Raw genomic sequence first — 223,775 nt, forward strand, 5'->3', positions numbered from 1 at the left:
GTCTTCGCGGATACCAGAGAGGTCGCCAACCGCGATGATTCCAACACCCTCGTCAACACACCGCTGGACGATGTGTTTTGAGAGTGTGTGGAAGTAGTGAGTACGGCGAGCTGATTTCTTCTGGTTCAACCGCGTGGCCTGTTCGGAGTTCGAATCGTCACACCGGGCAATCCGCTTGCTGAAGTAGTAGTCGTCCTGCTTCAGGCAGCTCAGCGGGTACAGTTCGCTGTGGCCGTCTTCGTAGGCGAGTGCGGCAAAGTTGTTGATGCCGAGGTCAATACCCACCGTCTTCTCACCAGGTGATTCGGCCACTTCGATCTCGACTTTGCACACGAAGTGTAGTTCCCACTCATCACCTGTCCAGACTGCCCGTACTTGTTGGACGCTCTCTACGGTGGAGAGGTCAACGTCGGGACGAGTCTGGTATTCGCAGAGGATGAAGTCCGACCAGTGCTCTTTGAGATTCGAGCCTTTTGAGAGCCGAACACGGTCGTACTGGGTATCGAGCTTGAAGCCAGCGGCTTTGAACGTGATTGTGCTTCGTGGATGTTCGTCACCGTATTTGCGGTAGCCGGGCGGATTCGCCCGCGTGTCTCCGTTGCGCCGTTTGCCGTACCAGCCGTTGAACGCCTCAGCGAGTTCTTGAAGGACTCGCTGACTTGACTGAGAATGTAGGTCATCGTAGCGTTCGTACGACTTGAGGTACGAGGTGAGTTCGTCGTGTTCTGGGATATAGTCGATTTCATCCCAGACACGACTAATTGTCCACCGTCCGACGTTCCAGAGTTTGCTGGCGGCGAACCCGAGCGAATCGAGGTCGTCGGACACCCGTGACTGGTTTCTGATGGAAGCAGTGTAGGTGCGGGTGACGACCTCTTTCGCCATACGTAACCTATGTAAACAAATCTACTTGAAAGTATGGATTACGCAGCGTGGCATATCCTGCCGTGCCATCGAGTAGTGGTTGGTGTAGGGTAGTGTCGGATTCATCCCCGCCCTAAAGGACCGGGCTTTCTCCTTGATTCTCCGTAACAGGTCCGGCGGAGACTCGCCGCACGTCGGCACTGAAACCACGACTGTGCCGGCCTGACAATTCGAACCTACTAAGACGGTGCCGCAATATTCGCCACTATGAACACGCTTCTCCTAGACAGCGACGACGTCGACGACTACGCGCGACTCGACGGTGTAATCGATGCAGTCGAGCAAGCATTCGCCGCTTTCGAGCGCGGAGACACGCAGATGCCCGCGAAATCCTACATCGATCTCCCGCAGTACAACGGCGATTTCCGGTCGATGCCGGCCTATCTGTCGACCGACGAGTGGGACGCCGCCGGACTGAAGTGGGTCAACGTCCACCCGGACAACCCCGAGGACCACGACCTGCCCACCGTCCTGGGAACGATGATTTACTCCGACCCCGAGACCGCCTTCCCGAAGGCGATCATGGATGGTACGACGCTCACGATGAAACGTACCGGCGCAGCGGCGGCCGTCGCGACCGACTACCTCGCCGTCGACGACGCCTCGAGCCTCGGTATCGTCGGCGCTGGCGTCCAGTCCTATACGCAGCTCGACGCGATCAGCGAGATTCGATCGATCGAGGAAGTCGTCGTCTCGGACCCCGACGACGCGCGCGTCGACGCGTTCGTCGACGCCTACGACGACCGGTTCGACGTTCGCAGCGGATCCATCTCCGAAGCTGGCCACTGCGACATCCTCTCGACGGTGACCCCCGTCGAGGACCCCATCGTCGGCCCGGACGATGTCGGCGACCACACGCACATCAACGCGATCGGTGCCGACGCCGAAGGGAAACACGAACTGGCCGACGACCTCCTGCAGGCGGCCACGATCGTCATCGACGATCACGAGCAGTGTACTCACTCCGGCGAAATCAACGTTCCATACCACGAGGGTGTGCTGACCGACGACGACATCCACGCCGAGATCGGCGAGGTCGTCGTCGGCTCGAAACCGGGCCGGACGGACGAGACCGGCGTCACCGTCTTCGATTCGACCGGACTGGCCATCCAGGACGTCGCTGCGGCCCACGTCGTCTACGAGAACGCGCGAGCCGCGGGCGAGGGCCAGCCGTTCGATCTCGTCGGCGTCGGCGACTCGGACTGAAATCGCGCCGCGTCGAACTACCGCTGATCGCGGAGTCGTCGGGGAACCGACCCCGTCATCCGAAGCTCGTCGCAGTAGTAGACGACGGGGTCGCCCGTCGGTACCGGCAGGTCGTTCGCTTCGAACATCGTATTCTCGTCGATCGTGACGGTTGCGGGCTGTAACGGCCACGGGTCGTGTGCGATTTCGCCCGTCAAGACGCCACGATTCTCCTCGGCAGCGTAGAACCGCCGCCGTTCGACGAGCCAGTGCGCCAGCGTCCCCGACTCCGGCATAAAGACATCACCGTCGGGCTGATACGTCGCGGAGAACCGCGCCGTAGACTGGTCGTCGTCGAACCGCGGTCGAGCACCGACGGCAGTCTGGCTTCGCGTGCTCGAGAACGCGACGGCCTCGTCGTTGGCACCGACTCGCATGTGGGCGTGGTAGACCGGCAGCCGGGTCGTTCGCCCGACGGCCGCGGCGACCAACGGGCTTCCGACGTCGATACTGAAGAAGAACAGGCCGGGATCGCCGCGGTGGCGAACGTACGTCCGGACGTTGAGTTCGGCGACCGCCGTCCGGGCGATGGGGGGCGATCCACGGATACCCGCGTTCGTCAGCACGAACGGGAGGATGCTGAGCCAGGCGTCGCCGTCGTACGTCTCGAGCGCCAACTGATCGGGGACGCGCGGACGAAGCGCGTCGGGATCGACGGGCCAGTTAAGGAACGCGCCGTCCCGCCACGTCATCGACGCGACGTGTGGCGCGGTCGGCGACGAGCCGTCCGCGAACGTCCATCGGAACGGGTCGGTTCGTTTCCGTCGTCGTGTCCGCGTCCGTTGCTGTCTGTGTTGTGTCATCCTCGAGAATCAGCGTGCGGGCTGTACGACACGGTACGTTGGGAAACGGTATAAAGTAGACAGCCGTCTGTCAGAAGTGGTGGTGGTTCGAGACCTGAAGACGCGTTTGTCCGTTATAGTAACAACTGGAACTGTTCACACACCGATCGTATAGCTGCCATGCGATCGGGTGTGCACTGAGTTCCAGTGGTCACTATAGTCGGCCGATCCGTCGCTCGAACCGAAGTTAGTCGTCGATCTCGATCGCCGGCCGTCCGGGTTCGGCGTTTTTGATCGCGCTGTCGTCGGCTTTCTCGGCGTGGACGACCGACACCGGCGCGTCGAACTCGCGTTCGATCAGCCAGGCTGCAGACTCGAGGGCCGCGTGCTCGTCGTCGGGACCGAGCGTCATCGAGAGCGCCTCGCGTTCGGCCTGCAGGTCCTGCCCGTAGCTGGCGGCGTCGTCACCCTGCTCGCGGATGTGTGATTCCTGCATGAGTTCGCCGATCAGGTTGTCGGCGTCGCTCTCGATGGCGATCTCGAGGGCGTCGTACATCCAGTCCGGAGCGACGACGACGTCGATCGCCTCGGGATCCTCGATACCGGCTACCTCGACGATGTCGCGGATGTCCTCGCGGGTGTTCTGGACCAGTCGTCGGCGTTTGGCAACGTAGTCGCGGTCGACCTGTGCGGTCGGCCACTCGGCGTCGACGACGAACCCGTCGTAACCCAGTTCGTCCCACAGCTCTTCAGCGAGGTGGGGAGCGACCGGCGCGAGCAGGCGAACGACGGCCGACAGTCCGCGTTCGTAGGTTTCGGCGTGGGGATCGGTGTAATCGGCGTACTGCCGGAGCGTCCGCGTCAGATCCTGCGTCTCGCGCAGCGCCCGGTTGAACCTTAGCTCGTCGTACTCGCCGCTGGCGATGGCGATCGTCGCGTCGATCTCCGCGTCGACGTAGCTGGCGATGGCATCGTCCTCGCCCTTGGGATCGTCCGAAACGTAGCCTTCCACCATCTCCTGCAGTCGACTCAGGAACGCGTACGTCGATCGAACGCCCTCCTCGCTCCAGTCGAAGTCCCGTTCGGGCTGGGCGGCCTGCATCATGAACAGCCGGGCCGTGTCAGCGCCGTACTCCTCGACGATCCGCTGGGGCGAGACCGTGTTCCCCTTCGACTTGGACATCTTCTCGCCCTCCAACTGGACCATCCCCTGGGCCAGCAGGTTCGTGAAGGGTTCGCGGTGCTCGAGCCCCTCGTGGTCCGCCAGCACCTTCGTAAAGAATCGGGAGTAAAGCAGGTGCATCACGGCGTGTTCGATGCCGCCGACGTACTGATCGACGGGCATCCAGTCGTTGGCTCGCTCGAGGTCGAACGGCGCGTCCTCGAGGCCCGGCGAGACGTAGCGCAGGAAGTACCACGAGGAGTCGACGAACGTGTCCATCGTGTCCGTCTCGCGGGTGGCCTCGCCGCCGCAGGCGGGACAGGTCGTCTGCTTCCACTCCTCGGCGGCGTCCAGCGGATTGCCGGTGGTGTTGATGAATTCGGGCAGTTCGACGGGGAGTTCGTCCTCGGGCACGGGCACGGCGCCGCAGTCGTCGTGACAGTGGACGATCGGGATCGGCGTCCCCCAGTAACGCTGGCGGGAGATCCCCCAGTCGCGAAGCTGGTACTGCGTGGACTCCTCGGCACTGTCGATATCGACGGTCAGCCGTTCGCGGGCTTCGGCGCTCTCGAGACCGGAGTACTCGCCCGAGTTCACGAGGACGCCGTCGTCGGTGAACGCTTCCTCGCTGACGTCCGGCGCGTCGGGGACCGTCTCGCCGTCCCAGTCGTCCGGCTTCGGCGCGATGACCGGCTTGATTTCCTCGTCCATCTTCGTCGCGAAGGCGTGGTCGCGCTCGTCGTGGCCCGGAACGGCCATCAGCGCGCCCGTCCCGACGTCAGAAAGGACGAAGTCGGCGACGTAGACCGGGATCTCCTCGCCCGTGACGGGGTTCGTCGCGGTCAGATCCGTTGCGACGCCGTTCGGTTCGTCGCCCTCGGGGTCCGCTTCGTGCTCGACGAACTGGTGAACGTCGTCGTCCACCTCGGCCAACTCCTCGCTGATCGGGTGGTCCGGCGCGAGCGCGAAGAACGTCGCGCCGTGGATGGTGTCGACGCGGGTAGTGAAGGCCTCGACGGAGCCGTGACCCGCCACCTGAAACTCCAGTTCCGTCCCGAACTGTCGGCCGATCCAGTTGCGCTGCATCTGGCGGACCGAGTTCGGCCAGCCCTCGAGGTCGTCGATGGCCTCGAGCAACTCGTCCGCGTACTCGGTGATCCGCAGGAACCACTGCTCGAGTTCCCGCTGTTCGACGGGCGTATCACAGCGCCAGCAGAGTTCGGCCTCGCCCTCGACCTGCTCGTCGGCCAGCACGGTCTCGCAGTGGGGACACCAGTTGACCTCGGCGTCGCGACGCTCGACGAGTCCTTCCTCGTGGAACCGCGAGAAGAGCCACTGGTTCCACTGGTAGTACTCCGGCGTGCAGGTGGCGATCTCGCGATCCCAGTCGTAGCCAAAGCCCATCGACTCCATCTGGTCGGTCATCGTGTCGATGCAGTCGAACGTCCAGTCTCGCGGATTGGTGTCGCGTTCCTTGGCCGCGTTTTCGGCGGGGAGACCGAAGGCGTCCCAACCCATGGGGTGGAGGACCTCGTCGCCGCACATTCGTCGGAATCGGGCATAGGCGTCCGTAATCGTGTAGTTCCGAACGTGGCCCATGTGGAGTTTGCCCGACGGGTAGGGGTACATGCCAAGGACGTACGTCGGATCCTCGACGTCGTCGGGCGTCCGATAGGCGTCTTCGTCGTCCCACGCCTCCTGCCAGCGCCGTTCGACCGCCGCATGGTCGTATCCCGCGTCGCTCATTCTTATATACGTGTCCGAGCGTCGCCGCCCTATAGCTTTCCATACCAGCCGTCGGTAACGCAGGAAAATCGCCGATCGCCGTCTCCGACCAGTGTTACTCGATGTCGATCTCCTTCGACGTCTCGCCACCGGTGATCTTCGGCAGGCGAACGGTCAACACGCCGTTCTCGTAGCCGGCCGAGACCTCCTCTTCCTCGACCGGCTCGGGAAGACGAATGCGGCGGTTGGCCGACGTTCGCGTCCGCTCGCGCCGGAGGTAGCGTCCGTCCGCCGAGGCCTCCTCATCCTCGCGACTGGCCTCGAGGCGCAGCGTCCCCTCCGAGAGCGTCAGTTCGATATCGTCAGTCTCGTAGCCGGGTAGATCGGCCGTGACGAGGTACTCTTCACCCGTGTCGACGACGTCGGCCGGGACCGATCCCGGCACCTGGAGACCGCCGCTGGTCATCCCCGATTCGACCTGCTTGCTGACGCGGTCGAGCATCTCCTCGATATCTTCGAAGGGGTTCTTTCGCATACTCGCTGCTACGGGTTCGAGCAGGATAAATTCTGCCCGCGGTGGAAGGTCACAACCGGCTACTCCGGCAGCGACTCCAACCCTACTCCGGCAGCGACACAAGCCCGTCGTCGAGCGCGTCTAACAGTACGTCGCGCGCGTGGCCGTCCGGATCGACACCGTCGTAGACCGCCTTCACCTCGCCGTCGGCGAGGAAGAAGGTCGTCCGCGTAGTGACGCCGCTGTCCCGCAGTTCGACGTCGAAGGCATCGGCAATCTCGGCGTCCGGATCGGCGAGCAGGTCGAACTCGAGTCCCTCCTGCTGACAGAAGGAGTCGTGCGAGTCGACGTCGTCCCGCGAGACGCCGTAGACCGTTACGCCGGCATCCTGGTAGGTCTCGTGCTCGCGCTGGAACTGATTGGCTTCAATCGTACAGCCGGGAGTGTCGTCTTTCGGGTAGAAGTAGACGACAGCGGGGTCGTCGAACTCGAGGCTGACCTCCTCGCCGTCCTGGTTCGGTGCAGTCACGGTGGGGGCGTCGGCCCCTTCGTCGAGTGTCATATGCGTACTCCCGCGGGGGATGCGGAAAACCGTTTTCGGTCCGACGAAGCAGACCGGTCGAATCGCAGCGACGCCGCTCAACGAACGAGATCAAAGCGAATCGTTCCGAGACCGCCCCACTCCGGTTTCGAACCGCCGGCCCTATCCGACCACGTGCTCGGTGTCGTACGATCCCAGCCGCCGGACCCACCCCTTCTCGGCTAACTCCTCGAGTTCCTCGATCGCCTCCTTCGTCCGGGCCTCGTAGAGGCCGGCCTCGATGTCGATGTGGAAGACGTAGTCGCCCAGTCGCTGGCCGCTGGGACGGGATTCGACCCGCGTGAGGTTGATATCGCGGTTCGCGAAGGGCTGGAGCAGTTCGAGCAACAGCCCCGGATAGTTCGCGTTCGGGTAGACCACGAGCGAACTCTTGCCGCCGCCCTTCGAGCGGTCCTCGGCGGGCGCGAGCGCGAAAAAGCGCGTCGCATTCGAGTCCTGGTCCTGAATGTCCTCGGCGAGCACCTCGATGCCGTCGCCGCCGTTGTCCGGGTGGGCGATGCCCGCGGTCAACGGGTCGTCGCGGGCGAACTCGACGCTCTGGGCCGTGCTCGCGACGGCCTCGAGCGTGGCGTCGGGGTACTCGCGCTCGAGGTAGGACCGACACTGGGCGAGCGCCTGCGAGTGGCTGGCGACGGTGTCGAACTCCGGCCCCTGTGCGAGGAGCGCGTGTTTGATGGGGGTAACGATCTCGCGGACGACGGCGACGTCGTACTCCGCGAGCGCGTCGAGGCTCTCCGTGACGGAGCCCTCGATGCTGTTTTCGATCGGAATGACGCCGCGGTCGTACTCGCCGCCGGCGACGGCGTCGACGATCGCCGTCACCGACTGGCGGAAGTCGATCTCGTCGCCGTTCGCGACCGCCGTTGCCGCCCGGTGTGAGTAGGTTCCTTCGGGACCCAGCGTAACTGCAGCCATTGCGTGGTGATACCCGCGACGGGATGAAAAGGTCTCGGGTCCGATAGCAGTCGACCGTCGGTTCGTGACTTAGGCCGTCGCCGTGACGATATCGTCTTCGTACTGACCGACGGCCTCGAGGACCGCCTGCCGGTCGTCCGCCGGGACCTCGAACTCCTCGAGGCTGGCCTCGAGATGGGCGACGATGGCATCGAAGTCGGGTTTCGTGATCCCGAGGTCGTCGTGTGCGGCCTCCATGTCTTCGCCGGAGTAGTCGACGGGCCCGCCAGCGACCGCGCTGATGAACTGGGCCTGGTGGGCGCGCTGTTTCTGCATGTCGACGTCGTCGAAGTAGTGGGCGACCTGTTCGTCCGCAATCACGCGTTCGTAGAACCGGTCGACGACTGCCGCGATGGCGTCCTCGCCGCCGAGTCGGTCGTACAGAGTTTCGCTCATCCGGCCGATTCTACGAATGGCGAGTGTATAAGTGTCCGTCCGAACGTGTTCCCGCCGGAATTTCGGGAAGAGATCGACCATCGATACCGATCAGGTTCCGCCACAAATCGCCCACAGCGAAGCCCCGCAGACACATATAATCGAGTCGACCGGTCAGCGACCGACAAGCGTGCGCTTTTCATACCCGAGGCGACGACTCATCTCTATGAGAACGCGCGGGACGCTTCGATTGGCGACACGGGGGTCCACACTCGCTCGGCGGCAGGCCTCGCTGGTACAGGAGGCCTTAGAGGATCGACGGTACGAGGTCGAACTCGTCACCGTCGACACGACGGGCGACCAGATCAGAGACGAACTCATCCATCGACTGGGGAAGACCGGCGCGTTCGTCCGCGAACTCGACGAGCGCGTCCTCGAGGGCGACCTCGACGGCGCGATCCACTCGATGAAGGACATGCCCACCGAACAGCCCGAGGAACTGGTGACCGCCGCGGTGCCGGAACGGGGGAAACCGGGAGATATCCTCGTCACGCCCGACGGCTCGAGGCTCGAGGAACTCCCCGACGGCGCGACCGTGGGGACCTCGAGTCTCCGCCGTCGCGCGCAACTGCTCTCGGAGCGGCCCGACCTCACGGTCGAACCGTTGCGCGGAAACGTGGATACGCGCCTCGAGAAACTGCTCGCGCCCGCACTGCAGGCGGAACACGAGGAACGGACGGAAGCTGATAAAGAACGCAAAGGGAACACCGGGAACGACGACTTCGAACCCGAGTTCGACCAGACCGTCGACGACTGGTTCGACGGCCTCTCCGAACTCGAACGACAGACCCTCGGCCGCGAGGTCGAGACCGAGTTCGACGCCATCGTGCTAGCCCAGGCGGGCCTCGAACGCAGCGGCTTCGCTCACTACGTCGACTACCGGAAACTGCCGACGAACGCGTTCGTCCCCGCGCCGGGCCAGGGCGCGCTCGCGGTGACCGCGGTCGACGGCGAGACCGCCCGCGAGATTCAGTCGGTGATCGACCACCCGCGCAGCCGCGTCGAAACGACTGTCGAACGGACGATCCTCGCGGAACTCGGCGGCGGCTGTATCGCGCCGATCGGGATCTACGCGGTCGTCCAGGGCGAGTACGTCCACGCGAACGTCAGCGTCTTCGACCGCGACGGCGAGGAGTCGGTCGTCGCCGGCCGGGACCTGCCGATCGAGAGCCACGTCGAGGCTGCTCGTGACTTCGCGCAGGATCTGGCCGACCGCGGCGCCGCAGAGTTGATCGAGCAAGCGCGTGAGAAAGCCGACGAAGATGAGGACGAGGACGGCGTCTCCGAGGCAGAGAAGCCGGAGGGAAAGTAGATGACGGACGCGGACACGTCGACTGAGTCCTCCGGGTTCGATCCCGTCGACGTCGACCCCGGCACCGTCTACCTCGTCGGCAGCGGACCCGGCGACCCCGAACTCCTGACCGTGAGAGCCCACCGGCTGCTCGAGTCGGCCGACGTCGTCCTCCACGACAAGCTTCCGGGCCCGAAGATCATCGAGATGCTGCCCGAAGACCGCCGCGAGGACGTCGGCAAACGCGCCGGCGGCGAACGCACGCCACAGTCCGAGATCAACGAGCGACTGGTCGAACTCGCCCGCGAGGGGAAGAGCGTCGTTCGGCTCAAGGGCGGCGACTCGTTCGTCTTCGGCCGCGGCGGCGAGGAGGCGGAGTACCTCGCGGCCCACGACGTCCCCTTCGAGGTCGTGCCCGGAGTTACGTCAGCTATCGCGGCGCCCGCGGTCGCTGGCGTCCCAGTCACCCACCGCGATCACGCCTCTTCCGTCTCGTTCGTCACGGGTCACGAAGACCCGACGAAAGAGGAGTCCGCCGTCGACTGGGGTGCTCTCGCAGCGACTGGCGGCACCATCGTCGTCCTGATGGGCGTCGGTCGGCTTCCCGACTACACGAACGCCTTACTCGAGTCCGGAATGGCCCCCGAGACGCCCGTTGCCCTCGTCGAACGCGGCACCTGGCCGGGACAGCAGGTCGCGACGGGAACGCTCGAGACGATCGTCGACGCCCGCGACGAGGCCGAGATCTCGCCACCCGCCGTGACGGTGATCGGCGATGTCGCCGGCAGTCGCGAGTCGGTGGTCGACTTTCTGCAAAACGACTACGGCGCGGCCAGCGAGGACGACTGAGAGGGACCCACGATGAGCGAAACACCAGAGACACCCACCGTTGCCGTCTTTCGCCCCGACGACGAGCGAATCGAAGATGCTGTCAGCCTGCTCGAGGAGTTCGGGACCGATCCCCTGCCGGACCCGATGCTCGCCGTCGAGCCAACCGACGCGACGCCCCGAACCGACGCCGACTACGTCGTCTTCACCAGCAAGACGGGTGCGGAACTCGTCTCCGAGGCGGGCTGGGAGGAGAGCGGCGAAACCGTCTGTGCGATCGGTCCCGCAACCGCCGACGCGCTCCGCGAGGAGGGGTACGCAGTCGATATCGTCCCCGAAGAGTTCACCTCGAGCGGACTTGTCGCTACGCTAGCAAACGAGATCGACGGTGCGCGCGTCGAAGTCGCCCGCAGCGACCACGGGAGCCCGGTGTTGCTCGAGGGCTTCGAAGACGCGGGTGCGTACGTCCACGAGACGGTCCTCTATCGACTGGTGCGACCTAAGGGGAGCGGCGAGTCCGCCACCCTCGCCGCCGCAGGCGACCTCGATGCCGTCTGCTTCACCTCGTCGCTGACCGTCGAACACTTCCTCGAGGCCGCGGCCGAGCGAGGGGTCCGTGCGGACGCACTCGAGGGACTCGCCGAGGCCACCGTCGGCGTCATCGGTGCGCCGACGGCCGAAACCGCCGCAGCGCACGGACTCGATGTCGACGTGGTCCCCGACGAGGCCACGTTCGAAGCACTCGCGCGGGAGACGCTCGAAGCCGTTCGACGCGCTCGCGAGTAGCCAGGGCGGTCGCGCGATCGAACCGAGCAGACGGGCGTAGAGCGGGTGTGATTGCCTCACAACCAGCGCTGGCAAGGTCAATATCTTCCCCCGTGAACCCCTTCTATCTACTGTCTATGGCAGTTGAAACGCTCCGAAAAGGTAGCCTGGATCCGCCGAACTCCGTCGGGCTCCGAGCCGCGTTTCTCGTCCTCTGGGCGATCGACGCCATCGCAGCGACGCTGTTCTTTCTGGTCCCGTACGCAACCGAACTCAACCCCATCACCGTTTTGTTCTATCAGCTGTTCGGACTGCCCGGTGTCCCGGTCGCGGCCCTCTGCTACGCCGCCGCCGTCGTGATGATCGGCCACGTCCTCTCGGACCCGATGGACGTCCGCTTCGTCGGGGTCGTCGTCGTGCTGTACACCCTGTTCGCGGTCAACAACATTCTCCTGCTCCTGTTCCGCGAACCCGTGGTCGAGATGCTCTTCCTCTGAGCCAGACCGCAAGTTTATGATCGAAGCCGAACCAACGACCCTCCATGGCAGGGCCAGTACCCGAACTCGAGGATCGTGCGACTCGGTGTGCAACGCGGCTGTCCGACGCCGACCGCGTGCTGCTGGCCTCCCACATCGACGCCGACGGGCTGACCAGCGCCGCGATCGCCGCTAGCGCGCTCGAGCGGGCAGAGATCCCGTTCGAGACAGTCTTCGAGAAACAGCTCGACGAGACCGCTATCGCCGATATCGCGGCGACGGACTACGAGACTGTACTCTTTACCGACTTCGGGAGCGGTCAGCTCGATATCATCGGCGAACACGAGGAAAACGGCGACTTCACACCCGTCATCGCGGACCACCACCAGCCCGCCGACCGGGAGACCGAGTACCACCTCAACCCGCTGCTGTTCGGGATCAACGGCGCCTCAGAACTCTCGGGTGCGGGCGCGAGCTACGTGCTCGCCCGCGCGCTCGCTGAGGTTTGGAATGGGGAACGGCGTTCGACTGAAGAAACGTCGGCCGAAAGTGAATGGATGGACCCACGGTCCGACGGCGGGATCGTCACCGCGAGCGGTACTAACGATGCCCGCGCCGACAACCGCGATCTGGCCGCACTGGCCGTCGTCGGCGCCGTCGGCGACATGCAGGCCTCGAGCGGCGAACTCCACGGCGCGAACGCGAAGATCGTCGAGGAGGGCGTCGAGGCCGGCGTCGTCGAGACCGGGACGGACCTCGCACTCTACGGGAAACAGACCCGACCCCTCCCCAAGCTGTTCGAGTACGCCACCGACGTCCACATTCCCGGCATCTCCAACAACGAAGGTGGTGCGCTCCGATTCCTCGACGGACTCGATCTCGACCTAAAACGGGATGGCGAGTGGCGCCGGTGGTCCGGCCTCTCGAACGACGAGAAACAGACCGTCGCCAGCGCGCTCGTCCAACGGGCCGTCTCGAAGGGCGTTCCCGCGAGTAAGATCGACCAACTCGTCAGCACCGCGTACGTCCTGCCCGCAGAACCCGTCGGCACCGAACTCCGAGACGCCAGCGAGTTCTCGACACTGCTCAACGCGACCGCACGCTACGAACGCGCCGACGTCGGTCTCGGCGTCTGTCTCGGGGACCGGGGCGACGCACTCGAACGCGCGCGAAAACTCCTCCGAGATCACCGACGGAACCTCTCGAACGGAATCGACCTCGTCACGCGCGAAGGCGTCACGCACGAGGACCACCTCCAGTGGTTCGACGCGGGCGACGAGATCCGCGAAACTATCGTCGGCATCGTCGCCGGGATGGCGATGGGGAACGAGGGGATCAGCCGATCGAAGCCGATCCTCGCGTTCGCGGAGAAAAACGAGGACGAACTGAAGGTCTCCTCCCGCGGGACCCACAATCTGGTCCGAGAGGGACTCGACCTTTCGGTCGTCATGGGCGAGGCCTCTCGAGCCGTCGGCGGCGACGGGGGCGGTCACGACGTCGCCGCCGGTGCGACGGTACCGAAAGGCGAAGAATCGGCGTTTATCGAACGGGCCGACGAGATCGTCGGCGAACAACTCTCCTGAACGTCGGTGTATCTAGCGACCCTATCCTGACCGCTCCATCGACGCCGGAACCGTCGGCACCAGCGGCGCACGTTTGGTCAACAGATACGTCGACTTGCGGACCGCCCCCTTGGCGTACTGAACCGTGCTCTTGTGGATCGGCGTGCGCTTGCCGCGGATTTGCGTTCGGCCCTCGAGAATGGCATCGACGAGTTCCTCGCCGTCGATGTCCGCCCTGGTCGGATTCTCGGAATCCGGTGTGACGAGTATTTCTGTGTAAGCCTTGCCGACGTTTGGGAGATAGTGAGCGTCGCTCGCGCCGATTTCCGGATAGTCGCGGCGGCGCGCGAACGTGCGAGCGCGACGGTTGCGGTAGCCGGTGAAGACCATCGAGTTGTAGGTCTCGATCGCATCGGCATCCTTGATCCGCCGTTTTCGGACGCCGTGGCGGCTTCGCTGGAAGGGGTGGGGGACGATCGCGATTCCGCCGAGTTCACGAACGGTTTGGACGGTCTCCATGAACGGTTGACCGGGGTCTGGACGTTCCTCGACACCGATCGCCAGCAGGTGGCCGTGCCTAGTCGAAACTTCGACGCCGGGGATGCCGATCAGGCCGTACTCCGGTGCGAGTTCGGCGGCCCGAATCGACTCGCTGATCTCGTCGTGATCAGTGATAACGACTCCGTCGAGACCGATATCGGCCGCCTGCTCGAGGATGAGTTCGATCGGTTCGTGGCCGTCGTACGAGTCGTCCGAATGAACGTGAAAGTCGATAGCAAAGGGAATCTGAGATATCATAGGACCATCGGGTGGCTTCCGTGTCTACGCATTCGTTGACGAGAGCATAAGCGCTCCGCCAGTGAGATCGTCGCCGGACGGGAGATTCAATATCGTACTATAGAGTTTATTGATTGATTACTCCGGAAGTTCGAGCAACCGCCGACAGAACCGCGAACTCGAGGTTCGCCGGATACACTCGGTCCAGACGACCCCATACGGTAGCCAGGCAATCAGCCTGAGACGGATGTCGACAGCACACTCGAGCCACCCGCTCGAGGAGAGCTCCACGAAAAACCGCGAATTCGAACGGGTCGCAACCGTTTGACCCCACCCTAATCGAGTGGGGTCCCCTCCCAAACCGATCGATCGCGTTGTGACACGCGAGTACCGAACGAAGAGTGACCGCGGTGTATCCTCGCGTGCGCGAAAAACGCGTTCGAACCACACAGCAGTACCCCACGCGAGGGAGAAGCAAATACGGCCGCCGAGCCAACAGCCAGGTCCGGTGTTCTGTGAAACGACGTCGTTTCGCAGCGTTCATGCTCGAGGGGCCAGCGACAGGACGAGAAGACATGGTCAAACGGAGGGTGTGGCGAAGCACGATATGTCTCGTCGTCGTTCGAGAGAGGAGCTCCGCATGACGAGGATTTCTCGTCTGGCACACAGGATGTACGTTTCGCAGAACGCCGAGCTACTGACCACGTCGAGCGACTGGACTCGAAACGATCGTGACGAGACTGACTATGTACCGCCGCATTCGACCTTCCACGAATACCGTCGACCCCCGAGGAAGGGATGCGTATTTTCGAATGTCACGATGTCCGCGTCGTAGCGAACAATAGCGATACTGTCGATCATGAATCCGTGGACACGACGTTGCAGGGTTCGGGGTTTCAACCCACTGTGACTGCCCAAACGCTAGGGTCGTTATCACGTACTGGTGACCGACAGGATGGCATCTGAGCCGCAACTTCGACGGTCCGCAATTCGTTACCGCCTCGTGGACAGCGAACCAGGGTAGTTACCGGATTCGCCTAGATCGGCGTCAGCGGTCGTCGAAGCACGCTACGGACTCGAGACAGCGTTGACTTGGGGATTATATATCACACTATGCTATATTGAATTGGTCGAATTCGCTAACGGCGGCCACGAACCAGTCACCTTGTCGGCGACTGACCATCCGGAACCACATCCGAGAACCGAACTCGATCGAGGACATCCTGTATCTCGACTGGGCCGCACAGTTCGTCGACGGATTCGTGGATGTGGTGCATACACTGAAGTACGCCCTCGACGGCCGCTCGGCGAGTCGAGACGTGCCCGATCGACTCGGCGATCGACTGATCGCCGAGCGAGTACTGGTATCGGAGTTCCCAGCATCGACTGAGTCCGAGTCCGGGGTGAGACCGAGTGGCCGCCGTTCGATCCGCGACGAGTTCGATCGGCGCCTGTCTGTGACGATACGCGAATTGGCCGTCGCAGAACGTCACGGCACCCCATCCCGGTGGTAGTTCTTCGCGTGGAATGGGGGGGCCATCCGGGGACATGTACCTCGTGAGGAGCGTCGCAGGAGTGTTGGTTCCGCTTGCGCACGCATCGTCCGTATGTAGGACACCCCTACCAGGGTAGTTGGTTGTCACGTTCCGGGAACGCGTCTCGCGTCGTCGAGATCAACTACTGGATCACGACACGGCTGTCGACCGATCGTCCGACTTTTGTCTCCGCTCACCCTCGGTTCGCGTATGGCTGACTTCGACCCCGAAAAATTCGAAGACAAGTACGCGAACTACTTTCCCGAACTCCAGCAGGCGTACAAGAACGCGTTCAACCGAATGAACGACAACTACGACTCCGAACTCGTCCACGCGATCGACCAGCAGGTGTTGAACGAGAGCGAACCGTTCTACGAGGGTGAGGGAGAGTTCCGTATCGAACTTCCCGACAACCCCCACGGGCGACTGTCGGGCGTTCTCGTCGATGAAGAGCGATTCGAGCAGGTCCTCGAGAAACACGTCGAAGAGATCGAAACCGAACTGCAGCGCGTTTTCGGATTCGCCTGATCGACCAGTCAGGATCGATAACGTGTTCCCAGACGAACATAGATGACGGAAGGTTTAGGGGCTCTCGTACCCAAGCGAATCGTATGAGTACCGAGACCCAGGACGGGGACGACCTCGAGGACCGCGTCGCGAACTTCCTGCGTCGGAACTTCCCGCAGATCCAGATGCACGGCGGTAGCGCGGCGATTCAGGACCTCGACCGCGAGACCGGCGAGGTCACCATCGCGCTCGGCGGCGCCTGCAGTGGCTGTGGCATCTCGCCGATGACGATTCAAGCGATCAAGAGCCGAATGGTCAAGGAAATTCCCGAAATCGAGCAAGTCAACGCCCACACCGGCATGGAGGGCGAAGCTGACATGGGCGGCGATGGCGGCATGAGTCCGTCGTTCCCCGGCGAAACCGTCGACGACGGCGACGCGGACGAAGGTCCCGAAGCCCCGTTCTAAGTTCTCGAGCGTTCGATCCGTTTGTTTTCGGTGGAATCACTACGACGTAGCCGCTGGTACAGTTTCGAACTGGCTTCGAACGACGACGAGCGTAACATCGTGGCCGAACAGCGCGACAGCCGGCCCTCGGTCGATCGCCGTCGGTTTCGTATCGCCGCATCTAGTATATCGACAGTCGATCAGCGAAGCCCGCGTCCTCGCTCCCACGTCCGAATCAGTGCCGTCAGAAGGCGGTTCGTCGGTGTCTCGAGCCCCAGTTCTGACCCTCGATCGACGACGAAGCCGTTGATCGCGTCGATCTCGGTGCGTCGCTCGGCGAGAACGTCCTGGTGCATAGAGGAGGTGTTAGCCGCGGTATCACCGGCAACGGACTCCATCACGTCGATAGCCACAGGGTTCGACAGCTCCACGTCGTCGGCGCGGGCGACTCGAGCCGTCTCGCGTGCGGCCGCGCGCGAAAGGTCGTTCGCCTCGTTCGCGAGGACGCTCCCGTTCTCGGTTCTGGTCAGCGCCGTCACGGCGTTGATTCCGGCGTTGACGGCGAGTTTCTCCCACAGGCGACGGGGCATGTCGTCGGCGACGGTGGTCTCGAGACCCGCCGCCGAAAACAGGTCGCCGATCCGGGTGGCTCGCGTCGATGAACCCCCGACTCGAGCACCGAGGACGACATCGCCGATACCGGTGCACTCGATCACGCCCGGTTCTCGCAGGAGCGCGCCGTAGGAGGCCGTTCCGGCGAGAACGGGTGACTCGAGGGCGGTGGCGAGCGTCTCCTCGTTTCCCATCCCGTTCTGGAGGGAGAGAACGGCGTCGTACGATCCCGTCGCGAGCGTCTCGGCGGCGGCCGCCGTATCGAACGATTTGACCGTGACGATCGCGAGGTCGGCCGTGAGGTTGCGACCGTCGGTCGTCGCACTGGGGGTGGTCGTGGCCTCGAGTTCACCGACGAGTTCGAGACCGCTCTCGCGCACGGCGCGCACGTGGGGGTCGCGCCCGACGAGCGTAACATCGTGTCGCGACTCGCGTGCGAGGGCCCCACCGACGAGACTGCCGAGGCTACCGGCTCCGAAGACCACGATCTCCATGTCGGAGGCTGGGGCCACCGCGATAAAAACGGTTGTCCTAATCCTCGGTCCAGTAGTAGAGATTCTCGCGTTCGGTCCCACAGGACGGACAGTTCTCCGGCAGGTCCTGGTCGAGTTCGTCCATCTCGCCGCACTCGAGACAACGCCACATCAGGTGTGCCTCGCCGAACTCGTGGCCCGATCGAACGTGGTCTACGCTCAGTCCCTCGAAGCCGTCACGGAGGGTGACGTAGAAGCCGTCCTCGTCGAAGCCGCGAATGTGGCCGACCTTCTCGCCGTCCTCGGTGTAGAGTTCGGTTCCGAAGCCGAGTCGCGGGGGGTCTGGTTCTGTGGCCATGTCAATAGCTCACGCTTCGAAGCGGTATAAAGCCGCCACGGTGTTCAAATCGACTGAATAGCGCTGTCTCGAGATTGTACCTGTATCGAGAACAAGAACATTGTGAACCGATAATCGATATACGAAATTGATCTCCACTACGTCTCGGTCGTGATGGTAGCATGCCAATATGGCTCACGGTAATAGAAAACAATATACATCCATAGTTCAGACTCACGGAGGATGATAGGCGACCGCACAACTGGGACGCGTGCCGATGCGCTTCCAGTCGAATCAGGGGGCGTTCAATTGGGACAACAGGAAATCGTACGGTCGAGGGATGGTGGACAGCCTACCGAACGGTCAACACTATTGAAAGCGGTGTATTCTACAGTTCGCACTACTGAGGAACCCGTCAGCTGCCCACCGGTTTTTGATATGTTAGCAGCCCCCAATACTCGTGTGATTCGAGTATGACGGGAACTGGCGTTACTACCGTTGGCGACTGCCGGATCGGCTACTGCCGAGCGGGGACGAGCGGCCCGCCCGTCGTCCTCTGTCACGGGGCGGGCATCGACGACGCGACGGTTTCCTGGCGACACGCCATTGACGCGCTCTCGGACGACTACCGCGTTTACGGCTTCGATTGGCCGGAGTACGGACGGAGTACGGGTGACGTAACGCACACCATCGAAACGTACGTCGACGTCCTCGAGGGGTTCATCGAGACGATTCCCGACGATCGAGTATCCCTCGCCGGCATCTCGATGGGCGGCGGGGCCGCACTCGGCTACGCGCTCGAGCACCCCGAGCGCGTCGAACAGTTGGCGCTCATCGACAGCTACGGGCTCGGTGGCCGACTCCCCAACGCGCTCCCCTGGAAGCTTCTCTCGCAGATCCCGGGAATGACCGAGTTCGGCAAGATCGCTGCCAGCGCCACTAGCGATAGCGTCCGCATGGTACTCGACAGTCTCGTCGCCGACTCGAGCGCGCTCCCCGACCCATTCGTCGAGGACGTCAGACAGAAACTGATGGAACCGGGCTCGATCCAGGCGTTCAAGCAGTTTCAGAACAACGAACTCTCGTTCAACGGCCGCGTCGCGACGAACTTCGTCGACGACCTCGACTCGCTTGCCGTGCCGACGCTGCTCGTCCACGGCAAGGAAGACCCCCTGGTCCCCGTCGAGTGGTCGGCCCGCGCGGCGCGTCGAATTCCGGATGCCGAGTTAGATCTGGTTAGAAACTGCGGCCACTGGACCCCTCGAGAGCGGCCGGAACGGTTCAACGAGAGCCTCCGAAACTGGCTGCCCGACTACCGACGCGTGCCGAAGCCGCGGTATCCGAAGGCGCAGATGCCCGGGGTTACTCGAGCGAGTTACTGATCGGTTTCGGCTACTGTTTTAGCGAAATGGCCGGGAGCATGGCTCGAGCAACGCGAGAGTCGTGCGACTCGGGGAAGGGCAGGTAGTCACCGATACCGACCGCGAGCGAGGCCAAAGGCTGAGCGAGCGGGCCGACGACTGATGTGAAGGGACGCTTTGTGTCCCGTAACGGAAAGAGGAGTGCTTTTGATGGAGCTTTTACCGAGGGACATCGCGGTCGCGGCGGTCGCGACCGCGATAGACCGCAGGGTAAAAGGTCCTACATGAAATCCTCGATCCCACTCTGCTTGTTCTTGTCGTTCTCGAAAATGCTCTCGAGGGCCTTCTCGAGCACCTCCAGGCGCTGTTTCGTGTAGTCTCGACAGTCGTACTCGTCGGCGACCTGAATCGCGGTCTGCATGTACTTGTTCACCGAGCCCTTGTGGACGGTGAGGTTGACGCGGCCGCCACACTCCCGGCAGTCCCCGGTCAGGGGCATCCGCCGGAACTTCTCGCCGCAGTCGAGACAGCGGGTCTCTTGCCGGGAAAACGCCCGGAGGTTCCCGATGAGGTCCGGCAGGAAGTGGTACTCGATGACCCGCTCGGCGACGTCGGTCTCGTCGACCGACTCGAGTTTGCGCGAGAGCTCGAGCTGGGCGTCCATCTTGTCCATCATCGAGCCGAGCGTCTTGTACGCCGAGAGATCCGGCCCCATCGCGATGTCGGTGGTGTCGTGGGTGTGCTCGAAGCCCGTGTACTCGTGGTCGGTTCCCAACGTGTCTTCGCCCATCTGGATCTCGACCGATTCGGGGTCGGCCTGCTCGAGGGTCGCGAGGTAGAACTCGCGGGGGTACTGCGAGACGATGTCCATGTTGTGGGCCTCGTCGTCGATTTCGGAGGGATCGATTCGGGAGGACATGACGAGAGGTGCGTCCATTTTTCCCCCTCTCTGGTCTGGCAGAAAACTGGTACTAAAGTTCAATAACCCGTCCATGAGCAGCATCACGCAATCTTCATCACCGTCACAATTACGGCGTTTAGCGGCGTGGAAGTACGGATGCGCGTATCCGACCGCCGCGCTCGTGAAACCAATCACCCTCCCGACAGTTGCCGCACTCGTGTGCGGTGCCATCCCGAAGACGAGTTCGCCGACGAGCTCCTGTCGGTCGTCGATCTCGTAGAACCGCTCGAGGCCGTAGTACTGCTCGAGTAAGTCGTCTATGAAGTCCGCGGTCTGCATCATGTGCTCGGCTGCGCCGTCCGAAAGGACGATATCCTGCACTTTGAGTTCGACTAGCTGGTCCTCGTGGGTCAGCGGGTCGCCGCGCATGTCCTCCTCGTAGCCGAGCGCCTGCAGTTGGCCGACATCGATGTCGAGTTCGGCGGCGCGAACCGACGTGACGGGCAGGTCGGTCATGTCGTAGCGGACGGTGCCGTCTTTGAACGTAGAGACATCGTGTTTGGCCCGCAGGATCCCCTTCTCGATGGGTTCGGGGACCTTCGTGTTCGAGGACAGCCCCTTGACACCTTTCAGGATCTCGAAGGCGTTTTCGCGCTCGCCGACCGACTCGAGGGCGTTGCGGTACTCCTCGTGGATGTCGACGTCGATGTTCTCGACGCAGGTGGCCTCGCGCTCGCAGTGGCCGCACTCGACGCGGCCGGCCTCATCGGGTTCGATCCGCTGATCGCAGTCGGGACAGCGGTAGTCGGGTTTCGTTCGGGCCTCACACTCCGGACAGCGGTTTTTGAACGTCTCCGTCTCGCAGTCCGGACAGCGGTTGCGGCCGATCTGGACCTCGACGACGCCGGGCGTATCGGACATCGTCTCGGCGTGTTTGGCCGCGTTGGCGACGTTGCGCTGTGCGCCGCCGGCCTCGCCGATCGGGAACAGCGTGTGGACCGGCGGACTCAGGTCCCGTCGCTCGGACTTTTCGGGCCGGCCCATCCGGTTGCCGATCCGCGTCGGTGCGCGTTCGCGGACTTCGAAGGGAGCGACCTCGTTGACCGCTTCGATCGCGTTGTCGCCCTCGGTCTCGTGGCCCCACGTCCGGGCGCGCTCGGAGAGGTCCCCGTCGCTCCAGGTGCGCTCGAGTTCGACGCTGGGCACCCCATCTTGCCCGTCGGCGTCGAGTGCGGCCCCGTCGGTGACGGCCTGTCTGGGTTCACACCCCAGCGTTCGGGCGAACGGCCGCCAGTCGTCGATCTCGATCCGATCCTCGTCCGGGCGCTGGCGGTGTTCGATGATGATCGTCTCGAGGGCCACCGCGGTCGACTCGCTGTACTCGATCACGAGCGTGCCGTCGCCGTCGGAGTCGTTCTCGACGCAGCCGTCGGCGACGGTCGTTGCGAGGTCACAAAACGTCTCGACCGAGATATCGTGCCAGAGGTAGGTGTATTGGGGATGCAGTGGCGCATCGTACTCTGTGGCCCACTCGAGGGCCTCGTCAGCGTCGGGGAATTCGAGGTCGATTCGGGGGTCGTCCTCGAGGGCTTGTGTGTCTGCACCGGCGTCCGCCATGTCCTGAATCCACCACTCGTAGACGTAGGAGGCCGGGGCGAGCGGATGGTTGTTCTCGACGAACTCGCCGTAGTTGACCAGATACTCGCCGGTGTCTAAGATCTTCTCGACGCCGTTTCTGATCTCGAGGGCCTCCTCGGGGTCGTCGATCCGCCGGACGTCACCGTTCGCCAGTTTAACCGTGGGACCGTCGATGCTGTCGACGGGGATAACGCCGTGGGCCTTCCCAGGTCGTTCGGTCTTGATCTGGGTGCCAGTCGCGAGGAAGTCGTCGACCAGATGCATCGTCGCGGGGTGAACCCCGCCGGTCGCAAAGCCGTGGTTTCGTGCACGGCCGTACCGAAGCCGAAAGCCGCCCTCCGCGCTGGGGTGGGAGAAGACCGGCCGGCCGGCGATCAGATCACGGAGGAACTTCGCCGACGGGTCGGCTCGCGGCGGGCCGGCCGATTCGTCGACCGCTTCGTCGTCGGCGTCGTCAGCGTTGCCGTCGCTCCCGTCTGTTTCCGCGTTCGATTCCGTCTCATCGCCGTCTCCGTCCGCACCGCCGTCGTCGGCCGTATCCCCCTCGTCGTCGGCGTAGTTGCCGTCGATCAGATCCTGCAGCCACGGCCAGTCGACCTCGTCCAAGTTCCGGGTGTAGCGCTGGATCTTCGGGGCCTTGAGCGCGATCCCCTCAGCCATGACGAGACACATCCCGCCGCGGGCGCTGTTGGTGTCGACGCGCTCGAGATCGCGAAAGCCCGAGACCTCCTCGTCGCCGGTAGCCTCCCCGTCGAGCATGATAGGGAGGTTCTTGGCGATGAACTTGGCCTCCTTCGCCTTCGGCGTGTACTGGAGGCCGGTCTCTTTGTCGTAGAGGGCGAGCTCCTCGGCGTAGCGTTCGATCTCGTCCTGGCGCGCACTGTACTGGTCGATGCCCACGAGCGCGCGCGTATAGTCTGCCACGAGCACGGAGAGCGCCTGTGCCGTTCCGCCCGCGGAGCGGATCGGGCCGGCGTAGTAGACGTTGACGAACTCGGTGCCGTCGTCGTTCGTGAGAATTTCGACCCGGTCGATCCCCTCGATGGGCGCGGCGACGACACCCTCGGTCAGCAGGGCGACCGCGGTCCGAACCGCTCCTTCGATCTTCCCCGCTTTCGTTTCGTAGTCGCCGACGCGGCCCTCCGCGAAATCCTTCGCGAGTTCGAGGGCGGCTTCCTCGCGGGACATCTCGCCCTCGAGTTCACGGACCCGTTCGGCGACGCCGTCGATCCCGAGGATGTTCTCGACGCGGTCGGCCATGTCCTTGGCGACCGGAATCTCGACCTCGGGTTCGGGATCCGCGCCGCGTTCTTTGGCACGCTCGGCGACGTCGAACGCCTCGTCTAGCTGGGACTCGAGTCGCTGGAAGTACCGGGTATCCTCCTCGCGCATGTCAGAGCCAGAGGTCGAGTTCGGTAGTCTCGTCGTACTCGCGTACCAGTTCGTCAGCGAAGACGCGCATGTAGAGTTCGCCCGCCCAGACCGTCGCCTCGTTCAAGTGACCCGCGAGGGCGTCGCCGTCGGGATCCGAGAGGACCGCGTGGGTGTGTGCGAACCGTTCGCCATCCAGCCAGGAGACGTTGCCGACGCAGCTAGCGACCTCGAGCGGCTCGTCGAACTCGACGGCCTCGTAGGTGCAGTCGTCCTGATCGTAAAACCAGACTTCGGCGTCCTGGACCGCACCGAGGGCCTGAAACCAGGCCGCATCGGCCTCGACCTCGTTCGCGAGCGACTCGATTTCGGCCCGCCAGTCGGCGCCGGTCTCGAGGCGGGCGACATACTCCGATTCCGTCTCGACCGCCCTGTAGTTCATACCGGATATCACTGGTGCTACGACAAAAATGTCACTGGTACACCGTCGGCGAACGTCAGTCGCTAGTGAGACGAACGGGTCCCGACGCGAACGCGTTCAAACGGTGTGTCGGTACTGTGTCGGATGGTGGCAGTGCCGAGTGGGGTGGCAGTACCGAGCAGCGTATCGGTATCACCACGAATGAACGGGTGAGTAAAGGAGTGATGAGGCGATTACATCAGCGTTCGGAAGCGTTCACTGGTGTAATAGTGATATCACGCGAGCAGAGATGTGTCGGGGACCGTATCCGTATGTATAGAGTAAAACCACCTTGTAAATCGTAGGTCCCTGCTACCAATGTACATAGACGTGAGAGAACAACGGGATGGTATCAGATCAGTTCACCGCCACGCGACGGCGGCTTCTCGCATCGGGTGCAGCGGTCAGTGCAGCGATGGTTGCAGGGTGCATCGGTGGGAACGGAGGACCGGGAGACGGTGGACTCCTGTACACGCAGGAGGTCAATCCGGAGGGTGACTTCGATCCGGTCGTGTCGAACGATGCCTACAGCGCACAGGTCATCCACCAGGTCTACGACGGGCTCTACGAATACGACTACGACCTCGAGCTCCAGCCGAAACTCGCCGTCGGCGAGCCCGAGGAAGAAGAAGACGGCGAACGATACATCATCGAGATCGTCGACGACGCGGAGTTCCACAACGGCGATCCCGTCACCGCCGAGGACGTCGCCCACTCGTTTACCGCACCCGTCGAAGAAGACACCGACAACCGGCCGGAGTACGACTTCATCGACGTCGACGGCACCGAAGCCATCGACGACCACACGGTACAGATCGATCTCGAGCACCCTTATGGACCGTTCGAAACGCTCACCGTGGCGACGTACGTCGTCAACGAGTCGGTCCGGACCGACGACCCTGACGAATACAACACGAACCCCGTCGGCTCCGGTCCCTTCACCTTCGAGGACTGGACCTCCGACGAGTACGTCGAACTCGAGGCCTGGGACGACTACTGGGGCGATCCCCAGCCCGAACTCGAGTCGGTCCGATTCGAGGCGGCCGAAGACGACGCGGGCCGGGTCTCACAGATTCTCGCGGGCGACACGGACGCGATCGCGACCGTCCCGCCGGAAGACTGGGACCAGATCGACGGCGAGGAGGGGATCGAGGTTCACCGGACCGAGAGCCCGTCGTACATGTACGTCGCGTTCAACTGTAACGAGGGGGAGACGACGGATGCCGACGTCCGTCGGGGGATCGCCCACGCGTTCTCGATGAGCGAGTTCGTCGACGCGAACCTGGGCGACAGCGGAACGCCGATCGCCTCCCCGATCCCGCCGATCGTCAACGAGATCTGGGACTTCCCGACGGACGAGTGGCAGGAAGCCTCGCCGGAGTACGATCCGGATCGGGCCGAGGAGTTACTCGAGGAGGGCCTGGACGATCCCGACGACTGGAATCCGACCATCATCGTCCCGCCGGACGACGTCCGCATCGCGCTTGGCGAACTGATCGCCTCGCGGCTGGACGAACTGGGCTACGACGCCGAGGTCCAGAGTCTGGACTTCGCGACGCTGACCGACACCTACATCTCCGGCGACGCGGACGACTACGAGATGTACATCCTCGGCTGGACGGGCGGTCCCGACCCGGACGTCTACCTCTACAACCTCTTCCACGAGGAGAACGCCGGCGTCACGCAAGGGCACTTCTACGAGGGGAGCGACGACTTCCACGATAACATCCTCGAGGCCCGACAGATACCCGATCAGGAGGAACGACGCGAGATTTACATGGACGTCATCGACGAGATCGTCGAGGAACTCCCGGCGATGGCCGCCTACTCCGAACACAACACGATCGCCACACAGGACTACGTCAACGACATGCAGCCACACCCGAACGTCTCGTACAACCCGGAGCTCGTCTCCGACGAGAACAACGTCAGCCTCGACGAGTGATCCTCGAGGCGACGTTTCGGGATCGGCACTGGCAGCGACCAGAGATAGATCACAGGACGATGTCGCGGACACCGTAATTGCAGAGACGAACACATGGGACTGCTCCGATACACGATTTACCGACTGATACAGGCGATTCCCGTCCTGATAGGGATTTCCGTGATCACGTTCGTGTTGGCGAACCTGGCACCGGGCGATCCCGTTCGGCTGATGTTACAGGGCCAGCAGGCCGACGAGGAACTCATCAGGACGATCGAACAGCGCTACGGGCTGGACCAGCCGCTACACGTTCGCTACTGGAACTACATGACCGGCCTCGTACAGGGCGATCTGGGCTACAGCATTCACCGCGACCGTCCGGTCACCGACCTGATGCTCGAGCGGACCGGTCCGACGCTCCTGCTCGTGCTGTCGGCGTACCTCTTCGCGATCCTCACGGCGATTCCGCTCGGCGTTATCGCGGCCAAGCGCCGAAACGAGCCGACCGACCACATCTCGCGGATCGTCGCGCTGATCGGCGTCAGCACGCCATCCTTCTGGATCGGCATCATGCTGATCATCGTCTTCGCGGTCAAACTCGGCGTCCTGCCGTCGGCGGGGCTGGTCTACCCGTGGCAACCGCCGGAAGCGGCCGGCCACGGCAGCTACCTCGAGCACTGGATCGAGACGATCAGACACCTGATACTGCCGATGATCGCGCTGGGAACGCTCCAGATGGCGACGCTCATGAGAGTCGAACGAACCCAGATGATCGAGTCGCTACAAGAGGAGTACGTCAAACTCGCTCGCGCGTACGGCGTGCCTGAGCGGACGATCCTCCGGAAACACGCCTTCCGGTCGGCCCAGCTTCCGATCATCACCATCATCGGTCTCAACCTGTCGACGGCCCTCGGCGGCGCCGTCCTGGTCGAGACCGTCTTCGCGATCAACGGGATCGGACGGCTGTTCATCGAGGCGATCCAGCAACTCGACTACCAGCTGATCATGGGGATCACGATGGTCCTCGGGTTCATGTTCGTCATCGGCGTCGTCATTACGGACATCTCCTACGCGTACATCGATCCGCGCGTGACCTACGGGGAGCGTGACTGACGATGGTAGGGACATAACACATGGCAACGACCGAATCACAACTCGATGACCAGCAACCGGGCGCCGCCGAAGGCGGATCGGCCGACGAGGAGGTCGAAGCGCGCGTCGGCTGGCGCTACACCCTGAAGAAAGTCAAGCGGGACGCGACCGCCCGAATCGGGCTCTACATCGTCGCGTTCGTCATCTTCATCGCGGCGTTCGCGGCGATCGATAGCAACCTCTCGCGGCTGACGTTTGGCGCGCTGTCGGACTACACCGCCGCGCAGGCGCTTCCGTTCTTCGACCACCCGACGCGGATCCCGCCGCCGGGCGAAGGGAACCCGAATCAGCCGCCGATGTTCCTCGACGGCGGGACGCTCTCCCAGCCGCTCGGGACCGATCCGCAGGGCCGTGACTACTTTACCCGCATCGTCTACGGCTCGCAGGTGTCGGTCAGCGTCGGGCTCGTGGCGACGGCGATCGGCCTGATCGGCGGGACGATCATCGGCTCGATCGCGGGCTACTACGGCGGCTGGGTGGACGACGTGCTGATGCGGTCGGTCGAAACGGTGTACGCGATTCCGCCGCTCGTGCTGATCATTGTCTTCACCGTCTTCGTCAGCGGCGGGAGTCCGGACATCCAGTACGCGGTGATCGGCGTCGGCATCGCCTTCATCCCGGTGTTCGCTCGGATTATCCGCAGTCGGGTGCTGTCCGTCCGGGAGATGGACTACATCGAGGCCGCCCGCGCTGCAGGGGTAAAGGATCGCAACATCATCCGCAGACACGTCATCCCGAACAGCTTCGCACCGGTGATGGTGTACGCAACGCTCCAGATCGGCGTCACGATCCTGATCGTCGCCGGCCTCTCCTTTCTCGGCTACGGCGCCCAGCCGCCGACACCCGACTGGGGAGAGATGCTTCGGATCGCCCACGGTCGGTACATGCACGCGAACATCTGGCTATCCATCTGGCCCGGCCTGGCGATCCTCGTGACCATTATGGGATTCAACCTGTTCGGCGACGGGCTACAGGACGCGCTCGATCCGCGGATCAAGAACTAACTATGAGCTCCGAACCACTCCTTCGCGTCGAGAACCTGAAGACACAGTTTTTCACCGAAACCGGGACCGTCCGAGCCGTCGACGGCATCTCCTTCGAAGTCAACGAGGGCGAGATCGTCGGGCTCGTCGGTGAGTCGGGCGCCGGGAAATCAGTCGCCTCGATGAGCCTCCTGCGGCTGATCGAAGAGCCCGGCGAGATCGTTGGGGGTGAGATCACCTACAAAGGTGAGACCATCTTCGGCCTCGAGGAAGGTCCCGACGGCGAACTCCGGGAGCGAGACGACATGCTTTCGCAGTCCGAGATGCGCGAGCGGATTCGCGGTCGAGAAATCGCGGTGATCTTCCAGGATCCGATGGAGTCGCTTAATCCCGTCTTTACCGTCGGGGGCCAGCTCCGGGAGTTCATCGAGATCAATCGCGACCTCTCGAAAGAAGAGGCGAAGACCGAAGCGATTCGGATGCTCCGCGAAGTCGGGATTCCGGACCCCGAAGACCGATACGAGGAGTATCCTCACCAGTTCTCGGGCGGGATGCGCCAGCGCGTGCTGATCGCGATGGCGCTGGCCTGCGAGCCGAATCTCATCATCGCCGACGAGCCGACGACCGCGCTGGACGTCACCGTCGAGGGCCAGATCCTCGATCTCGTCGACGACCTGCAGGACCGCTACGACACGAGCTTCATCTGGGTCACCCACGACATGGGCGTCGTCGCCGAGATCTGTGACCGAGTGAACGTGATGTATCTCGGCGAAATCATCGAACAGGCGCCGGTGGACGAACTGTTCTACGAGACCAAACATCCCTACACGGACGCCCTGCTCGACTCGATGCCCCGGCCCGACCGGACCGTCGGCGAACTCGACCCCATCGAGGGCGTGATGCCCGAGGCGATCAACCCGCCCTCCGGCTGTCGGTTCCACACCCGCTGTCGCGACGCGCGCGAGGTGTGTACCCGCGTTCATCCGGAGACGCTCGAGGTCGATCAGGCCGACGGCCACCCGCATCGGGCGGCCTGTGTGAAACACGACGTCTTCGATGTGGGCTACGAGGAGAGTGCGCCGCTCGAGACGGGTGAAGAGGCCGAGGGTCGAGTCGGCGAGACAGGGACAGAAGAGAACGCGGACGCCGGGTCAGCTGTCGAAGAAGAGCAAGCCTCGACGGATGGCGGAAGCAGACGTGATCGTGATTCGAGTGCCGGAGGTGACCAGCAGCGATGAGCACACCCGACGACCCCATCGGCTTCGGCGAGAGCGATATCGCCCACGGCGAGACGCTCCTCGAGGTCGACGGCCTGACGAAGCACTTCGCGGCCGACTCGGGGCTGCTCGCGGGGATCAACCTCGAGACCGATCGGTTCCCGCCGGTGAGCTTCGGCGTCGATCAGGTCGAGGCCGTCGACGACGTCACCTTCGAGATCAAGAAAGGGGAGACGCTGGGGCTGGTCGGCGAATCGGGCTGTGGGAAGAGTACGCTCGGGCGGACGATCCTGCGGCTGCTCGATCCGACCGACGGGACGATCAGCTTCAAGGGCGACGATCTGGCCGATCTGAGCGGCGAGGAACTGCGACAGAAGCGCTCGGAGATCCAGATGATCTTCCAGGATCCACAGTCCTCGCTGGATCCGCGGATGAAGGTGGGCCAGATCATCGAGGAGCCAATGGGTGCCCACGACATGTTCGACGACGAGGGTCGTGAGGCGCGCGCAAAGGAGTTGCTCGAGAAGGTCGGGCTCGATCCGCGCCACTACAACCGACACCCCCACGCCTTCTCGGGCGGCCAGCGCCAGCGGATCAACCTCGCGCGTGCGCTGTCGGTCGACCCCGATTTCGTCGTCTGTGACGAACCCGTCTCCGCACTCGACGTCTCCATTCAGGCCCAGGTAATGAACACGATGGAAGAACTCCAGGAGGAGTTCGGCCTCACCTACCTCTTCATCGCCCACGATCTCTCCGTGATTCGCCACATTTCGGATCGCGTCGCGGTGATGTATCTCGGTCACATCGTCGAACTCGCGGAGAAGGAAGAGCTGTTCGAAAACCCACAACACCCCTACACCAAGGCCTTGCTCGAGTCGATTCCGGTCCCCGATCCGCGACAGTCGGGGGTTCGGGGCGTCCTCGAGGGTGAGGTGCCGAGTCCGCAGAATCCGCCCTCCGGCTGTCGGTTCCGGACGCGCTGTCCGCGACTGATCGCCCCCGAGGAGTACGATATCGGCGACGAGGAGTGGTCGCACACTCGAGCGTTCATGCGCGCGGTCAAGCGACGGACGTTTGAGCCGATGCCGGCCGCCGAGATTCGCCGAGAGTTCTTCGACGGTGACGTGCCACGCGGCGGGGCCGGCGAGATCGTCAAAGACGCAATCGACCTGATCGCAACCGATCGAGAGGGTGGGGCCCGCGACCCTGACAGCGGTGACGATGACATCGAGGAGAACTGGGGGGAGGCCACCGACCTGCTGCTCGAGCGGTTCGCCGAACGGAGCATCTGTGCGCGCGAACGGCCGGCCTACGACCTCGAGTCCGAACACGGGTCGGGAACGCACTTCGCGGCGTGTCACCTGCACCGGTAATCGGGCCGGTTTCGAACGGCTCATTACCCGTTTTGTCTATTTTTTGGTACTTGTGGAATGACCACGTGACTCGAGCGTCCATGAGGAATATTCGGCACTTATCCGCATCGAGGGACTCTGAAGCACCCGTTAGTGATATAGTCGATCCTGTGGGCGCCGACAGTTGACTAACACAATCTTTCATCTCGGAAATACTTATATGCATGCCGCGTCTTTTTACTCTTGTATGAGTAAGATACTCGCCACCGTCACGGCAGGCACCCGACGAGTCGCAAAGGCGCGCCGAACGATCGAACACTCCCCGCAGTTCGGTGGAGATCAGGAGACGGACGGTTACAGCCCATCGGGACAGATTCCACCTGGTGGCTTCCTCACTGGGTGAGGACGAACCGATGTCCTCGACTCGCGGACGCATTCTTCCTTTTCCACTTCCCTCGACACCACGGAGCGACCGCTATGGATCGGCCGATAGTTCTCGTTGCCGGTTACCACTCGTTCGTGAATGCGATCTCACTCGAGCACCGACGCCGGATGCTTGAGATAGACGTCCTGCTCGACCACTCGCTGATAGACATCGTAGAGCGTCTCGACGGCCGTTTCGTCGGGCTCGAACCGAACGTGGGGCGCAGCATGATAGCCCCGACAGCTGACCAGGAAAAAGTACAGCGTTCGGTGGTGGTCCGGCGTCGCGTCGACCACGCCTAGCTGTCGCCCACCGAGGTCGTCCGAGAAGTCGTTGAGCAGCGCCGCGATGTCGTCCGCTAACTGTTCGTCCGGCCGGTACTGCGGGATGCCGAACGACTGCTGCATGAACGTCGTCGCCGCCTCGAGCATCGGATTCGAATCGATCCCGGTCGGATCGACAGCTCGAAACCGCTCGTACAGCGCGAGCAGCGTCGACAGCTCCTCGTGCGTGACCGCGATCGGTAAGACGGGGTCGCCGCGCGGGAGCGAGTAGTCCGGAAAGGCGTGCGAACTGGGGTTCGGCAGCCGGGCAAACACCTGCTCGAGGGACATGTGTGCGACTACGGCACACATACCCAAACGATTACTGGTGTCGGGAGCCGGACGACGAGCGCTCGAGTCGGATCGTCGTCGCGTCACTCGGCTGAAAGACGCCGTCTTCGGTCGCGACGAACGCCCGGAGTTCGTACTCGCCAGGGTCGGGAACGATCGATTCGTCCATCCCGCGGTCCGTCGTGCGCTCGAGGCGGCCATTCCAGGTGAACGTGACCTGTTTGCGCTCGCCGCCGCCGAACCGGAACTCGGAGGGGCGACTGCGGGTGTACCGGCGCTCGTCGCTGGCCTCGAGTTCGCCGTCGAACGTCCACCCCCAGCGGCGCTGTCGAGGCGTCGGGATCGAGACGGGCAGCGGAAAGCGATTCTCGAAGTCGACGGTGATCTCGACCGGCTCGTCGAGTTCGTAGACGTCGCGATCGGTGTCGATCGAGACCGCGATCGAACGCCGGGCGAGCGCCGTCGGTACGAGTGCAGTGAGGAACGTCGCTATGGTGTAGCGCGAGTCATCGGTCCGGAGGCCGAACTCGTCGTCCGCATCGGTCCCTCGCTCGTCTCGCGGTTGCGGACCGACCATCGGATGGCAGTCCAACGGTCATCCACTAAACAGTAGGGTCGGATGGCAGTTCGTGCGATAGGTCCGTCATAGTCGAACTTGTTCCGATCGCATGACCGCGCGCAAAATGGCGTTCAGTATATAGTAACAACTGAAACGATTTACACACTAATCGCACAGTCGTCGTGCGATCAGATGTGCATTGACTTTCAGTGGCTACTATAGGTCAAGCAGTCACCGAAACCGACATCTATCTATCCGAACTATGTCAAAAGCTGCCTGCTGAATATAGCGCGGCGTATCCGCGAGTACGGCCGGCAGAATCCCGACCTCCGAAAAGAGGAGTACGACGATGAAGACGGGACTGTCGACGGCCTGTGCTATCCGCTCGCGGAAGTCTACTGGCACGCGAAGGGCGGCACCGACTGCGACCTCGAGATTTACTGTCTGGTGTGGTCGGATGTCGACGACTCGCTCAAGGGCATCCACTGGTACCTGAAAGACACCGCCCGCGGTGCGTGGATCGACCTCGGGACCGATCCGACCAGGATGCCGTCCTCTACGCGATGGAATCCGAGTTTGTCGAAAAGTGCTTGGCCGAGGATCTCTATGGTGTGCTTAGCTAGCACCCAGTTGTCCCAAATAATATTTCTATACGATCATCACGTACCCATACTGTTATATTAGTACAATCGAGGTCAGTTTGTTCTGCAAGATCCGCTGTTGAGAGCCGTTCTGTTTCAAATGAAGGTACATTGGTCTCAATCACAAGCTCATCATTTGTGTCCATCCACGGTTCGGCGACTGCAACGCTATCAACCTCAGATCCGTTACGCGAATCGAGATTATACTCTCTATCATGCACGACCTCGTCATTCTTTTTTACCGTAAGTGAAACATCATGGCTATCATCGTCTCCGTTAATAATCTGTAATTCACCAATCGTAATTGGGTCCGGATTAGACTCTACACATCCAGTGAACGGTAATATAGCAGTTAGTATCCATCCTCGGCGTGTTATTGGTTGACTTTCTTTATTTATCATAGTGAAAGATATAACTTTAATATGCTAATTCCACTACACTCACATTAGTGTTATTCCTCTAACGGATCAAATTGTTCAATTTCCTCGGTAGTGGATTTCTTTTCAATATTGCCAATAGATAGTGGTGATTCAACGAAAATATAGTCAGAACATATCTATTCCCCACTAACTGTTCTTGTTATATTATATTTATCATATATTTTTATGTTAATATTATCTCTCTTTTCTTTAGTTGATGCATCAAGCGATCTTGCAGTAATTGATAGAAATTCTAGTGGTCAATAAGCACGTGTATACGCCGAATCTGAGGAGCTAACGCCGGTTCTATGTAGTACTGACTAGAGTTTACGATCGAAATCAGAGCAAAATCGGCGTCTCGAGTCGTCCGCTGTTTTTCCCCACCCCCAGTTATCGCCAGGCCGGAAGTGTCGGCGCGTCGTCTACCTGCATCGAAAGCCAGGCATCGTCGGCCGAGATATCGGCGATGACGTAGTCAGTACTCGAGCTGCTCGAGTCGATCGAACCGACGACGGTGTCGTCGGACGCCATGGCGTGGGGGTTCGTCGCCATGTATGAGAGTGTCTCCCACTCACATATAAACTCGTCGAATCGGACTATCTCGCCAGTCAACTGATCGGCACCCGCTATCGCGGGCGTACGAAACACTGGGTTTATACTCATTTTCGCCGTACTGTGGTGATATGAACGTAGCCGACGCCATGACACCCCGCGAGGACGTGGTCACCGTCGAACTCCCAGGCACCCGTTCGGACGTCCTGGAGTACCTACAGGAGCGGTCGTTCTCCTCCGTCCCGGTCGTCAAATCGACCGACGACGGCCTCGAGTACCGCGGACTCGTCTCGCGCGACGTGCTGATCGAACAGCCCGACGAGGACCAGCTCGTCATGCTGATGGACGAGGTGCCGACGACGACGGCCGACACCGCGCTCGAGGACGTCGCGCGACTGATGGTCGAGGAAGGCGCGCGTCGCGTCCCCGTGGTGGACGGCGAGTTCGAGGGGATCATTACGGTGACGGACGTGATCCACGCGATCGCGACGGGCGACCAGGAGACCGACGGCACGGTCGAGGGCTACGCGAGCGCGGACGTGAACACGAGCTACGAGGACGCGCCGCTGCCGGTCGCCGAGCGCGAACTGTACTACGCGAACGTTCCCTACACCGTCGCGCTGGACGAGGAGGGCAAGATGAGCGGCGTCCTCACGGAGGTCGACATCATCGACGTCGCTCGCATCGTTGAGGGCGAAGAGGAGACGGGCGACAACTTCCCGGACCAGGACTCGGAGTGGTCCTGGGAGGGGATCAAAGGCGTCGGAAGTCGCTACCTGCCCACGCGAGACATCGAGATCCCGAACGGCCCGGTCAATGAGTTCATGAGCGACGACGTGGTGACGGTGTCGGCACAGACCTCGGTTCAGGACGCCGCCCAACAGATGATCAGTAACGATATCGAACAGATTCCGATGCTCACGGGCGAGCAGTTGGTCGGCATCGTCTGTGACGTCGACCTTCTGGAGGCACTCTATGAGTGAACACGAACACGCAGAGACGACGGCGACGACGGACGAATCGACGAGCGAGCAACTGGTTGAACTGGCCAAGCGACGGGGCTACTTCTTCCAGTCTTCCGGCGCCTACGGCGGCGTCGGCGGCTTCTACACGTTCGGTCCCCAGGGCGCCTCGCTGAAGGGCAACGTCGAGGACGCCTGGCGCGACCGCTTCGCCGTCGCCGAGGGGAACATGGAAATCGACGCGCCGACGATCATGCCCGAACCCGTCTTCGAAGCCTCGGGCCACCTCGACGGCTTCGACGACATGCTCATCGAGTGTCCCGAGTGTGAGACGAGCAGCCGTGCAGACCACCTCGTCGAGGACAATACCGAGTACGAGGACGCTGAAAGTCTCCCGATTCCGGAGGTCGAGGAAATCATCGCGGAGTACGAACTCGCCTGTCCCGAGTGCGGCGCCGGGCTGGCCGACGTCGCCGTCGAGAACTTCAACCTCATGTTCGCGACCAACATTGGCCCCGGCGACTCCGACCCCGGCTACCTCCGCCCCGAGACCGCACAAGGCATCTTCGTCGAGTTCCCGCGACTCAAGGAGTACGCGCGGAATCAACTGCCGTTCGGCGTCACCCAGATCGGTCGGGCCTACCGCAACGAGATCAGCCCGCGGCGTTCGATCATCCGAACCCGCGAGTTCACACAGGCCGAACTCGAGTACTTCGTCGACCCCGAAGAGGACGAGCCGGATCTCGAGTCGGTCGCGGACGTCGAAGTCACGCTCTACCCGGCCAGCGAGCAGAATAAAGACGATGGCGACGAGATCGAGACGACCATCGGCGACGCCGTCGAAGAGGGCGTTATCTCGAGTCCGTGGGTCGCCTACTTCCTCGGCGTCGCGAAGCCGTGGTACGAGTCGGTCGGCGTCGACATGGACCGGTTCCGGTTCCGTCAGCACCTCTCGGGCGAGCGGGCCCACTACGCCAGCGACTGCTGGGACGCCGAAGGCGAGATCGACGGCAACTGGATCGAGCTGGCCGGCTTCGCTTACCGCGGCGACTACGACCTCTCGAAACACGCCGAGCACTCCGGCGACCGCTTTACCGTCTTCAAGCAGTACGACGAACCCAAGACCGTCGAACGAGCCACCGTCGATCCCGACATGAGCTATCTGGGGCCGGAGTTCGGCGGCGCGGCTCAGGACGTGGTCGAGGAACTCGAGTCCCTCGCCGGCCGCGACCGCACTGCGTTCGAGGGCGACACCGTCGCAATCGATCTCGACGGCGAAACACACGAACTCCCCGTCGAGAAGACCGGCTTCTCGGTCGACGAGGAGACGATCGCCGGCGAGCACATCGTCCCCCACGTCGTCGAACCTTCCTTCGGTGTGGATCGGCTGGTCTACACCGTGCTCCACCACGCCTACCGGGAGGACGAAGTCGACGGCGAGGAGCGAACGTATCTGGACCTCGAGCCGGAAGTCGCCCCGACGTTCGTGGGCGTCTTCCCGCTGCAGAACGACGCGGAACTCGAGGCCCAGGCGAACGAAGTCGTCGCCGACCTGCGCGCGGAAGGGCTGTCGGTCACCTACGACGACTCGGGCAACATCGGCCGGCGCTACCGCCGGCAGGACGAGGTCGGCACGCCGTTCTGCGTGACCGTAGACTACGAGACGGTCGAAGACGAAGAGACGACCGTGACGGTTCGCGAGCGAGACACGACCGACCAGAAGCGCCTGCCAGTCGAGGGTCTCGCGGAGACGCTAGCCGAGATTCGAGAGGGCGACCTCGAGTTCGACGAACTGTAGCGGTTCGGTTCAGTTTCTGCGCCCGATTCGGTTTCGAAACGGCTCTGTGCGGATTGCTGTCCCAACGCACCAATACAATCGCAGACGGGTCGCTGCCGAATCGAAAACGACGCACGAACGTCCGTCTCAGTCCGGGCTCCAGTCGCCGATACCACGAGCGACGAGCAAGTGGCCGAGAACGTAGAGCGGAACCGTGATCATGACACCGACCAGACCGTCGACGGCGATTTCGCCCGGGATCGGCGGCAGAAACAGGAGCACTAGCACGGCGACAATTCCGATTGCGATAACGAGAAGGCGTCCAGCCAGCCCGAGATCTCGGGTCGCCGATCCGATCCACCGACCGATCGGCGACTGGGCGAGCGGTCCCAGCATGATCGCACCGACGACGGCCCCGACGGCGACCCAGTGCCAGTCGTGGACAGTGGACGCATTGAGCGCCACGAGGAGGACACCACAAACGGCGCTCACGAGGTCGACCTTCGTCGGCGGCCGATCCGGAAAGAATCCGTACCAGCGTTGCATCCTCTCGAGACCCGATTATTACAGCCGGACCGAATAGCTATCGGTTCGTCAACAGCTTCGTCGGAACCGGCTTCGGCCGATCGCTCGAGGGCTCACCGATGACCGCAACCGACGACCCCGCGGCGCACACACAACCGACGGACTGAAGGTCCCGTTGTCCGAGGGGAAATGTGATGGCCGACGAACTGAAGCGACGACTCGTCCACTCGAGCGGGGCGGGGCTCGTCGCGCTCTACCTCCTCGCAGATTACTTCGAACTCGGGCTAACGTGGCCCCGGTTTCAGGTCCTGATGGTCGTCCTCGCCGTCGGTACGATCGGGCTCGAGTTCCTCCGCCTGCAGGTTGGACTCGACTGGCAGATCTACGACAAGCTAACGCGCGACTACGAGCAAGACCAGTTCGCGGGCTACGGCTACTACATGGTGAGTATGACCGTCGCCGTGCTCCTGTTCGATCCACAGATCGCCCTCCCCGCGATGTTGATGCTCGCAATCGGTGACCCGATCAGCGGGGCCGTCTCCGACGACAGCCTCAAGTTCGTCAAGGGGCCGAAAGTGCTCGTCACGATGTTCGTCGTGAGCGCGATCATCGCCGCGCCATTTCTCTTCGAGTACCCGCTCGCGGTCCTCGCGGCGGCGCTCGGCGCGACCATCGCCGACGGAATCAAGGTTCGGATCGGCGACTACATCGTCGACGACAACCTGACGATCCCGATCTACGCGAGTCTGTTGGCGTGGGTCGTCATCGAATTTGTTCCCGTCTGAATCGAGGTCGAAGCGATCCCGTTCCGGTCGAGACCGCTCTCGAGGCGACGCAAAACAACAAGAACAGACGCCATCAAGAGCGATCAGAGATCGGTCGCTCGGAACCGCCAGTAGCCGACGCCGATCGTGGCGACGATCCAGCCGACGAGCACCGCGAGCGCGACGGCGAGCATGAGTCACTGTGCCATCCCCTTCGAGTACTCCGAGACGGGATACGCATCCGGGCCGCGCATGCCGACGCGCTCTAGAAGGCGTACAGTGACGGAGTCTCGAGTTTGACGTACACAAAAACAATTGCCATCCAGAATATATCTATTTTGCGGTTAGTGTTAGAATTTACCATGCTAGGGATGAACGTTAGGAGAGCAAGCCCCGAATCCTGCGTCGAACCATGTTCGAGACGTTTCGACTTGGCCGACGGCGGTTCGTACAGGCGACGGGACTCACAATGATCGCGGGAGCGGCGACGGGCGGGCAGGTGTCGGCCGCGACCGACTCTGACTCCGGAGAGCCGCCGGTCGACGCCGGCGACGTGTTCGACCACCTCGATCGGGCGGCGATCAGCGTCTTCGCTCGGGACCTCGAGACCGGCGAGTCGATCGCAGACAGCGGTTCGTCCCGACCCGTGCCACCGGCGTCGACGACGAAGGTGTTGACGACCGCGACCGCGTTCGACGAACTCGGCCCCGACTACCGGTACGAGACGACCGTCGGCGTTGTCGGCGACCGGCGGAATGACCGGGTCGTCGAATCGCTCGGAATTGTCGCTCGAGGCGATCCGGACGTGACGGCGGCGGATCTAGAATCGCTCGCGGAAGCCGTCGCCGAGACCGGCGTCCGGCGAGTCACCGACCGACTCGTCGTCGACGTCTCCGCGTTCGACGACGGCGAGCACGCGCCGGCGTGGACGCTCGGCGATGCCGTGAACTCCTACGGCTCGAAGAGTTCGGCGTTTGTCGTCGATCACAACGAAGTCGAGGTCACGGTCAGTCGGCAGGGTAACGACTGCGAGTTCGACGTCGCGGTCGAACCCGATTCCGGGCTGATCGACGTCGACGTGGATGTCGAGTGCGTCGACGAGGACCGGTTCGTGACGATCACGACGACCGATCACTGGACGAACACCGTCGAAGTCGGTGGGCGGATGGTGCCCGACGACGAGGCGACGGCGGACGTTCCCGTCGGGACGCCCAACGAACACGCCGCCGGCGTCTTCGTCAGGGCGCTCGAGGAGGCAGGGGTCAACATCACACCGGACGGAGGTGGGCCCGAACCCGAGGTCGAGATCACCGACGAGCCGATCGAACTCACGGAAGAGCTCGCGACCCACGAGTCGAGACCGCTGTCCGCGATCACGGACGGACTCAACGACTGGTCGTACAACATGGTGGCCGAGAACATCGCCCGGACGGTCGCCGCCGAACGGGACGGCGTCGGCTCCTGGGCCGCCTGGGAGGGGATCCTCGGGTCGGCACTCGAGGACGCCGGCGCGGAGACGGCACAGATCCGCGACGGGTCCGGGCTCTCGAGGCACGACCTCGCGTCCGCTCGCGACGTCGTCGCGATGATCGAGTGGGGACTCGAGGCGGAGTGGAGCGACACCTTCCGCGAGACGATCCCAATCGCCGGCGAGGAGGGAACGGTCAGAAACCGTCTGACCGACGTCGAGCCAACGGTTCGGGCCAAAAGCGGCTCGCTTCGGGGCGTGACGTGTCTCGCTGGCGTCGTCGAGGACGACGAGGAGCCGATCGCGAGCTTTGCGGTCCTCGCGGCAAACCTCACCGGCGAGCGAGCCAGCGGCGCGTCGCCGCGGGTCGACGAACTCGTTGCGAAGATCGCCGACGAAGCGACGTAAGTGGTCGATCGGCGAGACGGGGTCGGACTCGAGTCAGGCGTTCAGCCGCCAGATTTCGAAGTTGAGCACCGTCGCGAACGTCACCCACGCGAGATACGGCACGAGCAGCGCCGCGGCGCGACGGTCGACCCGACGGAAGGCAGCGATCGTCGCGACGACCAGCCCCCAGAGGACGAGGATGATGCCGAGGGCGATCAGCGGCGCCTCGAGCGTGAAGAATGCCGGTGTCCAGGCGACGTTGAACGCCATCTGCACGCCGAACAGGCCGAACGCGAGCCAGCGACCAGAAGAGTCGCTGCGCCAGACGAGCCACAGCGCGACGCCGAGGAACGTGAAGATCGCCGTCCAGACGATCGGAAACGCGATTCCGGGCGGGTAAAACCACGGCTTCGTGAGGCTCCGAAACCAGGGCGTATCGGGCGACGAGAGAACCCCGGGGAGGCTCCCGATCAGGTTGATCGCGAGCACGAATCCGACGGCCTGAAGGAACGGATCACGGTCAGGTAGTCGACGCGTGACGCGGGCGAAGTCGGCGACCATAACGCGCGTACGACTCCAGTCCGGAAAGCGCTGGTGCTGTCGACGAACGGGAACGATACCGACGCGATCAGCGCGCACGACGCGTTCCATCGCGACCGATCCGAACGGTTCCGAACGGCGACTCTCCTAATGGAAATACCTATAGTGTTCGGTTAGAATCACGTTGACAGATGGGTCCCGCTCTCCGTCCCGCCCTCCTCGAGTCGGGACGCTGGCTCCGAACCGCCCTCCACCGGCGCGTCCAGATCGACACGCGAACGCTGGCCGTCTTCCGGATCTTCGTGGGGTTGCTCGTCGTCGCCGACCTGCTGCTCCGGTCGCGGAACTTCCGGTACTTCTACACCGACGAGGGCGTCGCCCCGCGGTCGCTGGTGCTTGAGGCCTCAGCGAGCGATCCGTTCTCGATCTACCACCTGACGACGGATCCGACCCTGATCGCGGCCCTGTTCGTCCTCCAGGGGCTGATCGCCGTCCAGTTGATCGTCGGCTACAAGACGCGACTCGCGACAGTGTTGACGTTCCTGTTCGTCATCTCGCTGGATCACCACAACCCGTTCGTGCTGAGCTACGCCGACACGCTCTTCCGCCTCCTGCTGTTCTGGGCCGTCTTCCTCCCGTTGGGCGAGCGCTGGTCGGTCGACGCCGTTCACGCCGGCCGCGAGCCCAGATCGGCCGTCGCGAACGCCGCGACCGCGCTGATCATGGGCCAGATGGTCTACATGTACCTCACGAACGGGGTCATCAAATCCCAGTCCGACGTCTGGACGAGCGGCGACGCCGCACCGCTGGTGCTCGGCATCGACGAGATTACCTTCCTACTGGGCGACACCATCCGCCAGGTTCCGGCCTTTCTCGAGCTCGGCGGCCTGATCTGGTTCATCATCCTCCTGCTCTCGCCGCTGCTGATCCTCCTCCCCGGCCGGTGGCGATACCCCCTGATCGCGCTGTTCGCCGCGGGCCACCTCTCTTTCGCCATTTCGGTCCGCATCGGTGCGTTCCCCTACGTCGCGCTCGCGGGCCTGCTTGTCTTCCTCCAAACACAATTTTGGGACGACCTGCAGCGGCTGGGACGGTACGCGGGTATCGATACCGAGCGGCTCTCCGCCCGCGCCGGGTCGCTCGAGCGGATCGCCACCGCGTTCCCGAGCTATCGACTGGACTCCGACCGGGCGGTGCGGATCCGTGGCCACGCCTACACGCTCGCACTCGGTGCTGTCGTCGTCACGCTCCTGTTCGTCGCGGCCGTCATGGTGTTCAACGTCGGGGCCGCGCTGGCCGACGACGGGAGCGACCGACCGATGGAAGATCGGGTCGAGGGGACGGTCGAAGAAACGCTCGCGGAGACGAGAGGCGTGAGTCAGGTCGAATCGACCGCCTCGAGATTCGGCGTCGATCAACCCATCGGCTGGGGCGTTTTCGCCGGGCCGGATCCGCGGACGACGGACCGCTACTACGTCTTCCCCGCCGAAACCGAACACGGCGAGGTAGTCGACGCCTACACCGAAGGGCCGCTAACCTACGAGCGCCCCCACGACGGCCAGTTACAGAAGCAGTACGACACCTATCGAGAACGGTTCTACATGAACAGCGTCCGCCGCGGCAGCGTCCAGAACGCGGTCCCCGAACACCTGGCCGAGCACGTCTGCGAGCAGTGGGCCGAAGACCACGACGAGGAACTCGCGTACGTCAACATGTACGCGGTCCACGAGGACGTGACGTACGAGACGATTACCGACCCGAAGAATCGGGACCGGGAGTACCTCGAGATCTATCGCCACGGCTGCAGCGACAACGAGCCGAAAGTGATCGAACCGCCGGAATGAGACGGCTCGACACGTACGGCAGCAAGAATCGTCCGTTGTGCAACCGGTAGCGAGCGTCCCACCGCCGTGAGACGATCATCGATCGCCGATCTGTCGTTTCATCGCGTTCCGTGCTGCTCTAGCTCGCTGCGCCGCGTCGGTCTCGTTCCAAAATCCAGCTCCGTTACGGACATCGTCCATGGATGCTACTATTCGGTACCGGTCTAAAATTCTTGTCTCCAGTGGCACAAGCGGAGGCCGTCTCTCGAATAACGGGTGGTTTTACTTCCGCTACGGTACGAGAACCCTTATTCACGCCGACGATGAACCATCGCCAATGGCAGCAACGGACGAGGGCACAGAGATCCCCTCCATCGAGCATCCACTCCTCGAGCCGAACTTCCTCGAGCGTCGACTCTACCAGCTCAAACTCGCCGGCACGGCCGCGAACGGACACACCCTCGTCTGTCTCCCGACCGGCCTGGGCAAGACGACGGTAAGTCTGCTCGTCACGGCGCGCCGACTCGATGAGGTCGGCGGCAAGGCCCTGATGCTCGCCCCCACCAAACCCCTCGTCCAGCAACACGCCGATTTCTACCGCGAGGCGCTGCAGGTTCCAGACGACGAGATCGTCGTCTTCACCGGCGACGTGAGCCCGGACGACCGCGCCGAGACGTGGGAGCAGGCGACGGTCGTGATGGCGACGCCGCAGGTGATCGAGAACGACCTCGTCGGGAGCCGGATCTCGCTTTCCGACGTCACCCACCTCACCTTCGACGAGTGCCACCGCGCGACCGGCGACTACGCCTACAACTACATCGCCGAGCGCTACCACGCCGACGCGAGCCAGCCGCTCGTGACCGGCATGTCGGCCTCGCCCGGCGGCGACGAGGAGGCCATCCTCGAGGTCTGTGCCAATCTCGGCATCCAGGACGTCGAGGTAATGACCGAGGAGGACGCCGACGTCAGCGAGTTCACCCACGACACCGATGTCGAGTGGGAGCGCATCGACCTCCCCGAGGAGGTCATCGAGATCCGGGACGCGCTGAACGAGGTGATCACAGATCGCTTAGAGAAGCTCAAAGAACTCGGCGTCGCGAAATCGACCCAGCCCGACCAGTCCCAGAAGGACCTGAACCGGATGCGAGCGGAACTCCAGCAGCTGATCAACAACGACCAGTCGGAGGGATTCAAGGGCATGTCCGTCCACGCGGAGGTGATGAAACTCCGGCAGGCCGTCACGCTCGTCGAGACCCAGAGCGTCGAGGCGGTCTGTCGATACTTCGACCGCCAGCGCAATCAGGCGCGGTCGTCTGGTGCGTCGAAGGCCAGCCAGCGGATGGTCTCCGATCCGCGGGTTCGGGAGGCCATGCGAAAGGCCGAGTCCTTCGACCAGTTGCACCCGAAGTACCGCAAGACCCGGATGCTGCTGGCGGAGACGCTGGGGCTCGAGGGCGGCGAACGAGTCATCGTCTTCACCGAGTCCCGCGACACAGCGGAGGCGCTGACGGAGTTCCTGAACGACAGCTTCGACGCCAAGCGCTTCGTCGGACAGGGCGACCGCGAGGGATCAGACGGGATGACCCAGAACCAACAACAGGAGGTGTTAGACCAGTTCCGCGCCGCCGAGTTCGAGGTGCTGGTCTCGACGTCGGTCGCCGAGGAGGGACTGGACGTCCCCGAAGTCGATCTTGTACTCTTTTATGAACCTGTCCCGACCGCGATTCGGTCCATCCAGCGCAAGGGCCGGACGGGCCGCCAATCCGAGGGCCGCGTCGTCGTCCTCATGGCCGAGGACACCCGCGACGAGGCCTACTTCTGGATCTCCCAGCGCCGGGAGAAGGAGATGGAGTCCGAACTGCGTGAACTGAAGGGGATGGCCGACACGCTCGCCGAGGAACTGGACGACTCTCAGCAGGCGCTGTCGGACTTCGACGGCAACGCGGCCGGAGGTAGTGAAGTGAAAGTGAATGTCAACGACGGAAATTCGACCGCAGTCGGCGATTCTTCCAGTGGAAGTGAGGGGGTTTCGTCACAGCCCGGACTGCAGGATTTCTCGAGCCACAACTCGGACGACGAGACCGACGAGATCGAAGCTGAGAGTGTCGAAACCCACGAACCCCACACCGAGGGCGACGAGATCGAAATCGTCGCCGACCAGCGCGAGATGGACGCCAACATCGCGCGGGATCTCTCGAGGCGCGCGGAGATCGAAATCCGCCTCGAGACACTCGATGTCGGCGACTACGTCTGTTCGGATCGGGTCGTCGTCGAGCGCAAGTCCGTCGCGGACTTCGTCGACTCGCTGGTCGGCGGCGACCGGTCGATCTTCGAGCAGGTCGGCGCGATGGCCCGTCACTACTCCCGGCCGATCGTGATCGTCGAGGGCGAGGGAATCTACGAACAGCGGGATATCCACCCGAACGCGATCCGCGGCGCGCTCTCGAGTCTGGCCGTCGACTTCGGCGCGAGCGTGTTGCGAACCGAAGGCGAGAACGAAACGACCGAACTGCTCGCCGTGATCGCCGGCCGCGAGCAGGAGACGTCCGACCGCGAGGTGTCGGTCCACGGCGAGAAAGGCGCGAAGACGGTCGCCGAACAGCAGGAGTACGTCGTCTCCTCGATCGCCGAAATCGGGCCGGTGACCGCGCGGTCGCTGCTCGAGGAGTTCGGCACCGTCGAAGCCGTGATGATCGCGAGCGAGGACGAACTGCAAGCGGCCAACGGCGTCGGCAAGGTAACGGCCGAACGAATGCGGGAGGTCATCGGGACCGAGTATACGGGATCGAACTGATCGACGCTCGAGTTATCGACTCCTTACGGCTCGAGCGGGCGGCTGTTTCCACGAACTACTGAAACGATAGCTCGACGAGGCGGTCAGCGAGGACACTCAGTGACGGACCCCGCGACAATCGGACGACAGTGACAGACCCCGCGACCGTCGGATAACAGTGATAGACCCCACGACGATCGACCGACAGTGACGCGATGAACGGAGCCAGCCCGGGGGAAACCTCGTCGATGCATTCCGCGACACCACCCACGGAGCCAGCGACACCGCTGGCGACCGGCCCCTCACTGACCCCGCCGTTCGATGATCCCGTGCTGATCTTCGGGCTCGCGATGGTGATCTTCCTCGTCGCGCCGCTCGTCCTCAAACGCTACCGGCTTCCGGGGATCGTTGGCGTCATCCTGATCGGGGCGGCGATCGGCCCGAACGGCGTTCACCTGCTCGAGCGCGACGCGACGATCCAGTTGCTCGGCGAGGTCGGACTGATCTATTTGATGTTCATCGCGGGCCTCGAGATCAACCTCAACCAGTTCATCGAGTACAAGGACCGAAGCATCGTCTTCGGGCTATTTTCGTTCGTTATTCCGCAGGCGATCGGAACGGTAGTCGGCGTCTACGTGCTGGATCTGACGGTCGCTGCGGCGTCGCTGTTCGCGGCCGTCTTCGCCTCACATACGCTGCTCGCCTATCCCGTCGTCAACCGCCTCGGCATCGCGACGGACGAAGCGATGACCGCGACGATCGGCGGCACGATCCTGACCGATACGCTCGCCCTCCTCGTGCTCGCGGTCGTGATCGCGTCCATCGACGGTGCCTTAGATGCCGCGTTCTGGCTGCAACTCGGCGTCGGCCTGACGCTCTTTTTCGTCGGCATCTGGCTGCTCGTCCCCCGACTCGGACGGTGGTTCTTCCGGATCCACGACGAGGAGAGCTACTTCGAGTTCCTGTTCGTGATGGCCGTCCTGTTCATCTGTGCCTTCCTCGCCGAACTCGTCGGCGTCGAACACATCATCGGGGCCTTCCTCGCCGGTCTCGCGCTCAACCGACTGATCCCCGAGTCGGGGCCGCTGATGAACCGTATCGAGTTCGTCGGGAACGCGCTGTTCATTCCCTTCTTCCTGCTTTCCGTGGGAATGCTCGTCAACGTGGGCGTCTTCCTCGAGGGAACCGGAACGCTCGTGATCGCGGCCTCGTTGATCGTGATGGTGCTGACGACGAAATACGTCGCCGCGTGGGCAACGGGGCGAGTCTACGGCTACGACCGTGACCAGGTGCTCGGCATGTTCGGTCTCTCGGTCGGCCAGGCCGCCGCCGCGCTCGCGATCGTCCAGATCGGCTTCGAGGCGGGCGTTCCCGGCTTCGACCAGAACATGATCAACGCCGTCGTGCTGATGATCCTCGTCGTGAGTCTGGTCAGCCCCGCGCTCGTCGAACGCGCCGGCAGCGCGCTCGTTCGCGCACGCGAACACGAGGAGTACGATCCGAGCGACACCCGACAGCGAATCCTCGTCCCCGTCTCGGAGCGTTCGAAGTACAAGGAGTCGCTGCTGGATCTGGCGTTTACGATCCGCAACGAGCGCGACGACGAGGCGATCCACACCGTCGCGGTCGTCCGTCCCGACGCCAACGCGCGAACGGACGCGAAAGTCGCCAGAGCGGAGGCGTTGCTCGAGGAGATGGAGGCCTACGCCTCGAGCGCCGAGGTTCCGATCGAGGAACACACTCGGGTCAACCACAACATCGCCTCCGGCATCGTCGACTCGACCGTCGAGAACCGGATCACCACACTCGTCATCGGCTGGGACGGCGCGCGCTCGCGAACCCAGCAGGTGTTCGGCCACACCATCGACCGGGTGCTCAGCCGAACCACCCAGTTAGCGCTGGTCGGCCGTGTTCGAGAACGGCTCAACGCGACTCGGCGGATCGTCCTCGTCCTTCCGCCGGGAATCGATCATAACGACGGTTTTTCCGAGGCGTTGCACACGGTAAAGCTCATCTCCGAACAGACGGGCGCGCCAATTCGGGGACTCGTGATCGACGGGGATCGAGCGCAGTGTCAGCGGCTGTTCGGCCTCGTCGAGCCGGACGCACCCGGCGAGTTCGTCGACCTGAACGACTGGGACGAACTGCTCGCGACGCTTCGCGACGACGTTCGCTCGGACGACCTCGTCGTCTGCATGAGCGCGCGCCGGAACGACGTCGGCTGGGACCCTCGACTGCAGTCGCTCCCGAAAAGCATCTCCACCCTCACGAACGGCAACTTCGTCGTGATGTATCCGGCGACCGAAGAGCGAGCCGATGATCGCCAGTTCCTCCGGTTCTCCTGAGGAATCTCAGCACCGCTGTTCGACGAGCGTGACCTGACGCGGCTCCTCGTACTCACCGTCGACCGGACTCTGTTGGATAAATCGATGCACTGTTATCGTCTCGAGATCGTCGCCGAGATAGGGCGTTAACTGGACACAGACCCAGTTGGCGTACTCGCCGGAAATCATTTCAGTCGGTTCGTTGCCCGCCGAGTCGCGGACTGACTCCATATGTTTGCGGTGACGGAACGTCTCGTACTCCTGGGAAGCGTCCGGTGGACGATCGCTCACCACGGCTTCACCATCGAAAGCGTTGAACGTCGATCCGTCTTTCGTCTCCGCTTCGGCGGCGTACCAACTGTACGACTGCGACGGGTCGGGCGTGTACAACCCCCATCGCTGTTCGTCGGGAAGGTTCGATTCCATCTCGTCTGGGACGGCCATCCCGGTCGCGTGACTCGCGCTAAACACCAGGATCCAGACGAGAAAAATAACGCCGACGACGGTCTTCAACGATCGACCGTACGTAACGACGAACGACGTGGCCGATTCGTAACCCCTTCGACGGAGGGCGTCGCGTACGCGCCGTTCCACGGGTGGTTGGCCGATCGGGCCGAGGTGAGACGTGGTTGGGAGTCGATCGACCAACCGACGAGATGGGATCAGCGAAACGGCCGTATCCCAGAACGGAGCCGTGAGGAACGGAAGCACCGCTGCGATTAGGACGAGCGGAAACAGGCCGACGGACATCACGGGCAGCATTCCGAGGAACGCACCGATATACACGAGGGCAAAGAACGCTCGCAACCGCCCGGTAGTCGACAGGAGGAACACGATCGAGCCGGCCAGTAACGTAACCCAGATCCAGTTGAGAATCTCGAGCAGTGGCGAGAACTCACCGAGATGATTTCCGAGAGAGATCGTCATCACGTCGTTAGCGAGGGCAATTCCAATCGCTTCGCCGGCGAACCAGGTGTCGCCTTCGTGTTTGAGAACCGCGTTCTGGGTCAGGACGGCAACCGGCTGGACGAGGAGCGCGGCGGTCGCGAATCCAACGACGGTCGTTCGGGCTGTGCCGCGACGGAGTGCGTCGATCGACCATCGTTCCCCGAGCGGGACCACGATTGCGACCAAGAGAAGGACTCGAAGTAATCGGTCTGCACCGTTGAGGACCAGTGGGTTTCGAACCTGTAACGAGACGAGCAACAAAAGCGAAACGAACGCGACCAGTCTCGTTCGATATCCCAGTATCAGCGCGACCGCAAACGCCGCGGCGACCACGAACAGCAGTTGCTGAAACCACAGTTCGCCGGAGAGGCCGTGGAACGAGTAGCCATCGTACAGACTGGACGTCGACTCGTAAAGTGCGACCGGATAGACACCATCGTCGGTGTAAAAGTACCGCATATCTCGGGCGCGGTGGAACAGATCGACCAGGAGTATCACTCCGAGTGCGATACGAAGTGCCGCGAGGGCGCGTGTATCGATCTCGAATCGAGACTGGATCCGGCCGCGAACCGACTCGAGTCGGTCCCTCGGAGAGCGAACGCCATCGGTCGCGGGCTCTTTCTGGTCCGGCGTTAGCTCCCAATCCATGGTTCCCGAGTCACCCCTTGGAGAACTGTGTACCGTTCCCGGCGATCCGTCCTTCCAGCGAAGGAATTCTGTGTCTTGGAGGAAGACATGATACTTCATCTGAATAAGCTCGGCATAAGTTTTGTGTGATCACCAACCATCACTCTCGGTTCGCCACGAGCGTGCTCTTCTCCGCCATATTTCCACCCCTTTTGGACGGATAGCAAACACACGTTCGGAACGTTTTCGAGGTGGTTCGAGAGCGCCAACCGACGGAACGTGTTCGGCCCGGAAGATGTCACCCGGAGAACGATCGAAACGATTATCTCGTCGGTCTTGACATCTGTGAAAGGATGGAACGTTCCGTGCGGTCACGACTCGAGACGCTCGCACGGCGAGTGCAGCGAAACGTCGCCCAGTGTGTGCGGATAGACACGCGGACGCTGGCCGTCTTTCGGGTGTTTGTCGGCCTGCTCATTATTGCGGACGTGCTGTTGCGGGCGCGGAATTTTACGCACTTCTACACCGAGGAGGGCGTCGTCCCGCGGTCGCTTGCGATGGATTTGAGCGCGGACAACGCGTTCTCGTTCTACCACCTGACGACCGATCCGACGCTGATCGCCCTCCTGATGGGGATCCAGATCCTGATCGCCGTCCAGTTGATCGTCGGCTACAAGACCCGGATCGCGACGATCCTCTCGTTCCTGTTCGTCGTCTCGCTGGATCACCACAACCCGCTAGTGTTGAGCTACGCCGACACCCTCTTTCGGCTCCTGCTGTTCTGGGCCATCTTCCTGCCGCTGGGCGAGCGCTGGTCGGTCGACGCCGTCCACGCCGGCCGCGACCCCAGGCCGTCGGTCGCCGGCGTCGCGTCCGCGCTGATCCTCTGCCAGATGGTCTATATGTACTTCCTCAACTGGTACCACAAGTCCGAGAACGAGCTGTGGACCAGCGGGGAGGCGACGCCGCTGATCATGGGGCTCGACGACATGACGTTCCTCCTCGTCGGCTACGCCCGAGAGGTCCCGGTGTTGCTCGAGTTGGGCAGCTACATGTGGTACTATATGCTCATGTTCTCGTGGCTGTTGCTCGTCCTCGTCGGCCGAAAGCGCATGTTCCTCGTCGCGCTGTTCGCGGGCGGTCACGCCTCGTTCATCCTCACGGTTCGCATCGGGGCGTTCCCCTACGTCGCGATGGCCGGCCTGCTCTTGTTCCTGCAGGCGCAGTTCTGGGACGACCTGCAGGCCGTCGCCGCGCTCGTCGATTTCGACGTGTCCCGACTCAGCGAAACGCAGACCAGACTCGAGTCGGTCGCCGCCGCCGTCCCGTACCCGCGCGTGAGTGCACCGTCGGTCGATCAGATCCGAACCGGTGCCTACAGCGTCACCCTCGGCGTCGTCCTCGGCTCGCTCGTTTTGCTGTCGATCCTGTCGTACATCCCGGCCGTCGCGCTCATCGACGGGAACTCGACGCCCGAGGAACGGGTCGACGACGTGGCCTCGAGTTTCGGCGTCGATCAGCCCAACTGGAGTGTGTTCGCGCCGAACCCGCGGACGACGGACCGCTACTACGTTTTCCCGGCCGAAACTGCGGACGGTGATCGGATCGACGTCTACAACGACCGGCCGCTGACATACGAGCGGCCGTCCGACGAACTGCACACGCAGTACGACACCTATCGCTACCGGTTCTACATGAACAGCGTCCGCAGCGGCGGGTTCAGCGACAACGACGTGCCGCCGATCCTCGCCGACCACCTCTGTGAGACGTGGGAGGAGGAGTACGGCGTCGAACTGACGCACATCAACATGTACGTCGTCTACGAGGACATCACCTATGACACCATCGACGACTACGAGAACCGGGAGACTCGCACCTCGCTGCTGTACGAACACGGCTGCGGCGACAACGAGCCGAAGGAGATCCAGCCGCCGGAGTTCTAACGGCTAACTACCGGTCATCCGCCGTTCACCGCAACGTCTCGAGCGTCTCGCTCGCCTCGCGGGCGGCCTCGAGACACTCCTTCGCGTACCGCGGATCGTCGGTTTCGGCGGCCTTACGGGCGAACTTCTCGAGGGACTGTACGAGCGAGGCGTGGGCGGCCTCGAGGTCGCCATTGGCGGGCGAGGACTGGGTGGTCGACCGACGGCCGTCGAACGACCGAGGTGAGGGAGTCGACGGCGGGGTCCCGGGCCGTGGCTCGTCCTCGGTTCTCGAATCGACCGCGCGCTCGGGAGCAGAACCGGTCTCAGCGGTCGACTCGTCCCGGCCGTCGGCGTCGGCAGGGTCGTGCCCGCGGGCGGCCGCTTCGTCGACCGCTGGACTCGCGTCGGCAACCGTCTCGTCGCCCTCGGAACCGGTCGACGTCGACGGCGCACGGTTCGGCGTTGTGTCCGACTGCGGAGCTTCGGTATCGGCAGTCACCTCGTCGGCCGTCTCTTCGGCCGGCTGGGCCTCGAGTTCCGTCCCCTGAACGGCGTCGGGGTTGCCGTGACAGCTCGGGCAGAACGTGGTGCCGTCCTCCTGAAAAAGTGGGTCGCCGCAAGTGCCACAGTGGGCGTTCGTCATCGTGGCTCCCTTGAGCAGTAGGTCGCTCATGCGCTGGGTCGCCTCGCGCTCCCGTTCGTCGCGCTCGTACTTCTCCCGGAGTTTCTCGCGTTCGGCTTCCTTGTCGAAGTCGCTCATACTCGTCTAGAGGGAGCGGAACGTCGAAAAAGCTGCGAACGGTCGCGCACCCGGAAATCCACGGCAGGGCGCTACTCGATTCTGCGGTACATCCCCTTCGAGGCGGGCCGGACTTCTTCGAAGCCGAACCGTTCGTAGAAGCCGTCGACATCGGCGATCAGATTCACGTACGCCTGCGACGGGGCCGTTTCGTCGATGTAGTCCTCGAGAGCCGCCATGATCCGCGTCCCGAGCCCGCGTCGCTGGTGGTCCGGGTGGACCGCCATATCCGAGATCTGGTAGACGGTTCCGCCGTCGCCGACGATTCGCCCCATTCCGACGATCTCGCCGGTGGGCTCGTGGGCCACCACGACGCCGTACAGCGAGTTCGGCAGACCGCGTTCGACCCCCTCGAGCGAGCGCGGCGGCATCCCAGCGGCCTCCCGTAACGCGGCGAACGTCTCGGGGTCGGGGAGTTCCTCCCGGATGCAGTACGGATCAGACGCGTCGGCATCGACCATACCGGCACTCGCTCACGCGCCGACCAAGATGATTTCGGGTTCTGCCGTTTCGATTGCGGCCGGGTTCAGTCGGTGCGGTCGCGGTTCCGGGTTCAGTCGTTTCAGTTGCGGTTCACGCCTCTCCCTCGAGCGCAGCCTCGACGGCGTCGACGGCCGCTTCGGGGGTGTCGACGGTCTCGAGATCGATATCGGTGGCGGAGATGTCGTGGGTCTCGAGGCCGACGACGGGGCGGTCGTAGATGCCCGCGAAGCCGATCTCGGTGAGCGTACCGACGCCGCCGGTGAGCGCGATAACCGCATCGCCGTTCAGTGGAACGAGCGCGTTCCGAGCGTGGCCCAAACCGGTCGCGATAGCGACGTCGACGTACTCGTTCGCGTCGTCGGGCTGGTCGCCCGGCAGAATCCCGATCGTCGTTCCGCGCTCGGCTTTCGCGCCGCGGCAGACGGCTTCCATCGTTCCGCCGCGACCGCCGCAGACGACCGTGTGTCCGCGGGCCGCGAGTTCGCGGCCGACAACTTCGGCCCGAGATCGCTGCTCGTCGGTGATCACGCCGCCGCCGATAACGCTGACTCGCATACGGGAGTGACTGCGGCCGGTGACAATGACCCGTTCGGTCTCGAAACGAATCGACGGATCGGTCTCGAGACGATCGCCGAGCGCGTCGGTATCCATCTCGAGCGTGCGTCCCCGCCGGGGCCGAGGGACGTCGAGAGCGACGAGTCACCCCGATCCCGTAACGTGGCGGTTCGCCAACGAAAGTCACGAGCCGAACTATGTTCGACAGCTGTCGATATGATTCTCGTCGAATCGTGCGAAGGAGCAATTTCCGACGGATTTAACGCTCGGGATGGTGGAGCATTACGTGGTATGACGAAAGTTAGCGTGGTCGGCGCGGCCGGGACGGTCGGGGCCGCCGCAGGCTACAACATCGCACTTCGGGACATCGCGGACGAACTCGTCTTCGTCGACATCCCGGATCAGGAGGATACGACGATCGGACAGGCTGCAGACACCAATCACGGGGTGGCCTACGATTCGAACACGACGATCCGACAGGGGGGGTACGAGGACACCGCAGGATCTGATGTCGTCGTTATCACGGCCGGCATCCCGCGCCAGCCGGGCCAGACGCGTATCGACCTCGCGGGCGACAACGCACCGATCATGGAGGACATCGGCGCCTCGCTCGCGGAGCACAACGACGACTTCGTCACCGTCACGACGTCGAACCCCGTCGACCTGCTCAACCGCCACCTCTACGAGGCCGGCGACCGCGCTCGTGAGCAGGTGGTCGGCTTCGGCGGACGACTTGACTCCGCTCGCTTCCGGTACGTCATCGCCCAGCGCTACGACGTCCCTGTCCAGAACGTCGACGCGACCATCCTCGGCGAGCACGGCGACGCACAGGTTCCCGTCTTCTCGAAGGTCCGCGTCGACGGCCGAGATCTCGAGTTCACCGACGACGAGAAAGAAGAACTGCTCGAGGAACTCCAGACCTCGGCGATGAACGTCATCGAGAAGAAAGGCGCCACGGAGTGGGGGCCGGCCACCGGCGTCGGCCACATCGTCGAAGCGGTCCTGCGAGACACCGGCGAGGTGCTCCCCTGCAGCGTCCCGCTCGAGGGCGAGTACGGCCACGAGGACACCGCCTTTGGCGTCCCGTGTAAGCTCGGTTCGAACGGCATCGAGGAGGTCGTCGAGTGGGACCTCTCGGAGTTCGAACGCGACCAGCTCGGCGAGGCAGCCGAGAAGCTCTCCGAGCAGTACGACGAAATCGCGTAATCGCTGCGGTCGACACCGCGTTTTTTCGCCGCCGATCGAGGCCTCGACCGGGAGCGGCGGCGCTATGACCGTCGAACCCGCATCTTCACCGGACCGGGATCGAGCGACACCTTCGGCGTCGGATCGATCGACTCCGTCACTCGCTCGAGGTCGACGCGACGAACCAGCGTCGCCAGCGAGAGTTTGAGTTCGGTCATCGCGAACCGCATCCCGATACAGTGTCGCGAGCCACCGCCGAAGGGGAAATAGGCGTACTCGGGCCGGTCGTCGGGGTCGGCGACGACGGATCGGCCGTTCTCGTCGTCCGCCAGCCATCGATTCGGCCGAAACGCGTCGGCCTGGGCCCACCAGCGTTCGTCGCGGTGGATGCCGTACATATTCAACTGAACCGTCGTTCCCGGTTCGATCCGGTAGCCGACGAGGGCGGTCTCCTCGTGGGGCTCGCGCTGTAAGAACGGCAGCGGCGGGTAGAGACGCATCGCTTCTCGGCCGACGGCCTCGGTGACCGCCAGGTCGCGAAGGTCCGCAAACGTCGGATCCCGGTCGCCACAGACCGAATCGACTTCCCGCTCGAGTCGGTCCCGAACGTCGTCGGCATCGTCGGCGGCGAGCAGCCAACAGGCGTAGGTCAGCGCGGTCGCCGTCGTCTCGTGGCCGGCAAGCAAGAACAGCTGTAACTGGTCGGCGATCTCCTCGGCCGTCGGCCTCGAGCCGTCGGGGTACTCCCCGGTTGCGAGCAAGGAAAGCAAGTCGTTGCCCTCCCCGTCGGATCGGCGACGTTCGGCTACCAGGTCATCGACGAGGGACGCTATGTCGGCCGTCGCGCGCCGGTATTCACGTTCGGCCCGGCTCGGAAGCCACGTCGGAAGCACGGCGCGGGTGCCGAAGAACTCGTTGTCGCTGTACGCACCCATGGCGTGGACCCAGCGTCGCACGCGGTCGGCGCGTGCGTCGCCCAACTCGAGGTCGAAGAGGGACCTGGTAAGCGCTCGCAGCGTCAGCGTCGACATCGCCTCCCGGATATCGACCACCTCGCCGTCAGACCAGTTCTCGACCAGACGCACGGTTTCCTCGACCATGTCGTCGGCGTAGGACTCGATTTGTGCCGGCGTGAAGGCGTTCTGGAGCAACATTCGTTGCTGTCGCCAGCGTTCACCCTCCGCGAAAAACAGGCCCTCGACGTCGAGGAGGTCGCTGAACTCGTGTTCGAACTCGCCCCGCCAGAACTCGTCGTCCCGGGCGACGGTTACCTCCTCGACGAGTCCGGGGTCCGAGACGACCACGAACTCGCGGCCGAACGCCTCGTACCGGGCGACGTCGCCGTACTCACGAATCGAGACGAGGAACTCGAGCGGATCGAGAGCGAACGCGAGGGTGCTATCGATCAGTGGAAGCCCGCGCGGGCCGGGTGGCGGCGTTCCGACCGCCGCTCGCGTCCGTCCAGTGTCGCTGTTCGCGTCGGTCGTCGATTCTCGGTCGTCTGCCGTCGCGTGCGTCTCGGTCATACTGGTTCGTTCGGAACGAACGACTGTCAGTGCTTTCCCGAAGCACTGAACCTCTTTATCAACCGCTGCCGAACAACCGGTATGCAATCGGCAGACCTCAGCCTGCGACTCCCCCCGTCGATGCAACTGCCAGCGCCCGAGGATCCGCTCGAGGCGTTCGAGCGCGAGGAAGTGCTCTCCTGGGAGGTCGATCCCGACGCCGAAACCGTCCGCTTTCTCTCCCTGGTCGTCGGCGACCCCGGTGCACTCGGGAACCTGGCCGAGGACCTCGAGTCAGTGCGGCGGTACGACGTCACGCCCGTCGACGAGGACACGTTCTACGGCTACGTCGAGATGGACCTGCGGGCCGCCGACGCCACGCTGCTGGGTACGTTCGACGTTCCCGGGCTGATGATCGTTCCGCCGATGGTCTACACCGGACGGGAGAACGTCCACGTCACCGTCCTCGGCGAGCCAGAGGCCATGGCGGGACTGCTCGAGACGGCTCCCGACGAAGTCGATGTCGAGGTCACGCGCGTGAGCGAACACCAGCGACGCACGGAGACGCTGGCCGGGCGTCTCACGGCCAGACAGTTCGAGGCCCTCGAGGTCGCCCGCGAGGCGGGCTACTACGAGGTGCCACGGAGCGGCGAACTGGCGACTGTAGCCGAGGCACTCGAGTGTTCCGAGAGCGCGGCGTCGACGCTGCTACGATCGGCGGAGAAGGAACTGGTCGATGCGGCGTTACGACGGTAAGACACTCAGGGGATAATTTGCTCGCCGTCGTCGTCGTAGATCCTGATCGCGTCGACGGGACAGGTCCGCGCGGCGAACTTCGCGTCGAGTTCCGCATCCTCGGGCACCTCGCGGGCGAAGACGCCGTCTTCGACCTCCTCGCTGTCCTCGAGGATCGCTTTCCCGCTCGCTTTGTCCTCCTCGAAGGCGTCCCATTCAGCCACACACTGATACATGCCGATGCAGGTGTCTTCGTCGAACTCGACTCTCATACGTGACGGTTCGAGCGTCTGGGACATACCGCTTCCGGACCACACTCGGTGGCTGGCGAACGAGTCGGCCCACGAGTCGACCGAGGGAACGCTTTTCCGGTCCGTCGTAGAACAGTGAGAGACGGAATGGTCGCACTGTCGTTCGCCGTACTCGTCGGGACCGCCATCCTCACCTGTCTGTTCATGGCGTGGGTGCTTGGGGCGAACAGCAACTCGCCGCCCTTCGCGCCTGCGATTGGCGCGAACGCGATCTCGACGATGCGAGCCGCGTTCGTTATCGGCCTGCTCGCGGCCGCCGGCGCGCTCATGCAGGGTGGGAGCATCTCGGAGACGGTCGGCGCAGACCTCATCGACGGCGTGGCGATCACGCCGCTCGCGGCTACTGCAGGCCTGCTGACGGCGGCGACGTTCATGGCGGTCGGCATCTACACGCGGTATCCAATCCCCGCAGCGTTCGCGACGACGGGCGCGATGGTCGGCGTCGGCCTCTCGCTGGGCGGCGACCCCGCGATGGCAACGTACCAGCGACTCGGGACGTTCTGGCTGATGGTTCCGATCATGTCCGGTGGCCTGGCGTACGTGACGGCGATTTTGTTGCGGCGCGACGACGTCCCCGAAACCGTCGGCGTCCCGTTGCTCGCTGGGGTCGTCGGGGCCATCGTCGCCAACATCCGACTCGGGGTTATCCCGGATCCGGCAGCCGACCAGGGCACGCTCGCCAGAGTCGTCTCCCGACAGTTCGGCGGCGGGACGACGCTCGCCGCGGGCGTCGATCTCGGAACAGTCCTGGTCACAATCGTCGTCGGTGCCCTCGCGTTCTACTGGGTCCGACAGCGTGTCCTCGTCTCCGTCGAGAGCGGCATTCGATCGTTTCTACTCGTTCTCGGTGGTATCGTCGCCTTCTCCTCGGGCGGTTCGCAGGTCGGGCTCGCGACCGGCCCGCTCGAGAACCTCTTCCGGATCGAACTCGGCCTCCCGGGGACCGTCCTGCTCGCAATCGGCGCGACCGGCATCCTCGCTGGGGCCTGGATGGCCGCACCGCGACTGCTGCAGGCAACCTCGAGGGAGTACGCCCAGCTCGGCGTTCGGCGGTCGATCGCGGCGCTCGTGCCGGGCTTTATTATCGCACAGCTCGCGATCGCGCTCGGGATTCCGATCTCGCTCAACAACATCATCCTTTCGGGGGTTATCGGCGGCGGGCTCGCGGCGGGTTCGGCCGGCGTCTCGAAGCGAAAGATCGGCTTTACGATCACCTTCTGGCTGCTGACGCTCGGGAGTTCGATCGTCGTGGGGTACGGACTCTATCAGCTGCTAGCCGCGATCATCGGCGGGTGAGGGCGGCTCCGACGAGGGAAATCGCTCACTCCGCCGGTGACAGCAGGTAGCTTCCACCGAGCGCGGTGATCCCGATGAAGACGCCGAGCAGTCCGACGGGTGGAGAGACGAGCGTCAACGCTCCGCCGAAGATGAGCGCACCCGCGCCGAACCGCCAGACGATCGACTGGGGATGATAGCCACAGTGGGGGCACTCCTCGGCGGTTCGCGAAATCTCTTCGTCACAGCGGCTACAGAAGTAAATCGGTTTCATACTGGTGAGTTTCTCGGCGGCCGATCGACCCATGCGATGCCCGGGACGAGTCGCTCGGCATCACGATCGAACGGAGGGACTCGAGCGACAAAATCACCCACCATCTCGAGGCGAGACAGTGCGGCGACTACTCGAGTACCGTCACCGGACTCGAGGTCCGTTCGACGACCGTCGACGCGATGCCGCGACCGAGGAACCGCCGGACGAACCCCTTCGTGTCGCTTCGGTGGCCGTACAGCACGACGTGGTCGACGTCCTCCTCGCTCGCGTACCGGGGGACGACAGTGCCGGGCCGCCCCTCGGCGACCTCGAGTCGAACTCGCTCGGACGCGGTCGGTTCGCCGACCGCCTCGAGTAGCGTCGTCGCTCGCTGGCGTGCCTGTGTCGTTCGTTCGTCGTCGCGCTCGAGGATCCCGCCCTCGCTCATCGTCGCGTCCAGCGGCGTTGCGACGGCGAGCAGCGTGACATCGGCGTCGGGGAACGTCTCGAGGGCGTACGCGAGCGCCTGGTCTTCCCGCGGACGGCCGAACGTCGGGACGAGGACGTGATCGGGAGCGAGCATACGGCCGTGTTCAGCCGCCAGCCCCATCGGTGTATCGACGGGCAGGTGCAGGTCGGACCGCCGGACTGCGTCAGCAACCACTCTCGAGTCGCTCGTCCGGCATCGATCCGGCAGTCACCGTCCCAGCGTGTCCGTCTCCTCGTACGAGTCGAATCCGACGGCGGCGACGTGTGCACGCTGTCGAGACGACAGTTTAAACCACGGGACGCGCCAAGAACGAGTAATGAATATCGAGGAGCTGTCGGGGCTCCCGGCCGGTGCCGTCGATCACTTCCGAAACGAGGGCATCGAGGAGCTCTACCCGCCACAGGCCGAAGCGGTCGAGGCCGGCGCGACCGACGGTGAGAGCCTCGTCGCCGCCGTCCCGACCGCAAGCGGAAAGACGATGATCGCCGCGCTCTCGATGCTGTCGGCGGTCGAACGGGGCGGAAAGGCGCTGTACATCGTCCCCCTGCGAGCGCTCGCCAGCGAGAAAAAGGCCGAGTTCGAGGCCTACGAACGGTTCGGCGTCACGACAGGCGTGACGACGGGGAACTACGAAAGCACCAGCGAGTGGCTCGCTACGAAAGACATCATCGTCGCGACCAGCGAGAAGGTCGACTCGCTCGTCCGCAACGGCGCCGACTGGCTCTCCGATCTCACCTGCGTCGTCAGCGACGAGGTTCACCTGATCGACGACCGGAACCGGGGACCGACGCTCGAGGTCACTCTCGCGAAACTCCGACGGCTCAACCCCGCAATGCAGACGGTCGCGCTCTCGGCGACGGTCGGCAACGCCGACGAGATCGCAGACTGGCTCGACGCCGCACTCGTCGACACCGACTGGCGGCCGATCGACCTCCGGATGGGCGTCCACTACGGCAACGCCCTGAACTTCGACGACGGCTCGACGCGAGAAGTGCCCGTCGAAGGATCGGAAAAACAAGAGTCCGCCCTCGTCCGCGACATTTTGCAGGAAGGCGGCTCCTCACTGGTCTTTGTCAACTCCCGGCGAAATGCGGAGGCCGCCGCGAGCCGGTTAGGGCAGGTCTCGAGTCGCGAACTCGACGGCGACGAGCGGGAAGCGTTAGTCGATCTGGCCGAGGAGATCAGGGAGGACAGCGACACCGAGACGAGCAAGGATCTGGCCGACTGCGTCGAGCGCGGCGCGGCGTTTCACCACGCCGGACTCTCGAGCACCCAGCGAACGCTCGTCGAGGACGCCTTCCGCGACCGGCTGTTGAAGGTGATCTCGGCGACGCCGACGCTCGCTGCCGGGGTGAACACCCCCGCACGCCGGGTCATCGTCCGTGACTGGCGGCGCTTCGACCCCAGCGCGGGCGGGATGTCTCCGCTGGACGTCCTCGAAGTCCATCAGATGATGGGCCGAGCGGGGCGGCCGGGGCTCGACCCCTACGGCGAGGCCGTCCTGCTCGCGAAGAGCCACGAGGAGAGCGAGGAGCTGTTCGACCGCTACATCTGGGCCGACCCGGAGGCCGTCCGATCGAAACTCGCCGCCGAACCCGCCCTGCGGACGCACGTCCTCGCAACCATCGCGTCCGGTTTCGCCCGCACGCGTGAGGGACTGCTCGAGTTCCTCGAGGCCACCCTCTATGCTAGCCAGTCGACCGAAGCCGGCCGGCTCGAGCGCGTGACCGACGACGTCCTCGATTACCTCGAGCGAAACGACTTCATCGAGCGTGAGAGAGCGGGTGGCGATTCAGGCGACGACGCCGAAATCGACGCCGGCGCGTTCACCTCCGCAGCCGACCTCGCGGACCAGCAGGAATCGACTCGCGAGGAGGCCCTCGAGGCCACCAGCCTCGGCCACACGGTCTCGCGGCTCTACCTCGACCCGATGAGCGCCGCGGAGATCGTCCACGGCTTAGAGCGGGCCGACGACCGCCCGACCGCACTCGGCCTCTACCAGCTCGTCTCACGGACGCCCGATATGTACGAACTCTACCTGCGCTCGGGCGAGGACGAGAAATTCGGCGAACTCTACTACGAACGCGAGGCCGAACTGCTCGGTGACAGGCCGAGCGAGTACGAGGAGGACCGCTTCGAAGACTGGCTGGCCGCCCTCAAGACGGGCAAACTGCTCGAGGACTGGGCCAGCGAGGAAGACGAAGAGCGACTGACCGACCGGTACAAGATCGGTCCCGGTGACCTCCGCGGGAAGGTCGACACTGCCGAGTGGCTGTTGGGTGCCGCCGAGTCGCTGGCCGCGGAGATCGACAGCGAGTGGACAGTCGCCGTCCGCGAGGCCCGCGCTCGCGTGGAACACGGCGTCGGGGAGGAACTGCTCGAGTTGGTCTCCGTCGGTGGCGTGGGTCGCAAACGCGCCCGACGGCTCTACGAGGTCGGCATCGAGGAGCCGGCAGATCTCCGAAGCGCCGACAAAGGCGTCGTTCTCAGCGCGCTCAAGGGGACGAAGACGGCCGAGAACATCCTCGAGAACGCCGGCCGCGAGGATCCCTCGATGGAGGCCGTCGAACCGGCCGACGGACCGGCGAACGCAGGGGCCGCCAGCTCGATCGCGCTCGAGGACGGCGACGACGAGGAAGCGACGAACGAAGCGGCGGACGACAGCCAGTCCAGCCTGGGTGACTTCTGATGGAGTTGCTCGAGTGCACCCTCGCGATCGATGACCTCGACGGCTTCGTCGCAGATATCGGCGAGATCGGTGACCGACATGACGTGACGGTACAGGCCTTCGACGCGCGTTACGTCGCCGACCCATCCCACCTCGAGCGGGCCGTCAAACTGGCCGACCGCGCCATCGCCCGCGGAACGAACGTTGCCCGGGATCGGGCCGTCGAGATCCTGCTCTACGCCGCCGGCCGCCGACAGATCGATCGCGCCCTCGAGATGGGCGTCGGCGAGGGCGAGAATCGGTCCGTGATCCTTGTTGACACAGGTTCCACCGGAAACGAAGGGGGTCGAGAGGCCGAGGACGACGGAGAAATCGACGCAGTGGACGGTGAGGAACCCGACGCCGACGAGACGGCGGCACTCGAGGAACTCGCGGAACTGGACGCCGTCGTCGAAAGGGAGCCGACGCTCGAGTCCCGGAACGAAGAGACGCTGTGTGCTTTTTTCGACGTCACCGACGCCGAACGCGGGGCGACCGACGCCCCGCTTGGAACGCTGGTTCGCGAGCGCGTCGCCTTACTCGAAGTGGAGAAGTAGGAGTGCAAGGCGGAGGGTTTTGCTCGCAGCCGAGATATTGTGCCGTGGTATCATGCAAGCAGCCAGACTCCACGAGTACACCGACGAGATGAGCGAGGCGCTGGAGGTAGAAGACATCGACCGGCCCGAGATCGACCAGTCCGACGGCGTCCTGGTCGAGGTCGAAGGAGCGGGGTGGTGCCAAACGGATAACCACATCGTCGAGGGAATGTGGACCGAGTACGCACCCCAAGAGCTCCCGATGACGCTCGGCCACGAGAACGCCGGCATCGTCGCCGAAACCGGCGAGGAGGTGACGCTGGTCGAGGCGGGTGATCCCGTGATCTGTCACCCCGTCCAGACCTGTGGCATCTGTCGGCCCTGCCGGCTCGGCGAGGACATGTACTGCGAAAACAGCGCGTTTAACGGCCTCACCACCGACGGCGGCTTCGCCGAGTACCTCCGGACGAACGAGCGGGCCGTGATCCCGCTTCCCGACGGCGTCGATCCGACGGAGATCGCCCCCCACGCCGACGCAGGGATCACGGCCTATCACGCGGTCAAGAAGGCCGTCCGCGAACTGAATCCGGGCGACACCTGCGTGGTCATCGGCGTGGGCGGGCTCGGCCACATCGGCCTCCAATGTCTCGACGCCATGAGCGCCGCGACCACCGTCGCCGCCGACATCAAGGACGAGGCGCTCGAGTTGGCGACGGAACTGGGAGCCCACCACACTGTCAACTCGGCCGACGAAGACGTCTCGAGCGTGATCACGGATCTGACCGACGACGAGGGCGCCCAGCAGGTGATCGACTTCGTCGGGAGAGACGAGACGACCGCCCTGGCTCCGGAGATCGTCGCCGCCGGCGGCGACCACCACATCGTCGGCTACGGTGGTCACGTCCACGAACCCAGTCAGGCGCTGGTCAACGGCGAGTTCGCGTTTCGCGGCACGCTGGTCGGGAAGTACGCCGAACTGCAGGAACTCGTTTCGCTCGTCGACCGCGGCGACGTCGAGTTGCGGACCGAAACCTACGACCTCGCGGACATCAACACGGTCGCGGAACGCCTCGAGCACAACGAAATCGAGGGGCGCGCGGTCGTCCTGCCGCCCTGATTCGAGCGGCGCTACGCTCTTGTACGGCGGCGTGATACGCCCTGCATGGCGACGCTCGAGGACCCCATCGAGATCGGCAGCTGCGAGGTTCCCAACCGGCTCTATCGCGCGCCAGTGCTCGAGTGTGCGGGCAACGGACCCGACGCCGTTGACACGCTTATCGACGACCTCGAGCCGGCCGCCGAGTCCGGCGTCGGCCTCCTTTGTCAGGGCGCGACGATCGTCCGCGGCGACGGTGGCTGTGCCGCACCGGGGATGACTCGCGTACACGACCCCGAGTTCGTCTCCGAACTATCGCGGCTGACCGACCGAATTCACGAGCACGGCAGCCGGATCTTCGTGCAACTCGAGCACGGCGGGCTGCGGAGCATGGAGACCTGGCACGCCGAGTACCGCGAGGAGCACCCGGACCTGGAGCAACTGGCAGTATCGGAGCCGCCCTGGCAGTTGCGACTGCTGGATCGGTTGGGCTTTCTCGCCTACGATCCCCACGTCCTCGAGACCGAGGAGGTGTACGAACTCGCGGCCGATTTCGGCCGGTCTGCGGCCCACGCTGCGGCGGCGGGCTACGACGGCATCCACCTCTCGGGGGCGAACATGGGCATCGTCCAGCAGTTTCTCTCGCCGTTTTACAACCGGCGGGACGACGAGTTCGGCGGCTCTCCGGAGGCGAGACTCGAGTTCCTCGCGCTCGTCCACGACGAGATCCGCGAACGAGCGGGCGACGTTCCGCTGATGACCAAGGTGCCTGCCGAGACACCCGCACCGCCCGCGCCAGTCGTGCGCCGAAAGCTCTCGCTCGAGGACGGAATCGAGATCGCCCGGCGACTCGAGCGAATCGGCTACGACGCCGTCGTTCCCGTCCAGACGTCGGTCGTCTGGGACATGAGCATCGTCCGCGGGGAGTATCCCGAGCGCGCGTGGGGGAACGAGCAGTTGCACGAGGCGTACGACGCGGCGTTCGGCGGCGCGACGCGAAGACGGCTGGTCGCCGCCGCGAACCGGGTCCAGTCGCTGCAGTACGATTTCGACCCCGCGTGGAACGAGGAGTTCTGCCGGCGGGTTCGCGAGCAGGTGTCGATCCCCGTGCTCGCGGAGGGCGGGATTCGCGAGCGAGGGGAGATGGATCGATTGCTCGGCTCGAGTGGCGTATCCAGCGACGGCACTCGAGAGAAAGCGGCTTGCGACATGGTCGGCATGGCTCGCCCCTTCTACGCCGAGCCGCGACTGGGGGCGCGGCTGCTCGAGAACGGTACCGACGCCGAGACGCCGACGGACGGCGGTCTGCGCGTGCTCTGTGAGAACTGTAACAACTGTACGGTGCCGCAAGCGACCGGCGCGCCGGGCATCTGCCGGACGCCGAGCGTGTTGCGAAAACGGGGCGAACTCGAGCGCGAGGGCGCGTACGAACGCTCCGAGACGTAGAATCAGGCCGTAACGACGTCGCTCGTCAGTTCCTCGAGCGTCAGTTCGCGGGTGTAGTCGGGGGTCTCGACCTCGATCAGGGTGTCGTCCTCGAGGTCGGTGAAGTGAAGCGTTAGCTCGTAGGAGCCGTCGGCGGCGATCTCGCCGGGTTCGCGCTGCCCGGTCTCCGGTTCGTGGACCCAGGCGTACTCCCCGGCGTGGTCGGGATCACTCTGTCCCTGAACGTCGTAGGCGGGGAGTTGCTGGTCGACCTCCGAGCCCTCGAGCGGATAGCCCTCGTCGATCCACGCCTGGAGTCCTTCGTCGAGCGCGTAGACGTTCTCGTAGCCGTCGTCGATCAACGAAGCCGCGCGGTGTCCGGCCAGCGCGTGGGGGCAGACGCAGTAGGTCACGATTCGCGTCTCGCTCGACCACTCCTCGACGGGGTCGTCCTGTGGAAGCCCGTGTTCGGCGGGACTGAGGACCGCCCCCGCGATGTGATGGGCGTCGTACTCCGTCTCTGTTCGCGTATCGACGAACTCCGTCTCGTCGTCCACGTCGTACCACTCGTAGACGTCCTCGAGTGGGGCGAGCGGAACGGACACGTCGGCGAATGACTCAGTCGGATACTCGTCGTCGCTGCCGAGACAGCCCGCGAGACCCGTGATGGTGACTGCCGCCCCCGTCGAGAGAAGTTGCCGTCGGTTCATTGACGAATCATTGGGGTTCGAATTCAATATGGGTTCTGGTACGGACGACGGTATCGAACGGACCCCTTCGTTTCCACTGGAGAGTCGGAGAGGATGGGCTGGAAGAACTCGAGTCGAAGAACGGAGAGAAGTAGTCCATGCTGGATTCGAACCAGCGTCGAAGCCCCCAGAAGGCTTCAGGATTGGCCGCTACCCTAATGGACTTGATATATTTCGCCGGGTTCGTTTTCCGACGACGTATCCTTCAGTAGTGGGTGTCCGTATTAGAGTGTTACGAACTGGACCGGGTATCGAGGTAGATCGCAGTTGTCGGCATCCGAGTTTGCGACTGTAATCGCGTGAGGACTACCGTGTCGGCGGGTCGTAGTGTTCCATTCGATGGCAGTTTGCACAGAGAACGATACAGCGATCGATCTCTTCTCGAATGCTCTCCTTCGAGTACCCGTCGACGACCATCGTTGAGATACCCTGTTCCTTCTCGTCCGGATGATGAAAGTCCAAACACGGTGGTCGCTCTTCGCCACATCGGGAGCACTCACAACGTCGTTCTTTGTACGTGTAGAGCCACCGTCGGATTTCGTTTCGTCGACGATCCTTTCGCTCGATTCGAGCCTCCCGGTTCTTGTAGTACCAGCGTTGTTGACCCGTGAGTTCCGTCCATTCGGCGTCGTCGGGTATCTCGACCCAGTCCGGTTTCGGCTGAACCGGTTGCCCGCCGGTCACAGCTCTGTCGAACGTTTCCAGTCCTGCACGCTCTTTTGCCGCGTTCCAGCCGCCGAGTGTCTTCATGATCGTCGCCGAAGCCGGCCTCAGCCCTAGCTCCTCGTACTGCGCTTTCGTCGGCGACTCGCCGAGTTTCTTCGCGGCCCGTCGCAACGCCTCGAGACACTCCTCTTCCGACGTCACACCCCCGTTCGCCGCGGCATGGTATATAAATCGGCGGCTCCGAAGCCAGCACGGTGCCCACGAAGACGGCCGCTCGAGTCGAACCGACACCCCTTTTCCCCTCTCTCGCACACTCCCGCGTATGTACGTTGGACGATTCGTCGTCGTCGGTCCTGACGTCGGCGCCTACCGCGTGTCGTCGCGCTCGTTCCCCAACCGGGAGATCACCGCTCGAGAGGACGCCCTCACCGTCGGGCCTACGGCGGACGCCCCCGAGACGGACAACCCCTACGTGTCCTACAACTGCCTGCGGGTGGTCGAGACGCCGACCGGCGAGACGGCCGCCTTCGGCAACGGCTCGCACGTCGATCCGATCGCGGAGAAACTCGAGTTGGGCTACCCCGCTCGAGACGCCCTCGCGGAGAGCCTGCTGGCGCTGGACTACGAGAAGGACGATTACAACACGCCCCGGATCGCGGCCATGATCGGCGATGCGGGCGAGGCTCTGATCGGCACCGTGCGCAAGGACGCCCTGCTCGTCGAGACGGTCGAGGAGCCGACGCTCGTGGCGACCTACGAGAAGGATTCGCCCGAGTCGTTCGGTCTCGAGGCCGACGGTGCCGAGGCGGCGGCGAGCGAGGTCTACGACCTCGAGTTCGAACACGCCGTCTGTGCGGCCGGCGTCGCCCGAACCGAGGACGGCTTCGAGACCGCGATCGAGAACGGCGACTGATCGCTGGGCGGCACTCGGACGAGAGTCGGTAGCGGCAACAACTAACCCGGCGCGACGCCGATCGTATCGTGTATGTCGACAAATTCCGACAGCGGTATTCGTCTCGTCCGGAACGCCACCGTTCTCGCGACCGTCGGTGGGACGACCTTCCTCGTCGATCCGATGTTCGCGTCCCCGGGTGATATTCCGCCGATACCGGACACGCCGAACGACCGCGAGAACCCGCTCGTTCCGCTTCCCGACGTTGACCTGTCCCACGACGCCGTGGTCGTCACCCACCGTCACCGCGATCACTTCAACGACGCGGCGAAAGCGGAACTCGACGCGGACGTCCCGTTGTTCTGTCAGCCCGAGGAGTCGGATGCGTTCGTCGAGGACGGCTTTACCGACGTGCGACCCGTCGAAACCCAGGCGTCGTTCGACGGCGTCACCCTTCACCGGACGCCCGGTCGCCACGGGCACGGGCAGTTAGCCGAGGAGATGGGGCCGGTCTCGGGGTTCGTCTTCGACGCCGACGACACGCTGTACGTCGCCGGTGACACGGTCTGGTACGACGCGGTCCGCCGGACGCTCGACCGATTCGAACCCGATATGGTCGTCCTCAACGGCGGCGAAGCGCGGTTCAATCAGGGCGAACCGATCACCATGGGGGTCCCGGACATCACAGCCGTCCGTGACGCGACCGACGCCACGGTCGTCGTCGTTCACATGGAAGCCATCAACCACTGTCTGCTCACGCGGGACGAACTGCGGTCGGAGACGGAGAACGTTCGCGTTCCCGAAGATGGGGAACGGGTTCCGCTGTAATCACTTCCGACGGCGAACACCCATCCCCGAGAAATCCGTGGATCGACCGCTGGCCAACCTACAAACCGCTCGCGGCCCATATCCTCGCACATGAAAGTCGGACTCATCTCCGACGTCCACGGGAATCGCGTCGCCCTCGAGGCCGTCCTCGAGGAGATGCCACCGGTCGATCGACTACTTTGTGCCGGCGACATCGTCGGCTACAACCCCTGGCCAGCGGCCTGCGTCGACGAACTCCGGGAGCGGGACGTGCCGACGGTGATGGGCAACCACGACGCGGCGGTCGTCGGCGACGCCCCGTTCCGATTCAATGGGATGGCGCGAGCGGGCGTCGAGCACGCCAGCGAACAGCTCTCGGAGGAACAGCGCGAGTGGCTCGAGTCCCTGCCAATGGAGCGACTCGAGTGCGACGACCGAATCAAACTCGTCCACGGCCACCCGGACGATCCGGATCGGTACACTAGATACACCTACCCTCGGGAGTTCTCTCCCGGACTGCTCGACGAGGAGGACGTCCTCGTGCTCGGTCACACCCATATCCAGGGCCTCGAGCAGTTCGCTGAGGGGATCGTGATCAACCCGGGCAGCGTGGGCCAGCCTCGAGACGGCGATCCGCGAGCGGGCTACGCGGTCGTCGACCTCGAGGCGTTGACCGCCGAGACCCACCGCGTCGAGTACGATATCGACGCCGTCCAGGCAGCGGTTCGAGAGACCGACCTGCCCGAGCGGATCGGAACGCGACTCGCACGCGGGGAGTAAGTCGGTGACGGCGGTTCCGCGGGGCGATCGACGGGAAGCGAACCCTTTTAGGCCAACTCGCCGGTAAGTCTGGATATGGTATCTACCGGCCAGACGGCGCGCATCGGCAGGAACTCTCCTCGTCGCGTTACCGGCCGGTGTTGTCGCTCGAGTGGTTGCTCGATCTCGCGCCGAGCGCATCGCGCTCTAACTGTCGCGTCCGAACCGGTGACCGATGCTCCGACGACTGCGTGAGGACACGCGAGCGATGTGTGAGCGCGATCCCGCCGCAAAGCGGTGTCTCGAGGTCGCGCTCGCCTATCCTGGGGTCCACGCTGTCTGGGGCCACCGGCTCACACACCGGCTCTGGAACGCCGATCTTCAGTTGCTCGCCCGACTGCTTTCGCATGTCGTCCGCATGCTCACGGGCGTCGAGATCCATCCCGGCGCGACGATCGGTCGCCGGGTGACGATCGATCACGGGATGGGAGTCGTCGTCGGCGAGACGGCCGAGATCGGCGACGACGTCCACATGTATCACGGTGTCACGCTGGGCGGCGACACGAACGAACCGGTAAAGCGCCATCCGACGATCGAAGACGGCGTCCAGATCGGAGCGAACGCAACGCTGCTTGGTGACATCACGGTCGGCGAGGATGCGGCCGTCGGTGCCGGATCGGTCGTCACACGGGACATCGAAGCCGGGGCGACCGTCGTCGGCGTCCCGGCGGAACGAGTGGATTGACCGTCGGCGCCGTCGCCGTCTCGAGTCGCGGGTCGCCGGTCGAAAGAAGCGCGACTAACTACTGCTGTTCGTTGCTCACCGTCCCGTCCGAGCCCGCCGGGGATCCCTCGCCGGGGACGCCGTCGCCCGTCTCGACGCTGTCTTCGGACTGTTCGGCGTCCGAGTCGGTCGCCTCGGGGTCGGGGTCGGACGTGTAGCCGAGCTCGAGGCGGAGCGTCGCCGTGCAGTCGAGTTCGGCCTCGTCGAGTTCGGTGCCGTCCTCCTGCTGGTCCATGTACCCGTTACAGCGGCCGTGTTTGACGATGGTCATCAACGACGCCGCGGAGCCACACTCCGGGCAGTCGAGGTAGTAGTCGCCCTCGTCGTTCTGATGCCACGAGTCCGGCGTGAGTTCCGTGAACGCGATGTCCTCGCGGTTCGCTTGGCTCATACTCCTAGGGAGCGGACCGACGCCGGTAAAGAAGGGCCCGGAGCACGCAACCCGGAGCGGAGAGGGACGCGACATCACGGACGTAGCACGGCCGGGACGCCACCGGCTCAGCATCGAGGGGACGCCGCCGACTCAAACCAGCGGCTCGACCAGTTTCTCGCCCGCCTCGAGCAACTCGCTCACTCGCTTCTCGTCCGCGGCTTCGGCGTAGACCCGAAGCACGGGCTCGGTTCCGCTGGGCCGAACGAGGAGCCAGGAGCCGTCGGCGAGTTGGAGTTTGAAGCCGTCCGCGGTGTTGATGCCCTCCACGTCGGTACCGGCGACGCGCTCGGGTATTTCGTCCTCGAGATCCGAAAGAACCCGCGCCTTCTCGTGGTCCGGACAGGCCACGCTGCGCTTGTTCTGGACGACGGTCCCGTGTTCCTCGAGGAGACGGTCTACGCGGTCGTCCAGCGGTTCATCGGCGTGCATCACGGCCGCGAGGAGCGCCATGAGGACGCCGTCTTTCTCGCGGACGTGGCCGCGAACGGTGAAGCCGCCGGACTCCTCGCCGCCGACGAGGGCGTCGTGGTCGGCCATCGCCTCAGCGACCCATTTGAACCCGACTGGGACCTCATGGACAGTCTCGCCGTGAGCGTCGGCAACGCGGTCGATCAGGAACGTCGTCGAGACGGTACGAACGACAGCGCCCGAGTCGTCCTCGAGCAGGTAGTCGTAGAGCGCGGCGAAAAAGAGATTCTCGTCGAGGTAACCGCGCTCGGGCGTGACGATCGCGAGTCGGTCCGCGTCACCGTCGTTCGCGATTCCGAGGCTCGGGTCGGTCGCGTCGCCGGTGACGAGATCGATCAGCGCCTCGAGGTTCTCGGGGGCCGGTTCGGGTGCGCCGCCGCCGAACTCCGGGTCTCGGCTACAGCGTAGACACTCGAGGGAGGCCCCGGCGCGCTCGAGCAGGGCGTCAGTCGTGCCGCGGCCGCTGCCGTGCATCGCATCGTAGGCAACCGTTGAGTCCGCGGCCGAGAGGTCGGCGCTGCCGGTAATCTCGTTGACCAGTTCGAGGGCGGCGTCAGCGTGGGGCGTGACGAGATCGACCTCCTCGACGGTGCCGTGTTCGTCCTCCGGGAGCGGATCGGGTTCGGCAAGTCGGTCCGCGATGGCGTCGGTGACGCCGGGTAGGGCCGGTGCGCCGTCCTCCGGGATGAACTTCACGCCGTTGTACTCCGGCGGGTTGTGAGAGGCCGTGATGGCGAGTCCGCCCGCCAGGTCGCGCTCGACGATCGCGTGGGCGACCAGCGGCGTCGGTCGGTCGCGGTCAGGCATGATGACGTCGAAGCCGTTGGCACACAACACGCGAGCTAGTTCCTCAGCGAACCCGCGCGAGGTCTCGCGGGCGTCGTAGCCGACTACGACGGGGGCCTCGAACCCCTCGTCTCGCAGGTACGTCGCGACAGCCTGTCCGACCATCCGCACGCGCGGCGTGGTAAACTCCTCTAACGTCGCCCGCCAGCCGTCGGTGCCGAAGCTGATCGTCTCCATACGCGTGTCTCATCGCCGGGCGCGAAAAAAGCGACGCCGTCACACGGATCCCGAAGCGTACCGGGACGGGGGAGTCGGTTGCCGCGTTACGAACCCACGAGGTGCCCGCAAATCCTCCCGTGCGGCCGAGCAACGATGTTTTCTCGACGGCGGCCATAGGGCCGGTATGTCCGATACACCCTCCGTCGTCGCCGTCAACGGCAGCCTCCGCGAGACGAGTTACACGCGCACGGCGCTTCGATACGCCCTCGAGGCAGCCGCCGACGCCGGTGCGGAGACGGCGCTGCTCGATCTGGGTGAGTACGACCTTCCCGTCTACGATCCCGACCGCGAGGACCCGGAGGCGGCCGAGGAGGCGATGCGGATCGTCCGCGAGGCCGACGCCGTCGCGCTCGGGACGCCAGTCTACCACGGCTCGTACTCGGGGGCGCTAAAGAACTTTCACGACTTCTGTGGCTGGGACGAGTACGAGGATACCACCGTAGGGCTGCTGGCGACCGCCGGCGGCGGGAGCTACGGCTCGACGCTCGATCACCTGCGGATTACGGTTCGCGGCGTCCACGGCTGGGTCCTGCCCCACCAGGTCGGACTTCGGAACGCCTCGAGCAAGTTCGAGGCCGACCCCGACGCCATTGACGGCCGCCGGTTCCGGGATCCGGACCTGCAAGAGCGAGTGGAGAAACTGGGCCGAAACCTCGCCGAGTACGCGTTCATCGAGCCGAGCGTGACGTCTTCGCGGTCCGCTGCGGCCGACGACTGAGTCGGCCTGCGATCGAGTTCCCGTTTCGCCTCCGCCGGGTTACCGCCGCATCCGACTCGAGGAGGTGTTAACGCGCTGTTCGAACAGCCGTTCCCCCGTCTCGTCGCAGGTCACGGCGATCACGTCGTGGGAGCTACAGCAGGATTCGACGACCTCCTCGTCCATGCTGATTTCGCCGCCGGCACCCGGACAGGTCTCGAGGAACATCCGCAGCCCGTTGAGCACCTGCCCTTTCGTCTCGGGCGTCTGTGCGTCCCACTCGGGTGCCCAGTCCGTAAGGACGCGACTGGCACCAACGTCGGCGACCACCGCGGCGCGAGAGGGCCAGCGGCCGGCGATACCGCGGTCGCCGACGAGCACTCGGGCGTCGTCGCGGGACTCGAGTTCGAACGTCTCCGGTTGTGCGTCGAAGTCGAAGGCGTCGATCACGGCCGCCGCGTCGACGCCGGTCTCGTCGACGTTTTCGATGGCTGCGAGCCAGTCGGCCTCGAACTCCTCGGTGAGACAGAGGTCGTCGCGGTCGGAACAGGGCTCGAGAACGTCGTGGTCGAGGAAAAAGGCCTCGAGGTCGAGCGGTTCCGGGTCAGGGTCGGACTCGGTAGTGTCAGTGGTCTCGGTCGCGGTGGCGTCGCCGTCTTCAGCCGTGGTGTCGGCGGCTCCGTCCGTCGGGTCGATCTCGGCATCCTCGGTCGCGGCGTCGGTCCCGTCGATCGAAATATCGGTCGCCTCCCGGGTTTCGACGCCGCCGAAGCCGCTCGCCAGTTCGGGCTCGGTCTCCTTGCCGAACCAGCGCAGGACTTCGGGCGGCAGATACCGCTTCGTCAGCGTCGGCGTGCCGGGAACGAGATAGCCCCGCACGTAGATGAGGCCGATCGAGATGCCGACTGCGGCCAGCCCGCCGAGTTTCGTCTTGCGGGCCACCAGCGATCCAACGACGACGGCGATTGCGAGATTCAGTATCGTACACGGTTCACACCGATTTTCGCCGGTGTACTCCGGCTGTTTGAGGTCGGCGATGTCGATCTCCATGTCGTCTCGACGCAGGGACCGCTGCTGTATTTATTTTTTGGAGAAATCGGGAGGGAATTCTACGCCGGTCGGATCACTCGAGCCCGACGAGTCGCGCCTTCCGCCGGCGGGAGAGCTGTTTGATCTCGTACTCGCGGGACATGGCGGCCGACTTCGAGTCGTAGCGCTCGTGATATCGGAGTTCGACGGGCGTGCGGCCGCGAGTGTACTTCGCGCCCTCGCCGGCGTCGTGTTCGGCGACCCGTCGCTCGAGGTCGGTCGTATACCCGGTGTAGAGCGAGCCGTCGGCGCACTCGAGGACGTAGACGACGTGGTCAGCCATGGCTCAGGGTAGCAGCGTCTCGATAAAAAGCGCGACGAAGTGGGGGCGTGTGGTCGTCAGTCGCGATACTCGAGCGGGGATCAGGTACCGCGAGCGCGGTGTCGCGCGGCTTCCGCGATCCCGGCGTTCGCCGAGCAGCTAATGCACGCGTGGATCTCGCCGTTCTCGTCGGCGAAGACGCGTGCGAAGCGTTCGGACACGTGCGCGTCGCAGTGATCACAGGTGGGCATTGGGCAATGGTCACACCGGTCTCAACCGGTACCCGACAGTATTCGGTGTGCAATAAAAAGCCTTCCCCATACACTGTTTGGCGTTTCGGATACAGGAGAATTTTTTGTCGGTATCAGGGGCTCGAGTTGCGAGCGTCGTCAATGGCCCGGGCGATGAGCGTCGCCTGCGCGCCAGCAACGAAGCCGGCGTCGATGTTGACCACCGAAAGGACGGTACAGGACTGGAGCAACCCCGCGAGCGCGGCCTCGCCCCCGCCGCCGAAGCCGTAGCCGCTCGAGACGGGCACCGCGATCACGGGCGTGTCGACCAACCCGGCGATCACGGTCGGCAGCGCTCCCTCGCGGCCGGCGGCGACGATCAACACGTCGGCGGCCCGAAATCGGTCGACCTGATCGAGGGTGCGATCCAGCGCGGCGACGCCGACGTCCTCGACGCGATCGATCGCCGCCCCCGCGTCGCGCGGCACGAGTTCGGCCTCGTCAGCCACCGGTCCGTCGACAGTGCCAGCCGTGACGATGCCGACCGTCGCGTCGAGCGAGGGCTGGTCGAACTCGGGGGTGAGGACGCGAACAGACGTGCCCCAACGCTCGAGGGTCGCGTTCGGAAAGGAGTCCTCGAGTGCGCTCTCGAGCGCGTCGATCTGTTCGTCGCTGGTGCGGGTCACCAGCGCCCTGTCGGTGGTCTCGAGGGCGGTTTCCGCGAGGGCGACGACCTGGGCGGGCGTCTTCCCCTCGGCGAGGATGGCCTCCGGGATTCCACGGCGCTGTGTGCGGGCCGCGTCGAACCGGCCCGCGTCGTTGGTCGCATAGCCCCTGAGTTCGGCTTCGGCTTCGGACGGGGAGCGGTGGCCGTCGGCGACGGCCTCGAGGAGTTCGCGCATGTGGGGAGGTGGGAGGTGGGTGTACTCGAAGGTGTTGGGTTCTGGTTAACCCAACGTGATGTCCGACCGATCCACATACCTCCCACGCGTGACCCGTCCTGCTGTTCGGCTCTCATACTGATGGCAGCCGGGTCTGCTACTCAGGAAAGAGTAGAAGGCTTCGGTAGGATCTCGAAACACATCCACTGTGAGTGTGAACAATCATTCCAACGGAAGGCTCAACCAAACCCGGTTCGCCGATACTAAGCTATCTCAGTCGAAATTCCAGTCGATACTGAGGATCTGAATCTCGGTATCGCCGTCGATTGCGACGATAGCCCCGGTTCCGTTGTCAGTCAGTTCGTCACCGTCAACGGTCATCAAATCACCAGTGGCCTCCAGTTCGTCCAGTTCGAACTCCTCGTTGGGAACATCTCCCCTAAGGACGAACTCCTCTGCATCACCCATGCTGGTGACGGTAAACGTTATTCTCTCGTCGTTGTTATTCACGTCAACACTCATCGCCGGGTTGACCGGCTCGCTGTCCTGCTCGAGGTCGAACTCCCACTCGACACTCCCTACAAACTGCTCGTCGTTGCCGTCGATTGCGACGATTTTCGCTCTCACTTCACTTCCCGATTCAGGCTCGAGCGTCATCGTATCACCCGTCTCCTGCAATTCGTCTAGCCGGAGTTCCTCGGTACTATCGACTTCGCTTCGGAGAACGAACTCCTCTGCATCACCCATCTCTGTAACCGAGAGTTCGACGACGTTCGACTCGTTGTCGACGGCCGTGTCTACAGTCGGGTCCCCAGAATCGTCTCCATTGTCACCTGTCTCGAGGACGAAAATCCCAACAACGGCTGCAAGGAGAACGACAGCCACGACTGCCACCAAAACCCCGAGAGCAGAAGATACCGCACGGTTCTCGTTGTTGCCGACGGAACGGGAGTTGATTTGCGTTGAGTCCATGTGGTGTCACAGTACTTGAGCAAATGTCGATAGCCAGTGTATTGTAATGATAACGGTTTGGAAAGTAAAGCCATCACACGTCCACGTGGTGGGCGTGCGTGGTGGAACTGCGTCGAACCGTACCTGCGCGGGGAACCATACACCGCGTCGGAGCGATTTTCTCGCTCGAGACCCGCATCGGACGGCCACCGACCCGAGTATTGCTCCCTCGACCGATCGGACTCGAGTCAACTCGATCGACCCGGCAGGTGCCGGGCCGGACCGGCCGCGCGCCCAACCGACGGTAGGGACGCCACAGCGTCCACAGAGCGCGCGCGAGCGATTTCAACCCCGATATCGGCGGCCGAATTCCTGTCGTTTACTCATCAGTCATATACTTTCCGGTGGATTCGACCATCGAAACGGGCGGGTTAACCCCTGCAACCCCCGTATCCCGGGACACAACCAAAACCATTATATGGGGTAACGCGGAATCCGTAAATCGTATGGCAGACCTTATCGTCAAAGCCGCCGTGAAGGAAGCGCTCGATGACAAAAACGTTGCCTCGGACTTCTACGAAGCACTCGACGAGGAAGTCGACGAGCTTCTCGAGGACGCAGCCCGACGTGCCGAAGCAAACGACCGGAAGACGGTCCAGCCCCGCGACCTGTAAGGAACGCCAACCGAGAATCATTTTATCGACGCTACGTCCGTAGCCACTGGTTTCCGCGCAGTTGGCGCGGCCGGTGTATCGAGTGGCTGTTACGACTCGATGTCTGGACGGTGGGTCGTCCGGGCTCGAGTTCGAATCCGAATCGATCGAGTCGCTCACTCGTTTCGGGGATAGAAAACCGGATTGCTAGAGTACAGCCGGTGACGCCGAGCGTGTTGCTCACGCTGCCGGCAGTGATTTCCACGCCCTCCCCAACCGATTTCTCCTCACGGATGCTCTGCACCCGTGAGGATGGTTCGCGGAACCGTTAGTTCCGCGCTAACGCACACTCCCTTCGGTCGTTCGCTCATCCACTGGAAGGCGCTTTCCGTCTTCCAAGCAGTCGCTCGTTTCATCTGCTTACGGACGCTCCGCGCCCGTTCGCACGGTCCGCGGGATCGGTGGTCCCGCGTACTCGCGACTACCTCGCGTACCTTCGAGCCGCGGCTCAACACGCGCCACCGCACGTGGTCTGGCCCGTCCGAAGTGAGAACACCGTCGCTCGAATTTACTGCGAAGGTCGGAGTCAATCGCCCTGCAAACGCGAAAAAGTCGGCTACTGCCGTCGCTCCTCGAGATACTCCTTCGTCCGGCCGAGCATCACGTACTCGGCGGACTGGAGATCGTCGACCGACGCCGAACCCGTGACGAACATCGCCGTACGCAACTCGAGTTCGAGCGTCTCGATCAGGTCGACGACGGCCTCGGTACCCTGTCCCGCGGGGCCGAGAAACGGCTTCGCGAGGCCGCCCGCGCGGGCCCCCAGGGCAATAGCTTTCGCGATGTCGAGTCCGGACCGGACGCCCCCGCTGGCGATCACGCAGTCGTGAACCGACGCGGCCTCGCTGGTACTGACGACGGTCGGCTCGCCCCACGCGCGAAACAGCTTCCCGACGTGTTCCTGTCTGGACGCGCCGACGGCGGCGGCTCGATAGGATTCGATCCCCGACCAGGTCGTCCCGCCCTGTCCGGCGACATCGATCGCCTCGACCCCCGCGTCGGAGAGTCGCTGGGCCGTCTCCCGGGAGATACCGTTACCCGTCTCCTTGACGACGACCGGCACCGAGAGGTCTGCCGCAACCCGTTCGATCGCCTCGAGACAACCCTTGGCGTCGACGTCACCCTCGGGCTGGACGGCCTCCTGGAGGAAGTTCAGGTGGACCGCCATCGCGTCGGCCTCGATCATCTCGACGGCTCGCTCGACGTCTCCCACGTCGTACTCGAGCAACTGCGCCGCGCCGACGTTGCCGTAGAGGAGGGCGTCGGGGGCGACGTCCCGGACGACGGTGTAGGACTCGAGCAGCGCCTCGTCGTCGAGTTCGAGGCCGGCGCGCTGGCTCCCCACGCCCATGGCGATGTTCATCTCCTGGGCCGCCTCGGCGAGTGCGCGGTTGATCTTGGTCGTGTTCGGGTGGCCGCCGGTCATGCTCTCGATGACGATCGGCACGTCGAGTTCGTGGCCGAATAGCGTCGTCGTCGTATCGATCTCGTCGCGGTGGAGCTCCGGCAGCGCCTCGTGGACGAGTTCAACGTCGGCAAAGCCCGCGCCGGACGTCTCCACGTCTTCGTCTTCGATGATTCGAATATGATCGTCTTTCCTGTCGGATGTTTCGGGCATCGGATCGTCTCTACCGGACGCTAGCGTGAGACCATTGAAAAGGTGTCCATCGACGCCAAACGTCCGATGTCTCGGGGGGCTCCTCACCACGTGTCAGTTGCATCCACGGTCGCGTTTTTTCATGCTGGCCGGCGTATGTCGGTGCCACATGCTCCGAACACTCCTGGTCGCCTTCGGCTGCTTCGAGATCCTGAAGCCCCAGCCGGTGATCGACGCCTGCGAACGCATCGGTCTCGAGAACCCCGAGGAGGCCCAGCTCCGTCCGCACGCGCTCTGGGGGGCGCGACTCGAGGGCCTTCTGGTCGTCTGGCTGCTCGTCCGCGGCCGGGAGGGTTCGACGGTGGTCAGCACGCTGCTGGGAATGGCCGGCCTGGTCCTGATCGCCCTCCCACAGCCGGCCGTCGAACTCAGCCAGCGACTGGTCTACGAGAACACGGACGAACTCGAGTTGAAACCCTGGATCGAGCCCGCGGCACGCGCACTCGGCGGGTTCTACCTGCTCGTCGTCGTCCTCTCGAAGCGCAGTAACGAGCCGAACCCGGGGAAGACGGCAGAGACGGCGTGACTCGAGACCGAACACCGACGGTCACGCCAACCGTTTTGCGAGTGGCACACGTACGGAGGATATGCGACGACCGCTCGCTCTGGCGCTGGGACTGTTGCTGAGTATCGCACCGAACCGAATCGTCGACGCCGTCGAACGACTCGCCTTCGAGAACCCCGACGACGGCAGGCTGCGACCGTGGACGCTACAGGCGGGCCGATTCAAGGGAGTCGTCTTCGTCTGGCTGCTCGCCCGCCACCCCGAACACACGTCCATCCTCAAGCGGCCGCTCAGCGTGCTCGGATTGGTGATGATACTGGTACCGCGACAGGCGCTCGCCGTCGGTCTCGACCTCGCCTACGAGAATCCCGGCGAACTCGAGGTGAAGTCCTGGATCCGCCCCGTAACGCGTCTCCTCGGCGGCTGTTTCCTCGTCGTCGGCCTGCGTGCGGTCCGTGCCGCCGGACGGAAAGCCACGGACGCGTCGCCGGCGGACGCCTGATCCTCAGTAGGTCCGTTCCTCGACCCCGTTCTCGCGACCGACGTACGTCACGTCCGCTAACCCAACGAACAGCCCGTGCTCGAGCACCCCCGGAATCTGGGAGAGCGAGCCGGCCAATCCGTCGGGGTCCTGGATCGAGCCAAAGGCGCAGTCGAGCACCAGGTTTCCGTTGTCGGTGACGACCGGTCCGTCCTTCTGGCCGGCCTCGCGAAGCGTCGGCTCACCCCCGAACGCGCGAATTTGGTCGGCGACGACCGTGTGAGCGTCCGGCACCACCTCGACCGGAACGGGTCGCTCGAGTCGTCCCGTGAGCTTCGAGGGGTCGGCGACGACGACGAACCGGTCGGCCGCCGCGTCGACCAATTTTTCGCGCGCGTGTGCGGCGCCACCGCCTTTGATCAGCGCGCCGTCCGCCTCCGCGTCCGAGTCGTCGACCACCTGGTCCGCGCCGTCGATCGCGAGGTCTACGCCGTCAACCGCATCGAGGGTCGTCAACGGAATCCCGACCTCGAGCGCCAGTTGTCGGGACTGAAACGAGGTTGGAATCCCCTGTACAGTGAGGCCGTCGTCGGCGGCCCGACCGATCGCCCTGATCGCGTGGGCGGTCGTCGACCCGGTGCCGAGACCGACGACGAACCCATCTTCGACCTCCTCGGCCGCGCGTTCACCCGCATGGCGTTTCGCCGTCTCGGAACCGCCTGCCGTCTTCATGCCTACTCTCGCGAGGGCCGACGGGAAAAACGTTGCAATCTCGCGGACCGACTCGAGTGCGCTTCGGGTCGGCTGTTCGAAGGAGCCTTAGAGGTCGGCGCGACCGAACTGCCAAAGGCCGATCCCCAACGGAACGAGCGCCCAGACCGCGAGCACGACGAAGCCGAACCAGGGCTCAGCGAGCAGCGGCGGGTTCTCGACGCCGTAGGCGGTGGCCATCGTAAACTGCCCTTCGCCGAAGACGGCGGCGATCGCGGAACCGTAGGCGGCGTCCGGCGACAGCGAGAGGAGGCTCACGTACCAGTCGGGATGTTCCTCCATCCACAGCGAACCCTCGACGAGATAGAGGATCCCCATGGAGATGAAACTCCAGAGGAACCAGAAGAACACGATCAGCCCGAACGCGCCGGCCGCCGCCCGGGTCGTCGACCCGGTCATCGAGGAGAGGCCGACGGCGATACAGACGTAGACGAACCCGAACAGGATCGTCACGACGGTAAACAGGAGGTAGTCGACGATCGAGACCGAGCCGACGAAGACGAACAGCCCGATCAGGCCGACGAGAAAGCCGACGAGGATCGAAACGGCGACGACCGCCGAGCGGCCGAGAATCTTGCCGATCACGACGTCGCGACGGGTATGGGGCAATCCGAGCAGGAACTTCAGGCTCCCGCTCTCTCGCTCGCCGGCGATGGCGGCGTAGCCGATCACCAGCGCGATGATTGGCACGAGGTAGCCCGCGGGCGTCTGTAACGCAAAGACGAGATCCATCGTCGTCTCCGCGCCCTCACCCTCCATCTCCGCGAAGAGATCGCCGGCCCACGAGGCCAGAAACGCGCCGCCGAGCGTAAAGAGCGCGAAGACGGCCGTCAGCACCATCAGCTTGCGCGAGCGAGCCGCGTCGGCGAAGTCCTTCTTCGCGACGGCGAGCGCACTCATTGAGTTACCTCCGTCCGGTTATCGGATGTGTACGCCATAAACAGGTCCTCGAGCGAGGATTCGTCCGTTGCGAAGTCCTCGATCGAGACGCCCTGTTGCTCGATCGTACGGAGAACGCTCGTCTTCGCCCGGTCCTCGCAGGTGACGACGAGCGTCGTGCCGTCTGCCGACACCTCCGAGACGCCGTCGACCGACTCGATGGTCTCGAGCGCCGCCGAGGAGTCCTCGGGTATTCGATCGACCTGCACCCGAAGCCGGGTCTGTTCCGGCATGGAATCGCGAAGGCCGTCGACGGTGTCTTCGGCGACCAGTTCTCTCTCTCGGAGGATGCCGACGCGGTCACAGATCGCCTCGACCTGGCCGAGAATGTGGCTCGAGAAGAAGACGGTCGCGCCGCGGGCGTTCTCCTCACGAATGATTTCGCGCATCTCTCGGGCCCCGTTCGGATCGAGTCCCGTCGAGGGTTCGTCCAGAATCAGCAGGTCGGGTTCGCCGACGAGCGCCGTCGCAAACATGAGTCGCTGGCTCATCCCCTTCGAGTAGCCGCCGGCTTTCTTGTCCGCCGCGTCGGCGATCCCGACCCGCTCGAGCAGGGCGTCCGGGTCGTCGTCCGCCCCCTTCGAGTCGATGGCGAACTCGACGTGTTTGCGGCCGGTCAGCCGGTCGTAGGTCTCGACGCCTTCCGGAAGGATGCCGGTTCGGGTTCGGATCTCGAGCGTGTCCTCGCGAGCGTCGAGACCGAAGACGCTCACCTCGCCCTCGGTCGGACGGATGAAATCGAGGAGCAGATTGATCGTCGTCGATTTGCCCGCGCCGTTCGGGCCGAGGAAGCCGTAAATCTCGCCGCGCTGGACGGTGAGATCGAGACCGTCGAGGGCCGTTTCGGCCCCGTATCGTTTCGTCGCGTTGGAGATATCGATAGCAGTCACGGTATTAATTATACCGATTTTAGCTCAATATACATATAAGTTTTCTCATCTAACAGTTTTGGCCAGTGAGCGGCCGGGCGAGCCACGCTCATCCTCGTCTCGACCGCGATCTTCCTGATCCTCTCGGTCGTCATCGGCTACTGGGTGTACAAGGATGCCTCGAAACGCGACAACAACGAGATCCTGTGGGCGATCGGAACCGCCGGACTGACGTTTTTCACGTTCATCTTCGGGCTCGTGGCGCTCGTCGCCTACTTCATCATCCGCGGCGACGAGACGCCGGACGAGCCGACGGAAGCGGCGGCCGGCGGCGACTGGTAACGACTCGTCGACCGATCCAACACCCACTTCGATTCACATGCCACCAGCCAGCGACGAACTGAGCCGGACGGAGAGACGCGACCTGCTCGAGCGCGCCAACCGACAGAGTGCAACCATCGGCCAACAGCTCCCCGAGACGATCACCGTCGGCGACGACGAACTCCCCCTCGAGGAGTTCGTCATCGAGACGCGAAAGGTCGAGGGCATCCCGGACGACGTCCAGCCGCTGGTCAGGGAGACCGAACGCGAACTGACCGCCGAACGAAAACGGCTCGTCGAGCGACTCGAGTCGGCACCGATCAACCGTGAGGAAGCCGAGAAACTCGTCGAGATGATCGTCGGTATCGACCGCGCGAAGAGCGTCCTCCGGAGCCTGCGTCGAAAGCGGTTCGGTGCCGAAGCAAGCTCGGCCGCACTCGACGATCACGAGCGCTGGCTCGATTTTATGAGTTCGATTCGAGGGTAGTCTCCACCGATTCGTCGGCCCGCGTCTCATCCCGGAATCGCAACCGGCGACTGTCTGGTTCGGCTGTACCTTTTTCGCAGGTGCTGCCGTTTACCACCTATGGCGACATCGGGAACCGGAAACAAACCCGACACAGACGACACCGGCACGGCAGTCTCCCTGGAGAACGTCCGCAAGACCTACCAGCTCGGCGAGCCGGTTCACGCGTTAGACGGCGTTTCCCTCGATATCTCGCAGGGATCCTATACGGCGATTATGGGACCGAGCGGCTCCGGGAAGTCGACGCTGATGAACCTCGTCGGCTGCCTCGACACGCCGACGGAGGGGACAGTCGTCGTCGACGGGGCGGACGTGGCGACGCTCGACGACCGAGAACGGACGACCCTCCGCGGAACGACGGTCGGGTTCGTCTTCCAGACGTTCAACCTCATGCCACGGCTGACCGCCCTCGAGAACGTCGCCCTCCCGCAACTCTTCCAGAACGTCGGCCGCGGGGAGCGTCGCGAACGGGCCCGCGAGTTGCTCGAGCGCGTCGGACTCGCCGATCGGGCCGACCACCTGCCGAACGAACTCTCGGGCGGCCAGCGCCAGCGCGTCGCGCTCGCCCGGGCGCTCGTCAACGACCCCGCCCTCGTCCTCGCCGACGAGCCGACGGGGAACCTGGACACGGACACCGAAGACGACATTCTCGAACTCTTCGCGGAATTCCACGGCAGCGGAACGACAATGATCGTCGTCACCCACGAGCGCCACGTCGCCGAGCGCGCCGAACGCATCGTCCACCTGTTAGACGGGAAGCTCGAGCGGATCGAGGAACTCGGCAGCGCGAACGGTGCCGAACGCGACGACGTGGACGGTGGGGAACGTGAGGGCGGAAATAGTGCGGAACGCGACGGAACGGTCGGAGCGGACGACGGGTCCTCGAGTGCGAACGCTTCCGGCGGGGCGAGTCACTGATGCGACCGACCGAGAGTCTACGGCTGGCCTGGCGATCGATTCGGGGCCACAAACTGCGCTCGGCGCTGACGACGCTCGGCATCGTGATCGGTATCGCGGCCGTGATCGCGTTCGTTACGCTGGGGGCGAGCCTACAGGCGGGTATCATCGGGGATATCAGTCCCGACGACCAGCGCAACAGCTACGGCTGGGCCGCCGACCCCGACACCGAGGGCGGACCGCTCGCCGGCGCGCAACCGGTCTTTAGCCAGGACGACCTCGACGCGCTGGACGACGACGGAGATATCGACGCCGCCTACGGCTATATGCCGTTATCGACGCAAGCACTCGTCTACGAGGGAGAGATATCTCCCCAGAGCGACGCCCTCGTCGCTGCCGGGCCGCCCTACATCAGGGAGAGCACGCTCGAGGATGGCCGCCAGTTCGAGCAGGGCGAGCGCGAGGCCGTCGTCAACCCGGCCGTCGCCGGCCAGTTCGAGGAGGACCTCGAGGTCGGCGACGAGCTAACCATCGCGTTACAGGGCGGCCAGCAGACGACCGTCACCGTCGTCGGGATCACCGACAGCTCGGAAGGACTGAGCCCGTTCGAGGGGTTCGAACCGTCGCCGCGCGTCTACGTCCCGACGGACCCCTTCTACACCGAGGACGCTGCTGGAGCGGTTCCGGGTGGCGGTGGTGAGGGTGGTGACGGGGACGGTGCCGACGAAAACAGTGATGGCGGCGACGATGGGGACGAAAACGGGACCAATGATCCCGACGGGCCCGACGACGCGCTCTTCCTCGCCATCGTCGTCGAGGCCGAATCGGCAGATGAGGCGGACATCGACCGCGCCCAGGAGAGTGCGATCGCCTACCTCGAAAGCGACGAATCCGACGCGAGCGAACTTCTGGGCGACGATCTCGAGATAACGCTGCAGACGAGCGCGGAGTTGCTCCAGCAACTCGAGGACGTTCTCGACCTCTTACAGAACTTCATCGTCGGTATCGCAGCGATCTCGTTGCTGGTGGGATCGATCGGCATCGCGAACATCATGCTCGTCTCGGTGACCGAACGAACTCGCGAGATCGGGATTATGAAAGCCGTGGGGGCCCAGAACCGGGAGATTCTGGGACTGTTCCTCGCCGAGTCGGTGGTCCTCGGCATCGTCGGCGCGATCCTCGGGACGCTGCTCGGTCTCGTCACGGGCTATCTGGGCGCGTGGTATATCGACCTCCCGCTGATCTACCCCTACGAGTACGTCGCGCTCGCCATCGCCGTCGGTGTACTCGTCGGGATCGCCGCCGGGCTGTATCCGGCGTGGCGAGCGGCCCGAACGGACCCGATCGACGCGCTCAGATACGAGTGACAGTGACGCGGAACGCCGGCGAGGGAAGGAACTCAGCGTCGGTCCCGTTCGGTATCGCGGTCGCGCCTCGAGTCACGTGCGTCGCGGCGGTCCATCTCTGGATCGAGTCTCCGTCGCGAATCCGACTGTGATCCGGACGAACGGGTCCGGGCGACTGATTCCGAGCGATCCGACGACAGCCCGATCGCCGCTCGCGTTCGAGCGTGCTGTCTCGGATACTCCTGGGCGAGATACGCCCCAAGATAGCCACCGAGCAAGGAGAGGCCGACGGTGTACAGAAACAGGAACGCCACGGCGGCGAGGACGACGAATGCCACGAGCGCGAACCCCTCGAACGGGACCGCAGCGATCCCCATCCCGAACCCGAGCACCCCAAGTCCGAAGATCGCGAGACCGGCGAGCGGCAGGAACGTGATCGCTCCCGCCAGCGCGCCGACGATCGCTCCGTCGCGGGTGTCCGGTCCCTCGAGAAAGGCCGCGGCAGCACCACCGAGAACGGTCGAGAGCGGAATAAACGAGAGCACGACGCCGACGATGGCACCGATGAGCGCGTTGACGAGCGTCCGGCTGTTGACCATACCGAACGAACGACGGGGACGGAGAAAAATAACGGTGGTCGGACGAATGGGGGGAGTCCCCGTCCGCAACACCGGCCGGCGGGTGAATCAATCGTCGGCCGGTCGCGATCCGGATTCCTCCGGCGACGTCATCGTGGTCTCGGTACCGGATCTAGACGCCGCGTCCTCGCCCGGTGGCTCCTCGAGGTCGGCTTCGACGATCTCGGAGAAGGTCGCGTCCCCGTTGACTTCGTCGGCAAGCAGGTCGACGGCTTCGACGAAAACCGCGACGATCAGCGGTCCGACGACGATCCCGATCGGCCCGAGCGTAAAAAGCCCGCCGGTGAAGCCGACGAAGTAGAGGCTGCCGGGAAGCCCGGCGGAGCGGTGGGCGAGGCGCGGCCGGATGCCAATATCGGGGAACCAGGCAACGAGGGTGATGCCGAGAACGCCGACGAGTACAGCCGCGGTGAGTTCGCCCGCCGCGACGTGATAGAGCGCGATCGGTGCGATGAGCAGGCTCGGCCCGATAATCGGGACGAACTGGAGGATCGCGGCGATGATCGCGAGCGTAAAGGCCGCCTCGTAGCCCAGCAGCGAGAACAGCGGGTAGCCGATGAGCAGCGTGGCGAGGGATGTCGCGAGCTGCAGGACGTAGATCGCGTACAGCGTCTCGCGCGTGCGTTCGGCAAGCGCGTAGATAATATCTCGATACTCGTGTGGAACCGGAGCGATGGCCGCCCGGCCGGCCGCATCACCCTTGAGCACGAGCGCGAACAGCAGGATAACGAACAGCGCGAACTTGATCGCGAGCACCGGCAGTGCCGAGGCGAAGGAGACGGCGGCCCCGCTCAAGAAGTCGAGTGCGACGGACTGTACTTCGGCGACCTCGACCGTGTACGCCATGCCGAGCGCCTCGATCGGGACTTCCTGTGGAATCCCCTCGATCACACCGATCACCTGATCGATCCGGAAATAGAGCGTGACGGCGATCGGTGCGAACACTGCAACGGCGCTGACAAAGCCGATCAGCGTCGCCCCGACGGCCGCCAGCCACTCCGAGAGTCCGCGTCTGACCAGCCAGGCCTGTACCGGCATCAGCACGTACGCCACCGTCAGTGCGAAAAGAATCGTCCCGAGAACCTCGAGTAAGATCGCACCCGTGACGAGTCCGAGTAGCGCGACGATACCGGCGAGCACGTACCGGCGGTTTCTGGGTGCAGTGGCGTTCGATGTCACAGCTATGGCTTACACTGCGGGAGCAAAACCTTTCGGATCGGGAGAAATTCCGAAAACATGTACGATCAATTAGACGTTGGGAACGAGACTTACGTCTTCACGACGTACCCCCACCGAATGAAACGGCGGACGGTCGTGCGGACCATCGGCGTCGGAACGGGGACAGCCGTCGGTCTCGCCGGCTGTCTAACCCGCAACGGCGACGATGACCCGCCGAACGGCGACGAAGACGGCGATCCCGAACCCGACGAACCCGATTACGAGGGCACCCTCCGGATCGCCACCTACGGCTCGATGGTTACGGGCCAGAACCCGGCCGGGCCGTGGCTCGAGGAAACGTTCGTCGAGGAGTATCCCGACGCTGAACTCGAGTGGGTCGTCCCGAACACGGGTCTCCAGCACTACATCCGGCGGGGCGAGTACGACGCCGATATCGACGTCGACGTGCTCTTCGGGTTCACCGTTGGCGACCTAGCACGGATCGATGACCGGATCGGCGACGGAGGCCTTCTCCGTGAACTCAATCTCGAGCGAATCGACGGCCACGAACGAATCCGGGACGACCTCGCACTCGGAGATCCGCACAATCGTTCGCTGACCTACGATACGGGCTACGTCAGCCTCGTCTACGACGAAACCGAAGTCGGGCCAGTCGACGGGTTCGACGACCTGCTCGGGTCGGCCTACGAGAACGACCTGCTGGCCCAACATCCCGTCACCTCGAATCCAGGGCAGGCGTTCCTGCTGTGGACGATCCAGTCGGCCGACGCGGAGACCGCCTTCGAGTACTGGGAGGAACTCCTCGCGAACGGCGTTCAGGTTCACGACTCCTGGAGCGACGCCTACTACGGTGCGTACCTCGAGGCCGAGCGGCCAATGGTCGTCTCCTACTCGACCGATCCGCTATTCGCGGCCACGGAAAGCTACGAGCCCGAACGCCACCGTGTCGCGTTCCCGAACGACGAAGGGTACGCCGTTCCCGAGGGGGTGGGAATTTTCGAAACGAGCGAGGAGCCCGATCTGGCCTACGCGTTTCTCGAACATGTACTCTCGCCAGAGATACAGCTGGAACTCGCCCGGCGGAACGTCCAGTTTCCGGCCGTCGAAGATGTCACCCTCCCACCGGAGTTCGGCGAAGCCGCCCGTCAACCCACTGAGTCGGTGACGACGAGTTACACCGAACTTCGGGGCCACTTCGACCAGTGGCTCGATGACTGGACGGAACGGTTCGGGGACCGCTTCGAGGACCAGTAGCGACCCTGTCGCCCCTTCACAATCGTTCCCTCGGACTGGGAACTGGCACATTCACTAAAGTACGATAGCGACGGAGTGGACGACATCCGAGCGGTGTTCGACCACCGAACCAACGACCGATCGGTGGCTCGAACGAGGGACTCAGCGATCGACCATGGACGAATACACACTCCTCATCGCCGGCGCGAACACCGCGACGTTGCTCACCGGTGGCGCCGTTGCAGCGCTCGCGTACCGTGCGTTTCGACGAACGGGCTCCGCCGCACTACGTGCGGTCGCGCTCGGCTTCAGCTTCATCGTCGCCGGCTCGGTTGGCGGCGCCATCGCCCACCTCGTCGGCGGCAACGTGGCGCTCGGCGTGACGATCCAGAGTGCGTTCACTGCGGGTGGGTTCGCAATCCTGCTGTACTCGCTGTACGCCGAGACGTCCGTGACGAGGACGGTAACAATCCACCAATCCGACTGACGGCAACCCGCGAATAGCTACTCGAGTCGGTCCCGAAACCGCTCGAGTCCCATCCCGAGCATATCCGGGCTGACGGGCTGGAACTCGCCGTCGTCGGGCAGATACGGCCGAACGGAATCCCAGCTATCGCGAGCGTAGCGCTCGTCGAGGAGGACACGAACGCCGACGTCCTCGGGACTGCGAATGACGCGGCCGATCGCCTGTCGAGCCTTCCTGACGGCCGGGATCGTCAGCGCGTACGTAAAGCCGTCCCCGAACTCGTCGTCGTAGGCCCGGCGAACCGCCTTCGTGCGCGGACTCGAGGTGTTGACGATGGGAACGCCACAGACGACGGCCGCGGAGAGGCGGTCGCCGCTGTAGTCGACGCCCTCGGTCAAGGTGCCTCGGAGACTCGTAACGAGGACCTTCCCTCCACCGTCGAAGAACTCGTTTTTGAGCGACTGAGTGGTTTCGTCGTCGCTCGCCGCGTCTAACAGGACAGGTTTTCCGAGACGGTCCTCGAGTTCGCTCGCGATCCAGTCGGCCTCGGCGTAGCTTGGCATGCCGACGAGAACGTTGCCGGACAGGCGGGCGACCTTCGTGACTGCGTCGACGTACTGCCGGCGGGTGGGGTTGTCGTCCCCCGGCCGGCCGCGGTTGTCGTAGGTGTACTTCGATGCGGCGACCGCGAAGCTCTCCCGGTTTTCGGCGGGAAAGTGCAGTCCGTAGCGCCGTTCGACGACGGGGCGCTCCTCCTCCCGCTCGAGGTAGTCCAGTCCCGTCACTTCGGTGAACGCGTCCATCGGCTCCAGCGTCGCGCTCATGAGGATGCCGCCGCCGAAGGCAGCGAGTCGGTCGCCGATGGCGTCGCTGGGCACGCAGTTGTGCAGGGCGAGTCTGGCGTTGTAGGCTCGCCGCCAGGAGTCGGCGGGTTCGGTGTCGTCCCAGGTGCGCTCGAGTTCGATCTCCCGGAAGTAGTCGGTGTGATTACAGCGGTACCACTCGCCGAGGACACGGCCGACGGCAGGGGCCGCGCGGGTTCGATCCTCGTCTTCGGCCTCGTTCAGGATTCGCTCGACGACGGCCCCGACGGAGTCGGCTCGAACCCAGTCGGCGTCGCCGTAGCCGGCGTCTCTCGCCCACTCGGTCAGCTCGTCCTCGGCCGGTTCAGCGGGGTCGCGAAGCGGAATTTCCTCGTCGTGGAGGTCGTGGGGATCCGACTCCCACCCCCTGTGGTTCCGGTCGAGATAGGCCGTCACTCGACGGTCGAGTTCGCTCCGGAGGTCCCGGACGAACTCGAGGGTGCGATTCAGTTCCTCGAAGGTGACGTCGCTATCTTCGAGTTCGGCCCGCACGAGGTCGGCGTCGGCGGTTTTCGAGCCACCCTGTGCGTTTCGCCCCTCGCGTTCGAATTTGATCGGCTGGATCACACGCGAGAGTTCGGTTTCGGCGTCGCGCAGGAACGTATCGCTGATGCCGTCGCTGACGAGATCGCGCACGCGCGGCTCCAGCATGTGGGCCTCGTCACAGACGACAAACGTCGAGTCGTCGAGCAGCGCGCCGGTAAAGGAGCCAGTCGTACGGGGGTCGAACGCGTGGTAGTAGTTTCCGAGAACGACTTCGGCATGGCCCAGTACGGCTCCCATCACCGAGTGGGGACAGGTGCCGTGGGCGACCGACCGCGCGACGAGGTCCTCGGGCGTGATCATCCCCGCCTCGGTGAAATCGTAGGGGACGGCTTCGACCGCGTCGCCGTCGCTGCCTTCCTCGGGGAGGTCCTCGAGGTACTGCGCGTAGAACGGACAGTACTCGGTTTCGGCGCCGACAGGACCGCCCTCGCCATACTCGGGGAGGTCGGGTGCATACGGCGTCGGTTCGCCGGCCGTCTCGAGGAAACGGCTGCTGGTCCCACCCTGACTGCCGCTATCGGCTAACCCGATCTGCTGGCTGCGGGCGCGTGCCGCGAGGTTCTGGGCGGTCGTTTCGCCGGCCTCGCCGGTGAGGTCCCGGGTTCGGTCCCGCAAGGTCTCACAGCGATCGTAGACGTTGCCATCGTCGATCCCCGCCGCACCCTCGCGGTTGTACGGACAAACATCGGCCTTTCCGACCAGTGTGAGTCCCGAAATCGGGTTCCAGTCGGCGGGCAGGTTCTCGTTGATCGTCTCGAGATCGGCTTCGAACTGGCGCAGTTGCTGTTTGACGCTCGTGAGAACGAAGACGCGCTCGTAGTCGCTGTCGGGATCGCGAACCAGGTCGATCCCGGCGGTGAGCGCGATCATCGTCTTCCCCGTACCACAGGCTCCCTCGATGACGGTGTAGCCGTCGTCTCGAGCGGTGTCGATGGTGGTCTCGATACCGTCGACCTGCTCGTCGTAGGGCTGTCTGTGGCCGAAGATCGATCGCCAGTCCGTCATGCTTTCCGTACTCCGCAGCGGTCGTGCATATCCTTGACGGACTGTGGCCGCGCCATTACTGATAAACTCCAGGACAGTCCGGCGGCCGGACGTTGCCAGCGTGCTTCTTTAAGTGTCCGAGACCCTAGTATCACCTATGAAAGTCCCCCGCTCCCTCAAGAACGTCGACCGAGACGACATTGTCGTCCGTACCTTCGAGTACGACGACGGCAGCGTTATTGCGGTCGATTTCGGCAACGCGGCCGCGGATATCTCGATGGATATCTTCGGCTCGACGGCCATCATCGTCGCCGACGGCGAGCAGTACGAGTTCGAACTGCCGCCGGAAGCCAGCGACGTCTCGGCACAGAACGGCATCTTGACAATCAAAGAATAACGGTCCGGTTCCAACTGCCGACGGCGACCGACGCGCAACGCGATCCGTTCGACGCCGCTCAGTTTTTTCGCCTGTCCGAAACCCGAACCGGATTCGACGGCTCGCGACGGGCGGGCGGAAACGCAACGCCTTCCCCGTTCGGTCGACTACGCTCGCTATGAGCGACGCTATCGACATCGAGCGCTGGCGCGAGGAACTCGAGTCGAAACGGACCGAAAAAGACGACTTCTTCGCAGAGCACCCCCAGTCCCCGATTCCACCCGAGGAGCGCGACGGGTTCGACGGGCTGGAGTACTTCGACCCGGACCCGACCTACCGCGTGACCGCCACCGTCGAGCGCCACGACGATCCCGAAGTGGTCCTGATGGACACGACCGCTGGCCGGGAGATGCGGTATCTTCGCGTGGCGACCCTCGATTTCGAACTAAATCGGGACGACGAAGATCTCGCGGACGGCAGCTACGAACTCGCGGCCTACCAACTCGAGAGTCCGAACGAGGAGCCGCTTTTCGTCCCGTTCCGGGACAAAACGACCGGCCAGCAGAGCTACGACGGCGGCCGGTACATGGAACTGGCGCCGGATCGGGACCTCGATTCGGGCGACGAACTCGTCGTCGACTTCAACCTCGCGTACACGCCGTTCTGTGCCTACAGCGAGACGTTCGACTGTCCGCTCCCGCCGGAAGAAAACTGGCTCGAGATCACGATTCCCGCAGGCGAACGGTTCGAGTAGCCAAACGAGTTCGGATCGGTGACGGGGGTGAGGGGTGGGTGGCTTCGAGTCGAGCTACAGCCGCAAAATCGCCCGACAAGGGTGCGACTCGAGTCGAAGCGAGGTGGTTGTGAGACGGCAGGGTCGTCGAGTGGAAACCGGGCGTCTGCGAAAATCAGGGTGCGACACCGACCGTCAGCAGGGTTCCGAACTCGCGGTAGCGTTCGACCATCGCCTCGCGGCGCTCCCAGTTGTCGGTCGGGAACTCGTCGGCATCCGGAATCGTCGTCTCGCGGTCGGGAACGTTGTCCTGTTCGGCAACGTAGAGACCCGCCTCGCGGAAGGCCTCGCGGTACTCTCGGCGATTCCAGCGGGTCATTTCGATCGAGATCCGCTCCTGCCACTCGTGGGAGTGGACGTTTTCCTCGTAGTAGTTGACCGCACAGTAGAACGTGCCACCGGGACGGAGGATTCGGGCGATTTCCTCTAAGGTGTGGTGTGGATCGGCGGCGTAGTAGAACGCCTCCATGCTCCAGACGTGGTCGACCGAGTCGTCGGCCAACGGAAGCGAATCGAAGTCGCCAACTAAAAAGCCGACCTGCGGGTCGTCGGTGTAGCTCGCCGCGTTGTGCGCCATCTCGGGCGAGCCGTCGAGTCCGTAGACGCGGCCCGCGTCGTTGGTATCCCGCAATGCACGGCCCGCGTAGCCGCTGCCACAGCCGAGATCGAGCACGGTGTCGCCCGACTCGACCGGCATGCGTGCAAGCGCGTGCTTCGCGGTGTGCCAGTGGCGATCTTCCATCCCTCGGTCGCGGCCGCTCGCCGCCCAGTCGTCGAACTCTTCGCGTACGCTCATACGCACAACGTGGCGCTCGGGTGCCAAAATGCGTTCGACTCGAGCCACGCGACGGCTCAGCTCACGAACGGAGGAATCATCGACAGACTCTTTAGGTAGGCCTAAAAAAGTGTGAACGGAGAGGTTTAGGTTGGCCGAAACTCCGTGGGCATCGGACGAAGGCCGAAAAACAGCTCCCGCTAGCACATTTTTTCGTGCAGAATCTCCAGAATAATCGGAAGCTATATGTGTTTTAGGCCGACCTAAAACTAGATATGCAACAGCACAACGGCACGCCAACGCACCGAACCGCAATGGACCGACGACGATTCCTCGCGACGGCAAGCGTCTCTGCAGCCGGCATCGCGGGACTTGCGGGCTGTCTCGGCAACGATTTCGACGATACACCCCTCGTCGAGACCGATCCGATGGAAGAACCGCTCGGCTCGTCGGTTGCCAGCTGGGACGACCTCGGCGATCTCGAGGGGGAGATCACCATCTACTCCGGTCGAACTCCCGATCAGATCTCCGCAGTGTTCGAGGCGCTCGAGGAGGAGTACGACGATTTCACCGTCAGCGTTGATTGGGACGATAATGACACCCAGGTCAACCAGATTCTCGAAGAAGAAACGCATCCAGCAGACCTGATGTACTCGCAGGACCCGGGTGCACTGAACGAACTCTACAACAACGACGTGCTTCAGGAACTCCCGGAGGACATCCTCGAGGCAGTCCCCAGCAGCTACCAGCACAACGAGGGGTACTGGACCGGCATTACTGGCCGAACACGCTCGATTCAGTACAACGAGGACCGGTTAGACGAAACGGAGTTCGACGACTGGGAGGACCTGCCGACGGACATCATGGAGTACGCGACTGACGAGCGCTTCGAGGGAATCATCTCAACGCGACCCAACTCCGGGACGTTCCGCGGATTCATTCAGGCGATGGTAGAACTCGAGGGCGAGGAGGAAACACGCGAGTGGGTTCGAGCGATGGCCGAAGAGCAGGACGCACAGGTCTTCGAAGGCGGTTCCGATCAGGCCAACGCCGTCAATCAGGGCGGCGACGACGATCCGATCGTCGGACTCGGCAACAGCTACTACGCCGCACGAATCCTCGACGAGGACGACGACGCACCGATCAGAACGACATTCACGGAGAACGACGCCGGCTGTCTGTTCAGCGTCGCCGGTGTGGGCGTCCTGAACGAAGTCAACGACGCCGAACTCGTCGCCGAGTTCGTCCGTCACCTGCTGGCCGAGGAGGGACAGGAACTCATGATGGAGGACAACGGCGAGTATCCTGTCATCGAAGGCGTCGAGTACGTCGGCCAACTCCCCAACCTCGAGGACATCAATCCACCGGAGTTCGATCTCAGTGGGTTCGACATGGATCTCCAGGAAGCAGGGGATCTCATCGACGAAGAAGGATTGGGCGTTTAAAACGGCGGACAATCGCCGTACGACAATACCGAAACGGTCTCGCGTTCCCGACTACCCACCGCACCCGACGTATCCGTTCGGGTAGGAGCGTTTGCTCGCGGTGGTCCTCCAATCGCAGTAGATCCCGATACGTGAACTGTCTCGGTCTGCTCCGTCTGTAGGCTCCGCTGGACCGGTTCGGAGGATTTAGGTGAACCTAACTCCAAGCGACTGATCAGATTCGCGATTCCGCCGGTCGAGTCGAGCATCTATAATGAAATCACTCACGAACTATCTCGATCTCTCACGGCAGCTCGCGGTGATTCGCAAACGGGTCCTCGAGACGGATCGCTCGAGCGCCGCCCTGGCGATTTCGAGTGCCATCGTCGCCCTGCTGGTCATCTCACCGATGCTGTGGCTGCTCCTGCGAGCGACGGAAGTCGAACCGTCGCGTGCGTACAGCCTCATTGTCTCCGGTCGCACGGCGTGGGTTACGATCAACAGCATCGTCTTGATGGCCCTCGTCACGCTGTTTTCGATCGTTCTCGGCGTCCCGCTCGCCGTCCTGACGACGCGGACCGATCTCCCCTACCCGCGGTTCTGGACCGTCGTCGCCGCGCTCCCGCTCGTGATCCCGAGTTACATCGGCGCGATCGCGTTCGTCGGGATGTTCGGCTCGGGCGGCGAAGTCGACACGCTCTTCGGAACGACGCTTCCCGCCGTCGACGGCCTCTCCGGGGCGATCTTCATCATCACTCTCTACACGTATCCGTACGTGTTTCTCACGGCTCGAGCGGCGTTGCTCTCGATGGACAGTTCGATCGTCGACGCCGCGCGCACGTTGAACGCCGGTCCGCTGGAAGCGTTCCGACGAGTCACGTTTCCACAGATCAGGCCCGGAATCGCCGCCGGGGCATTGCTCGCCGGTCTCTACGCAATCTCGGACTTCGGAACACCGGCGTTCATGGGCGCGAACGTCTTCACGAGCCGGATCTACTGGGAAACCACCGGCTTCGGACGCGAGTACGCCGCGTTGCTCGCACTGCAGTTAGTCGCGATCGTCGCCATCGTCCTCGTCATCGAAGCGGGCATCGGACGCGACGAAGACACCACGGGTGGCGGCGGAGAAGGCAGTACGATTCGACTCGGCTACTGGAAGTGGCCCGCGATGGGGTTCGTCTCGCTACTCGGGGCACTCACGCTCGTCGTCCCCGTCGCGATCTTTACGCGGTGGCTGCTCTACAGCGAAGGGGACCGGATCCCGGCCTACGAGTTCCAGTGGGAGTTCGCGTACAACTCGGTCCATCTCGCACTCCTCGCGGCACTGGTCGCGTGCGCGTTCGCCCTGCCGGTCGCGTACTACTCCGGGCGGTCGAACTCCCTCGTGTCGCGGATCCTCGAGCGGGCGACCTACGTCGGCTTCGCCGTTCCGGGCGTCGTCATCGGACTCGCACTCGTGTTTATGGGCAACAGACTCGTCCCATCGCTGTACAGACAGGGCATCTGGCTGCTCGTCTTCGCTTACGTCGTTCGGTTCCTCCCGCAGGTTGTCGGCACCGTTCGGTCGTCCGTGCTGCAGGTCGACGACAAGACGATCGAGGCCGCCCGGACGCTCAACGCCGGCCCGCTCGAGGCGTTCCGGCGCGTGACGTTGCCGCTGATCATGCCCGGCGTAATCGCCGGCGGCGTCCTCGTGTTCCTGACGACGATGAAAGAGCTCCCGGTCACGCTGATGCTCAGACCGATCGGCATGGAGACGCTCGTCAGCATCATCTGGAACGCACAGGACGCCATCGCCTACCGGTACGCGGCGATCCCGTCGCTCCTGCTCATCTTCATCTCCGGACTCTCGATGCTGATATTGCTCCGACAGGAAGGGAACAACGTCGGCTAAGGACGGATCGGTCCGTTCGCGTGTTGGGTGTCTCATGACATCCGCACAATTAAGTCGGTGCCCGAAGTTATTCACGTCAATATGGACTATTCGCTTGCAATCGACGGGACGCCGGAGACGATATCAGGTGGGACGGGCGTACTCCTCCTCCACCCGAGCACGGGCGAAACGGACCGCATCGACACCGACTTCCTGAAAACCGACACCGACAATTTCCTCGTCATCTCCACTCGAACCACTGCCCGTGAGGTCAAACAGAAACTCGAGTACTACGATGTCAACGAGGAGCGAGCCGAGATTCTCGACACGCTGAGCATCGAACGCGGCTACTCCCGTCGCTCTTCCGACAACGTACACTACGTCGCCGCCCCCGACGACGTCGACGGCATCGTCGAACACATCGATGGCTTCCTCGAGGCCCACGACGGGAAGCTCCGCCTCAGTTTCGACTCCGTCACCGAACTCGCCTACTACGCCGGCGACGACGCCGCACTCGACGCCGTCGAGCGGATCCTGGAACTGCTCGAGAAACACGACGCCATCGGTCTCTTCCACGTCTCGGAGGAACCCCACGACGTCTCCCTCGTCGACGACTTCCGCGCCCTGTTCGACGGCACCATCGATCTGGACGAGGACGGCAGCATCGAGAGCGAGTTCTAACTACTGGCCCCGGTTTTCGCTGCGAGTCAGTTGTGGATAGTGACGTCTCGAGTTCCCAACTCGTTTTTCCACAGTGACGCGCGCTGGCGGCGAGACACGACCGGAGAGAGTGTCTCGAGATGCGAACGGCGAAGCCGTGAGCAGACGCACTCGAGCGTTGCGAGGGGGCGTCAGCGAAAGTGCGCGAGGTCTTCGTGAGTGGAACGAACGAAGTCGTTCGAGACGGCGAAGCCGTCTCGTGATGAGAAAAATCTCCGATTTTTCAGCAGCTCGTCAGAGCTTGCTCTGACGGGGGATGAGCGAACGACCGTAGGGAGTAAGCGTAGCGCGGAACCAACGGTTCCGCGGACCGTGCGAATAGTGCGAGACCGCAGGTCTCGCATACCGTGCGAACGGCGGCAGCGCCGCCGTGAGCAGACGGGCGCGAAGCGCCCGTGAGCAGAAATCGGCTGGGGAGGACGTGGAACTCATCGCTGCCTTTCGAGCAGTTACACATCGGTTCCCGTCAAATTCGAAACGAAAACCGTCAGATTCGAAGCGAAAAGTACGTTATTCGGCGAGCGAGTCGAACGTCTTCTCGGCCCATTTGACTGCGTACCCTGGACCGTGATCCCGGTACGCGCTGGTGTCAAGCGCAGCGAAGGGGGCCGGCAACTCGAGTCCGTGTTTGATCGCGGCACAGGCCAACTCCGTCGCGTCGGCGAAGTCGGTCTCCCCGCGAGCGACGGCGCGAGAGATACCGGAGACGCGGTCCTCGAGTCGATCGCCGGCATCCTGCCAGGCGTCGAAGAGCTCGGGGTGATCGTCGGTCCAGTCCGCGAATACCTCGCGGGTCTGCAGTCCGACCCAGCCGTCGAACAGTGCCGCAGCAACCTGATAGGTGTCGTTCGGATCGAGATCGGTCGCCGCGTCGAGTGCGAGATACTCATCCTCGAAGAACCCGAGGAAGTGCTCGGGGACCTCACAGTCCAGTTCGACGAGCGCTTCGGCGATCAGGAAATCGACGAACGCCTCCGGAGAGCCCTCGACGCGAGCCTTCACGAGTACGATCGGTGGCTCGGTCTGGCGGGTCCAGACGACGCTGCCGTCGCCGGGCATCCCGATGGTGAGGTCCGACCCCGCATAGCGCGCGAGCAGCGTCGGGGCGTCCGCAGGGAGCCAGTCGGCCGGATAGCTCGCGGGCTCGAGCCTGTCGACGACGAGGCCGAGGTCCTCTGCCCGCGCAGGGTCCAGCGTCTCGAAATCGCGTGCACAGTCGAGTACCTGTACGTCGGGCGCGTACTCGTTGCGAACAGCTTCGACCGGACTCGAGAGATCGCGAGCCTCGAACATTACGCGAGGACGGTCTGGAAGATGACCAGCAGCGACAGCAGTGCTGCGACGGCGATCGTGGTGAGAACGACCTTGGTGGGAGTGCTCATACACGAATACAGTCAGCCGTCTCGCTTAAATCCATCTTTCTCGCCCAATACAGCGAGCGACTCGCCGGCGAGTTCCACCGCTCGAGCTGCGAACGGATCGTCGCACGTCGCGACCTCGAGCCCACGACGGGAACGCGTCCAAACCGGAACAACGGCAGAAAACCAGTAGTTCGCCTGGAACGCGCATATCCCATTATTATCCATGAGAGTCTTGGATGACGGGGTTTGCAGTCGAAGCAATGGGGGTCGGATAACGGACCAGAACCGATCAATCGGCGAACCCCCCGCCAGACCTACGGAGTCGGGGCCGCCGGCAAACCGTCGTCCGAGCGCTACGAGTCGTCCTCCGAACGCTACGAGTCGTCCTCCGAACGCTACGAGTCGTCCTCCGAACGCCAGGAGTCCGGCACGTCGATGACGTACCGGCCGTCTTCTTGCAGCGAGATGATGTACTCCTCGCGGTTGTAAAGCTCCATCAGGTTGAGTTCGTACTGCCCCGGGCTAACGATTTTGATGCTTTCGAACTGCTCGTTGAGCTCCGCGCGAAGCTCCTCGATCGACGGCTGGGAACCCGACGGTTCGCTGACGACGCGGCCGTGATCCGGCGGCTGCTCACCGGTACCGTCTGCGGGATCGGGTGATCCAGACGGTCCAGCGGCCCCCGTTTCCGGTCCAGCGGCACGATCGGTGTCGCCGGGCAGGTCGTCCGTCGACACGACCTCGCTTCGGGCGTCAGCCTGTGCCGTGTTCTCGCTCTCCGCGAGCGTCGGTCCGTCCGTCAGCGTCCCGTCATCCTCGAGGGATCCCCCGTCGTCGATCGAATCTGCGGGGGGAGACCCAGAGCCGGCCGCAGCGTTGTCCCCCTGAATTCCACTGGAACCGTCGCTCGGGGGTGTCGAACGATCTTCGGGCCGTCGAGCGGTCTCCGGCCACTCGGCGAACTCGCCCGGTTCGGAACGCTCGTCAGGGTCGGCCGACTCGTCGCTGTCGGGCCACGATTGAGTTGTCTGTTGGGAGTCCGTCTGTTGGGCCCGGTTTGCATCGGCCGATCCGGACTGAGTTCCGGCCGCCGGTGTGGAGTGATCGTCGACGGTCGACGATCCGGAGCGATTCGCCGCTGTCGGTTGCGGCGACTCCGTCTCAGTACTCGAATCGTCCGATTCCGACGACATCCACCCACGAACGGTTTCTGCGGCGCGTCCGACGGTTCCAGACGTGTCGGGTTCCGCTGCCGTGTCGGGTGACGCTGCAGTTCCCGCGTCCGAATCGGCCGCGTTCCCCGCAGTTGACCCGGACGACCCGCTCGTTGCCCGACCGGACGGGGCGAACTGGAACTTGTTCCCGCCGCAGTCGGGACAGCCCGACAGCATCTCCTTGGAGCCGTCGGGAAACGTGCGACCGCAGTTCGTACATTCGTGTGGCATTATTCGTGTGACATCAGTCTCGAGAGACGAGCGCACTGATGAGCGTTTCGTCCTTGTGAAGCGTCTCGATCTGGTTCGCTGGTCCGATGACTGTCAGTTTGGCCGTCGATTCGTCGCCGCCCATGATCCGGCCGAGCAGCGAGGAGTCGCGCGTCGTGGATTTCGGATAGGTCTCGATCTCGATCCCGTTGAACTCGTCGGGGCTGATCTCGGACATCGTCACCTCGATGAGTTTGCTCTCCTCGTCGGGCGTCAGTCCCTCCTCTAAGATGACGATGTTGCCGTCATGGACGCCGTCCAAGATCATCCGGATCTTCTCCATCGTCGCCATGTTCTCCATGCGCTCGCCGCTGATCAGGTCGATCTGGACACCATTGGGAGCGTCCGGGTCGTCCGCGTTAGTTGCTTTTGGCATCCTCGTTCACCCGAAGTACTCCGCGATGTTTTCGTACACTTCGTCCATATTCTCGCCCTCCTTGGCCGACAGTGGGACGGTCTTGTGCTGTGGGAACGCATCCTCGATCCGCTTGACGCTCGAGTCGTCGAGGTCGATCTTGTTCGCGAAGATAAGAACCGGGAGATCTCGAGATTCGATGATACCGATCAGCATCGTGTTGACCTGCGTGATCGGATCTTCGGCGCTGTCGAGTACGTAGATGACGCCGTCGACATCCTCGCGCAGCCAGTGCATCGCTTCCGCGACGCCTTCGGTTGCCTCGCGGGAGCGACGGATCGCGTCGTCCTCTTCCATCTCGTCGGTGAACTCCTCGTAGTCAACCTTGGTCGTGACACCAGGTGTGTCGACGATGTCGATGGTCACCGACTTGCCGTTGCGTTCGATTTCGACGCCTTCCTTCCGGCGCGCGCGCCGCGTTTCGTGTGGAATGTGACTCTCCGCGCCGATGGCGTCACCGGTCCAGTCACGAGCGATACGATTGGCAAGCGTTGTCTTTCCTGCGTTCGGCGGACCGTAGATGCCGATTCGTTTGGGTTCCTGTTCCGAAAACAGGCGGTCCGTAACCCGAGAGATACTATCTTTGAGTTCTGTGAACAGTCCCATCAGTGGGGCCCTCCAGCACCGCGGGGTGCAGTTGCGCGTACTACAAACTGAATTCACTTAAGCCTACGTCAGACGTGTATACAATTCAACGCGACAAATAGTCTGCTCCAGCCGGTAAGAGAAATCCGGTTGGGCGACGTACCGTTCCGCGTCGGTTTTACTCGTGTACGTGCTCGTCGACGTCTTTGATGGCTTGAGTAGCCGACGTCTTTGATGACTTTTTCAGTACCGCGTGTGCATGCGCGAGCACGAATGTTCAGTCGTTACGAGTCCGGGTACAACGGTCAACGGTTGCCAGTCCGGGTACGCTCGACAGCAATTCGACTCAGGACGAGTGTTGTCGAGCGGTGTGCGCATCCGATCGGTGGTGAGAATCCTTTCCGTTGACGACGACTCGAGTCATCTGTGCGAGAGTCTCACAAAATAGAGTGGAAACGTCACAGTGGCAACGATACCATGTGGAGCAATGATATCATGTGAACGAGCGACAGGATCCGATGATAGAGTATGGTGAATGGCACCAATAGACGAAGTCATCAAGACACCCCCACCCCTTCGTTTCGACTGGAGAGTGTCGAGGGAGGGGATGGGAGATCGGACGAAATCGATCCCAATCTCGCCGATAGATGACGAGATTGCCTCGAGACCGGAGCGAGAAGGATTCAGCAGCGGGAATTCGACAAAAGGGAGTAGTCTAGTAACTCAAGGCGGTGAGAGAGACGATTCTAGTAGGGACTAGTAACTATAACCACTTTATCTAGTAAAAAATGCGCTTTGCTAGTGCTACGGACCGTGTTTCTCACCTACTAACTTAAAGATTCCCGTCCTAGAGACACCCCCTCCCCCCACCCCCTCTGTTCTCTCGTTCCACCTGAAACGAAGGGGTGGGGGGTTGGACCTCCTCAAAACATCGTTAACATAGGTCATACACATCCGCTGGCCCTTCCCCCCGTCGTATCGTTCGGTCACTCGCCGACTTACCTACCGACTCCCCTGTCGACCACTGATTCACCGATGCACTCGAGTTGCATTGCACTCGCTGTACCATCCCGTTCGCGTTCTTCGCGACTCGTTCGCTCGTCACCGACCAACTGACCGGTTCTTTCGGGCGGCAGTCACGGGTTACCGTTCTCGAGGGACCATCTGGTCGGTCACCGCGGTCACGTCACCGTTCGCACTTCTGATTTCCCTCGAGTCTCGTCGCTATCTCGAGTTGTCGACGGCTCCGACGGATCGAATTAGAGAGTTCGTCGCTCTGACTTTCTGCACCAACGCTGCTACATCGTCGCCGTTCGGCTTCCACATTGCAGTTGCTACACGACTGCCGTTCTAGCTTCCCATCCGATTCTCGGCCGATACCGACCGAACACCGTAGGACTCTCACCACATGACAATTTATGTATCACTCTCCACGGTTATCGCCGACCGGTGACATCTCGGTGGGTGTCTGAATTCTGACTACTGGACCGTCGACCTGAAACGTACGTTCTGTATGCCCCCAACGGCTCCCTGACGCTCTCGTCACATGAAATCAGGCTTCTTAGCGGCGTACGGGCCCGTTCTGACGAAAAATCGCAAACAGCCGTAGATGGAAGGGAAGAATTTAATAGCGTGGTTTTCCTCTGTTTCGTTTGCATCAACTGGACCCGGGTTGGGTGCTTGAAATTGGAGGTTGCCTCAGTCGGGCTATCTACCGTACAATATTCCTGATTTGGGGTCCAGTCTTCCACTCGAAGTAAGGGGGTATGTATCCGACGAATGTCAGACGACAATTCAGAACCGACAGGCACGGAGGAGGGCGATAGCGACGAGAGCCGCGGGTTCTCGAACCTCGAGCGATCCGATCTCGACGACGAAGCGTCGAGTCAGGGACTGTTCGACGACCTTCTCAGCGGCGAACCGATTTTCGAGAACAAGGAAGTGCTTCGTCCGTCCTATACGCCGCACGAACTCCCCCATCGAAGCGATCAGATCAACAAGATGGCGACGATCCTCGTCGCCGCGCTCCGCGGCGAGACGCCGTCGAACATCCTCATCTACGGCAAGACCGGGACCGGAAAAACGGCCAGCGCGAAGTTTGTCAGCAAGGAACTCGAGAGCACTTCCCAGAAGTACAGCGTTCCGTGTGACGTCGAGTACATCAACTGCGAGGTCACGGATACGCAGTACCGCGTGCTCGCACAGCTCGCGAACAAGTTCATCGAAAAGAACGAGGCTCGAATCGACGACCGGGTCGCCGAACTCGAGGAGCGACTCGCGGCCCTCGACGAGTACGCGGCCGACGCCGACTCCAAGACGGAGGTCGACACCGCGGCGGCCGTTTCCGACGACCCCGTGGAGTCCGACCGGTTTGCCGATTCGGAGTCTCCCGAACGGGCGACTGCGACTCCCGATGCCGACGGTGCGGATGCGGACGATCAGTTGCCGGCAGCCCATCCGCTCGAGTCGACTCCCTTTGACTCCCGACGCGAGGTCGAAACGGAAATAGAGGACCTCGAGGCGGACAAGGAGTCCTTCGAGGAAGTCCCCATGACGGGGTGGCCGACCGACCGGGTCTACAGCGTCTTCTTCGACGCCGTCGATTACGACGAGCGCGTCGTCGTCATCATGTTAGACGAGATCGACAAACTCGTCGAAAAGAGCGGCGACGACACGCTCTACAACCTCTCGCGGATGAACTCCGAACTCGAGAACTCCCGCGTCTCCATCATCGGCATCTCGAACGACCTGAAGTTCACCGACTTCCTCGATCCGCGCGTCAAGTCCTCGCTGGGCGAGGAGGAGATCGTCTTCCCGCCCTACGACGCGAACCAGTTGCGCGATATCCTCGAGCACCGCTCGAACGTCGCGTTCAAGCCCGGCGCGCTGTCGGACGACGTGATCCCGCTCTGTGCGGCCTTTGCGGCACAGGAACACGGTGACGCGCGGCGCGCGCTGGATCTCCTTCGGACCGCGGGCGAACTGGCCGAACGCTCCCAGACGGAGACGATCGTCGAGGAACACGTCCGTCAGGCCCAGGACAAGATCGAACTCGACCGCGTGGTCGAGGTCGTCCGCACCCTTCCGACCCAGAGCAAACTCGTCCTCTTCGCGATCATCCTCCTCGAGAAAAACGGCGTCCACAGCATCAACACGGGCGAGGTGTTCAATATCTACAAACGGCTCTGTGAGGAAATCGACGCCGACGTCCTGACTCAGCGTCGTGTAACGGATCTCATCAGCGAACTCGACATGCTCGGCATCGTCAACGCCGTCGTCGTCTCGAAGGGCCGGTACGGCCGGACCAAGGAGATCAGTCTCTCGGTACCGATCGACGAAACGGAGGCCGTGCTCCTCTCAGACTCCCGGCTTTCCGATATCGACGACGTCCAGCCGTTCGTTCAGGCGCGGTTCGAGAACTAGCGCATTCCGTAGCCGTGTACCTCCGAATTTCGTTCTGCTCGAGACCTTCATCCCTCAGAGTACCGTTCGACTGGAACCCTCCCCTCCTCCGTTTCCCGTTCCGCTGGAAACCCGTCTCCCCCGGACTCCCTCTCCACGGGAGTCACCGACGAACCAATATAGCCGCGGTCACTTCGATTCGACATGAAACGACGGGCCGTTCTTGGTGCGACGGCGAGTCTCGTCTCGCTCGCCGGTTGTGTATTCGTCGACGGCGAGGTCGAGTACGAGCGCGGCGAGATCGATGTCGTGGTCGACGGAGACCCGGTTGACCTCGAGGCTGACCGATATCAGTCCGAACACGCCGAAAACTACTCGATCGACTTCCACCTCCACGAGCGAGACGAGTACTGGTATATGGAGGGCGAGGAGCCGGTGACGTTCGCCGAGGGGATCGATCTCCTCCCCTATTTCGAGTGCACACACGAGAACGGTGTCTACGTCGTCACCATCGACGGGACCGTCTATGATGGCAGCGACGCGGATACGGAACTGACCTTTCTCGTCAACGAGGAGGTCGTCGACCCGACCGAACACGTGGTTCGGGACGGCGACGACCTCCGCCTCGAGATCGACACAGACGCCTGACCGTCGCGTTCGCCTCGAGTCTCGAAAAAACGGGCGATCCGGGGCCGCAATCGACCCGAAGTCACAGATTCAGTCTCGGTACCGGGTGATCGCGACGGCAATGCCGCCAGTTGCGCCGGCAGCGCCGGTGGTTCCGACGAGACCGACCTGTGCGGCGCTCGAGTCGAGCCCGGTCACTCCCGCGGGATCGGTTTCGATCACGGGTGAGGGGGCGAGCATTCCGCCGAAAATCGAATCGAACGTCAGTCTGATGTGTCCGAGCCACGGAATGCCGAATCTAGCTTTGCCGGTAACCCAGTCGGGATCGACGACTTCGCTCTGTGGCTCGTTGAAGCTGCCGTACTGCTGGTCGTAGCCGTTGTTGGCGTCACCTTTCGTGATGAACCCGTCGTGGTTCGCGGGACAGGTCTGTAAATCGTCGCAGGTCGTATCGCCGATGATCTCCTCGTCGGCTTTCGTGTCGACCCAGTTTTCGTCCTCTTCGACCCAAAAGTGGGCCCGATGGATTATCGGTGTCTGTCTCTCGTCGCCGTTAGGCTGGAAGATGATGACGTCGCCCGGTTGACCGAAGCGCTCGTGGCCGTTTTCGACGCCGTTCTCGAGGGGGACGATCCCGGTGTCACCGGCCGGATCGTCGCCGACGTATCGGTCATCATCGATGACGAAGATGAGATCGCCTCGCTCCATATCCGGCTCCATGCTTCCGCTCTCGACGGCGACCAGCGGCGGCCAGACCCCGCTGAGTGCAAACAGGAGGAGTCCGATCACGGCGACGATGGCGACGCTGCTCAGGATATCGCGAACGAAGACGACGTTCCCGTCGTTGGATTTCAGGAACCAGCGAACGATGCCGTCGTCCTCGATCGTCACCCGATCGCCGGGAGCGGCCGTTTCGGCGGTCTCGGAGGGTCTCCCGGCCGAATCTCGGATCCCGGTGGCCGGATCTCGCTTCGCGTCAGTAACTGGGTCTCGACCCGCAGTCGCGTCCGGATGGTCGCGGTTTGAGTCTCGGCCCGCGTTTGCGTCCGGGGTACGGTTTGCGTCGCCGTCCGGACCTCGACCCGCATTCGCGTCCGAATCCCGGTTTTCGTCACCGTCCGGACTCCCCCGCTCACCGGTGTCGTCACCACGCTCGTCGGGGTCGTCGGGTGGGTCACCGGGGTTAGAACCGCTCATCGTCACCCGTTTTGCTGGGACCCGCAATCAACCTTCTGCTCCGGCATTCTGGATCGAACGTAGTGCACACTCTCGAGGCCGTTTCACACGAGAACTGACCCGACGTGGCCGCAGACGAACACAGCTGAATCACTCGTCCGGTGCTATTTCGGTCACATGAATAACTCTACTGGTGGGATGACGAGACTGGTGGGACGACGGCCGACGATCTCGTCTATCGTTCGACAGCGCTGGACACTCCCATGACGATATCCTTTTCTCCCCGCTCGCGAATGCGAATCGTGTGCCACTCGAGGCCTCCGCTCGGATCGTCAGCGAACTCACCAGCCGCGGGTACAACGCCGAACGCGAGGCCGTCACGAAACTCGCGTCGGCCGACGACCCGCACGCGACCCTCGAGCGCGTCGTCGAGGAACTACCGGCGGACGCGCTGGTCGTTCAAACCGACCACGTCGAAGCCGTCCTCTCGGCGACCGAGGCGGACGCGAAACCGACAGCGGGCGGGCAGCAATCACCCGCCACAACCGAGAACGAAGACCCCTCCGTTTCGACTGGAGATCGAACAGCCGATCCGACGGCCGTGGGCGGGGCGGCTCCAGTCGAAACAGGGGGGTCTGCAGGCGCCAACCGATCGGTTGATCCCGAGTTACGATCGCTCGAGATCGCGGGAGATATGACCGGTGACAGCACCGGAACGGGCGAGTACGAGGATTTCGTCGCCGTTTTCCGGGATCGACTCGAGAAACTGGGATCGAAGCTTCGGGGTCGGGTCAACCACCGACCGGCAACAGCAATCCAGAAGATGCCAGGCGGCGGCGAGGTCGGGATGGTCGGGCTGGTCAACGACATTCGCTCGACAGCGAGCGGCCACTGGCTGATCGAACTCGAGGACGCGACCGGAACGTTCCCGTGGCTAGTGATGAAAGATCGGGAGTATGCCGACCTGGTGGAGGAACTGCTCTGTGACGAGGTGTTAGCGATGGAGGGGACTCTCGCCGACGACTCCGGGATCGCGTTCGTCGACTCGATGTACTTCCCGGACGTTCCCCGCACCCACAAGCCCTCGACAGCAGATCGCCACGTACAGGCGGCGCTGATCAGCGACGTCCACGTCGGAAGCCAGGAGTTCATGCACGACGCCTGGAACGCCTTCGCGGACTGGCTACACACCGCCGAGGCCCAGCACGTCGAGTACCTGCTCATCGCGGGTGACATGGTGGAAGGCGTCGGCGTCTACCCGAACCAGGACGAAGAACTCGACGTTGTCGACATCTACGAGCAGTACGAGGTGTTCAACGAGTACCTCAAACAGGTGCCCGGCGACATCGAGATCGTGATGATTCCGGGTAACCACGACGCGGTGCGCCTCGCCGAACCCCAGCCCGGATTCGACGAGAACCTCCGGGAGATCATGTCGGCACACGACTCGCGGATCGTCAGCAATCCGTCGACGGTGACCCTCGAGGGCGTCTCCGTCCTGATGTACCACGGCGTCTCGCTGGACGAAGTGATCGCGGAACTCCCCGAGGAGAAGGCGAGCTACGACGACCCACACAAGGCGATGTTCCACCTCCTCAAGAAGCGCCACGTCGCGCCTCAGTTCGGGGGCCACACGCGACTCGCACCCGAAGAGGAGGACTACCTCGTGATGGAGGAGGTGCCCGACATTTTCCACACCGGCCACGTCCACAAACTCGGCTTCGGGAAGTACCACAACGTGCTCGCGATCAACTCCGGCTGCTGGCAGTCTCAGACCGATTTCCAGAAGAGCGTCAATATCGACCCCGACGCCGGATTCGCGCCCATCGTCGACCTCGATACGCTGGACGTGACGGTTCAGAAGTTCAGTTGATCCCGCTCTCGAGACTCCCGCGAGACGCTCGAGCACGCTGGTCGTCTTTTATTGCCGCTCTCCGCTAACTGTCACCCGATGCTCTCGACGCTCGGCGTCTTGTTCGTCGCCGGCGGACTGGCGGCGGTACACGTCGGCGCCGGACGGCTCGAGTTCCTCCGCGGGATGCCTCGAAGCCGGTGGCTCTCGCTGTGTGGCGGGATCTCCGTCGCGTACGTCTTCGTCCACCTGCTTCCGGAGGTCACGGAACACCAGTCTCGAGTCGTCGAGGCGCTCGAGCCGACGAATGTCGTCCTTGCGGCGACGCACGAACGGTCGCTGTTCATCGCGGCGCTCGTTGGCTTCACGCTCTTTTACGGGCTCGAACAGATCGTTCGTCGGTCGCGCCGTGGATCAGATAGCGAAACGAGCGGCGGCGAGCGGACCATCCAGGGGGTATCCGGCGTGTTCTGGATTCATGTCGGCTCGTTTGCGCTGTACAACGGACTCATCGGCTACCTCTTGCTCCACCGAGAGGAAACCGGGGTCTCGAGTCTGGTACTTTACGCGATGGCGATGGGCGTCCACTTCGTCGTCAACGACTACGGACTGCGCGAACACCACCGGGCCACCTACGATCGGATCGGTCGCTGGCTGCTCGCCGGTTCGATCCTCGGTGGTGCGGCGGTCGGCGCGCTCGTTGGCGTGCCGGAACTCGTGCTCAGCCTCTTGCTCGCGTTTCTGGCCGGCGGCGTCATCCTCAATGTGATCAAAGAGGAACTGCCGGCGGACCGCGAAAGTCGGTTCTGGGCGTTCGCTGCCGGATTGGTGGGCTACACGATTATTTTGCTCCTCGGCTGATGGCTGGTGTTCAGGTCGATCCGTCGACGAACGGCGACGGAACGGGATCGAGGGGTCCGACGACGGCCAGTTGCTACGGTTCGAGTCGAAATCGCACCGTCGGCGCGCCTTCGAACCGCGGTCCCTGCCCGCGGCGTTCGAAGCCGAGTTCTTCGGCGGCGTCCTCGATACCCGTCGTTTCGGGAGAAACCAGCATTTCGACGTTCATCGATTCGCGCTCGGCGAACCGGACGGGTTCGGCGAGCAGCCGTTTGCACGCGTCGGCCGTTCCGTCGAGTTGGGTCACGTGGACGGTGTCCTCTTTCGCGTCGAAACTGATGAATCCCAGCAGGTCCTCCGGATCGGAGCCGTTGTACTGCGACTCCGACACGTCCGCGTTCGGGTCGTGCGTGCCGTCTTCGGCGACGCGCACCGTCCGATCGTGAACCAGGTTTCGCATTACGTCGGTCGGTGAGTCGGCGATCGACGCCAGCGCGTCCGCGTCGGCCTCGAGAGCGTCCCGTACGTTCATTAGGGTGTGGTAATGCCACGCACAAACATAAATCCCGCCCGCAACAGTGTCGTTTCGGTCTCGATTCACGACACCCATCCGAACTCTGATACGACGGTTTCGATTCGACGAACTGGTGCCGTCCAGCGCGCTCGACTTGTCGAAAACCCGTCCGATGTACGGCGATTCGAAGCTGGATCTTCGTCTTCGCTCGAGCCCGAAGCACTGGTAAAAATACGAACGATGGACACAGTTATCTGCGCGCTCTGGTAACGGTCTGGCATATGAGCCAAGTGATCGCCACGCCAGTCGCGGACGAGGTGTCAGTATGCGCGTCGTAGCCAAATTCGGGGGAACGAGCCTCGGAAGCGGGGATCGAATCAATCGCGCCGCGGACTCGATCGCGGCAGCCGTCGAGGACGGCCACGAGATCGCCGTCGTCGCCAGCGCGATGGGATCGACGACGGACGACCTGCTCGAGGAGATCTCTTTCGAGACTGACGAAGCCGACCGCGCCCAGATCGTCAGTATGGGCGAGCGAACGTCCGTCCGGATGCTCAAGGCCGCGCTGTCGGCTCGAGGCATCGACGCGGCGTTCTTCGAACCCGGCGCCGACGGCTGGCCCGTCGTCACCGACGAGTACGGCGAGGTCGACGTCGAGGAGACCCAGAAGCGAGCGCTCGAGGTCGCCGAGGATCTCGACACTACCGTGCCGGTCATCACGGGCTTCCTCGCGGAAGGGCCGGATGGCTCGATCACGACGCTCGGCCGCGGTGGCAGCGACACGACGGCCGTGATGATGGGCAAGTACATGGACGCCGACGAGGTCGTCATCGTCACCGACGTCGAGGGCGTCATGACGGGCGACCCCCACGTCGTCGAGGGTGCACGTAACGTCGGCGAGATTTCGGTCGACGAGCTTCGGAACCTCTCGTTCCGCGGGGCCGAGGTTGTCGCGCCGTCCGCGCTGTCGTACAAGGGTGGAAACCTCGATGTCCGCGTCGTTCACTACCAGCACGGCGACCTGCTCTCCGGCGGGACGAGCATCGAAGGCGAGTTCAAGAACCTCGTCGACCTGCGCGAGCGGCCGCTCGCTTGCCTGACCATCGCCGGTCGGGCGATCCGCAACCAGCCGGGTATCTTCAACCACCTCTCGGAGGCGCTCTCCGAGAGCGACATCAACATCGACGCCGTCGCCAGCGGGATGGACACCGTCACGTTCTACATCGACGAGGCGGAGGCTGAACGCGCCGAGAACATCCTCCACCGCGAGGTTATCGCCCGCGACGAACTCTCGAGCGTTACCGTCGACTCGCCGATTGCTGTCGTCCGCGTCACCGGCGGCGAACTCCCCAACCAGCCGGGAATCATCAGCGAGATCGTCAACCCGCTCGCCGAGGAGCGAATCCACCTCCAGGACATCATCACGAGCGCGACCAGCGTCGCCCTCTTCGTCGAGTGGGACGACCGAGAGAAGACCCTCGAGTTGACTCAGGACCTCTTCTAGACGCGTTTCCGCCGCGGTTCCTTCGAATTGTACTTGCTCGATCGAGACCCGACGGCCCCATTTCGCCTCGAGTCGCTCCGGTAACCGGTCCATGAACCGCCGGTAACGCCCTCGTAACGAAAGTCATGAGTGTAACAGCTCTTGTCATGACCACCGACTCGACTGGTACGGAAGTGTTCGCGGACGTAGAGCCCGATCCCGACGCGGTTCTCGCCGAGTTCGGCGTGGAATCGCCGGACGACCTCGAGGAGAGCGGCGGCGCCCACGATACGGTCCCAGACGACCAACTCGACGTCGACGATACGACGGCGGCCGAACTGTTCGCCGGACTCGCGGATGTCGAGACGGCGAACTCGGCGAGCGGGACCGATACCGAACCCGAGAGTGCCGACCTTAACGAACCCGCACCCGACACCCACGACCTCGGATTCGAGTTCGTCGGCGACTCCGACGTGACCGTCCGAGACGACGGCGACGTGATCGAGTCGGCGGCGGCCGAACTCGGCGAACTCGTCGCGGGCGACTCGTCGTTCGAGGACGGAACCGACACCGACGACGGTCTCGAGGCGGCGGACACCACCGACGCCGAGCGAACGGCCGAAACCGCCGATTCGACCACGAAACTCACCGTTCGATCCGAACCCGCGGACGAGTTGGAACTCGTCGGTCCCGAGCCGACGCCGACGCGGGTCACCGACGACGCGTTTGGCGGTCTCGAAGCCGACGCCCGCTGACCTCCTGTCTCCGAGCGGCGAACGCGAGTCCGTTCGTCACCGTTGCGAGCCCTGTCACCGTTCGGATCGTCGACTCTGCCGTCGTCTTCGCCGGTTCCATCGCCGCTCGAGTCGTCGACTCCGTCCATCGATGCACCGAGCCGTCCGAGAGCGGACGGTTCGAGTCGGCAACGAACACGAGATTCCAGCTAGACTGAACACGCGCGGCGGCGTTGAGTGGGTATGGTTGCCTACAAGTCGAAAGTGGTCGAGCGGATTCACCTTCCTTCGCGCGAGCGCCGCGAGCGCGCGCTCGAGGAGGCCGGCTACAACGTCTTCGAACTCGCCGCCGAGGAGGTCTTCGTCGATCTGCTGACCGACAGCGGCACCGGCGCGATGAGCGACGAGCAGTGGGCTGCGTTGCTCCGCGGCGACGAGTCCTACGCGGGATCGCGGAGTTTCGACGAACTCGAGTCCGCCGTCCAAGATGTCATGGGATTCTCACGGGTCGTTCCGACCCACCAGGGACGCGGCGCGGAGAACGTCCTCTACGGCGCGCTCCTCTCCGAGGGCGATGTCGCGCTCAACAACACGCACTTCGATACGACGCGCGCACACGTCGCGAATCAGGGGGCCGATCCGGTCGACTGTCCGGTCGACCGCGCCCACGACCTGACGGTCGACGGCTCGTTCAAGGGGAACTTCTCGCTGGACCGTGCCTGGTCGATCGTCGACGAAGTGGGTGCGGAACGCGTCCCCGTAGTGATCTCGACGATCACGAACAACTCGGCGGCGGGCCAGCCGGTCAGCGTCGAAAACACCCGCCGCGTCCGCGAGTTCGCGGACGAGATCGGCGCGACGTTCGTGATCGACGCCTGCCGGTTCGCCGAGAACGCCGCCTTCGTCAGGGACCGTGAGGCGGAGTTTTCCGACTCGACGGCCGCCGAAATCGCTCGCGAACAGCTCGGCTACGCCGATGCGCTCGTGATGAGCGGGAAGAAAGACGGACTGGTGAACGCCGGCGGCTTCGTCGCGACCGACAACGAGACGCTCTTCGAGCGCTGTAAACAGCGAGCGATCCTCTACGAGGGCTTTCCCACCTACGGCGGGATGTCCGGCCGGGACGTCGCCGCGATGGCCGTCGGGCTCCGGGAGGCCGTCGAGGAGGCCTACGTCACGGATCGCCTCGAGCAGGTCCGAACGTTTGCCGAACTGCTCGAGGATGCCGGCGTCCCGATCTACACGCCGCCCGGCGGTCACGCCGTCTATCTCGACGCGGCGAGCGCGCTTCCGCACGTTCCGCCCGCGGAGTTCCCGGGGCAGGCCCTGGTCTGTGCGCTGTATCGGGAGGGCGGCGTTCGCGGCGTCGAACTCGGCAGTTTCGCGTTCCCGGATACCGATCGCCCGGAACTGGTTCGACTCGCGATTCCGCGCCGCACCTACCACCGGGAACACCTGGAGCACGTGGTCGAGACGGCCACGACCGTTCTCGAGAACCAGGAGGCGGTGTCGGGACTCGAGGTCATTTCCGAGCCCGAAAACCGCGAGTTACGGCACTTTACGGCGTCGCTCGAGCCAATTTCGCACTGATTGGAGCTGCGGAAGAACGGACCGCCGTCGGTCGTCGGCGACCTAGTTCGAGATGACGCCTCGAGCCCGGTCGCGAAGGCTCGGTTCCGGTTCGGGCTCGCTCCCGAGCCGTCGTTTTGCGACGGTTCGGACGCCCTGTTTCGCGGCCGGGGAGGTCGCGGCGGAGATCGCCCAGTCGGGGACCTGCGATTCGATCTCCGCGCGCTTTTCATCCTTGAGCTGGCTGTACTTTCGTAACGCGATGCCGACGCCGATGAACAGGCCGGCGTCGACCAGTTCCCGGCGGAACCGGTTCCGATCGTTGCGTACCGCGATCGCTTTGACGAGCGAGAGGCCGCCAATCACGAGGTAGAGTTTGGAGCGTTTCGATGGGTCGCCGCTGAGTATCCGTCCGAGAGCCATGCGAAGGGTCGTACCACGCTCTGTCCGATAAAGCTCCGCCGGAACACGCCTGCAAGGGAGAATATAGGGATCGTGATCACGCGACGCGGGAACGCACAGAGGCGAGCGAAGCGCCGATAGTTCGAGACGGGAATCTGTTGGTAGAACGCTTCTCTCAGCGGTTAATCAGACCCTGTATCCGATTCCGAACGTCGTCCGCGGAGTCGTAGGATTCGTCGTTGACCGGCTCGAGTATGTCTTCGAGGGGTCTCGACCCGCCCTGCGTTTCGACTGCGTGGTCGCCGTAGGCTCCGCGGAGGTCGTCGGCAGTCGTCGGGTACTCGTGTGCCTCGAGCGCGTCGTCGAGGTCCTCGAACTGTTCGTCCTGCTCGGGATCCGTCGGCTCGAGTTCGTCGTCGCGATCGCGCGCCTCCTGCAGTTCTCGCTCTCGCTGGCGTCGCTCCTCGTCGTCGGCCTGCTTGTCTCGGGATTTCTTATCGTCTGCCATCCTCCGGTATAGGCGTGCGAGGGGGATAACCCTGCGGCCGTCCGTCGCACGCTTCGCTCGGACGAATCGGACGGCTACGTCTCCGACAGCACCGACAGGAACGGCCACGATCGATTCGACCGGCCGTTACGACCGGTCGAGTGCCGTGACGCCCCGGTATCGCTGGTCGTCGATCGACTCGATCGAGAACCCGAGCGACTCGTAAAACGGACGGACGCCGTCGTCGAAGCGGACCGTCAGCCGACCCTCGCGCTCGAGCGCCCGTTCCATCAGCGCGCGGCCGATGCCCTTTCCTCGGTGACGGCGGCGGACGCCGATCGCCGAGACGTGCGCGCCGTAGACCTCCTCGCGGGACTCGAGGACGACCGTGCCGAGAACTCGTTCGCTGGCGTCGTTCGCTTCGGTTCCGCCGCGATGATCGCCGGCGACGAGCACGTCCGCGTTCTCGATCCGGATTTCGACGTCGCCCGGCTCGAGCATGGCCGCGTCGAGGATGCGTCTCACGTCGAGTGCGTCGTCGGCGGTGGCGGTGCGGACGTGGCCGTCCATTCGTTACGTTTGTCGGTCGATGGTGGCCAACAACTCGTCGATGTCGGGCCGATCGAGATTCGTCCGCCCGCGGTAGGCAGTGGCGATATCGATCGCTCCGTCGTCGTCGATGTCGAAGATGATCGCGACCGGCATTCGGCCGACGACGTCGAACTGTTCGCCGAGTGCCCCGAGGCGAATCGGTTGGTCGAAGGTGTCGCCCGCGGTCGCCTCCGGATCGGCACAGAGCGGAAACGGGAGATCGTAGCGCGCTTGCCACTGCTCGACGCGCTCACGGGGTTCGGGGACCACTGAGACGACCTGACAACCACGGTCGCGGAACTCGTCGTAACGGTCGGCGACGGCTCGGATCTGTCGGCGACACTGCCCGGCGTGGTGGTCGCGGTGGAGCAACAGGAGGATGGACTCGTGAGCCGTATCGGCCTCTTCGGTCGTCGTGGGGTCGGCCGGTTCGACCGGCACCGCTAACTCCGCCAGCGTGAGCGGATCCGGTCCCGGGCCGACGTTCTCGAGTGTTAGTTCGGCGGCGTCACCAGTCATGACTCCGGCTACGAGACTCGCCCTCAAAACGCTCGGGCTTTCAGCGGTTCCTGTCGCCAGTTTCGCCCGACCCGCCCTTGATCAACCGCAACACCGTTACGTGGTCGCTCTCGACGGGCTGATCCTCGGGAACGGGCCGACCGTCGACGAGGACGCTCACCTCGTGGGGACTGAGACCGATCTCGCGCAGTAGCTCCTGGTACGTCGGTGTCGCTCCGTCGGCTTCCGTCCCGTCGTTCGGTTCGGCTTCTGACACCGCCTCGAGATCGATCTCGTGTGTCTCCTCGCCCTTGACATCGACGGTGACGCGCATGGACGACGTTGCGAGGGAACGGACTTGAGCGCGTCGCTCGACCCGTCGACTCCTCGAGGACGGTCACAGTAACGATCACTTGGAGCGAAGCGGGCGCAGTCGTCAGCCGTCACGACGGTATCCTCAGTCGGCCGTCGGTCCGCCGGGACCGCTCTCGCCGTGGGATTCCTGTTCGCGGACCTGCCGACGGTGGGCGTACAGCCCGAATCCGAGCGCGCCGAGACCGAGCAGGAAGACGAGTAGGTTGAGCAGGCCGCCGAGAACGGGAAGCTGTGCGAGCACTGCGCCGGCGACCAGTCCGACGACGAGCGCGAGCCAGCGGTTGTCCACGCCGACCAGCGAGAGGAGCCACGCGGCGACGGCGTACCGGCCGTAGATGATCCCGATCCAGATGAGAAGCGCGAATCCGAACGCGCCGACGACGGCGAACGGAATGCCGATGACCGTGATCGCCGCCGCGACCAGGAGGACGGGAATCCCGACGAGGAGTGCGAACCCGGTCAGTCCGGCGCGCAGGGGATCGGTCGCGACCCGATCCGCGATCCCGTCGGAGAATCGGGGAAACAGCGCGAGCAGCGCGGCGCCGAGCAGCAGGTTCAACGCGAGGACGTACGCCGAGAATAGCCACGACGCGATCGGAACGGCCGTTCCCGTCAGGTCGATCCCGATCGAGGAGTCCTCCGTGATCTCGCCGGCGACGGCGTCGGTGTTCCCCTCGAGACTGCCGCCATAGCGCAGGTCGCCCGCGATCGACGCGTCGTCGCCGAGCTGGATCGTTTCGGCCCCGATCTTCGCGTCTCCCTCGAGCGTCCCGTCGATCAGGACGCTGCCGGCGCCGACCGAGAGGTCGCCGCCGATAGTCGCTTCGTCGGTTATCTCGAGGCTGCCGGCGGCCGCTTCGACGTCGCCGTCGACGCTGCCGTCGATTTGAACGCTGCCGGCGGCCGCTTCGACGTCGCCGCCGACCGCGCCGTCGATCTGGACGCTGCCGGCGACCGCGCTGACGTCGCCCGTGACGGTGCCCTCGATGATCACGGTTCCCGCAAATGCCTCGAGTTCGTCGACCGTCTCTCCCGCTTCGACGACGACCGTGCCGCCGCTCCGGCTCTCCGACTGGGCCGCGACCGCCACCGGAACCGTTCCGACGACGACGAGGACGAGTACGGCGAGGACGAGTACTGTCCGGACGCGACTGGTAGATGTCATATATTAACATACGTCGGGTAACGAGATAAACACGTCACTCTACAGCCACTTTCGCGTACAGTCCGCTGCCCGTGATCGTCTCCGGATGTTGTGATCGAGTGCTCCTGCTCAACCGTCCAGTCGATTCGAGTCCCGTCGCGTCCGATCTACGCCCTCACTCCCGAATCCCTATACGTGACCGTATCGACGATACGCGTATGTACACGGTTCTGATGCCGGTCAAGAGCAATCGGAGCCTCGAGGCGGCCGACTACGTCGCGGCCCTCCCCGACAGTGAGTCGACAGTCGAGGTCGTCTTGCTCAGCGTCTTCGAGGAGTTCGAGGCGGCCGACGAAGCGGGGGTCGTTCGCTCGAGCGATCTCTACGAGGAGACCGACCTCCCGGCTCACGTCGTCGAAGTCGCCGAGTCGCTCGAGGAGCGGGGTATCGATGTCACGGTCAGACGCGAACACGGCGATCCGACGGACGAGATCGTCCGCATCGCCCGCGAGGTCGACGCGGACACAATCGCGATGGCGGGACGGGACCGTTCGGCGACCGGGAAGATCCTGTTCGGGAGCGTCATTCAGGGCGTAATCCTCGAGTCCGATCGGCCGGTGACCGTTCTCAGGCGGGAGTAAGGGGTCGCATCGGCTGCCGCGGACTCGACGCGTGACTCGCGACCGACGGCGGGGTTCGGTCGTTTTATCTTTCGGCCACGCTATGGCCCGGTATGAGCGAGGCCGACGCCGAGGCGGCGGAGCCGACACCGGGCAAGACCGAAGTCTGGATCGAGAAGTACCGGCCGGAACGGCTCGACGAGATCAAGGGCCACGAGAACATCGTCCCGCGACTACAGAACTACGTCGAGCAGGACGAACTGCCGCACCTCATGTTTGCGGGTCCGGCGGGTACGGGGAAGTGCGTCACCGGCGAGACACCGGTGTTGACAAATGAAGGGGTCACCCCTATCTCGTCCGTTGTAGGCGATGTCGAGGGATTCGACGAGCCCGACGGGAACCTCGAGATCCTGACGTTCGATAGTGACGGCTCGTTCGAGTACGTCGCTCCTTCACACGTCTTCGCCAAGGACGCGACGGATCTCGTTTCGATCGAGACTCGCGACGGAAACGAATTTACGGTCACGCCGGAACACAAACTCCTCGTAGCGGACAAGTCGGGCCTCGAATGGCGGGAGGCCGGATTGCTCTCCGGTGAGGAACGGATCGTTCGACCGCTGGAAGCGCCCGTTATCGACGACGATAATGCCCCGTCACTCGACTGGGTCTCGTCGATGGACGGAGCGCGAACGTTCGTCACCGTCTCGGAAGCGTTCGCTGAACGCCACGAAATTCCGGCCGAAGCGAACTACGTCGGCCAGAAGAAGACGGTAATCGGCTGTCTTCGTCGCGGATATACGGTCGACGAGATTGCCGACGAGTACGATATCGCTCGCGATACTGCGGCGAATTACGCGCGTACCGTCTCGATCGACCTCGAGAAGCCGTCGACGACCTGCTCACTCGCGTACCTCCGATCGCTCGACGTCGAGAAATCTGAACTTCAATCTCACGTGGACTCGGTCAGCTACGTGACGTCGTACAACAAGCGATCCAGCCCGATTACACCTCCCTGGGAACTCACGCCGGATCTGGCGCGGTTCGTCGGTCTCGCGATCAGTGAAGCACGGATCGAAAACGGCCGTATTAAATTCTACAACACCGACGATTCGCTCTGCGCGTCGTTCGAGCGAATCGCCCAGCAACTGTTCGACGTCGAAACCACCTGCGGCGTACAGAAAGACGTTCCGTACGTCGAGCTCAGAACCAAGTCGCTCCACCATTTCCTCGAGTCCTGCTTCGACGTCTTCAGCGATTCGCCCTCGGCGATCGGTTCGACGCTCGTTCACGCTCGAGAAGACGTTCGAAGGGCGTTTCTACAGGCTGTCTTCGACTCGGAGGCGTATGTCGCAGATCAGGGAACGATCGAACTGACACAGAAAGACGAGTTGTTGATTACGCTCTGTTCGTATCTGCTCGGTTCGTTCGGGATCCCGACGCGACGGAAACGAGTCGAGAAGGCAGCGACGAACGGCTCGGCGACGGTTCGAGAGTACCATACGCTGTATATCTCAGGTGTCTCCGCACTCTCCCGCTTCGAGGAAGCGATCGGATTCACTATCGATTACAAACGTGATCGACTCGCTGATTCTACGGCGGGTACCGGGAACCCGAATTACGACACGATGCCCGCGCAGGCCGCTGTCGGCGACCTCTGTCGAACGCTCGCGCTGAAAAGGGAGCCCCTGGTGACGGATAGCTTGAACCCCGACAATCCCGGACGGGAGTCGTATCTCGAGGACATCGATCGCGTTCTCGAAGCGGCGTCTGACCGTCTCGAGGCCGCACAACGGGTTAAACAGGACATCGAGCAGGTCCGGTCCGATATTCGATCGGTGGCTGCCGTGCCGACGGCGTGGGTCGACCAGCGAGACGCATTGGAACCGATCGAGGCACGAAAGGCGGTCGAAGCGACGACAGGAATTCGGACGGACCGTCTACTCGAATACGCCGATGGACGTCGGTCCCCGACTGCGAGCCGCGCAGGTGAGTTGCTCGCGACGCTCGAGTCGCGCACCGAAACGCCGGATACCGCCGCTGTCCAAAAATCCCTGCGGGATGCGATCGACGACCTTGGCGTCTCGGACAATCGAATTGCGGACGGAACGGAGTTGCTCGGTACGGATGTTCGAAACCTCGTCGAGAACAACGATCACGACCTTGCGTCGCTGCCGCGGTTCGAGACCGTCGCTGATCAGATTCTCGACGTAGCCGACAAGATGTGTTCGATGGAAGTCGTCGAACAACTAGTTGCTCTCGACCGACTCTCCCGCGGCACGCTGTACTTCGACCGCGTGACGGAAATCGAACGAGTGCAGGACGAACGCCGCGTCTACGATCTTACGGTACCGGGAACGCGAAATTACGTCGCAGGCGACGTGCCAACGGTCATGCACAACACCACTGCTGCACAGGCTATCGCCCGCGAAGTCTACGACGACGACTGGCGGGAGAACTTCCTCGAGCTAAACGCCTCCGACCAGCGCGGAATCGACGTCGTGCGCGATCGGATCAAGGACTTCGCGCGCTCGTCGTTCGGCGGCTACAACCACCGAATCATCTTCCTCGACGAGGCCGACGCGCTGACCTCTGACGCCCAGTCCGCGCTGCGCCGAACGATGGAGCAGTTCTCGAACAACACGCGCTTTATCCTCTCGTGTAACTACTCGAGTCAGATCATCGACCCGATCCAGTCTCGCTGTGCGGTCTTCCGCTTTACCGAACTCTCCGAGAAAGCGATCGAGGCGCAGGTGCGCGAGATCGCGGCGAACGAGGGCATCGAAGTGACCGACGACGGCGTCGACGCGCTTGTCTACGCAGCTGACGGCGACATGCGAAAGGCCATCAACGGCCTGCAGGCGGCCGCCGTGATGGGCGAGACCGTCGACGAGGAGACCGTCTTCGCGATCACCTCTACCGCTCGGCCGGAGGAGGTCGAAGCGATGGTCGAACACGCCATCGACGGGGACTTCACCGCCGCTCGCGCGGCCTTAGAGGATCTCCTGATGGACCGCGGACTGGCCGGCGGCGACGTCATCGACCAGCTCCACCGTTCGGCCTGGGAGTTCGACATCCCCGAACAGGCGACGGTTCGCCTGCTCGAGCGCCTCGGCGAGGTCGACTACCGGATCACGGAGGGCGCAAACGAGCGGCTCCAGCTGGAGGCGATGCTGGCGTCGCTGGCGCTCGAGAACGAGTCCTGAGCAGCCGTCTCGACCCCGCGGGCGTCAGGTGCCGTCGACGTCGTCCTCGACCCCGCGAAACGCGAACGCGATGCGGTCGTCGTCCTCGGCGATACCGATATCCCAGCCGTGAGCGTCGGCGATCCGCTCGACGGGACCGAGTTCGAAGCCGGCGCCGTCGCAGGTGGCCAGGCGGCCGAGACCGGCTCCCGACTTCACCCCGGTGATGGTCCGGTTAGCGCCGTCCCACCGACCGGTGACGTAGAACCCGTCGTCGGCCGTTCCGACGGAGACGACGATCTGTTCGTCCGTGATGCGGGTGACCGCTTCGTCGTCGATCGTCCCCCCATCCGCATCCCACTCCGGCCCGGTGCCGTCGTGTTCGGTTGTCTCCTCGCCGTGTACGATCGCCCGAAAGAGGTGTTCGAACAGCTCCTGGACCCGGTTCTTGTTGGCCTCGAGGACGAGGTTCTCCTCGGTCACGAGGCGCGCATCGCCGGTCTCGACGACGACCCAGGCTCGTCTGGCGACGTCGTGGAGCGCAACGGGCTCGGTGTCGACGAGCACGTGGTCTCGCCGGGCGATCGTCAGCAACTGTTCGACGAGCGCTAACAGCCGTTCTTGAGCGTCGTCGATCTCGTCGAAGTGCTCCCTGTCGCCGGTTTCCGCGGCGAGTTCGAGGTAGCCTCGAGCGACGTTCAACGGCGTCCGCACGTCCTCGTCGACGAGTTGCGCGATCGTCTCGAGGCGGTGTTCGACGGCGGCGAGTTCGCGTTCCATCCGGTTCGTGTCGGTAACGTCGGTGTAGACGACGATGCCCTCCGCGAGATCGTCGCCGGCCTCGACGGTGTCGTCGGTCGATTCGCGATCCGCCGCGGTCGAGCACGGAGCGACGCTGAGCCGGAACGTCCGGATGCCGTCGACCGTCTCGCGGCGACTGACAAACTGACGCTGTTCGATCGAACGCACCGCATCGAACAGGGTTGGTGCTCGGTCCTCGAGCCCGGGCGGAACGGTCGTTTCGCGGTCAGTGCCGTCGGTACTGCTGACGTCGTCGGCATCGCCGATACCGCTGTCGACGACCGCCGCGCGATCGACGTCGAACGTATCCGTGAACCGGTCGGTGACGGCGCGAACGACGGCTCGGTCGTCGACCAGTTCGTATCGAAGCGCCGGAACCGGGAGGCTCTTGAACGCCGCGTCCAGTCGATTTCGGTCGACTGCGAGTCGGTCGCGTTCGTTTTCGATTCGATCGCGCTCGTCTGCCAGTCGGTCACGTTTATCCTCGATCCGCTCGCGCTCGCCCTCGAGTTGGTCGCGTTCGAGGCGCAGTCGGTCGCGCTCGGCGTGCAGTCGCGTCCGCGTCTCGGATCGCTCGAGGATCGCTGCCGCGTACCGACAGCACGCCGCGAGAATCTCGCCGGTCGTCTCGTCGAACGCGTCCGGCTCGGTGTCGGCGATCTGGACGACGCCAACGTCGGCGACGGGAGCGACGCTCACCGAGACGGCGTCCTCGAACGGCGGCTCGAGGGCCGCATCCTCGACGTCGTCGATTCGGAGCGGCTCACCCGTCCGGAAGGCGTCGCCTGCTGGTCCCTCGAGTGCTGTCGACGCGAGCGCGTCGTCGGCAACGGCGTCCGTCGCGGCTCGAGGGATGAACTCGCCGAAGTGGACGGTCGAAAGCCAGCAGTAGTCGGCCTCGCAGGCGTCGGCCACGAACTCGACGAGCAGCTCGTAGCACCGTTCGCGCCCGCTCTCGCGGTCGCGCCAGTCGACGAGTTCGGTCAGCGACTCGAGGCTCGAGACGACGGCCGCTCGCGGGTCCGTCGGCGTCGGGTCGGGCGGTCGGTCGTCGGCGTTCGTCCCGTCGAGATCGGTCGGCCGAACGGGCTCGAGCGCGAGCGGTTCCTCGTCCGTGCTTCCGGTTTCGTTCGCGGCTCCGCCCGTCGGCGTCTCGTCGCTGTCACCGGCCGCGCCGTGGCACACCCACTCAATCTCGTCGGCGAGGTGGGCCATCGCGTCGTCCGTATCCCGACGCACGTAGCCGGCGATGCCGTCGGTCGAGCGCGCCGCCGCCGGCGCGTAACTCGGCTCGCAGAAGAGCACCAGCGGCGTCCGTCCGCAGGCGTCGACGACCTCGAGCAGGCTCGCCCCCGCCGCGGTCGTCGGCGTCTCGGCGAAGACGACGCAGTCGGCCTCGGGAGCCCAGCTCCGAAGCTGGTCGATCGCGCTCGCCGACAGCGCCTGGACGGTTCGGTCGGGACCCGAGTCGACGTCCTCGAGTGCGGCCGCCTCGTCGCGAGCCGCAGCCGCCGCTTCGGCGATGTAGAGCACCGTACGCGGCTGTGATCGCGGCGGATGGGTCATGGAACCGGTCAGCTATTGTGTGGACGTGACCCTCCACCCTGATAAAAATGCACCGGGGGTGTCGAGCGTCGAGCATTTCGATCGGTCTCGAGGGGCGATTACTGTCGGAACCGTATCACGAATCGGGTTCGATCTCTTCGGCCCGCACTGCGATCGACGTTCGGATCGCGGCCTGCCAGTAGGCGCCGACGATTCCGATCGGGATGAGCCAGAGCACGCTGAAGGGAGCGTACCACTCGAGATTTCGCGGCGGTTGGGTAGCGACGAACTGGGCGACGCCGGCGGCGGCGACGAGTACGGCAAACGTGACGACCAGCAGGTGGACGGCGTCGATCCGAGCGGCGTTCCAGGGGCGAAGCGAGCCCGCCCGCCGGACGTCGGTCGCGAACAGCGCGAGCGCACAGGCCGCGGCGCCGACGGTTAGCGCGATCACCGTGTCGACCCCGAGGACGTACTGACCCGCGGCGATGTCGCCGAGGAAGACCGGCACGAGCGCCATCGCAAAGGAGAGCAGGGGGCCGCCGTTCCAGACCGCGTAGACGAACGGGAGAATGGTGATCGTCGCCGTCGCGAGCGCGATCAGGAGTTTGGTGAGCGTGTCGAATCGCGTCGTCAGCGTCTCGAGCGGCGTACCGCCGATGGAAACCGCCGACCCGGCGTAGCTGACGGCAAAGAGCGCGGTCAGGCCGAGCAAACCGGCGATCGCGATTCTCGTCCGACTGCGCTCGAGCCCCAACAGCGGGTGCTCGAGGACGTCGTCGACGGTGGGCCGGCGACCGAATCCGTAGCGGTCGTCGGTGCTCACGCGTCCTCCGTGATGACGGATGCTACTCCGTCGTAATCGCGTTGCTCGTTGTCGAGGTCGATGGCGTCCGAGGCGACGGCCCAGCCGGCGGCGTCGAAGATCGATTCGACGGCCTCGAGACCGCGGTCGTAGGAGGCGATCCCGTGTTCGGGTCGGGCGCCGGTGTCCTCGTGGGCCTGCATCGAGACGATTCCCTCGAACGACCAACACCGAACGTGGAGGCGGCCGCTGGTTCCGTAGTAGCTCTCGGCGGCCGTCGCCTGCTGGCGGACGAACACAGACTCCTGTCGGTCCCAGGCGTAGCGGGTGTACTCCTCGGGATCGCGGAACCAGCCCTCGTCCTCGAGAACGTCCATTACGCGCTCGAGTCCGTCGCCGTCGACCTCGTCGTCCGGGACGAGGACGACGTTGATCGGTGCCGTCGCGACGAACGCGTCGAACTCGCTCGGGTCCGCGCCGTCCTCGATCGGCCGGTACTGGTACCGAACCATCGGCGTGTCGGTTTCGCCGGTGATCGTCCCGTCCGTCCAGTCGTCGACCGCGGGCGGCGTTTCAGATCCCTCGACGGTTCGGTCGATCGGCGTCGCGTCGGGCGGCGACGGCAACGCGGCGACCGCGAGGAGCGCGCCGGCACCCGCCGCCACAGCCGTTCGGAGCAGCGAACGTCTCGTTCGCATCGTCTCACCCCCGGAGCTGTGTTCGTTCGGTTCGGTCCGTAATCGTCATTCGAATAGCACTTGCTAACCGAATATTATGCCCAGAATATATATCTTCCCCTTCACATGACTGGCCGTCGGGTGGGTCGTCGATCGAGACCCCAACCCACCCCAGTCGGCCGGTATTCGGCGACTGACCGTTGCGGAACTGTTTTAGGCGCTGGCTCGCGAAGAGACGTGTAATGAGCGAACTCGCGGAGGCGTACCGCCTCGAGTACTTCGAGGAGGAAGGCTTCGAGCGCAAGGAGTGTCCCTCCTGCGGTGCGCACTTTTGGACGCGCGATCACGACCGGGAAACCTGCGGTGAGCCGCCGTGTGAGGAGTACGGCTTCATCGAGAACCCCGGCTTCGACGAGGAGTACAGTCTCGAGGAGATGCGAGAGGCCTTTCTCTCGTACTTCGAGGGCCACGACCACGAGCGGATCGAGCCCTATCCCGTCGCGGCCAACCGCTGGCGGGACGATGTCCTGTTGACGCAGGCGTCGATCTACGACTTCCAGCCGCTGGTGACGAGCGGCGAGACGCCGCCGCCGGCCAACCCGTTGACGGTCTCTCAGCCCTGCATCCGGATGCAGGATATCGACAACGTTGGGAAGACGGGCCGACACACGATGGCCTTCGAGATGATGGCCCACCACGCGTTCAACACGCGCGAGGATGTCGACGAGGACGAGTACGCCTACTACGGCGAGGTCTACTGGAAGGACAAGACCGTCGAACTCTGCGACGGCTTCTTCGAGTCCTTCGGCGTCGACTTGAACGAGGTCATCTACATCGAGGACCCGTGGGTGGGCGGCGGCAACGCCGGTCCGGCCATCGAGGTCATCTACCGCGGCGTCGAACTCGCCACCCTCGTCTTCATGTCGATGGAACAGGACGCCGACGGCGAGTACGAGATGAAAGACGGGAACCGCTACAGCCCGATGGACACCTACATCGTCGACACGGGCTACGGGTTAGAGCGCTGGACCTGGGTCTCCCAGGGCACCCCGACGGTTTACGAGGCGGTCTACCCCGACATGATCGCGTTCCTCAAGGACAACGCGGGCCTCGAGCACACCGACGAGGAGGAGGCGCTCCTCCACCGGGCCGCGAAGCTCGCGGGCCACATGGACATCGACGAGGCCGAGGACATGGAAACCGCCCGCGGCGAAATCGCGGACGAACTCGACGTCGACGTCGACGAATTGACGTCGCTGATGGAGCCCCTCGAGTCCATCTACGCCATCGCGGACCACTGTCGAACCCTCGCGTACATGCTTGGCGACGGTATCGTCCCTTCGAACGTTGGTACGGGCTATCTAGCGCGGATGGTCCTCCGCCGAACGAAACGGCTCTGTGACACCGTCGGCGTCGACGCGCCGCTGGACGAACTCGTCGACATGCAGGCCGAACGACTCGAGTACGAGAACCGCGACACGATTCGCGATATCGTCCGCACCGAAGTCGAGAAGTACCGCGAGACGCTCGAGCGCGGCGGTCGCCGGGTCGAAGCGATGGCCGAGGAGTACGCGGAGAGGGGCGAGCCGATCCCGGTCGACGAACTGATCGAACTCTACGACTCCCACGGGATCCAGCCCGATATGGTCGCCGAGATCGCGGACGAGGCCGGTGCCGAGGTCGACGTGCCGGACGACTTCTACAGTCTCGTTGCGAAACGTCACGACACGCCCGAGACCGCCGAGGCGACCGACGAGGAGGAGGACGAGCGCTTCGAGGACCTCCCGGAGACGGAGAAACTCTACTACGACGACCAGCAGCGCACCCAGTTCGAGGCCGTCGTGCTGGACGTCTTCGAGCGCGAGGAGGGTTTCGACGTCGTCTTAGACCAGACGATGTTCTACCCCGAGGGTGGGGGCCAGCCCGCAGACACGGGGACGCTCTCGACCGACGACGCAACCGTCGAGGTCGAGGATGTTCAGACCGAAGACGGCGTTATCCTCCACCGGACCGACGAGAGCCTCGGCAAAGGCGAGTTCGTCAAGGGGCAACTCGACGGGACCCGCCGCCGACAGCTGATGCGCCACCACACGGCGACCCATATTGTCATCCACGCGGCCCGGCAGATACTGGGCGATCACATCCGCCAGGCCGGTGCCCAGAAGGGCGTCGACAGTTCGCGGATCGACATGCGCCACTACGCGCGCATCTCACGCGAGGACGTCAAGCAGATCGAGTCCCTGGCTAACGAGATCGTCATGGATAACACCTCGGTCACCCAGGAGTGGCCCGACCGCCACGACGCGGAGGCGGAACACGGCTTCGACCTCTACCAGGGCGGGATTCCGCCGGGCGAGCAGATCCGACTGATCCACGTCGACGAGGACACGCAGGCCTGCGGTGGTACCCACGTCGCCCGCACCGGCGAGATCGGGACGATCAAAGTCCTGAGCACGGAGCGCGTCCAGGACGGCGTCGAGCGCATCACCTTCGCCGCGGGCGAGGCCGCACTCGAGGCCACCCAGCGCACGGAGGACGCCCTCTACGGGGCCGCCGAGATCCTCGACGTCTCGCCCGAAGACGTCCCCGAGACCGCCGAGCGGTTCTTCGAGGAGTGGAAGGGCCGCGGCAAGGAGATCGAGGACCTGAAAGAACAGCTCGCCGCGGCTCGAGCCGGCGGCGGAGGCGGCGGCGAGGAAATCGATGTCGGCGACACGACCGCGGTCGTCGACCGCATCGACGCCGATATGGGTGAACTACGTGCGACCGCGAACGCACTCGTCGAGGAGGACAAAATTGCGGTACTCGGCAGCGGCGAGAGCGGTGCCCAGTTCGTCGTCGCGGTGCCCGACGAGTCGGGCGTCAACGCCGGCGAGGTCGTTGGCGAACTCGCGTCTCGAGTCGGCGGCGGCGGTGGCGGCCCGCCGGATTTCGCGCAGGGTGGCGGCCCGAACGTTGAGGATCTGGACGCGGCGCTCGAGGACGCGCCGGACGTGTTGCGGCAGGTGCAGGACGCCTGAATCGGCTGGCTCGATTTGTTTCGACCGACTCGAGGACGCTCTTTCGCCCGCTTTGGCCGGCTGATCGTGCGTTCCGTCTCTGCCGGTAGACGGCTGGCGACACGTTCGTCCACGTCTAGTCCGAAACAGCAGTCGGGGACTCGTTTCTACCTGCTGACTATCGAGCGTGAGTTTAGCATGACTGGTTCGTTTGTCAAAGGCGATTTTGCTGAGTTCTGCTGCTCAGTACCGGCTCAACGTAATGATCAGTTCAAGCGGGACATGAAGTGACATTTCGAAATATTGATTGTAGTACCCTGGAATAGCCGAGACATGCCCTCTACTGGCGAATCCATCGTTGATGGAGGACTGGTGATAGCTGTAATAGCGCTCACTTTCGCTATCGGACTTTCGGGTGCTGCCTTGACCGAAAGTATGGGAGTCGCTGTGACGTGGGTCTGGATCGGAATCGGATTGGCGATAACATACCTTCTTTACAAGTTGGTTCTTGCCGTAGAGCAACTCGGCGGTGAGTTCTGAGCGTTCGATTCTGACTCTGTACTGACCGGACACTCCGTTGCAGACCGAGTCTCGGCCCCTGCTACATTCGCGCCCCGAGTTCAGCACACACGCAGTCACTGCTGGCCGACAGCACGGCCAGACCGATCTTGAATTTTGAGTTCCCACACATTTGGGTTCTCCTGAAGTTCGTACTTCGATAGAAGATTCGATTGGTATGCGTTGTCAGCCATCGCCTCACGTGCGGTATCCCAATCGTCGACCGTGATTCGGTCGAGTGATCCGGCAACGATCACACTCCGCCAGGATCCGTCGGGATTGACATCGAAGGTCGTAAAACTCGCTACGCTGGCCCGTTCGGCATACGTTTCTTTCCGAAGGTCGGTGCTTGCGCCGAGAAACACGAAGTACAGCGTGTCGTCCCCGTCGTATCCGAAAGACAGCGGGACACCGTACGGCACCCCCTCGGCACTCATTGAGAGAACCCCGATTCCCATCTCTGTTAATACTTTGTCAATGTCAGCGTCGTCCATTTGGAATCCCAGTAGGGACTGAAACTTTGACATACGGTAGATATGCACACACTCTCTCTTAAAACTCGGGCGAGTTATCACCCGGACGGAAGATAACTCGCACTCTGCAATATACGCATCCTGTATCTCGCACGGCGCTCCGGATATTATCTGGAACTAATAGTATTTCTATAATAACAACTGAAACGATTCACACACCGATTGCAACGCCGTCCTGCGATCGGATGTGCAGTGACGTTCAGTGGTTATATAGTGATCAGTTCGTACGCGTACTCACCACTGCTCGGCGGCTGAGCGCTGTTTCGACCACCCCATTGCATCGTGTCGTCATGTCGATTCCGCGACGCCGCAGTAATCGATCGCCGACGTCGCGAGCGTTTGGGCGGTCTCGAGCAGCGACGTGACCGTCGTATATTCGTCGACGCCGTGGAGGTTCGGGCCGTAGGGGCCGGCCGTGACGACGGGGACGTCGTAGTAGCGCTGATAGAACCGCTCGTCTAAGGCGGCGTTGCCGCCGACGAAGGTGCCCTCCTCGCCGATGATGGACTCGGCGTTCCCCTTGACGATCTCGACGATATCGGCGTCGCGGGCCACCTCGTGTGGCGCGGCGTTCCAGCCGGTCCACTCGACGGTCGGCGGGTTCTCGGCGAGCCATTTGTCCTCCTCGGCCGCGGCCTCAATCGTCCCCTCGATCGCCTCGCGAACGTCGGCCCGGCTCTCGCCCGGCGGCCAGCCGACGCGCCCTTTCATGACCATTTCGGCGGGCACCGAGGCCGGCCAGTCGCCGCCCTCGACCACGCCGATGTTGATGTTGGTGACGTGGCCCTCGAGCGACGGATCCGCGCCGTAGGCCGGCGGGAAGTCGATGCTCGCCTGGCGCTCGTCGTTGAGTTCGTTCAGCGCCGCGGCGACGTGACTCGCCTTGTCGAAGGCGCTGACACCCTGGTGGCCCCACGCGGCGTGGGCCTTCTTTCCGGGGACCGTCACGTCGAAGAACATCACGCCGGCGCTGGCGATGCCGACGTTCGGCAGGCCGAAGGGCTCCGGGATGATCGCCGCGTCGGGAACGTAGCCGCGCTCTAAGACCGAGAGGAGGCCGCCGACGCCGCCGGCTTCCTCCTCGATCGTGCTCTGGACGTAGAGGTCGCCCGCGAGGTCGACGCCCTCGTCGGCGAGGGTCTCGACGGCGAGGAGGATGGCGGCGAGTCCGCCCTTCATGTCCGAGACGCCGCGGCCGTATATCTCGTCGCCCTCGCGGCGAAGCGTCCACGGGTCCGACTCCCACGCCGACTCCGGATCGGCAGGTACGACGTCGATATGTCCCGAGAGTGCGAGCGTCGGACCGTCGCCCGCGCCGTCGACGGTCGCCACCGCGTTCTCTCGGCCCTCGTAGCCGTGGTCGTCGTACGAGGAGGTGTGGAAGAAGCCCGGATGATCCGACAGGGCGTCGGCGTCCGGCTCCCACGTGTCGACTTCGAGGCCGAGTCTGTCGAACTCCTCGAGCATGACGGCCTGTCCACAATTTTCGTTTCCGGTGACGGAGTTTGCGGCGACGAGTTCCTCGAGCGTTTCGAGCAGCTCATCCTCTCTCGCGGCTATTGATTCCCGTACTCGTGACTTTGCCGTCTGTGCGTCCATGCGGGGGAATGGACCGTCGAAGTGATATACGTATTCGTCTTGCGGCAACGGACAGTTTTTGTTAGATGTAACCGTTTCTCGGATAGAACACCATATGTGACTACTGATTAGCTGTCTAACAACAATAATAACTGCAGAATCATCTCTCCCGTTCGTGAACGATCTCTGGCGAAAAGGTTATCAATTACTGATTCATGGAAGCTATTAGCATGGACAGACGAACTTTCGTCAAATCCGCTGGTGCAGCGAGCGTAATTGGAATGACCGGCCTTGCAGGCTGTCTCGGTGACGATGACTCCCGCACGTGGATGATCCCGTGGGGAGAAGGTGGCGGAACGGACACGTACGCCCGTCAGATGCAACCGCTGGCCGAAGAGGAACTCGACGGCTCCATCGAGATCGAAAACCGGGAAGGTGCCGGTAGTATGATCGGCAGCGAGTGGCTCCACGGTCAGGAAAACGACGGGAGCGTCTTCGGGACGGTAAACCCTGCGGGATGGAGTTTTACCTGGCGAGCCTCGGAGATCGACGACTGGCACCCGGACGATTTCGAGCCGATCGCCTACTCCGGGATCTTCGGCTACACGCTCATCGTGAACGACGAGTACGAAATCGAGAGCTTCGACGGTCTTCGCGACGCGTACGAAGACGGCGACATCTCCGGCTTCGGCTACCAGGGTGCCGGCAGCGACAGTCACCTGACGACGCTGCTTCTCAGAGACGAGTACGGCCTCGAGTACGACAACGCCGTCCCGTACGATGGCGGTGGACCGACTCAGGAAGCCGTGATCAGCGACGAGGTCGGCGCTGGCTTCGCGACGAACACGTCTGCCGTCTCGGCTGAGGAGTCCGGCGAGGCATCCGCCGTCGTCAACCTCATGGATATCGATCTCGACGGCGTGTTCCCGGGTATCGACTCGATCACCAACTACGGGGACAGTCTGGCCTGGATCACGGAGTTCTACCAGGTGCAGGTTGCTCCGCCGGACACGCCGGAAGACGAGCGTCAGGAGATTTCCGACGCGATTCAGTACGCGTGTGAACACGAAGAGACCCAGGAGTGGATGGAGGAGACCGGAAACATCGTCGAGTACGGCGATATGGACGCTGCTGCGGAACAGTACGTCGGAAGCGTCGACGCGATAGAAGAGAACGTTGACGAAGCGATCGGTGGCTTCGACGAGTTCCAGAGAATGGCTGAGGAGGCAGAAGAGGACGAATAAGACGTCCGAAACTCACTCACTACCCATACTAATCCGTTCTGACCAACAGGGGGAACCACAACAACGTATATACTTTCGATACTATAAATGTCATACGCTGAACAACACGCCAGACGTGTTCGTACACGCCGACTCTTGACCCGATCAGGGAGACGGGACGTCGGTGTCGAACGCGTCGTAGTCGAAACCGGAGCCGTCGAACAAGAGCCACCATGGACCAGAAACACACGCCGATAGACGCGATCAGTCATCGTCTCCGCCCACTCCTCACCACGCTGGCGGATGGCGGTGAGAAAGTGTTGGGCGAACGACCGACGATGGAACACGTGTTGCTGGTGTTGTTCCTCATTACTGGTGTGTACATGTATCTGGGGGCATCCGAGTTCGCTCCGGCCGCACAACGGTTCCCGCAACTCATGGCCGGCGCGACGGTCGTGTTTTCGGTGCTCTTGCTCGCACGAAACTATCTGACGGTTGTCGGACCGCTCGCCGGTGCTCTTTTGGGTGGATACTTCGCCTACGTGGGCGGGAGCGCATTCGTTGACACCGGAGACGGCCTCTTCTATCTGATTTCGGGCGCCGTTCTTTTCGTCGTTGCCGTCGTTTTTCGCGAGCGATTCGGCGCCGCAGTCGAGTCGTTCGTTGCGGAACCCGTCCAGGTGATGGGTGGCGACGACAGCCAACCGAAACAGGCCGACGAGGATGCCGATACGACGCTCGAGGAGGAACCCGAGACCGACGCAGACTCGATCGAGGAGCGCACAGCAGACGAATCCGAGTCAGAGACTGACGAGGAGGCGGAATCGGAGGACGAGGGATCGGCCGCGATGTACGTCTACGAAATCGACGATCCGCGGGGCCCCATCGTTACTGGCGCGCTCTGTACGGTGTACATGTTGCTGACGTTTTCGATCGGGATGCTTTATGCAACACCAATTTTCGTCGCGCTCTGGACGCTTTGGGTTCGAATGGACGTTCTCAAAGCGGTCGCGATGGTCGTTCTTAGCTTCATGATCTCCCAGGCATTCTACGATTTCGTCGAACGAGATGTCGCTCGAGGCTGGCTCACTGGGTGGCAACCGCCGACACCGGCCGACCTGCTCAGCGTCTCGCCGCACACTAACCTGTTCCCACACACTATCGAGCTGCTGCAGTGGGGTGTTCTGCTCGGATGACGGTGGAATCGTTCGTCGGTGCGATCGAGATGCTACTGACTGCCGAGACGATGATTTGGCTGCTCGCCGGCGTCATCATCGGGATCATCGTCGGTGGCCTGCCGGGGCTCGGACCGCCACTCGGTATGGCTATCATCCTGCCGTTAACGCTTCCGATGGAGGCCTCGAGTGCCATTATCCTACTCGTCGGGGTCTACAGCGGGTCGATGTACGGTGGGTCGATCGCGGCAGTGTTGATCAACACCCCCGGAGTATCATCGTCGGCAGCGACAATGTTCGACGGCTATCCGATGTCCAAGCAGGGGCGAGCGGCGACGGCGTTGGCGATTTCCGCCACCGCCTCGGCAATCGCCGGACTGTTCACCATCACGGCGCTGATCCTGTTCTCGCCGGGACTGATCCAGATGGTGCTCGCAGTCGGGACGCCGGAACGGTTCCTCGTCGCGATCCTCGGGTTGGCGATGATCACCGTCGTCACGAAGGGATCGGCTGCAAAGGGGCTGCTCGCTGGCGCTGCTGGGCTGTTGGTCACGACCGTCGGCGTCGCCCAACCGATCTCGCTCGATCGTCGGTACGCTGAATCGCTGTACCTCTACGACGGGATCGACTTCGTGGCAGTGCTGATCGGGTTGTTCGCGATCGCGGAGATGATGAAACTCGCCGGGCAGAAAGGCGGCATCGCAGAGGATGACGTCGAAATCGACAAGGCGGGAATCAAGGAGGGAGTCGTAACGACGCTCAAACATCCCGTGACGGTCTTCAAGTCCGCGAACATCGGGTTGATCGTCGGTGCGATCCCCGGTGCGGGTGCGACGGTGTCGAACTTCGTCGCGTACACCGAAGCGGTCCGCTCGTCGAAAGATCCCGACTCGTTCGGGTCCGGAAACGAGGTCGGTGTAATCGCCTCGGAGGCGTCCAACAACGGCACCGTTGCCGGCTCGCTCGTGCCCGCAATTTCGTTCGGTATTCCGGGCAGTTCCTCGACTGCCGTACTCATCGGCGGCCTACTTATGCACGGCCTCAGACCGGGGCCAAGCATGTTCGATCCCTCGGGCGAACTCCAGTTGACGTATACGCTGCTGTTGGCGTTGCTCGTCGGTAACGTGGTTATCCTGATCGTCGGGCTGTCGATGGTCACCCGACTCAGCTACCTGACAAAGATCGACACGAACTACATCATCCCCATGGTCGTCGTGCTCTCGTTCCTGGGTACGTACGCGCTGCGGGGGAACCCGATCGACGTGCTGACGATCATCGTCTTCGGGGTGATCGGCTTCTACATGGTCCGGTACAACTACTCGGTGATCGCGTTCGTCCTTGGGGTCGTCCTCGGTGACATCGCCGAGGGGAACCTCTACACCGCCATGCAGCTCTCGGACGGCTCGTTCATGATCTTCGTCAATCCGTTCGAGTACGGCCGATGGCTGTCGCTGGTGCTGAGCATCCTGATCGTGCTCCTCATCTTCGGCCCGTACGTCAAACAGTGGTGGGAACGGCACCAATCGGCGTGAGACGGCGCCGCTAGCTCTCATTCCTGTTTTTCGTCTCGCTTCACTTCTGGCGGGTCGATCGCTCCGTGTTCGACCGTCGACCCGTGGGTACTCACTGGTGTCCGACACGAACGCGGCCGGAGTCCCACTGGTATTTTGACCCGCTGCTTCCTGCGTCGTGTATGGAGTTTTCGACAGCGTGGGACGACGAACTACGGTCGTTCGTCGACGAACTGTGTCGGTTCGAGACGACCGCCGGAGACGAGGCGGCCGCCCAGCAGTGGCTCGCCGACATCCTCGAGGACTGGGGCTTCGAAACATACCGATGGGAGGCCAAAGCCGAGGCACTCGCGGAGCATCCCTCCTTTCCCGACGACCCGGCGGAACTCGAGACGGCGAACCGGCCGAGCGTGGGTGGTGTTCTCGAGTTCGGAGATCCGGACGCGGGGAAGACGCTGGTGCTGAACGGCCACGTCGACGTGGTCCCGCCGGGGAACGGCTGGAAGGGGGATCCGTTCGAGCCGCGGTGGAGCGATTCCGATGCGGACGAGACAGGTGAAACGCTCACGGCTCGCGGTGCGACCGACATGAAAAGCGGGCTCGCGGCCTGTGTCTTCGCGGCGCGACACCTCGCGTCGACCGAACCCGCATTCGACGGCCGACTCGTCGTCGAGAGCGTCGTCGGCGAGGAGGAAGGCGGTATCGGCGCGGCAGCAGCGGCGCTCGAGAATCCCTATCCCTTCTCGCGGGACGCGGCGATCGTCGCCGAACCGACGCAGTGCCGGCCGGTGATCGCCACTGAAGGGAGTCTGATGAAGCGCCTGCGCCTCGAGGGTCGGTCGGCCCACGCGGCGACGCGCTGGCACGGCGAGTCCGTCCTCCCGCCGTTCGAGCGGATCCGCGGGGCGTTCGACGACCTCGAGACCGAGCGCGGCGAGCGCGTTACCCACCCGCTCTACGAGGAGTTCCCGATCCCGTGGCCCGTCTGCGTCGGTCGCGTCGAAGCGGGCAACTGGGCGTCGTCGGTGCCCGACGAACTCATCGCGGAGCTTCGGATCGGCGTCGCGCCGGGCGAGACGGTCGACGAGGTCGAACGAGAGTTCGAGCAGCGATTGGCCGAGATCGTCGCCGACGACCCCTTTTTCGACTCGAACCCGCCCGAATTCGACCGGTTCTCGATCCAGTTCGAGCCCGCCGAGACGGATGCCGACGAGCCGGTGGTCCGGGCGGTACAGGAGGCGATGGAGACGATGGAACTCCCGGAGACCGAGCCTCGAGGCGCGACCTACGGCGCGGACAGCCGCCATTACGTCCGCGCCGGGATTCCGACGGTGCTGTTCGGTCCCGGCGACATCCAGCAGGCGCACTTCCCCGAGGAGTCGATCGAGTGGGCGGAGGTGCTGACGGCGAGCGAAACGATCGCTGAAGCGGCGACGGTATTTTTGGCGGACTGACTCGAGTCTCGAACGCGTTCGGGAACCGAAACCCTCGCCTTGTTCGCCCCGTCAGTTCTGGTATGCCAACTGCGTCGAATGGGGACGTCTCGTTGTACTACGACCGCGCGGGTGAGGGTGGCGACGCCGAATCGATCGTCTTCGTTCCCGAAGCCGGCCTCGGCGGCTGGTCGTGGGGCTGGCAACACGCCGCCCTCGCCGGCCCCCACGAGGCCGTCGTCTGGGATCTCCGCGGGACGGGCCGCTCCGACACGCCGCCGGGACCGTACGACCTCGAGACCCTCGTCGCCGACCTCGAGGCCGTCCTGGCCGACTGCGGGATCCGGAAGGCCCACCTCGTCGGCTGCGGCCTCGGCGGAGCCGTCGCGCTGCGGGCCGCGCGAGACACGAATCGCGTCGAGACGCTGACACTGTTCGGGACCGCGTCACGAGGCGAGGCGTTCGACCTCGAGCCCTTGTTCGCGCCGCCGGATGACCGCGCGGCGTTACGGGACTCGCTCGAGACCGGGCTCTCGGAGGAGTTCTGCGAGGCCCAGCCGGAGGTCTGTGACGGCATCGTCGACTGGCGGGCCGACGGCGACGCCGACCGCGAGGGCTGGAAAGCGCAGGTGGCGGCCCTCGAGGATTTCGACGCGAACGACTGGCTGGTCGAGGTCACCCAGCCGACGCGGGTGACCCACGGCGGGGCGGACGAACTGGTCCCGCCTGCGGCCGGGCAGGCGCTCGCTCGAGGGCTTCCACGCGGGGAGTTCGAGGAACTCGAGGGAGCAGGTCATCTCTGTTTCATCGAGCACTCGCGGACGGTCAACGATCGGATCCTGGGTTTTCTCGAGGCACAGACGGACGACGAGTAGAGATCGTCTCGATATGAGGTCGCCACGATGCTTGCGACTGACCCCCTAGCTACTACGGATTCCGGTGTGGTACGGAGTTATGTGACGCTCTCGCTGGCACGTCGGGCCGAACGCTTTCCGGATCGGACGGCGATCGTCGACGTCTCCGAAGAACGGCTATACGCACCCGCGGAGACGATTCACGAGAACCGAGTGACGTATGACGAACTGTCGGCGATGGCGACGCGGACGGCCGAACACCTCTCGGCGCTCGGCGTCGAAACCGGCGATATCGTCTGTCTCGTCACGCGAAACCGTGTCGCCTCGCTCGCACTCCTCTTTGCCTGTCGGCGACTCGAGGCCACTTTCTTCCCGATCTCCCACTGGCTGACGCCCGCCTCCGTCGAGCGACCGTTCGACTGTACCGACCCTGATCTGGTCGTCTCCGAGGCGGCCCAACGTGACCTCGTGCGCTCGATTCCGTTCGATCGCACGGTGACGCTCGATGAACTGGCCGAGGCCGACCGCGACTCGTTCGAAGCGACGGACGGGTCGGGCGGGGAGCTCCCGTTACTGTTGCTCCACGGCGACGACGGCCGGCCAATCGTCGGCTACTCCGAACGCGCTCTCGAGTGGAACTGCATCTCGAATCTCGTCACGTGGAGGCTGTCGGCTGACGATGTCGTCCCGCTCGTGACACCTCTCTCGGCGGCCGATGGGCTCGTTCGCGCCGCGTTATCGACGCTCTACGTCGGTGGCACGCTCCTGCTCGACCGGGCGTTCGATCCCGGCGATACCTTGGTCGCCGTCGAGTCGGAAACGGCAACGTTCCTCGCGGGCCGGAACCAGTCGCTGTCGGATCTGACGGCCGAGTCCGGATTCGCCGACCGCGCCGACTCCCTCGAGCGGGTCGTCGTCGAGGGACCGATGGAGGACGAGGTTCGCGAACGGTACCGCGAGGCCGGCGTCTCGGTCGCTCGAGCGTACGGGCGACTCGAGTGTCCGACTGCGTTGAGCCAGTCGCTCGAGTCGACCGATGCCAGTTCGTCGACTGCGGAGTCACCGACTCGTAATGCGACCGACGTCGGCCGTCCAGTGCCGGACTGTCGCGTCCGCCTGCGCGACGCGGACGGAACTGTCCTCGAGGGCGAGGCGACGGGACGACTCGAGCTTTCCGGCCCGGTCGTAGCCGGCGGCTACGTAAACGCTGCCGGAACCGACGACGAGAACGGGGACGCTGGCGCAGACGTTCGGAACGAACTGTCCGACGACATCGACGGCCGCGGACGGTTCGGCGACGGCTGGTTCGAGACCGGCGAGCGGTTCCGACGGACGTCGAAGGACGCGTATCGGCCACAGTGAATTTTCTACCGCACACGTAATCGGATCCCAACGATACCATCCGGGAACGGACTCATTCCTAGCCGTCCGTGGTTGCGGCAACCCCGGTGGTGGACGGAAAGCATATGCCCTCGGAGTAGCGAATACGGGACGATGAATCAGCTTCGTATTGCCGTCCTGAATGCGGCTCATCGGGACGAGAACACGACACGAAACTTCCGGCGCGAACTCGACGGCTCGTTATCCGAGTTCGACGCCACGAGCGGGGAAGTACCCGACAACTTCGACTACGATGCGGCCGTCGTTACGGGTTCGCGGTCGTCGGTGTACTGGGACGAAGAGTGGATGCAAGCGACCAAAACGTGGGTCGGGGAGGCGATCGACCGCGATATTCCGTTCCTGGGAATCTGTTGGGGCCACCAACTGCTCGCGGACGTCCTCGGCGGCACCGTCGAGGATATGGGTGCCTACGAAGTCGGCTACAGCGAGATCGAGCGACTCGGGGAGTCACGGCTTTTCGCGGGCGTCGACGGGGCGTTCACCGCCTTTACTAGCCACTCCGACGAGGTCACGGAACTGCCGCCCGGCGCCGACCCGCTCGCCGAAAACCACTACTCGAATCACGGCTTTCGCAAGGACCGCGTGTTCGGCGTCCAGTTTCACCCCGAGTACGACACGAAGACCGCCCGCGAACTCGTCCACCGAAAGGATCTCTCGGACGACAGGCTCCAGTCGATCCTCGAGGAGATCACCGACGAGAACTACCAGCGGGCCTGCGAGGCAAAGTTGGTGTTCGACAACTTCCTCGAGTTCGCCCGCGAGGTGAACGCGGTCGACGTTTCGGCCGAAGCGAGCAGTGACGCATCGGCGTCGCTGGGCTGTTCGGACTGACTGCTCGACACGAACCGTTTTTTTAGTCCTCTCAGACCGAGTATTCGGATCCAGAAACGTTTCTTGGTTGGATATCCAACAGGTACTCGTGTGTCCGTCAGTCCAGATCACCGAGGCGACGAACGACCGCCTCGAGGAGTTACAGGCGGCGATTCGCCGTGAAACGGGCCGGGACGTGCCCAAACGAGAATTGCTCGAGCGAATCGTCGAAGACGCATGCGAGTCGAAAGAGGCCGTAATCGAGCTCTTCAGTGACGACCACGACCCATAGCTGGGTCCGAGCGACTTTCGATGTCGTCGCTGTATCCAGCGAACCGAAAACGGACAGCGGAACGCGATCAGAACGGACGATTCAACGCGGCCAAATCGAGTACGAGTCGATCAGTCCGCCGTAGCTTCGATCTTCGCCTCTTCTTCTGCGCCGATCGCTTCGACGACGAGTTCGGCGATGTCGACGATCTCGATCTCGTCCTCGTAGCCGCCGGTCTTGCGGCCGTCCTCGTACATCGTCATGCACATCGGACAGGCGACGACGAACTTCTCGACGTCGGGACCGTTGTCGGTATCCTCGAGCGCTTCTCGAATCCGCTCCTCGCTCGGTTTGGGCTCCTCCTCGAAGTCCATCCAGAGGCCGCCGCCGCCGCCGCCACAACAGAAGGAGTTGTCGCGGTTGCGGGGCATCTCGTCGAGTTCACAGCCCGTGGCTGTGATGAGTTCGCGCGGGGCCTCGTACTCGTCGTTGTACCGGCCGAGGTGGCACGGATCGTGGTAGGTGACCGTGTAATCGAGTTCGGTACCGCTGAGATCGAGCGCGCCGGTCTCGACGAGTTCTTCGACGGCCTGGGTCCAGTGGTAGACCTCGATCTCGCCGTCTTCGTTCCAGAACTCCTCGTAGTCGAAGGGCATCATCGGGTCGTCGGCGAACTCCTCGAAGTCGACCTCTGGATACTCGTTTTTGAACGTGTTGTAGGAGTGGGGATCGGTGCAGACGATTTTGTCGAACTCGCAGTCCTCCCACGTCTCGACGTGGTGACCGGCCAGTTCGACGTAGAGGAACTCCTCGCCGACGCGGCGGATGTCGTTGCCGTCGTACTTTTCGTCGTCGAAGAGGATGCCAAAGCTGACGTCGGCTTCCTTCAGGATCGTCGCCAGCGAGCGAGCGACCTGCTTGTTGCGCTCGTCGTAGCTCGGGAAGTCGCCGACGTACCAGAGGTAGTCGACTTCCTCCTCGCGGGCGTCGGGGACGTCGAACTCGAGTTCGTCGGCCCAGTCCCCACGATTTCGCGGCGAGTCGCCGAACGTGTTGCCGTTTTGCATGACGTTCTGGAAGACGTCCTGCATGCTCGGGGCGATGTCGCCCTGGTCGGTCATCTGGCGCTGCAGTCGGGTAAAGGATTGCAGGTGCTCGATCTCGACGGGACAGGCGTCCATGCAGGCCATACAGGCCATACAGGACTCCATCGTCTCCGTGTTGATGACGCTCGTCCCTCCGTCGGCGATCATCGGCTTCTCCTCGCCGCCGGCGTCGAGCTGTTCGCGGTACTTTTTCAGGTCGAGGATGACGTTACGCGGGTCCAGCGGTCGATCGGAGGCCTTCGCCGGACAGACCGAGGAACAGCGACCGCACTTGGTGCAGGCGTCCTGGTCGAGAATCTCCTTCCAGGTGAAGTCGTCGATGGATTCGGCGTTGGTCGCGTCGAGGTCCGCCGGCACGTTTGGAAGCCGCTTGCCGGCCTTCTCGTCGCGCGTGACGACGTTCGCGAACGAGGAGATCATGTGGAACGGCTTGGCGTAGGGGATCCACGCGATGAAAAAGAGTGCGAGCAGCGAGTGAGACCACCAGGACAGCCAGTGGAGCGTTTCGGCGTTGAAGCCGAGGTTCGCGACGGCGGAGTACTCCGCGCTCATCGCCGCTTCGCTCGTCGGAACGCCGATCGCTCCGAACAGCATCGCGAGTCCGTAGCCGACGAAGCTCACGACTTCGTGGTCGGGCATGCCGGTGATGTAGATCCGGAAGCCCTCGAGCAGGAAGCCGCCCACGCCGAGGCCGAACAGCGTCCAGATGAAGATATCGTCCTCGTTCGAGGTGTGGCGTCCCCAGAGACGGTGGTTCTGGACCCAGTAGCGTCGGTAGAGGGCCATCCCGATCCCGACGACGAACAGCAGCCCCATCGCGTCGACCATGAACTGATAGCCGAGGTAGAAGTCGCCCTCCCAGAAGACGATCCCAAAGAGCATATTAGTCCCGTACTGCTCGACGGCAATGATCGTCGTCGCGATCAGCAGCGTCAGGAATCCCCAGAGGATAAACGAGTGCATCAGGCCGCCGTAGAGATCCCTGTTGAACTGCTTCTCGTTCGAGAGGACGATCTTGGCCGAACTGACGATTCGATTCGGGAGGTCGTCCAGTCGGTCGAACGGGTCGTCGTCACCCTGCGTGTACCGGCTGAACCGCTGGTAGAGTCCGTAGGCGAAGACGGCGAGCGTGATCACCACGAGGAGATAGAACAGCGCGTAACCGACGCTGCCGATCCCCAGGTAGGTCTCCCGTCCCACCTCCGACTGTGCTATGACGTTCATGTACAATGAGGTGGGGGGCGGAGACTTAATTCTTGCCACACCCTCCGGAAGACAATCGCTTCGCCGTCTTGCGAAAATTTTGCCACGATTCCGAGTTTATAATAGTCGTCCGTGTTCATCAGTCGATTCCCTATGTTAGCTGGCAACAGCCTTAAATAGGCTCCCATCGGGATTATCGACTCATGAACGAAAAAACCGAAGAACTCCGAGATATCTTCACTGACGTCACCGACGGCGAGGAAACCGTCACCGAATCCCAGGAGAACACGCGCGGCTCGCTCGAGCGAGACGAGCGAACGACCGAAGAACGCCTCGAGAGCGTCGTCCAGCAGATGCGCGAACGCTACGCGTTCGACACGTCGCTGTCGAACGAAGACCTCATCGCCGTCGCGAAGGCTTTCTACGAGGGCGACAGCGACGACGACATCGCCGCCGACCTCGGCGTCGATCCGGCGGACGTGTTCGAGGCACGGATGTCGTTACACCTCATAGGCGAGGACGACGCCGACGAAGTCGACCTCGCCGCTATCCGCGACCGCGAGGAAGACGACGCCACGCTCGCCGACGAATACGACGTCAGCGACGACCAGATTCGACGCTACCGCCGCATCGCCGCGGCCGAAGACGAGTCTCGAGCGGCGAACGACCGCTACCGCGACGAGTTCAACAGTCTCCTCGCCGACGCAGACCTCTCCGAGCGGATGACGACCGACGTTCGCGAGGACGGTCTCGAGGACGCGACGGAAGGGATGGAGACGGACGTCGAGTTTTAACGACCGAACTTTTTTAACCGGGTCTTCGCTCACCTACGTTCGTTCAAACCCGGCCAAAAAACTTCGATGAAAAACGCCGGGAGAGCAAGCTCTCCCGAGCCCTCGTTCGTTCCTTCGGAACTCACGAGGAACGCCGAGCGTTCGCTTCGCTCACGCTCGGTACGACTGCTTGCACCGCATACGAACACGGTCGTCTACGCACCGTTTCTTGTCGAGGTAGCTATTAAATAACCAGTCAAAAACCTGTCACTTGTTGCGGTCAGTACAGGTGACGTACATACCACTGAAACTGACGACCCACGTGCGGTGGCGCACGCTGAGCCGCGGCGAACGGACAGTGAGACGCGGCTCGTAGCCGTGCGAGGGATGAGCGAATGAAATGAGCGAATCGGTTGGGGAGGACGTGGCAATCACCGCTGCCAGCGACAGCAGAACGCTCATTTTCATCGCATTCACGGCGAACACGTCACCGGCAAGTACACCCAGCGAGTGAGCGTACGTTACACGACACCTTATCTAACGGCCAGCGATTCGATAGCGCCGTCCGGAAATTTATATACAAATAGGCGGCCAGACCGTTCGTGTCTCGAGCCCACGTCTCATTTAGCGACCTGCGAACCGCCACCTACTGCCCCCGGAAGTGTTACTATCAGCGGACGAGCGACGACGCCGATTGGGAGCCGCCGCCGAAAGTCGAGTCGATTCGTGCCCTCGAGACGCGGTACGAGGAGCTGCTCGAGGCTCCCACCGACACGCTCGAGTCGGAACCGATCGCCGTCTCCCCCGTACGATACCGCGACCGACTCGCCGCGACGCGGGATCGGCTCGCCGACGCCGGTCACTGGAGCCGGCTTCGGGATCCCAGCGCTCGAGACGTCTACGCCAGCGGTCGCGACTGCCACGGTATCGTGCACAAGGTCCTCGAGGAGCCGCTCGAGCCGGTGCTCGTGTCGACCGGCGAGCCGCCCGATCAGGGGGTCTGGGAGCCGCAATCAGTTCACGCCGTCGCGGCCGCGAAGGCGCTGGCGTGGGAACACCAGCAGCGAGTCGAGCGCGTCTGGCTCGAGTACCCCGCCTATGGCGTGATCCGGTCGGTCGAGCTGACGACGCGACGAAAGGCCCGGTACCGCCGCGCCCTCCGGACGGTTCGGGAACTCGACGGGCCGCCGGGCCGAACGAACAATCGGTCGAAGTGCGACGCCTGCGAGTTCGCGACCCAGTGTGGCGTTCGGACGCGAACGCTGCGCTCGTTGCTCGGGTTTTGAACTGTGGCCAGGCTCGGATCAAAACGGGGCTCGATCGTCAGAGTGCGATCAGGTTCGACTCGTCGATCAGTGGTCCTCGAGCCACGCCTCGATCTCGTCGGCCAGCGCACCGCGACGGTGAATCGTCCCCGCGGAGACGTCCACGACGGTGCTTTCGCTCGTCGCTTCGAACTCGCTCGGCTCGGCCTCGAGCACGACGGCCGACTCGAGCACTTGGTCCCCGATTTCGTCGACTCGTCGGGCACTCGGCTCCCCGCTGACGTTGGCGCTCGTGGCCGTGATCGGTCGTTCGGCGCGCTCGAGGAGCGCGAGTGCTGTCTCGCAGTCGGGGACTCTGACCCCGACGCGATCTCGGCCGGCCGTGAGGACGTCGGGAACGGCCGCCGTGCGCTCACAGAGCAGCGTCACGGGTCCCGGGAGGAATGCCGCGCCGAACGCCTGTTCGCGCTCGCTCGCACGAACGTACCCCTCCTCGACGGCCGTCTCGAACGTCGGGACGGCAAACGAGATCGGTTTCGACCGTTCTCGTCCCTTCACCTCGAAAACACGCCCGACGGCGTTGGCGTCGAGCGCGTCGGCACCGAGCCCGTAGACGGTCTCGGTCGGATACACAACCAGCTTGCCCGCACGGATTGCCGCCGCTGCGCGCTCGAGTGCGTCTGCGTCCGCGGTCATGCGTGAGTATCGCCGCGTCCGCGGCAAAAGCGTACCGCCCTGTCCGCTGGCGGCGTGCAGCCGTTGGGCTTCGGGTCGAGAGCCGACCGACTACTCGAGCCCCAGCCGCTCTTCGAGTTCGTCGTAGTCGGGGAACTCGGGCCACTCGGTGGCGACCCAGGCGGCCTCGACGGTCAGATCGGGCTCGAGGGCAAAGAACGCGAGCCGCGGCTCACTGACCCCGTCCATCCCGTCCAGATCGTGGGCGATACCGTAGGCGTCGGCGATCTCGTTGGCCGGATCGGCGAAGATGCCGACCGGCAGCTCGTTGTCGTCGAGGAACTGCGAGATGCCGTACGGCGTCGAGGCGGTGACGCCGACGACGCGGTCCGCGCGGTCGGCCCAGTCGCGCTCGTCGAGTTCGTCCCAGACGTACTTGGCGACGAACGAGCCGATCATGGGCGTGAAGACGACGATCGTTCGGCCGCCCTCGCCAGCGAGGGCGGAGAGCTTGCGGTCCTCCCAGAACTCGTCGGTCACGAGCGGACGGGAGATATCGGATGCTTCGTCGCCAGACTCGAGGTGATCCGTGGGTCCGAGATCGACGACGTCGAAGTCGGCCATCAGTTCTCGCCTCCGTAGGCCGATTCGAGGTAGTCCACGATGTTCGCGCTCTCGGCCATCGTCACGCCGGTGGTCTCGTCGACGACCACGGGAACGGTGCGGACGCCGGCGACGCGCTTGACGACATCTCGCCGCGAGTGGAGCGGCTCGACGAACCGCGAGCGATAGTCGAGATCGTACGCCTCGAGCAGTCGCGCGACGCGTTCGCAGTACGGACACGCCTGCAGGCGGTAGAACGTGATCGGCGCCTCGCTGTCTGCACTGGTGGCTGCTCCCATAGCCTTCGTTGGGGAAACGGGTGGGTAAACGTGTCGTCGCCGGCGAACCGGGACATAAATGGTAAACGGTTAACCGATCCAGCTATTATGAACGACATCAATGGCGTTGTCTCCGCTGCTCGAGGTCGTGTTTGCTGCCTACGAGGTTCCCGTCGTAGATCTCGCGTTCGAACAGTCGACTGTGGCGATTCTCGGCACGCTCGCTGTCGCCGTCCTCATCCTGCTCTCGGGATTCTTCTCCTCCTCGGAGATCGCGATGTTCAACCTGCCGAAACACCGCCTCGAGGGGATGGTCGAGGACGAGGTCCCGGGAGCGGAGCTCGTCAAGTCGCTCAAAGACGATCCGCACCGACTCCTCGTGACGATTCTCGTCGGCAACAACATCGTCAACATCGCGATGTCCTCGATCGCGACGGCGATTCTCTCTATCTACTTCGGCGGGCTGGTCGGCGTGTTGCTGGCCACCTTCGGGATCACCGCCCTCGTCCTCTTATTCGGTGAGAGCGTCCCCAAATCCTACGCGGTCGAGAACACCGAATCGTGGGCGATCCGCATCTCGAAACCGCTGAAGGCTACCGAGTACCTGCTGTTCCCCCTCATCGTCCTCTTCGACTACCTCACCCGACAGGTGAACAAGCTGACGGGGTCGACGGGGGCGATCGAATCACCCTACGTCACCCGCGACGAGATCCAGGAGATGATCGAGTCGGGCGAGCGCGAAGGGGTTCTAGAGGAAGAAGAACACGAGATGCTCACGCGGATATTCCGCTTTAACAACACTATCGTCAAGGAGGTTATGACACCGCGACTCGACATGACGGCGGTTCCGAAAGACGCGAGCATCGACGAGGCCATCGAGACCTGTATTCAGAGCGGCCACGCTCGCATCCCCGTCTACGAGGGGAGTCTCGACAACGTCCAGGGCGTCGTCCACATTCGGGACCTCGTTCGCGATCTCAACTATGGCGAGACCGAGGTCGAGGATCTGGAACTCGACGATCTCATTCAGCCGACGCTCCACGTTCCCGAATCGAAGAACGTCGACGAACTGCTGACCGAGATGCGCGAAAACCGGATGCACATGGCGATCGTCATCGACGAGTTCGGCACCACCGAGGGGCTGGTGACCGTCGAGGACATGATCGAGGAAATCGTCGGCGAGATCCTCAAAACGGGCGAGGACGAGCCGATCGAGGAGGTCGACGAACACACCGTCATCGTCCGCGGGGAAGTCAACATCGAGGACGTCAACGAGGCGCTCGACATCGATCTGCCGGAGGGTGAGGAGTTCGAGACCATCGCCGGCTTCATCTTCAACCGCGCGGGCCGACTCGTCGAAGAGGGCGAAGAGATCACCTACGACGGCGTTCGCATCACCGTCGAGGACGTCGAGAACACCCGTATCATGATGGCGCGATTGCGAAAACTCGAGCAGCCCCCGGAGCCGGAAGACGAGAACGGGGACGAGGAAGCGACGGAAACGGACGAGGAGTCGGTAGCGCGGGATTGACCGTCGGTTCTGACTCCTCCGTCGTACCTCGCTACGTGCCGTCTTCGACGTCGAACATCCGCTCTCGGAGCTCTCGCCCTCGCTCGGAGTCGACCGTCAGTTCCGGAACGGGAACGGTGGACCCGTCCTCGTCGATCGCGACGAAAGTGAACGAGGATTCGGTCGTCCGTTCGGTATCGCCGCTTCTCGGCTCTTCGCGCCACGCCCGCAAGCCGACGTGGACGCTCGTCCGACCCACGTCGTAGACGAAGGCCTCGACCAGCGCGGTGTCGCCGATCCCGATCGGCCGCTCGAAATCGAGTTCGTTGACGCGGGCGGTGACGCAGGTCTCGCCGGCAAAGCGCATCGCCGACATCGCCCCGACCTCGTCTAACCACTTCATCAGGTTGCCGCCGTGGAGCGTGTCGTTGTTGTTGGCGTGGTTCGGCTGGACGCGGAATCGGTTCTGGATGTGCGTCTCGAGGATGGTCGGCATACGGCCCTCTTCGCACGAGGGGGTCAAGAAGACACTCACTGAACGCGTGCGTCTACTGCAACTGTTTCGGAAGACTCGTCGAAGGGGCAGTTACGAGCAGTTCGTCTCTCCCGGCGCCGTCTCGGCGGCCATCTCCTCGAGTTGCCCGTCGATAACGCGAATCGTCCGGTCGATATCCGCAGCCCCGACCGTGTCGCCGCGCTCGCGAAGCTTCTCCCGGTACTGATGGAGCGTTACCGACAGTCGGAGCGCGTCGGATCGGCGAATCGCAACGACTTCACCCCGCTCGCTGGCAGCCGCCACCTCGGTCCGGAGTTTGCGGTGGCGGTGTGCTTCGCCGAGGGCGTCCGTTTCCATGGCCGACTCGGCCATCTTGTCCAGCGCGTACAGACACGCACCGAGGTTCTCCTCGGCTCCGTCCAGATAGATCGGATCGGTCAGTTCGTCGAGTCGGTTCAGCGCCCCGTATAGCGTGTCGAACGAGTCGTTCATCCGTGTTCGCTTAGAACACCGTCGCTACTTATTATACGACGAATAAAACGTTGCAGACTGCTAATTTCGACCGCTCACCCGTATGGGATACCGGTTCCGGGTGGTCGGCGGTGTCGACTCCTCATTTCGGCCGACCGGGGGTGACTGTGCCAATACCGACTTCCCCGAACGAAGTCGAGCACGCAAAACCGACGACCGATTCTCCCCTCGTTGCGGTCCCACGGCCTCCTCGAGTCGAGGCTCTCGATCGCGTCACTCGTCAGGACGAGCCCAAGGGCCGTCAGGCGACCCGTCCCAGCTCCGCCAGTAGACGCGAGACGTGGATCCGATCGCTCGAGCCCTCGTGCATCTCGAACTCGATGTCGGCGGCCAGCCGGTGCATCCGGGCCAGTTTCTCGCCCTGGTATCGTTTGCGAGCGACGCCGAGAATCGAGTCGATGACCTCCTCGCCGTCGAGCCCCTCGTCGACGAGCAGATCGTCGAGCGCCTTGCGCGCGTCCGTGAACTGTCCCGCTTCGGCGTCGTCGAGCATCGATTCGATTTCGTCCTCGAGCCCCACTTCGCCGATCGTCTCGTAGGCCGCCTGCATCGTTAGCTCGCCCTCGTCCTCGACGGTCGTCTGGGCGGCCAGAATGGCCTGCCGGAGGTTCCCGTTCGCGTAGCCCGCGACGAACTCGAGCCCGTCGTTCTCGTACGCGACGCCCTCCCGTTCGACGATCCGCTCGAGCACCGTCACGATCTCGGGACTCGAGGGTGCTCGGAATGAGACGGGGAAACACCGCGAGCGGATCGGCGGGATGAGCTTCGTTGGCTGGCGGGTGGCGATGATAAACTGCGTCGTCCGGTGGTGTTGCTCCATGATCCGGCGCAGCGCCTGCTGGAAGTCCTCACGGACGTCTTCGGCGTTGTCCAGCAGGATCGTCTTGTACTCGCCGGAGACGGAGGCGTAGCTCGCCGACTCCTTGAGGACGTGGTTGATCATGTCCCGCTTGGACATCGAGGAGCGGCCGACGAGAAACTGCTCGAAGCGCGGATCGTTCTTGATTTCGGTCTTCGTCCGGCCGAAGAAGTCGGCGACGTTGATCTCGATCAGGTCGTTGTCCGGGTCCGTGTGCGCTTCGCGTGCGAGTGCCCGCGCCGCCGCCGTCTTCCCGCTGCCGGGTGGGCCCTGCAGGAGGAGGTTGATCGGCTCGTCGACGGCGCGCTCGAGGTACTCTCGAGCGTCGTCCTGTGGCAACTCGGCCAGCTCGGGGGCGTGGGTGTCGGTCCACAGCGGCGCGTCCATCGCCAGTCGGTAGGGACGGGGCGGGTAAGAATCGGTCGGTTGTACTGTCGGCTGCAAGCCGGGACGGAGCATTCGACGGATCGTTTCGATCAATGCTTCGAACAGTGGCAGCCGACGGTATCGCGTCGGTGTGCGCTACTCGTCGTCCGCCCCGTTGTCGTCTTCGCCGCCCTCGTCTCCATCGTCGTCGTTCTCGACGTCCGCGATCGTGAACGTCGTTTCGACGCCGTCGCCGTCCTCGTCCTCGAACGGCGTCGGCTCGTCGTCATCCGACTCGCCCTCGTAGAGGACCGCGGTGAGTTCCTCGTCGTCGTCGACCTCGGCATCGTCGTCGAACTCGGCCGTGACGTTGCTGTGTTCGCCCGGCTCGAGGTCGTCGCTCGTTCCGATGAGGCTGCCATTCTCGGCTTCGATCCCGACGAAGCCGTCGACGGGGGTCGCGACGTCGACGGTGACGTTCTCCTCGCTCGCGTCGACCACCTCGATCGCGGGATCGGTGTGGAACTCGAGATCGATGGTCGTGATGGCGCCGTCGCCGTCGGTGTAGACGCCGATCGGCTGCTCGCCGGGTGGCGCGCCGACCGTGTCGATCTGGAACGTCACCTCGCGTGTTTCGCCGCTGCCGAGTTCGAGCGCCTGTTGCTCGAGGACGGTGCCGCCGAGGCGGAACTCGACGTTCTGCTGGCTTTCGATCTCCGTCGGGTTGGTGATCTCGGCGGTGACCTCGATTGTGTCGTTCGTGGTCGCCGTGGTGGGTGCGCTGATGGAGTCGACGGTGAACGAATCCGACAGCGCGTCATCGTCCAGAGTCGTCGTCACCGAGGCCGTATCCGAGACGGGGAACCCGTCCTCGAGGTAGGGTCGATCCTCCTCGCCCTCGCTCTCCTCGTAGGCGTAGCCGTCACCGGTCGTATCCTGGTGGACCGTCGCGGTGAGCTGGCCGACGAGGTCCTCCTCGGCGTCCTCCGCGCGCTCGATCGTCACGTTCTCGTGCGTGCCTGACTCGAGATAGTCGGAGACGGCGAGCGATTCGTCACCGCCGTTGGTGAGGACGACGAAGCCGCCATCCGAGAGGGTTACTTCACCGATCACGACGCTTTCGCCGTCGCCTTGCTGGTCTTCGAACTCGATCGACGCTTCGGGGTCGTCTTCGACGCCGAAGATAGCAGGGGCCTGCCCGACGACGATTCCCGCGGCGAGCACGATCGCGATCGCGATCAGGATCGCGCCGACGCGTTTGATGGTTCCCAGTGTCGATTTGGCGCTCATGTGGGTTGCCTGTGGTGGCTGTCGCGGAACGATTCCCGGTCGAACTCGGTCGCCATTACGAGTCCTTTCACGGTCCATCGATGTAAAACGTCGAGGTGATTCGCTCGCTTCGGTAATTGCAGTCCGCTGAAAACAATCCTGCAGTTCGATATCGATGCGATCCGAAGCCCGTATACTCCTCCCGGACCGAACAGCAATCGATGCCACTGCGCGTGACGTTTCTGGGGACGGCCGGGGCGGTTCCGACGACGGAGCGAAACCCGAGCAGTATCTTCGTCGCTCGCGAGGGCGAGCAGTTGCTGTTCGACGCCGGCGAAGGGACCCAGCGCCAGCTGATGCGATTCGGCACCGGATTCTCGATATCGCACCTGTTCGTCACGCACCTTCACGGTGATCACGTCCTCGGGATTCCAGGACTGCTCCAGACGATGGCGTTCAACGACCGCGAGGAGCCGTTGGCGATTCACGCACCCCACGGGACGCGCCGGCAGCTGAAGTCGCTGGTGAACGCACTCGGCAACCGACCCTCGTTTCCGGTGCGGATCAACGAAGTCGGCGATGACGACGTCGCCTACCGCGCCGACGAGTACGAGGTCCGCGTCTTTGAGACCGACCACGACGCCCGGTCGGTCGGCTACGCCCTCGTCGAAGACGACCGCAAGGGCCGGTTCGACCGCGAACGCGCCGAAGAACTTGGCGTTCCAGTGGGACCGAAGTTTTCGAAACTCCACGCCGGCGAGTCCGTCGAACTCGAGGACGGCACCGCCGTCGATCCGGACCAGGTCGTCGGCGAGCCTCGGCCGGGTCGGTCGATCGTCTACACCGGCGATACGCGACCCACGACGGCGACGATCGAGGTCGCGGACGAACCCGATCTGTTGATCCACGATGCGACGTTCGCCGACGACCGAGCGGACCGGGCCGCGAAGACGGCTCACTCGACGGCCCGGCAGGCCGCCGAGATCGCGAATCGCGCGGGTGCGGATCGACTCGCGCTGGTACACCTCTCTTCTCGGTACGCGGGCCACACCGGGGACCACCTTGAGCAGGCCCGCAAGGTGTTCGATGGCGAGGTGGTCCTCCCGGACGACGGAGACGAACTCGAGATTTCGTATCCGGACGTCTGAGCCCATCGGCGCGCGACTCGATGGTGGTCCCGCGCCGCAGTTTCGGCCGATACTCATCGCTGGCATGTTGTTTCCGATCCAGGGATTCTCGAGTTCAGCGACTAGACCTACGAAATGCGTCACATTCTGGTCACGATCCCGATCCGGAGTCGGGAGGCGATACTCGACCTGTCATAGGGATTACCGTAGCCAACCGGAGATCTCGAAACCCGGCCTTCGACGCTGTGTCTCGGTTCTTCACAGAGAAACTATGAACTCCTGCGATAATCCCTCTCAGAATCTGTCAGAGCCGGTCAGCTAAACCTCCACAGTCCGCCGTCTCACACTCGGTGCCGTCGAGCCACGTCGCACCGGTGAGGTCGGCGTCGGTGAGATCCGCACCGACCGGGTACGAACTCGTCAGGTTGGCTCCCGTAAGGTCTGCACCCGAGAGGTCGACGGTCGGAAAGATCGCGTCCGTCAGGTTCACACCGGACAGGTCCGCGTCGGAGAGGTCGGCATTCGGGAGGGTTGCATCGGTCAGATCCGCACCGGACAGGTTCGCCTCGGCGAGGTCGGCGTCCTCGAGGTCCGCATCGACTCCTGTCGCACCCGACAGATCGGCTCCCGCGAGATTCGCCTCCGAGAGGTCGGCTCCCGTAAGATCGGCGTTGGCGAGACTTACGTCGGCGAGTTCCTCGCCGGAGAGCGTCGCGTTCGAGAGATCGCTACCGGAGAGGTTTACGCCGGTGATGTCCGCCTTCGTGAGCGCGCCGATCAGGACCGTCGCGTCCCTGAGGTCGGCGTTGGTGAGATCCGCACCCTCGAATTCCGCGAGGAAGAGATCCGCGTCCCTGAGATCCACACCCCGGAGATCCGCATCCGTCAACGTCGCCTTCGAGAGGTCGGCGCCGGAGAGATCGCAGTCGGAGAGATCCGCCCCCTCGAGATCGGCCTCGGACTCGATCGTGTGACCGTTGCACGCCTCCCCACCGATGCCGAGTCCCGCGAGACAGCCCGAGAGTCCGACGACAGCGCCGCTGGCGGCGGCACCGACACGCCGGAGGAGCCGGCGTCTGGACGGCCTCGGGTCCGAACGTTGCGTGGTGGATCTGTCTGGCATGATATCGTCGACTGGATCGCGTCGTTCATCGAAGAAGGATAAGCAGTTGTCAAATCTCTTGTGGTCTCGCTCTCGAGCGGCCGACCGCGTTCGAGTCCCTATTCGCGTTCGTTTTGTGCGTCTCGAGTATCGTCGGCGTCCGGATCGACTCGCTCGTCTCGAGCCCCTCGAGTCCCCCGAGCGTCGCCGGACGCTCGAGCCTCGGCGGTCCTCCGGTCGGTGCGACGCGCTCGCGGCTCTTCGCCTCCGGCCGCGGCGGACGCCTCGTCTACCGCGAGGGTGATCGGCGCTCGCGTGCGCGTCGCCCAGACGCCACCCGCGGCGACGAGCCCCGCGGTGATGCCCGCGAGGAGCGCGTTGACCAGCAAGCCGCCGATATCGATCGAGACTGCGAGCGGAATCGTCCCGAACAGCGCTGCAAGGGTCCAGAAAACGACCGTCGCGACGCCCGTGGCGAGCCCCGCGGTCACGTAGGTCGTCGATCGGTCGTACTCGAGTCGCCAGCCGAGGAACGCGCCGACGAAGACGGCGAGCAGGATCGCCAGATACGGGGTGCCCGTAAGTGGGATCGAGAGCGCCGCTTCGACCGCGGCGTCGAACCCCGCGATGCCGTCGGCCGTTTCGGCGACGCCTTCGTCGATCGCATCGCTGAAAATGCCGAACAGCCCGTAGCCGACGGCGACCAGTGCGAGCAGGAGCGTCAGGTACGTCGTCCACGCCGCGACGATGGGTTGTTGTGCGAGATCGACGATCGACGGGTCGCCCGAATCGCCCCGTCGTTTGCGCTCCGATTCGTCAGTTCGTTTCTGTGTCTCATCATTCCGGCCGGCTGTATCGGCGCGTTCGACAGTCTCGTCGCCGTCGGTAGGCTGATCTCTATTGTCCATACGCTTGTCACAATCGCCGGCTTCTTAGCGTTTGGCCGAGAGCTGGCAGGAATCCGCGCCGGATTTATCACCGACTCGCCCCTAGGGCCGGCCGTGAGTACGCGAACGAGTGCCCTCGATGCGGTCGTCTTTGGCGTCGATATTCAAAGCGGTGACGTTCGGGGCGACGCCCCGTCGTACGCGCTCGTCGTCTACGACGGCGAGGACGTGAGCCGGGATGTCGTCTCCCACCGGAAGCTCCGACGACTGATCGAGGATACGGAGCCCGCGATCATCGCGACGGACAACATGTACGAGCTGGCGGCCGATAAGGATCAGCTCATCCACTTCCTCGGCTCGCTTCCCTCCGGGACGAAACTCGTCCAGGTGACGGGTGCCGAACAGCCCGAACCGCTCTCCCGGGTCGCGAAACGCCACGGCATCCCCTACGGGAAAGATCCGATGCAGGAAGCCGAAGCCGCCGCCCAACTGGCCGCCCACAACGTCGGGCACGAGGTATCAGCCTTTACCGACACGACCGAGGTTAAGGTCTCGAGGGGTCGCTCTACCGGTAGCGGGGGCTGGAGCGAGGACCGCTACACTCGTCGCATCCACGGTTCGGTGAGGAAACGAGCCCGTGAGGTCGAATCCGCACTCGAGGACGCCAATCTCGAGTACGAGCGAGAGGTCCGCGAGGCCTATGGGGGGTTCGCAAACGCCGTCTTTACCGTTCAGGCCCGGCCGCAGGAGATCCCCGTCTCGCGCAATCGCTCGGGCGACGTTCGCGTCGAGATCGAACGCGAACGGCGGGACGGAATCGAGTTCCAGCCACTGGTCAAACGCCGGGATCACGTCGTCGTCGGGATCGATCCCGGCACGACGACCGCCGTCTCGATCGTCTCGCTCGAGGGCGAGGTCTTAGACGTCTGGAGTTCGCGCACCAGCGACACCGCCGACGTGATCGAGTGGATCGTCGAGCGCGGCCGGCCGATCATCGTCGCGGCGGACGTGACGCCGATACCCGAAACCGTCGAGAAGTTCCGTCGGAGCTTCGACGCCGCGGGCTGGACGCCGACGAGCGATCTGCCGATCGACGAAAAGCAGCATCGAACGCGCGAGGAGCCGTACGACGACGACCACCAGCGCGACGCGATGGCCGCCGCGCTGTATGCCATCGACGCCCACCAGAATCAGTTCGAACGCATCGCCGACAAACTCCCGCCGGGACTCGACCGCGGCGAGGTGACCGCTCGCGTCGTCGCGGGCGAAGAGAGCGTCGAGGCCGTCCTCCGGGATCTCGACGACGACGAGGACACCGAAGAGGAGTCCACGGAACACGAACCCCGCGAACTCACCGAGGAGGAACAACGGATCAAGGATCTCGAGCGACAGGTCGACCGGCTCCAGTCACACGTCGGGACCCTCGAGGGCCGCATCGAGGACCGGGACGACCGGATCGACGAACTCGAGTCGAAACTCAGTCTCGCCCGCCGGGAAGAGCGCACGCAGGTTCGCAAAGATCGGGAGGTGAACCGACTCGAGCGGAAGGCCAATCGCCTCGAACGCGAACGCGACCAGGCTCGCGAGGAGGTCGAAGATCTCGAGGGCAAAGTCGAGCGGATGAAGGCGCTCTGGAAGCTCGATCACTCGAACTTCAGCGACGTCTCGGCGAAAAAGGAGGGGCTGGTCCCCGTCAAGGTGATCGAGAAGTTCACGAAGGGGGCGATTCGGGAAGCCGATGAGCAGTACGGCATCGCCGCCGGCGATGTCGTCTTCGTTCGGGACGCGAGCGGGGCCGGAAAATCGACGGCCGACCTCCTCGCGGGCTTCGAGCCGAGAGTCGTCCTGAAGCAGGGCGGGCTCTCGGAGATCGCCGACGAGATCCTCTTCGACGAGGAGATTCCGGTCGGGCCGGCCGACGACGTCGCCATGCAGGAGGTCGACGAACTGGCCGTCGCCCGCGAGGACGACGTCGAAGCCGTTATCGACGACTGGCACGGGCGAGCCGAAGAACGCGAGCGCGACCGCAAGGCGTCGATGGTCGACCAGCTCATCAGCGAACACCGAGCCGGAGACAACGAAGTCTGATCTCGCAGCCGTGGTCTCTCAGTCCACCGCTCAGTCCGCCGTGTTGACCGGTGAGAGCACCTGTGGCACCTCTTCGACCGCGACCTCGTCGGTCAGATCCTCCGGCTCGTCGACCGGGCCGTTGACGAACAGTGCGTGCGCGATAAAGCCGATTGCGACGACTCCCAACACGGCGATCGAGACCTCTATCGCGACCGGCGTCGCGTAGCCGATCCCCGCTCCGAGACCGAGGCTCGCAGCGATACAGACCAACACCAGGTCGTAGTAGTGGAGCGCGTATCCCATGCGATTATAGAGGCGACGAACCGACAAAATAGTTCGGAGCGCCATCGCAGCCTCCGCGGTCAGAACATTCCGAAGCTCTGGAGCATTCCCGAGATCAGCGCCTTGACGACCAATCCGAGCCCGGCGAGGACCATCGCCATCCCGGCGGCGATCAGGAGATTCTGGTAGGCGATGAGCCCGATTCCTGCAAGTAGAATCACGATGCCGACGATTCCGAGCGGCCCGAGATTTCGGAGCATACGCTGAGTGTGTCCAGCCGAGGGAAATAAACGGCGTGGTTTCCCGGCCTCGAGAGTCACTGCCGGCGCGTGGTCGACCTCGAAAAATCGATAAAACATTAAACCGCTCGGCTCCGAACCACGGGGTATGAGCGACGACGGTGAGGGCGGTCGGAAGAACCTCCGGATGCCGGAGGACGACGAGGTGTTCGCGACCGTCACCAACATGCTCGGGGCGAATCGGGTGAAAGTACGGTGTGCCGACGGGGAAGAACGTACCGCACGCATTCCCGGCAAGATGCAAAAGCGCATCTGGATCCGCGAGGACGATGTCGTCCTCGTCGAGCCGTGGGACTGGCAGGACGAGAAAGGCGATATCACCTGGCGCTACGAGAAGAGCGAGGCCGACCAGCTTCGGCAAGAAGGCCACATCCAGTAAAACGAAATTTTACGCTGCGTTCTTGCGGACTGACGACAGCGTAGCTGTCGTACAGCCCGCTGTCACTCGGTAAAATCTTCAAAAGAGCGCTCGCGCTCTTTTGGACATCGCGGAGCTTCGCTCCGCTCAGTTTCGATCAAAAGCACTCCTCCTTCGGTTCGTTCGATTCACTCACTCACATCAGTCGTCGGCCCGAGCGCGGAGCGCTCGGTGAACGGCATCGCTCGGGTTCTTCGAACCGCTCACTCGCCGTCAGTACAGCAAGTTCTCTGACCAACAGCCTGCCTTTCCCCGGTTCGTCCGCTCCTCGCAGCACTCGGAGCGGACTCACGGCCATCGATTTAGCCTTGTTCGACATAACTGCCAACATCGTACAGAAAGCTTATCTTCGCGATTTACATTCACGTACGCATGACTCTCAGTCGACGTCAGCTCCTGCAGGGTGTCGGAGTCGGCGTCTCCGCGGGACTGATCGGACTCTCGGGATCTGCGTCGGCGTCTGCGTCTTCCTCAACATCCGCTACTCGGAGGGTATTTGTCCACCCACGAGACGGACTGCTCGGCGAGTTGCTCGGTGTCGTCGAGGGCCTCGGCGGAACGCCGCTGCTCGAGTACGACAACTTCGAGTTCGTGGTCGCGGAGGTGCCGTCGGACAGTCTGGACGAGCTGCGTGGCGACCGCCGCGTGTCGTTCGTCGAAGCGGACGACGAGACCAGGATTCCCTCGGACTGGTCGCCCTCGCTCTCGGACATTCTGAACCCCCCCGACGACTCCGACTGTTCTACCCACCCCGACCAGCAACCCTCGTGGGGCGTCGAACGCATCGGTGCGGATGATGTCGATCCGGACGGATCCGGCGTCGACGTGGGGATTCTCGATACGGGCATCGCGTCGGACCACTGCAGCCTGTCGGTCGCCGGCGGTCAGAACTTCACCAGCGACGGGGTGTCGACCGACTACGAGGATCGCCACGGCCACGGGACCCACGTCGCCGGCGTCGCGGGCGCGTCGGACAACGACCGCGGCGTCGTCGGCGTCGCTCCCGAGGCGAACCTGTACGCGGTGAAGGTCCTCGGCGATGATGGCTCCGGTCGGTACAGCGAACTGATCGCCGGAATCGACTGGTGTCTGTCGAACGACGTGGAACTGATCTCGATGAGCCTCGGCGGCGAGGAATCGAGTTCGACGCTCGAGGACGCGATCGACGCCGCACACTCGGCTGGGCACCTTCTGCTCTGTGCGGCCGGCAACGAAGGGAACAACGGCGGCGACTCGTGCGACGAGGAGACGATGACCTACCCGGCGATGCACGACGACGTCGTCGCAGTTACCGCGATGGACGAGGACGACCGGCTGGCGTCCTACAGTAGCGTCGGCTCTGCCGTCGATCTGCTGGCACCGGGGACGGACGTCAACTCGACTACCGTCGACAACCAGTACGCACAGGCGAGCGGGACGAGCATGGCCTGTCCGTTTGTCACCGGCGTCGCGGCGCTGGTCTGGGAGACCCGCGAGGAGTCCGGACCGGGGCCGAACGAGGCGGTCAGGGAGATCCTCGGCGAGACGGCGGAGGACGTGCTCGGAACCTGTGCGGAGGGTGACGGGCTCGTGGACGCCCGCGCCGCGGTCGGCGACGAGCGCGCGACCGACGGTGACAGTCAGGATACGGATCGGGCCGGCGGGTTCTTCGGTGGACTCCGGTCGGTGGTCGAGCGGATAGCGGATCTGCTCGCGAGCGTCTTCGAGTGGCTCCGGCGGCTGTTTTCGTAGCCGTCATTGCGGTACGATTGGAGTGATCGACAAAAAGTGGTCTTCTGACCGGCTGTGCTACACGCTTCGGCCGACGACTACAGGCCGGCGACGTCCTCGATGGCGTCGGTCAACTCCTTGATGGACTCGAGGTCGTGTTCACCCATATGACCGATGCGGAACGTTTTCTCGCCGAGTTGGGAGCCGTAACCGTTCGAAAAGACCATTCCGTACTCCTCGTCGACGGTTTCGATGGTTTCGGCGACATCGATCCCCTGGGTGTTCTCGATACAGGCCACCGTCTGGGACTCGTAGCCCTCCTCGGGGAACATCGCGAAGTGTTCGTCGGCCCACTCGCGGGTGTACTCGGCCATCTCCCGGTGGCGCTCGTCGCGGCCCTCGTGGCCCTCCTCGAGCATATATTTCATCTGTTTGCGGTAGGCCAGCATGATCGGAATCGCGGGCGTGGAGTGGGTCTGGCCCTTCCGGTCGTAGTAGTCGAGCGTGCGCTGGAAGCCGCCGTACCACGAGGCTGAGTCGGTCTCGAGTTCGCGCTCGTAGGCCGCGTCGCTGACGACACAGACCGCGAGTCCGGGTGGCATGGCGAAGGCCTTCTGGGTGGAGGCGAAGATGACGTCGATGTTGTGCTCGTCGATATCGACGTAATCGCCGCCGAGCGCGGAGACCGCATCGACGACGAAGTACGTATCGGGGTAGTCGGCGACGACATCGCCGATCTCCTCGATCGGATTGCGGACGCCGGTCGAACTCTCGTTCATCACGGTCGCGACGACATCGTACTGCTTGTCGCTCGTCTCGAGGGTTTCGCGGATGTCTTCGGGCTTGATCGCCTCGCCCCACTCGTACTCGAGGCGGTCGACGTCCTTGCCGAGTCGCTCGGCGACGTTCGCGTGGCGCTCGCTGAAACTCCCACAGGTCGGCACGAGGATACTCTCATCGACGAGATTGAGCGTCGAGGCCTCCCAGAACTCCGTTCCCGACGCCGTCAGGATCACGACCTCGTTGTCGGTACCGAGGAACTCCTTCGTGTCTTCGACGATGGTCGTATAGAGGTCCGTCATTCGGTCCATGCGGTGGCCGAACATCGGCTCGCACATCGCCTCGAGAACGTCCTCGCGGACCTCGGTCGGTCCCGGAATATACAGCGTTTTGTCGGGGTAGTCGTCTTTGTACTCGCGTTTTTCGGTCACGAAAGCCACCTGATACGCCCTACTGGGTCGCGAGACGGTATGGTACTTTTGATGCCGCAGTCGATCGGCAGTTCTCGCCGCATCTTTCTGCCATCGATCACTCGAGCAGAATCTCGCCGCGCATCGAGGCGGCGTGGGGCGCACAGACGTAGTACGCCAGTTCCTCGCTCGCTTCGAACTCGAGGAACTGGTCGTCGCCCGGTTCGTCCGTGACGTCGGTTCGGTAGTCGTCGACGACTTCGTCGTCCTGATCCCAGAGCTCGATGTTGTGGTAGAGCCCGTCGCCACCCTCCCAGCCGATCCGGTACGTTTCACCTGCCTCGAGGGCGAGCGTCGGGTTCTCTTCGCCGGCGATCACCGACGGCTCGAGTCCTTCCCAGGCGGCCGTCTGGCCGTCGAAGGCGATAGTCGTCCCAGGATCGATACGGAAGGCGTCGCCGGTTTCGGTTCCACTATCGCTGTCGACATCGTGGCCGCTATCCTCCGCCGACGGTTCGGTCCCGTCGATCCGGATTTCGCCGCGCATCGAGCCGGAGTGAGGCTCACAGACGTAGTACGCCAGTTCCTCGCTCGCTTCGAACTCGAGCAGTTGGTCGCCGGGGTCCTCGGCGTCGGTCAGATTGGTTCGATAGTCGTTGACGACCTCGTCGTTCCGATCCCGGAGCTCGATGTTGTGAGCCTGTCCGTCGCCACGAGTCCACCCGATCTCGTACGTCTCGCCCGCCTCGAGGGTGAGCGTGGGGTTCTCTTCGCCGTCGATCGCCGCCGGTTCGAGACCGACCCATCCCCCGGTTTGGCCGTCGAATCGAATCCGCGTCCCGGGCTCGAGTACGGGGTCGGTCGCCTCGTCGTCAGCGCCGCTCTCGTCGTCGGTCGATCCGCCGTCGGTGTCGTCGTCGGGTTCCACTCCGCTCTCGTCGCCGGCCGATCCGCCGTCGGTGTCGCCGTCACCGTCGTCGTCCGTAGCGCCCGATTCGTCGGTCCCTGCCTGATCGACACAGCCCCCGAGCGTTCCGGCTCCCGCGGCGGCACCGACGACGGACAGCAGCGTTCGACGTGTAAACGGATCTTCAGTTGGCATACAGAGTACTTCCCGACACACTTCATAAAACCAACCGTTCTCTCGAGGTGGCGTCGGAGCGGCCGACCAGCGGGCCGTCCGCCGGTCGAACCACTGTGCGGACTGCGGTATCCTCGTCGATTGCGTCGAAAAAGCGACCGGAAGATTCCGGAGAAAGTCGAGACAAATACCGGGCGATTCTAACGGAACGACGCCGGTCGAAACGCGATGAACGTCACGACGCGGTTGCGACGTCGTTACTCGTCGTCGCCGTTGCCGTTTTCGTCGTCGCCGTTGCCGTTTTCGTCGTCGCCGTTGCCGCCGTTACCCTCACCGATCTCGATCTCGCCGCGCATCGAGCCGGAGTGAGGGTCACAGACGTAGTAGGCCATCTCGTCGGTGACTTCGAACTCGAGCATCTGGTCGTCGTCTGGTTCCTCGACAATTTCCGTCTGGTAGTCCTCGACGAGTGCGTCGTCCGAGTCCCAGATCTCGATGTTGTGGCCCGCACCGTCGCCCTCGTCCCAGCCGATTTCGTACGTTTCGCCCTCCTGCAGGACGAGGGTTGGGTTCTGGACGCCGTCGATCTCGCTTGGCTCTTTGCCTTCCCAGTAGCTCGCGTCCCCGTAGAAGACGATCTCCGTCCCGGGGTCGATCTCGAAGGTCTCGTCTTCGTCGCCGTTCCCGTTGTCGTCGTCACCACAGCCGGCGACCAGTGCGGTCGCTGCGGCCGCACCGGTGAGCTTCAGCGCGGTTCGCCGTGAAATTGCGTTGTCTCGCGTCATCAACCGGAGGTTAGGGTTGAGCACATAAAAATTGATACCCTCTATCGTGACGCTGTCATGCGGTTACATACCAGTGGGAAGGCTGGTAGTTCTCGAGCTGCAACCAGTCGGAAAGAACGTGACGGCGATCAGATACGATCGTGCTCGAAGTGATCCTCGCGCCCGAGCGACCAGCGGACGAACATCGGTACGGCGATCAGATACGATCGTGCTCGAAGTGATCCTCGCGCCCGAGCGACCAGCGGACGAACATCGGTACGGCGATCAGCGCGATCGCGATCTCGAGGCCGCCGACGACGAGAAAGGCGAGATCGTAGCCGTACGCGCTCGCAACGGTGCCGCCGACGAGAAAGCCGCCGAGAAAGCCCAGGCTGCCGGCGACGTTGAAGCCGGCCATCGCGATCCCACGTTCGCTCTCGGCGGCGATGTCGGTGACGAGGGCCATCGTGGCCGGCGAGACCAGCGCGCCGAGGACGCCGACGGCGATCATCGCGACGGCGACCGTCGCGACCGACGGTGCCGCGCCGACCGCGAGGATGCCGATACCGTAACACAGCGATCCCACGACGATCGGAATCGTCCGGCCGATGCGATCCGAGAGCGCGCCCATGGGGTACTGCAACAGCGCGAACGGCGCGAAAAAGCAGGCTAACAAGAGCCCGGTCGCGGCGGGACCGATGCCGAACGCCTCCTGGAAGTACAGCGTCCCGACGAGCGCGAAAAAGCCCGCCGTCAACCGATCGACGAAACCGAAGGCGTAGGGGATCGAGAGCGTCGGCCGCTTTCGCACGCCCTCGAGGAGCGCTCGAGTGGTTCGACGGCTGTCGGGCGTGCGGTCCTCGACGCGGGTGACGAGCGCGCCGACGCAGACGAGCAAGACGGCAGCGCCCAGGAGCGGCGCGAGTGGATCGAGTTCGGTAAGCTGGCCGCCCACCGGCGCGCCCAGGGCGGCCCCGAGTCCGATCGCGATTCCGGCTGCGCCCATGTTTCGGCCGTGACCGCCCGCTAAGTCCATCAGCATGGTCATCGTCAGTGAGAACGCGCCGATCGTCATCGCGCCCTGGAGGACTCGCAGGACGAGAACGCCCTCGAAGGGGATCGATCCGATCGTCGGAACGGCGGCGAGGGCGGCGTAGCCGACGGCCCCCGCCAGCGCCCCGGCGACGATGAAGGGCGTTCGCCGCCCGGTCACGTCGCTCGCGAGGCCCCAGACGCCGACGAAGGCGACGTATGCCGCGAACTCCGCGACGAGAAACCACATGCTCGCGTCGAGTTCCGTCGCCGCGAATCCTGACGTCGTCTCGTCGGCTCCCAGCACCTCGACGAGCGTGCCGACGCCCGGGTAGAGCAATAGCTGGGAGAACAGCACGGCGAAGACGACGGTAGCGAGGACGACCCGATCCCGGTCACTCGAGCGCACGCCTCACCCTTGATACTACGGGATTATGAACTCATTCGTCTCGGATAGAGCGAATACGTCGTCGCTTGCCGATTCGAGCACGTCGCCCAGCACGGCTCTCCCGACCCGTTTTTGCGACAGCAACGCCGTCGAATCGTCCCCCTGATAGCTTTGGCTGAGAACCGATAGGTTTTGGTTCGTCGCTGACCAGAATGAGTCGATGACAGCCACACGCCGGGACGTGCTTGCTGCGGGAGCGACCGCCGGACTGGGGGCCGTCGCGGGCTGTGCCGACGTCGCCAGCGGTGCGCTCTCGGCGTCGCCGGCGGCCGTCTCTCGGGCCGCCCTCGAGGAGACCGGCTACGGAGAGCGTACGGTGGAGGAAGTCGTCGTCGAGCGAACGGTCGGGCGATTCGGTCTCGAGCGTTCCATCTCGGTGACCAATTGGTACGCGGAGTACGACCGATCGATTTCGCTCGACGTGCTGGGACTGTCCCGCCTGCAGGCGGCGATCGTCTCCGTCCTCACGACGCCGCAGGTGTCGTTTCTCGGCCGGACGTTCAACCCCATCGGCGAGTACTCGACGGACGAACTGATCGAGTTGATGCAGGACCGCTACGACGAACTTCAGAATGTCCACCGCGTCGACGAGACGCTGGTATCGGTACTGGGAACCGAGACAGCGCTCGTCCGCTACACTGCCGAGGCGAGACTGATCCCCGCCGGAACCACGCTCGACGTCTACGTCCAGCTTACCGAACCCGTCTCGCACGGCGACGACTTCGTGCTCGGCGTCGCGGTCTATCCGCAGGCACACGGGTTCGAGACCGAGTCGGGCGCGGTTCGCACGCTGCTCGAGGGCCTCGAACACGAGTGAGGCGTGGAAACGCAGGCGACCGCTTCTAGGGCCGGATGTAGGCGTAGCCGTCGTCTTGCAAGCGTGTGAGTTCGCCGCCGCCGGAGGAGACGGTCTCGACGCCGTCGACGAGGTCCGACTCCGTGAGATCCTTCAGGTCGAGCGTGTTGCTGCAGGCTTTGAACGAGATGCCGCGCTCGAGCATCGACTCGACGGTCTCGCTGCCCTCGCCGCCCGCGGTCAGGGGCTCGATGCCGTCGGCCTGTGCGACGACGGCGACGTCGTCCACGTCGACGGAATCGTCTTTCGTGAGGTTCTCGGCGATGGTCAGCGCCGTTCGTTGCTGGTCCGGTTCGGCCGCGATGAGGTGGAACACTGTCTGCATGGGAGTCAGTCCGCTCCAGGTTTGTGTAGCGGTTGGGCTTGCAACGGTAATGGGCAGCGTCGGGATCGAGGGGTCGCAGCTCGAGTGACGCACGACTCACTCAGAGTGCGTTGGTGTGCGCAGGTAGCGGCGGGAGCGACGTAGTGGTACCGCTACGCCTCTGTCAGTCGTCCGGTCGGAAGCCAGCGGGGAACCCGGTCACAGTACTCCTCGTAGGCCTCACCGTGTTTCTCCCGCAGGTGGGGCTCTTCGAACTCGACGATCCGTCGGTGGAAGCCGAGCCAGCAGACCAGCCCCCACCAGCACACGTGCAGCGATTTGTACCGGACCGCCTGCCCTCCGATCAGCAACAGGATCCCGACGTACATCGGATTTCGCGAGTAGCGGTAGGCCCCGCCGGTGACGAGTTCGTCCGGTTCGTCTCTCGGTGCGGGCGTCCCGTCCCCTTCGCTCGAGAACCGCAACGCGGTGTGGAGATACAGGAGCGCGCCAGCGACGAACGAGACGGCCCCGACGACCCTGGCTCCGCGAGAGTCGAGCGTCGGCGACTCCCGGTCGTATCGAGCGAGCACTCGAGGAATGCCCTCAACGACGGTTCCCGGAACGAGCACGGTGAACACCGCTGTCTTCAGCAGTACGGGTAGTGACGTCATTGGAATCTCCTCCGTCCGGCTGTTACTCGCGAGAGGTGTTATACCCGACCGACGAGCGGGGACGGTCGCATGGTAGCGCCGAATCGTTCCCCCGCTTTGCGTGTCAATCCCCCCGGATCGGCTGCGGTTTTTGCCGTTACTGAGACGCATAAGAACGTGCAGTAGTATGCATACTAAACATGAGCGACGACGCGAGCGACGGGACTGAGCGACCCTGTCCCGAGCGCGGTCTCGGGACACGTAGCGTACACGCCGGCCAATCGCCCGATCCCGAGACGGGCGCGATGGCCCCACCTATCTACCAGACGACCTCCTACGTTTTCGACGACGCCGACACCGCCGCGGATCTCTACGCCCTCGAGGCCGAGGGGTATATTTACTCTCGCATCGCCAACCCGACCGTCACGACCCTCGAGGATCGCCTCGCCTCCCTCGAGGGCGGCGCGGGCGCGGTCGCGACGGGCAGCGGGATGGCCGCCCTGGATTCCGCGGTGCTCGTCCTCGCCGAAGCGGGCGACAACGTGGTCTGTTCGACCGACACCTACGGCGGGACGACGGCCTACTTCTCGAAGACAGCCTCCCGGCGAAACATCGAGACGACGTTCGTTCCCACCCTCGAGTACGACGCCTACGCGGAGGCTATCGACGCGGACACCGCGTTCGTCCACGTCGAGACGATCGGCAACCCCTCGCTGGTGACGCCGGACTTCGAGCGCCTCGCGGAAATCGCCCACGACAACGGCGTGCCCCTCGTGGTCGACAACACGTTTGCGACGCCAGCGCTTTGTCGGCCGCTCGAGCACGGCGCGGACATTGTCTGGGAGTCGACGACCAAGTGGCTCCACGGTTCGGGCACGACCGTCGGCGGCATCCTCGTTGACGGCGGCACCTTCCCGTGGGGCGAACACGGCTACGACGAGATCGCGGGCCAGAACCATGCCTACCACGACGTCGACTTCTCGCGGGACTTCCCCGATGCGCCCTTCGCCGAGACGGTGCGGTTCCGTTCCCTCCGAAGCCTCGGCAACCAGCAATCCCCCTTCGACGCCTGGCAGACGCTGCAGGGCCTCGAGTCGCTGCCCTTGCGCGTCGCAAAACACTGCGAGAACGCCTCCATCGTCGCGGACTACCTGGTCGACCACGACGATGTCGCCTGGGTCACCCAGCCCGGACTCGAGGATCATCCGACGCACGAGAACGCCTCGCGCTACCTGAGCGATTTCGGCGGGATGGTCGCCTTCGGCCTCGAGGGGGGATACGATGCGGGCAAGGCATTCTGCGAGAACGTCGAGGTCGCCCAGTTCCTCGCGAACATCGGCGACGCGAAGACGCTCGTGATCCATCCGGCGAGCACGACCCACGGCCAGCTAACGCCCGAAGAACGGACGGAAGCGGGCGTGACGGACGACCTCGTCCGGATGTCCGTCGGGATCGAGGATCCCGAAGACATCCTGGCGGACGTAGAGCAGGCCATCGATGCGGCGACCCGAGCGGCGAGCGACGCGGGTGCGAACTGAGAGTTAGATACTGATGACTACCAAGAACACTACCGATCTCGGCGAGTTCCAGTTCCTCTCGGGGGAGACGATTCCGTCCCTCGAGGTAGCCTACGAAACCTACGGCGAATTCACCGGCGATAACGCGGTGCTCGTCTGTCACGCGCTGACCGGCAGTTCCCACGTCGCCCGCCGGCCGGACGCCGGCGGCGACACGGCGGGACAGGCCCGCGCCTGGTGGGGTGACGTCGTCGGTCCCGGAAAGGCGATCGACACCAGCGAGTACTACGTCGTCTGTGTGAACGCGCCGGGATCGTGTTACGGTACGACGGGACCCTCGAGCGAGAACCCCGAGACGGGCGAGCCCTACGGTACCGACTTCCCGCCCGTCACGGTGGGCGACTGGACCCGCGCCCAACGGCAACTGCTGGACGAACTCGGCGTCGGCCGCCTCCACGCGGTCGTCGGCGGCAGCGTCGGCGGCATGAACGTCCTCGATTGGCTGCGGCGCTACCCCGATGACGTCGAGCGCGCCGCTGGCGTCGCCACGGCGGCCAGACTCGACCCGCAGTGTCTCGCGCTCGACACCGTCGCCCGGCGGGCGATCACCAGCGACCCGAACTGGAACGGCGGTCACTACTACGACGGGCCGGGACCCGACGACGGACTGGCTCGAGCGCGCCAGATCGGTCACATCATGTACCTCTCGAAGGCCTCGATGTCCCGGAAGTTCGGCCGCCGATCGGCGGGCCGGGAAGCCGTCCGCGAGGAGCCGCCGGACCCCGCGGCTGCCTTCTTCCCGTATCGGGAGGTCGAGTCCTACCTGGACTATCAGGCGGACAAGTTCACTGATCGGTTCGACGCGAACAGCTACCTCTACATGACGCGGGCGATGGACGACTTCGACCTCTCGGCGGGGTACGAGTCCGACGCCGACGCACTGGCCGCCTTCGAGGGCGAACTGCTCTTGCTCTCGTTTACCGGCGACTGGCACTTCACCGTCGAGCAGTCCGAAGCGTTAGCCGACGCCTGTCGCAAAGCCGATGTCGACGTCGCCCACCACGTCGTCGAGTCCGACCACGGCCACGACGCCTTCCTCGTCGAACCCGAGAAGGTCGGCCCGCCGCTCTCGGAACTGCTCGAGGCGGGACTCGCCGGGCGAACGATCACCGACACCGAGTCGGAGCCCGAAGAGTCCGAATCGTTCGCGCCGGTCCACACGAGCCTCTTCTCGGAGTGAGTTGACGAGAACGTCTCGAAAACAGTACTGTGAGGACGGAGTTGATCACCGTTCCACACTGATTGTCGTTTGGTACGATAGCTACGAAACTGGTAGTTGCGCCGATCAGGCGGACGGTTCCTGCACGTCAGGAACGAGGTTGCGCATGATGTATACCGTCCCGGCGGCGATCCCGCCGACGAGTAGTCCGAGGACGATTCCGTTGATGAGCAGGCCGCCCACTTCGACGCTCGTATTGTCCATCTGTGATACCGCAAGGAACGCTGAGAGGATCCAGAGTAGGAGAGTGCCTGCCAGCGCGCCCGCAGCACCCGTGATCATTGTCTGTTTGTCGTCCGCCGCCATCCGAAGCGCGAGGTATCCTCCGACGAGTAGTGCTAGAACCGCAGCGATGTGCGGAGCACCACTGGTTGGGATACCGACGAAGGAAACTGCAGTGATGTCCCCCATTCCGGGTCCGCTCGCGTCGAGGAACGACTCGTCGATGATATCTGCGAAGATAACGATCAGCCCCATTCCGGCACCCAGCAGCGCGTAGAGCGCGACGATCGCCTTGACGTACGCCTGCGTGAGCGGTTCCGTGAGCAGGTCGGTGATCGACTCCTCGTCGACAGTGGACTGTGTGGGCTGTCCCTGACCGGGGGCGTCTGTGTCGCCTGCGGGGGTTCCCTCCGCTTCGATGTTCGAATCTGACATGGTAGACGACACTCATATCTATCACTTATCCTTTCTGGTAGAACTTTCACACACATTGATCTGTATCCCGAAGCCGCGGCTCAGTTGGAGCCGTTGTGCGTCAGAAATAGCGGATGAACCGGCGTCGGAATCGCGTGTCGAAGCGAGACGCAGTTAGTAGCCGTGGTCGGACGAGACGTACTGTTCGGCTCGAGAGTGCTCAGCGCGCTGCTGGTTGATCCAGCGCCGAAGGTCGGCCGCGAGCAGGGCGGGACTCTCGAGGCGGAAGAGCCGCGCCGAAATGCCCATCCCGGTCGGCGAACGAATCATCGCGATCAACGCCCACATCGTCCCGGCCGCGAGCGAGCCGGCGGCGGAGAAGGTCATGCCGAGGGTGAAAAACGTCGCTCCGTAGACGAAGCCGATCCCCATCGACGGGAGACTCGTCCCGAGCGGAACGCGGGCCGTCGCGTCGCGCAGCGTCGGCGCGAGAAAGACGATCGAAAGGCCGCTGCCGATCATGAAGATTAGGTCTTGCCACATCATGGAACTAGTTACTCGCCGTCGAGTTAATAACGTTCTCGGTCTCGAAATCGGTTCTGAGGCAGTATATTCGCTGTGTACGACCAGTTCGACGATCGACCTGTTGATTCGAATGTGACGGAAGCCAGTATTTCGAACGGATCGGTTCGGAAGGTGCTGTCTCCGACGCGCCGAACGGGTCCGCGTGCCCACGGTTGGATCGTTCGGCGCGTCTGGTGGCCGTCCGTTATCGTACCAACTGCCTCTGTTTGCACACCGATCGCACGACAGCTGTGCGATCGGGTGTACACTGACCGTCGGTGGCTACTTATTCCTCGAGGAGGCCGCTTTGCTCGAGGACGCGGCGGCCGGACTGGACGAGCTGGTGCTGGTGTCGGCGGCCGGTCTGGTTGTAGAGGTCGCCGTCGCGTTTGACGATGTCCCCGTCGACGAGGACGGTATCGACGTTTTCGACACCGGACTGGAAGACAATCGTCTCGACCGGGTTGTGCGATGGCACCGTGTTGATATCGTCCGTTCGAATCATGGCGATATCCGCGCGCTTTCCGGGCGTTAGCGAGCCAACTTCGTCTGCGAGGCCGAGCGCGCGGGCACCCTCGATCGTCGCGAACTCGAGGGCGTCGTGGGCAGTGAGCGAGAGCTCCATGACCTGTTCGCCGGCCTCGACGGTCGGCTGGTTGTCGAGTGCTCGCTGGGTCTGGAGCGCCGTGCGGGTCTGGGTGAACATGTCGCCGCTGACGTTCGAGACGATATCGACGCCGATCGAGGGAATCGCGCCGCCCTCGAGCGTCTCTCGGAGCGGGGGCATCCCCATGCCCATCTGCATCTCGACTTCGGGCGTGATCGAGACCGAGCCGCCGGAGTCGCCGATGCGTTCGAACTCCTCGTCAGTCAAGCGGTTGCCGTGGACGTAGTTCAGATCGTCGCCCAGGAGGTCGAGTTCCGCAAGCGTTTCGACGCCGCCGGGGCCGAGCGAGCCGATGTGCATCGAGGCCGGAATATCGAGTTCGCGCGCGAGTTCGATGTCGTGGGCGACGACTTCTTCGCTCGAGTAGTCGGGGCCGCGAATCCCCATCGCGAGCGTGAGCAGGTCGTCCTCGTCGCTGTCGGCGAATCGTTCGTCGTGTACCCGACGGATATCGTCCGGGTGGGGCTCCGTGCTCTCGTCCCACCACGTCTCGTTGTCGTCGCCGGGCGTCCCGTGGGCGAAGACGGCGCGGATGCCCGCATCCTCGAGGCCGTCGATCGCTCGGTTCGTGTGGCCGGGGGAGTTGGCGACGTGGAACCAGTCCATGACCGTCGTCGTCCCCGCGTTCAGTTGCTCGAGTGCGCCGAAGAGGTTGCCCAGGTAGACGTCGGTGGGCGTGTAGTGGCTGCTGATCTCGCCGAGCATCGTCTCGAGATACTCCATGAACGACCAGTCGCCGGCGACGCCGCGGACGCCGGCCTGCCAGGTGTGGTGGTGTGAGTTGACGAAGCCGGGGAAGACGATGGCGTCGCTGGCGTCGATAGTCTCCGCGTTCGGAGCGTCGATACCGTGGCCGATCTCCTCGATTCGGCCGTCTTCGATCAGCAGGTTCGCGTTCTCGAGGACGCCGTACTCCTCGTCGACGGTGACGATCGTGCCGTTTTCGATCAGGAGGCGTCCGTTCTCGAGTCCGTCGCCGTGGTCTGGTCCCTTTCCACGACCGCGTCCGCGCCCAGGGTTGTCCTCGCGTGCGCTGCCGAGGCCGGCGAAGGAAAGCGCCGCCAGTGCGCCACCGCTGAGTCCGAGGTAGTTTCGCCGCGAGACGTTCGAGTCGGTTCCGTTGTCGTCTGCTTGCATCGTTGTTCTCACTCGACTGTACCGCCTGAGTGGAGTTGGAATTTCGTTCGGTATATTCCAACTCGTCGCCGGTGCGTGACAGATGCCTCGAGTGGCCGGATTCTGCGCGGTCCGACGACCGAAACGACTATGAGAAAGACGATGGAACGTTTACATGTATTGACGATGACCGCGTACGCTGCCCGCTCGTCCCCCGTTCGATTCGCGCTCGAGGCGCTCGCCCTCGCCGTCCTCTCCGCCGTGTTGCTGGTTGGCGGGACGCAGTCCGGACTCGTCGTGCCGACGTTCACGTGGGTGACGACAGTCATCGTGATCGCGGGTATCGGCCTGGGAGTGCTGTTCTGGCGGTATTCGACCGACAGCGAACAGGGACTTTTCCACCCCCGGCTGTCCGGACGCACCCTCGTGGCAGGACTGCTCGCCGTCGTCGCCGGCGGCGCGCTCTGGGTCGCGTTCGTCCCGCCTGCCTACGGCGCTGATCTGGTCTACGGCGTGCTGGCGCTGGCCTGGACGGCGTTTGTACTCTCGAGTATTGAGTAGCTGATCTGTCAAAATCAGTACTCAGTGACAGCTTTCAGACGTCGTGCTGAATACAGAGCGCACTTGCCCAGGTGGTTGTCCGGATTGCAATCTCTCAATCGATCAGTACAGGGCAAGGACTTACCCCTGCGGTCAAGGCACGAGCGCTGCACCCGCGAGCGACCAACGGGAGCGAGCGGCCTTTTTAGCGTAGATTTTTGGAGTTGAGCGGGACCTCTGGTCCCGCTAACCGTGCGAACGGGCGCTTCGCGCCCGTGAGCAGAGAGCGGTGAGTGAGCAACGCGAGCGAACCCGACGAGAAAAAGGTACTTATGCTGAATCAGTGTCCAATCGTGCCGATCAATCGTCGGCCGTTATCCCCATCGCCTGCACGACGGGATCGCCCGTTTCGCTCGAGACGAACGTCGTTGCGAGCCAGGATTCGGCCTGGGTCAGGCGGTACTGCAGCGTCGAGGTCGGAATCTCCTCGATCTCGGCGATCTCCTGAATCGAGTGGCGTCGCGGACTGTCGTAGTAGCCGTACTCGACGGCCAACTCGAGGGCTTCGCGCTGTTTGTAGGGTAACTCTGCCTGCGTCGCGTGCTCGTCTGGCCACTCCTGTGCGCCGCTGACGCGTTCGAACTCGAGGGTAAGTCCCTCGCGCAGGTGCTCGTTGAGTTCGTCGTAGATAGGACGAACGGCGGCATCGTCTTCGGCGAGAATGCGCCACTTGTACTCGTGGCCGTGCTGTTCGGCTCGACAGAGCACGCCGTCCTCGAGGTGTGTCGCGGCGAGGTAGGGGACCGATCGGCAGCCGTCGCCCTCCGATTGCCGGGAGTAGATGAGCCGACGCGTGGGTCGCTCGGTGAGGGTTTCGTAGGTCCAGTCGATCGGACAGCCGCCCATCCCGCGCACGCTCGAGCACCGAGAGAGATTTGCCAGCCGATCGTCGTAGACGGTGAGCGCTTCGCGCGGTCCCGTCACCTCGTCGAGTCGCCACATCGTCTCCGCGGTCGCGTGACAGGAGACAGTCCGCGCGTACAGGCCTGGATGGTCGATAAAAGCGTCCATCAGGTGATCCGCGCCCCGCTCGTAGGTGATCGTAAAGGCGAATTCGCGCATACGAATCCCAACGCGGTACGGCGGTATCAACGTCCCGTTGGCATATCCCAACTGCCAGCTTGCTCACTCACCCGTACAACTGCCAGCCGCCCGTTCGTGACGCCGAGTCAGTGCTCCTCGAGCACGCCGTCTGCAACCAGTTCCTCGCGGGCCTCAGCCATCGAGGTGACGACGACGTCACAGTGGGGTTCGACGGCCGGTTTCGGCTCGAAGCCGATCGCGAGGCCCGCAACTTGCAACATCGGCAGATCGTTCGCGCCGTCACCGATCGCGACGCAGTCCTCGAGGTCGGCCCCGACGTCGCCCGCGAGGTTCTCGAGGGCGGTGTCTTTGGTGCCCTCGATGAGCGAGCCCGTTACGTCGCCGGTCAGTGCTCGCGGCTGATCGCCGCTCGCGTTATCCGAGGCTTTCGCCTCGCTTTCGGTTTCGGCCTCGTTCATCGGTAAGCGGTTCGCGACGATATGATCGACCGAGACGCCCTCGCGCTCGAGCGCCGCTGCGACGCCGCGTTCGAAGCCGCCGGTGAGGATCGCCGTCGTGACGCCGGCCTCGTTCAACTCCTCGATGAGGTCGGCGGCCCCCTGTCGGAGGACGACCTCGTCGAAGGCAGCCTGGGCGTCTTCAGCGGGAAGGCCCTCGAGCAGCGCGGCCCGTTTGCGGAGGCTCTCGGCGTAGTCGATCTCGTCGTTCATCGAGGCCTCGGTGATTTCGGCCATGTCGTCGGCGACCCCACACCGGTCGCCGAGCAGTACGGTCATCTCGGAGTCGGAAAGCGTTCCGTCGAAGTCGAAAGCGACGACTGTCATCGTCCGCGGGTTGTGCGGCCCCGGATAAACCAGTTCAGGTTTCGACGCGGAGCCGATCCGTTCGATCGGATACTGGCAACGCAGGCGACTTCGGGAGCCATAGACTATTTACCGTCTCGACGACTCACCACTGCTGTGTCAAATCCGGGCGAATCGCCGGGGGACCGATCCGGACCGAGCGCCGACGGGACCGTCGATTCGCTGCCGGACCCGCTCGCGGCCGACGACGAGTCCTTTTTCCGTCAGTTAGCGTCGAACACCTCCGAGGGGGTACTCACGATCACCGAGGACCACACGATCGTGTTCGCGAACCAGGCGATCGAGGACATTCTCGGCTACACGTCCGACGAACTCGTCGGCAACTCGAAGCTGACCGTGATTCCGGAGCGGCTCCAGCAGGCCCACGTCGACGGGCTAGAGGCGTACGTTCGGAGCGGCGAGAAACACATCGACTGGGACGGCGTCGAACTCCCGGCGGTCCACAAGGCCGGACACGAGGTCCCCGTGTCGATTAGCCTGTGGGAACTCCCGCAGAGTGAGGGCCCCCGGCTGTTCACCGGACTCTTTCGCGACATCTCCGAACGGAAACTTCGGGAACGGCGGTTCGAGGCCGTTTTCAACAATACCTACCAGTTCACCGGCTTGCTCGACCGTGAGGGGACGCTGCTCGAGGTCAACGAGACGACGCTCTCCGCGACCGGACTCGAACGCGACGACCTCGTCGGAACGCCGCTTTGGGACTCGTTCTGGTTTCGATCGACGGACCGAGCGCGCCGTATCGCCCGCGAGGGTGTCGAGTGCGCCAGGGAGGGGGAGTTCTTTCGAGAAGAGGTTCGCGTGCAGGGAGGCGACCGAATGGCGATCATCGACTTCTCCGTTCGCCCGGTGACGGACCATCGCGGCGAGATCCGCTGGCTGCTCCCGGAGGGCCGGGATATCACCGGTCACAGAACCCGAGAACAACACTTACACGTCCTCCATCGGCTGCTCCGGCATAACCTCCGCAACGATCTCAACGTCATCAGCGGCTACGCGGAGATGCTCGCCTCGGAGATCGACGACGACGAATTTCAGGCGTACGCGGCCGAGATCGCCGCGACCGCCGCTGAACTGATCGACACGACCGAGACCGCCAAGAAACTGGCCGACTCGACGCTCGAGCGCAACACGCGCCAGTATGCTGTCGCCCTGGAACCGGTGCTGTCCGCGGTCGTCGACGAACTCCGCGACGCCTACCCCGAGAGCGCGATCGTCCGTTCCGACGACGAGGACCTGCTGGTCACCGCCGACGAGCGGCTAGCGACCGTGTTTCGCGAGGTCATCGAGAACGCGATCGAACACACAGATCAGCGGGAACCGGTCGTGAGACTCGGCGTCACCGCCGACGCCGAGACGGTCGACGTCTTCGTCACCGACGACGGGCCGGGGATTCCCGAAACGGAACAGACCGGCATCTTCAACGAGGAGCCGGTAACCCAGACCAACCACGGCAGCGGGCTGGGACTGTGGCTCGCCGAGTTGATCCTCGACGATTATGGGGGCACGTTAGCGTACGACTTCTGCCCGGTAAACGGGAGTCGCGTGACCATCTCGCTTCCCCGGCGGGACGACCTCGAGAACTGAGCCGATTCGCCGACCTGTCGACTTACTGACCCGCCGTCCCGTGATCCCATTTTCGACGACGGCTCGACAAACGTCACCGACTGCGAGTCTCAGTCGTGATCGACTTCGGGGTCGTCGGCCGTCACTCGCTCGTCGTAGCTGTGGCGGGTCTCCGACTCCGTCTCCAGATAGCTGAGTTCCCGCTGTGGGAACGGGATCGTCACGTCAGCCTCGTCGAAGGCATCGTAGACGCCCCGATTGATCTGATCGAGCGCCCGCTTCTCGATCAGCGGATGGTTGATATAGGCGCGCAGTTCGAAGACGAGCGCCGAGTCGCCGAACTCCTTGAAGATGAGTTTCGGTGTCGGGGTATCGCGGACGAGCGAACACTCCTCGCAGACCTCGAGTACGAGCCGTTCGACCGTCTCGTAGTCGGTTCCGTAGGCGGCCGTGATCGGCACTCGAAGCCGCATGTGTCGCTGTGGGGCGCTCTCGTTTACCACCTCCGTCGAGTTGAGGACCGCGTTCGGCACCGTCACGAGCAGGTTGTCCTCGGTGAGAACCGTCGTGCTCCGGATGCCGACGTCGGTGACCGTCCCGCGCATGTCGTCGTCGACGCGAATCACGTCGCCGATTTTGTACGTGTTATCGAAGTAGAGCGCGACGCCGCCGATCAGGTTGCCGATCGCGTCTTGAGCGGCGAAGCCGAGGACAATCCCGAGGATGCCGGCCGAGGCCAGGAACGGGGTGAGATCGAGGTTCCAGATCGACAGCAACAGCAGGACGGCACCGGCGACGACGGTGATCGTCCAGAGGTTGCCGAACATCGGTGCGAACTCGTAGTTCGTCTCTCCCTCCTGAAGCATCTCGATCCAGCGGCGACCGATCCGGATCGATGCCCGTCCCCAGAAGACGACCAGCACCGTCGCCATGAGTCCCACCACGGTCGGCGTCGACTCGAGGTGATCCAGTACGAGCAGACTGAGATACACGCCGAGCAAGGCGATGGAAATCGCCAGCGGCGTGTGAAGCTCGGCGACCGCCGCCCGGCCGAACGTCGTTTCGGCGAGTTCGCCGTCGAGGAATCGGACGCTCGCCAGCCGGACGAGTTGTGCCAGCAGGATCGACGCGACCAGAATGAGCGCGACCAGCAGCCAGGCCCGATCGATCCGCCCGAGCGCACCGTCGATCAGCGCTGGACCCACCCATCCGAGAAGGAACTCGATGGCGGTCAGCGGCTCGAGCGATGTCGGTTGGACGGCCGAGACCTGCGACCACGCGCCTGCGAACGGAGCTGTCATCGACTGCCTACCGGGTAATGAACCGAGTACTAAGTACTATCTGGTGTGGGCTCGATTCTGGTTCCGGTCCGGATTTCGAGACCGGTCCGGGTCTCGACCTTGGTTCTGGGTCAGATCCCGAGACCGGTCCCGAGGAGTCGCGATGGGGCCACCGATGCGACGAAGTGGGTGGTTGACACTGCAACGTTGAACCCGGGAACCGTCCCCACGTTCGGCGATGACGTTCCGCCGGAGCCGGAGGTATAGCCGTGACGAGCGCGGGTCTCGAGGTCCTCGTCTCGGTGCTGATTTACGTAGCCGACTATAGATGATGTGACTATGCTGTCGACGAGCAGCGAGCCAAAAGGCCCCACGACCGTCGCGATCGAGATCGTCTTGCTATTGCTGCTTCCACCGCTGTTCATGGGACTCGCGCTCGCCGCGCTGAGCGGAACGGAAAACTTCGTGCCGGGAGCCTTGATCGGCGGCATCGTCGGTGTGGTGGCCGCCTCGTTGCAGCGCGAGATCCACGGAATGCGCTCTGCGGAGCAGTGATTCTCGGCCCGTGCCGTCTCTCCGCTGGGAGTCGCCGGGGGTCGCCAGGAGTCGGGGCGGACGGCTACGGCGTCGTTTCGCGCCAGGCGAACGGTCTCACCAGCGACCAGATCATTTATTGTCATTTAAGCGGAACGAGTCGACAGCACTGAGTATCGATGCGCTTCCCGCGACCCCCGGACCGACGCGGCGACCCGGACGATTTCAGGCCGATCCTCCTCGCGAACCTCCTGCCGCTGGCCGGCGTCCTCTGGCTCGGCTGGGAGCCGGCCACGCTCGTGTTCGTCTACGGCCTCGAGATTCTGCTGTCGCTGGTGCTCGCCGGCGGAAAGGCGCTATTCGCCCAGCGGCCGCCCCCGACGGAGCGCGACGGCGTCGTCTCCGTTTCTGAGGCGAGTCTGACGGCCAAACGCGGCAGCGTCCGCGTGAGCGACTCCCTCCCACCGATCTATCCACGCAACGTTCCGTTCGCGCTCGGCGTGATCGGCGGGCTCGTGCTGTACGGTGTCTTCCTCGTCGTCGTTCTGTCGCTGACCCTCGAGAGCGGGTCCGAACTGACGCGGCCGGATGTCCTGCTCGGGATCGGCGCGCTCGTCGGCGGCCAGCTTCTGGAAACGAGACGCCAGTACTTCGGACGCCGGGAGTACGAACGCGTCTCGCCGTACGCCGTCGTCGAGACGCCCGCTCGACAGCTTTTCGTGCTGGTGTTCGTCCTGATCCCCCTCGCTCCCGCGCTCGGGTCGACCGGCGTCCTCGCCGTCGTCATCTGTCTGAAGCTGCTCGTCGAGTGGTCGTCGTTCCGGGCGAGTCACGATACCGGGACCGAGAGCGCCGCCAACCGCTTCGTCGCTCGCTTCGTCGGGTGGTTCGCCGGTCCGACGGAATCGGCCGCCGAACGGGACCCGGTTCGCGCTCCGGAGACGCCGCCGGACGAACGGATTCGCCCCGCGCGGAACGCCCTCCTCCTCGAGGGTGCCCTGCTCTCGATCTGGACCGTTGCCTTCTTCCTCCCCTTCTTCGGGACGATGTGGCTCTTCATCGTGCTCGCGATCACGGCGTGGTCGGGCTCGATGTTGCTGTTCTGGCTCGGTGTCGCCGCATCAGCCCTCCTGCTGGTCGTCGCGCTCGGGATTCGGATCGTCACCCACTACCTCGAGTACGGCACGCTCGAGTACCAGCGCCGCGGGGACTACATCGTCGCGTACGACCGCGTCCTCGAGGAGCCCCAGTGGGCGTCGTCGATCTACCGGCTTCGGGACGTGACGGTCGTCGGCGACCGGGTGACCGATCGCGTGCTCGGAACGCGGACGATTCGGGCGACGACCGGGATTCGGTCGACGGAGACCGAGCGACGGCTCGGCCCGGTCGCCGACCCCGAGCGGCTGGTCGAGGTCTTCGAGCTCCCGGTCGCGACGACCGATCTCGAGCCGGTCAACCGGCTGATCGCGGCCGCTTCTGGGATTCTCGCGGTCGCCATCGTCCTCTCGGCCGGCGCGTTCCTCGTCGCCCCCGGCGTCACCATGGGCGCTCGTCTCGACGCGCTGGTGTACGTACCGTTTCTCATGCTCGTGCCTGCGGGGCTGTGGAAGCTGGCCTGTCGCAGTAGCGAGTGATCGTCCTCAGCGTTGCCGTCCCCTTGCGAAGTGAGCGAGCGCTCTTCGAGCGATTGCAGTACACCTCGAGACCGACAGCTCCCATCGGCTGATTCGGAAACTAAACCATAACTTTAACAATTGCACTTTCAAAACTGAAAGTTAGGTTGTATGAGCGGAGACAAGAAACGGCTGATCACCCACGGAGCCGTCCCAACGCGACATCCCTCCACGATCGATCCGAGACGTATTGGCCCTCGCCACCGTTCGCTCAGCGTTCTGTTCGGTTCTCGACCGCGAACGATGGCCCGTCAGCGATGGCGACTCGAGTCCCGACGAGCTATTAATAATATAGAATAAAGAATTAATAGCATTTATTAGAATAATAGACCAGTTAGTAATATGGTGAACACGACACTCTCACGACGACGATTGCTCGGCGGACTGGCTGCTGGCAGTGTCGCCGGTATCGCCGGCTGTGCGTCCAGTGCTGACGACGATACGGCGTTTACGATTATCCCGCACATGGATCCGACGGGGACCGGTGACTTCTGGGAGACGTGGGGCGGGATGACGCCCTACTGGACTCGAGTCATCGAACCGCTGGTGTGGGGAACCGACGATATGCAACCCAAGCCGTGGCTCGCGACCGACTGGACGGCGACCGACGACACGACGTGGGTGTTCGAACTCCGCGAGGGGGTCACCTTTCACAACGGCGCAGAGATGACCGCAGACGACGTCGTCCACTCCTTCGAAGAAGACATCCTGACCGAGCGCGGCGATTTCGTCCACGGCTGGCTGCATCTCGAGCCCGGCAGCGTAACGAAAATCGACGACTACACCGTCGAATTCGAAAACACGGAGCCGTTCTCTGGGTTCCCCGGAACGATCGCCCACAACATGATCGATATTCAGCCGCCCGAGGCCGACCGACGGGCCAGTGAGATTATCGGCACCGGACCGTTTACGTTCGAGGAGAAAACTGACGGTCAGCAGCTCCGAGTCGAACGCTTCGACGACTACTGGGGCGGTGATGTAGAGCCGACAGAACTCACGTTCCGGGCCGCCGAAGACGTGATGACCCGGACGGACCTCCTCGCGTCCGGCGAGGCCGACATCATCATCGATCCGGCGAAGAGCCGCGTCGGCTCGCTTCGTGACCGCGACGATATCAGCCTCGAGACGGCCCAGTCATCGGGATCGAACTTCGTCTCGATCAACATCCACCGTGAGCCGACGGACGACGCCGACCTCCGGCGGGCGCTCAACTACGCCATTTCACAGGCCGGAATGGTCGAGACGATACTCGAGGGGATCGGCGAACCCGCCCGCGGCCCGGTCTCGACGGTGATCGACTGGGCGGCGTTCGACGAACTCCCGGCCTACGAGCGTGACCGAGACGCCGCCCGCGACCTCGTCGACCAGTCGTCGTACAACGGCGAGGAGCTCTCCATTCTCGTCGAGAACGATATGGACGACGGCCGGGACATCGTCCAGATCCTCCAATCGGACTTCGAGAAGATCGGCGTCGAGGTCGACGTCGAGGTGCTCGAGCGCGCGGCGGTGAGCGATCGGACCGATCAGGGCGAGTTCCACCTCGAGGTGGGGGGCTCGCAGTCGAACAGTCCGGCGGCGGACTACATTATGTGGGAGAACTTCCACACGTTGGGTATCAGTAACAAGGATCTGTACGATGCCGAGGGGACGGGGTTGTACAACCTCGGTGGCGAGGTCGACGACCTGATCGAAACGGGCTTCCAGTCCACCGATCCCGAGGAGAAACGCGAGGCGTACGTCGAGGCGCAACGTCGGATGATGGAGGAGGCGGTCGTCATTCCGCTGTTCTACCAGGAGTACGTCGTCGCCGCGGACGCCGATATCGACGGCATCGATCTCCACCCCATCGATCGCCTCGTCGAGTGGCGAACCCTGACCAGCGCGTAGGATGTACCACTACCTCGTCTCTCGACTCGCGACATCGCTCGTCGTCCTCTTTGGCGTCTCGGTCGTCACTTACGGGTTGGTCTTTTTGACCCCCGGCGACCCCGCCAGAACCATCCTTCGCCAGCAACTCGAGCGCCAACCCTCCCAGGCCGAAGTCGAGGCGTTCCGGGCCGAACAGGGTCTCGACGAGCCGATTCCGATCCAGTATCTCGACTGGCTCTCGGACGCGTTGCGCGGCGACCTCGGCACGTCCTACTACACCGACACTGCGGTGACGACGCTCATTCTCGATGCGCTCCCGCTAACGCTCGAGTTGGCCGCCGCGTCGATGGTGGTCGCGCTCGCGCTGGCGATTCCGACCGGCGTATTGAGCGCCGTCCACCGCGGTACGTCCGTCGACTACGCGAGCCAACTTGGCGCCTTGGTCGGCGTCTCGATGCCGAACTTCTGGCTGGGCTACCTGCTCATCATGGTGTTCGCACTGACCCTTGGCGTTCTCCCGGTCGCCGGTGCGGGAAGCGTCGGCCAACTCGTCCTCCCGGCGATCACCCTCGGGACCGGCATGGCCGCCATCGTCACCCGACTGGTCAGAACGTCGATGCTCGAGGTACTGGACGAGGAGTACGTCGATACGGCCCGATCGAAGGGGCTTCGCGAACGGATCGTGATCTACAAACACGCGCTTCGGAACGCGCTTATCCCCGTCGTGACGATCGTCGGGCTCCAGTTCGGCTCCCTGCTCAACGGCGCGGTCGTCGTCGAAATCGTCTTCCAGCGGCCGGGACTCGGCATGCTGCTCGTCGACGCCGTCTTCGACCGCAACTACCCTATCGTCCAGGGAATCGCGCTGTTCACCGCCGTGATCTTCGTCGCGACGAACCTGCTGGTCGACGTCACTTACCGGTATCTCGACCCGCGCGTCACGCTCGGGGGTGAGACGCCGTGAGTGAGTCGAACGGGACGCTCGAGTCGGGCGCCCGACGCCGCTACGAACGCGCGCTGGGACGCTATCGGTCGGCTTGCAACTCCCGTGCGGTCGCGACGTTCTGTTCGAGTCCGCTCAACGTCGCGGGACTGGGTATCGTTGCGGCGATAACGGTTGCGGCCGTTCTCGGTCCGATTTTCGCCCCCTACGAGCCGGCGAGCCAGGACCTCGCGAACCGGCTGCAGGGTCCGTCGCTGGCGCATCCGTTCGGGACTGATCAGCTCGGCCGGGACGTCTTCTCGAGAGTGCTCCACGGCGCGCGACTCTCGCTCGGAATCGCCGTCGTGGTTACCGCGATCAGACTCGTGCTCGGAACGACGATCGGGCTGGTCGCGGGCTACGCCGGCGGCTGGGTCGACGAGGCCCTGATGCGGCTTGTCGACGTCCAACTCGCGTTTCCGGGACTGATCCTCGCGCTGGTGATCGCCGGCGTTCTCGGACCGAGCCTCCGAAACGTGATGATCGCGCTCGCGGCCGTCGGCTGGGCCTCGTACGCGCGGATCGTCCGTGGGAGCGTCCTTTCGACCAGAGAACGCGAGTTCGTCCAGGCCGCACAGCTGATGGGCGTCTCGCGCGTTCGGATCACGATCAGACATCTCCTGCCGAACGTCGCCAGCCCGGTTATCGTCCTCGCCACGCTGAACATGGGAACGGTCATCCTCGGAACGGCCGGGCTCTCCTTCATCGGACTCGGTGCGCAGCCGCCCACGCCGGAGTGGGGAACGATGCTCTCGGCCGGCCGGTACCACCTCCGGGACGCCTGGTGGATCGCGAACGCGCCGGGCGTCGCGATCATGCTTACCGTCCTCGGATTCAACCTGCTCGGTGACGGTCTGCGCGACGTTCTCGACCCGAAACACGATCCTACCCCCGAAAAATCCGCCTGACAATCCATGCGTGATCTCCTCACCGTCGAAAACCTTCACACGCAGTTTCGAACCCGCGAGGGAACCGTTCGCGCCGTCGACGGCGTTTCCTTCAGCGTCGACGACGGCGAGACCGTCGGTATCGTCGGCGAAAGCGGCTGTGGCAAGTCCGTCACCGCCCGCTCGATCGTCGGCCTACAGGATCCCGGCGAGATCGTCGCGGGATCGATTCGACTGGACGGCACGAACGTTCCCGAGGCGACCGATCGACAACTCAGGAAACTCCGCGGTGACACCGTGTCGATGGTGTTTCAGGATCCGACCCAGACGCTGAACCCGGTGTTCGATGTCGGCGAGCAGATCGCCGAGTCGCTCAGCGTTCACGACGATCCCGACTCGCAGCGATTGCTCGACTACCTGCACGCACCCCTGTTCAGCCGCCGATCGAAGTGGGAAGACCACCGCGAGCGCGCTGTCGACCTCATGGAGCAGGTCGGCATCGCGAGTCCCGAAGACCGGGTCGACGCCTATCCGCACGAACTCTCCGGCGGCATGCGCCAGCGCGCCGGTCTCGCCATCGCGCTGGCGTCAGATCCCGACTTGCTGATCGCCGACGAACCGACGACGGCGCTGGATACGACGACACAGGCACAGATCTTAGCGCGGCTTCGCCGGCTCAGCGACGACCGCGGAATGGCCCTGCTCCTGATCACGCACGACCTCGGTGTCGTCGCCGACATCTGCGATCGGGTCGTCGTGATGTATGGCGGGCAAGTGATGGAGACTGGACCGACCGACCGCGTCCTCGAGGACCCGCGCCACCCCTACACGCGGGCGTTGCTCGAGTGTCTGACCCGGACTACCGACCGAAAGCAGCGGCTGCCGACCATCGAGGGTACCGTTCCGGAACGAGTCGGCGAACAGTCGGGCTGTCCGTTCGCGTCCCGCTGCCCGTCGGCGACCGACGCCTGTCTGTCCGGTGAGATTCCCACTGTGGATCTCGTTGACGGCAGCGCGACCTGTGGCGAACCGATCGTGTTCGAACCGTCCGAGTGCGCCGCTGGAGGTACGGACGATTCGCTCGAGTCGGCCACACCCGTCGCGAGCGCCTCGACGACGGCTGGCACGTCGGCTGTCTCGGCTGCCGCGGAATCCGTCCCGACTGACCGTTCGCAGTCCCGGCCGGGTGGGACCTCGGCCGACGACCGGCTCGGGCCGTCGGACTCGAATGCGAGTTCAGCTCCGGCGGGAGACCAACCGGTCGTCGCCCTCGAGGGCGTATCGAAACGGTTCTCGCTCGACGATGGGGTGTTCGACCGCGTCTTCGGACGGACGCGAGACCTGCAGGCGGTCGACGATGTCAGCCTCGAGATCGGTGCCGGCGAGACGCTCGGCCTCGTCGGCGAGAGTGGGAGCGGCAAGTCCACGCTCGCGAACCTCGTCACCGGTCTCGAGGCACCGACGAGCGGCGAGGTCCGTCTCGACGGCGTTCCCGTCGGTCCCGCGGGCGACCGCTCGCCGGACACGCTCGCCGACATCGGCGTCGTCTTCCAGAACCCTCACTCGAGTCTCAACCCCCGGATGACAGTCGAACGGACGATCACCGAACCGTTGCGGGCGCGAGGGTGGGACGAGGGTCGTCGACGGGAGCGGGTCAGCCACCTCCTCGAGGTAGTGGGTCTCTCGGAGCGCTACGCGAGCCAGTATCCACACGAGCTCTCCGGCGGCCAGATCCAGCGGGTCGCGATCGCGCGGGCGATCGCCCTCGACCCGAAGTTGGTTGTTCTCGACGAACCCGTCTCCGCGCTCGACGTTTCGGTACAGGCTCGTATTCTCAACCTGTTGTTGGACCTCCAGCGCGACCTCGAGTTGACGTATCTCGTCATCTCCCACGATCTGGACGTGATCGAGCACGTTGCGGATCGGATCGCCGTCCTGTACCTCGGCGAACTGATGGAGGTCGGTCCCGCCGAAGCGGTGTTCGAGCGGCCGGCCCATCCCTACACGGCGGCGCTGCTCGAGGCGATTCCGTCGCTCGGCGGAAGTGGGTCGGGATCGGTCGGCTTCGAGGGCCCGATCCCGAGTCCCCTCGACGCGCCGAGTGGCTGTCCGTTCCGCACGCGGTGTCCGGACGCCGAACCGAAATGTGGCGACGTCCGTCCGGACTGGACTCGAGCCGGGCCGGCCCGATCGAAGTGTCACTTTCCGCTCGAGCGGTGACGGGAGAGGGCGACGGCGTTCACAGCGCACCGATCCGTCCGACGCGACGACCGTCTCCCACGCTCCGGAATCGGTTCCCGCCACGGTGAGAGCCGGCGAGGGGTCTTACACCTGCGACGCCACCGTAGACAATTTTTGCCGCCCCTCCCAACAACGGAAGGGTTTACCTGCTCCACACGATTGTCTCGCGCATGAAGGTTCTCGTCACGGATCCGATCGCTGATGCGGGTCTGGACGTACTCAGAGACGCTGGCCACGAGGTCGAGACAGCCTACGAAATCGAGGGTGCGGATCTCCTCGAGGCGGTATCCGACGCCCACGGACTGATCGTCCGCTCGGGCACCGAAGTCACCGACGAGGTTCTCGAGGCGGCCGAAGAACTCGTCATCGTCGGCCGCGCCGGTATCGGCGTCGACAACATCGATATCGAGGCCGCCACGGACAACGGTGTTATCGTTGCCAACGCTCCCGAGGGGAACGTTCGTGCGGCCTCCGAACACACCGTCGCGATGACGTTCGCGGCCGCCCGCTCGATCCCGCAGGCTCACATCCGCCTGAAGAACGGCGAGTGGGCCAAAAGCGAGTATCTCGGCGCCGAACTCGACACCAAGACGCTCGGCATCGTCGGACTCGGCCGCGTCGGCCAGGAGGTCGCCAAGAAACTCGACTCGCTGGGCATGGATCTCGTCGCCTTCGACCCCTATATCTCCGAAGAGCGCGCCGACCGTCTCGGCGCCGAACTCGTCGACTTCGAACCGTGTATCGAGCGCGCCGATTTCCTGACCATCCACACGCCGCTGACGCCCGAGACGGAGGGCATGATCGGCGAGGACGAACTCGACCTCTTGGAGGGCGGCTACATCGTCAACGTCGGCCGCGGTGGCATCATTCAGGAGGACGCTCTTGCCGCGAAAGTCGAGGACGGCACCCTCGCCGGCGCTGCACTGGACGTCTTCGCCGAGGAACCGCTCTCGGCGGACTCGCCACTGCTCGAGCACGAGGACATCATCGTCACGCCCCACCTCGGCGCGTCGACCGAGGCCGCCCAGGAGAACGTCGCGACCTCGACGGCCGAACAGGTCAGCGCCGCACTCGTCGGAGATCCCGTCGCGAACGCCCTGAACGCCCCCTCGATCGACGAGGCCGCGTTCCCTCGCCTCGAGCCCTATATCGACATCGCCGAGACGGCCGGCAAGGTCGCCGCGCAACTGCTCGAGGGCCGCATCGAAGACATCGAGATCACCTACGAGGGTGACATCGCCGACGAGGACGTCGAGTTCGTCACCGCCTCCGCGTTAAAGGGCGTCTTCGAACCGCTCGAGTGGCAGGTCAACGCCGTCAACGCGCCACAGATCGCCGAAGATCGGGGCGTCGACGTGACGGAATCGAAAACGCGGCAGGCCGAGGACTTCCAGAGCCTGATCTCAGTCACCGTCAGCAACGACGACGATTCGGTGACGGTCGACGGCACCCTCTTTGCGGGCGACGACCCGCGGATCGTCCGCGTCGACGGCTACCGCGTCGATGCCATCCCCCACGGCAAGATGGTCGTCACGCGAAACACCGACGAACCCGGTGTCATCGGCCTCATCGGATCCGTCATGGGCGGCCACGACGTCAACATCGCCGGCATGTTCAACGCCCGCGAGACCATCGGCGGTGAGGCGCTGACGGTGTACAACGTCGATAGTCAGGTCCCCGACGACGCGAAGGCAGAACTCGAGGAAGACGACCGGATCATCGGCATCAACTACATCACGCTGAACGGGCAGAACTGAGCGGCCCGTTCGGCTCGTTTTTGCGGTCTTTTGTGGAACTGGCTCCGTGTGCGATCGCGGGATACCGTCGGGACAGTGCTCAGTACCGGAAGATCGCGGTCGCGATGCCAATCGTCTGCCCGATGTTTACCAAGCTGAGTCCCGCGACCAGCACGCCGGTATCGCTCCCGGCCAGCGAGGAGCTGGCGTAGACGAGCAGGCCGAGGACGCTGAGAACAGCCCCGAGGAGGTAGCGCCGCGGCGCCTCGGCGACGTGTTGACTCGTGTAGGCAAGCCCTGCAGCCGGGATGAGCATCCAGCCAGCGAGGCTGAGTGCGAAAAGTGGCGTCGCCACCGCCGGGACCAGAAAGCCGATAGCACCGGCCAGGGTGACGGCGAGGCCGGCGAGCAGCACGCGTCGCCACGCGAGCAAGACGCCGCGATCCATCACCGACCACGAGAGGACGGTGAAGCCGACGATGATCACCGCCATCACGAGATGGGCGACGAATAGGGCGTGCTCGCTCGCGAGATCGAGGTGGACGGCGGTGACGAACGTCCACGCGAGCGGAACGAGGATAATGGGGCCGTTTTCCCGAAGCCGACGGAGCATGTGTCTTCCTACGGACTGGCCCGTCACAGTTGTTGTGCCGATCTCACGCCCCTCCGGAACCCGTCCGGTGGACGCCCACGGAACTGCACCACGGCCGTCGGATCGTCGCTGACCGCCGGGTTGGTCAGGCGATTCCGAACCCGCCGAGAAGGAGTCGACCGCCGATGAGTGTAAGGAGCGCGAGCACGCCCCACCGCTGGGTTCGTTTCGAGAGATACGGCCGGACGCGCCGGCCTGCGAGGACGCCAGCGAGAGCCGGGATCGCAAGCGCAACCGAGAGCACGCCGATCGTCAGCGACGGATACAGGCCGAAAATCACCGCCGCACCCACCCGAACGGCGTTGATGCCGACGAACACGAGTGCGAGGACGCCGACGAACAGCCCAGCCTCGAGGTCACGACTCCGGACGTAGGCGACGACCTGCACGCCGACGTTCGTCGCGCCGAAGACGACCCCCGAGACGGTGCCGAGGCCGACCATCATCCCCGGCCGTTCGACGAAACAGCGATCCTCGAGCGCGGCGCGTCCGGGGATCGGAATCGCCCGCTGTGTCGCCCCGACGTACGCGAGCGTCACGAACCCGAGCGTGATCGTCAGCGGATCGGCCGGGATCGACTCGAGTGCGGCCATGCCGACGAGCGTGCCGACGAGGGTCGCCACCACGTAGGGCCAGAAGCGCCGGCTGCACGAGCGGATAGCGTCGGCCTCGAGTTCACCAAGCAGTGAGACGTTCGTCGCGAGAATCGGGACGATCATCAGCACGACCGCGACCGAAGGATCAACGACGGTCGCCAGCGCCATCGTCCCGACGAGGGCAAAGCCGAAGCCAGCGATGCCGGTAACGACGCCGGCCAGGAGAAGTGTTATGAGGACGAATGCGGCGGTCGTCGGATCGACGGCTCCGATAACCGCGTGCTGTGAGAACACGCTCGTCCGTCTCGTTCGCTCGCTTGGAACATAACCCTGCTCGTCCCTGTTGAAATCCTCACTACCTGATAGGCGTTGACTGCTGAACACGGAGGATGAGGTCAGCATACCGACTGGCCTACTCACCCGATCCTGTACTCGGGTGTGGCGGTGACTGAGGCTGCTTATCGAGCGTTGGATTTCATCTCCTCAGCAAACAGATATAGTGCAATCGCGGCAAGCCCGGCGCTGAGAATCCCGGTAACAATCCCGAACGCGAGGAACCGCATGCCACCAAGAACCCAGATAACGCCCAAGGCCCCGACGTGGAGAACACCAAGGAGGTACAGAATCGGATCCCAAAATCGAGTCAGAAACAACACAGCACCGAGAAGAAAACTGGCACCGATGACGAAAAACGTCGATTGACTCTCTATCTGGCCAATATAGAGGTTTATCGCTGCAATACAGATCGACAGCAACAGGCCCGTCCAGTGGAGCCAGTTCCACGAGGAAACGTCCGCCATCACTCCACTGGACTCGGTGTCGCGCATGCGTCGAAATCTATGTTCACCGGATTAGTGAGTTTCCCTTCGATTGTCCAGAATACTTCGACAGATAGTGAACAGAACGCTATCCGAGTCGGATCAGAGTGAATTCTCGTAGACGTACTCCTCGACCTCCTGTTTCAGGTCGCTATCCTGGGTTCCGACCCGTTCGAAACCGGCCGATTCGTAGAACGAGACGGCCACTTCGTTGTCCGCGAGGACGGCAAGGTACAACTGATCGTACTCTCCGCGGAGCGAGTCTTGGATGCGCGTGAGAAGCGACGTGCCGATTCCCTCGCCCCATCGGTCAGGACGGACGTAAATCCGGTTCAGCGACGCGACCGATGGGCGCTCGCGGTGCGGACCGGCATGCGCGAAGCCGACGGGTTCGTTCGCTTCCTCGGCGACCAGGAAGACGGCGTCCTCACGGGCACACGCCTCAGTAATCGACGCCCTGAGGTCCTCGAGTGCGTACCACTGGTCGATCGTCTCCGTGACGATCTCGGCACCGAGGATCGAGTCGTAGGCGGCGTGCCAGCTCTTGCGGGCGATTTCCCGGATTGCCGTCGCGTCGTCTGGGACTGCACATCGAACGTCCGGAGACACGTCCCTTTGTTTGAGACCCTGGTGATAAACAGTTTCTCCGCTTCGCCGAATGGTTATCGGAATCATCAAACGATTCCCCATCGCTGAGGGTGATCACTGGTATAGTAACAACTGAACCTGTTTACACACTGATCGCACAACAGTCGTGCGATCGGGTGTGCACTGACTTCCAGTGGCTACGATAGCTATCTGAAGTGGCGCATTCCTTGGTAGCCGCCCCTCCATTTGTGCTACACTCGCACCCTGTATTCAGCACGACTCCTGAAACTCACCCCCTCCCAGGGAATTCGACAGAGCCCTCAGTCCGTCAACCCTGATACTCGGCCAGCACGAACGGCACCGAACTCCCCAGCGGATCGTCGACGACCCGCTCCCAGACGATCGCAAAGCCCGCCGTCTCGAGCCCGCTCCGAGTCCGACGCCGACCGGCGGTGCTGAAGAACATCGACTGGCCGCTTCCGAGCCAATCGTGCTGGATCGTCTCGTAGGGACTCGAGCCGACCGTCGCGAGGAGTCGCCCGCCCGGTCGGAGGACGCGGGCGAACTCGTCGTAGACGGCCGGATGTTCGGTTCGGGGGACGTGGAAGACGGCGTGATACGCCGTGATCGCATCGACGGAGTTCGCGGCCAGCGGGAGCCTCGTCATCTCACCCTGGAGCAGGTGGGCTTCGGGGACGTTTTCGGCTGCCAACTCGAGTTGGCGACTCGAGAGATCGACCCCGATCGACTCGACGCCCGCGAGGTTCGCAAGCGTTCGCATCCCGTCGCCACAGCCGATGTCGAGGACGGTCGCGGCTTCGGGGAGCGTCTCGAGTAGCTCATCGATCAGGGCGGCGTCCTCGCCGTCGGCGCGGCGGGTTCTGGCGTAATCGTCGGCGACGGCGTCCCATGCCCGTCGGAGTTCCTGTCGATCCATAGGTGGGAGACGGGGGGAGACGGTATGCCGTTGGTGCCAAACGGGTGTGGCCTGTGGTGGCGAGACGCTCTTCTCGCTCGGCGTCGTAGCGGTCTCGATGACATCCCATGAACGCTCGCGGCTCGCGGCCGCCGTTGGGGCACTCCGTGACCGGGGCTACCGCTGTCCAGATCCGCTCGAGACCGATGGGCCGGTCGTGGCGACTGGTGGCGACCACCCCGCAGACGGTCCCGACGCGCCGCTGTCGGTCGAGCGTCTCCGAGACGTCACGCCGTTGACCGTCGCCAGCAGCGTGGCGGATGCTGCCCACGCCGGTCGGGCACCGGTGCTCGTTGTCGACGAGTGGGGACTCGAGGCCGCACGCGCGATCCTCGGCGACCCGTTCTTGCTCCGTGGCCGTGTCGATGGCTGCCGTCAGTTCTACTCGATCCCGGATCGGATCGCGCTGACCGACGGGCAGTACGCCTGCGTCCGAACCGACGCGGAGCCACAGTGGCGAGAGCAGTCGGCGACGACGGCCACGGTCGATGGCGACCGCGACAGGACGGGGACCGACGAGCCACGGCTGTTGCTCGAGGCCGACGGTTCGGTTCTGGCCGTCCTCGAGTCGGCCGACGAACTGACCTGTCCCGGCCCCGAACCGGACGCGTTCCCCTACGGATACGGCCGCGATGCTGACAAGCGTATCCACGTCTTCGACCGGGATCGGGAAGTCGGTCGCTACGCCGGTGTTGCTGCAATGCGGAAAAACGCCTATCGTCCGGTAGCGATGCCGTTGCTTCCCGAACACCACGTCAGAACGGGTGGCCGTCTGGCTCGAGGCGTACTTCTCGCGGTCGCGACGGCCGACGGCCTCGAGTTCCATCGGCCCTGAAACGAACTGCTGGCTCGAGTTCTCGGCGGGAACGAAAGCGTCGTGAGTGCGCTGGCGCTGACTGCAGGAGTCCGTCTGCAACGGGGGGCGTTCCTACGGTGCCCCCATCAGGACGAACCGGCTCTCGGTGTCGCCGTTGTGGATCTGGTGGGTCGCGTCCGGCGGAATGCGGATCGCGTCGCCTTCGGCCATGTCGATCGACTCGTCGTCGACGGTGACCGTCGCTTCGCCTTCCATCAGCAGGTACACTTCTTCGTGGCCTTCCTCCTCGTGGTCGTGTTCTTTGCCCTCCCAGCCGGGCGCACACTCCACGACGGTCACGCCCATGTGCTCGCAGTTCAGTTCGTCACGCAGGAAGTGCATCCCGTTCTGATCGTCGACGTCGTGATAGTTGGTTTTCGTGTAGTCAGCCATCACGATTTCCCGACCACCCCATACATGATAATTGTTGGCGCTACTCATGATTAGGTTGATGGATGACGGTTCGTCGTTGCCGAGCTGACCCTCTCGATAACAGACCTATCGCATCGATGGCCATCCACTCAGCTCTGACCGACGAGATTGCAGTCGACTTCGGCGAGAAGGGCACGCTCGCAGGCACGGCGCTGGATGTCTTCGCCGAGGAACCGCTCTCGGCGGACTCGCCGTTGCTCGAGCACGGGAACATCATCGTCACGGTCCATCTCGGCGCATCGACTGAGGCCGCCCAGGAAATGTCGAAACCTCGACGGCCGTAGCTGTTTAGCGCCCGCGAAACCAGCGGCGGCGAGGCGTTGACGGTGTACGACGTTGACAGTCAGGTCCCCGACGACGCGAAGGCAGAACTCGAGTCCGAGGAGCGGATCGCCGGTATCACGCTTTCGGCGTCTGGTCGATCGGTAGTAGGCCTACGGTTTCGCGGGAGGCGTCTGCAGACAGCTCCGGCAGTAGGTGTAGCAGTGGTCGTTCGTCGTTCCGCAGGCGCGGCACCTGACCGGCTGATCGATCTGCGTGGAAGAACTCATCGTCCACGCTCCGGTTTCGAGCCCAATACCGGATGCGCTGACGTTTGCAAGCCCGAACGGGGGGTGACGGTCTCGAGGGTCCCTCGGTGCTGATCGCTCCCGTCCGACGTCGGACAGTTCGCGCTCGGATCTAGCTCGTCGCGCTGGCGTTCGTGGCGATCCTGTTGGCGTTACCAGCCGTGGAAGACGAGCGGAGCGATCGGTGGACGGACTGACGCCCTTTATACGGGTCTCTTCGCACTGGTAACCGTCCTCGAGTACGAATTAGTACCCGATCGGACCGTTGAGCCGCCGCCGGAGGAAATCGCCGGCGATGCCACCGAGATATCCCAGCACCATCATTAGCGGAATGTACGCGATGAGATCCATCAGTGCCAGTGTCATCCCGACGAATACCGTGTCGCCCGCGGTTATGGGATCGGAAGAGCGCAGAATCCGGTACAGAACCACGAACAGGTAGAGTGGTACGATCGCGATCACCACACCAGTCAACCCGTTGTTGGCGTGCGAGTCGTAGAACCCGCCCGTCGCGGCCGCGATACAGCCAGCGACGAATGCGACCGGCAGGATCCACGAGGGCCGTCCGATACCGAACATCGCAACGGCGCTGAAGACGATCGTTGCCGCTCCGGCCCACAGCGCTGGCCCCCAATTGAACTCAAAATTGGCATTCACCCGGTCTTTCATGCGCTCACATCGCCTTCCTATCAAAAATATCTTATTACCGACCTAACTGTTCGTACGTACTGAATGCAGCGCTGACGGTCGCACCCAACTGGAGCGACGAACCAAGCGGATGTGACACCGCAGCAAAAGACATATCGCCCTTCCAATCAACCCGCTAGTTATGGACGACGACGTTGCGGTCGACTTCGGCGAGGACGGACTCGTCCCCGCCGTCGCACAGGACGCGACAACGGGCGAGGTGCTGATGCTCGCCTACGTCTCCCCGGAGGCACTCGAGCGCACGCGTGAGACAGGCCGGGCCCACTACTACTCCCGGAGCCGGGACGAACTCTGGGAGAAGGGGGCGACCAGCGGCCACACGCAGGCCGTCGAGGAGGTCCGCGTCGACTGCGACGCCGACACGCTGCTCTATCTCGTCGACCAGGAGGGCGGCGCCTGTCACACCGGCCACCGGTCGTGTTTCTATCGTACGATCGAGGGGACAAACGTCGGCGAACGAGTGTTCGATCCCGACGCCGTCTACGACGAGTAATCGCACATGAGCGAACGCGTCCACCACTCCGGCGCGGATGCGAGTCCCGACGAACAAACGCCGCTCGAGGCGCTCGAGGCGGCCCGCGAACGCTTCGAGCGGGCGGACGCACGGATCGCAGACCACGGCGGCGAGGCCGTCACCGACGCTGCCGAGGCGTATCGGGACGCGACGGACCTCCTCGAGAACTACGTCGACCGAGCGACGGGTACCGGCCGGGAGAACTTCCAGGCCTACGTCCAGCTCGAAGGGAAGTTCGACTCGCTGGTCACGAGCCTCCCCGACGATCTGAAGGGACGTGAGGCGTTCGATGAGGCCCTCGACGCGATCGACAAGCGCCGACTCAGCGAGTCGGACTTCGAGCGTGCACACGACGCCTTAGAGCCGGCGGCCCAGTACGCCGAACTGCTCGAGGAGCGCGAGGCCGCCCGCGAGGCGATCGACGATGCGCGGACGGCGGCCGGAAAACGCTACCGAGAACTCGACGACGAGATCGCGGACCGCGAGCGACTGCTCGAACTCGCGAACGCGGACCTCGAGGCACCCGTCGAGGAGCTTCGCGAGCCGATCGAAGCGTACAACGAGGCGATCGAGGCGGCGTTCCAGGAGTTCCGACTCGAGGCATCGGCACGCGAGGTGTTCGCCCTGCTCGATCGCAGCCGCTGGTACCCCTTCGTCGACTACCAGCAGCCGCCGGACGATCTGGCGGCCTACATTCGAGACGATCCGGCCGGCGAGTACACGATCCCCGAACTGCTCGAGTACGCGAACTACTCGCACTCGAAACTCGACCACTACGTCGCGAGCGCGGACGAACTCAAGCGGCGGGTGGCGACCCAGCAGACGTTCCTCGACGGGATCGACGCCGAGCCGCTGACGATCGAGTGGCCGCCGGACGAGGCGGGGGTTCTCCGCCGGCGGACGCGCGAAATGCGGCCGTTTGTCGCTCGTGTCGCGGACGAGGACTGCGTCGTGGCTCTGCGATCGATCCGTCGGCTCACGACTGATCCCGCGTTCGACTACGACCGCCTCCAGACGGCGGCCCAGGCGGTCGTCCAGCTCACCCCCGCCGAACGCGAGCGGCTGGCCGACGGCCGGGTCGCCGACGAACTCGAGGCCCTGCGCACCGAACGGGAGCGACTCGAGGAGACGCTCGAGATCGACGATCCCGTCTAGGGACTCACTCGAGACGGCCATCGTGAAGCCGCTTGGGACGTTCTGGGTCGTGATAGTGATGGCGAGCGAGGGTTTTTCTTTCCCTGCTGTCTGTACAACACATGACCGAACGTCGGGATCAGCGACTCCAGGAGAGCGACCAGCAGTTTCGCTCGCTCGTCGATGCCGTCGAGGAGTACGCGATTTTCATGCTCGATCTCGATGGCCGCGTTGTCACCTGGAACGAGGGGGCCAGACAGACCAACGGCTACGAGCGCGAGGAGATCCTGGGCGAACACTTCTCGCGATTCTACACGGAATCGGATCGTGACGCTGGGGTTCCGACGGCGAATCTCGAGGCCACCGCGGAGTCGGAGTCGACCGAGGACGAAGGGTGGCGCGTCAGAAAGGACGGGACGAAGTTCTGGGCGCACGTTCGGATCACCACCGTCAGAGACGACGACGGGGAGATCCAGGGCTACGCCAAAGTCACTCGCGATATGACCGACCGTCGCGAACGCGAACGGCAACTCCAGCGCGAACGCGACCTCACGGATCGAATCCTCGAGACCAGTCCCGTCGGCATTCAGGTACTCGATACCGACGGCGAGGCCATCCGGATGAACGAACGTCTCAGAGATCTTCTCGACGTTTCGCGGGAGGAAGCTACCACGTACGAGCCGTCTGACAGTACTGTCTACGACGAAGCCGGCACTCGACTCTCGGTCGACGACTACCCGTTCGCACACACGCTGGCGACGGGTGAGCCGGTCTCCGACCGCGTGCTTCGAATCGAACGGCCCGACGGCGACGACCGCTGGCTCTCGACGAACACGTCGCCGTTACGATCCGAGGACGGCGAGATCGATTGCGTCGTCGCCTCCGCCGAGGACGTCACCCACCTCAAAGAGCGCGAACGCCGACTCGAGCGCCGAACGAACGAACTGTCGGCCGAGTTGAGCGAGGTGTACGGTCGGATCACGGACGGACTCATCGCGTTCGACGAGGACTGGGAGTTCACGCACGTCAACGAGCGAGCGGAAGAGATCCTCGGGGTTGAGCGGACGAATCTCCTCGGCGAGACGCTCTGGGACGTCTTCCCGGATCTGGTCGGGTCGCCGTTCGAAACCTGTTACCGCGAGGCGATGGAGAGCCAGGAGTCGACCGCCATCATGGAGTACTATCCGGCGCTCGGCGTCTGGTTCAAAGACTACGTCTACCCCTCCGAAACGGGGCTGTCGGTCTACTTCCGGGACGTCACCGAGCAGAAGGCGCGCGAGCGAGAGCGCGACCGCTACGAGACGCTCGTCGAGACGATCGACGACGGGGTGTACGCGCTCGACGCGGACCGGACGTTCACGCTGGTCAACGACGGCTTTCTGGCGATGACGGGTTTCTCTCGAGAGGACCTGCTCGGTACGCACGCGTCCGTCGTCTTCGGCAATGAGTTCGACGCGATCGAAGCGGAACGGTCGAACGCGGCCGAGTCCGAAGCGAACCCCACGTTCGAGGAGTCGCTCCGAACGGCGACGGGCGAGGAACTCACGGTCGAGAGTCGATTCACCGTCCTCGAGGGTGAAGACGTCCGCGTCGGCGTCACTCGCGACATCACCGAGCGCAAGGAGCGCGAGCGGATCCTCGAGGAGTCCGAGCAGCGCTACCGGACGCTGGTCGACTCCTTTCCCAACGGTCTCGTGACCCTGTTCGACCACGACCTCCGGTACACGCTGGCGGCGGGCCAGGGCTTCGATCGCATCCCCGTCGAACCTGACGATCTCGAGGGCGAATGCGCGCTTGACGTCTGGCCCGAGGACACCGCGGACGCGCTCGAGCCGATCTATCGGGCCGCCCTCGAAGGCGAGGAGGCCGCGGCCGAAATGGCGTACGCGGACCGCGAGTGGCGCGTGCGCGCGATTCCGATCACGGACGAACGGGGCGACGTCTTCGCCGGGATGACGATGTCCCAGGATATCTCGGAGCAAAAAGGCTACGAGCGGTATCTCGAGGACGCGAAAGCCCAGCTCGAGGCGGCGACCGAAGCCGGTGCGGTCGGCACCTGGGAGTGGCAGATTCAGGCGAACCGGTTCGTCACCGGCGCGTCGTTCGCCCGCACGTTCGGCATCGATCCCGAGGCTGCTCGTGAGGGGGTCCCCCTCGAGCGGATCACCGCCTCGATCCACGAGGCGGATCGCGACCGCGTCGAAGCGGCGATCACCGACGCCGTCGCCTCCTGCGGGGAGTACGAGGAGGAGTATCGTGTCCGGAACGCCGACGGGGAACTTCGGTGGGTCGTCGCTCGCGGCTACGTCGAGACCGACGAGGCGGGAACTCCGGTCACGTTCCCCGGCGCGATCACGGATATTACGGACCGAAAGCGGGCCGAGATCGCCCTCGAAAAGAACCAGAAACAGCTGCAGACGCTGTTCGAACTCCTGCCCGTCGGCGTCGTGGTCGCGAACGCCGACGGCCAACTCGTCGAGGCGAACGACGCAGCCGAGGAAATCTGGGGCGGTAACGTCTTCGATGCGGACTCGGTCAACGAGTACGAGCGGTACTCCGCACGGTGGGCTGACACTGGTGAGCCGGTCGAACCCGAGGAGTGGACGATGTCGCGCGTCCTCGAGGGAGAGGTCGTCACGGATCCGGACATCTTCGCGATCGACGCCGCCGACGGCGAGGAACGGATCGTCATGATCCACGGGATGCCGGTCCGCGACGGGAGCGGCGAGGTCAGTCGCGGCGTCGTCACCCAGACGGAGATCACCGAACGCCGGGAGTATCAGCGGAAACTCGAGGAGACGATTTCGAAACTCGAGACGTCGAACGAGCGCCTCGAGCACTTCGCGTACGCCGCTTCCCACGACTTACAGGAGCCGCTGCGGATGGTCTCGAGCTATCTCCAGCTTATCGACCGCCGGTACGCGGACGACCTCGACGCGGACGCAGCGGAGTTCCTCGAGTTTGCGATCGACGGCGCTGACCGTATGCGTGACATGATCGACGGCTTACTCGCCTACTCGCGCGTCGATACGCAGGGCGACCCGCTCGAGCCGACCGACCTCGAGACCGTCGTCGCGGACGCGCTCGAGGATCTCCAGTTCCGAATCAGCGAGGAGCGCGCCGAGATCACGGTCGAGTCGCTGCCACGGGTTCGCGGCGACGAGAATCAGTTACGGCAGGTGTTCCAGAACCTCCTCTCGAACGCGCTCGAGTACAACGACGAGGAGCCGCGAGTCCGCATCGAGAGCGAGCGCGACGGCGGGATGTGGATCGTCTCGGTCACCGACAATGGGATCGGTATCGATCCCGCGGAGACCCACCGCATCTTCGAGGTGTTCCAGCGCCTGCACAGCCGCGACGAGCATTCGGGAACGGGGATCGGGCTGGCGCTCTGCCAGCGGATCCTCGAACGCCACGGCGGGGAGATTCGGGTCGATTCGACGCCCGGCGAGGGATCGACGTTTTCCGTGTCGCTGCCCGCGGTGGATCGCCGGCTCGAGTGACTGAAACAGCCTCTTGTCCGCCCCGGGCGTCCTCCTTCTCTCCGGTGTAGCCGGGTCGATACTGTATACGCTCGTCATCGACGGGAATCGGTCGGAACTGGTCCCGCTGGAGGCCGTTATCGACTCGGTTTTGATCGGGTGTCGGACGCCCCAGCTTCGGTACTGTGTCGAGCCACTGAGAGACGAACCGAGCGACGACCGTCCCCGACAACTGAAGGCCCGGTCCGTCGTAGCGGTGGTATGACCAGACACCTGCTCGTTCCGATGGACGACTCCGAACCGGCTCGAGCGGCGCTCGAGCACACGGTTTCCGTTTTTCCGGACGACGAGGTGACGGTACTCCACGTGGTCGACGATCTCGAGACGGGCTACGGAGGTGGTCGACCGCCGGTGACGACCGGGGGCGAGAAGCGCGCGGACGACGACGAACCTGACTTCTTCGAGGACGCCCGCTCGATCGCGGCCGCACACGACAGAACGGTCGAGGCGACCGTTATTACGGGAACGTCGGCCGACGCGATCCTCGAGTACGCTCGCGAGCACGACGTCGATCAGATCGTAATGGGCAGCGAGGGGCGATCGGGGGTTTCGCGCATGTTGCTTGGCAGCATCGCGGAGGCCGTGACGCGACGGTCGTCGGTTCCAGTGACGATCGTCCCGTAGTTGGCGGTCCGGATAGCACGGCGGTCCAGCTGCGGAGCGAACTCGGCTCGAGAAGAAGTTTCGGTCGTAGTGGATCGAGTCGGGCCGCTCGGACCGTAAACCGGGGCCGATCAGGCTGCAGTTCCCGACCGCTCGCTGGCCGATACCTTCCTCGAGTCCGGCTGGCGTCCGGAACGCGCGGTTCGATCGGTCGCGATCAGGCGTCGGCTTTCGCGTCGGCGAGCGTCTCGTACATCTCCTCTGCCAGTTCGTTCGCGCGGTCGCTGTCGCGGGCTTCGGCGTAGATCCGGACGAGTGGTTCGGTGCCCGAGGGCCGTGCGAGCACCCACGCGTCGCCGTGATCCAGTCGGTAGCCGTCACGCGTATTGAGTTCGGCGTCGGAGGCCTGGGCGTGGTTCGCCGCGGCGTCGATCATCGCGTCGCGCTCGGCCGTCGACTCGTACTCGATGTTGTAGCGGACGTTCGCGTAGTCGTCGTAGGGCGCGACGATTTCGCTGACGGGTCGCTCGGCGACGAGTTCGAGGAACCGGGCTGCGGTGAACGCACCGTCGCGCGAGAGCCGGAAGGCGGGGAAGAAGATCCCGCCGTTGCCCTCGCCCGCGATCGGGACACGATTGCCTTTCTCCTCGAGTTCCTCGATCCGCGTGATGATGTTGGTCGACCCGATGGGGGTGAGTTCGAGGTCGGCACCGACATCGTTGACGACGTCGACCAGTCGCTGGGAGACGTTGACGGCGGAGACGGTCGTCTCTCCGGCCTCGAGTTCGGCCGCCGCGAGCGCGGCGAGTGTGGCGTCGCCCGAAACGTACTCGCCGTTCTCGTCGAAGAAGATGGCGCGGTCGGCGTCGCCGTCGTGGGCGATGCCAACGTCGGCGTCGGTGGCTCGGACGAGTTGGCCGAGGTCCTCTAAGTTGTCGGGAACCGGTTCGGGGTCGCGGCCGGGGAAGTGGCCGTCCGGCTGACCGTTGACGGTGACGACGCGGCAGCCGAGTTCGCGGAAGAACTCGGGGCTCGTGAGGGTGCCGGAGCCGTGGCCGGGATCGAGCGCGACCGTCAACTCGGCGTCGGCGATGGTCTCCCGGTCGGAGGCCGCGAGCAGTTCGTCGACGTACTCTCGAGTGATCCCTTCGATCTCGCGAACGCGGCCGGTTTCGTCCCAGGGCGCGACGGTGGCCGACTCGGCGAGCAACACCTGTTCGATCTCCTCTAAGTCCGAGACGACGAGTTCGATCCCGTCGCGGCCGACGAGTTTGACGCCGTTGTACTGCGGCGGGTTGTGCGAGGCCGTGATCACGATGACGGGGACCCCCTCCCGTTCGGCGTAAAACTGTGCGCCCGGCGTCGGCAGAACCCCGAGTCGGTCGACGTCCGTTCCCGTGCTTGCGAGCCCGCTCGCGGCCGCGTCGGCCAACATGCGACCGGTGTAGCGCGTATCGCGCGCGATAGCAACCCGTTCGGCTCCCCAGGCCGTCCCCGCCGCTTTCGCGACGCGGAGGACGAACGCGGGCGTCAGCTCCTCGTTGGCGACGCCGCGTGTCCCGCTCGATCCGAATACTTGCATGGGTCCTAGTCGGAGCGGACTCCCCAAAGGGATTCCGAAGCAGACAGAACGCTTTCGGCGCGCGCCCACGACTGTCCACCTATGGATGCTATCGAGGAGAAACGTGTCTACGGCGACCGCGAGGGGGCGCTCGAGGTCTACGTGGCGAGTGCCATCGGCGTCGTGCGCGTCCGCGTCGCCGGCGACACCGTCGGCGAGTTCGGGCTCTGTGACCGTACTCCCGCTCGCGACATCGCCGCGACCGGCGAGACTGTTGCTATCGCGACCGACGAGGACGTACAGGTGCTCGGGCTCGAGCGCGGGGATCGGGAGGCGCGCGCAGCGGAAGCCGATGCGAACGAGTCCGACGAGACGTTCGTCGGTACCGGGTTCGGTCCCGCCGTCGCCGTCGGTAGCCACGGCTCGGATCTGATTGCCGCCAGTCCCGACGGCGATATCGCTCGGCTACCGGCCAAAGCGGATACCGATTCGGAAATCCGCGAGTGGGAGTCCCTCGAGCACAACGGCGTCGCGACGGTTCGCGCGATCGACGGGAACCTCGTCGGCACCGACAGCGGTATCTACCGCGTCCACGAGGGCGAACTCGATCACGCCGGGCTCTCGGATGTTCGGGACGTCTCCGCGGCCGGCGTCCCGCTCGCCGCGACCGCCGACGGGCTCTACAAGCTCGGGAACGGCTGGATGGAGGCGCTCGAGGGCACATTCGAGACCGTCGCGGCGGATCCGCGAACCGAGCCGGGTCGGCTCACGCGCGCTCACGCCGTTTCGGGAGACACCATCTACGCCTACGACGCCGACGCGGAGACCTGGACGGAGTACGACCGCTCTAGGAGATCGATCGTCGACATCGGCTACGGGGAGACGGTCTACGCCGTCACGGAACGGGGTACGTTTCTCTCGGCGACGCCCGACGATAGTAGCGGCCCGTGGCGGTCACAGACGATCGGTGTCGGAGACGTGACGGGACTCGCCGTTCCCCGAGACGAGTAACGACCCGGCGCTGGCTTCGGGATGGTCTCGATCCTGATTCTCGTACCCGACGAACGAATCGTCTGACGGAGATTTAACTATCTCCGATACTTTCCTCCGGCAACATGAGTGGGATACCACGCCGTCGACTGCTGGCCGCGACCGGTGTCGGTCTCGCCGGCGCTATGGCCGGCTGCTCGAGCAGCACCGACGACGAGAATGGGGACGACAATACTGAAGACGAGGAAACGCCCGAGGAGGAAGAGACTGACAGCTCGACCGACTCCTCGGAGTCGGTTTCCGGGGCGATCATCGTCGACAACCTCTCGGATAGCGACCAGCAGATCGACCTGCTGGTCCAACTCGACGACGGAATCGCCGTCTGGGAGACCGAGACGATCGAGGCCGGTCGAACCGCCTCGATCGAACGCGACTGGGCGGCCGACGCCGGCCAATTCCGCGTCACGGCCCGACTCAACGAGGGCGAACCGGTGGACATCACGCCGTCGAACTGGAACGCCGCCGACTGCCTCAGCATCTTCGTCCGGATCACGGGCGACGACAGCATGACGTACTCGAGTAACGCCACCGATGGCAACTGTGGCGGGGCCGAGGACCGTGACGACGGCGGCGAAGATGGCGAGGACGTCGAAACGTAGCCGCTCGACCACCGTCCGTCAGGCGGTTCGATCGGACTGATTGCACGCGCCAGTCCGTTCGGTCGACCGGACTCCGTCGCGATCGACTTCCCGCTTCCAGCCATCGACGACCTGTCGCGGTTTCGAACGCCGTCGACGACGGCGAGAACGAAAACGGGTTTAGCCCCCGTCCTGTCCACTCGAGTATGACTCAGATCGTCGGCGGCTCCGCATCACAGGTGCTCGCCGCTGCCCTCGCACGCGAACTCGAGGAACCGCTTGCTCCCGTCGAGTACGACCGCTTTCCGGACGGCGAACTGCTCGCCGCCGTCCCGGAGTTCGACGACGACCGCGCGATCGTCGTCGCCTCGACCGTCTCGAGTGACGCCCACCTCGAACTGCTGCAACTGCAGGATGCCGTCCGCGAGGCCGGCGCCGAGGAGGTCGTCACCGTCCTGCCGTACATGGGCTACGGCCGGCAAGATGCGGCCTTCGAGGCTGGACACCCAATCTCCGCTCGGGCAGTCGCTCGCGCCGTCTCGACCGGCGCCGATCGCGTGCTCACGGTCAACCCGCATGAAAAAGCGGTCTGTGAGTTCTTCGAGCCCACGGCGACGTCGGTCGACGCGGCGGGCCAACTGGCCGATCCGCTGCCGGCGGACCTCGAGGACCCGGTCTTTCTCTCCCCCGACGCGGGCGCGATCGATCTCGCCGAGACGGTCCGCAACGCCTACGGCGACGGCGAGACGGACTACTTCGAGAAGACTCGCCACTCCGGAACGGAAGTCGAGATCACGCCCAGCGACGTCGACGTGGCCGGTCGCGACGTCGTCGTCACGGACGACATCATCGCGACGGGATCGACCATGAGCGAGGCCGTCGGCGTCCTCCGGGACCGTGGCGTCGCCCGCGTGTTCGTCACCTGCGTCCACCCCCTGCTCGCGCGTAACGCGGTGACGAAGCTCTCTCGAGCCGGTGTCGAGGCGATCTACGGCACCGATACGATCGAGCGCGGGGCGAGTGCAGTCTCGGTCGCGCCGGCGCTCGCGGCGGAGCTGTAACAATTCGCGCTCGGCTCGGTCGTCGGTCACAAATCGATCCTTCGGCGGCTACCTGTTCGCATTGCTGAATAAGGGTTAACTCGCATCGTCGCACACGTTCGCGTAGCGATGGCTGGGGAAGACGACACCCAACGGGCGGCGGCGGTGTGCGATAACTGCGGAACTGCCCATGCGGTTCGTCTCGGACCCGACGGGGAGATTCGCCCCATCGGAACCGGACAGGGGTCCGGCTGTACGTGCGGGGACGGCACACTTCGCATCATGAGCGACGATACGGCCGTCCTGGAGGACGTAGAGATGGAAGAGTCGTAGTCGGACGTGGAGACGGACGGACTGCAGTCGATGCGGTGTGCAGGGAGCCGACGCCGTCTCCTCACCTGCGACCCGTACTATAACTGTTAAGTAGATACCATCCCGTGACTTAGCTAGTCGGAATTCGTACAGGTCGCGGGCAATCCACCCTCGACCGCGAGCCACCGAGTCACCACCCACCTCAGATGCACGGAATCGTTCACAAGACGCTCAAGGAGTACGTCGTTGACCGAACCGACGAGAAGACCTGGGAAACGATCCTCGACCGCGCCGACCTCGAGCCGGCGCTATATCTCCCGGTCTCGACGTACGACGATCAGGAGATCGACGCCATCCTCTCGACGCTGTCGTCGATGGCGACCCAGAACAGACGCCAGATCGAACGCGACTTCGGGCGGACGCTCGCGCCCGAACTCCTGTCGACGTTCAACGCTCACGTGCGCGACGAGGAACTGTTCGTCCTCCTCGAGCGCCTCGAGACGATCGTCGGCGATGTCGACGCGGCGACCGACGACACCGCGCTCCCGTCGGTCTCGGGTACCCGCGACGGGGACGAAAGCGTGCGTGTAACGTATCGAACCCATCGGGAGCCGGCCTACTGCGGGCTGGCTCACGGGATTCTCGAGGGGATCACCCGGGCTTTCGGTGCGGACGCCACCGTCACGGAACAGCGCTGTATCGACGACGGCGAGGAGGCGTGCGTGTTTCTGGTAGAACGAGCGTAAACGGTTCTGCTGCCGATGACCGCCTCGACGGCGAGCGGTGTCACTGCCGCCGTCTGAGCATCCCGATCGTGACCACGAGAGCCAGCGTGGCGATCACGGCGACGCCGCTGAAGCCGGGGATCGAATCGACGGCCGAGACGGCCCTCGAGAGACCGCCGCCGACGGTGACCGTCGTCGACTGCTCGCCGGCCGTCACCTCGTAGCGTCCGTCGTCGTCGAAGGTCAACTCGACCGTCGTGGTCCCCGTCTCGCCGGGGGCGATTGCGACCGGATCGCCGGTTACGACCCCGTTTGCGCTCTGGAACGGCAGCGTCCCCGCGGCCGGACGGTCGCCGTCCGCGGTGACCGTTGCGGTCGCCGTCACCGTTTCACCGGGATCGACGCCGTCAGGGTCGACCCGCAGGTCGGTGACGGTCAGACTCGGACTCGAGCGAACGAACACCGTCAGCCGATCGTCGCCGACGCGGAGGTTGTAGAGCCCGGGTTCCGCTGGCTCCCACGAGAGACGCGTCGTCGCTCGCTCGCCGGGCTCGAGGTGACGCTGCTCGAGCGCGACGATATCGCCGTTCACCTCGAGGGTCGCGTCGGCGGTGCCGACCCGGTCGTCGACGTTCGCCATCGCGACCGGGACGGTGACGGATTCGCCGGCCGGCACGGCCATCACGTCACCGCCGTCGATGCCGGCGTCACCGTTTCTACTACCGGCTTCGACACCGTCTATCTCGCTCGAGTCCCAGCGCTCCCAGGACTGGGCCGCGACCTCGATCGGCTCCGAGCCGAGTCCGTACTCGACGATCGCCGCGGACTGGTCGAACGCGTCCCCGTGTTCCCAGCGGCTCCACATCTCGGGCGTCGCGTCGGTCTGCGTGTACCGCTCGGCGACGCTTCGGACCTCGCTCCCGCCGGCGTCCTCGAGCGCCGTCAGGAAGTCCGCCTCGCTCACCGCGCCGTTCTGGGCGTTCAACTGCCGGAAGACGTCCTCGAGCGTCCGGTCGCCGTCGGTCGCCAGTCGCAGCTGTCGATCGATCTCGCCGTAGACGAGCGGCCCCTTCACGTAGTCGGTATCGCGATCCGCCCAGGTCGAGGGGTTGTTGAGTGCGCCATCCGCGTACGGCGAGCGCTCACCCCGTTCCAGGTGGTTACCGAACTCGCCGAAGCTGATCGTCCCCGTCTCGTAGCCGAGCAAGGCGGGATAGTACTCCGCTTGCGCTTCGACGAGCCACCGTACGTCGGTCGTCGTCTCGCCGCTGGCGAACCCTTGGCGAACGTGGACGTACTCGTGAAGCCAGACGTTTGCCGCGGCCTCGAGTTCGGCGTCGGCGGCGACCCACGCGTCCGCGTCGCCGTACTGGACGCCCCGCGGTCCCCAGTCGACATCGGTCGGGACCGCGACGACGAACACCTCGTCGCTGCTTGAGCCGACGTCGAGTCGCTCGCTACCCGCTGCGATCGACTCGAGGATGTCGTCGGGCGTCTCCATCAGATCGGCCGCCTCGGGGACGACCAGCCTGATCGTCTCGCCGTCGACGGTTCGCTCGTACTCCTCGACCGGGCCGAAGAAGGCGATGTCGTCGCCGGCCGCGCCCTCGCCGTCGACGGTGACCGTCTCCTCGATACCCAGTGTGACGGATTGCGGTGTTCTGAGAGAGAGCCCGACCGATGGGACCTGAACGACGCCCCACTCGCCGGTGTCGACGAACGTGTACCCGTCTCGGTCCTCGTGGTCGTGGCGGACGTCACCCGTTCGGTCGCTCGGCATCTCGTATCGGAGCGACGGCTCCGCGGTCGCCTCGTCCCAGCGGTACGTTCCGTCTCCGGTCTCCTCGAAGCCCTCGAGGGCCACGACGGCTGCGTCGTCGTGGAGATCGACCTCGAGTCCGCGCATCGGCTCCGGCGGCTCGAAAGTCGTCTCGACCTCGAACTCGCCCGGTCGATCCGGGAGGTGGCGCAGTTCGGTTCGCTGGTGGAGCACGTCGTCATCGTCGGCCATCGCGCTCGGCGACCCATCGCTCGCTGCGGTTGCAATCGCTGGCTCGGATGCTCCCGAGGTATCGGGCCCGGACGAGAATCCGCCCGCCCCGGCGATACCGGCCGGGAGGCTAGCGAGCAGGAGGAGCACGATGACACAGACGGCGAACCGAGATTTCACTACCCCTCTCTGTCGAGTCTGCGATTAAGACTTTTGTGGCACGAATACTGTCGCTGTAGCGAGAATTACTGCAGAACGAGGACTCGAGGCGCATTCCTCGAATCGCTCACTCGCTCTCAGTCCGACGCTTCGGCGGCCGCCAACGGTTCGGATCCCACCTTTTTCTCGTCGGGTTCGCTATCGCTCACCACTCTCTGTTCACGGGCGCGGAGTGCCCGTTCACATGGTCTGCGGGACCGAAGGTCCCGCTCGACTCCAAAAATCTGTCTGGCGAGAGCGAAGCTCTCGCTGACCATTGCCTCACTCCGTTCGGCAAGAGACCAAAAACGCCTCACTCCGTTCGGCGGTGCTAGTCCGACGCCTCAGCGGCCGCCAGCGGCTCGATCGCGATCTCGGCATCCACCTTTTTCTCGTCGGGTTCGCTATCGCTCACCACTCCTCGAAAAATCTGGTCCAAAAACGCCTCACTCCGTTCGGCGGTGCTAGTCCGACGCCTCAGCGGCCGCCAACGGTTCGATCGCGATCTCGGCATCCACCTTTTTCTCGTCGGGTTCGCTATCGCTCACCACTCCTCGAAAAACCTGGACCAAAAACGCCTCACTCCGTTCGGCGGTGTTAGTCCGACGCCTCAGCCGCCGCCAACGGTTCGATCGCGATTTCCATCGTCACACCTTCGACCTCCCACTCCTTTCGGTTGCCGTTGTCGACCTCGAGAGCACCGATCTCGTCGGCGCGAACCTCCTCGCGGATGAGGTCCGTGCGCTCGTCGACCAGCGAGGCGACGCGATCGTCGTCGATCTCTAGGTCCAGCGCGATCCGCTCCTCGACGTCGAGTTCGAGGTCCTTTCGCATCTCCTGGACGCGGCGGATGACTTCACGGGCGTAGCCCTCGCTCTCGATATCGTCGGTCAGCGAGGCGTCGACGTAGGCGACGCCGCGGTCGTCGCCGTCAAGGGAGAAGGCGGTGCCGGCGACGCCGTCGGGCGTCTGGGTGACGAACGAAACCATTTCCTCGGTGATCTCCTCGTCGTCTTCGAGCACGTCCGCGACAGCTGATTCGATCGCCTCGAGTCCCGGTTCGTCGATCCGGGCCTCGTTGAGCGCGTTCATGACCTGTCCGGCGCGGTCGCCGAAGGCCGGCCCGAGTTCGCTCATGTCGGCCTCGGCGCTGTAGTTCAGTTCGCCCCAGCGGCCGTCGGGCGAGACGAGTTCAATCTCGCGGGCGTTGAGTCGATCCTCGAGCAGTTCGGTGTGGCGCTCGACGGCCTCGACGACGCGCCCGTCGTCGGCGGCGACGACCACTCGCGGGACGGGCCAGCGAAGTTTACGCCCGGCCTGTTGGCGCGCGTTCGCGCCAGCCTCCTCAATTGCGCGCAGGATGGCGACGTCCTCCTCGAGCTGTTCGTCGGCCCAGTACTCTTCGACGGCGGGCCAGTCTTCCATGTGGACGGTTTCGTGGCCGGCGTCGCCGGTGAGGGTACCGTAGATCTCCTCGCTGACGAACGGCGCGTAGGGTGCGAGGAGCGCGACGCTCTCGCGGAGGATGCGGTAGATCGTCGCATATGCCGCGTCCTTGGAACCGCTGTCCGTCTCGTCCCACATCCGCTCGCGAACGGCCTGGATGTAGAACCGCGAGACATCCTCGACGACGAACTCGATGAGCGCCTCGAGCGCGCGGTCCTGGCGGAACTCTTCGAGATGCTCGGTCATCTCGGCTTTCGTGGACTGCAGGCGGGCGAGGATCCACTCGTCGATGAGTTCGAGGTCTTCATCCACCTCGTCCAGGGTCGTCTCCTCCGGATCGAATCCATCGAGGCGCATGTACGGCAGCGGGAACCGGAACACGTTCCAGAGCGTCCGGAGGTGATTCTCCATCGTCCCCATCTCGTCCCACGAGAAGCGCATGTCGTCGCCCTGCGGGTTGGCCGACAGCAGGAACATGCGCATCGCGTCGGAGCCGTGGCGCTCGATGGCCTCGTCGGGTTCGACGACGTTGCCGACCGACTTGGACATCTTGCGGCCGTCCTCGTCTAACGCGTGGCCGTGCATCAGGACCTTATCGTAGGGCACCTCGCCCATCGCGGCGGTGCCCATCCCCAACTGGGACCAGAACCAGCCCCGCGTCTGGTCGTGGGCCTCGAGGATGAAGTCCGCGGGCCAGAGTTCGTCGAAGCGACTGTCGTCGGAGGGGAAGTCGAGGGTCCCCCACGACGCCACGGAAGAGTCGAGCCAGACGTCGAAGACGTCGGGCACGCGCGTGTAGGTGGTCCCGTCCTCGGTGATGGTGAGGTCGTCGACGGTGTCCTTGTGGAGGTCGACGTCCTCGGGATCGACATCCTGATCGACGCGCTCGGCGAGTTCCTCGCGGTCGCTGATGACGATCATGTCCTCATCGTCGTCGCGATTCTCGGGGGTCCAGACGGGCAGCGGGATGCCCCAGTAGCGCTGCCGGGAGACGTTCCAGTCCGGAGCCTCCTCGACGAAGTCGCGGAAGCGGTTGTCGCGAGCCCAGCCGGGGTACCACTCGCTATCCTCGATGTTGTCGAGGAGTTCGTCCTTGACGTCCGTGATCGTGATGAACCACTGGTCGGTGACGATCTGGAGGATGCCCGTATCACAGCGCCAACAGTGGCCGTAGCTGTGGTGGACGGTTTCCGATCCGAGCAGGGCACCGTTGTCCTCGAGATCGGCCGTGATCTCCTCGTCGGCCTCCTTGACGAACTGCCCCTCGTACTTGCCCGCCTCCTCGGTGTAGACGCCGTCGCCGCCGACGGGACAGAAGATAGGGAAGCCGAGCTCCGTTCCGCGCTCGAAGTCGACCTCACCGTGGCCGGGTGCGGAGTGGACGAGACCGGTACCGTCGCCGTGGGTGTCGACGTAGTCCGCAGCGTACACCTCGAAAACGCCGTCGGCGTCGATGTGGTCCGGAACCTCCTCGGCGAGCGGGTGTTCGTACGACCAGCCGATCAGGTCCTCGCCGGTGAGCTCTTCGACGACCTCGTACTCCTCGTAGCGCCCTTTCTTGAGGACCTCCTCGTGTTTGGCGTCGGCGAGGTACAGCAGTTCCTCCTCGCCGTCTTTCTCGGCTCGGACGCCGACGTAGTCGCCCTCCTCGTCGACGGCGGTGAACGTGTTCGCGGGAATCGTCCACGGTGTGGTCGTCCAGACGACGATCGAGCCCTCGCGATCCTCGAGATCGAATTTGACGTAGACCGAGGGATCCTCGACGTCCTCGTACTCGACCTCGTTGTTCGCGATGGCGGTCTCACAGCGCGGACACTGCGAGATCGATCGGTGCCCCTTCTCGACGAGTCCGCGATCTGCGGCCTTCGCAAAGCCCCACCAGGCGGCCTCCATGTATTCGGGACTCACGGTTCGGTAGGGGTTGTCCCAGTCCATCCAGACGCCAAATGACTTGAAGTCGTCCTGGAGCCCCTCGAGTTGCTCGTCGGCGTAGTCCTTACACTCCTGAATGAAGTTTTCCTCGCCGAACTCCTCGATGTCCTTTTTATTCTCGAAGCCGAGTCGCTCCTCGACTTTCGTCTCGATGGGGAGCCCGTGCATGTCGTAGCCCGGGCGGTCGGTCACGTCGTACCCCTGCATCCGCATGAACCGGATGTAGACGTCTTTGAGGGACTTGTTCCAGGTAGTCCCCATGTGCGCCGAGCCCGACGTGTACGGCGGGCCGTCGACGAAGAAGAACGATTCGCCGTCCTCGCGGTGCTCGACCGTCTGCTGGTAGGCGTCGACGTCGTCCCAGTAGTCGAACACCCGTTGCTCTACAGCGTGGGGATCGTACTGGTCGTCGACCTCGCCGAACCTGCTCATGTGGGTCCAATCTCACTCCGAGAGTAAAGGGGAATCGGTATTGCGGACGCTCGCGTCGGCCTGCGGTAGGACGTGACGACGACCGCGAGACGTATTATTGGCCGGCGACGAGCAGTCGCGTGAGCAGTTTCTTGTAAGCGATGCCGTAGAGGCCCGCATACAGCATGACGAAGCCGATCGCGGCCAGCCAGAGCGCGACCATCGTCTCGCCCGAGCCGAGATGTTGGATGCTCGCGTATTCGACGGCGAGACCGCCAGCGGTCAACACGCCGGCGAGGACGGTGTAGACGACCAGCGGGAGCAGTTCTGCGAGTAGTTCCGGGGTTGCCGATCCCATTGCCAGTTGAGAGCCACTCTGCGAAGGTAAATCTGTCCCCTCGCTTGGGACTCGAGTCGACTGATAGGGAGTATCGTAGAAGTCCATAGTTTCCCGGCGAAGAACCGAGACACGATGCAAAAGAACGGTTCCGAAATCTCCGGTTGGCTACGATACTCCCTATGACGATCCCGATCTCTCGAGACGGAACGATTGCCAGGGCAAACGGACCGACGCCGGTCCCCTCTCATACCGTCTGCTGTAAGTCGTTCCCGGTGGGACCGCGATCTGTCCTGCGGTCTCACTGGCAAATCGTTACAGCAAACCGTATCACTCGACCGACTCGAACCACGGTCGGATCGAAGCTCCTCCCTAATTCGAACCGGGTTCACGTTTGCGTCTGTCGCTCACGGGTGTTCACGACGGATCAGACCGGTTCGAACCGGTACCCCTTCCACTCTTGACTCTCGGGTTCGCGGATACCGGCCCCGGGTTCGCGGAGTTCGTCGACGGGGACGGGTTCGACGTCGTCGCCGGTTTCGATCTCGTCGGTCGTGGCCTGTCCGATCGCCCGGACAGACTCGCCTTCCACATCGAACTCGACGATCGCGAGCGTGTTTGGGTCGCGGACGCCGGGCGGGGCCGCCGTACTCGTCGTCCACGTGATCACTTCCGCCGTGTACTCGCTCAGATCGACCGTTTCAACCGGTTGTGCGCCACCGCGACTGCGGGGATGTCCGGGATAGCTGATCGACCCGTCCTCGTAGCGCGTCGCCTCCATCGTCATTGTGCTGCCTCCATGATGGTCGTAATGACGCAGTTGCCGAAGCCGCCGACGTTACAGGTGAGTCCGACGTCCGCGTCGACCTGTCGCGGGCCGGCCTCGCCGACCAGTTGTTCATAGATCTCGACGCCCTGTGCGACGCCGCTCGCACCCAGTGGGTGCCCCTTCGATTTGAGTCCCCCAGAGGTGTTGATCGGCAGTTCGCCGGTGTCGCGCTCGGTGTAGCCCTCCTCGACTAACTCCCACGCCTCGCCCTGCTCGGCGAAGCCCAGTCCCTCCATCTGGAGGAACTCGAGGATGGTGAACATATCGTGAAGCTCCGCGACGTCGATGTCGTCGGGGCCGTAGCCGCTCATTTCGTAGGCGCCCTTTCCGCTCTCGACGACACCCCCCATCACGGTCGGATCCTCACGCTCGTGGACGACGTGGGTGTCCGTCGCCCCATCGATACCTGCGATGACGGCGTACTCGTCTGCGTACTCGCGGGCGATTGATTCGGGACAGAACAGCAACGCGGCCGACCCATCCGAAATCGGACAGAAGTCGTACAGCCGCAGCGGATCGGCCACGATTGGCGACTCCAGAACCGTCTCGAGATCGACCGCTTTCCGGAACTGAGCGTTCGGATTGTCGACGCCGTTCTCGTGGTTCTTGACGGCCACCTTCCCGAGACTCTCGCGGGGGGCATCGAAGCGCTCGAGGTAGTGTCGGGCCGTCAGTCCGGCGAAAGAGGGCAGCGTGACGCCCGTCTTGTACTCGACTGGGTGGGTAACCGAGGCGATGATGTCGGTCGTCTCGGGAGTCGACCGGTGGCTCATCTTCTCGCCGCCGACGAGCAACGTCATGTCGCTGGCGCCGCTCGCGACCGACTGCCAGGCAGCGTATATTCCCGCGCCGCCGCTGGAACTCGTCTGATCGACGCGCTGGGTGTACGCCGGCATCATGCCCAGGTCGTGTACCAGCGCGTTCATCACGCCCGTCATTCCTTCGAACTCACCGCTGGCCATGTTCGAGACGTACAGGTGATCGACATCGGCCGCGTCGACGCCCGCGTCCTCGAGACACTCGATCCCCGCCTCGGCGAGGAGATCCATCACCCACTCGCCCTCGCGTCGCCCGAACTGGGTCATCGAGGCCCCGACGAGTGCGACCCGCTCCGACTCTCGTTGATTGGGAGACATCAGTACGACTGCCCACGAACACCGCAATAAACCTCCCAACCGGTCGGATCTCGTGACCCACCGAACCGGTCGGAATAAATCCCCTCCGGACCCTCGACTCGAGTGTGCCTGCCGCCGACCGAGACCCTCCGTTTCCGACCACGCGAAATGTCGTCGAACCCGACTGTGAGCGCTGTCCGGCCCTCGTCGAGCACCGTGAGTGCATCTCGTGGGGCACTGGTCCGCTCGACGCGACCGTGCTGGTCGTCGGCGAAGCCCCCGGTGCGGGAAACCCCGACGCCGACCGCTGGCAGGGCGGCAACTGGACCGGGATGGCCTACACCTCGAGACACTCAGGCCGTCGTATCCGGCGCATGCTCGAGCAGGTCGGCTACGGCGAGGAAGCCTACTTCACAAACGCCGTGAAGTGTTTTCCGCAGAATCCGGCGGATCCAACGAGCAACCGCGAACCGACGCCCGACGAGCGCGCGAACTGCCGCGGCCACCTCGTCACCGAAGTCGAAACGGTCGATCCCGACGTAGTGCTCGCCACCGGGAAACACGCGACGAAGTCGGTTCTCGCCGTCGAAGGTCGTACTATCGACGGCTTCGTCGATAGCGTCCTGACACCCGTTCGGTGTGATCGACTCGAGACGCAACTCGTCCCGATCCTTCACCCGTCGTATCAAGATGTCTGGATCGGTCGACTGGGCTACGAACCCGAGGAGTACCTCGAGGCGATCCGGGAGACGCTCGCGGAGTGCTGTGAGCGGACCAGCGCGTAACGCGCGTACCGTTCGGCCGCGGTGGCGCATGCTGATCGTCTCGAGCCGACCGGCCTCTTTTGCAGGCTCACAAAATGCCCGAGACGACGGTATAGACCCCTGAAAACAGCAGAAACCAGAAGACCGATCTCACGAGGAGTTTGCTGTGGCTCTCTTTGATCGGCGCCGTCTCGTGGAGTCGCCCCTCGGCGCACAACAGTGCGCGCACGAGTCCACCCTCGGGTCCTGAACCACTCATCGCTCGGTGGGGCTACTCATCGAACCGTGTTAACCGTCTCGGCTCCGCGCCGGTCGCCGGGTCGCGACCTGGCTCGAGTGACCGTGCCGATGCTCGACGCTGTTCGTCGGTCGAAACCGACCACCGACAGAAAATCGACGGTGGTGGTCGTGGTGGTTGGTCAGGATACGTGACGTTGTGGTTTCGATACAGGTGCGATACGACACCGCGCCCAGGTGGGCAGTCGACTCGAGGCCGGCGTCGCTATTGAAGGGTCGTGACCGTCTCTCCCACTTATCCTGACTTTATCCCAGTTTAATCGGTATCTCGGACGTGATGATCGCCGATTCGATACTGTCTCGAACTCACATAGCTTCGCCGTCTCGTCCCGTTCGAGCGGGTAAGCTTCTTACAGTGGGCCGACACACACTCGCGTATGAGTACGATCTTCAGCCAGATCGTGGAGGGAGAGATCCCGGCACGAGTCGTGTACGAAGACGAGACCACGATGGCCTTCCTGGACGCCAACCCGCTCGCCCCGGGCCACACGCTGGTCATCCCGAAAGACGAGTACGAACGGCTGAACGATGTCCCCGACGACGTCGCCACGGATCTCTACGCGACGATCCACCGGTTGATCCCCGCCGTCGAGGAGGGCGTCGACGCCGACGCGTCCACCGTCGCGTTCAACAACGGCGAGGAGGCCGGCCAGGAGGTGCCCCACGTCCACTGCCACATCGTTCCTCGCTTCGAGGGCGACGGCGGCGGTCCAATCCACGCCATTGCCGGCGACCGGCCGGAGCTTGGAGACGACGAACTCGACGACATCGCGGCCGATATCGAGTCTCGATCCTGAGGACTCTCGGCCCCGTAGCCCGAGGTTTCGGGGTCGAGCGACGACAGCGACGACACGCCGTGACATTTTTCTCGCTCGCGCGTGAGCCTCGGGTATGCTCGCCGGTCTCGCCGCCCAGTTCCGGGCCCACCCCGTCGCGACGGTCCTCGAACTCGGCAGCGTCGTCGTCTGTATCTTGTTGTTCGTCGGGACGCTCGTGCTGCTCTCGAGCGGCCCGCCGACCGGCCGCGGCAATCCGTGGCTCGTCCTCGTCGGCGTGGGTGCAGTGTTCGTCGTGTTCTGGACGGCAGTCGTACCGCTATACGAGCGCTTCGTTTACGCCTGAGATCTCAGTTTAGAATCGTCGGTGGCCGCGGTCAGACGAGCGTCCCGACGAGCAGATCGCCGTAGACCAGCGCGATCGCCAGTCCGAGAAACACCGGCACGAGAAACGGCGTGCCCGGCGAGATCCAGACCGTTTCCTTCGAAGCGAGCACCTCGAGTCCCTCCCGTAACTCCTCGGACGAGGTGCCGTAGGCCGTGCCGTCGATGTCTGCGAGGAAGGCTTCTGTGCCCCACGGGTCGTCGTACTCGGGAGCGGCGTCGTCTTCGGTTTTCGCTTCCGTATCGGTCTCGAGGCTGTCGCCGCCGTCGGAGTCGTCCTCGAGTGCCGTCCCGCCGTCGCTCCGAACCGTTGCCGTCACCGCGCCGTCGGTCGGTGGGTTCGGCTCCTCGGGGAGCGTCGCCGGATCGCGCAGGCGGTCGGGGTCCTCGCGGACGTCGGCCAGCGTGAGCCCCCGCCAACGGAGGTACATCCGCAGGGCGTCCAGATCGAGGCCGCCCCGGGAACGGCCCTCGGGGGTCTCGAGGAGGCGGCCGTGCAGTTCGGGGATCCGGTCCCACGAGACGGGCCAGCCGATGACCATCACGCTGTTTACCCGGCCGGCGGCGGCGTTGCGAACTCCGAGGACGACCGGGATGGCGACGCCGATAATGACGGCGTTCGTCAGGATCGTAAACGAGAACGTTCCGATCGGCGTAGTCGTCAGGGGAAACGTCGACGAGCCCACGGCGTACTGCGGGAAGGTCGGGAACAGCAGCGCCAACACGAGCAACGCCTTCGCGTCGGCGCCGCCGAAGCCACCGAACCACCAGAACAGGTAGGCGATAGGAACGACGAAGCCGATACTCACCGCCGCCGGGAGCAGGAACTCGTGGGTCCAGGCGTAGCCGCCTGCGTTCCAGGCGAGCCAGCCGTCCCAGACCAGTAGAACGGCGCCCAAGAGGGAAAGGGGAATCCAGACGGTACTCGAGACGCGTCTGGTCTTGATGTCGCGAATCGCGACCCAGGCGAAGACGGGGACGGCGACGAGCCGCAGGAGGTCCGGGGTCGTTGCGACGGCGCCAGCGAGTGTCACAGACTTCCGTGCGAAGCGGGGGAGTGTTATCCTTTCGGCTCGACCCGGTGGGATTGTGGCATCGGTGCTCGACCTCGAGTGAGCGGACGTCCCCCGATCGAGCCCACGAGTTGTCCCCAAAACGCGCTCTCTGGATCGACGGCGCTGCCGCTCCGTGACCGGAGCAAGCGCTCTCCGTCACTCTCGCGACGACCGTGATGAAAATGCGGCCCCAAAGTGGGGTGCATTCGTCGAACTGTGCGCTGTTGTTTAAATGACGCGGTTCTGCAGGTAGTCGAGGTGCTTTGCGTTGTAGACGATCTGCACCTCGTCGGTCTCTGCGGAGCCGATGCAGGTCAGACGGACGTTCTTGTCCTCGACTTCCTCGTCGCTGAGGATCTGCTGCATGTCCATCTCGATCTCGCCCTCGTAGACGATGGCCGCACAGTTCGCACAGGCGCCTGCACGGCAGGAGAAGGGCCAGTCGTAGCCCTGGGCCTCGGCGGCCTCGAGAATGTATTCACCTTCGGCGACCTCGAGGGACCCGTAGTCCTCCTCGTCGAGACCGGCGTCGGCAGCTTCGTCGAAGAGGTCGTCGTCGTCCATCTCCCATCCCTGGTCGTCCAGCACTTCGTAATTGAGGTATTCTACCGTGGGCATCGTATCACGGTTCACGTCCCGCACTGGTATAGCTTGCTGTTCATTCCTAAATTGTCTTTCAATCGGAATTGACCAGTTCGAAGCAAAGAACATCGTCATCCGTCGAACAACGGGTCGGCAAATCGGGGGGAAAACGAAACATCACAACCATAGTGACCGACAACGAGTGTCGCATCCGTGACCGTTTCGAGAATCTGATCGTGAGTACGCGTTCGACCGAATGCGTGGACGTGCGTTCGATGTCTCGGTTCGTGGCCTCGAGCGTTCGACGGCCGATTGACGGAACTCGAATCGGTATCCGAAGACGCTTCAGAAGCCGAAGATCGGGACGAACCGGAACGTGAGGAATGCGCCGACGGTCGAGATGAGCGGGACAACGTTTTGCATGAGAATGACTCGAGCCGTCGTGGAGGGGTTGAACAGATCTGACGCCTTCGGGATATCGCTGGGTTCCTCTTCGCCGATTTTTGGCGGCCGTTCGCCCTCCTCTTCGGCGGTCAGTGCGCCGACGGAGACGTGGGTTTCCTCCTCGCCACGGGCAGCGTCCGAGAGTTTGGTCGTTCGGGTGGCTCGCCCCCAGCCGAGGCCGACGATGCTCATCGTCGCGATGACGACGAAACTGGCGGGGATCCCGATCCACGAGAGCCCGATAACGATCCCCGAACTGATGACGGCGACGACGATGGCGGCCGTCAGCGGCAGGTTCGTAATGTCGTTGCCGAGCGTGTCGAGGGTTCGACGAGCGATGGTGAAACAGCCGATCGTGACGGCAACCGAGCCGATCAGGATCAGCGGGATCATATCGACGTCGCCGGTGCCGTAGATCGGGGCGATGGCGTTCGCGATGTTGCTCGTCCCCGAGGAGAATGCCATCAGACAACCGATGGCGACGACGACCAGCGCGCCGGAGATCTCCCGCCGATCGGCGTTCTCACCGAACTGAAGTCGCGGGACAAGTCCCGAGCGGTTTACCGATACCATCGGTTGGTCGCTGTCGCTCTCCTCGATGGCGACCCACGCGTTGATCTGTGGATAGAAGTATCGACCGACGACCCCGGCGACCCAAAAGCCGATAATCGGGGCGACGATCCACCAGATAACGATTTCGCCGAGAACTGCGAAATCGAGTTCGCCGGTTGCAAGGCCCAATGCGGCGATCGCCCCGACGGCGGTCATCGACGTCGAGGCGGGAACGCCGGCGTAGTTCCCGACGAACAGCGCGCCACCGATAAAGAAGAGGACGGCGACGTTCGATCGCATGGTGAAGATTCCGGTATCGTGGACGAGTTCGTTCCCCAGCGTGTCGACGACTTGTGGACCGATCGTGATTGCGCCGATGAAGAAGAAAATCGACATCAACGCGGCGGCCATCAGTTTTGTGATGACGTTCGCACCGACGGCTGGGCCGAACGCGGGACCGGTCGTCGCCCCACCGATGTTGTACCCGACGAACACTGCGACCAAGATTCCCACGATGAGCAGTACTTCCGTCACAAGTGGTACTCTCATGGGCAAGTCCTAAAAGCGCGTGTATTTCGGTCCACGCGGGATACGCCGACAATCGGATGACGCCACTCCGCGATCACGGTCCGTTCGCGAAGTGGGTCACCGTTTCGGCGGCATTCGTTTAGCGCCAAATGCCAAAGGACTTCGCCCGCCGGTCTCATACAATAAGATAACATGTCGATACGTATGTCCTCGAGTCGATGGAAGCGCCGTCTCTGGAACACCTGTGTGTCGCAGAATACGCTAACCGACGTAGAGACCGCTATTAACCACCGATGAGACCGGCTCGTGTTGACGCGATTACCGACTTCGCGTACGGAGCGTTGATCTTTATCTCGATCGGCTTGATTATGGTGCTCGATAGCCAGACTGGACTGGCGTTCGGGCTGGGAGTCTTTGCCTCGTACGTCGTCCACGTGGTCTGGAAGATGGCTCGGTTCGATCCCGACTGGATGACCAGAGCCGTCGAGGAGTCCGTCGAGAAGACGGTGGGCGAAACGGTCGACGAAACGGTCGAGAAAACTGTCGGTGAGACGGTCGAAAAAACCGTTGACGAGACGGTTGGCGAGACGGTTGAGAAGACCGTCGGCGAGACCCTCGAGAAAACGGTCGACGAGACGGTTGGCGAGACGGTCGAGAAAACAGTCGAAGAGACGGTGGGTGAAACCGTCGAGGAGACAGTGAGCGAGACGGTCGATGAGACGGTTGGTGAGACGGTCGAGAAAACAGTCGAAGAGACAGTGGGTGAAACCGTCGAGGAGACGGTGAGCGAGACGGTCGACGAGACGGTTGGCGAGACGGTCGAGAAAACGGTCGAAGAGACGGTGGGTGAAACGGTCGAGGAGACGGTGGGTGAAACAGTCGAGGAGACGGTGAGCGAAACCGTCGATGAGACGGTCGAAGAAACGGTGAGCGAAACCGTCGAAGAGACCATTAGCGAGCAACTCGCGGAGATGCAAGAACAGGTTGAATCCGTCGAAAAGCGCGTCGACCGCCGGCCTCGAGAGGACGAGGTCGAGGAACTGGTCGAAAAATCGACCGCCGAGAAGGGGACGGACGAGGCTGAGGACTGAGACGGCTTGCTGTGCCGATCTCTCGGTACAATCGCAGGACGGTCACGATTGTATCGGCACTGACGTACAGCGGTCCGTATGAGCCGACCTGATTACCGAACGACCGTCACCGGAACCGGCGACCGACGGACGACCTTTTCGGCGACGTTTCCGACGAAGAGCCGTTCTGCCACCGTTCCCCCGTGGCTGCCGATGATGACCGTCTCGTAATCGTCGGCTCGATTGATGATCGCCCGGACGGGATGGCCCAACTGGACGTCCGTCTCGAGCGTCGCGTCCCCGTCGGCCGCGTCGACGATTTCGCGTGCGCGCTCGAACACGGGTTCCGCGTGTTCCGCTGCGTCGACCTCGAGATCGTCGGCGAGCGAGAGGGCCGTGGCCTCCCCCCACATCGGCGACGGACCGCCGACGACGTGTAACACGGTTATTTCCGCGTCGGGATGGGCGCGGAGGGCGTACTGGAGTGCGTGTTCGCTCATCTCGGAGCCGTCCATTGGGACGAGGACGCGGGAAATCATACACGAACTACGACAGCGAGGTGAATAAACGCAGTGGACTGGCTCAGTTGACGAACGGAACGAGCGTGAAGAAGCCGTAGGCCAGCAGGGTCGACATCGACGGGCCGATGATCCACATCGAGACGTACTTCATGACTGCTCGCGGATTGAACAGGTCGCCCGCGTCCAGCGCCGCTTCGGACTCCGCCTCGCCGATCTGAGTCACGGGCGCGTCCGGCTCCGCGGTCAGGGCCCCCATTGCAACCTCCGTGTCGGTGTCGCCGCGGATGACCTCTCGAGCCGTGACGGGACGGGTCGCACGGCCCCACCCGAGGCCGACGATGGTCATCACGGACCCCATCACGAGGCTGATGGGAATGCCGATCCACGAGAGGGCGGTCGTGATCGTCGAGGCGGTAAGCATGACGATGAGCGCCGCGAGTAACGGGATGTCACTGAGTTCACTGCCGACCGATTCCATCGTCCGGCGAGCGATGGTGAAGCCGCCGAGCCCGATCGCCACTGTCGCGATAATAATGGCGGTGTTGGGCTCGAGCGCGCCGCTGCTTACCAGCGGCGCGACGGCGTTGGGCACGTTGCTGGCACCGGCGCTGAAGGCCATGTAACAGCCGATGATGAGCACGACGACCGTCCCGCTGAGTTCCTGGTAGGTCGTGTTCGGTCCGAGTGCCGGTTTCGGAACCGACCCGCTGCGATCGAGGGCGAGCAACGATCCTTCGGACGATTTGATCTCGAACCGGCGGTTGAGTTCCGGATAGAGGTAGCGGCCGATCGTGGCACCGATCCAGAACCCGATAATCGGCGTGACGACCCACCACGAGATAATCCAGCCGATCGTCTCGAAGTTGGTCGTCCCGGTCGCCAGTCCGAGGCCGACGATCGCCCCGACGGTCGTCATCGACGTCGGGACGGGGACGCCGAAGATATTCGCGATGAGAATTCCCAGACCGATGAAAAAGAGCACGGCGACACCGGCCGCGAGCGAGATTTCGATCGTGATGATGTCGCCTGAGAGCGTGTCCATCACGTTCCGGCCAACGGTCATCCCACCGAGGAAGACAAAGCCGGTCATCAAGGCGGCCGCCGTGGCCTTTTTTATAATTCCCGCGCCGACGGCTGGTCCCCACGCGATACCGGTCGACGAACCACCGATATTGAAGCCGACGAAGATCGAGGCAGCGATTCCAGCCACCAAGACGAGTTCGACCATCGACAGCAACTACCAGTATTTACGCCAAATAGGTGGCGACACCAGCAGGCTGGGTCGAAAACGCCACTTTCCGCTTGGGTCGGCCGGATGCCGGACAGGCGTGATATGTGCTCGTGCAGTTGTTATGGACCAGTTTCGCTCGAGTCGCCCGGCTGTGGCATCGACCTGAGCGGCCGAGTCGGTGGCTTTAGGCACACGCCACGCTTGCCACCAGCCATGAGCGCCTTTCCCAGGTTCGAAGTGATCCCGGCGGTCGATCTCCAGGACGGCGAAGTCGTCCAACTCGTCCAGGGCGAGCGCGGCACCGAGAAGACCTACGGCGACCCCGTCGAGGCCGCCGAGCGCTGGATCGACGCCGGTGCGGAGTCGTTACACCTCGTCGATCTCGACGGCGCGTTCGAGGGCGAGCGCAAGAACGGCGATGCGATCGACGCGGTGCTCGAGACCGTCGACGTTCCCACCCAACTGGGCGGCGGGATTCGAACCGCCGAGGACGCGGTGGAACTCCTCGAGCGCGGCGTCGACCGCGTCATCCTGGGCACCGCAGCCGTCGAGAATCCCGAAATCGTCGCCGAGATCAGCGACGAACAGCCCGACAGCGTGGTCGTTAGCCTCGACGCGAAAGACGGCGAGGTCGTCGTCGAGGGCTGGACCGAGGGGGCCGGAATTTCGCCGGTCGAGGCCGCCGAGCGATACGAGGAACTGGGGGCTGCCGCGATTCTGTTCACCAACGTGGACGTGGAGGGTCGACTCGAGGGCGTCGCGACCGAACCGGTTCGAGAACTGGTTGAGGCGACCGATATCCCGGTCGTCGCCAGTGGTGGGGTCGCGACGCTCGAGGACGTGCGGGACCTCGAGGCGGCTGGGGCCGCGGCTGTCGTGGTCGGGAGCGCGCTGTACGAGGGGAACTTCTCGCTCGAGGAGGCGCAGAACGCGGTCGGCGGAAGTTGAGCCACGTTGGTCTCGCTCTACGAACGCGGTAGGACTCGGTTTCGAGGGGTGTACCGATGGCTCGAGCTTGCTGGTCGTTCTGCCGACGGCGGTTTTTCACGTCAGATCGGTCGATTCGCTCGTCACGTTCGTACTCCTCTCACTCTCAACCGATCAAAATACAATTATCTTCGGAGCGAGACGCGTCGAACGATGACCCGTGTGCGGGAGCTCACACCGGACGATGCCCGAAGGCTGACCGCTCTCTACGAGGACTACGAGTGGTGGGCCGATAGCGAAGTCGACGACGTACGGCGCGCACTCGGCGAGACGGAAGTCGCCATCGGTATCGAAGAAGATGGCAATCTCGTCGCCGCTGCGCGGGTTCTGACGGACTACACGTACTACGCGAACGTCTTCGATGTGATCGTCGCCGCCGACCGTCGCGGCGAAGGATTTGGTGAAACACTCATGCAGGCGGTGGTCGACCACCCAGATCTACAGGACGTAGCCGGCCTCTCGTTGCTTTGTCGTCGCGGCTTGATCCCTTACTACGAGACGGTCGGCTTCGAACTGTTCGACCCCGAGGTAGAGATACCTGAAGGCGGGACGGAAGAACTGGTCCGAATGACGTACGAGCAGGACGAATAACCCCTGAGTAGTCGCAGTGGCCGGGAGCGGGCTCCGAGCAACGCGAGGAGTCCGGGACTCGGGGGAGGGCAGGCCGTTACACGATTAAACCGCGAGCGACCGACGGGAGCGAGCGGGCCGACGACTGATGTGAAGGCCGTATAGCGGCCGGAACGGAAGGAGGAGTGCTTTTGGTCCAGGTTTTGCCGAGGGACACCTCGCTGTGTGACGAAGTCACCAGCGGGGCAGACCGCAGGGCAAAAGCTGGTTCTTACGACTTCCAGAACGCCGGGGTCAGCAAGACGAGCACCGGGATGATCTCGATGCGGCCGATCCACATCATGACGATCATGACGGTTCGGGTGGTGGTGGGAAAGCCGGCGTAGTTGTCCATTGGACCGAACTGTCCGAACGCGGGACCGATGTTGAGGAAGATCGAGGCCGACGCGCCGATGGCCTCGAACTCGGTGACGGCCGTGCTGGCGCGGGCGGCGTCGACGACGACGAAGACCGTCAGCAGGAAGAAGATAACGATGGCCAGGAGGACGTAGGCGTAGATGTCCCGGATCGTCTCCTCGTCGACGACGGTGTTCCCGAGGCGGAGCGGCCGCACCGCCTCCGGATGGATCGAGGTGAAGAGGTTGCGCCGGAACGCCTTGAGCGTCACCAGCCAGCGCAGGGATTTGATCGAACAGGTCGTCGAGCCGGCCATCCCGCCGATGAACATCGAGAAGAACAGCAGGTACGTCGCTCCGGAGGGCCACAGCCCGAAATCGGTCGAGGCGTAGCCCGTCGTCGTCACCAGCGAGACCACGTTGAACAGCCCGTGTCTGATCGTCTGCTCGAGCGTGCCGTCGGTCGCGGGATCGATCCAGAGGATTATGGCGATGAGCGCGCTCAGACTCACCAGCACGCCGACGTAGAACCGGAATTCCTCGGACTCGAGAGGCTGTCGAAGGTCGCCCTGCGTGACGTAGTAGAGAAGGACGAAGTTGGTCGCCCCGAGGATCATGAAGGGCATGACGGCCCATTGAACGATTGGCTCGAACGCGCCGACGCTCTCGCCCTCTGGTGAGAATCCGGCCGTCGCGACGCTGGTCAGCGCGTGGGAGACGGCGTTGAAGAGGTCCATGTTGGGTGCCGCGCCGAGCAAGTGGAGCGCGTAGAAGGTCCCCGCGGCGAGGGCCGTCAGGCCGACGTACAGCCCCCAGATGAGCCGTGCGGTTTCGTCGAGGTGCGGGCGGAGTTTCCGGACGTTTCTCGTCTGCGTCTCGGTTTCCATCAGCTGTGCCCCACCGACCATCAGGTTCGAGAGCAGGCCGATGGCGACGATCAGGATCCCGAGCCCGCCGAGCCACTGGATCAGCTGTCGCCAGAGCAAGATTGCGCGGGACTGGTTCTCGAAATCCCAGCCGCTCATCACCGTCGCGCCGGTCGTGGTGAGTCCGCTCGTACTCTCGAAGACGGCGTTGACGAGCCCACCCACCGACGTCGAGAACGCGGACGCCGAGGGAGCGCCGAGACCGACGAGTGCGAACGGGATGGAGCCGACAGCGGCGACGCCGAACCAGGTCAGCGCGACCATCAGGAACGCCTCGCGCTGTCCCAGATCCCGCTCGTCGCTCAACCCCTCGAGTGCGACGCCGACAACAATCGTCGCGACGATTGCAGCGACGAACGCCAGCGGGTCGTCGCCGTCGAACACCGCCAGTACGAGCGGCACGGCGAGCGGGACGGCGAGCCATTTCAGTACCGTCCCGGTGAGACTACAACTCGAGCGCCAGTCGACACGAATCCCCATCGAGTATTCGTCTCTGCGAACGGGAGGGCATTAATCAGTTCGGAAATCGGCGGTGGCTCGGCGGGGTTCGTGCCAGAAGGCGGTGAACCGGGAGGAGAAGCGGTGCTCGAAGGTGTGCTCGTGTGTGAAGGGTCAGTGTCGAGCCCACGGGATCACTGCTTGTAGCCGTGGCCGACGTAGAGTGCGAACACGTTGACCGCGAGCAGTGTCAGGAACGTGAGGGTGATCTGTGGGTTTCCGAGTCCCTGCGCGACGAGGGGCAGGTGGATGAAGGGGAGGGCGATCGCGACCCAGAACGACAGGAACTGGGCCGGTCCTTTGATCGATCGGAGGGACGTTCGGTCGGGCTGGTCGTGTGATCGGTCCGGATCAGGGCTGGAGGGACCGAGCGATTCGTTCGAGAGCGGGGAGTGGTTAGACATCGGTTCGAGTCACCGTCCTATACGAACGACATTCAGCCAACACATCATATAATGGGTCGAACCTTGGCGTCGTTTCGGTCCGTTTCAGGGCCGTTAGTGTGTTCGAAATGACGTTTTGAAGCGCCACGAGAGGTGGTTAGACGTTTTATAGCCAATTCTGAGGCGCTGATTATATTCTGGCTGTTTGAACTGGTCACAATTCCCGAATTGGGGGCTGCACTCGAATGAGTTCGTTCATACTGACTGATCCCGAGCGCAATTTCCTTGTACCGGCGGCGACATCGCAACGGTATGAGCGAGCGAACGGCGACCATCACGCGCGAGACCGCCGAGACGTCGATCGAATGTACGCTGTCGATCGACGGTAGCGGCGACGCCGATGTAGACACCGGAGTCGGCTTTTTCGACCACATGCTGACGTCGTTCGCCAAACACGGGCTGTTCGACCTCGAGATCGACTGCGACGGCGACCTCGAGATCGACGACCACCACACGGTCGAGGACGTGGCGATCGTCCTCGGTGAGGCGTTCGACGAGGCACTGGGCGATCGATCGGGCATCGTTCGCTACGCGGATCGGAAGGTCCCGCTGGACGAGGCCGTCGCCGGCGCGGTCGTCGACGTGAGCGGCCGCCCGCGGTTTTACTTCGACGGGACGTTCTCGCAGGCCCAAATCGGCGACTTCACGAGCGACATGGCTCGCCACTTCGGGGAGTCGCTGGCGATGAACGCGGGCCTCACCGTCCACTGCGAGGTCACCGGCGAGAACGCCCACCACGAGGTCGAGGCGCTGTTCAAAGCCCTGACACGGGCGCTCGACGACGCAACGCGGGTCGACGAGCGCCGGACGGGGACGCCGAGTACGAAGGGAACGCTTTAGGGTCGCTCGAGGGTGTCGCGGTTCTCGACGAACTCGCCTTCCTCGAGTGCGTGGTCGACGACCGCCTCGACCTCGTGTGACTCGAGGTCGTAGGCGCCGGCGGCCAGGTTCTCGACGGCAGCCCGCGGCATGGGGAACTCGCGGTTTTGCAGCAGTCGGATGACCTTCCCGTAGGCCTTCGGCGGTCGGTTCGCGGACTGCTGGCTCGGTGATCCGTCGGCCGTGGCGTCGCCCGACTCCGACGAGGTGTCGGCTCGTTCGAAGGTGATCCCGCCCTCGAGCGTCGGATCGGTCTTCGAGTCGCCGTCTGCATCGGTTTCGTCCGTCTCATCTGTCTCGCCCGCCCCGTCCGTCCTGCCCGTTTCGTCGGTCTCATCCGTCTCATCCGTTTCGCCCGTTTCCGGTCCCGAGATGGTTGCGTTCGGACTCGAGGTCCGCCCTCGCTTCTGCGTCGACTCGTTCGCCGAGGCGACGACGGTTCCGCTGTCGCCGGTCTCGATATCGGACGGTGACGCCATCGTGTCAGTGGACTCGGCATCGGTCGGCGGTTCCGCGTCTCCGCCGGCGGTCGCGGTGCGGGTTTCGACGCCAGCACGGGCGAGCAACGGCTCGAGGAGGTCCTCGAGCTGATCTCGACAGTCGGAACAGAGCACGATACGCCGCTGTTCGGTCTCGGTCGGCTCGAGTTCGGGCGGGAGGGCCTCGAAGGTCCCGACGGCCTCGCCGTCACAGAAGTCACAGCTCCGGAGTGCGCGCATGGGGGTAGCTACTGGCTGGACCTTCAAAAATCGCCCGTCAGACGCCGTGCGCTCGTGTCCGCCGTCTCGTCTCGACGCTCGAGCGGTCCGTTTCCACCCGTTCCGGCGGTACTCCGCGGGGTTTGCCGGTGATGGAGCCGCCCCAGCAGTCGATCACCGGACATTATACCCCAGCACGCATAGATACGCGAACGAATGTTCGACGAGATCATGGAAAAGTTCGAGGGATCGCCGAGCCAGCAGGCGGTTATTCGGCTCCTACTCGAGCGCGGGTTCTCCGTCAACGACGACGGTCGCGTCGTGTCGGGCGGCATCGAGATTCCGAACACGGGTATCGCCCGCGAGATCGGCGTCGATCGCCGCGTCGTCGACTCGACGACCGACGTCATCCTCGACGATCCCGAACTGCGTCGCATCTTTCAAAACATTTCGCAGGTGCCGAGCCTGATGGATCTCGCACCGGTGCTCGATCTCACGGTGTTGACCATCACGCCCGACGACGCCGACCAGAAGGGGATCGTCGCGGGGGTCACGGGCACGCTTGCCGAACACGGCATCTCGATCCGCCAGACGATCAGCGAGGATCCGGAGTTCACTGACGAGCCCCAACTCTACTTGATCACCGACCAGGAGCTCTCCGGCGAGGTCTTCACCGCGATCCGCGAACTCGAGTTCGTCCGGAAGATGGAGATCCAGTAGTCGAAATTCGACCCCGCTCGCTCACTCGCTCTCGGTGTCGACGTCGTCGGCGAATTGGTCGAGAACCGACTCGAGCGCGCTCGTGAGCTCCTCGAATCGATCCATCGACATGGAGTCGGTCGTCACCCAAACGCCGTGGGGACCGCGAATCACCCGCGAGAGGTAGCCGTTTTCGAACATCCGGATCGTCGCCCCGTACTCGCCGAGTTGCGTGTTCCGGTACGCCGACTGCGAGCGAAAGCCGAGTCGCTCGTGATCCGCAAAGCCGACCAGATCGGCGGTCTGATCGAGATCCGAGCGGAGATAGAGCTGTTCGACGTCCGCCTCGGTGAAGTAGGTGATACTCCGCAGTTCGTCGCCGACCGTCGTTCGACAGACGCTCTTTAGCTCGTCGGCGAACGTGGGGTCGATGGTCGCATCGCTCATGAGTGTGTGTACCACAGTGTGCATTAAGAACGTGGGGTTTCAGGCAGGTGACTCGAGTCGGACGCCGTGGAATTCGCCAGAACGGGGGACCCCAACCGAGTCGGACTGGGACCGACGTGCTCTTTTCGCGCGCCGGTGAAGTAGCACTATGCTCGAGCGGCAGCGACGGACGCGTCGACGGTGTGATCGTCAGTTGCGAGCGGGCGGTGATCGGCCGTGAGCCGCACGTACCTGACGGTTGCCGAGCCTGCGACCGCCGAGTTTGTCGTCCAGGGATCGGAGTTCATCGGTCACGTTCGCCCGGTCGACTCCGTCGACGCCGCCGAGGCATTCGTCGACGCCGTCGACGAGGAGTACGCCGACGCCACCCACAACGTGCCCGCCTATCGAGTGCGAGTCGGCGGTACTGGCGCGGGTGCGGGAACGGATGCGGGTGCAGGAACAGATGCG

The 223,775-nt window shown here is 63.9% G+C and carries 213 protein-coding genes, 1 tRNA gene and 1 pseudogene (1 of these 215 only partly in view); 107 read left to right on the forward strand and 108 right to left on the reverse strand.

Translation table 11 applies throughout. From position 1 onward, the window contains the following. The coding region (locus tag NATTI_RS0107325; protein ID WP_019991716.1) for an RNA-guided endonuclease InsQ/TnpB family protein at window positions 1-885 on the reverse strand (885 nt) is incomplete at its 3' end. A 246-nt stretch (window positions 886-1,131) separates the two neighbouring features. Between NATTI_RS0107325 and NATTI_RS0107330 the strand changes: the two genes are divergently transcribed. Next, the gene (locus NATTI_RS0107330; protein ID WP_006092906.1) at window positions 1,132-2,130 is read left to right on the forward strand and encodes an ornithine cyclodeaminase family protein; all 999 of its coding nucleotides are present in this window, start codon (window positions 1,132-1,134) and stop codon (window positions 2,128-2,130) included. Window positions 2,131-2,147: 17 nt separating this feature from the next. On the opposite strand, the gene NATTI_RS0107335 is transcribed toward NATTI_RS0107330, so the two are convergent. The 6 genes from NATTI_RS0107335 to NATTI_RS0107360 form a co-directional block, all read right to left on the reverse strand. Next, complete coding sequence (locus tag NATTI_RS0107335) at window positions 2,148-2,972, reverse strand: YqjF family protein (protein ID WP_006092905.1); 825 nt, start codon at window positions 2,970-2,972, stop codon at window positions 2,148-2,150. 226 nt (window positions 2,973-3,198) lie between these two features. Then, on the reverse strand, window positions 3,199-5,859 hold the full coding sequence (leuS, locus tag NATTI_RS0107340) for a leucine--tRNA ligase (protein ID WP_006092904.1): 2,661 nt from the start codon (window positions 5,857-5,859) through the stop codon (window positions 3,199-3,201). A 94-nt stretch (window positions 5,860-5,953) separates the two neighbouring features. After that, window positions 5,954-6,373, reverse strand: a complete 420-nt coding sequence (locus tag NATTI_RS0107345; protein WP_006092903.1) for an Hsp20/alpha crystallin family protein — start codon at window positions 6,371-6,373, stop codon at window positions 5,954-5,956. Between the two features lie 82 nt (window positions 6,374-6,455). Beyond that, window positions 6,456-6,914 carry a peroxiredoxin gene (locus NATTI_RS0107350; RefSeq protein WP_019991717.1) on the reverse strand — a complete coding sequence of 153 codons (459 nt, stop codon included), beginning with the start codon at window positions 6,912-6,914 and terminating at the stop codon, window positions 6,456-6,458. A gap of 141 nt (window positions 6,915-7,055) precedes the next feature. Beyond that, entirely contained in the window at window positions 7,056-7,868 is an 813-nt protein-coding gene (pheA, locus tag NATTI_RS0107355; protein ID WP_006092901.1) for a prephenate dehydratase, read from the reverse strand. Window positions 7,869-7,937: 69 nt separating this feature from the next. Further along, entirely contained in the window at window positions 7,938-8,303 is a 366-nt protein-coding gene (locus NATTI_RS0107360; RefSeq protein ID WP_027119089.1) for a group I truncated hemoglobin, read from the reverse strand. A gap of 205 nt (window positions 8,304-8,508) precedes the next feature. Here NATTI_RS0107360 and hemC point away from each other — a divergent pair, with 205 nt between their 5' ends. The 5 genes from hemC (at window position 8,509) to NATTI_RS0107385 (ending at window position 13,285) form a co-directional block, all read left to right on the forward strand. Beyond that, window positions 8,509-9,654: a hydroxymethylbilane synthase gene (gene hemC, locus NATTI_RS0107365; RefSeq protein WP_006092899.1), complete on the forward strand. Its 1,146-nt coding sequence runs from the start codon at window positions 8,509-8,511 to the stop codon at window positions 9,652-9,654. Further along, window positions 9,655-10,482, forward strand: a complete 828-nt coding sequence (cobA, locus tag NATTI_RS0107370) for a uroporphyrinogen-III C-methyltransferase (protein ID WP_006092898.1) — start codon at window positions 9,655-9,657, stop codon at window positions 10,480-10,482. A gap of 12 nt (window positions 10,483-10,494) precedes the next feature. After that, window positions 10,495-11,247 carry a uroporphyrinogen-III synthase gene (locus NATTI_RS0107375; protein ID WP_006092897.1) on the forward strand — a complete coding sequence of 251 codons (753 nt, stop codon included), beginning with the start codon at window positions 10,495-10,497 and terminating at the stop codon, window positions 11,245-11,247. Between the two features lie 116 nt (window positions 11,248-11,363). Next, window positions 11,364-11,723, forward strand: a complete 360-nt coding sequence (locus NATTI_RS0107380; protein ID WP_006092896.1) for a hypothetical protein — start codon at window positions 11,364-11,366, stop codon at window positions 11,721-11,723. Between the two features lie 44 nt (window positions 11,724-11,767). Continuing rightward, entirely contained in the window at window positions 11,768-13,285 is a 1,518-nt protein-coding gene (locus NATTI_RS0107385; protein ID WP_006092895.1) for a DHH family phosphoesterase, read from the forward strand. A gap of 21 nt (window positions 13,286-13,306) precedes the next feature. Here the strand turns inward: NATTI_RS0107385 and NATTI_RS0107390 are convergent, their stop codons facing one another. After that, window positions 13,307-14,062 carry a PHP-associated domain-containing protein gene (locus NATTI_RS0107390; RefSeq protein ID WP_006092894.1) on the reverse strand — a complete coding sequence of 252 codons (756 nt, stop codon included), beginning with the start codon at window positions 14,060-14,062 and terminating at the stop codon, window positions 13,307-13,309. Window positions 14,063-15,786: 1,724 nt separating this feature from the next. Between NATTI_RS0107390 and NATTI_RS0107405 the strand changes: the two genes are divergently transcribed. Together NATTI_RS0107405 and NATTI_RS0107410 are read left to right on the forward strand one after the other, a co-directional pair. Next, the gene (locus NATTI_RS0107405) at window positions 15,787-16,104 is read left to right on the forward strand and encodes a DUF5783 family protein (protein WP_006092892.1); all 318 of its coding nucleotides are present in this window, start codon (window positions 15,787-15,789) and stop codon (window positions 16,102-16,104) included. A gap of 83 nt (window positions 16,105-16,187) precedes the next feature. Beyond that, a complete protein-coding gene (locus tag NATTI_RS0107410; protein WP_006092891.1) occupies window positions 16,188-16,550 on the forward strand; it encodes a NifU family protein in 363 nt (120 codons plus the stop codon). 179 nt (window positions 16,551-16,729) lie between these two features. On the opposite strand, the gene NATTI_RS0107415 is transcribed toward NATTI_RS0107410, so the two are convergent. Further along, window positions 16,730-17,635, reverse strand: a complete 906-nt coding sequence (locus NATTI_RS0107415) for a ketopantoate reductase family protein (RefSeq protein WP_006092890.1) — start codon at window positions 17,633-17,635, stop codon at window positions 16,730-16,732. Between the two features lie 37 nt (window positions 17,636-17,672). Beyond that, entirely contained in the window at window positions 17,673-17,972 is a 300-nt protein-coding gene (locus NATTI_RS0107420; RefSeq protein ID WP_006092889.1) for a DUF7130 family rubredoxin-like protein, read from the reverse strand. 452 nt (window positions 17,973-18,424) lie between these two features. Between NATTI_RS0107420 and NATTI_RS0107425 the strand changes: the two genes are divergently transcribed. Next, a complete protein-coding gene (locus NATTI_RS0107425) occupies window positions 18,425-19,333 on the forward strand; it encodes an alpha/beta fold hydrolase (RefSeq protein ID WP_006092888.1) in 909 nt (302 codons plus the stop codon). Window positions 19,334-19,592: 259 nt separating this feature from the next. Here NATTI_RS0107425 and NATTI_RS0107430 read toward each other — a convergent pair whose 3' ends face one another. Next, window positions 19,593-23,243, reverse strand: a complete 3,651-nt coding sequence (locus NATTI_RS0107430; RefSeq protein ID WP_019991719.1) for a DNA polymerase II large subunit — start codon at window positions 23,241-23,243, stop codon at window positions 19,593-19,595. A gap of 1 nt (window position 23,244) precedes the next feature. Beyond that, complete coding sequence (locus NATTI_RS0107435; protein ID WP_006092885.1) at window positions 23,245-23,664, reverse strand: PPC domain-containing DNA-binding protein; 420 nt, start codon at window positions 23,662-23,664, stop codon at window positions 23,245-23,247. A 364-nt stretch (window positions 23,665-24,028) separates the two neighbouring features. On the opposite strand from NATTI_RS0107435, the gene NATTI_RS0107440 reads away from it, so the two are divergent. From NATTI_RS0107440 to NATTI_RS26450, 6 genes are all read left to right on the forward strand, one after another. Further along, window positions 24,029-25,627 carry an ABC transporter substrate-binding protein gene (locus NATTI_RS0107440; RefSeq protein ID WP_006092884.1) on the forward strand — a complete coding sequence of 533 codons (1,599 nt, stop codon included), beginning with the start codon at window positions 24,029-24,031 and terminating at the stop codon, window positions 25,625-25,627. A gap of 93 nt (window positions 25,628-25,720) precedes the next feature. Further along, window positions 25,721-26,719: an ABC transporter permease gene (locus tag NATTI_RS0107445; RefSeq protein ID WP_006092883.1), complete on the forward strand. Its 999-nt coding sequence runs from the start codon at window positions 25,721-25,723 to the stop codon at window positions 26,717-26,719. 20 nt (window positions 26,720-26,739) lie between these two features. Then, entirely contained in the window at window positions 26,740-27,762 is a 1,023-nt protein-coding gene (locus NATTI_RS0107450) for an ABC transporter permease (protein ID WP_006092882.1), read from the forward strand. A 2-nt stretch (window positions 27,763-27,764) separates the two neighbouring features. Further along, window positions 27,765-28,979 (forward strand): ABC transporter ATP-binding protein, encoded by a 1,215-nt coding sequence (locus NATTI_RS0107455; protein WP_006092881.1) that lies wholly within the window; start codon window positions 27,765-27,767, stop codon window positions 28,977-28,979. Beyond that, the gene (locus tag NATTI_RS0107460; RefSeq protein ID WP_006092880.1) at window positions 28,976-30,331 is read left to right on the forward strand and encodes an ABC transporter ATP-binding protein; all 1,356 of its coding nucleotides are present in this window, start codon (window positions 28,976-28,978) and stop codon (window positions 30,329-30,331) included. The genes NATTI_RS0107455 and NATTI_RS0107460 overlap by 4 nt, the downstream gene beginning before the upstream one ends. A gap of 226 nt (window positions 30,332-30,557) precedes the next feature. Then, entirely contained in the window at window positions 30,558-30,713 is a 156-nt protein-coding gene (locus NATTI_RS26450) for a hypothetical protein (protein WP_162832111.1), read from the forward strand. 128 nt (window positions 30,714-30,841) lie between these two features. Here the strand turns inward: NATTI_RS26450 and NATTI_RS0107465 are convergent, their stop codons facing one another. The 3 genes from NATTI_RS0107465 to NATTI_RS26455 form a co-directional block, all read right to left on the reverse strand. After that, window positions 30,842-31,348, reverse strand: a complete 507-nt coding sequence (locus tag NATTI_RS0107465) for a hypothetical protein (protein WP_006092879.1) — start codon at window positions 31,346-31,348, stop codon at window positions 30,842-30,844. 31 nt (window positions 31,349-31,379) lie between these two features. Then, window positions 31,380-31,925 (reverse strand): hypothetical protein, encoded by a 546-nt coding sequence (locus NATTI_RS0107470; protein WP_006092878.1) that lies wholly within the window; start codon window positions 31,923-31,925, stop codon window positions 31,380-31,382. Between the two features lie 1,432 nt (window positions 31,926-33,357). Next, complete coding sequence (locus NATTI_RS26455; RefSeq protein WP_019991722.1) at window positions 33,358-33,519, reverse strand: DUF7556 family protein; 162 nt, start codon at window positions 33,517-33,519, stop codon at window positions 33,358-33,360. Between the two features lie 131 nt (window positions 33,520-33,650). Between NATTI_RS26455 and NATTI_RS0107485 the strand changes: the two genes are divergently transcribed. Both NATTI_RS0107485 and glyS read left to right on the forward strand, forming a co-directional pair. Further along, entirely contained in the window at window positions 33,651-34,502 is an 852-nt protein-coding gene (locus tag NATTI_RS0107485; RefSeq protein ID WP_006092875.1) for a CBS domain-containing protein, read from the forward strand. After that, window positions 34,495-36,279, forward strand: a complete 1,785-nt coding sequence (gene glyS / locus NATTI_RS0107490) for a glycine--tRNA ligase (protein WP_006092874.1) — start codon at window positions 34,495-34,497, stop codon at window positions 36,277-36,279. Before NATTI_RS0107485 ends, glyS begins: the two co-directional genes overlap by 8 nt. A gap of 126 nt (window positions 36,280-36,405) precedes the next feature. On the opposite strand, the gene NATTI_RS0107495 is transcribed toward glyS, so the two are convergent. Next, window positions 36,406-36,804 (reverse strand): hypothetical protein, encoded by a 399-nt coding sequence (locus tag NATTI_RS0107495; RefSeq protein ID WP_006092873.1) that lies wholly within the window; start codon window positions 36,802-36,804, stop codon window positions 36,406-36,408. A gap of 173 nt (window positions 36,805-36,977) precedes the next feature. On the opposite strand from NATTI_RS0107495, the gene NATTI_RS0107500 reads away from it, so the two are divergent. Beyond that, window positions 36,978-37,568 carry a diacylglycerol/polyprenol kinase family protein gene (locus NATTI_RS0107500; protein ID WP_006092872.1) on the forward strand — a complete coding sequence of 197 codons (591 nt, stop codon included), beginning with the start codon at window positions 36,978-36,980 and terminating at the stop codon, window positions 37,566-37,568. 391 nt (window positions 37,569-37,959) lie between these two features. After that, a complete protein-coding gene (gene dacB, locus NATTI_RS0107510) occupies window positions 37,960-39,423 on the forward strand; it encodes a D-alanyl-D-alanine carboxypeptidase/D-alanyl-D-alanine endopeptidase (RefSeq protein WP_006092871.1) in 1,464 nt (487 codons plus the stop codon). Window positions 39,424-39,456: 33 nt separating this feature from the next. Here dacB and NATTI_RS0107515 read toward each other — a convergent pair whose 3' ends face one another. Further along, entirely contained in the window at window positions 39,457-39,963 is a 507-nt protein-coding gene (locus NATTI_RS0107515) for a TspO/MBR family protein (protein WP_027119091.1), read from the reverse strand. A 170-nt stretch (window positions 39,964-40,133) separates the two neighbouring features. Here NATTI_RS0107515 and NATTI_RS0107520 point away from each other — a divergent pair, with 170 nt between their 5' ends. The 3 genes from NATTI_RS0107520 to NATTI_RS0107535 all read left to right on the forward strand — a co-directional run bounded on the left by NATTI_RS0107520 (window position 40,134) and on the right by NATTI_RS0107535 (window position 46,883). After that, on the forward strand, window positions 40,134-41,786 hold the full coding sequence (locus NATTI_RS0107520; RefSeq protein ID WP_006092869.1) for an HTTM domain-containing protein: 1,653 nt from the start codon (window positions 40,134-40,136) through the stop codon (window positions 41,784-41,786). A 316-nt stretch (window positions 41,787-42,102) separates the two neighbouring features. Beyond that, entirely contained in the window at window positions 42,103-44,559 is a 2,457-nt protein-coding gene (locus NATTI_RS0107530) for a DEAD/DEAH box helicase (protein ID WP_006092868.1), read from the forward strand. Between the two features lie 194 nt (window positions 44,560-44,753). Then, entirely contained in the window at window positions 44,754-46,883 is a 2,130-nt protein-coding gene (locus tag NATTI_RS0107535; RefSeq protein ID WP_006092867.1) for a cation:proton antiporter, read from the forward strand. Between the two features lie 6 nt (window positions 46,884-46,889). Here NATTI_RS0107535 and NATTI_RS0107540 read toward each other — a convergent pair whose 3' ends face one another. Next, window positions 46,890-48,458, reverse strand: coding sequence for an HTTM domain-containing protein (locus NATTI_RS0107540; RefSeq protein ID WP_006092866.1), 1,569 nt, complete (start codon window positions 48,456-48,458; stop codon window positions 46,890-46,892). 332 nt (window positions 48,459-48,790) lie between these two features. Between NATTI_RS0107540 and NATTI_RS0107545 the strand changes: the two genes are divergently transcribed. Further along, entirely contained in the window at window positions 48,791-50,380 is a 1,590-nt protein-coding gene (locus tag NATTI_RS0107545) for an HTTM domain-containing protein (protein WP_006092865.1), read from the forward strand. Window positions 50,381-50,405: 25 nt separating this feature from the next. Here NATTI_RS0107545 and NATTI_RS0107550 read toward each other — a convergent pair whose 3' ends face one another. The 3 genes from NATTI_RS0107550 to NATTI_RS0107560 all read right to left on the reverse strand — a co-directional run bounded on the left by NATTI_RS0107550 (window position 50,406) and on the right by NATTI_RS0107560 (window position 52,199). Continuing rightward, the gene (locus tag NATTI_RS0107550) at window positions 50,406-51,122 is read right to left on the reverse strand and encodes an Sjogren's syndrome/scleroderma autoantigen 1 family protein (protein ID WP_006092864.1); all 717 of its coding nucleotides are present in this window, start codon (window positions 51,120-51,122) and stop codon (window positions 50,406-50,408) included. 71 nt (window positions 51,123-51,193) lie between these two features. Next, window positions 51,194-51,622, reverse strand: a complete 429-nt coding sequence (locus NATTI_RS0107555) for a GNAT family N-acetyltransferase (protein ID WP_006092863.1) — start codon at window positions 51,620-51,622, stop codon at window positions 51,194-51,196. A 112-nt stretch (window positions 51,623-51,734) separates the two neighbouring features. After that, the gene (locus NATTI_RS0107560; RefSeq protein WP_027119092.1) at window positions 51,735-52,199 is read right to left on the reverse strand and encodes a TIGR00725 family protein; all 465 of its coding nucleotides are present in this window, start codon (window positions 52,197-52,199) and stop codon (window positions 51,735-51,737) included. Between the two features lie 291 nt (window positions 52,200-52,490). Here NATTI_RS0107560 and mdh point away from each other — a divergent pair, with 291 nt between their 5' ends. After that, entirely contained in the window at window positions 52,491-53,405 is a 915-nt protein-coding gene (gene mdh / locus NATTI_RS0107565) for a malate dehydrogenase (protein ID WP_019991725.1), read from the forward strand. Window positions 53,406-53,467: 62 nt separating this feature from the next. Here mdh and NATTI_RS0107570 read toward each other — a convergent pair whose 3' ends face one another. Continuing rightward, the gene (locus tag NATTI_RS0107570; RefSeq protein ID WP_006092860.1) at window positions 53,468-54,910 is read right to left on the reverse strand and encodes a cytochrome P450; all 1,443 of its coding nucleotides are present in this window, start codon (window positions 54,908-54,910) and stop codon (window positions 53,468-53,470) included. Window positions 54,911-54,991: 81 nt separating this feature from the next. On the opposite strand from NATTI_RS0107570, the gene NATTI_RS0107575 reads away from it, so the two are divergent. Next, window positions 54,992-55,645 carry a helix-turn-helix domain-containing protein gene (locus tag NATTI_RS0107575; RefSeq protein WP_006092859.1) on the forward strand — a complete coding sequence of 218 codons (654 nt, stop codon included), beginning with the start codon at window positions 54,992-54,994 and terminating at the stop codon, window positions 55,643-55,645. A 5-nt stretch (window positions 55,646-55,650) separates the two neighbouring features. Here the strand turns inward: NATTI_RS0107575 and NATTI_RS0107580 are convergent, their stop codons facing one another. Further along, window positions 55,651-55,896: a ferredoxin gene (locus tag NATTI_RS0107580; RefSeq protein ID WP_006092858.1), complete on the reverse strand. Its 246-nt coding sequence runs from the start codon at window positions 55,894-55,896 to the stop codon at window positions 55,651-55,653. 126 nt (window positions 55,897-56,022) lie between these two features. Between NATTI_RS0107580 and NATTI_RS0107585 the strand changes: the two genes are divergently transcribed. Next, window positions 56,023-57,231 (forward strand): inorganic phosphate transporter, encoded by a 1,209-nt coding sequence (locus NATTI_RS0107585; RefSeq protein ID WP_006092857.1) that lies wholly within the window; start codon window positions 56,023-56,025, stop codon window positions 57,229-57,231. 25 nt (window positions 57,232-57,256) lie between these two features. Here NATTI_RS0107585 and NATTI_RS0107590 read toward each other — a convergent pair whose 3' ends face one another. Together NATTI_RS0107590 and NATTI_RS0107595 are read right to left on the reverse strand one after the other, a co-directional pair. Continuing rightward, window positions 57,257-57,517: a hypothetical protein gene (locus tag NATTI_RS0107590; protein ID WP_006092856.1), complete on the reverse strand. Its 261-nt coding sequence runs from the start codon at window positions 57,515-57,517 to the stop codon at window positions 57,257-57,259. Between the two features lie 94 nt (window positions 57,518-57,611). Next, window positions 57,612-58,046 (reverse strand): universal stress protein, encoded by a 435-nt coding sequence (locus NATTI_RS0107595; protein ID WP_019991727.1) that lies wholly within the window; start codon window positions 58,044-58,046, stop codon window positions 57,612-57,614. A 223-nt stretch (window positions 58,047-58,269) separates the two neighbouring features. Between NATTI_RS0107595 and NATTI_RS0107600 the strand changes: the two genes are divergently transcribed. Genes NATTI_RS0107600 through NATTI_RS0107615 form a run of 4 tightly spaced genes read left to right on the forward strand, consistent with a single transcriptional unit; the run spans window position 58,270 to window position 63,738 of the window. Next, on the forward strand, window positions 58,270-60,642 hold the full coding sequence (locus NATTI_RS0107600) for an ATP-dependent DNA helicase (RefSeq protein ID WP_006092854.1): 2,373 nt from the start codon (window positions 58,270-58,272) through the stop codon (window positions 60,640-60,642). Continuing rightward, window positions 60,642-61,217: a KEOPS complex subunit Cgi121 gene (cgi121, locus tag NATTI_RS0107605; RefSeq protein ID WP_006092853.1), complete on the forward strand. Its 576-nt coding sequence runs from the start codon at window positions 60,642-60,644 to the stop codon at window positions 61,215-61,217. The genes NATTI_RS0107600 and cgi121 overlap by 1 nt, the downstream gene beginning before the upstream one ends. A 52-nt stretch (window positions 61,218-61,269) precedes the next feature. After that, window positions 61,270-62,313: an NAD(P)-dependent alcohol dehydrogenase gene (locus NATTI_RS0107610; RefSeq protein WP_006092852.1), complete on the forward strand. Its 1,044-nt coding sequence runs from the start codon at window positions 61,270-61,272 to the stop codon at window positions 62,311-62,313. Window positions 62,314-62,358: 45 nt separating this feature from the next. After that, entirely contained in the window at window positions 62,359-63,738 is a 1,380-nt protein-coding gene (locus NATTI_RS0107615) for an oxidoreductase (RefSeq protein ID WP_006092851.1), read from the forward strand. A gap of 2 nt (window positions 63,739-63,740) precedes the next feature. Here NATTI_RS0107615 and NATTI_RS0107620 read toward each other — a convergent pair whose 3' ends face one another. From NATTI_RS0107620 to NATTI_RS0107630, 3 genes are all read right to left on the reverse strand, one after another. Next, a complete protein-coding gene (locus tag NATTI_RS0107620; RefSeq protein ID WP_006092850.1) occupies window positions 63,741-64,427 on the reverse strand; it encodes a rhodanese-like domain-containing protein in 687 nt (228 codons plus the stop codon). Window positions 64,428-64,558: 131 nt separating this feature from the next. Then, window positions 64,559-64,631: transfer RNA gene (locus tag NATTI_RS0107625), tRNA-Gln, on the reverse strand. 141 nt (window positions 64,632-64,772) lie between these two features. After that, the gene (locus tag NATTI_RS0107630; RefSeq protein ID WP_006092849.1) at window positions 64,773-65,333 is read right to left on the reverse strand and encodes a homing endonuclease associated repeat-containing protein; all 561 of its coding nucleotides are present in this window, start codon (window positions 65,331-65,333) and stop codon (window positions 64,773-64,775) included. 121 nt (window positions 65,334-65,454) lie between these two features. On the opposite strand from NATTI_RS0107630, the gene NATTI_RS0107635 reads away from it, so the two are divergent. The 4 genes from NATTI_RS0107635 (at window position 65,455) to cysE (ending at window position 68,335) form a co-directional block, all read left to right on the forward strand. After that, a complete protein-coding gene (locus NATTI_RS0107635) occupies window positions 65,455-66,045 on the forward strand; it encodes an IMP cyclohydrolase (RefSeq protein ID WP_006092848.1) in 591 nt (196 codons plus the stop codon). 72 nt (window positions 66,046-66,117) lie between these two features. Further along, window positions 66,118-66,852: an MBL fold metallo-hydrolase gene (locus NATTI_RS0107640; protein ID WP_006092847.1), complete on the forward strand. Its 735-nt coding sequence runs from the start codon at window positions 66,118-66,120 to the stop codon at window positions 66,850-66,852. A 90-nt stretch (window positions 66,853-66,942) separates the two neighbouring features. Continuing rightward, complete coding sequence (locus NATTI_RS0107645; RefSeq protein ID WP_006092846.1) at window positions 66,943-67,611, forward strand: metallophosphoesterase family protein; 669 nt, start codon at window positions 66,943-66,945, stop codon at window positions 67,609-67,611. Between the two features lie 214 nt (window positions 67,612-67,825). Then, window positions 67,826-68,335 (forward strand): serine O-acetyltransferase, encoded by a 510-nt coding sequence (cysE, locus tag NATTI_RS0107650; protein WP_006092845.1) that lies wholly within the window; start codon window positions 67,826-67,828, stop codon window positions 68,333-68,335. Window positions 68,336-68,393: 58 nt separating this feature from the next. Here the strand turns inward: cysE and NATTI_RS0107655 are convergent, their stop codons facing one another. Then, window positions 68,394-68,765 (reverse strand): hypothetical protein, encoded by a 372-nt coding sequence (locus tag NATTI_RS0107655; RefSeq protein ID WP_006092844.1) that lies wholly within the window; start codon window positions 68,763-68,765, stop codon window positions 68,394-68,396. 132 nt (window positions 68,766-68,897) lie between these two features. Beyond that, on the reverse strand, window positions 68,898-70,298 hold the full coding sequence (locus NATTI_RS0107660) for a phosphoglucomutase/phosphomannomutase family protein (RefSeq protein WP_006092843.1): 1,401 nt from the start codon (window positions 70,296-70,298) through the stop codon (window positions 68,898-68,900). A gap of 166 nt (window positions 70,299-70,464) precedes the next feature. Here NATTI_RS0107660 and NATTI_RS0107665 point away from each other — a divergent pair, with 166 nt between their 5' ends. Then, window positions 70,465-71,058 (forward strand): NADPH-dependent FMN reductase, encoded by a 594-nt coding sequence (locus tag NATTI_RS0107665; protein ID WP_006092842.1) that lies wholly within the window; start codon window positions 70,465-70,467, stop codon window positions 71,056-71,058. Between the two features lie 39 nt (window positions 71,059-71,097). Here the strand turns inward: NATTI_RS0107665 and NATTI_RS0107670 are convergent, their stop codons facing one another. The 5 genes from NATTI_RS0107670 to NATTI_RS0107690 all read right to left on the reverse strand — a co-directional run bounded on the left by NATTI_RS0107670 (window position 71,098) and on the right by NATTI_RS0107690 (window position 74,384). Beyond that, window positions 71,098-72,087, reverse strand: a complete 990-nt coding sequence (locus NATTI_RS0107670; protein WP_006092841.1) for a hypothetical protein — start codon at window positions 72,085-72,087, stop codon at window positions 71,098-71,100. 73 nt (window positions 72,088-72,160) lie between these two features. Further along, the gene (locus tag NATTI_RS0107675; protein WP_006092840.1) at window positions 72,161-72,409 is read right to left on the reverse strand and encodes a GIY-YIG nuclease family protein; all 249 of its coding nucleotides are present in this window, start codon (window positions 72,407-72,409) and stop codon (window positions 72,161-72,163) included. A gap of 80 nt (window positions 72,410-72,489) precedes the next feature. Then, window positions 72,490-72,639 carry a DUF7563 family protein gene (locus tag NATTI_RS26460; protein ID WP_006092839.1) on the reverse strand — a complete coding sequence of 50 codons (150 nt, stop codon included), beginning with the start codon at window positions 72,637-72,639 and terminating at the stop codon, window positions 72,490-72,492. 113 nt (window positions 72,640-72,752) lie between these two features. Further along, window positions 72,753-73,520, reverse strand: coding sequence for a nickel pincer cofactor biosynthesis protein LarB (gene larB / locus NATTI_RS0107685; RefSeq protein WP_006092838.1), 768 nt, complete (start codon window positions 73,518-73,520; stop codon window positions 72,753-72,755). Between the two features lie 252 nt (window positions 73,521-73,772). Beyond that, on the reverse strand, window positions 73,773-74,384 hold the full coding sequence (locus NATTI_RS0107690; protein WP_006092837.1) for a hypothetical protein: 612 nt from the start codon (window positions 74,382-74,384) through the stop codon (window positions 73,773-73,775). A 572-nt stretch (window positions 74,385-74,956) separates the two neighbouring features. On the opposite strand from NATTI_RS0107690, the gene NATTI_RS0107695 reads away from it, so the two are divergent. Further along, entirely contained in the window at window positions 74,957-75,124 is a 168-nt protein-coding gene (locus NATTI_RS0107695) for a DUF1931 family protein (RefSeq protein ID WP_005578700.1), read from the forward strand. A 595-nt stretch (window positions 75,125-75,719) separates the two neighbouring features. Here NATTI_RS0107695 and fni read toward each other — a convergent pair. Beyond that, window positions 75,720-76,781, reverse strand: a complete 1,062-nt coding sequence (gene fni / locus NATTI_RS0107705; RefSeq protein WP_006092835.1) for a type 2 isopentenyl-diphosphate Delta-isomerase — start codon at window positions 76,779-76,781, stop codon at window positions 75,720-75,722. Window positions 76,782-76,929: 148 nt separating this feature from the next. Between fni and NATTI_RS0107710 the strand changes: the two genes are divergently transcribed. Together NATTI_RS0107710 and NATTI_RS0107715 are read left to right on the forward strand one after the other, a co-directional pair. Then, window positions 76,930-77,346 carry a hypothetical protein gene (locus NATTI_RS0107710; protein WP_006092834.1) on the forward strand — a complete coding sequence of 139 codons (417 nt, stop codon included), beginning with the start codon at window positions 76,930-76,932 and terminating at the stop codon, window positions 77,344-77,346. A 61-nt stretch (window positions 77,347-77,407) separates the two neighbouring features. After that, entirely contained in the window at window positions 77,408-77,827 is a 420-nt protein-coding gene (locus NATTI_RS0107715) for a hypothetical protein (RefSeq protein ID WP_006092833.1), read from the forward strand. 3 nt (window positions 77,828-77,830) lie between these two features. Here NATTI_RS0107715 and rpiA read toward each other — a convergent pair whose 3' ends face one another. The 3 genes from rpiA to NATTI_RS0107730 form a co-directional block, all read right to left on the reverse strand. Beyond that, window positions 77,831-78,538, reverse strand: coding sequence for a ribose-5-phosphate isomerase RpiA (gene rpiA / locus NATTI_RS0107720; RefSeq protein ID WP_006092832.1), 708 nt, complete (start codon window positions 78,536-78,538; stop codon window positions 77,831-77,833). 87 nt (window positions 78,539-78,625) lie between these two features. Beyond that, complete coding sequence (locus NATTI_RS0107725) at window positions 78,626-79,477, reverse strand: ABC transporter permease (protein ID WP_006092831.1); 852 nt, start codon at window positions 79,475-79,477, stop codon at window positions 78,626-78,628. Then, window positions 79,474-80,406 carry an ABC transporter ATP-binding protein gene (locus NATTI_RS0107730; RefSeq protein ID WP_006092830.1) on the reverse strand — a complete coding sequence of 311 codons (933 nt, stop codon included), beginning with the start codon at window positions 80,404-80,406 and terminating at the stop codon, window positions 79,474-79,476. The genes NATTI_RS0107725 and NATTI_RS0107730 overlap by 4 nt, the downstream gene beginning before the upstream one ends. Window positions 80,407-80,550: 144 nt before the next feature. Between NATTI_RS0107730 and NATTI_RS26465 the strand changes: the two genes are divergently transcribed. From NATTI_RS26465 to NATTI_RS0107755, 4 genes are all read left to right on the forward strand, one after another. Further along, window positions 80,551-80,727 carry a hypothetical protein gene (locus tag NATTI_RS26465; protein ID WP_006092829.1) on the forward strand — a complete coding sequence of 59 codons (177 nt, stop codon included), beginning with the start codon at window positions 80,551-80,553 and terminating at the stop codon, window positions 80,725-80,727. Window positions 80,728-80,764: 37 nt separating this feature from the next. After that, window positions 80,765-81,193, forward strand: a complete 429-nt coding sequence (locus NATTI_RS0107745) for a DUF5788 family protein (protein ID WP_006092828.1) — start codon at window positions 80,765-80,767, stop codon at window positions 81,191-81,193. 99 nt (window positions 81,194-81,292) lie between these two features. Continuing rightward, the gene (locus NATTI_RS0107750) at window positions 81,293-82,150 is read left to right on the forward strand and encodes an ABC transporter ATP-binding protein (RefSeq protein ID WP_006092827.1); all 858 of its coding nucleotides are present in this window, start codon (window positions 81,293-81,295) and stop codon (window positions 82,148-82,150) included. Beyond that, on the forward strand, window positions 82,150-83,496 hold the full coding sequence (locus NATTI_RS0107755) for an ABC transporter permease (RefSeq protein ID WP_006092826.1): 1,347 nt from the start codon (window positions 82,150-82,152) through the stop codon (window positions 83,494-83,496). The genes NATTI_RS0107750 and NATTI_RS0107755 overlap by 1 nt, the downstream gene beginning before the upstream one ends. Window positions 83,497-83,528: 32 nt before the next feature. Here NATTI_RS0107755 and NATTI_RS0107760 read toward each other — a convergent pair whose 3' ends face one another. Next, the gene (locus NATTI_RS0107760; protein WP_006092825.1) at window positions 83,529-84,074 is read right to left on the reverse strand and encodes a DUF5518 domain-containing protein; all 546 of its coding nucleotides are present in this window, start codon (window positions 84,072-84,074) and stop codon (window positions 83,529-83,531) included. 87 nt (window positions 84,075-84,161) lie between these two features. After that, the gene (locus tag NATTI_RS0107765) at window positions 84,162-85,298 is read right to left on the reverse strand and encodes an AI-2E family transporter (RefSeq protein ID WP_193787800.1); all 1,137 of its coding nucleotides are present in this window, start codon (window positions 85,296-85,298) and stop codon (window positions 84,162-84,164) included. Between the two features lie 51 nt (window positions 85,299-85,349). On the opposite strand from NATTI_RS0107765, the gene NATTI_RS0107770 reads away from it, so the two are divergent. Together NATTI_RS0107770 and NATTI_RS0107775 are read left to right on the forward strand one after the other, a co-directional pair. Beyond that, window positions 85,350-86,546, forward strand: coding sequence for a thiamine ABC transporter substrate-binding protein (locus NATTI_RS0107770; RefSeq protein WP_006092823.1), 1,197 nt, complete (start codon window positions 85,350-85,352; stop codon window positions 86,544-86,546). Window positions 86,547-86,700: 154 nt separating this feature from the next. Then, window positions 86,701-87,012, forward strand: coding sequence for a DUF7521 family protein (locus NATTI_RS0107775; protein ID WP_006092822.1), 312 nt, complete (start codon window positions 86,701-86,703; stop codon window positions 87,010-87,012). 17 nt (window positions 87,013-87,029) lie between these two features. Here the strand turns inward: NATTI_RS0107775 and NATTI_RS0107780 are convergent, their stop codons facing one another. After that, window positions 87,030-89,405 carry an ATP-dependent DNA helicase gene (locus NATTI_RS0107780; RefSeq protein ID WP_006092821.1) on the reverse strand — a complete coding sequence of 792 codons (2,376 nt, stop codon included), beginning with the start codon at window positions 89,403-89,405 and terminating at the stop codon, window positions 87,030-87,032. A gap of 136 nt (window positions 89,406-89,541) precedes the next feature. On the opposite strand from NATTI_RS0107780, the gene NATTI_RS0107785 reads away from it, so the two are divergent. Next, window positions 89,542-89,781: a DUF7127 family protein gene (locus tag NATTI_RS0107785; protein ID WP_006092820.1), complete on the forward strand. Its 240-nt coding sequence runs from the start codon at window positions 89,542-89,544 to the stop codon at window positions 89,779-89,781. Window positions 89,782-89,938: 157 nt separating this feature from the next. Continuing rightward, the gene (locus NATTI_RS0107790; protein WP_006092819.1) at window positions 89,939-90,514 is read left to right on the forward strand and encodes a DUF1684 domain-containing protein; all 576 of its coding nucleotides are present in this window, start codon (window positions 89,939-89,941) and stop codon (window positions 90,512-90,514) included. Window positions 90,515-90,668: 154 nt separating this feature from the next. On the opposite strand, the gene NATTI_RS0107795 is transcribed toward NATTI_RS0107790, so the two are convergent. Beyond that, window positions 90,669-91,349: a class I SAM-dependent methyltransferase gene (locus tag NATTI_RS0107795; RefSeq protein ID WP_006092817.1), complete on the reverse strand. Its 681-nt coding sequence runs from the start codon at window positions 91,347-91,349 to the stop codon at window positions 90,669-90,671. Between the two features lie 254 nt (window positions 91,350-91,603). Here NATTI_RS0107795 and NATTI_RS0107800 point away from each other — a divergent pair, with 254 nt between their 5' ends. From NATTI_RS0107800 to NATTI_RS0107810, 3 genes are all read left to right on the forward strand, one after another. Further along, the gene (locus tag NATTI_RS0107800; RefSeq protein WP_027119095.1) at window positions 91,604-92,773 is read left to right on the forward strand and encodes an extracellular solute-binding protein; all 1,170 of its coding nucleotides are present in this window, start codon (window positions 91,604-91,606) and stop codon (window positions 92,771-92,773) included. 253 nt (window positions 92,774-93,026) lie between these two features. After that, the gene (locus NATTI_RS0107805) at window positions 93,027-94,646 is read left to right on the forward strand and encodes an ABC transporter permease (RefSeq protein ID WP_006092814.1); all 1,620 of its coding nucleotides are present in this window, start codon (window positions 93,027-93,029) and stop codon (window positions 94,644-94,646) included. 81 nt (window positions 94,647-94,727) lie between these two features. Then, window positions 94,728-95,306, forward strand: coding sequence for a DUF7090 family protein (locus NATTI_RS0107810; RefSeq protein ID WP_006092812.1), 579 nt, complete (start codon window positions 94,728-94,730; stop codon window positions 95,304-95,306). A gap of 549 nt (window positions 95,307-95,855) precedes the next feature. On the opposite strand, the gene NATTI_RS0107815 is transcribed toward NATTI_RS0107810, so the two are convergent. The 4 genes from NATTI_RS0107815 to NATTI_RS0107835 form a co-directional block, all read right to left on the reverse strand. Continuing rightward, the gene (locus tag NATTI_RS0107815) at window positions 95,856-96,638 is read right to left on the reverse strand and encodes a DUF7089 family protein (RefSeq protein WP_006092811.1); all 783 of its coding nucleotides are present in this window, start codon (window positions 96,636-96,638) and stop codon (window positions 95,856-95,858) included. A gap of 463 nt (window positions 96,639-97,101) precedes the next feature. Then, complete coding sequence (locus NATTI_RS0107825) at window positions 97,102-98,151, reverse strand: OapC/ArvC family zinc-ribbon domain-containing protein (protein WP_006092810.1); 1,050 nt, start codon at window positions 98,149-98,151, stop codon at window positions 97,102-97,104. 13 nt (window positions 98,152-98,164) lie between these two features. Further along, entirely contained in the window at window positions 98,165-98,566 is a 402-nt protein-coding gene (locus NATTI_RS0107830) for a DUF2073 domain-containing protein (protein WP_006092809.1), read from the reverse strand. 6 nt (window positions 98,567-98,572) lie between these two features. Further along, window positions 98,573-99,211 carry an Era-like GTP-binding protein gene (locus tag NATTI_RS0107835; protein WP_006092808.1) on the reverse strand — a complete coding sequence of 213 codons (639 nt, stop codon included), beginning with the start codon at window positions 99,209-99,211 and terminating at the stop codon, window positions 98,573-98,575. A gap of 1,758 nt (window positions 99,212-100,969) precedes the next feature. Here NATTI_RS0107835 and NATTI_RS0107840 point away from each other — a divergent pair. Both NATTI_RS0107840 and NATTI_RS0107845 read left to right on the forward strand, forming a co-directional pair. Next, window positions 100,970-102,613: a Cdc6/Cdc18 family protein gene (locus tag NATTI_RS0107840; protein WP_006092807.1), complete on the forward strand. Its 1,644-nt coding sequence runs from the start codon at window positions 100,970-100,972 to the stop codon at window positions 102,611-102,613. A gap of 183 nt (window positions 102,614-102,796) precedes the next feature. Further along, window positions 102,797-103,240 carry a hypothetical protein gene (locus tag NATTI_RS0107845; protein WP_006092806.1) on the forward strand — a complete coding sequence of 148 codons (444 nt, stop codon included), beginning with the start codon at window positions 102,797-102,799 and terminating at the stop codon, window positions 103,238-103,240. Window positions 103,241-103,309: 69 nt separating this feature from the next. Here the strand turns inward: NATTI_RS0107845 and NATTI_RS0107850 are convergent, their stop codons facing one another. Then, window positions 103,310-104,416 carry a S24/S26 family peptidase gene (locus tag NATTI_RS0107850; protein ID WP_006092805.1) on the reverse strand — a complete coding sequence of 369 codons (1,107 nt, stop codon included), beginning with the start codon at window positions 104,414-104,416 and terminating at the stop codon, window positions 103,310-103,312. 283 nt (window positions 104,417-104,699) lie between these two features. On the opposite strand from NATTI_RS0107850, the gene NATTI_RS0107855 reads away from it, so the two are divergent. Together NATTI_RS0107855 and NATTI_RS0107860 are read left to right on the forward strand one after the other, a co-directional pair. Beyond that, on the forward strand, window positions 104,700-106,268 hold the full coding sequence (locus NATTI_RS0107855; protein WP_006092804.1) for a DNA-directed DNA polymerase II small subunit: 1,569 nt from the start codon (window positions 104,700-104,702) through the stop codon (window positions 106,266-106,268). 78 nt (window positions 106,269-106,346) lie between these two features. Further along, a complete protein-coding gene (locus NATTI_RS0107860) occupies window positions 106,347-107,108 on the forward strand; it encodes a hypothetical protein (RefSeq protein WP_006092803.1) in 762 nt (253 codons plus the stop codon). Window positions 107,109-107,181: 73 nt separating this feature from the next. Here the strand turns inward: NATTI_RS0107860 and NATTI_RS0107865 are convergent, their stop codons facing one another. Next, the gene (locus tag NATTI_RS0107865; RefSeq protein ID WP_006092802.1) at window positions 107,182-107,619 is read right to left on the reverse strand and encodes a hypothetical protein; all 438 of its coding nucleotides are present in this window, start codon (window positions 107,617-107,619) and stop codon (window positions 107,182-107,184) included. 307 nt (window positions 107,620-107,926) lie between these two features. On the opposite strand from NATTI_RS0107865, the gene NATTI_RS0107870 reads away from it, so the two are divergent. The 3 genes from NATTI_RS0107870 to NATTI_RS0107880 all read left to right on the forward strand — a co-directional run bounded on the left by NATTI_RS0107870 (window position 107,927) and on the right by NATTI_RS0107880 (window position 111,408). Then, the gene (locus NATTI_RS0107870; RefSeq protein WP_006092801.1) at window positions 107,927-109,105 is read left to right on the forward strand and encodes an aspartate kinase; all 1,179 of its coding nucleotides are present in this window, start codon (window positions 107,927-107,929) and stop codon (window positions 109,103-109,105) included. A gap of 146 nt (window positions 109,106-109,251) precedes the next feature. Further along, window positions 109,252-109,839, forward strand: coding sequence for a hypothetical protein (locus tag NATTI_RS0107875; protein ID WP_006092800.1), 588 nt, complete (start codon window positions 109,252-109,254; stop codon window positions 109,837-109,839). 222 nt (window positions 109,840-110,061) lie between these two features. After that, a complete protein-coding gene (locus NATTI_RS0107880) occupies window positions 110,062-111,408 on the forward strand; it encodes a tryptophanase (protein ID WP_006092799.1) in 1,347 nt (448 codons plus the stop codon). 42 nt (window positions 111,409-111,450) lie between these two features. Here the strand turns inward: NATTI_RS0107880 and NATTI_RS0107885 are convergent, their stop codons facing one another. The 6 genes from NATTI_RS0107885 to NATTI_RS0107910 all read right to left on the reverse strand — a co-directional run bounded on the left by NATTI_RS0107885 (window position 111,451) and on the right by NATTI_RS0107910 (window position 114,905). Then, window positions 111,451-111,810 (reverse strand): hypothetical protein, encoded by a 360-nt coding sequence (locus NATTI_RS0107885; protein ID WP_006092798.1) that lies wholly within the window; start codon window positions 111,808-111,810, stop codon window positions 111,451-111,453. A 154-nt stretch (window positions 111,811-111,964) separates the two neighbouring features. Then, window positions 111,965-112,297 carry a DUF5789 family protein gene (locus NATTI_RS0107890; RefSeq protein WP_006092797.1) on the reverse strand — a complete coding sequence of 111 codons (333 nt, stop codon included), beginning with the start codon at window positions 112,295-112,297 and terminating at the stop codon, window positions 111,965-111,967. A 126-nt stretch (window positions 112,298-112,423) separates the two neighbouring features. Continuing rightward, window positions 112,424-112,846: a GNAT family N-acetyltransferase gene (locus tag NATTI_RS0107895; RefSeq protein WP_006092796.1), complete on the reverse strand. Its 423-nt coding sequence runs from the start codon at window positions 112,844-112,846 to the stop codon at window positions 112,424-112,426. A gap of 3 nt (window positions 112,847-112,849) precedes the next feature. Further along, entirely contained in the window at window positions 112,850-113,386 is a 537-nt protein-coding gene (locus NATTI_RS0107900; RefSeq protein ID WP_006092795.1) for a redoxin domain-containing protein, read from the reverse strand. A gap of 40 nt (window positions 113,387-113,426) precedes the next feature. Then, window positions 113,427-113,699: a ubiquitin-like small modifier protein SAMP2 gene (gene samp2 / locus NATTI_RS0107905; RefSeq protein WP_006092794.1), complete on the reverse strand. Its 273-nt coding sequence runs from the start codon at window positions 113,697-113,699 to the stop codon at window positions 113,427-113,429. 123 nt (window positions 113,700-113,822) lie between these two features. After that, on the reverse strand, window positions 113,823-114,905 hold the full coding sequence (locus NATTI_RS0107910; RefSeq protein WP_006092793.1) for a polymer-forming cytoskeletal protein: 1,083 nt from the start codon (window positions 114,903-114,905) through the stop codon (window positions 113,823-113,825). A 197-nt stretch (window positions 114,906-115,102) separates the two neighbouring features. Between NATTI_RS0107910 and NATTI_RS0107915 the strand changes: the two genes are divergently transcribed. Together NATTI_RS0107915 and NATTI_RS0107920 are read left to right on the forward strand one after the other, a co-directional pair. Beyond that, a complete protein-coding gene (locus NATTI_RS0107915; RefSeq protein ID WP_006092792.1) occupies window positions 115,103-115,525 on the forward strand; it encodes a universal stress protein in 423 nt (140 codons plus the stop codon). Between the two features lie 92 nt (window positions 115,526-115,617). Beyond that, on the forward strand, window positions 115,618-118,707 hold the full coding sequence (locus NATTI_RS0107920) for a replication factor C small subunit (RefSeq protein ID WP_006092791.1): 3,090 nt from the start codon (window positions 115,618-115,620) through the stop codon (window positions 118,705-118,707). 24 nt (window positions 118,708-118,731) lie between these two features. Here the strand turns inward: NATTI_RS0107920 and NATTI_RS0107925 are convergent, their stop codons facing one another. From NATTI_RS0107925 to NATTI_RS0107935, 3 genes are all read right to left on the reverse strand, one after another. After that, window positions 118,732-121,053: a GAF domain-containing sensor histidine kinase gene (locus NATTI_RS0107925; RefSeq protein ID WP_019991734.1), complete on the reverse strand. Its 2,322-nt coding sequence runs from the start codon at window positions 121,051-121,053 to the stop codon at window positions 118,732-118,734. Window positions 121,054-121,168: 115 nt separating this feature from the next. Then, on the reverse strand, window positions 121,169-121,858 hold the full coding sequence (locus tag NATTI_RS0107930) for a hypothetical protein (protein WP_006092789.1): 690 nt from the start codon (window positions 121,856-121,858) through the stop codon (window positions 121,169-121,171). Further along, window positions 121,855-122,535 (reverse strand): hypothetical protein, encoded by a 681-nt coding sequence (locus tag NATTI_RS0107935; protein ID WP_006092788.1) that lies wholly within the window; start codon window positions 122,533-122,535, stop codon window positions 121,855-121,857. Before NATTI_RS0107935 ends, NATTI_RS0107930 begins: the two co-directional genes overlap by 4 nt. Before the next feature lie 221 nt (window positions 122,536-122,756). Between NATTI_RS0107935 and alaS the strand changes: the two genes are divergently transcribed. Both alaS and NATTI_RS0107945 read left to right on the forward strand, forming a co-directional pair. Further along, window positions 122,757-125,534: an alanine--tRNA ligase gene (gene alaS, locus NATTI_RS0107940; RefSeq protein WP_006092787.1), complete on the forward strand. Its 2,778-nt coding sequence runs from the start codon at window positions 122,757-122,759 to the stop codon at window positions 125,532-125,534. 312 nt (window positions 125,535-125,846) lie between these two features. Beyond that, window positions 125,847-126,053 carry a hypothetical protein gene (locus NATTI_RS0107945; protein WP_006092786.1) on the forward strand — a complete coding sequence of 69 codons (207 nt, stop codon included), beginning with the start codon at window positions 125,847-125,849 and terminating at the stop codon, window positions 126,051-126,053. A 95-nt stretch (window positions 126,054-126,148) separates the two neighbouring features. On the opposite strand, the gene NATTI_RS0107950 is transcribed toward NATTI_RS0107945, so the two are convergent. After that, window positions 126,149-126,598: a pyridoxamine 5'-phosphate oxidase family protein gene (locus NATTI_RS0107950; protein ID WP_006092785.1), complete on the reverse strand. Its 450-nt coding sequence runs from the start codon at window positions 126,596-126,598 to the stop codon at window positions 126,149-126,151. 294 nt (window positions 126,599-126,892) lie between these two features. Further along, window positions 126,893-128,203 carry an ArgE/DapE family deacylase gene (locus NATTI_RS0107955; protein WP_006092784.1) on the reverse strand — a complete coding sequence of 437 codons (1,311 nt, stop codon included), beginning with the start codon at window positions 128,201-128,203 and terminating at the stop codon, window positions 126,893-126,895. A gap of 209 nt (window positions 128,204-128,412) precedes the next feature. Here NATTI_RS0107955 and NATTI_RS0107960 point away from each other — a divergent pair, with 209 nt between their 5' ends. The 8 genes from NATTI_RS0107960 to NATTI_RS0107995 all read left to right on the forward strand — a co-directional run bounded on the left by NATTI_RS0107960 (window position 128,413) and on the right by NATTI_RS0107995 (window position 136,881). Continuing rightward, window positions 128,413-129,426, forward strand: coding sequence for a Bug family tripartite tricarboxylate transporter substrate binding protein (locus NATTI_RS0107960; RefSeq protein WP_027119096.1), 1,014 nt, complete (start codon window positions 128,413-128,415; stop codon window positions 129,424-129,426). Window positions 129,427-129,638: 212 nt separating this feature from the next. Continuing rightward, complete coding sequence (locus tag NATTI_RS0107965; RefSeq protein WP_006092782.1) at window positions 129,639-130,601, forward strand: hypothetical protein; 963 nt, start codon at window positions 129,639-129,641, stop codon at window positions 130,599-130,601. After that, window positions 130,598-132,112 (forward strand): tripartite tricarboxylate transporter permease, encoded by a 1,515-nt coding sequence (locus NATTI_RS0107970; RefSeq protein ID WP_006092781.1) that lies wholly within the window; start codon window positions 130,598-130,600, stop codon window positions 132,110-132,112. The genes NATTI_RS0107965 and NATTI_RS0107970 overlap by 4 nt, the downstream gene beginning before the upstream one ends. A gap of 161 nt (window positions 132,113-132,273) precedes the next feature. Then, the gene (locus NATTI_RS0107975; protein WP_006092780.1) at window positions 132,274-133,545 is read left to right on the forward strand and encodes a M20/M25/M40 family metallo-hydrolase; all 1,272 of its coding nucleotides are present in this window, start codon (window positions 132,274-132,276) and stop codon (window positions 133,543-133,545) included. A gap of 62 nt (window positions 133,546-133,607) precedes the next feature. After that, on the forward strand, window positions 133,608-134,399 hold the full coding sequence (locus NATTI_RS0107980; RefSeq protein WP_019991736.1) for an alpha/beta fold hydrolase: 792 nt from the start codon (window positions 133,608-133,610) through the stop codon (window positions 134,397-134,399). Window positions 134,400-134,480: 81 nt separating this feature from the next. Beyond that, window positions 134,481-135,740, forward strand: coding sequence for a class I adenylate-forming enzyme family protein (locus tag NATTI_RS0107985; RefSeq protein WP_006092778.1), 1,260 nt, complete (start codon window positions 134,481-134,483; stop codon window positions 135,738-135,740). A gap of 132 nt (window positions 135,741-135,872) precedes the next feature. Continuing rightward, entirely contained in the window at window positions 135,873-136,610 is a 738-nt protein-coding gene (locus NATTI_RS0107990; RefSeq protein WP_006092777.1) for a type 1 glutamine amidotransferase, read from the forward strand. An 88-nt stretch (window positions 136,611-136,698) separates the two neighbouring features. Further along, window positions 136,699-136,881 (forward strand): hypothetical protein, encoded by a 183-nt coding sequence (locus tag NATTI_RS0107995; RefSeq protein WP_241434422.1) that lies wholly within the window; start codon window positions 136,699-136,701, stop codon window positions 136,879-136,881. 110 nt (window positions 136,882-136,991) lie between these two features. Here the strand turns inward: NATTI_RS0107995 and NATTI_RS0108005 are convergent, their stop codons facing one another. Then, the gene (locus tag NATTI_RS0108005; RefSeq protein ID WP_006092775.1) at window positions 136,992-139,190 is read right to left on the reverse strand and encodes a (Fe-S)-binding protein; all 2,199 of its coding nucleotides are present in this window, start codon (window positions 139,188-139,190) and stop codon (window positions 136,992-136,994) included. 182 nt (window positions 139,191-139,372) lie between these two features. Here NATTI_RS0108005 and NATTI_RS0108010 point away from each other — a divergent pair, with 182 nt between their 5' ends. Both NATTI_RS0108010 and NATTI_RS0108015 read left to right on the forward strand, forming a co-directional pair. Next, window positions 139,373-139,963 carry a hypothetical protein gene (locus tag NATTI_RS0108010; protein ID WP_006092774.1) on the forward strand — a complete coding sequence of 197 codons (591 nt, stop codon included), beginning with the start codon at window positions 139,373-139,375 and terminating at the stop codon, window positions 139,961-139,963. 581 nt (window positions 139,964-140,544) lie between these two features. Beyond that, window positions 140,545-141,228 (forward strand): CRISPR-associated protein Cas4, encoded by a 684-nt coding sequence (locus NATTI_RS0108015; protein WP_006092773.1) that lies wholly within the window; start codon window positions 140,545-140,547, stop codon window positions 141,226-141,228. A 66-nt stretch (window positions 141,229-141,294) separates the two neighbouring features. On the opposite strand, the gene NATTI_RS0108020 is transcribed toward NATTI_RS0108015, so the two are convergent. The 3 genes from NATTI_RS0108020 to NATTI_RS0108030 form a co-directional block, all read right to left on the reverse strand. Next, window positions 141,295-141,903 carry an L-threonylcarbamoyladenylate synthase gene (locus NATTI_RS0108020; RefSeq protein WP_006092772.1) on the reverse strand — a complete coding sequence of 203 codons (609 nt, stop codon included), beginning with the start codon at window positions 141,901-141,903 and terminating at the stop codon, window positions 141,295-141,297. 90 nt (window positions 141,904-141,993) lie between these two features. Continuing rightward, a complete protein-coding gene (locus tag NATTI_RS0108025; protein ID WP_006092771.1) occupies window positions 141,994-142,506 on the reverse strand; it encodes a redoxin domain-containing protein in 513 nt (170 codons plus the stop codon). Further along, window positions 142,506-142,784, reverse strand: coding sequence for a glutaredoxin family protein (locus NATTI_RS0108030; RefSeq protein WP_006092770.1), 279 nt, complete (start codon window positions 142,782-142,784; stop codon window positions 142,506-142,508). Before NATTI_RS0108030 ends, NATTI_RS0108025 begins: the two co-directional genes overlap by 1 nt. A 100-nt stretch (window positions 142,785-142,884) precedes the next feature. Between NATTI_RS0108030 and NATTI_RS0108035 the strand changes: the two genes are divergently transcribed. Beyond that, entirely contained in the window at window positions 142,885-144,294 is a 1,410-nt protein-coding gene (locus NATTI_RS0108035; RefSeq protein WP_006092769.1) for a hemolysin family protein, read from the forward strand. A 31-nt stretch (window positions 144,295-144,325) separates the two neighbouring features. On the opposite strand, the gene NATTI_RS0108040 is transcribed toward NATTI_RS0108035, so the two are convergent. The 4 genes from NATTI_RS0108040 to NATTI_RS0108055 all read right to left on the reverse strand — a co-directional run bounded on the left by NATTI_RS0108040 (window position 144,326) and on the right by NATTI_RS0108055 (window position 147,815). Next, complete coding sequence (locus NATTI_RS0108040) at window positions 144,326-144,769, reverse strand: acyl-CoA thioesterase (protein WP_006092768.1); 444 nt, start codon at window positions 144,767-144,769, stop codon at window positions 144,326-144,328. Window positions 144,770-144,859: 90 nt separating this feature from the next. Next, entirely contained in the window at window positions 144,860-145,261 is a 402-nt protein-coding gene (locus tag NATTI_RS0108045) for a hypothetical protein (RefSeq protein ID WP_006092767.1), read from the reverse strand. Window positions 145,262-145,541: 280 nt separating this feature from the next. Next, window positions 145,542-146,546 (reverse strand): AAA family ATPase, encoded by a 1,005-nt coding sequence (locus NATTI_RS0108050; protein ID WP_006092766.1) that lies wholly within the window; start codon window positions 146,544-146,546, stop codon window positions 145,542-145,544. 135 nt (window positions 146,547-146,681) lie between these two features. Beyond that, window positions 146,682-147,815: a DUF7282 domain-containing protein gene (locus tag NATTI_RS0108055; RefSeq protein ID WP_006092765.1), complete on the reverse strand. Its 1,134-nt coding sequence runs from the start codon at window positions 147,813-147,815 to the stop codon at window positions 146,682-146,684. A gap of 200 nt (window positions 147,816-148,015) precedes the next feature. On the opposite strand from NATTI_RS0108055, the gene rnz reads away from it, so the two are divergent. Continuing rightward, a complete protein-coding gene (rnz, locus tag NATTI_RS0108060; RefSeq protein ID WP_006092764.1) occupies window positions 148,016-148,942 on the forward strand; it encodes a ribonuclease Z in 927 nt (308 codons plus the stop codon). 283 nt (window positions 148,943-149,225) lie between these two features. On the opposite strand, the gene NATTI_RS0108065 is transcribed toward rnz, so the two are convergent. Together NATTI_RS0108065 and NATTI_RS0108070 are read right to left on the reverse strand one after the other, a co-directional pair. Beyond that, complete coding sequence (locus tag NATTI_RS0108065; RefSeq protein ID WP_006092763.1) at window positions 149,226-150,044, reverse strand: pentapeptide repeat-containing protein; 819 nt, start codon at window positions 150,042-150,044, stop codon at window positions 149,226-149,228. Window positions 150,045-150,142: 98 nt separating this feature from the next. Next, entirely contained in the window at window positions 150,143-150,931 is a 789-nt protein-coding gene (locus NATTI_RS0108070; protein WP_006092762.1) for an ABC transporter permease, read from the reverse strand. Between the two features lie 93 nt (window positions 150,932-151,024). Between NATTI_RS0108070 and NATTI_RS0108075 the strand changes: the two genes are divergently transcribed. Continuing rightward, on the forward strand, window positions 151,025-152,998 hold the full coding sequence (locus NATTI_RS0108075) for a DUF460 domain-containing protein (RefSeq protein WP_006092761.1): 1,974 nt from the start codon (window positions 151,025-151,027) through the stop codon (window positions 152,996-152,998). A gap of 30 nt (window positions 152,999-153,028) precedes the next feature. Here NATTI_RS0108075 and NATTI_RS0108080 read toward each other — a convergent pair whose 3' ends face one another. After that, a complete protein-coding gene (locus NATTI_RS0108080) occupies window positions 153,029-153,283 on the reverse strand; it encodes a hypothetical protein (RefSeq protein WP_006092760.1) in 255 nt (84 codons plus the stop codon). A 59-nt stretch (window positions 153,284-153,342) separates the two neighbouring features. Beyond that, on the reverse strand, window positions 153,343-153,522 hold the full coding sequence (locus NATTI_RS0108085) for a DUF7470 family protein (RefSeq protein WP_006092759.1): 180 nt from the start codon (window positions 153,520-153,522) through the stop codon (window positions 153,343-153,345). A 127-nt stretch (window positions 153,523-153,649) separates the two neighbouring features. Between NATTI_RS0108085 and eif1A the strand changes: the two genes are divergently transcribed. Continuing rightward, entirely contained in the window at window positions 153,650-153,940 is a 291-nt protein-coding gene (eif1A, locus tag NATTI_RS0108090; protein ID WP_006092758.1) for a translation initiation factor eIF-1A, read from the forward strand. 411 nt (window positions 153,941-154,351) lie between these two features. Further along, the gene (locus NATTI_RS0108095; protein WP_027119097.1) at window positions 154,352-155,710 is read left to right on the forward strand and encodes a S8 family peptidase; all 1,359 of its coding nucleotides are present in this window, start codon (window positions 154,352-154,354) and stop codon (window positions 155,708-155,710) included. A gap of 77 nt (window positions 155,711-155,787) precedes the next feature. On the opposite strand, the gene NATTI_RS0108100 is transcribed toward NATTI_RS0108095, so the two are convergent. The 4 genes from NATTI_RS0108100 to NATTI_RS0108115 form a co-directional block, all read right to left on the reverse strand. Further along, complete coding sequence (locus NATTI_RS0108100) at window positions 155,788-156,900, reverse strand: pyridoxal-phosphate-dependent aminotransferase family protein (RefSeq protein WP_006092756.1); 1,113 nt, start codon at window positions 156,898-156,900, stop codon at window positions 155,788-155,790. 97 nt (window positions 156,901-156,997) lie between these two features. Next, window positions 156,998-157,981, reverse strand: coding sequence for a plastocyanin/azurin family copper-binding protein (locus NATTI_RS0108105; RefSeq protein WP_006092755.1), 984 nt, complete (start codon window positions 157,979-157,981; stop codon window positions 156,998-157,000). 236 nt (window positions 157,982-158,217) lie between these two features. After that, on the reverse strand, window positions 158,218-158,745 hold the full coding sequence (locus NATTI_RS0108110) for a plastocyanin/azurin family copper-binding protein (RefSeq protein ID WP_006092754.1): 528 nt from the start codon (window positions 158,743-158,745) through the stop codon (window positions 158,218-158,220). Between the two features lie 196 nt (window positions 158,746-158,941). Beyond that, window positions 158,942-160,165, reverse strand: a complete 1,224-nt coding sequence (locus NATTI_RS0108115) for an MFS transporter (protein WP_006092753.1) — start codon at window positions 160,163-160,165, stop codon at window positions 158,942-158,944. A gap of 199 nt (window positions 160,166-160,364) precedes the next feature. Here NATTI_RS0108115 and NATTI_RS0108125 point away from each other — a divergent pair, with 199 nt between their 5' ends. Next, window positions 160,365-161,021 (forward strand): DUF6517 family protein, encoded by a 657-nt coding sequence (locus tag NATTI_RS0108125; RefSeq protein ID WP_019991738.1) that lies wholly within the window; start codon window positions 160,365-160,367, stop codon window positions 161,019-161,021. 25 nt (window positions 161,022-161,046) lie between these two features. Here the strand turns inward: NATTI_RS0108125 and NATTI_RS0108130 are convergent, their stop codons facing one another. Together NATTI_RS0108130 and NATTI_RS0108135 are read right to left on the reverse strand one after the other, a co-directional pair. Next, window positions 161,047-161,385 carry a DsrE family protein gene (locus NATTI_RS0108130; RefSeq protein WP_006092750.1) on the reverse strand — a complete coding sequence of 113 codons (339 nt, stop codon included), beginning with the start codon at window positions 161,383-161,385 and terminating at the stop codon, window positions 161,047-161,049. A 152-nt stretch (window positions 161,386-161,537) separates the two neighbouring features. Next, on the reverse strand, window positions 161,538-162,038 hold the full coding sequence (locus NATTI_RS0108135; protein WP_006092749.1) for a methyltransferase family protein: 501 nt from the start codon (window positions 162,036-162,038) through the stop codon (window positions 161,538-161,540). A 179-nt stretch (window positions 162,039-162,217) separates the two neighbouring features. Here NATTI_RS0108135 and NATTI_RS0108140 point away from each other — a divergent pair, with 179 nt between their 5' ends. Together NATTI_RS0108140 and metX are read left to right on the forward strand one after the other, a co-directional pair. Then, window positions 162,218-163,555 carry an O-acetylhomoserine aminocarboxypropyltransferase/cysteine synthase family protein gene (locus NATTI_RS0108140; protein WP_006092748.1) on the forward strand — a complete coding sequence of 446 codons (1,338 nt, stop codon included), beginning with the start codon at window positions 162,218-162,220 and terminating at the stop codon, window positions 163,553-163,555. Window positions 163,556-163,568: 13 nt separating this feature from the next. Then, window positions 163,569-164,774 (forward strand): homoserine O-acetyltransferase MetX, encoded by a 1,206-nt coding sequence (metX, locus tag NATTI_RS0108145; RefSeq protein ID WP_006092747.1) that lies wholly within the window; start codon window positions 163,569-163,571, stop codon window positions 164,772-164,774. Window positions 164,775-164,879: 105 nt separating this feature from the next. On the opposite strand, the gene NATTI_RS0108150 is transcribed toward metX, so the two are convergent. The 3 genes from NATTI_RS0108150 to NATTI_RS0108160 form a co-directional block, all read right to left on the reverse strand. Continuing rightward, the gene (locus tag NATTI_RS0108150) at window positions 164,880-165,470 is read right to left on the reverse strand and encodes a hypothetical protein (protein WP_006092746.1); all 591 of its coding nucleotides are present in this window, start codon (window positions 165,468-165,470) and stop codon (window positions 164,880-164,882) included. 153 nt (window positions 165,471-165,623) lie between these two features. After that, complete coding sequence (locus tag NATTI_RS0108155; RefSeq protein ID WP_006092745.1) at window positions 165,624-165,995, reverse strand: hypothetical protein; 372 nt, start codon at window positions 165,993-165,995, stop codon at window positions 165,624-165,626. Between the two features lie 304 nt (window positions 165,996-166,299). Further along, window positions 166,300-167,817 carry an amidohydrolase family protein gene (locus tag NATTI_RS0108160; RefSeq protein ID WP_006092744.1) on the reverse strand — a complete coding sequence of 506 codons (1,518 nt, stop codon included), beginning with the start codon at window positions 167,815-167,817 and terminating at the stop codon, window positions 166,300-166,302. Between the two features lie 141 nt (window positions 167,818-167,958). Here NATTI_RS0108160 and NATTI_RS0108165 point away from each other — a divergent pair, with 141 nt between their 5' ends. Further along, window positions 167,959-168,357, forward strand: a complete 399-nt coding sequence (locus NATTI_RS0108165; RefSeq protein ID WP_244879978.1) for a hypothetical protein — start codon at window positions 167,959-167,961, stop codon at window positions 168,355-168,357. Between the two features lie 339 nt (window positions 168,358-168,696). On the opposite strand, the gene NATTI_RS0108170 is transcribed toward NATTI_RS0108165, so the two are convergent. Beyond that, complete coding sequence (locus NATTI_RS0108170; protein WP_006092742.1) at window positions 168,697-169,458, reverse strand: helix-turn-helix domain-containing protein; 762 nt, start codon at window positions 169,456-169,458, stop codon at window positions 168,697-168,699. A gap of 107 nt (window positions 169,459-169,565) precedes the next feature. Then, entirely contained in the window at window positions 169,566-170,264 is a 699-nt protein-coding gene (locus tag NATTI_RS0108175) for an HAD family hydrolase (RefSeq protein ID WP_006092741.1), read from the reverse strand. A 135-nt stretch (window positions 170,265-170,399) separates the two neighbouring features. On the opposite strand from NATTI_RS0108175, the gene NATTI_RS0108180 reads away from it, so the two are divergent. Beyond that, complete coding sequence (locus tag NATTI_RS0108180; protein WP_006092740.1) at window positions 170,400-171,887, forward strand: PAS domain-containing protein; 1,488 nt, start codon at window positions 170,400-170,402, stop codon at window positions 171,885-171,887. Window positions 171,888-171,976: 89 nt separating this feature from the next. Here the strand turns inward: NATTI_RS0108180 and NATTI_RS0108185 are convergent, their stop codons facing one another. Further along, complete coding sequence (locus tag NATTI_RS0108185; RefSeq protein WP_006092739.1) at window positions 171,977-173,167, reverse strand: mechanosensitive ion channel family protein; 1,191 nt, start codon at window positions 173,165-173,167, stop codon at window positions 171,977-171,979. Between the two features lie 318 nt (window positions 173,168-173,485). On the opposite strand from NATTI_RS0108185, the gene NATTI_RS0108190 reads away from it, so the two are divergent. The 7 genes from NATTI_RS0108190 (at window position 173,486) to serA (ending at window position 183,089) form a co-directional block, all read left to right on the forward strand. After that, window positions 173,486-173,701, forward strand: coding sequence for a hypothetical protein (locus NATTI_RS0108190; protein ID WP_006092738.1), 216 nt, complete (start codon window positions 173,486-173,488; stop codon window positions 173,699-173,701). 158 nt (window positions 173,702-173,859) lie between these two features. Continuing rightward, window positions 173,860-175,314: a DUF6498-containing protein gene (locus NATTI_RS0108195; RefSeq protein ID WP_006092737.1), complete on the forward strand. Its 1,455-nt coding sequence runs from the start codon at window positions 173,860-173,862 to the stop codon at window positions 175,312-175,314. 381 nt (window positions 175,315-175,695) lie between these two features. Beyond that, window positions 175,696-177,240, forward strand: coding sequence for an ABC transporter substrate-binding protein (locus NATTI_RS0108200; RefSeq protein ID WP_006092736.1), 1,545 nt, complete (start codon window positions 175,696-175,698; stop codon window positions 177,238-177,240). Window position 177,241: 1 nt separating this feature from the next. Then, window positions 177,242-178,186, forward strand: a complete 945-nt coding sequence (nikB, locus tag NATTI_RS0108205) for a nickel ABC transporter permease (protein ID WP_006092734.1) — start codon at window positions 177,242-177,244, stop codon at window positions 178,184-178,186. 53 nt (window positions 178,187-178,239) lie between these two features. Further along, entirely contained in the window at window positions 178,240-179,112 is an 873-nt protein-coding gene (gene nikC, locus NATTI_RS0108210; RefSeq protein WP_162832110.1) for a nickel transporter permease, read from the forward strand. Between the two features lie 6 nt (window positions 179,113-179,118). Continuing rightward, on the forward strand, window positions 179,119-181,311 hold the full coding sequence (locus tag NATTI_RS0108215; RefSeq protein WP_006092730.1) for an ABC transporter ATP-binding protein: 2,193 nt from the start codon (window positions 179,119-179,121) through the stop codon (window positions 181,309-181,311). A 191-nt stretch (window positions 181,312-181,502) separates the two neighbouring features. Next, window positions 181,503-183,089 (forward strand): phosphoglycerate dehydrogenase, encoded by a 1,587-nt coding sequence (serA, locus tag NATTI_RS0108220; RefSeq protein ID WP_006092728.1) that lies wholly within the window; start codon window positions 181,503-181,505, stop codon window positions 183,087-183,089. Window positions 183,090-183,168: 79 nt separating this feature from the next. Here the strand turns inward: serA and NATTI_RS0108225 are convergent, their stop codons facing one another. The 5 genes from NATTI_RS0108225 to NATTI_RS0108245 form a co-directional block, all read right to left on the reverse strand. Then, window positions 183,169-183,681 (reverse strand): hypothetical protein, encoded by a 513-nt coding sequence (locus tag NATTI_RS0108225; protein WP_006092727.1) that lies wholly within the window; start codon window positions 183,679-183,681, stop codon window positions 183,169-183,171. Window positions 183,682-183,805: 124 nt separating this feature from the next. Then, on the reverse strand, window positions 183,806-184,609 hold the full coding sequence (locus NATTI_RS0108230) for a sulfite exporter TauE/SafE family protein (protein ID WP_006092726.1): 804 nt from the start codon (window positions 184,607-184,609) through the stop codon (window positions 183,806-183,808). A gap of 164 nt (window positions 184,610-184,773) precedes the next feature. Continuing rightward, entirely contained in the window at window positions 184,774-185,142 is a 369-nt protein-coding gene (locus NATTI_RS0108235; RefSeq protein ID WP_006092725.1) for a hypothetical protein, read from the reverse strand. A 93-nt stretch (window positions 185,143-185,235) separates the two neighbouring features. Beyond that, window positions 185,236-185,742: a GNAT family N-acetyltransferase gene (locus NATTI_RS0108240; RefSeq protein ID WP_006092724.1), complete on the reverse strand. Its 507-nt coding sequence runs from the start codon at window positions 185,740-185,742 to the stop codon at window positions 185,236-185,238. Window positions 185,743-186,049: 307 nt separating this feature from the next. After that, the gene (locus NATTI_RS0108245) at window positions 186,050-186,658 is read right to left on the reverse strand and encodes a class I SAM-dependent methyltransferase (protein ID WP_006092722.1); all 609 of its coding nucleotides are present in this window, start codon (window positions 186,656-186,658) and stop codon (window positions 186,050-186,052) included. Between the two features lie 97 nt (window positions 186,659-186,755). On the opposite strand from NATTI_RS0108245, the gene NATTI_RS0108250 reads away from it, so the two are divergent. Continuing rightward, the gene (locus tag NATTI_RS0108250; RefSeq protein ID WP_081630551.1) at window positions 186,756-187,532 is read left to right on the forward strand and encodes a hypothetical protein; all 777 of its coding nucleotides are present in this window, start codon (window positions 186,756-186,758) and stop codon (window positions 187,530-187,532) included. 93 nt (window positions 187,533-187,625) lie between these two features. Here the strand turns inward: NATTI_RS0108250 and NATTI_RS0108255 are convergent, their stop codons facing one another. After that, entirely contained in the window at window positions 187,626-187,946 is a 321-nt protein-coding gene (locus NATTI_RS0108255) for a cupin domain-containing protein (protein WP_019991741.1), read from the reverse strand. 164 nt (window positions 187,947-188,110) lie between these two features. Here NATTI_RS0108255 and NATTI_RS26045 point away from each other — a divergent pair. Further along, window positions 188,111-188,245: pseudogene (locus NATTI_RS26045) on the forward strand (NAD(P)-dependent oxidoreductase); the annotation flags it as partial. A 174-nt stretch (window positions 188,246-188,419) separates the two neighbouring features. Here the strand turns inward: NATTI_RS26045 and NATTI_RS27610 are convergent. After that, window positions 188,420-188,536: a DUF7577 domain-containing protein gene (locus NATTI_RS27610; RefSeq protein WP_449289284.1), complete on the reverse strand. Its 117-nt coding sequence runs from the start codon at window positions 188,534-188,536 to the stop codon at window positions 188,420-188,422. A 264-nt stretch (window positions 188,537-188,800) separates the two neighbouring features. Then, complete coding sequence (locus NATTI_RS0108270; RefSeq protein WP_241434420.1) at window positions 188,801-189,223, reverse strand: DUF5518 domain-containing protein; 423 nt, start codon at window positions 189,221-189,223, stop codon at window positions 188,801-188,803. A gap of 160 nt (window positions 189,224-189,383) precedes the next feature. On the opposite strand from NATTI_RS0108270, the gene hisI reads away from it, so the two are divergent. From hisI to NATTI_RS0108295, 4 genes are all read left to right on the forward strand, one after another. Continuing rightward, window positions 189,384-189,755, forward strand: coding sequence for a phosphoribosyl-AMP cyclohydrolase (gene hisI, locus NATTI_RS0108275; RefSeq protein ID WP_006092703.1), 372 nt, complete (start codon window positions 189,384-189,386; stop codon window positions 189,753-189,755). A 6-nt stretch (window positions 189,756-189,761) separates the two neighbouring features. Next, window positions 189,762-190,931 carry a DUF7118 family protein gene (locus NATTI_RS0108280; RefSeq protein WP_006092702.1) on the forward strand — a complete coding sequence of 390 codons (1,170 nt, stop codon included), beginning with the start codon at window positions 189,762-189,764 and terminating at the stop codon, window positions 190,929-190,931. A 101-nt stretch (window positions 190,932-191,032) separates the two neighbouring features. Beyond that, on the forward strand, window positions 191,033-194,413 hold the full coding sequence (locus NATTI_RS0108285; protein WP_006092700.1) for a PAS domain S-box protein: 3,381 nt from the start codon (window positions 191,033-191,035) through the stop codon (window positions 194,411-194,413). 240 nt (window positions 194,414-194,653) lie between these two features. After that, the gene (locus tag NATTI_RS0108295) at window positions 194,654-195,076 is read left to right on the forward strand and encodes a universal stress protein (protein ID WP_006092698.1); all 423 of its coding nucleotides are present in this window, start codon (window positions 194,654-194,656) and stop codon (window positions 195,074-195,076) included. 196 nt (window positions 195,077-195,272) lie between these two features. Here the strand turns inward: NATTI_RS0108295 and glmM are convergent, their stop codons facing one another. After that, entirely contained in the window at window positions 195,273-196,637 is a 1,365-nt protein-coding gene (gene glmM, locus NATTI_RS0108300) for a phosphoglucosamine mutase (protein ID WP_006092696.1), read from the reverse strand. Window positions 196,638-196,718: 81 nt separating this feature from the next. On the opposite strand from glmM, the gene NATTI_RS24970 reads away from it, so the two are divergent. The 5 genes from NATTI_RS24970 to NATTI_RS0108335 all read left to right on the forward strand — a co-directional run bounded on the left by NATTI_RS24970 (window position 196,719) and on the right by NATTI_RS0108335 (window position 200,342). Then, window positions 196,719-197,627, forward strand: coding sequence for an HVO_0234 family beta-propeller protein (locus tag NATTI_RS24970; RefSeq protein WP_006092694.1), 909 nt, complete (start codon window positions 196,719-196,721; stop codon window positions 197,625-197,627). A gap of 104 nt (window positions 197,628-197,731) precedes the next feature. Next, on the forward strand, window positions 197,732-198,265 hold the full coding sequence (locus tag NATTI_RS0108320) for a hypothetical protein (protein ID WP_006092692.1): 534 nt from the start codon (window positions 197,732-197,734) through the stop codon (window positions 198,263-198,265). Window positions 198,266-198,450: 185 nt separating this feature from the next. Further along, window positions 198,451-199,305, forward strand: coding sequence for a ribose-phosphate diphosphokinase (locus tag NATTI_RS0108325; protein ID WP_006092689.1), 855 nt, complete (start codon window positions 198,451-198,453; stop codon window positions 199,303-199,305). A 108-nt stretch (window positions 199,306-199,413) separates the two neighbouring features. Next, window positions 199,414-199,617, forward strand: a complete 204-nt coding sequence (locus NATTI_RS0108330; protein ID WP_006092688.1) for a hypothetical protein — start codon at window positions 199,414-199,416, stop codon at window positions 199,615-199,617. Window positions 199,618-199,802: 185 nt separating this feature from the next. Continuing rightward, window positions 199,803-200,342 (forward strand): heme NO-binding domain-containing protein, encoded by a 540-nt coding sequence (locus NATTI_RS0108335; RefSeq protein ID WP_006092686.1) that lies wholly within the window; start codon window positions 199,803-199,805, stop codon window positions 200,340-200,342. A gap of 40 nt (window positions 200,343-200,382) precedes the next feature. Here the strand turns inward: NATTI_RS0108335 and NATTI_RS0108340 are convergent, their stop codons facing one another. From NATTI_RS0108340 to NATTI_RS0108375, 5 genes are all read right to left on the reverse strand, one after another. Beyond that, on the reverse strand, window positions 200,383-202,491 hold the full coding sequence (locus NATTI_RS0108340; protein WP_006092684.1) for a M61 metallopeptidase family protein: 2,109 nt from the start codon (window positions 202,489-202,491) through the stop codon (window positions 200,383-200,385). Between the two features lie 615 nt (window positions 202,492-203,106). Then, on the reverse strand, window positions 203,107-206,319 hold the full coding sequence (ileS, locus tag NATTI_RS0108360; RefSeq protein WP_006092683.1) for an isoleucine--tRNA ligase: 3,213 nt from the start codon (window positions 206,317-206,319) through the stop codon (window positions 203,107-203,109). A gap of 94 nt (window positions 206,320-206,413) precedes the next feature. After that, window positions 206,414-206,656: a hypothetical protein gene (locus tag NATTI_RS0108365; RefSeq protein ID WP_006092682.1), complete on the reverse strand. Its 243-nt coding sequence runs from the start codon at window positions 206,654-206,656 to the stop codon at window positions 206,414-206,416. Between the two features lie 406 nt (window positions 206,657-207,062). Next, entirely contained in the window at window positions 207,063-207,422 is a 360-nt protein-coding gene (locus tag NATTI_RS0108370) for a hypothetical protein (RefSeq protein ID WP_006092681.1), read from the reverse strand. Beyond that, window positions 207,419-208,600 carry a thiolase family protein gene (locus NATTI_RS0108375; protein ID WP_006092680.1) on the reverse strand — a complete coding sequence of 394 codons (1,182 nt, stop codon included), beginning with the start codon at window positions 208,598-208,600 and terminating at the stop codon, window positions 207,419-207,421. Before NATTI_RS0108375 ends, NATTI_RS0108370 begins: the two co-directional genes overlap by 4 nt. 104 nt (window positions 208,601-208,704) lie before the next feature. Between NATTI_RS0108375 and NATTI_RS0108380 the strand changes: the two genes are divergently transcribed. Next, window positions 208,705-209,364, forward strand: a complete 660-nt coding sequence (locus tag NATTI_RS0108380; RefSeq protein WP_006092679.1) for a uracil-DNA glycosylase — start codon at window positions 208,705-208,707, stop codon at window positions 209,362-209,364. A 67-nt stretch (window positions 209,365-209,431) separates the two neighbouring features. Here NATTI_RS0108380 and NATTI_RS26470 read toward each other — a convergent pair whose 3' ends face one another. Continuing rightward, entirely contained in the window at window positions 209,432-209,602 is a 171-nt protein-coding gene (locus tag NATTI_RS26470) for a hypothetical protein (protein WP_019991744.1), read from the reverse strand. Window positions 209,603-210,017: 415 nt separating this feature from the next. On the opposite strand from NATTI_RS26470, the gene NATTI_RS0108390 reads away from it, so the two are divergent. Both NATTI_RS0108390 and NATTI_RS0108395 read left to right on the forward strand, forming a co-directional pair. Next, a complete protein-coding gene (locus NATTI_RS0108390) occupies window positions 210,018-210,437 on the forward strand; it encodes an HIT family protein (protein WP_006092678.1) in 420 nt (139 codons plus the stop codon). A gap of 94 nt (window positions 210,438-210,531) precedes the next feature. Continuing rightward, window positions 210,532-210,762: a hypothetical protein gene (locus tag NATTI_RS0108395; RefSeq protein ID WP_006092677.1), complete on the forward strand. Its 231-nt coding sequence runs from the start codon at window positions 210,532-210,534 to the stop codon at window positions 210,760-210,762. Between the two features lie 31 nt (window positions 210,763-210,793). On the opposite strand, the gene NATTI_RS0108400 is transcribed toward NATTI_RS0108395, so the two are convergent. From NATTI_RS0108400 to NATTI_RS0108410, 3 genes are all read right to left on the reverse strand, one after another. Next, the gene (locus tag NATTI_RS0108400) at window positions 210,794-211,834 is read right to left on the reverse strand and encodes an A24 family peptidase C-terminal domain-containing protein (RefSeq protein WP_006092676.1); all 1,041 of its coding nucleotides are present in this window, start codon (window positions 211,832-211,834) and stop codon (window positions 210,794-210,796) included. 249 nt (window positions 211,835-212,083) lie between these two features. Further along, on the reverse strand, window positions 212,084-212,473 hold the full coding sequence (fer, locus tag NATTI_RS0108405) for a ferredoxin Fer (RefSeq protein ID WP_006092674.1): 390 nt from the start codon (window positions 212,471-212,473) through the stop codon (window positions 212,084-212,086). A 309-nt stretch (window positions 212,474-212,782) separates the two neighbouring features. Next, window positions 212,783-213,967 carry an inorganic phosphate transporter gene (locus NATTI_RS0108410; protein ID WP_006092673.1) on the reverse strand — a complete coding sequence of 395 codons (1,185 nt, stop codon included), beginning with the start codon at window positions 213,965-213,967 and terminating at the stop codon, window positions 212,783-212,785. A gap of 287 nt (window positions 213,968-214,254) precedes the next feature. Here NATTI_RS0108410 and NATTI_RS0108415 point away from each other — a divergent pair, with 287 nt between their 5' ends. Continuing rightward, window positions 214,255-215,052, forward strand: coding sequence for a hypothetical protein (locus NATTI_RS0108415; protein ID WP_006092672.1), 798 nt, complete (start codon window positions 214,255-214,257; stop codon window positions 215,050-215,052). 92 nt (window positions 215,053-215,144) lie between these two features. Here NATTI_RS0108415 and NATTI_RS0108420 read toward each other — a convergent pair whose 3' ends face one another. Both NATTI_RS0108420 and NATTI_RS0108425 read right to left on the reverse strand, forming a co-directional pair. Continuing rightward, window positions 215,145-215,570 (reverse strand): universal stress protein, encoded by a 426-nt coding sequence (locus tag NATTI_RS0108420; RefSeq protein ID WP_006092670.1) that lies wholly within the window; start codon window positions 215,568-215,570, stop codon window positions 215,145-215,147. A gap of 43 nt (window positions 215,571-215,613) precedes the next feature. Next, window positions 215,614-216,780 carry an inorganic phosphate transporter gene (locus NATTI_RS0108425; protein WP_006092668.1) on the reverse strand — a complete coding sequence of 389 codons (1,167 nt, stop codon included), beginning with the start codon at window positions 216,778-216,780 and terminating at the stop codon, window positions 215,614-215,616. 216 nt (window positions 216,781-216,996) lie between these two features. On the opposite strand from NATTI_RS0108425, the gene hisA reads away from it, so the two are divergent. Both hisA and NATTI_RS0108440 read left to right on the forward strand, forming a co-directional pair. Continuing rightward, a complete protein-coding gene (hisA, locus tag NATTI_RS0108430; protein ID WP_006092666.1) occupies window positions 216,997-217,731 on the forward strand; it encodes a 1-(5-phosphoribosyl)-5-[(5-phosphoribosylamino)methylideneamino]imidazole-4-carboxamide isomerase in 735 nt (244 codons plus the stop codon). A gap of 192 nt (window positions 217,732-217,923) precedes the next feature. Beyond that, the gene (locus NATTI_RS0108440) at window positions 217,924-218,361 is read left to right on the forward strand and encodes a GNAT family N-acetyltransferase (RefSeq protein ID WP_006092665.1); all 438 of its coding nucleotides are present in this window, start codon (window positions 217,924-217,926) and stop codon (window positions 218,359-218,361) included. A 250-nt stretch (window positions 218,362-218,611) separates the two neighbouring features. Here the strand turns inward: NATTI_RS0108440 and NATTI_RS0108445 are convergent, their stop codons facing one another. Both NATTI_RS0108445 and NATTI_RS0108450 read right to left on the reverse strand, forming a co-directional pair. After that, complete coding sequence (locus tag NATTI_RS0108445; protein WP_006092663.1) at window positions 218,612-220,141, reverse strand: TrkH family potassium uptake protein; 1,530 nt, start codon at window positions 220,139-220,141, stop codon at window positions 218,612-218,614. 152 nt (window positions 220,142-220,293) lie between these two features. Then, window positions 220,294-220,563, reverse strand: coding sequence for a hypothetical protein (locus NATTI_RS0108450; protein WP_006092662.1), 270 nt, complete (start codon window positions 220,561-220,563; stop codon window positions 220,294-220,296). 291 nt (window positions 220,564-220,854) lie between these two features. Here NATTI_RS0108450 and hisB point away from each other — a divergent pair, with 291 nt between their 5' ends. Continuing rightward, window positions 220,855-221,442, forward strand: coding sequence for an imidazoleglycerol-phosphate dehydratase HisB (gene hisB / locus NATTI_RS0108455; protein WP_006092661.1), 588 nt, complete (start codon window positions 220,855-220,857; stop codon window positions 221,440-221,442). On the opposite strand, the gene NATTI_RS0108460 is transcribed toward hisB, so the two are convergent. Further along, a complete protein-coding gene (locus NATTI_RS0108460) occupies window positions 221,439-222,200 on the reverse strand; it encodes a hypothetical protein (protein WP_006092660.1) in 762 nt (253 codons plus the stop codon). The genes hisB and NATTI_RS0108460 overlap by 4 nt on opposite strands. Window positions 222,201-222,395: 195 nt before the next feature. On the opposite strand from NATTI_RS0108460, the gene NATTI_RS0108470 reads away from it, so the two are divergent. Beyond that, window positions 222,396-222,899, forward strand: coding sequence for an amino acid-binding protein (locus NATTI_RS0108470; RefSeq protein ID WP_019991748.1), 504 nt, complete (start codon window positions 222,396-222,398; stop codon window positions 222,897-222,899). 21 nt (window positions 222,900-222,920) lie between these two features. Here NATTI_RS0108470 and NATTI_RS0108475 read toward each other — a convergent pair whose 3' ends face one another. Beyond that, the gene (locus tag NATTI_RS0108475) at window positions 222,921-223,325 is read right to left on the reverse strand and encodes a DUF7522 family protein (protein WP_006092657.1); all 405 of its coding nucleotides are present in this window, start codon (window positions 223,323-223,325) and stop codon (window positions 222,921-222,923) included. Between the two features lie 216 nt (window positions 223,326-223,541). Between NATTI_RS0108475 and NATTI_RS0108480 the strand changes: the two genes are divergently transcribed. Then, a protein-coding gene (locus tag NATTI_RS0108480) for an IMPACT family protein (RefSeq protein WP_006092656.1) crosses the window boundary here: on the forward strand, window positions 223,542-223,775 show its 5' portion. It continues 459 nt past the right edge of the window; 234 of the gene's 693 nt are visible here — the first part of the coding sequence; the start codon lies at window positions 223,542-223,544; the stop codon falls past the right edge of the window.

Origin of the sequence: Natronorubrum tibetense GA33, from assembly GCF_000383975.1 — an archaeon.
GTDB classification, from domain to species: Archaea; Halobacteriota; Halobacteria; order Halobacteriales; family Natrialbaceae; genus Natronorubrum; species Natronorubrum tibetense.

What these genes read in the sequence shown, in the direction of transcription:
- NATTI_RS0107330 (WP_006092906.1), top strand. Translation starts at nt 1,132, where the DNA reads ATGAACACGCTTCTCCTAGACAGCGACGACGTCGACGACTACGCGCGA.
- NATTI_RS0107335 (WP_006092905.1), bottom strand. Translation starts at nt 2,972, where the DNA reads ATGACACAACACAGACAGCAACGGACGCGGACACGACGACGGAAACGA.
- leuS (WP_006092904.1), bottom strand. Translation starts at nt 5,859, where the DNA reads ATGAGCGACGCGGGATACGACCATGCGGCGGTCGAACGGCGCTGGCAG.
- NATTI_RS0107345 (WP_006092903.1), bottom strand. Translation starts at nt 6,373, where the DNA reads ATGCGAAAGAACCCCTTCGAAGATATCGAGGAGATGCTCGACCGCGTC.
- NATTI_RS0107350 (WP_019991717.1), bottom strand. Translation starts at nt 6,914, where the DNA reads ATGACACTCGACGAAGGGGCCGACGCCCCCACCGTGACTGCACCGAAC.
- pheA (WP_006092901.1), bottom strand. Translation starts at nt 7,868, where the DNA reads ATGGCTGCAGTTACGCTGGGTCCCGAAGGAACCTACTCACACCGGGCG.
- NATTI_RS0107360 (WP_027119089.1), bottom strand. Translation starts at nt 8,303, where the DNA reads ATGAGCGAAACTCTGTACGACCGACTCGGCGGCGAGGACGCCATCGCG.
- hemC (WP_006092899.1), top strand. Translation starts at nt 8,509, where the DNA reads ATGAGAACGCGCGGGACGCTTCGATTGGCGACACGGGGGTCCACACTC.
- cobA (WP_006092898.1), top strand. Translation starts at nt 9,655, where the DNA reads ATGACGGACGCGGACACGTCGACTGAGTCCTCCGGGTTCGATCCCGTC.
- NATTI_RS0107375 (WP_006092897.1), top strand. Translation starts at nt 10,495, where the DNA reads ATGAGCGAAACACCAGAGACACCCACCGTTGCCGTCTTTCGCCCCGAC.
- NATTI_RS0107380 (WP_006092896.1), top strand. Translation starts at nt 11,364, where the DNA reads ATGGCAGTTGAAACGCTCCGAAAAGGTAGCCTGGATCCGCCGAACTCC.
- NATTI_RS0107385 (WP_006092895.1), top strand. Translation starts at nt 11,768, where the DNA reads ATGGCAGGGCCAGTACCCGAACTCGAGGATCGTGCGACTCGGTGTGCA.
- NATTI_RS0107390 (WP_006092894.1), bottom strand. Translation starts at nt 14,062, where the DNA reads ATGATATCTCAGATTCCCTTTGCTATCGACTTTCACGTTCATTCGGAC.
- NATTI_RS0107405 (WP_006092892.1), top strand. Translation starts at nt 15,787, where the DNA reads ATGGCTGACTTCGACCCCGAAAAATTCGAAGACAAGTACGCGAACTAC.
- NATTI_RS0107410 (WP_006092891.1), top strand. Translation starts at nt 16,188, where the DNA reads ATGAGTACCGAGACCCAGGACGGGGACGACCTCGAGGACCGCGTCGCG.
- NATTI_RS0107415 (WP_006092890.1), bottom strand. Translation starts at nt 17,635, where the DNA reads ATGGAGATCGTGGTCTTCGGAGCCGGTAGCCTCGGCAGTCTCGTCGGT.
- NATTI_RS0107420 (WP_006092889.1), bottom strand. Translation starts at nt 17,972, where the DNA reads ATGGCCACAGAACCAGACCCCCCGCGACTCGGCTTCGGAACCGAACTC.
- NATTI_RS0107425 (WP_006092888.1), top strand. Translation starts at nt 18,425, where the DNA reads ATGACGGGAACTGGCGTTACTACCGTTGGCGACTGCCGGATCGGCTAC.
- NATTI_RS0107430 (WP_019991719.1), bottom strand. Translation starts at nt 23,243, where the DNA reads ATGCGCGAGGAGGATACCCGGTACTTCCAGCGACTCGAGTCCCAGCTA.
- NATTI_RS0107435 (WP_006092885.1), bottom strand. Translation starts at nt 23,664, where the DNA reads ATGAACTACAGGGCGGTCGAGACGGAATCGGAGTATGTCGCCCGCCTC.
- NATTI_RS0107440 (WP_006092884.1), top strand. Translation starts at nt 24,029, where the DNA reads ATGGTATCAGATCAGTTCACCGCCACGCGACGGCGGCTTCTCGCATCG.
- NATTI_RS0107445 (WP_006092883.1), top strand. Translation starts at nt 25,721, where the DNA reads ATGGGACTGCTCCGATACACGATTTACCGACTGATACAGGCGATTCCC.
- NATTI_RS0107450 (WP_006092882.1), top strand. Translation starts at nt 26,740, where the DNA reads ATGGCAACGACCGAATCACAACTCGATGACCAGCAACCGGGCGCCGCC.
- NATTI_RS0107455 (WP_006092881.1), top strand. Translation starts at nt 27,765, where the DNA reads ATGAGCTCCGAACCACTCCTTCGCGTCGAGAACCTGAAGACACAGTTT.
- NATTI_RS0107460 (WP_006092880.1), top strand. Translation starts at nt 28,976, where the DNA reads ATGAGCACACCCGACGACCCCATCGGCTTCGGCGAGAGCGATATCGCC.
- NATTI_RS26450 (WP_162832111.1), top strand. Translation starts at nt 30,558, where the DNA reads ATGAGTAAGATACTCGCCACCGTCACGGCAGGCACCCGACGAGTCGCA.
- NATTI_RS0107465 (WP_006092879.1), bottom strand. Translation starts at nt 31,348, where the DNA reads ATGTCCCTCGAGCAGGTGTTTGCCCGGCTGCCGAACCCCAGTTCGCAC.
- NATTI_RS0107470 (WP_006092878.1), bottom strand. Translation starts at nt 31,925, where the DNA reads ATGGTCGGTCCGCAACCGCGAGACGAGCGAGGGACCGATGCGGACGAC.
- NATTI_RS26455 (WP_019991722.1), bottom strand. Translation starts at nt 33,519, where the DNA reads ATGGCGACGAACCCCCACGCCATGGCGTCCGACGACACCGTCGTCGGT.
- NATTI_RS0107485 (WP_006092875.1), top strand. Translation starts at nt 33,651, where the DNA reads ATGAACGTAGCCGACGCCATGACACCCCGCGAGGACGTGGTCACCGTC.
- glyS (WP_006092874.1), top strand. Translation starts at nt 34,495, where the DNA reads ATGAGTGAACACGAACACGCAGAGACGACGGCGACGACGGACGAATCG.
- NATTI_RS0107495 (WP_006092873.1), bottom strand. Translation starts at nt 36,804, where the DNA reads ATGCAACGCTGGTACGGATTCTTTCCGGATCGGCCGCCGACGAAGGTC.
- NATTI_RS0107500 (WP_006092872.1), top strand. Translation starts at nt 36,978, where the DNA reads ATGGCCGACGAACTGAAGCGACGACTCGTCCACTCGAGCGGGGCGGGG.
- dacB (WP_006092871.1), top strand. Translation starts at nt 37,960, where the DNA reads ATGTTCGAGACGTTTCGACTTGGCCGACGGCGGTTCGTACAGGCGACG.
- NATTI_RS0107515 (WP_027119091.1), bottom strand. Translation starts at nt 39,963, where the DNA reads ATGGTCGCCGACTTCGCCCGCGTCACGCGTCGACTACCTGACCGTGAT.
- NATTI_RS0107520 (WP_006092869.1), top strand. Translation starts at nt 40,134, where the DNA reads ATGGGTCCCGCTCTCCGTCCCGCCCTCCTCGAGTCGGGACGCTGGCTC.
- NATTI_RS0107530 (WP_006092868.1), top strand. Translation starts at nt 42,103, where the DNA reads ATGGCAGCAACGGACGAGGGCACAGAGATCCCCTCCATCGAGCATCCA.
- NATTI_RS0107535 (WP_006092867.1), top strand. Translation starts at nt 44,754, where the DNA reads ATGAACGGAGCCAGCCCGGGGGAAACCTCGTCGATGCATTCCGCGACA.
- NATTI_RS0107540 (WP_006092866.1), bottom strand. Translation starts at nt 48,458, where the DNA reads ATGGATTGGGAGCTAACGCCGGACCAGAAAGAGCCCGCGACCGATGGC.
- NATTI_RS0107545 (WP_006092865.1), top strand. Translation starts at nt 48,791, where the DNA reads ATGGAACGTTCCGTGCGGTCACGACTCGAGACGCTCGCACGGCGAGTG.
- NATTI_RS0107550 (WP_006092864.1), bottom strand. Translation starts at nt 51,122, where the DNA reads ATGAGCGACTTCGACAAGGAAGCCGAACGCGAGAAACTCCGGGAGAAG.
- NATTI_RS0107555 (WP_006092863.1), bottom strand. Translation starts at nt 51,622, where the DNA reads ATGGTCGATGCCGACGCGTCTGATCCGTACTGCATCCGGGAGGAACTC.
- NATTI_RS0107560 (WP_027119092.1), bottom strand. Translation starts at nt 52,199, where the DNA reads ATGCGAGTCAGCGTTATCGGCGGCGGCGTGATCACCGACGAGCAGCGA.
- mdh (WP_019991725.1), top strand. Translation starts at nt 52,491, where the DNA reads ATGACGAAAGTTAGCGTGGTCGGCGCGGCCGGGACGGTCGGGGCCGCC.
- NATTI_RS0107570 (WP_006092860.1), bottom strand. Translation starts at nt 54,910, where the DNA reads ATGACCGAGACGCACGCGACGGCAGACGACCGAGAATCGACGACCGAC.
- NATTI_RS0107575 (WP_006092859.1), top strand. Translation starts at nt 54,992, where the DNA reads ATGCAATCGGCAGACCTCAGCCTGCGACTCCCCCCGTCGATGCAACTG.
- NATTI_RS0107580 (WP_006092858.1), bottom strand. Translation starts at nt 55,896, where the DNA reads ATGAGAGTCGAGTTCGACGAAGACACCTGCATCGGCATGTATCAGTGT.
- NATTI_RS0107585 (WP_006092857.1), top strand. Translation starts at nt 56,023, where the DNA reads ATGGTCGCACTGTCGTTCGCCGTACTCGTCGGGACCGCCATCCTCACC.
- NATTI_RS0107590 (WP_006092856.1), bottom strand. Translation starts at nt 57,517, where the DNA reads ATGGGTCGATCGGCCGCCGAGAAACTCACCAGTATGAAACCGATTTAC.
- NATTI_RS0107595 (WP_019991727.1), bottom strand. Translation starts at nt 58,046, where the DNA reads ATGCTCGCTCCCGATCACGTCCTCGTCCCGACGTTCGGCCGTCCGCGG.
- NATTI_RS0107600 (WP_006092854.1), top strand. Translation starts at nt 58,270, where the DNA reads ATGAATATCGAGGAGCTGTCGGGGCTCCCGGCCGGTGCCGTCGATCAC.
- cgi121 (WP_006092853.1), top strand. Translation starts at nt 60,642, where the DNA reads ATGGAGTTGCTCGAGTGCACCCTCGCGATCGATGACCTCGACGGCTTC.
- NATTI_RS0107610 (WP_006092852.1), top strand. Translation starts at nt 61,270, where the DNA reads ATGCAAGCAGCCAGACTCCACGAGTACACCGACGAGATGAGCGAGGCG.
- NATTI_RS0107615 (WP_006092851.1), top strand. Translation starts at nt 62,359, where the DNA reads ATGGCGACGCTCGAGGACCCCATCGAGATCGGCAGCTGCGAGGTTCCC.
- NATTI_RS0107620 (WP_006092850.1), bottom strand. Translation starts at nt 64,427, where the DNA reads ATGAACCGACGGCAACTTCTCTCGACGGGGGCGGCAGTCACCATCACG.
- NATTI_RS0107635 (WP_006092848.1), top strand. Translation starts at nt 65,455, where the DNA reads ATGTACGTTGGACGATTCGTCGTCGTCGGTCCTGACGTCGGCGCCTAC.
- NATTI_RS0107640 (WP_006092847.1), top strand. Translation starts at nt 66,118, where the DNA reads ATGTCGACAAATTCCGACAGCGGTATTCGTCTCGTCCGGAACGCCACC.
- NATTI_RS0107645 (WP_006092846.1), top strand. Translation starts at nt 66,943, where the DNA reads ATGAAAGTCGGACTCATCTCCGACGTCCACGGGAATCGCGTCGCCCTC.
- cysE (WP_006092845.1), top strand. Translation starts at nt 67,826, where the DNA reads ATGCTCCGACGACTGCGTGAGGACACGCGAGCGATGTGTGAGCGCGAT.
- NATTI_RS0107655 (WP_006092844.1), bottom strand. Translation starts at nt 68,765, where the DNA reads ATGAGCCAAGCGAACCGCGAGGACATCGCGTTCACGGAACTCACGCCG.
- NATTI_RS0107660 (WP_006092843.1), bottom strand. Translation starts at nt 70,298, where the DNA reads ATGGAGACGATCAGCTTCGGCACCGACGGCTGGCGGGCGACGTTAGAG.
- NATTI_RS0107665 (WP_006092842.1), top strand. Translation starts at nt 70,465, where the DNA reads ATGTCCGATACACCCTCCGTCGTCGCCGTCAACGGCAGCCTCCGCGAG.
- NATTI_RS0107670 (WP_006092841.1), bottom strand. Translation starts at nt 72,087, where the DNA reads ATGGAGATCGACATCGCCGACCTCAAACAGCCGGAGTACACCGGCGAA.
- NATTI_RS0107675 (WP_006092840.1), bottom strand. Translation starts at nt 72,409, where the DNA reads ATGGCTGACCACGTCGTCTACGTCCTCGAGTGCGCCGACGGCTCGCTC.
- NATTI_RS26460 (WP_006092839.1), bottom strand. Translation starts at nt 72,639, where the DNA reads ATGCCCACCTGTGATCACTGCGACGCGCACGTGTCCGAACGCTTCGCA.
- larB (WP_006092838.1), bottom strand. Translation starts at nt 73,520, where the DNA reads ATGCGCGAACTCCTCGAGGCCGTCGCCGACGGCCACCGCTCCCCGTCC.
- NATTI_RS0107695 (WP_005578700.1), top strand. Translation starts at nt 74,957, where the DNA reads ATGGCAGACCTTATCGTCAAAGCCGCCGTGAAGGAAGCGCTCGATGAC.
- fni (WP_006092835.1), bottom strand. Translation starts at nt 76,781, where the DNA reads ATGCCCGAAACATCCGACAGGAAAGACGATCATATTCGAATCATCGAA.
- NATTI_RS0107710 (WP_006092834.1), top strand. Translation starts at nt 76,930, where the DNA reads ATGCTCCGAACACTCCTGGTCGCCTTCGGCTGCTTCGAGATCCTGAAG.
- NATTI_RS0107715 (WP_006092833.1), top strand. Translation starts at nt 77,408, where the DNA reads ATGCGACGACCGCTCGCTCTGGCGCTGGGACTGTTGCTGAGTATCGCA.
- rpiA (WP_006092832.1), bottom strand. Translation starts at nt 78,538, where the DNA reads ATGAAGACGGCAGGCGGTTCCGAGACGGCGAAACGCCATGCGGGTGAA.
- NATTI_RS0107725 (WP_006092831.1), bottom strand. Translation starts at nt 79,477, where the DNA reads ATGAGTGCGCTCGCCGTCGCGAAGAAGGACTTCGCCGACGCGGCTCGC.
- NATTI_RS0107745 (WP_006092828.1), top strand. Translation starts at nt 80,765, where the DNA reads ATGCCACCAGCCAGCGACGAACTGAGCCGGACGGAGAGACGCGACCTG.
- NATTI_RS0107750 (WP_006092827.1), top strand. Translation starts at nt 81,293, where the DNA reads ATGGCGACATCGGGAACCGGAAACAAACCCGACACAGACGACACCGGC.
- NATTI_RS0107755 (WP_006092826.1), top strand. Translation starts at nt 82,150, where the DNA reads ATGCGACCGACCGAGAGTCTACGGCTGGCCTGGCGATCGATTCGGGGC.
- NATTI_RS0107760 (WP_006092825.1), bottom strand. Translation starts at nt 84,074, where the DNA reads ATGGTCAACAGCCGGACGCTCGTCAACGCGCTCATCGGTGCCATCGTC.
- NATTI_RS0107770 (WP_006092823.1), top strand. Translation starts at nt 85,350, where the DNA reads ATGTACGATCAATTAGACGTTGGGAACGAGACTTACGTCTTCACGACG.
- NATTI_RS0107775 (WP_006092822.1), top strand. Translation starts at nt 86,701, where the DNA reads ATGGACGAATACACACTCCTCATCGCCGGCGCGAACACCGCGACGTTG.
- NATTI_RS0107780 (WP_006092821.1), bottom strand. Translation starts at nt 89,405, where the DNA reads ATGACGGACTGGCGATCGATCTTCGGCCACAGACAGCCCTACGACGAG.
- NATTI_RS0107785 (WP_006092820.1), top strand. Translation starts at nt 89,542, where the DNA reads ATGAAAGTCCCCCGCTCCCTCAAGAACGTCGACCGAGACGACATTGTC.
- NATTI_RS0107790 (WP_006092819.1), top strand. Translation starts at nt 89,939, where the DNA reads ATGAGCGACGCTATCGACATCGAGCGCTGGCGCGAGGAACTCGAGTCG.
- NATTI_RS0107795 (WP_006092817.1), bottom strand. Translation starts at nt 91,349, where the DNA reads ATGAGCGTACGCGAAGAGTTCGACGACTGGGCGGCGAGCGGCCGCGAC.
- NATTI_RS0107800 (WP_027119095.1), top strand. Translation starts at nt 91,604, where the DNA reads ATGCAACAGCACAACGGCACGCCAACGCACCGAACCGCAATGGACCGA.
- NATTI_RS0107805 (WP_006092814.1), top strand. Translation starts at nt 93,027, where the DNA reads ATGAAATCACTCACGAACTATCTCGATCTCTCACGGCAGCTCGCGGTG.
- NATTI_RS0107810 (WP_006092812.1), top strand. Translation starts at nt 94,728, where the DNA reads ATGGACTATTCGCTTGCAATCGACGGGACGCCGGAGACGATATCAGGT.
- NATTI_RS0107815 (WP_006092811.1), bottom strand. Translation starts at nt 96,638, where the DNA reads ATGTTCGAGGCTCGCGATCTCTCGAGTCCGGTCGAAGCTGTTCGCAAC.
- NATTI_RS0107825 (WP_006092810.1), bottom strand. Translation starts at nt 98,151, where the DNA reads ATGCCACACGAATGTACGAACTGCGGTCGCACGTTTCCCGACGGCTCC.
- NATTI_RS0107830 (WP_006092809.1), bottom strand. Translation starts at nt 98,566, where the DNA reads ATGCCAAAAGCAACTAACGCGGACGACCCGGACGCTCCCAATGGTGTC.
- NATTI_RS0107835 (WP_006092808.1), bottom strand. Translation starts at nt 99,211, where the DNA reads ATGGGACTGTTCACAGAACTCAAAGATAGTATCTCTCGGGTTACGGAC.
- NATTI_RS0107840 (WP_006092807.1), top strand. Translation starts at nt 100,970, where the DNA reads ATGTCAGACGACAATTCAGAACCGACAGGCACGGAGGAGGGCGATAGC.
- NATTI_RS0107845 (WP_006092806.1), top strand. Translation starts at nt 102,797, where the DNA reads ATGAAACGACGGGCCGTTCTTGGTGCGACGGCGAGTCTCGTCTCGCTC.
- NATTI_RS0107850 (WP_006092805.1), bottom strand. Translation starts at nt 104,416, where the DNA reads ATGAGCGGTTCTAACCCCGGTGACCCACCCGACGACCCCGACGAGCGT.
- NATTI_RS0107860 (WP_006092803.1), top strand. Translation starts at nt 106,347, where the DNA reads ATGCTCTCGACGCTCGGCGTCTTGTTCGTCGCCGGCGGACTGGCGGCG.
- NATTI_RS0107865 (WP_006092802.1), bottom strand. Translation starts at nt 107,619, where the DNA reads ATGAACGTACGGGACGCTCTCGAGGCCGACGCGGACGCGCTGGCGTCG.
- NATTI_RS0107870 (WP_006092801.1), top strand. Translation starts at nt 107,927, where the DNA reads ATGCGCGTCGTAGCCAAATTCGGGGGAACGAGCCTCGGAAGCGGGGAT.
- NATTI_RS0107875 (WP_006092800.1), top strand. Translation starts at nt 109,252, where the DNA reads ATGACCACCGACTCGACTGGTACGGAAGTGTTCGCGGACGTAGAGCCC.
- NATTI_RS0107880 (WP_006092799.1), top strand. Translation starts at nt 110,062, where the DNA reads ATGGTTGCCTACAAGTCGAAAGTGGTCGAGCGGATTCACCTTCCTTCG.
- NATTI_RS0107885 (WP_006092798.1), bottom strand. Translation starts at nt 111,810, where the DNA reads ATGGCTCTCGGACGGATACTCAGCGGCGACCCATCGAAACGCTCCAAA.
- NATTI_RS0107890 (WP_006092797.1), bottom strand. Translation starts at nt 112,297, where the DNA reads ATGGCAGACGATAAGAAATCCCGAGACAAGCAGGCCGACGACGAGGAG.
- NATTI_RS0107895 (WP_006092796.1), bottom strand. Translation starts at nt 112,846, where the DNA reads ATGGACGGCCACGTCCGCACCGCCACCGCCGACGACGCACTCGACGTG.
- NATTI_RS0107900 (WP_006092795.1), bottom strand. Translation starts at nt 113,386, where the DNA reads ATGACTGGTGACGCCGCCGAACTAACACTCGAGAACGTCGGCCCGGGA.
- samp2 (WP_006092794.1), bottom strand. Translation starts at nt 113,699, where the DNA reads ATGCGCGTCACCGTCGATGTCAAGGGCGAGGAGACACACGAGATCGAT.
- NATTI_RS0107910 (WP_006092793.1), bottom strand. Translation starts at nt 114,905, where the DNA reads ATGACATCTACCAGTCGCGTCCGGACAGTACTCGTCCTCGCCGTACTC.
- NATTI_RS0107915 (WP_006092792.1), top strand. Translation starts at nt 115,103, where the DNA reads ATGTACACGGTTCTGATGCCGGTCAAGAGCAATCGGAGCCTCGAGGCG.
- NATTI_RS0107920 (WP_006092791.1), top strand. Translation starts at nt 115,618, where the DNA reads ATGAGCGAGGCCGACGCCGAGGCGGCGGAGCCGACACCGGGCAAGACC.
- NATTI_RS0107925 (WP_019991734.1), bottom strand. Translation starts at nt 121,053, where the DNA reads ATGACCCATCCGCCGCGATCACAGCCGCGTACGGTGCTCTACATCGCC.
- NATTI_RS0107935 (WP_006092788.1), bottom strand. Translation starts at nt 122,535, where the DNA reads ATGCGAACGAGACGTTCGCTGCTCCGAACGGCTGTGGCGGCGGGTGCC.
- alaS (WP_006092787.1), top strand. Translation starts at nt 122,757, where the DNA reads ATGAGCGAACTCGCGGAGGCGTACCGCCTCGAGTACTTCGAGGAGGAA.
- NATTI_RS0107945 (WP_006092786.1), top strand. Translation starts at nt 125,847, where the DNA reads ATGCCCTCTACTGGCGAATCCATCGTTGATGGAGGACTGGTGATAGCT.
- NATTI_RS0107950 (WP_006092785.1), bottom strand. Translation starts at nt 126,598, where the DNA reads ATGTCAAAGTTTCAGTCCCTACTGGGATTCCAAATGGACGACGCTGAC.
- NATTI_RS0107955 (WP_006092784.1), bottom strand. Translation starts at nt 128,203, where the DNA reads ATGGACGCACAGACGGCAAAGTCACGAGTACGGGAATCAATAGCCGCG.
- NATTI_RS0107960 (WP_027119096.1), top strand. Translation starts at nt 128,413, where the DNA reads ATGGACAGACGAACTTTCGTCAAATCCGCTGGTGCAGCGAGCGTAATT.
- NATTI_RS0107965 (WP_006092782.1), top strand. Translation starts at nt 129,639, where the DNA reads ATGGACCAGAAACACACGCCGATAGACGCGATCAGTCATCGTCTCCGC.
- NATTI_RS0107970 (WP_006092781.1), top strand. Translation starts at nt 130,598, where the DNA reads ATGACGGTGGAATCGTTCGTCGGTGCGATCGAGATGCTACTGACTGCC.
- NATTI_RS0107975 (WP_006092780.1), top strand. Translation starts at nt 132,274, where the DNA reads ATGGAGTTTTCGACAGCGTGGGACGACGAACTACGGTCGTTCGTCGAC.
- NATTI_RS0107980 (WP_019991736.1), top strand. Translation starts at nt 133,608, where the DNA reads ATGCCAACTGCGTCGAATGGGGACGTCTCGTTGTACTACGACCGCGCG.
- NATTI_RS0107990 (WP_006092777.1), top strand. Translation starts at nt 135,873, where the DNA reads ATGAATCAGCTTCGTATTGCCGTCCTGAATGCGGCTCATCGGGACGAG.
- NATTI_RS0108005 (WP_006092775.1), bottom strand. Translation starts at nt 139,190, where the DNA reads ATGAACGTCATAGCACAGTCGGAGGTGGGACGGGAGACCTACCTGGGG.
- NATTI_RS0108010 (WP_006092774.1), top strand. Translation starts at nt 139,373, where the DNA reads ATGAACGAAAAAACCGAAGAACTCCGAGATATCTTCACTGACGTCACC.
- NATTI_RS0108020 (WP_006092772.1), bottom strand. Translation starts at nt 141,903, where the DNA reads ATGACCGCGGACGCAGACGCACTCGAGCGCGCAGCGGCGGCAATCCGT.
- NATTI_RS0108025 (WP_006092771.1), bottom strand. Translation starts at nt 142,506, where the DNA reads ATGGCCGACTTCGACGTCGTCGATCTCGGACCCACGGATCACCTCGAG.
- NATTI_RS0108030 (WP_006092770.1), bottom strand. Translation starts at nt 142,784, where the DNA reads ATGGGAGCAGCCACCAGTGCAGACAGCGAGGCGCCGATCACGTTCTAC.
- NATTI_RS0108035 (WP_006092769.1), top strand. Translation starts at nt 142,885, where the DNA reads ATGGCGTTGTCTCCGCTGCTCGAGGTCGTGTTTGCTGCCTACGAGGTT.
- NATTI_RS0108040 (WP_006092768.1), bottom strand. Translation starts at nt 144,769, where the DNA reads ATGCCGACCATCCTCGAGACGCACATCCAGAACCGATTCCGCGTCCAG.
- NATTI_RS0108045 (WP_006092767.1), bottom strand. Translation starts at nt 145,261, where the DNA reads ATGAACGACTCGTTCGACACGCTATACGGGGCGCTGAACCGACTCGAC.
- NATTI_RS0108050 (WP_006092766.1), bottom strand. Translation starts at nt 146,546, where the DNA reads ATGGACGCGCCGCTGTGGACCGACACCCACGCCCCCGAGCTGGCCGAG.
- NATTI_RS0108055 (WP_006092765.1), bottom strand. Translation starts at nt 147,815, where the DNA reads ATGAGCGCCAAATCGACACTGGGAACCATCAAACGCGTCGGCGCGATC.
- rnz (WP_006092764.1), top strand. Translation starts at nt 148,016, where the DNA reads ATGCCACTGCGCGTGACGTTTCTGGGGACGGCCGGGGCGGTTCCGACG.
- NATTI_RS0108065 (WP_006092763.1), bottom strand. Translation starts at nt 150,044, where the DNA reads ATGCCAGACAGATCCACCACGCAACGTTCGGACCCGAGGCCGTCCAGA.
- NATTI_RS0108070 (WP_006092762.1), bottom strand. Translation starts at nt 150,931, where the DNA reads ATGGACAATAGAGATCAGCCTACCGACGGCGACGAGACTGTCGAACGC.
- NATTI_RS0108080 (WP_006092760.1), bottom strand. Translation starts at nt 153,283, where the DNA reads ATGGGATACGCGCTCCACTACTACGACCTGGTGTTGGTCTGTATCGCT.
- NATTI_RS0108085 (WP_006092759.1), bottom strand. Translation starts at nt 153,522, where the DNA reads ATGCTCCGAAATCTCGGGCCGCTCGGAATCGTCGGCATCGTGATTCTA.
- eif1A (WP_006092758.1), top strand. Translation starts at nt 153,650, where the DNA reads ATGAGCGACGACGGTGAGGGCGGTCGGAAGAACCTCCGGATGCCGGAG.
- NATTI_RS0108095 (WP_027119097.1), top strand. Translation starts at nt 154,352, where the DNA reads ATGACTCTCAGTCGACGTCAGCTCCTGCAGGGTGTCGGAGTCGGCGTC.
- NATTI_RS0108105 (WP_006092755.1), bottom strand. Translation starts at nt 157,981, where the DNA reads ATGCCAACTGAAGATCCGTTTACACGTCGAACGCTGCTGTCCGTCGTC.
- NATTI_RS0108110 (WP_006092754.1), bottom strand. Translation starts at nt 158,745, where the DNA reads ATGACGCGAGACAACGCAATTTCACGGCGAACCGCGCTGAAGCTCACC.
- NATTI_RS0108125 (WP_019991738.1), top strand. Translation starts at nt 160,365, where the DNA reads ATGACAGCCACACGCCGGGACGTGCTTGCTGCGGGAGCGACCGCCGGA.
- NATTI_RS0108130 (WP_006092750.1), bottom strand. Translation starts at nt 161,385, where the DNA reads ATGCAGACAGTGTTCCACCTCATCGCGGCCGAACCGGACCAGCAACGA.
- NATTI_RS0108135 (WP_006092749.1), bottom strand. Translation starts at nt 162,038, where the DNA reads ATGACGTCACTACCCGTACTGCTGAAGACAGCGGTGTTCACCGTGCTC.
- NATTI_RS0108140 (WP_006092748.1), top strand. Translation starts at nt 162,218, where the DNA reads ATGAGCGACGACGCGAGCGACGGGACTGAGCGACCCTGTCCCGAGCGC.
- metX (WP_006092747.1), top strand. Translation starts at nt 163,569, where the DNA reads ATGACTACCAAGAACACTACCGATCTCGGCGAGTTCCAGTTCCTCTCG.
- NATTI_RS0108150 (WP_006092746.1), bottom strand. Translation starts at nt 165,470, where the DNA reads ATGTCAGATTCGAACATCGAAGCGGAGGGAACCCCCGCAGGCGACACA.
- NATTI_RS0108155 (WP_006092745.1), bottom strand. Translation starts at nt 165,995, where the DNA reads ATGATGTGGCAAGACCTAATCTTCATGATCGGCAGCGGCCTTTCGATC.
- NATTI_RS0108160 (WP_006092744.1), bottom strand. Translation starts at nt 167,817, where the DNA reads ATGCAAGCAGACGACAACGGAACCGACTCGAACGTCTCGCGGCGAAAC.
- NATTI_RS0108165 (WP_244879978.1), top strand. Translation starts at nt 167,959, where the DNA reads ATGGAACGTTTACATGTATTGACGATGACCGCGTACGCTGCCCGCTCG.
- NATTI_RS0108170 (WP_006092742.1), bottom strand. Translation starts at nt 169,458, where the DNA reads ATGCGCGAATTCGCCTTTACGATCACCTACGAGCGGGGCGCGGATCAC.
- NATTI_RS0108175 (WP_006092741.1), bottom strand. Translation starts at nt 170,264, where the DNA reads ATGACAGTCGTCGCTTTCGACTTCGACGGAACGCTTTCCGACTCCGAG.
- NATTI_RS0108185 (WP_006092739.1), bottom strand. Translation starts at nt 173,167, where the DNA reads ATGACAGCTCCGTTCGCAGGCGCGTGGTCGCAGGTCTCGGCCGTCCAA.
- NATTI_RS0108190 (WP_006092738.1), top strand. Translation starts at nt 173,486, where the DNA reads ATGCTGTCGACGAGCAGCGAGCCAAAAGGCCCCACGACCGTCGCGATC.
- NATTI_RS0108195 (WP_006092737.1), top strand. Translation starts at nt 173,860, where the DNA reads ATGCGCTTCCCGCGACCCCCGGACCGACGCGGCGACCCGGACGATTTC.
- NATTI_RS0108200 (WP_006092736.1), top strand. Translation starts at nt 175,696, where the DNA reads ATGGTGAACACGACACTCTCACGACGACGATTGCTCGGCGGACTGGCT.
- nikB (WP_006092734.1), top strand. Translation starts at nt 177,242, where the DNA reads ATGTACCACTACCTCGTCTCTCGACTCGCGACATCGCTCGTCGTCCTC.
- NATTI_RS0108215 (WP_006092730.1), top strand. Translation starts at nt 179,119, where the DNA reads ATGCGTGATCTCCTCACCGTCGAAAACCTTCACACGCAGTTTCGAACC.
- serA (WP_006092728.1), top strand. Translation starts at nt 181,503, where the DNA reads ATGAAGGTTCTCGTCACGGATCCGATCGCTGATGCGGGTCTGGACGTA.
- NATTI_RS0108225 (WP_006092727.1), bottom strand. Translation starts at nt 183,681, where the DNA reads ATGCTCCGTCGGCTTCGGGAAAACGGCCCCATTATCCTCGTTCCGCTC.
- NATTI_RS0108235 (WP_006092725.1), bottom strand. Translation starts at nt 185,142, where the DNA reads ATGCGCGACACCGAGTCCAGTGGAGTGATGGCGGACGTTTCCTCGTGG.
- NATTI_RS0108245 (WP_006092722.1), bottom strand. Translation starts at nt 186,658, where the DNA reads ATGGATCGACAGGAACTCCGACGGGCATGGGACGCCGTCGCCGACGAT.
- NATTI_RS0108250 (WP_081630551.1), top strand. Translation starts at nt 186,756, where the DNA reads ATGACATCCCATGAACGCTCGCGGCTCGCGGCCGCCGTTGGGGCACTC.
- NATTI_RS0108255 (WP_019991741.1), bottom strand. Translation starts at nt 187,946, where the DNA reads ATGGCTGACTACACGAAAACCAACTATCACGACGTCGACGATCAGAAC.
- NATTI_RS27610 (WP_449289284.1), bottom strand. Translation starts at nt 188,536, where the DNA reads ATGAGTTCTTCCACGCAGATCGATCAGCCGGTCAGGTGCCGCGCCTGC.
- NATTI_RS0108270 (WP_241434420.1), bottom strand. Translation starts at nt 189,223, where the DNA reads ATGAAAGACCGGGTGAATGCCAATTTTGAGTTCAATTGGGGGCCAGCG.
- hisI (WP_006092703.1), top strand. Translation starts at nt 189,384, where the DNA reads ATGGACGACGACGTTGCGGTCGACTTCGGCGAGGACGGACTCGTCCCC.
- NATTI_RS0108280 (WP_006092702.1), top strand. Translation starts at nt 189,762, where the DNA reads ATGAGCGAACGCGTCCACCACTCCGGCGCGGATGCGAGTCCCGACGAA.
- NATTI_RS0108285 (WP_006092700.1), top strand. Translation starts at nt 191,033, where the DNA reads ATGACCGAACGTCGGGATCAGCGACTCCAGGAGAGCGACCAGCAGTTT.
- NATTI_RS0108295 (WP_006092698.1), top strand. Translation starts at nt 194,654, where the DNA reads ATGACCAGACACCTGCTCGTTCCGATGGACGACTCCGAACCGGCTCGA.
- glmM (WP_006092696.1), bottom strand. Translation starts at nt 196,637, where the DNA reads ATGCAAGTATTCGGATCGAGCGGGACACGCGGCGTCGCCAACGAGGAG.
- NATTI_RS24970 (WP_006092694.1), top strand. Translation starts at nt 196,719, where the DNA reads ATGGATGCTATCGAGGAGAAACGTGTCTACGGCGACCGCGAGGGGGCG.
- NATTI_RS0108320 (WP_006092692.1), top strand. Translation starts at nt 197,732, where the DNA reads ATGAGTGGGATACCACGCCGTCGACTGCTGGCCGCGACCGGTGTCGGT.
- NATTI_RS0108325 (WP_006092689.1), top strand. Translation starts at nt 198,451, where the DNA reads ATGACTCAGATCGTCGGCGGCTCCGCATCACAGGTGCTCGCCGCTGCC.
- NATTI_RS0108330 (WP_006092688.1), top strand. Translation starts at nt 199,414, where the DNA reads ATGGCTGGGGAAGACGACACCCAACGGGCGGCGGCGGTGTGCGATAAC.
- NATTI_RS0108335 (WP_006092686.1), top strand. Translation starts at nt 199,803, where the DNA reads ATGCACGGAATCGTTCACAAGACGCTCAAGGAGTACGTCGTTGACCGA.
- ileS (WP_006092683.1), bottom strand. Translation starts at nt 206,319, where the DNA reads ATGAGCAGGTTCGGCGAGGTCGACGACCAGTACGATCCCCACGCTGTA.
- NATTI_RS0108365 (WP_006092682.1), bottom strand. Translation starts at nt 206,656, where the DNA reads ATGGGATCGGCAACCCCGGAACTACTCGCAGAACTGCTCCCGCTGGTC.
- NATTI_RS0108370 (WP_006092681.1), bottom strand. Translation starts at nt 207,422, where the DNA reads ATGACGATGGAGGCGACGCGCTACGAGGACGGGTCGATCAGCTATCCC.
- NATTI_RS0108375 (WP_006092680.1), bottom strand. Translation starts at nt 208,600, where the DNA reads ATGTCTCCCAATCAACGAGAGTCGGAGCGGGTCGCACTCGTCGGGGCC.
- NATTI_RS26470 (WP_019991744.1), bottom strand. Translation starts at nt 209,602, where the DNA reads ATGAGTGGTTCAGGACCCGAGGGTGGACTCGTGCGCGCACTGTTGTGC.
- NATTI_RS0108390 (WP_006092678.1), top strand. Translation starts at nt 210,018, where the DNA reads ATGAGTACGATCTTCAGCCAGATCGTGGAGGGAGAGATCCCGGCACGA.
- NATTI_RS0108395 (WP_006092677.1), top strand. Translation starts at nt 210,532, where the DNA reads ATGCTCGCCGGTCTCGCCGCCCAGTTCCGGGCCCACCCCGTCGCGACG.
- fer (WP_006092674.1), bottom strand. Translation starts at nt 212,473, where the DNA reads ATGCCCACGGTAGAATACCTCAATTACGAAGTGCTGGACGACCAGGGA.
- NATTI_RS0108415 (WP_006092672.1), top strand. Translation starts at nt 214,255, where the DNA reads ATGAGACCGGCTCGTGTTGACGCGATTACCGACTTCGCGTACGGAGCG.
- NATTI_RS0108420 (WP_006092670.1), bottom strand. Translation starts at nt 215,570, where the DNA reads ATGATTTCCCGCGTCCTCGTCCCAATGGACGGCTCCGAGATGAGCGAA.
- NATTI_RS0108425 (WP_006092668.1), bottom strand. Translation starts at nt 216,780, where the DNA reads ATGGTCGAACTCGTCTTGGTGGCTGGAATCGCTGCCTCGATCTTCGTC.
- hisA (WP_006092666.1), top strand. Translation starts at nt 216,997, where the DNA reads ATGAGCGCCTTTCCCAGGTTCGAAGTGATCCCGGCGGTCGATCTCCAG.
- NATTI_RS0108440 (WP_006092665.1), top strand. Translation starts at nt 217,924, where the DNA reads ATGACCCGTGTGCGGGAGCTCACACCGGACGATGCCCGAAGGCTGACC.
- NATTI_RS0108445 (WP_006092663.1), bottom strand. Translation starts at nt 220,141, where the DNA reads ATGGGGATTCGTGTCGACTGGCGCTCGAGTTGTAGTCTCACCGGGACG.
- NATTI_RS0108450 (WP_006092662.1), bottom strand. Translation starts at nt 220,563, where the DNA reads ATGTCTAACCACTCCCCGCTCTCGAACGAATCGCTCGGTCCCTCCAGC.
- hisB (WP_006092661.1), top strand. Translation starts at nt 220,855, where the DNA reads ATGAGCGAGCGAACGGCGACCATCACGCGCGAGACCGCCGAGACGTCG.
- NATTI_RS0108460 (WP_006092660.1), bottom strand. Translation starts at nt 222,200, where the DNA reads ATGCGCGCACTCCGGAGCTGTGACTTCTGTGACGGCGAGGCCGTCGGG.
- NATTI_RS0108470 (WP_019991748.1), top strand. Translation starts at nt 222,396, where the DNA reads ATGTTCGACGAGATCATGGAAAAGTTCGAGGGATCGCCGAGCCAGCAG.
- NATTI_RS0108475 (WP_006092657.1), bottom strand. Translation starts at nt 223,325, where the DNA reads ATGAGCGATGCGACCATCGACCCCACGTTCGCCGACGAGCTAAAGAGC.